The organism is Pseudomonas sp. B21-041 (assembly GCF_024748675.1).
Lineage (GTDB): Bacteria > Pseudomonadota > Gammaproteobacteria > Pseudomonadales > Pseudomonadaceae > Aquipseudomonas > Aquipseudomonas neuropathica.
Window position 1 is genome coordinate 1,053,187 of the sequence record NZ_CP087175.1, and the last position, 230,686, is coordinate 1,283,872.

The following is a 230,686-nucleotide window of genomic DNA, read 5'->3' on the forward strand; positions in this document are numbered from 1 at the left end:
TGGCGGCAGCGTCGTATTGCAGCGGGCCGTCGATCAGCAGCGAGTGCTGTTGTTCGTGGGCGAGCAGGGTGGCCTCGCGGACTTTCTCGACCTCTTCGCCGGTGGCCGATTCGCCGCTGGAGTAACTGATCATTGCCACGCGCGGGGTGATGCCGAAGGCCGCTGCCGAGTCGGCGCTTTGCAGGGCAATCTCGGCCAGTTCGGTGGCACTCGGGTGCGGGTTCATCACGCAGTCGCCGTAAACCAGCACTTCCTCAGGGAAGAGCATGAAGAACACCGACGACACCAGCGTGCAGCCCGGCGCAGTCTTGATCAACTGAAGGGCCGGGCGAATGGTGTTGGCAGTGGTGTTGATCACGCCCGAGACCAGGCCGTCGACCTCGTCCAGCGCCAGCATCATGGTGCCGATCACTACGGTGTCTTCCAGTTGCTGTTCGGCCATCGGCGCGTTGAGGCTTTTAGTCTTGCGCAAGGCAACCATCGGTTCGACATAGCGCTCGCGGATCAGGTCAGGATCGAGGATCTCCAGGCCCGGCGGCAACACGATGCCTTGGGCGCGGGCCACGGCTTCGACATCTTCCGGTTTGGCGAGTAACACGCAGCGGGCGATGCCGCGTTCCTGACAGATTGCCGCCGCTTGCACGGTGAACGGCTCACTGCCTTCAGGCAGGACGATGCGCTTGTTCGCCGCTTGCGCACGCTGGATCAACTGATAGCGGAATACTGCTGGCGACAGGCGCATTTCCCGTGGCGTGCCACAGCGCTGGTGCAGCCATTTGGCATCGAGATGACTGGCGACGAAATCGGTGATGATCTCCGCACGCTCGCGGTCGTCGATCGGTATTTCCTTGTTCAGACCGTTGAGCAGGTTGGCGGTGTCGTAGGAACCGGTGCTCACCGACAGCACCGGCAAACCGGCCTGCAACGCACCACGGCACAGATCCATGATGCGCGGATCGGGCAGGGTGTCGCTGGTCAGCAGCAGGCCGGCCAGCGGCACGCCGTTGATCGCGGCCAGACTGACGGCGAGGATGATGTCGTCGCGATCGCCCGGCGTCACCACCAACACGCCGGGCTTGAGCAGCTCGACGGTGTTGCGCATGGTCCGCGCGCAGATGATGATTTTGGTCATCCGGCGGGTTTCGTAATCACCGGCATTAAGCACTTGTGCACCCATCAGGTCGGCAACATCACGGGTACGTGGTGCGTTGAGTTCCGGCTGATAGGGAATGCAGCCGAGCAGGCGGAAATCACCGCTGCGCAGCAACGGCGAATGCTCCTTCAGGCGCGCAGCGAAGGCGTCCATGCTCTCTTCGGTCTTGACCTTGTTGAGGATCACCCCGAGGACTTTCGGGTCTTTCGGGCCGCCAAACAATTGCGCCTGCAATTCGACACGGCCGGAGAGTTCGGCGAGCACTTCGTTTTCCGGTGCCGAGACCAGAATCACCTCGGCATCCAGGCTCTTGGCCAAGTGCAGATTGACCCGTGCGGCATAGCTGGCGCTGCGGGTCGGCACCATGCCTTCGACGACCAGCACGTCTTTGCCAATGGCGGCTTGCTGATAGAGGGTGATGATTTCTTCGAGCAGCTCATCGAGCTGACCGTCGCCGAGCATCCGCTCGACGTGCGCCAGGCCCAACGGTTGTGGCGGTTTCAACCCGTGGGTGCGCGCCACCAGTTCGGTGGAACGCTCGGGGCCGGTGTCACCCGGATGCGGCTGCGCAATCGGTTTGAAGAAACCGACTTTCAGCCCGGCTCGCTCAAGCGTGCGCACCAGCCCGAGGCTGATGGAGGTCAGACCCACACCAAAATCGGTGGGCGCGATAAAAAAAGTTTGCATGCGAATTCTCTAAAGTTGCATGGCAATGGCGATCGCCTATAGCTGACGACCTACCGAAATTCAGTCGCCAAGGTTATCGCTAACCGAGCCTTGTGCGCACCAACCGCAGGCAAAGGGTTGGCCTATTTTTTCAATACGTTGCGCCGGGTCCAGCACCCAGGCGCGCGATTGCCAGGGCGGCTGATGGCGCAGGTGCTGGGTGTGGCCACAGGAAAGCTCGACGACCCAGTGACCGTCCTCGTCCTGATGAAAGCCTGCGATCGTCGAAACCCGTTTGTCCGGGTTGTGTTCGCTTTCGCGCGATTGCTTCGCTAAACTTGGCCTTTCTATATTCTTATGCAAAAGGTCTCGCCCCATGCTGATCGCCGCCAATAAGGCTGTCTCCATCGACTATACCCTGACCAACGACGCTGGTGAGGTCATCGACAGCTCCGCCGGCGGCGCTCCGCTGGTCTACCTGCAAGGCGCAGGCAACATCATCCCGGGCCTGGAAAAAGCTCTGGATGGCAAAGCTGTTGGTGACGAGCTGGAAGTTTCCGTTGAGCCGGAAGACGCTTACGGCGAATACGCCGCCGAGCTGGTCAGCACCCTGAGCCGCAGCATGTTCGAAGGCGTTGACGAGCTGGAAGTCGGCATGCAGTTCCACGCTTCGGCGCCGGACGGCCAGATGCAAATCGTCACCATCCGTGACCTCGACGGCGATGACGTGACCGTTGATGGCAACCACCCACTGGCCGGTCAGCGCCTGAACTTCAAAGTGAAGATCGTTGACATCCGTGATGCCAGCCAGGAAGAAATCGCTCATGGCCACGTCCATGGCGAAGGTGGCCATCACCACTGATTTTCTGCGCTAAGCTTCGAGTACTGGAGAGGCGCCTGCGGGCGCCTTTTTAGTCCGCGGCTGTCCTTGGTGACCTCGCCAAGTGGCTGTTTCGAGTAGAACACGGGAATCTTGGAGTTCGTCATGAGTGCTTTTCACGACCTTAAGTTGACAGCCCTGGATGGTCAGGAGCTACCGCTGGCGCCGTTCAAGGGCCAAGTCGTGCTGGTGGTCAACGTCGCCTCCAAATGCGGCTTGACTCCACAGTACGCGGCGCTGGAAAACCTCTATCAGCAATACAAAGGCAAAGGTTTCAGCGTGCTGGGCCTGCCGTGCAACCAGTTTGCCGGCCAGGAACCAGGTACCGAACAGGAAATTCAGGATTTCTGCAGCCTCAACTATGGCGTGACGTTTCCGTTGTCGAGCAAGCTTGAAGTCAACGGTCATGATCGTCACCAGCTCTACCGTCTGCTGGCGGGCGAGGGCGCGGAGTTTCCTGGGGACATCACCTGGAATTTCGAGAAGTTTCTGCTCGGCAAGGACGGCCGCGTGCTGGCGCGGTTCTCGCCGCGCACGGCGCCGGATGATCCGACCATTGTGCATGCGATTGAAAAAGCGCTGAGCTGAAACAGCAAGATCAAAAGATCGCAGCCTTCGGCAGCTCCTACAGGTGACCTCAAACCCCGTGTAGGAGCTGCCGGAGGCTGCGATCTTTTGCTTTGCGTCTTTTAATCCTTAATCACCCAAATCAATAGTGCTGTTCAAAGGGTTCGCGTCTCCATATTATCGCCGTCATAAAACCTTCTCTGTGGAGTCCTTCGATGCCCGTTCAAGCCCTGTTCAAACCGTTCCAACTCGGTGCCCTCGAACTGCCAACCCGCGTGGTCATGGCGCCGATGACTCGCTCCTTTTCCCCGGGCGGCGTGCCTAATTCGAAAGTCATCGAGTACTACCGTCGTCGCGCCGCCGCGGGCGTTGGCCTGATCATCACCGAAGGCACTACCGTCGGCCACATTGCCTCCAACGGTTATCCGAACGTACCGCAGTTCTTTGGCGACGCGCCATTGGCCGGCTGGAAGAAAGTCGTCGACGCGGTTCACGCCGAAGGCGGCAAGATTGTTCCGCAACTGTGGCACGTGGGCAGCGTGCGCCGAATCGGCACCGAGCCGGACGCTAGCGTGCCGGGTTACGGTCCGTCGGAAAAAATCAAAGACGGTCAGGTCGTGGTGCACGGCATGACTAAACAAGACATTCAAGATGTGATCGCAGCCTTCGCCCAAGCGGCCAAAGATGCACAAAGCATCGGCATGGACGGCGTGGAAATCCACGGCGCCCACGGTTATCTGATCGACCAGTTTTTCTGGGAGGGCAGCAACCAGCGCACCGACGAATACGGTGGCAGCCTTGCCAACCGTTCGCGTTTCGCCATCGAACTGATTCAAGCCATACGTGCAGCGGTCGGCGAAGGTTTCCCGATCATCTTCCGTTTCTCGCAGTGGAAACAGCAGGATTACACCGCACGTCTGGTGCAAACCCCGGAAGCGCTGGGTGAATTCCTCAAGCCGCTGTCTGACGCTGGCGTGGATATTTTCCACTGCTCGACGCGCCGCTTCTGGGAGCCGGAATTTGACGGTTCCGAGCTGAACCTGGCCGGCTGGACCCGCAAACTCACCGGCAAGCCGACCATCACCGTTGGCAGTGTTGGCCTTGATGGCGAGTTCCTGCAATTCATGGTCAACACCGACAAGGTCGCGCAACCGGCCAGTCTGGAGAATCTGCTGGAGCGTCTGAATAAAGAGGAGTTCGATCTGGTGGCGGTGGGGCGTGCGTTGCTGGTCGATCCGGATTGGGCGCAGAAAGTCCGCGAAGGGCGTGAGCAGGATATTTTGCCGTTCAGCCGTGAGGCGTTGATGACGCTGGTTTAACCAGCGGCTGTACTGACGCCATCGCGAGCAGGCTCACTCCTACAATTGGAATGCATTCCCCTGTAGGAGTGAGCTTGCTCGCGATAGCGGTCTCCAAGTCGCCTGGATTCAAGGCAATGTCTGCGCATTCGGCACCACTTGCTCCCCCACACAAGCCCCGCGCAAATGCTTTTCAAACTGCTCGATAACCGCCGGCCAGCCCTGGCGACTCGCATGCTGGCGCGCATTCAGGCGCACGCAGCGCAACCTCTCATCCTCTTCCAGCAACCATGCCGCCGCCTCGCAAAAGGCTTGCTCATCACCAGGCATCGCCAGCACGCCGTTGTAGCCATGGCGAATATGCTGCGCCGCCGCAGCCTGATCGTAAGCCACCACACCCAGTCCCGAGGCCAGTGCCTCCAGCACCACATTGCCGAAGGTTTCGGTCAGACTCGGAAATAGAAACAAATCTCCAGACGCATAGTGCGCCGACAACGCTTCACCGCGCTGCGCACCGCAGAAAACCGCCCCGGGCAAATCCTTTTCCAGCGCCAGCCGTTGCGGTCCGTCACCGACCACGATCAGTTTCAGATTGCGCTGTGGATAAGTGTCACGCAGGTTTTCGAAGCAGCGTTTGAGCAGGCCAAGGTTCTTCTCCGGCGCGAGTCGTCCTACGTGAATCACCGCAATGTCCTGCTCGGACAGGCCCCATTGCTCACGCAAGGCATTCAGCCGTTTGCTCGGATGAAACAACTGGCTGTCCACACCACGCGACAACAGCGCCAAGCGCTCGAAATGCCGCCGTTCCAGTTCCAGGCGCTGGCTGACGCTCGGCACCAACGTCATGGCCGAGCGATTGTGAAACCAGCGCAGATAATGCGTGAGCATCCGCGTCAGCAGACCGAGCCCGTATTGGCTGGTGTATTGCTGAAAATTGGTGTGAAACCCACTGACCACCGAAATCCCCAGACGTCGCGCCGCACGCAGGGCCGATAACCCGAGCGGTCCCTCCGTGGCGATATACAGCACATCGGGACGCTGGCGCTTCCAGCGCCGCAGCAGTTTGTGCATCGACGACTGACCCCATTGCAGCCCCGGATATCCCGGCAACGGCCAGCCCCGACACAGTAGCAGCGCGTCATCTTCACTGCGCTGCGGATCACCGGCCTGACGCGGCCGCACCAGTTCAACCTGATGCCCACGCGCGCGCAGTCCATCGCACAAGCGGCCAAGGGTATTGGCCACCCCGTTGATTTCCGGTGGGAAGGTTTCGCTGATCAGAGTGATATGTAGAGCTGTCGTCATGACCCCAGTGTCGACTGAGGCCATGTCGTCATTGTGTCGAGTTGATGATGGATTGATGACAGTCACTGGCCCCGCTGGGCTCAATATTTTCGCCAGTCGGTCGTTAGCCTTGATTGAACGTTTGAACCAAGGAAATGGCTATGGCGGAAAATGTCTACGCGTCCCCTGAGGCGAATCTGTGGAACGAAGATGTGCAGGCTGCGGGATTTTACGTGGTTGCCAGATGGAAATTCATTCTGCTGTCGGTGCTCAGTTTTGGCCTGTATTTCTATTATTGGTCGTACAAAAACTGGAGCCTGTACAAGCAGCGGACGCAGGAAGAGCTGTGGCCTGTGGCGCGCGGTATCTTCTATATATTTTTCGTGCACAGGCTGTATCGTCATGCAGACAAAACGATTCACGACAGCGGCCGAAAATCCAGCTGGGATCTTGAGCAGTGGGCAACGGTGTTTGTTGTATTGACGTTGCTTGCAGTGGTGCTCGATAAACTATCGAGCCATTTCGAAGGCTTGTTGTACCTGAGTTTGTTTGCTATGGCACTGCTGCCGCTCAGAGCTTATGTCGCCAGTGAAGGCCAGCAACTGATCAACCTGGCCGCCAACGATCCGCAAGGCTTGGGCAACAACCGCCTGAATGCCTGGAATTTTTTGATCATCGTTCCAGGCATCGGCCTGTGGGCATTGGTGCTGATCGGGACGTGGAGCTTTTTCCACTGAGGCAGCGGCAAAACAACAGCGTCTGGCTCAGGCCTTTTCCTGAGCCAGCACCTCGCCACCGCGCTCACGCACCCAGAACAAGGTCGCCCCGGCCACAGCCGCCGGCATCATCAGGATGTTGACCACCGGAATCAGCAGCACCAGATAGACGATCCCGCCGAAACTCATGCTCTGCCAGCGCTTCTGCCGCAGCCAGGCGAGCATCTCGTTCCAGCCGAGTTTGTGGTTGTCCGCCGGGTAGTCGATGTACTGGATCGCCATCATCCACACGCCGAACAACAGCCACAGCGGTGCAGCAATGATATTCACCACCGGGATGAACGAGAGAATGAACAGTCCGATCGCCCGTGGCAGGAAGTAGCCGAGTTTGCGCATTTCCCGGGCGAGGGTGCGCGGGACCATCGCGATCAGTTCGCCCCAGCTGAACGCCGGGAAGTCATCAGTGCCGCGTACCACCACTTCGACTTTCTCGGCAAGGAAGCCGTTGAACGGTGCGGCGATTACGTTGGCCAGCATGGTGAAAGTGAAGAACACCATCAGCGCCACTAGCACTACAAACAGTGGCCAGAGGATGTAGCTGAGGAAACTCAGCCATTCGGGCAGCGAGGGCATCAGCGTATCGACCCACAGGCTGAACTGGTGGCCGGCCAGATAAATCAATCCGACGAACAGCACCAGGTTGATCGCCAGCGGCAGCAAAACGAACAGGCGCAAGCCAGGGCTGAGAACCAGTTTGAGGCCTTCGCGCAGGTATTGCGGGCCGGACAGAACAGGGGCGGGCATAAGGTGCTCCGAGCAAGGGAAAACGCGCCGACCTTACCGGCTTTGCAACGACGGCGAAAGCGCGGTAGAGCGATCGACATTCACTGTAACAAAGACGTCCATCTCGTCAGTGTGTCGGCATAGAGACCACCTATGAGCTGGATTGTTAAACCGTATTTCCTTAATCTTGCCCCCCTCGATACGCTGCACCCAACTTTTTACAGGACTGTCGAGCTCAAGCCTTCCCCAAGGTTTTCCACGGTCCTTTTTTATTCCCGCCGGCAGTCCGGCGATCCGTGCCAGTTTTTCGGCCCGGTCAACAGGAGCAGGTCATGTCTGAAGTCCGTCATTCGCGAGTGATTATTCTCGGTTCCGGCCCTGCCGGTTACAGCGCTGCGGTATACGCGGCCCGTGCCAACCTCAAGCCACTGCTGATCACCGGCATGCAGGCTGGCGGTCAACTGACCACCACTACTGAAGTCGACAACTGGCCGGGCGACGTTCACGGCCTGACGGGTCCAGCCCTGATGGAGCGGATGCGCGAGCACGCCGAGCGTTTTGAAACCGAGATCGTTTTCGATCACATCAACGCCGTGGACTTCGCTGCCAAGCCGTACACCCTGACCGGCGACAGCGCGACCTACACTTGCGACGCCCTGATCATCGCCACCGGTGCCAGCGCGCGTTACCTGGGCCTGCCATCGGAAGAAGCGTTCATGGGCAAAGGCGTTTCCGCCTGCGCAACCTGCGACGGTTTCTTCTACCGCAACAAGCCTGTTGCAGTGGTCGGCGGCGGCAACACCGCTGTTGAAGAAGCACTGTACCTGGCCAACATCGCCAGCACCGTGACCCTGATCCACCGTCGCGAAACCTTCCGCGCCGAGAAGATCCTGATCGACAAGCTCAACGCTCGCGTCGCTGAAGGCAAGATCATCCTCAAGTTGAACGCCAACCTCGACGAAGTGTTGGGCGACAACATGGGCGTGACCGGTGCGCGCCTGAAGAACAACGATGGCAGCTTCGACGAAATCACCGTCGACGGCGTGTTCATCGCCATTGGTCACACCCCGAACACCTCGCTGTTCGAAGGCCAGTTGACCCTCAAAGACGGTTATCTGGTGGTGCACGGCGGCCGTGAAGGCAATGCTACGGCGACCAGCGTCGAAGGCATCTTCGCTGCCGGTGACGTGGCTGACCACGTTTACCGTCAGGCGATCACCTCGGCCGGCGCCGGCTGCATGGCGGCACTGGACACCGAGCGTTACCTGGACGGTCTGCAGAACGCTTCGTTCTAAATCGCAGACATAAAAAAACCGGCCAGATTGGCCGGTTTTTTTGTGCCCGATCGTTCCCACGCTCTGCGTGGGAACGCAGCCGGGGACGCTCCGCGTCCCAATGGACGCAGAGCGTCCGATGAAGCATTCCCACGCGGAGTGTGGGAACGATCAGATAGTGTTGGATCTGTATCAGCGGCGGGTCAGGGGTTGAGCGGTGAATTTGACGCCGGCCAGACCATGCTGGATCAACGCACGGATATTGCCGTGATCACTGCCCTCAGGTGTCGCCACTACCGAGCGGTAATGCTCGCCGAACGCCAACAGCGCTTCTTCATCGCTCAGGCCTTCCAGCAGCGCCAGACCCAGGGTCTTGCAAGAACCTTCGTTCTGCCCGGCGGCGTTTTCCACGCCACCGTTGTTGAACGCCTGCGGCTGATAGTCGTAACCGGCGGCGATGAAGGCCAGCGTGTCGGCGAAAGCGTGTTCGCCGCTCTTGAGGCTGGCGCGCAGGGTGTTCAGATCACTCATGGGTTTTTCCTTTGGCGAACGCGGCTTGTTGCTCGGCGTTGGCTTCTTGCTGAAATTGGGCTTTCCACTCGGCGTACGGCATGCCGTAAACCACTTCGCGGGCGTCGTCGAGGCTGATCTCGATCTGGCGCTCGTCGGCTTCGGCCTTGTACCACTTCGACAGGCAGTTGCGGCAGAACCCGGCAAGGTTCATCAGGTCGATGTTCTGCACGTCCTTGCGGCTGTCCAGGTGGGCGACCAGGCGGCGGAAGGCGGCAGCTTCGAGTTCGAGGCGTTGTTGCTCGTTCATGGGAGTCTCTGCGAGACAGCTTCAAGCGACGAGCTTCAAGCTGCAAAATGGGTGGCGGTGATACGAAGTTTACAGCTTGCCGCTTGAAGCTTGAAGCTAGCGGCTCGCTGCAAGCGTGATTGACACCGACTCGGCAAAACGCAGCGCGTGCGGCTTGTCGACTTCGACTTCGGCATACAGCACTGAACCGTTGCTCATCACCAGATCGAGCAACTCCTGCGTCAGGCGTTCGAGCAGCGCAAAGCGGTTGCCCTCGACGTGGGCGATGATCGCTTTGGTGATCGTGCGGTAATTCAGCGCGTGGTCGATATCATTGTCACGCACCGCCTCCTGCGCGGCGTACAGAATGGTCAGGTTGATCAGCACATCCTGCTTGTTGAGGATTTCGTCCTCGTTGATCCCGATAAAGGTGCGCAAGCGCAGATCCTTGACCCGGATGCGCGCCATTCCCGGCTGAAGTTGTGGCATTTACTTGCTCCGTCCAATCAATTGCAGGAACTCCTGGCGGGTGTTGCTCGACTCGCGGAACGCGCCGAGCATGACCGAGGTGTTCATGGTCGAATTCTGTTTCTCGACACCGCGCATCATCATGCACATGTGTCTGGCCTCAATGACGACCGCGACGCCGGCGGCATCGGTGACCTGTTGCACTGCGTCGGCGATTTGTCGGGTGAGGTTTTCCTGAATCTGCAGGCGCCGGGCGAACATGTCCACCAATCGCGCGATTTTCGACAGACCCAGCACCTTGCCCGTCGGAATATAAGCCACATGGGCCTTGCCGATGAAGGGCAGCAGGTGATGTTCGCACAAAGAATACAACTCGATGTCGGCGACGATGATCATCTCGTCACTGTTCGAGGCAAACAGCGCGCCGTTGACGATCTCATCGACGCTCTGTTCGTAACCATGACACAGGTATTGCATGGCCTTGGCCGCGCGCACCGGGGTGTCTTGCAGTCCTTCGCGGTCGGGATCTTCACCCAGGTCAATGAGGATTTCGCGGTAATTCTCGGGCAGTGAGCGGGTCATGGACATCCTCGCGAGTCGGCTTACTTGACGTGCCGTCCGCCGTTGACGGTCAGGGTCGTACCGGTGACATAGGGATTGTCGAGCAGATAGCGCAGGCTCTGGTAGATCACTTCGCTGCCGGGTTCGATGCCCAGCGCGGACTTGGCCAGTGCCTTGGCGCGGTACGCCGCGTCGTCGTCGGGGTTGAACAATAGCAGGGCCGGGGCGATGCCGTTGACCTTGATGGTCGGCGCATAGCGGGCGGCGAAGGACAGGGTCAGGCTGTCGAGCCCGGCCTTGGTGGCGCAATAACCGATGTGCTTGCTGCTGCCTTTGCGGGTGACATCGTCGCTGATATGGATGATGTCGGCGGGCGTCGAGCGTTGCAGTAATTCGCCACAGTGCAGGTTGATCAGGTACGGCGCGAGCATGTGCAGATTGAACATGCGCGTGAAGGCTTCGGCCTCGCTGTCCGGGGTTTCGGCCAGCCACTCGGAAGCATTGTGCACGATGGCGCGCAAGCTCTCGGTGTGGGTTTTCAATGTTTCGATGAAGGCGAGAATCCCGGCTTCGCTGGAGAAGTCGGCGAACAGGCCGATGGCGCCCAGATCGCGCAGTGTCTGCACGCCGGGGCGTTCGCTACGGTAGGTGAAGATGACGCGATAGCCTTCTTCGAGTAACCGCTGCGCGCAATGCAGGCCGACACGCTGGCCGGCACCGGTGATGAGGATCGGGGCTGAGGAATCAGGCATGAACGGCTCGCATCGCGGTGGGAGCAAAAACTATAACAGCGACGAGCCTGAAAAGATTGCAGCCTGCGGCAGCTCCTACCTTGGTCTGTGTTCAGTCCTGTAGGAGCTGTCGATTGCAACGAGGCTGCGATCTTTAATGTTTCTGAGGTGTCGCCGAAACAGGCAGGCGCACCGGGGTGCTGTTCAGCCAGTTCGCCAGCAAGCGCGTCGACAGCGGAATAAAGAAGTAAACCATCAGCGGCGTCAGGCACGCCGTGCTGATCAATACGCGCGGCAACAAACTCATGTCAGCGAGCAACGGGCCGAGGATAAAGTTGAACAACAGTGACACCGGAAAAAACGCCAGCCAGATCGCGACAGCCTGCTTCCAGCGCGGTGGACGCTGACCGGCCGCGCCGAACCAGCCTTCGATGCCACTGACCCGATGCTCTTTCGGATGGGCGAACAGATCACTGCCACGGCTCAACCACGCGGTGCGTGAAACCGAATGCTCCCACGCATGCAACGTCTGCTCATCGACAAAGCGGAAAATGATCTGGAATTCGTTATCGCCGGGTGGCGGTGCAAGCACGCCAGAACCCAGGTAACCGGGGAAATCTGTGGCCAGTTGTTCGCCTTCGCGCAGCCAGGCGATCAGATCCTGATAGCGACCATCGGCGACGCGACGCGCTACCATCAGCGTGACGGGGGAAGTAGACATTATGTATCTCCGTATTTCTATCGCGTCGCTCCGGGTAGGAGTTTCGCCTGACGCAGGGCCGGGGTAGAGGCCTGCGTTTTCAACAAGCAAGGATTATTCCGGTTTTTCACGATTAAACCAGCGACTTTCGTCGCATTTCATCACTTGAAACCGATCGGGGCATAAGCGTTAGAATGGGATCCAATTGAACCGACATGGAAGTTGAGCGCCATATGCCTGTGATCACCGACGCAAGCCCTGCTTTGGAGGCATCTGTCGCGCTTGAGCGCGCCGATCTGTTCCCGATCCGCGAGGTTGCGCGCCTCACCGGTGTAAACCCGGTGACCTTGCGCGCCTGGGAGCGCCGCTATGGTTTGATTCAGCCGACACGCACCGAAAGTGGGCATCGGCTCTATTCGATGACCGATATCGAGCGCGTGCGCAGCATCGTCGACTGGATTGATCGCGGTGTCGCCGTGAGCAAAGTCGGCAAGATCCTCGCCAAGACCGAACCGATGAAAGTGCTGGCGCACATCATCCCCGATGATCTGGTGCAGGCTGATTACCTGCAGTGGCAGGAAGAGATTCAGCAGGCGGTCAGTGCGTTCGACGACCAGCAACTGGACCGCGTCTATGGGCAGATTTTCTCTTCATACTCATTGCCGGTGGTATTTCAGGACATCCTCATGCCTTTGTGGCTGCAATTGTTGCAGCGCCAGGAGGCTTTCGGGCAAACCAGCGAGTGGCTGTTCTTCGATGGATTCCTGCGGGCGCGGGTATTGCAGCGGATCGTCATGCTGCGTGGTACGCAACCGCGCCGAGTGATCGTCAGCGCGCTGGCCGGGCAATGTCGAGAGCTGGAGTTGTTGGTGGCGGCGCTGTTTCTCAGCGACAGCAATTCCGGTGTTCGGGTGCTGACCACAGGCCAGCCATTCGATGAGCTGACGTTGGTGTGCGAAAAGATCAAACCTGATGCACTCGTGCTGTTTTCCAATCACGCGCCCAGCGCCGAATTGCCTCGGCGTTTGAACCGGTTGGCATTGAGTCTCGATTGTCAGTTGATGCTGGCGGGCGACGCTTCGGATCTGGCGCAGGACAGCCTGGCCGGATCCTCTGTTGCCTGTCTGGGCAATGAAGGCGCGAACATGCGTCAGCGCATGCTGCAGTTTCTGGCCGGCAATCTGGATACCTGAAACTCAGGTGTGAAGGGCGGGATGCGTCAGGCGATGTTGCTGCAGGATGAACTGGCGTAGACGTTCGGTTTCATCGGTGTCGGTCTGGCTCAGTTCGTAGGCGTAGAAGCCGCTCTCGGTTTCCCGTTCGAAATTGCCGCGCAATGAAATCCGCTCGTAACCCGAAGGGCTGAACCACAGGGCGAAATGCTTGGGCGGTTTGGTCTTGTTGCGCACTTCCAGCAGCACACCTTTGTGCGAAACCTCGTGGACCCATAAGGTACCCGGCTGACCTTTGGCGTTTTCCAGAGCTACCGGCTCTTCGAGAGTCAAACGCCATGGCCGCACCATCGGGCCGTCTTCGTAAATACTCGGTACGCCAAGACGCAGGTGCAACGCGTGAAACTCGTCTTCGACCAGATGCAACGGGAAGGTCATCTGCTGATTTTCGAAGTTGGCCTGAATGGTCACTTGCTCGTGAGCGGCCAGACGCGTGAGCAAATCACGGATCTGCGAACCGCCGTTAACCAGCAGACTCGACGTCGCATCCCGCACGTTCAGTTGCGGGTTGTGCTGCATGGTCTGGATGAAATCCAGCTCATCCTGAGTGAGGAGGGCGTCGCGCTGCATGGCTAACTCGAAAGATATAGATACAAAGTCATTGGTGATTGTAGTTAATGACACTTAGTTCGCGATTTTGTTTTGACCGTTTGTCGCTTTCAATGCAGCCAGTTCTGCTTTGAGGGCAACGACCTCAGCTTCCAGTTGAATCACGCGCTGTTGTGCCTTGACCTGAACGGTGACGTCCTTCTGCACGCCAACGAAATATGTCTGCCCGTCTTCGACGTTTTTCACCGTCGAAATCGACAGTTCATTCCAGAACGGCGTACCGTCCTTGCGATAGTTACGCAGGATTTCCCGGCACGAGCCGCCGTTATCCAGCGTCTCGCGAATCAGTTTCAGGCTGTCCTGATCGCGGTCTCCAGACTGCAGAAAGCGGCAGTCCTGATAGAGGATTTCCTCACTGGTGTAGCCGGTCAGTCGTTCAAAGGCCGGGTTCACATAGATCAGGATATCGTTCTGTTCACCTTCTTTCTCCGCGACCACTATCCCGTCATTCGACGCATTGATCACCATTTGCAGCAGACTGGCGTTGATCATCTTTGAATCCTTTCAGAGTTGTCAGTGGCAGGCATTCTAGAAGAACCGCACGGCCTGTCTACTGGCCATTACCGCCAATTGAGATCCAGTCGCAGCTTTGCGCTTGAGACTGTTACTATCGCGGCTCTTTTTTTTCAGTTTCAGGATCAGATTGATGAAAGTCGCCATCCTCTCCGGTTCGGTCTACGGCACCGCCGAAGAAGTCGCCCGTCACGCCGAGAACCTGTTGAAAGCCGCTGGCTTTGAAACCTTCCACAACTCGCGCGCCAGCCTGGCCGACATCCAGGCGTTCGGCCCTGAAGCATTGCTTGCGGTGACCTCGACCACCGGCATGGGCGAATTGCCCGACAACCTGCAACCGCTGTACTCAGCGATTCGCGACCAGTTGCCCGCCGCACTGCTCGGTTTGCCGGGCGCAGTGATTGCCTTGGGCGACGCCAGTTACGGCGACACTTTCTGCGGCGGTGGCGAGCAAATGCGTGAACTGTTCGGCGAGCTGGGTGTGCGCGAAGTGCAAGAGATGCTGCGCATCGACGCCAGCGAAAGCGTCACCCCGGAAACCGACGCCGAGCCTTGGCTGGCGCAGTTGATCGACACGCTCAAGGGCTGATTCCACGCTCGCGCAACAGCGCCAGCCATGCCTGCGCCGCTTTTGACAGATACGCGCCGCGCCGCCAGATAAACGCGATATCCCAACGCAGATAATCCGGCGCGCGTAAGGTCAGGCGCACCACGCCTGGCCGCACCAGACCGCGTGCAACCACGCTGGGCAGCAGCACCACGCCTTGCCCGGCGGCCACCAGCGCCGCAAGAAAATCCGCCTGACCGCTGCGCCCGCCTTCCTTCGGCGTAAAGCCCAGTTGCTGGCACGCCTGCAGCAAGCGGTCGTTGAGCACGAAGCTGCGCTGATAGAGCAGAAAGGGCGTCTCGGCCAATTCCTCCAGACCGATTTCACCTCGATCGGCCAGTGGGTGATCCACCGGCAGCAGGGCGTCGAGTTGCTCATCGCAAAACGGCTGACAGTCGAATTGCGGATCCTTTGGCAACAGACTGCCGCCCAACTCCAGTTCACCGCTCAGCACAGCCTGCTCGATGTTGCGGCTACCGCCCTCGAGCAACTGGATGCTGATATTCGGATAGCGCCGCCGGTATTCGGCAAACAGTTCGGCGAATAGCGCGTCGCTGCCGAGTAATGGCAGGCCGAGGCGCAACTCTCCGCGTGCCAAATGACTCAGGTCATCCAGCTCCGCGAGCAGTTCGTTGCGCAAGCGCAGCATGCCTTCGGCCCGTTGCAGCACCACGCTGCCAGCGGCCGTCAGGCGCAATTGCGAACCCAGCCGCTCCAGCAAAGGCGTGCCGAGACTTTGTTCCAGTTGCGCGATCTGTTTGCTCACCGCTGACTGGCTGATGTGCAGGGTTTTTGCGGCTTGGGTAAAACCGCCTTGATGCATGACTTCGACAAAGCTGCGCAGTTGTTTGAATTCCATTGTCCGATTCCATTTTGGAATGGTGTTGAGTCTAACAATTCGCTTCGGGGATGGCAGGGCGCTTCGTAAAATAAGCGCCTGTCTGGAGCAAAATCATGAACGCCGTCCCGCTCAAACATCTGTCTCGTCTTCTCGCTGAACTCGCTGTATTGCTCGGCCTCTACTTGCTCGGCTGCCAACTCGCGGTCTGGCTGGCGTGGCCGATTCCTGGTGGTGTGATCGGTATGGCGCTGTTGCTGCTGGCCTTCGCCTTTGGCTGGATAAAACCCGCCGCCCTGCAATTGGGCGCAGGGTTGCTGATGGCCGAGATGTTGTTGTTCTTCATTCCGGCGCTGATGAGCCTGCTCGACTATGGCGCACTGTTGCGCAATGACGGCTGGCGAATCCTGTTGGTGATCGCCGCCAGTACATTGATGGTCATGCTGGTGACGGCTTTGACCGTAGAACTTGCCGTGCGCATGAGGCGTTCCCATGAAGCTTGAATGGATGCCGATGTTCTGGCTGGCCTTCACCCTGTTGGCGTACCTGTTCAGCCGCTGGATTTATCGGCGCACTGGGCACTACGTGTTGTCGCCGCTGATCCTGGTGCCGGCGTTGCTGTTGGCGCTCGCTGTGCCGTTGCACACCGCTTATGCCGAATATTCCAGCAACACCCATTGGCTGATGCGGGTGCTCGGCCCGGTCACTGTCGCGTTTGCTGTGCCGATCTGGCAGCAGCGGCGCTTGCTGATGCGGCATTGGTCGGCGCTGCTGTTGGGCATGGTTGCCGGCAGTGCGGCGTCGATCGGCACTTCATTCTGGCTGGCCAGGGCGCTGGCGCTCGACAGCTCGGTGACGCTGTCACTGGTGCCGCGTTCGATCACCACACCGTTCGCCATGCCGCTGGCGCAGGACCTCGGCGGCGTGCCGGAGTTGACCGCGGTATTCGTGATGTTCACCGGTGTGTTCGGGGCGATGCTCGGCGGCGTGTTGTTGAAGTGGTTGCCGTTGCGCAGTGCCTTGGCGCGCGGCGCGTTGTTCGGGGTTGGCGCGCATGGTGCCGGTGTCAGTCGGGCCCATGAAGTGGGCGGCGAAGAAGGCTCTGTCGCCGGGCTGGTGATGGTTTTGACCGGGTTGCTCAATCTATTTGCCGCGCCTTTGTTGGCGTCGTGGCTTTGACATGGATCCAAGGAGTTTGCCTGGCTGACCCGCTCAGTCATCAAGCTGGCTGGCAATGCAACTACGCAATGCTCTGCGCCTGACTAGACTGCTCGTACGTGCAGAACAATAAGAACGCAGAGGTGCATACAGTGAGCGTAGCCCCCGTCCAATCGTCCCTTAATGTCAAAGACCAGGTCAGTGCCGCAGAGTGGCAGACCCGTGTCGATCTCGCCGCTTGTTATCGTCTGGTCGCGCTGCATGGCTGGGACGATCTGATCTTCACCCATATTTCCGCCAAGGTGCCGGGCACCGAAGATTTCCTGATCAACCCGTTTGGTCTGATGTTTCATGAGATCACCGCGTCGAGCCTGGTGAAAGTCGATCAGGCCGGCAACAAACTCATGGACAGCCCTTACGAAATCAACCCCGCCGGCTACACCATCCACAGCGCCGTGCACGAAGTGCGGCACGATGTGGTTTGCGTGCTGCATACCCACACCGCTTCCGGTGTCGCGGTGTCGGCGCAAAAGCAGGGCGTGTTGCCGATCAGCCAGCAGTCGCTGTTCGTGCTTTCGAGCCTGGCCTATCACGGCTACGAAGGCGTGGCGCTGAACCACGAAGAGAAGGCGCGCCTGCAAGCCGATCTTGGCGAGAACAATTTCCTGATGCTGCACAACCACGGTCTGCTGACCTGTGGCGGCACCATCGCCGACACTTTTCTGATGATGTTCACCTTCCAGCGCGCCTGCGACATTCAGGTCATGGCGCAAACCGGTGGCGCTGAACTCATCGCCATCGAACCGCAAATCCTGGCAGGCGCCAAAGCGATGATCGCCGGTGTCACCAAAAGTGCTCAAGGCATGGGTGGCGCGCTGGCCTGGCCAGCGTTGCTGCGCAAACTCGATAAACAAGACCCCGGATATAAACTCTAATGCCTCTTGCCGAGATTCCTCTGTGTGTCTGGCGTAAACGCAGCCAGACGTTTGTTTTTCGTGGCCAGCCGATCCGCTATTGGACGGCGGGGCAGGGTGAGCCGCTGTTGCTAATCCACGGTTTCCCGACCGCCAGTTGGGATTGGCATTATCTGTGGCAGCCGCTGGCCCAGCGATATCGAGTGATTGCCTGCGACATGCTGGGCTTTGGTGATTCGGCCAAACCGCTCAATCACACCTACAGCCTTTTGGAGCAGGCTGACCTGCAGCAGGCATTGCTCGCGCATCTGCAGGTCGGGCAACCGGTTCACTTGCTTGCTCACGACTACGGCGACAGCGTTGCCCAGGAACTGCTCGCCAGGCACTACGAAGACAAGATCGAGATCGCCAGTTGCGTGTTACTCAACGGCGGGTTGTTTCCGGAAACCCATCGCCCGGTGCTGATGCAGAAACTGCTGCTCAGCCCGTTGGGCTGGATGATCGGTCGTGCGTTCACTCGCGATGCTCTGGTGAAAAGCTTCCGGCAGATCTTCGGCCCGCAAACCCGGCCGAGCGAAAGCGAGCTGGACGATTTCTGGAGCCTGGTCGACAGCAATCGCGGGCCACGGATCATGCACAAGTTGATCAGCTACATTCCCGAACGCCGTGTGCAGCGTGATCGCTGGGTGACGGCGATGCAGCGCGGCGAAATCCCGTTACGGGTGATCGATGGCGAAGTCGATCCGATTTCCGGGGCGCACATGGTCGAGCGTTACCGTGAATTGATCCCCGACGCCGACACGGTGTTGCTGCCGGGCATCGGCCACTATCCACAGACCGAGGCGCCGGTGCAGGTGCTCAAGCATTATCTGGAGTTTCGCGATCGTTTTGTGCTGCCACCGCGCAAAGTCGCCTGCTCCTGAAAGATCAAAAGATCGCAGCCTGCGGCAGCTCCTACATTGAATTTGTGTAGGCGCTGCCGCAGGCTGCGATCTTTTGATCTTTTGATCTTTTGATCTTTTGATCTTTTGATCTTTTGATCTTTTGACGCCTTCATCATCCCCCAACCTTATCGCACACCATTCAGCCTCAGCCGTGTTCGTTGTGACCAAAAGCCGCGTGCCTGACACTCGGGGTCATTACTGGCCTGCTGGAGTTGCTGCGATGAATGAGTCTGTGCGTTTCGAAGAAAAAGTCGTCATCGTCACCGGAGCCGGTGGTGGCCTCGGACGCGCCCACGCATTGCTGTTCGCCAAACAGGGCGCCAAAGTGTTGGTCAACGACCTCGGCGGCTCGACCCAGGGCGAGGGCGCCAATGCGTCCGCTGCCGACCGCGTCGTCGCCGAAATCCGCGAGGCCGGCGGCATTGCCGAAGCCAACCACGACTCAGTCACCGACGGCGACAAACTGGTGCAAAACGCCCTTGATGTCTTCGGTCGCGTCGACGTCGTGGTGAACAACGCCGGGATCCTGCGCGACAAGACCTTCCACAAAATGGACGACGCCGACTGGGATCTGGTTTACCGCGTCCACGTCGAAGGCGCCTACAAAGTCACCCGCGCCGCGTGGCCACACCTGCGCGAGCAAAACTACGGCCGGGTAATCTTCACCGCCTCGACCTCAGGCATCTACGGCAACTTCGGCCAGTCCAACTATGGCATGGCCAAACTGGGTCTTTACGGTTTGACCCGCACCCTGGCCATCGAAGGTCGCAAGAACAACATCCTCGTCAACGCCATCGCGCCTACCGGCGGGACCCGCATGACCGAAGGCTTGATCCCGCCGCAAGTATTCGAGCAATTGAAGCCAGAACTGGTCAGCCCGCTGGTGGTATATCTGGCTAGTGAACAATGCCAGGAAACGTCAGGGCTGTTCGAAGTCGGTGGCGGCTGGATGGGCAAGGTGCGTTGGGAGCGCAGCCTCGGTGCCGGCTTTGATCCGCACGTAGGCTTCTCGCCGGAAGATGTCGCGGCGCACTGGCAGCAGATTTGTGATTTCGAAGGGGCGGCGCATCCGAAGGACAATATTGAGGCGTTGAAAGAGATGATGGCGAATTTGCAGAAGTATTCGCTTTAAGAAACGTTTGAGCCTCGCTGCGTTCTGGATGCGGCGAGGCTCCTTCTATTACTCCTCGTACCGCTTATCAATCATGAATTCCGGGATTTCCCAGTTTGGACCCGGAATGGCAACAGCCGCATTACCCTCAGCCAGTACACCCTCACGAAATAATTCCTCGTATGTTCTCCACAATTCACCGCGCGCGATAACTTCAAAACGATAACGTCCGAACAGTGTGTCGATGGAGGGAAATGCCAAACCGATAGCCAAAACTGATAACAAATCTCTGAGATTTTCTTGCCTGACAGCTTGTTCGAGTTTGGCAGTCGAACTCTTGGATCTGCTGACGCATTCAAATGCTTCCAATTCTTGTTTTTTCGCCGCGTCGATGGCCTCTTCCGTATAGCGTAATGACTCATCGTCGCTCAGTTTGAAGTCTTCAAGTGTGGCGGTATGGAGGTTATTCCAAAGGGACGGATTACTTTTGGGAATGTAGTCGTCGGCGAATCCCATCGCTCTGAATCGCTCCATCATTCGAAGTGAATAGGCATAGAACCGTCGATCGGTATCGGTCATCTCGAGCTTGCGCTCCAGTATGGCGTCAAGACGCTTGATCATGATGAGGTTGGCTGTAGACCCTTTTCCTTCAATTTTTATTTCGGCGCCCTCAACAAAACTTTGCTCCAACATTCGTTTTACTCACTGCGAATTTTTCGGTTTGCGGAGCAATTAACCTACATCAGCTTTCGAACGGAAATATCTGCATCAATCGTCAGTAATGACCTGCCTGGTTGTATGAATAATGTGGAAAGCGGTTTGATAGCTTGGCATTAAAAGACCAAAAGGATATTTCCTACAGCAATGGGGGGATCTTCCCGCTGATGCAGGTGAGGTGAGTAAAACGGCGCCCATAAAAAAGGCCGCTGCAAACGCAGCGGCCAAGGTAAGACGTTGGATCAAGGAGCTACAAATCAACGTCAGTGAACACCGGGGCGATAAACCGAAGTCTTCGATTCATCTGAAATCTGTCAGCAATGGCCTGAGTCGCTCAAAGGCCAGTGCTTCGTGCTTTGCGGCGTGTCCCGTGAAAGCGCGTTCAGAATAAGGTGTTGAACACGTAGGAAAAATACCGATTCCGGACATGCACTGTTGCGGGGCGCGTAACAGTCCCATGTGCTGATGTGCACCATGCGCGGCACTGATGATCTTCCATCCAGCCGATCCATGAACGGCGCAAAGCCCCGTCGTTCAAGGCCATTCATCCTTTCGAGCGACAACACGAATACCTCCTTGGTGCGCTTATCGACGCGGTTGCCCGGCAGTAGGGTGGGGCCTTCTGTCACTCACCGGGGAAGACGCATGACAAAAACAACAATGCGCGCCATCTTCACACCGCAGGCGCTGGCCGCCGCGGTGGCTTTGGGTTGCTGCGCCCAGGCGCACGCGGTTGCGTTCAACATTGGCGAGATCGAGGGCACCTTCGACTCGTCGCTGTCGATCGGTGCGAGCTGGGGCATGCGCGATGCCGACAAGTCGCTGGTCGGCACGGTCAATGGCGGGACCGGGCAATCCTCGACCGGTGATGACGGGCGTTTGAATTTCAAGAAGGGTGAGACCTTCTCGAAGATCTTCAAAGGTATTCACGATCTTGAACTCAAGTACGGCGACACCGGTGTGTTCGTGCGTGGCAAGTACTGGTATGACTTCGAGCTGAAGGACGAAGACCGCGAGTTCAAGCCGATCAGCGACAGCGGACGCAAGGAAGGTGCGAAGTCCTCCGGCGCGCAGATTCTTGATGCGTTCGTCTATCACAACTATTCCATTGCCGATCTGCCAGGCACCGTGCGCGCGGGCAAGCAGGTGGTGAGTTGGGGCGAAAGTACGTTTATCGGTAACTCGATCAACAGCATCAACCCGATCGACGTTTCAGCGTTTCGTCGTCCCGGTGCCGAGATCAAGGAAGGTCTGATTCCGGTCAACATGCTGTTTGGCTCCCAAGGCCTGACCGATCAACTGACCGTTGAAGGTTTCTATCAACTGGAATGGGACCAGACCGTTCTCGACAACTGCGGCACTTTCTTCGGGGTCGATGTGGCGGCGGACGGTTGCAACAACGGCTACACCGTTGGCAACCCGGCGATCGCGCCGTTTGTGCCGCTGACCCAGGCCTTTGGCCAAGGTATTCAGGTCACCCGTGAGGGGGTGGTGATTCCCCGTGGCGGCGACCGTGATGCGCGGGATTCCGGGCAATGGGGGACGGCGTTGCGCTGGCTCGGTGATGACACCGAATATGGCCTGTACTTCATGAACTACCACAGCCGTACGCCGGCGGTAGGCACAACCACGGCCGGTCTTTCGACGTTGGCGGCATTGCCGGGCATGGTCGGGATCGCCAATGGCCTGGCACCCGGCAGCGGTTCCGGCCTGGCGCAGAGCGTGATGCTCGGGCGCGGTGGCTACTACCTCGAATACCCGGAAGACATTCGCCTCTACGGCGCGAGTTTTTCCACCACGTTGCCCACCGGCACTGCATGGACCGGCGAGATCAGCTACCGCCCGAATGCACCGGTGCAGGTCAACACCAACGACCTGACGCTGGCGCTGCTCAACCCGATTGCCGGTGGCGCTGCTTCGCCGATCGCCACCACTGCGGGAGCCGACAACAAAGGCTATCGGCGCAAAGAAGTCACGCAAATCCAGAGCACCCTCACGCACTTTTTCGATCAGGTGTTAGGCGCGGAACGCCTGACCGTGGTCGGCGAAGCTGCGGTGGTGCATGTCGGTGGCCTGGAGTCGCGCAGCGAGCTGCGTTATGGCCGCGATTCGGTGTATGGCCAATACGGTTTCGGTGGTGATACCGACGGTTTCGTCACCTCGACCTCATGGGGCTACCGTGCCCGGGCGATCCTCGATTACGCCAACGTGATCGGCGGGGTCAACTTCAAACCCAACCTGTCGTGGTCGCATGACGTCGCCGGTTATGGCCCCAACGGCCTGTTCAACGAAGGTGCGAAAGCGATCAGCGTCGGCGTCGATGCCGACTACCGCAACACCTACACCGCAAGCCTCAGTTACACCGACTTTTTCGGTGGCGACTACAACGTCCTCGAAGACCGTGACTTCGTCGCCCTGAGCTTCGGCGTGAACTTCTGATCTGCCCGAGAAGGATGAATGCAATGCGCAAAATGATTCTGCAATGTGGTGTGCTGGCCCTGAGTCTGCTGGCGGCCAACGTGATGGCTGCGGTGTCGCCGGAGGAGGCCAACAAACTCGGCACCAGTCTGACGCCGCTCGGCGCCGAGAAGGCCGGCAATGCTGACGGTTCGATACCGGCATGGACCGGCGGCATCCCGAAAAACGCCGGGGCGGTGGACAGCAAAGGCTTCCTCGCCGACCCGTTTGCCAATGAAAAGCCGCTGTTCACCATTACTGCTTCCAACGTCGACAAGTACAAGGACAAGCTCTCGGACGGGCAGGTGGCGATGTTCAAACGCTACCCGGAAACCTACAAGATCCCTGTCTATCCGACCCACCGCACGGTCGCCGTGCCAGCGGAAATCTATGAGTCGGCCAAACGCAGCGCGCTCAATGTCACCAGCATTAACGATGGTAATGGCCTGGCCAATTTCACTGGTAACCGCTACTACGCCTTCCCGATTCCGAAGACTGGCGTGGAGGTGTTGTGGAACCACATCACCCGATATCACGGCGGTAACCTGCGGCGCATCATCACCCAGGTGACCCCGCAGACCAACGGCAGCTACACGCCGATCCGCTTCGAAGAAGAGATCGCCGTGCCACAACTGATGAAGGATCTCGACCCGGAAAAAGCCGCCAACGTGCTGACCTTCTTCAAGCAGTCGGTAACGGCGCCGGCACGTCTGGCCGGTAACGTGCTGCTGGTTCACGAAACCCTCGATCAGGTGAAGGAACCGCGTCTGGCGTGGATCTACAATGCCGGCCAGCGCCGCGTGCGTCGGGCGCCGCAAGTGGCCTATGACGGCCCGGGCACCGCCGCCGATGGCCTGCGCACGTCGGACAACTTCGACATGTTCTCCGGCGCTCCGGATCGCTACGACTGGAAACTGGTCGGCAAAAAGGAAATGTACATCCCGTACAACAGCTACAAACTCGATTCGCCGAAGCTCAAGTACGACGACATCGTCAAGGCCGGGCATATCAATCAGGACCTGACCCGTTACGAACTGCACCGCGTCTGGGAAGTGATCGGCACGGTCAAACCGAGCGAGCGGCACATCTACGCCAAGCGTCACATGTACATCGATGAAGACAGCTGGCAAGTGGCGCTGGCAGACCACTACGACGGTCGCGGGCAACTGTGGCGTGTCGCCGAAGGTCACGCTCAGTACTACTACGATCACCAGGCGCAGGCCTACACCCTCGAAGCGCTCTACGACATCATTGCCGGTCGCTACATTGCCCTGGGAATGAAGAACGAAGAGAAGCACAGTTTCGAGTTCGGCTTCGAAGCCAAGGCTGCCGACTACACGCCAGCGGCCTTGCGCGCAGAGGGCGTACGGTAACGGTTGTGATACACAAGCGAGGCAAAAGGCGACCGCTCGGTCGCCTTTTTTATGGACACCAATCAGCGCGCTGAATACTCGTCAACAAGTGCAGGGGAGAGGGCTAGGGTGAGGGCACAACGATAAAAAGGCTCACCCGATGACCGCCATGACTGCCTGTCTGGATCGCCCCGGATTCTTGCCCAGACTTTCTTCCCATCATCAACTTCGCCCTCGACTGAGTGAGCCGCTACTGACGACTGTGGCGCGGATCAGGCTGATCTGCGCGTCGCCCGGCAGTGGCAAAAGCGCGTTGCTCTCCGAATGCTTGTCACAGGCACCGGCACACTGTGCGGTGCACTGGCTGCCACTGATGGGCGTGTCGTTGAGTACGGAGGAGTTCTGTCGGCGGCTGAGTCTGGCATTGGGGCTGGCAGCAATGGATGAGGCGCAATTGGCGGCGGCACTGGCACGCTGGTCAGCGCCCACCTGGCTGTTTATCGACGACTATTGTCGGCTCCCCGATCCGGCTCTCGATGCATTGTTGGACCGCTTGCTGGCGCTCAGCAGCCCGGCATTGATCTGGTGGATCGGCGCGCGTCGACGCCCCCAGTGCAATTGGCCACGGTTGCTGCTGGACGACGAATTGTTTGAATGCGAAAGCGCGACGCTGGCGCTGACCCCGGAAGAAATCGCTCAGGCGTTAAAACACCTGTCCGCGGAGCAGGCTGCCAGTGTGGCCGCGCGGATTGTTCATCGAACCGGTGGCTGGTGCGCCGGGGTGCGCATGGCGCTGCTGCAAAAATGCGACTGGTCGCAAACCCTTCAGCCGCAGCAAAGGGTGGAAACACTGCTGGATTATTTGCAGCACGAACTGTTCAGCGGCCTGACGCCGGAGTTGGCCGAGGTCTGGCGGGTACTGGCGAATCTGCCGCGTTTCAATGCTGAGTTGTGTGAGCACCTGTTCGGTGCCGGAGAAGGCGCGGACTACCTGCGCACCCTGCAAACGCTGGGTTGCTTCATCGAACCATGGAATGACTCGTCCCAGTGGTTGCAGATCTTTGCACCTTTGGCTCAAGTGATGCGCGATGAGCGCTGGCCTGCGGCCCGCTCATGGCATCGTCGGGCATGCCAATGGTTCGCCGCTGCCGGGGACTGGCGCTCGGCTTTCGAGCAGGCGTTGCTTGCCGAGGAATTCGAAACAGCAGTGAGTCTGTTGCAGCACTTCAACTTCGAGCATCTTTTTGAAGAGCAAACGGTGGTGCTGTTGTTGCGCCTGCATGAATCTCAGGGCGAAGGAGTGACCTTGGGATCACCGCAGTTGGTTGGGCTGATTACCGCAGCTCTTTTGTTTGCCGGCCGTTTTGAACAGGCCACGCAGTGCATCGCGCACCTGGCGAGGTTCATGCCGCAACCTTCGGCGGCACTGGAACGACAACTGATTGCACGCTGGCAAGCGCAACAAGGCTGGCTGATGCATTTGCAGGGGCGTATGACGCCTGCGCGCGAACTCTTTCAGCAAGCTCTGGAAGCGCTCGATGGCGATGCCTGGGCCACAAGGTTGCTGTGCCTGTCAGGGCTGACTCAACAAGCCTTGCTCTGTGATGAACTCGAACAAGCGCACGCCATCAGTCGCGAAGCGTTGTGTCTGGCGCGGGCACAAGGCTCCTTGCTGTTTGAAGGCTTGCTGGAACTTGATCACGCGCAGTTGCTTGAGCAGCGTGGTGCTCCAGCCCGCGCTGACAACCTGCTACTGAGCATTGAGCAGTTACTTGGCCAGCGCGCTGAGCGGCCATCGCCGCTGCTCGGTCGTATCGCCCTGCGTCGTGGTCGATTGGCGTTGGTCATGGGGCTGGAGGAGCAAGCCGCCGTTCTGTTCAAACGTGGCCTGGAGGATTGTCTGCGCAGTCACGATAAACGGGTGTTGTTCGGCTATCTGGGGCTGGCGCAGATAGCGGCCAACCACTGTGAATACACGCAAGCATTCGAGCGCTTGCACGAGGCCGAGCGGTTGATGCAGCAACGCAGGATTCCAGACACGGTTTACCGTGGTGTGTTGTTACAGGTCAGTAGCCAGATCTGGCTGCAGCAGGGGCGGGCGCAGTTGGCACATGAGGCGTTGAGCCGGGTGCTGCGCCACTATCAACCGCCGAACGCGTTGCAGGCACCTCCGGCGACGGTTCAACTGATTGCGCGTATTCAGTATTTGCTGATATTGGCCACGGCATCTTTGCAACGCGGTAGTGATCTCTCGGAGCAACTTCAGGTGTTGCTGGATAAAGCCCGCAAGTGCGGGGCGCAGACACTTGAGGCGGAGTTGCATTTTGCCCTCGCCGAAGTGGCATTGCTGCACAGCGAGTCGTTACGGGTGGTTGAGCATGTGGAGTGCGCGTTGAAGATTGTCCGGCGCTCGGGGTCACAATTGCTGATACGCCAGGCCACCCTGCGTTCGCCGAAAATATTTGATCCGACAATTGTGCTGGAGGAAAAGCAGCAAGTTGTAGCCGAGTCTGAAGCTGAAAGTTCACTGAGTCAGCGAGAGTTACAAGTCTTGGTATTGATTGCGGCAGGTGATTCCAATCAACAAATCGCAGAAAAACTTTTCCTTTCATTGCATACCGTTAAAACTCATGTCCGAAGGATCTATATAAAATTGGGGGTGATGCGTAGAACGCATGCAGTGGCCAGGGCCAGAACATTGGGTTTGATGTAGGTGTGAGGTTGTTAGATGTTTTTAGTTGTAACTTAGGGGGTTGTTGGTGTTGTAATTAAACACTGTTGGAAACAGTGCGGTGGGTATCTTTTTGTTCTGGATCTGAATTAGCTTGATTTGGCGAGGCAAGTTGTAATTGGTCACTTGTCATTATCAAGCTGATAGAGATTCCATTATGGAAATTAATAAAGAAGCCGAAAGCCAAAGTCTGCGTGAAGTGGGGAAAGCCCTGGAAAGTATCTCGCAGGAATTGAAGCTTGTTCCGTCATTTTCAGTGGTGGTGCAGGACACGTTGCGTGAAGCGCTATGGAAGATCTCCGAAGGTGTGCGGCTAAGCAGCCTGTTCGTCAATGTCGTGGCGGGCGCCAAACCGAAAAATAAACAGCCGGTTGGACGTTTGCTGGATGTCGCGCTTGAGTGCCTGCAAAGTGGTCGGCCGCCAAACTATGATGTCAATGATTATGGTGTCTTCAATCACCCGAATTTTACCAGTCGTGAAGACATTCTTACGCAAGTCCCGATCTCGGCTATTGAAAAAGTAGTAGCAGATCTGCTGAAGAAACTGGCGGTTGATTACACGGCGACTGTGCGGCAGTACTGGGAAAATCTGACCGTTCAAAAAACAAGTGGAGCTTATCCTCAGTTAACGCGAAAGTCTGCTTTAGGTGTACTCGAAGCTAACCTTTTCATTAGTGAGCTGGAGGCACTGACGATTCAAGGGGTCATTACTCAGCAACAACGAGCGCTGATCAGTACGACCGTACAACCCAGTCTGACCGGCACTTGTTACGGGGTTTTCATTGAAGGTCAGAATGGCAAATACATCGAGCAGAACGCGATGTTTGTATTGCCCCTTACAGCTCCTGTCTATGAACAGTTGGTTCCCGGTGAACAGGGCGCTGTCGTACTCTACTGCGCGAATCGTGGTCTCGAATTGTTTTCTTCCATTTGGAAGCTTGAACAAGCGTTGTTGAGCCGACTGGGCTCCTCGGAAACTCAGGAAGAGTTTCTGCAAACGCTGTCGCTCAGTGAACGCGTTGGGTTCGCATACGTCCCTGCTATTCGTTTTTTGAAAGTTCGTGCGAATTTGTTTGAGAGATTCGTTGGTAAGCGGATTCACACGATGTACAGCGACATCACTGGGTATCTTGAATCTGTCGGTAAGCCAGGCTCGGAGTTTGATAAAACTGTTGTCGCCGTAGAGGCCGCACAATCGTTGCCCGATTTGAATCATCAGGCCAGAAAACGCCAGGTACAACTGATTAAGCATGTCGAGCGGAATGCTTGGCCGCAATGGTTGAAAAGCACTTCCGATGTCAATCAGGAAGTGTATGTTTCCCTGCAAAAAGAGCTGCTTGAAGCCGAAGTCAAACTTCATGAGGTCACTCACGGAGTTGCTTCGCTGAAAGACTACGCGCGGTTGGCCGTAGAGGACTTCATATCGCCGGGTAAAGATGAACGTATCGACCCGGACACGGTATTCGTGAAAGTCACCCATACCGTGCCTCTGGCGGATGGAAAAAAGGTGGAACTCACCGAGCGCAAAACGCTGACTCAGGCCTTTATGCAAGGTGCTCATGATCTGGCAGGGCAATATCAGATCGTTCCGGAGGTCCCCTCCAGTCTGCCAAAGTTGAGTCCATCGAACATCCTGCGTGCCATCAAGTCGTTGGACGTTCGTGTTGCCTATACCACGGCTCAACGTCTTCTGTATTCCCAAGCCGAAGTTACCGGGTCGCTGCGAGTGGTCCTTAGCCGTAAAACAGCGCTGACCCTGTTCGCGGCGATCCTGCAGAAACACGTGGGACCTTCAGCTCATAAATTGGTGATGGGTTATAACCTCGGCGATACGTCCATTGAAACGCTGGGCGTGGCGCTCAAACACTGGTTCAAGCCTTTCAATGGTTTGCTGGTTTATCGCAGGAAAGGTGTGGCAGCCGATCGCAGCGCTCATGTCCTGCACATACCGGGTTCGCCAGCCGGGCAGGAGTGGTTTGAATTCACCGACCTGAAAAGCCTGCAGCACAAGTTGGCGCAATGGGCGGCCAAGGCTGAAACCTGGGCGTACTTGCTGAGTCAGGCACACGCCAGCGACAGTGCGCAGATGCAAAGTGATTATCTGAGTCTAAAACCATCTGAGGTACTGAATGAATGGTGGTCGAAGATTAAGTTGGTCGATTTACCCGAAGAGGAGCCTTTGTTCGGAGCCGTTCAAAATCACATTTTGTGGAGTATCGATCAAACCGAAGCTGCCACCCCTCAATGGTACAGAAAGGCCAGCTCGAACGATCAGCACCTGCTCAATCGTCTGAACGCTGATTTCAAGGCTATTCATCATCATTCCCGGGAAATGCTGGCGGTCGAGCCGTTCAAACAGTTTTCCAGCCATTTGGTGAAGAAGGAGCTGAAGGAGTATTTTTCCCGGACAGGTTCATCTGTGGACATTAACCCTGACGAGGTATGGGTCAAATTTCACGCAGACTCGAAGATCAGCCTGACCGATCTGTTTATTCAGTGGCAAAAGTGGCGCAGTGACGTAAGCGCGTTCGAGAAATTTTTCACCTGGGTGAACCCTCAATTAGCCGGGATTGAAAATTTGCGAGAGCAACTCAGGCAGGCCACCTTCTGGACGTTTACCGGACAGCCCATTGCCCAACTGAATGCCAGAGTTATCAATGATCTGATCGATCTGAGGCCTGGTGAAAAGTATCTTCAATATCTGAAAGATAAATTCCTCAATGCGTCCGACATTGACTTGAAAGCCAGTCTGTATCGAAAAACAAAACAAAATGAAATGCTCCGGGCTGCATTGATTCAGAAAATCAAAGGCGAGCTCTCCCTCGACCAATTCAGCTGGTTGCAGGGACTCATTAACGGATTTGATCGCGATCTGCCTCGTCAGGGCATCATCACCACGGGTGGGAAGCCGGGCATTGGCGTATACGAGTTCACTCTAAGGGGACGCGCCCTTGTCGGGGCTTACGTTTTTGGGCGCAAAGTCAGCGGGCGTGATGAGTTTTTTGTCTATATTCCCGATACGCCTGGTGGCAAGGATTTCTTCCCTGTCCAGGAACTTGCTGGTCGATTGAAAAGCGTGACCTTCAACAAAAAGGTCTTGAGCCTCGCTCGTCTGGAACATCAGCAGGCAGTGAAAAACCTACTGGACACCTACTGGGACTCGAACCCGGTAGCGACCAGCAATCCGGAATTGACCAACAGTTATCCAGTACTGGCTTTCAAACAGGAGTACCTGGCTAAAATCGGGCAACTCGTCGCCGATGTGGATTTTCAGACGAGCAGTTATCTGGAAACGCTGTGGAAGGATGTGAGGGTACTGGCCGAATTTGCCCTGGATGTGGCTTCGATGTTCATTGCGCCACTTGGCTTGGCACTGACCGTACTGCGCATTACTCAGTCGGTTGTGCTGGGCATTGTGGCTTCCAGTCAGGGCTCCGATGAGGCTGCGAACGCACATTTTGCATCGGCGTGGCGAGGGGCGATTCTGTTGTACGTTGGCAAAGTGGCGGCGATCGGCGCGCCCGTGAACCCGATTGCTCTGCTATCGAGCGTCAGGGATTTCGCCGATGTGATGGCAGGCGTTACCGGTGTTGAAGTCAGCATCAACTACGTGACAGCAATCACCGCACCTCCTACGGTCGTGAACAGCACCACTCGTCTGCTCAACTGACAGATGAAACTGCGCGAGTAACGGCCCTCGTTACTCGCTCGATTGGCGCCATTCAGCCCTGCAGAGGTTCATAACCCATCCGCCAGCTCACGGCCCGCGTCGCCGCCAGCAACCGCTGCGCCGCCGGGCCGTTTTCGTCGGCATGGAACAATGAAGTGGGGCCAACGATGGTCAACACGGCGGCCACCTGGCCGACGGCGTTGAACACCGGGGCGGACAACGCATCCACACCCGGCATCAGCAGGCCATGCACATGATGCAGACCGCGTTCGCGGATCTGTTCGCACAGGGTTGCGTAGGTTTTTTCGTCCTTCAATGGATGATCCACAGCGGCAATTTCCTGCTCGCGCAACTCATCGGTTTCCCGATGGGGCAAGTAGGCGCTGAACACCAGTCCAGTCGATGAACTGAGCAGTGGCAACACTGAACCCAGTTGCGTCACCACCGTCACCGCGCGCACCGCCGGTTCGATATGCACCACGGTCGCGCCCTGATTGCCCCACACCGCCAGAAAGCAGGTTTCGTTGAGTTCGTCGCGCAGTTCGGCCAACGGCAGGGCGGCGACTTTCAGCACGTCCATACTGTTGAGTGCGGCCAGGCCTACGCGCAAGGCTTCGCGGCCGAGCCCGTAATGGTTGGTAGCGGTGTTCTGCTCGGCGAATCCTGAAGCGATCAACGCTTGCAGATAGCGATGAACCTTGCTCGCCGGCATCTGCACATGTTCGGCCAGACGCGACAACGAAGTGGACGGCGACAGCTCGGCCAGAGCCTTGAGGATGTCAGTGCCGACTTCGGCGGAGCGGACTTTCTGTTTGCCGTTGCTGTCGCTGGTTTTTTCCATGGTGCGGCCGGGTTCCGAAACGAATGGGCGTCTTTATAGCTTGACGCTGGATAGCGAGCAAATTACGTTATGCGTAATCGAATTACGATAATAACAACCCCGGCGTGCCGAAACCTCTGAGCCAGAGCGATGGGCCACTGCCGACTCCCTGTTCAGGAGGCTCCATGAACCTCGATTCAACCGCTCAGGCGCTGGCGTATCAGTCCGGTTTCGGTAACGAATTCAGCTCTGAAGCGTTGCCCGGTGCGCTGCCCGTCGGCCAGAACTCGCCGCAAAAAGCCCCCTACGGCCTCTATACCGAATTGTTTTCCGGTACCGCGTTCACCATGACCCGCAGTGAAGCGCGGCGCACCTGGATGTACCGCATTCAGCCGTCGGCCAATCACCCGGCCTTCGTCAAACTGGAGCGGCAACTGGCCGGTGGCCCGTTGGGTGAAGTGACGCCTAATCGCCTGCGCTGGAATCCGCTGGAGATCCCGGCCGAGCCGACCGATTTCATCGACGGTCTGGTGAGCATGGCCGCTAACGCGGGTGCAGAGAAACCGGCCGGCATCAGCATCTACAACTACGTCGCCAACCGCTCGATGGAGCGGGTGTTCTTCAACGCCGACGGCGAACTGCTGCTGGTGCCGCAACTCGGCCGTCTGCGCATCGCCACCGAATTGGGTGTGCTGGAAGTCGCGCCGCTGGAAATCGCCGTGCTGCCGCGCGGCCTGAAATTCCGTGTTGAATTGCTCGACCCGCAAGCCCGCGGCTATGTCGCCGAGAACCACGGCGCGCCGCTGCGTCTACCGGATCTGGGGCCGATCGGCAGCAACGGTCTGGCCAACCCGCGTGACTTCCTGACTCCGGTTGCCGCTTACGAGAACCTCCAGCAACCGACCACGCTGGTACAGAAGTTTCTCGGCCAGTTGTGGGCCACCGAGCTCAATCACTCGCCGTTGAACGTGGTCGCCTGGCACGGCAATAACGTGCCGTACAAATACGACCTGCGCCGGTTCAACACCATCGGCACCGTCAGCTTCGATCACCCGGATCCGTCGATCTTCACCGTGCTGACTTCGCCGACCAGCGTGCACGGTCTGGCCAACCTCGATTTCGTGATCTTCCCGCCGCGCTGGATGGTCGCCGAGAACACCTTCCGTCCGCCGTGGTTCCACCGCAATCTGATGAATGAATTCATGGGCCTGATCCAGGGCGAATACGACGCCAAGGCCGAAGGGTTTGTGCCCGGCGGTGCCTCGCTGCACAGCTGCATGAGTGCCCACGGCCCGGATGGCGAGACCTGCACCAAAGCGATCAACGCCGAACTCAAACCGGCGAAGATCGACAACACCATGGCCTTCATGTTCGAGACCAGTCAGGTGCTGCGCCCAAGCCGCTTCGCCCTCGACTGTCCGCAACTGCAATCCACTTATGACGCCTGCTGGGCCACTTTGCCCGCCACGTTCGACCCGACCCGGAGATAACCCATGACGCAGAATTCCATCACCCGCAGCTGGGTTGCCTCGGCCAACGGCCACGCTGATTTCCCGCTGCAGAACCTGCCGCTGGGTGTGTTCAGCAGCAACGGTGCGATGCCGCGCGCTGGCGTGGCGATTGGCGACCATATCTTCGATCTGCAAGTAGCGCTGGAAGCCGGGCTGTTCGACGGTGTCGCGCGCAGCGCTGTCGAAGCCATGCACGGCGGCCAGTTGAACGCATTCTTCGAACTCGGTCGCGAGGTGCGTGTGGCACTGCGCACCCGTCTGCTGGAACTGTTCAGCGAAGGCAGCACACACCGCGGCAACATCGAAGCCCAAGGCGCAAAATTGCTGCCCCTGGCCGCCGATTGCCAGCTGCATCTGCCGGCACGCATCAGCGATTACACCGACTTCTACGTCGGCATCGAGCACGCGCAGAACGTCGGCAAACTGTTCCGCCCGGATAACCCGCTGCTGCCGAACTACAAGCATGTGCCGATCGGTTATCACGGTCGCGCCTCCACCGTGCGTGCTTCCGGTACCGACGTGCGTCGCCCTAAAGGCCAGACGCTACCGGCCGGTCAGACCGAGCCTGTGTTTGGCCCGTGCGCGCGCCTGGACTATGAGCTGGAACTGGGCATCTGGATCGGTCAAGGCAACGAGATGGGTGACTCGATCGCCATCGGTGACGCGGCTGATCACATTGCCGGTTTCTGCCTGCTCAACGACTGGTCGGCGCGCGATATCCAGGCCTGGGAATACCAGCCACTGGGGCCGTTCCTTTCGAAAAGTTTTATCACCAGCGTCTCGCCATGGGTTGTAACTGCTGAAGCCTTGGAACCGTTCCGCACCGCGCAACCGAAGCGTCCTGAAGGTGATCCGCAGCCGCTGCCGTACCTGTTCGACAAGCGCGATCAGGACGGCGGTGCCTTCGACATCGAACTGGAAGTTTTGCTGCTCACCGAAGCCATGCGCGAGCAAAACCTGCCGGCCCATCGCTTGACGCTGAGCAACACCCGCTACATGTACTGGACCGTCGCGCAAATGGTCGCGCACCACAGCGTCAACGGTTGCCAGTTGCAGGCCGGTGACCTGTTCGGTTCGGGCACGTTGTCCGGCCCGCAGAGCGGTCAGTTCGGTAGCCTGCTGGAAATCACCGAGGGTGGTAAAAAACCGATCGAACTGGCTTCTGGCGAGGTGCGTAAATTCCTTGAGGACGGTGATGAAATCATCCTGCGTGCGCGTTGTGCCCGTGACGGTTTCGCCTCGATCGGCTTCGGCGAGTGCCGCGGCAAAGTGCTGGCGGCGCGCTGACAGGAGCGGGTTATGGATCTCTATACCTATTACCGTTCGACCTCGTCATACCGCGTGCGAATCGCGCTGGCGCTGAAGGGCCTCGACTATCAGGCGTTGCCAGTCAATCTGATCGCGCCACCCGGCGGCGAGCATCGGCAAGCGGCGTATCTGGCGATCAATCCACAGGGGCGGGTGCCGGCCTTGCGCACTGATGAGGGCGGTTTGCTGATTCAATCGCCGGCCATCATCGAGTACCTGGAAGAACGTTATCCACAGGTGCCGTTGCTGCCGGAAGATTTGTTCGCCCGCGCGCAGGTGCGCGGTGTGGCGGCGGTGATCGGTTGCGATGTGCATCCGCTGCACAACGTCAGCGTGCTCAATCGCCTGCGCCAGTCAGGGCACGACGAGCCGCAGGTGGTCGAGTGGATCAGTCACTGGATCAGCCAGGGGCTGGCGACGGTGGAGCAATTGATTGGCGACGAGGGCTTCTGTTTCGGCGAGTGGCCGTGCGTGGCCGATGTGTACCTGATTCCGCAGTTGTATGCGGCTGAGCGCTTCAACGTCAGCCTTGAGGCGTATCCGAAAATTCGTCGGGTCGCCGCACTGACGGCTGAACATTTAGCATTCATCAAGGCCCATCCTGCCAATCAACCAGACACCCCGTAATTCCCCTGTAACTGATCGTTCCCACGCTCTGCGTGGGAACGCATCCCGTGACGCTCTGCGTCACAGTGGACGCAGAGCGTCCCCGGCGGCATTCCCACGCGGAGCGTGGGAACGATCCGGTTGCCACATCAAAAAATCATAAAAACAAAACAGGTACCTTGCGATGCACAACCAGATTGCCAGCTTCCGCGCGGCACTCGACGCCCGTCCTGTGTCCCGTTATCAGTGGTTGCTCTTGATCCTGCTCGCCTTGCTGCTGGTCACCGATGGCTATGACGCCCAGGTGCTCGGTTATATAGTGCCCGCGCTGGCGCAGGACTGGGGGCTGGAAAAGTCTGCATTCGGGCCTGTTTTCAGTGCCAACTTGCTCGGCCTCACCCTCGGTTCCCTGGCTGTCACGCCACTCGCCGACCGCTTTGGCGTGCGGCGCATTCTGCTCGCCTGCGTGCTGATCTACGCCACGCTGACGGTGCTGATGGTCTTCGCCGATTCGCTGAACACGCTGATGATCGCGCGCTTTATCTGCGGCATCGGCATGGGCGGGGCGATGCCCAGTGCTATGGCGTTGATGTCGGAATACTCACCACCGCGTTTGCGCACCTTGATGGTGACGCTGGCGGCCTGTGGCTTTTCATTCGGTGGCGCAGCCGGTGGTTTCGTCGCCGCAGGCTTCATCGACCAGTTCGGCTGGCAGGCGGTGTTCCTCGCCGGTGGCGTCACGCCGTTGCTGCTGTTTCCGTTTCTCTGGTGGATGCTGCCGGAGTCGTTGCCACGTCTGCTGCGCGATGCGCCGCCGTACGCGCGGCTGCGCAAAGTCACCGCGCGCATGCTGCCGGATTGGCAGCCGCCCGTTGCCAGCGTCGAACAGAACGAACGCGAGCAGGGCAGCAAACTGACCGTAGTCGAGTTGTTCCGCAATGGCTACGCGCGACCGACCTTGCTGATCTGGGCAACGTTTTTCGTCAGCCTGATTCTGTTGTATTTCATGATCAGCTGGCTGCCGACGTTGCTCCTGGAAAGCGGCCTGAAACTCAACGAAGCCAATCTGGTGACGTCGATGTTCCTGTTCGCCGGCACCTTGGGCGCGATCTGCATGGCCTGGTTTGCTGACCGCTTGAAGCGCAAGGTGCGTTTGCTGTCGGCGGTGTTGGCAGGTGCGGCGCTGTGCACGATTCTGCTCGGACTCAATCATGACAATCCGCGTTATCTGGTCGCCTGCGTGTTCGCCGCCGGGTTCTGCATCATCGGCGGGCAACTGACGCTGAATGCGTTTGCCAGTAATTTCTACCCGGCGCATGTGCGTGCGACCGGCACCGGTTGGGCATTGGGCGTGGGGCGTTTCGGTTCGATTCTCGGGCCGCTGTTCGGCAGCCTGTTGTTGGCGATGCACATTCCAGTGGCGCAGATTTTCTTCTTCTGTGCGATTCCGGCGGTAATTGCTGCATTGCTGATCATTCAGGTGCGTTCGCCCACCGAAGGAAGTTCGGCAGTTGGAATGGGGATATCTGTCAAATCCTGAAGAGCAAAAGATCGCAGCCTTCGGCAGCTCCTACACGGGAATACACATTTCAATGTAGGAGCTGTCGAAGGCTGCGATCTTTTATTTTTAATGGACGACGGAGTTGGGCGGCAGGTGGCTGAGGCGTTCAGTCAGGCGCAGGCGCTGAATCGGGTCGTCGCTGAGCATCAGCGCATGCTCCAGATCAAAGCGCTCGGCATTCGGGCAGTCGAGCCGCTGATAAAGACTGGCTCGGGCCAAGTAATCAGCGGCGCCAGCGTCACCCAGTTCGAGCACGCGTTCGGCGTCGATCAGCGCGGCAATGAAGTCATCATGCGTCAGGTGCAACTGCCGCAGGTTGCGCGACAGGCGCTGAAGCATTTGCACCGGCGAGGCGGTCAGCAGATGCTCGGCGGTCAGCTTCATGTTCGGCCCGTACTGGCGCTGCAACAGTTCGCGACAATCGTTTGGGTACAAACGCCGGCCGCCGCACGGATCCAGCAAGTGATCAGCGCCGGGCACCCGCAACAGGAAGTGTCCGGGGAAGTTGACCCCGACCAGAGGAATCTCCAGGCCACGCGCCAGCTCCAGGGCAATCAGCGCCAATGCCAACGGCTGGCCGCGACGGGTCTGCAACACCTTGTGCAACAGCGCTGCTTGCGGGCGCAGCGGCAGGAAGTGGTCCTGGGCAAAGCCCAGATCAGTCATGCGGCGCAACAGGGGCTGCGCCAGTTCACTGACCGGCAACATCGGCAAGCCGTAACTGACTCGTTGTTGCAGGTCCCTGAATTCTTGTAACAGCGCGTCGGGATCGACCGTTTTTTCGTGCTCGGCCGCCATCCACAGCGCGGCTTCGAACAGCGCGGGCGGTGAACGGTGCAGGCATTCGAAAAAACGTTGACGCGCACTCATCGAAATCTCCGGGGAATGCCTCGTTTTAGCCCCGCCCGCAAGATTCGTCCAGTCCCCTGCTACGCAGGTGTCAGGTTATGCCGCAAAGCCGTTGTCGGCGAGGGCGCTTATTCCGGTGCGCTCCAGCAATTTTCAGGCGCAGGCCTATACTGGCGTTCTACAAGAAGTGATTCGGGAGCCCAACGATGTTTGCGCTCATGCAAAGCACTCGCCTGGAATCGCTGCACCTTAGCGTTGATCCGGTCACCGGGTTGAAGGCGGTCATTGCCATCCATAACAGTCGCCTCGGGCCAGCCTTGGGCGGATGTCGTTATCTCGCCTATCCCAATGACGAATCCGCCGTCGAAGATGCCATTCGCCTCGCTCAGGGCATGAGCTACAAGGCTGCGCTGGCGGGGCTGCCGCAGGGCGGAGGCGTGGCAGTGATCGTGCGCCCGGCTCATGTGGAAAACCGTGGCTCGCTGTTCGAAGCTTTTGGCCGTTGCATCGAACAGCTCGACGGTCGCTACATCACCGCCATCGACAGCGGCACCTCGGTGGCGGATATGGATTGCATCGCCCAACAGACTCAGCACGTCACCAGCACCACCTCGGCCGGCGACCCCGCTCCGCATGCCGCGATGGGTGTATTTGCCGGCATTCGGTCAACGGCCATGGCGCGGCTGGGCAGCGACAACCTGGAAGGCTTGCGCATCGCCATTCAGGGGCTGGGCAATGTCGGTTTTGCCTTGGCCGAGCAATTGCACGCCGCCGGCGCGGAACTGCTGGTCAGCGATATCGACCACGGCAAGGTACAACTGGCGATGGAACAGCTCAACGCGCACCCGATTGCCAACGATGCATTACTCAGTACACCGTGCGACATTCTTGCGCCGTGCGGTCTGGGCGGTGTGCTGAACAGCCACAGCGTCACCCAACTGCGTTGCTCTGCCGTGGCAGGTTCGGCGAATAATCAACTGACGCATCTGGATGTCGCCGATCAACTGGAACGGCGCGGGATTCTGTATGCGCCGGATTATGTGATCAACGCCGGTGGCTTGATCTACGTTTCGCTGAAACATCGTGGCGAGGAATTGCCGACGATTACTGCGCATCTGTCGAAAATCAGTTCGCGGCTGACCGAGGTGTTCGCCCATGCACAGGCGGAAAAGCGTTCACCGGCGCGGGTGGCAGATGAGTTGGCGGAGAAAGTTTTGTATCGCTGAGTTTCACAGGCATGAAAAAGGCCCTGAGCCATTCGACTCAGGGCCTATTCAATTCGGGCTGGATTACTTCGCAGCCTTCGCCGCTTTGGCTGGCTTGGCCGGTGCTTCAGCAGGTTCCGCCGCCTCAGCTTGTTCAACTGGTTCTGCCGGTGCATTGAGCAGCTCGGACAGTGCATCCGGCTGGCTCTTGAACGCCCGGGCGAACACATCGCGATTCTTCGCCATGTAGATCCCGGCTTCTTCCACTTGCTGTTCAGTCAGGGACGGAACGGCTTTTTGCAGCACATCGGCCAGATATTCGGCCAGTTCGAGCATTTTGTCATGACGGTCAGCTTCGGCTTTATCCATGAACAAGCGCTCCAGATCTCGGCTGCTGCGGTATACCACTTCGACGGCCATTCACCACCTCACATGCCTTCACATTAAGTTGTCTTGACGACTACTGTATCCATATACAGCGAAAAGGATAAGCGAATCCCTGCGCCATGGGTAGTGGCTTTTCAATGTAGACCGGATTTCGGGTTTGTCAGGCCGACCGTGTCGCTGCATTCGCGAGCAGGCTCGCTCCCACAAAAGCACAGCGGTGCGACCAAACGCCACGGCGCGGGTCTGGCGGCGGTTCGCCATGATGGCGTGGCCTCTTTTCTGCATGAAAACCGTTACGTGCAGAAAACCGTCACGTCCAACACGCATCATCCGCTCGCATTCGAGCTAAGGAACATCATCGTGAAAATCAACTGGGCCGAGAAACTGCGGCAAAACGTGCATCAACTGGCCGAGTCCCTGGGCAACCTGTTCGTCGAAACCTTTCACTATCTGGCGCTGTTCGCCATCGGTGCGGTGACGGCGTGGGCGGCGGTGATGGAGTTTCTCGGGATGCTCGAGGAAGGCCACATCAAGATCGATGACATTTTGTTGCTGTTCATCTATCTCGAACTTGGGGCGATGGTCGGAATTTATTTCAAGACCAACCACATGCCGGTGCGCTTCCTGATCTACGTGGCGATCACCGCGCTGACCCGTTTGCTGATCTCCAACGTCTCGCACCACAACCCGCCGGACATGGGCATTATCTACCTGTGCGGCGGCATTCTGTTGCTGGCGTTCTCGATTCTTGTGGTGCGTTACGCCTCGTCACAATTTCCTTCGGTGAAGATCGAGAAACCGCAGCGCAAACTTGGCGCCGGTTCCAGCGAACATCCGGAAGTCGAGAAGGGCGAGCTTTAAAGCCCGGCTGCTTGCCCGGGCTGGCCGATGAGGCGTGGTGGTGGCGGGGTCAGCCCGTCGCCGCTGGTCATCGCTTCGAGGATTGCCATGGCGCTGTGGCCTTGCTCGATGGCAATGCCGAACTGGATGCTTTGCACCAGACGCTTGAGGCGCACGGGGTCGTTGCGCTGCTCGGCGCTGATCATGCGCTTGGCCACGATCCGGCCGCTGTTGGACAGGGTCAGCATGATGCTGCCGTCCAGGCCTTGAATGCTCAGGTTGATCTGATAGTCCGGCGCAAAGGCATCGGTAATGATCTGAAAAGGATTGTCCATGATGCGTCACCGCCTGATTGAACGTGCAGTTGTTGACCGGCCGTGATCGGGTTGGTTCGCCCAACCGGATCATCGGCCATTCCGTGGCCTGTATTTGTTGCTTTCATGTAGGAGCTGTCGAGGAAACGAGGCTGCGATCTTTTGCTCTTCAGTGTTTTGATTTCGGTCACGAAGAGCAAAAGATCGCAGCCTGCGGCAGCTCCTAAAGGTATGTAGCAAGGGCTGTGCCGGGAAAATTGTCGAACAATGAACACGGGGATTAAAAAGGCGAGCCACGCGGCTCGCCTTTTTTAATGGCCCGTTTTCAGGGCAGAACCGAGTAGATGATCGCTGACAGTGCAATCAGGCCGATCAGCACCACAAACACGTTGGACACCTGCCCCGAATACTGGCGCAAGGCCGGCACGCGGCGGATGGCGTACATCGGCATCAGGAACAACAGGCAGGCAATCACCGGCCCGCCGAGGGTTTCGATCATGCCAAGGATGCTCGGGTTGAACGTTGCCACGGCCCAGCAACTGAGGATCATGAACACGGCGGTCGCACGGTTCAGCCAGCTCGCTGACATCACCCGGCCACGGCTGCGCAGGCTTTTCACGATCATGCCCTGGAAGCCTTCACTGGCGCCGATGTAGTGGCCGAGGAAGGATTTGGTGATCGCCACCAGCGCAATCAGCGGCGCGGCGTAAGCGATGACCGGGGTCTGAAAGTGGTTGGCCAGGTACGACAGGATCGAAATGTTCTGCGCCTTGGCCGCTGCCAGATCCGCCGGCGACAGCGCCAGCACACAGCTGAAGCAGAAGAACATCACCGTGACGACCATCATGCCGTGAGCCATAGCGAGGATGCCGCTGCTTTTGCGTTCGGCCTGCTCGCCGTAACGTTGTTTCTGCTCAACCGCGAACGCGGAAATGATCGGCGAATGGTTGAATGAAAACACCATCACCGGAATCGCCAGCCACATTGTCTTGAAGAAAGCGGACATTGGCATGGCTTCTTGGGCACTGGCAAAAAACGCACCGTTCCAGTTTGGAATCAGGCTGAGCGCCAGTAGCAGCAATGCGGCAACAAATGGATAAACCAGCACGCTCATGGCTTTGACGATGACGCTTTGACCACAGCGCACAATCGCCATCAAACCGAGGATCAACACCAGCGAGAGGATCGCCCGTGGTGGCGGAGTGATGTGCAATTGGTGTTCGAGGAAACTGCTCAGGGTGTTGGTCAGCGCCACGCTGTACACCAGCAGAATCGGGAAGATCGCGAAGAAATACAGGAGCGTGATCAGCTTGCCGGCACCGATGCCGAAGTGTTCTTCGACCACTTCGGTGATGTCCCCGGAACGCCCGGACAACACGAAACGGGTCAGACCACGGTGGGCAAAAAACGTCATCGGGAAAGCCAGTACGGCGAGAATCAGCAAAGGCCAGAAACCGCCGACGCCGGCATTGATCGGCAGGAACAAGGTGCCAGCACCGATCGCAGTGCCGTACAGGCCGAGCATCCAGGTGGTGTCGAATTTGTTCCAGCCCTTGTGGGCCGTTTCTGCATTGCGTGTGCGGTCTACAGCGGGATTTTCGGCAGCAGGTGTACGTACATCGGTCATCGGTATCGCCTCGTTATTATTTTTGCTCGGGCTCACGGTTGGCAGGCGGCTTTGTGCGGCCTGCCGGGGCGGTCAGGGAATGGGCCTCAGCATTCCACCCAGCTCACGGCCAGGCCGCCCCGTGAAGTCTCTTTGTATTTGTCGTGCATGTCGGCGCCGGTGTCGCGCATGGTGCGGATCACCCGGTCGAGGGAAATGAAGTGTTTGCCGTCGCCGCGCAGGGCCATTTGCGTGGCGTTGATCGCTTTCACGGCGGCGATGGCATTGCGCTCGATGCACGGCACCTGTACGAGGCCGCCGACCGGGTCGCAGGTCAGGCCAAGGTTGTGTTCCAAGCCGATTTCGGCGGCGTTCTCCAGTTGTTCCGGGGTGGCACCGAGCACGTCGGCCAGGCCAGCAGCGGCCATCGCACAGGCCGAACCGACTTCGCCCTGGCAGCCGACTTCAGCGCCGGAGATCGAAGCATTTTTCTTACACAAAATGCCGACAGCAGCCGCGCCCAGAAAGAAAGCGACGACATCATCGTCAGACGCGTCCGGATTGAATTTCATGTAGTAGTGCAGAACGGCCGGGATGATTCCGGCTGCACCGTTGGTCGGCGCGGTGACCATGCGCCCGCCGGCGGCGTTCTCTTCGTTGACGGCGAGGGCGAACAGGTTGACCCATTCCATTGCCGACAGAGTGGAACTGATCACGTTCGGCTTGCCGATTTCCAACAAGCTGCGATGCAATTTCGCTGCACGACGCGGCACATTCAGACCGCCGGGCAGAATCCCCTCGTGGCGCAGGCCCTGTTCAACGCACTCACGCATCACCGACCAGATGTGCAGCAGGCCCTGGCGGATTTCCGCGTCAGTGCGCCACGCGCGTTCGTTGGCCATCATCAGCTCGGAGACGCGCAGGTTGTGCTGTTTGCACAGCGACAGCAGTTCGGCGGCGCTGGAGAAATCGTACGGCAACACCACTTCATTCGCCGGGGCGACACCGGACTCGGCTTCTGCCGCCTCGATGATGAAACCGCCGCCAACCGAGTAATAGGTCTGCTCGAACAGCTCGGCCGTTTCGCCAAAGGCTGTCAGCGACATGGCGTTGGGGTGGTAGGGCAGGCTCTCATCCAGCAGCAGGAGATCACGCTGCCAGTCGAAGGCAATTTCTCTCTGACCGGCGAGGGACAGTTGGCCTGTCTCGCGCAGTTGCTGGATACGTGAATCGATGGTCGCCGGATCGATGCTGTCCGGCCATTCGCCCATCAGGCCCATCACCGTTGCGCGGTCGGTGGCGTGCCCGACGCCGGTGGCCGACAGTGAGCCGTATAAACGGATTTCCACACGGCGCACATCGTTCAATAAACGTTGATCAATCAGCACCTGAGCGAAGGTCGCAGCGGCGCGCATCGGGCCTACGGTGTGGGAACTGGACGGGCCGATGCCGACTTTGAATAGATCGAAAACACTGATAGCCATGCTAAACCCTTACAAGCAATGGAGTAGGAATCGCTGCCATTTTTTGTAGGACAAGCGCAATGTCGGCGATACTGCCTACCTCGGTCCTACGTGACTAACGAAACTTCCTAAGTAAGCCTTTAGCAGGACTAAACGATGAGTCGTCAATTGCATGCGCAGACCTATGTCTGGCTGCAGGTGTTTTCCTGTGCCGCGCGGCACCTGTCGTTCACCCGTTGTGCCGAAGAGCTGCACATCACCCCGGGGGCGGTCAGTCAGCAAATTCGCCAACTTGAAGAACGACTTGGTTTCCGTCTGTTTCATCGGCGCGCGCGTGGTGTGGAGCTGAGTGCGGAGGGGCAGCGGCTGGCGATTACCGTCAACGAGGCATATGGCAGCATCGATGCCGAATTGCGTCGACTTGATGCCGGAATGATCAGCGGGATTTTGCGAGTGCGCTCGATTCCGTCGTTCCTCAGCAAGTGGCTGACGCCGCGCTTGCCACGCCTGCAGCAACGCTATCCGGACATTCAGTTGCGTTTGGTGGCAGAGGACAGCAGCGTGCCCTTGCACGAAGGCGATTTTGATCTGGCGATCGATTTGAACGACGGCAGTTACCCGGGATTGTTATCCACAGCCTTGCTCGACGAGCAGATTTTCCCGGTGTGCGCACCGAGCCTGTTGCGCGGGCGACCACCGTTGCACGGGCCGGCGGATCTGGTGCATTTCCCGGTACTGCACGACATCACCGCGTGGCGTGGCAGTTATGAATACGCGGAATGGGAATTCTATTTGAACGCGATTGGTTTTGAGGGCGCCGACGTACGGCGTGGGCATACCTTCAATCGCAATCATCTGACCATCGAAGCGGCGATTGCCGGCATGGGCGTGGCGATTGCCCGCCGCACCTTGCTTAACGATGAATTGGAGCGAGGGACGTTGATTGTGCCGTTTGGCCTGTCGGTGCCTAATCACAAACGCTATGTGTTGCTCTATGCACCGGGGGCTTTAAGCCATCCGGGTGTGCGTGCGGTGCATGATTGGCTGGTCGAGGAGGCGGGGATATTTCGCAGTTTGCACCCGTTGAACGACGGGCAGTTGTGAGCAAATTTTGCCGGGGTGTGAGGCGACCCAACTCCCGACCTTACCAGTGCTTTGCTCGGTTGTCCGGCTTTTTTGCGAATGAATATTTATCTTTTTTCAGGGGTTGAAATGTTCGTCGGTCGGGCCGATTGTTGTAACCAGGAGGTCAGGAAATTCAACTCAAGGCCTCTCACGAGCTAGCTGAAATAAGGGATGAACTATGCAAATCCAAGTCAACAGCGATAACCATATTCAAAGTAGTCAACGACTGGAGGAGTGGGTACGTACAACCATTGAGAGCACGCTCGAACGTTATGAAGAAGACCTGACCCGTGTCGAAGTCCACCTGAGCGACGAGAACGGTGACAAACCAGGTCCCCATGACTTGCGCTGCCAACTGGAAGCGCGGCCAAAAGGCCATCAACCGATTTCCGTGACCCATAAAGCCGATTCGCTGGAACTGGCGATCGACGGCGCTGCCGAAAAACTCGAGCACGCCCTGGAGCACCTTTTCGGCAAACTGCGAGGTAAACCACGTGCCGCTGTGGTGCCATTTAGCAAGGCGAATGACGCTCTGCTGGAGGAAGAATTTCTTGAGAATGAACAGGCAGCGATCAACAGTTGATGCGCTGATTTTATAGCCACCCAATGAGAGCGGGCCTGCGAAAGCAGGCCCGTTTTTGTTTGCGGCGGATTTTTGCGCAAGGCACAAGAGCGCGGCCCCTCACCCCAGCCCTCTCCCTCCGGGAGAGGGGGCCGACCGAGGTGTGTTGCGGGTTACATCGACCTGAAAGACAGCGTCGACTATGGATTCGGCAAAGCACTTCAGGTTGATGTATTTCTGAAGCATCCCGCAATCAGTCCCCCCTCTCTACGGGAGAGGGCCGACCGAGGTGTCTGAAGAGGTACGTCGACCTGAAAGACCGAGTGATTATGGATTCGGCAAAGCAGAATCAGGTCGGCGTAGCTCGCAAGCATCCCCCGGTCAGTCCCCTCTCCCTCTGGGAGAGGGTTAGGGTGAGGGCATTTTTCGATTCGCTGCAGTTCTTATGATCTGCTCCAGCACATCGTCCATCTGCTGGATCACCTGGAGATTACTGAAGCGCGCGACTTCAATGCGCTTCTGATTCAGATAGTGCGTCCGGCGTTGGTCATGAATCAGTCCCTGCGTTTCAAAGTGCTGACCGCCATCCAGCTCAATCGCCAATTTCAACTCCGCACAGTAAAAATCCAGCACGTAAGGCGGACACGGAAATTGCCGACGAAATTTCAGATTGGCGATTTGGCGGGAGCGGAGTTTTTGCCAGAGCAGGTGTTCACAGTCGGTTTGATTGACTCGTAGATGGCGGGCGAATTGGGCGAGGGTGGGGCGAGTTTGCATGCTTCACGATCCTTGTGAAGTTGGTTTGAAGTTTTACTGTAGACCATGACCCGCTGACCCTCACCCCAGCCCTCTCCCGGAGGGAGAGGGGGCCGACCGAGTCGTATTGCGGGGTACATCGACCTGAAAGACCGAGTCGATTATGGATTCGGCAAAGCGGTTTCAGGTCGAGTCGATTATGGATTCGGCACAGCACGTTCAGGTCGGCGTACCTCGCAAGCATCCCCCAATCAGTACCCTCTCCCTCAGGGAGAGGGCTAGGCGGGCGGCGTTCCGATGAGGGGCTTTTCAATCCTCAGAACGCTACAGAAGTCTGGACGTACACCGTACGCGGCTCACCCACATACTTGCCCTTGTTGTTGTCATCAAACGAGCGCGTGAAGTACTGCGTGTTGAAGATGTTCTTCACGCCCACCGCCACATTCAAGTCCGACAACTGCGGCCCGAAGTCATACCCCGCGCGGCTGCTGAACAGCATGTAACCGGGGATCTTGCCAGTGCTGCCATCAGCACTTTCCTTCGAGGTGTTGGCGTTGTCGGCGAATTGGTCGCTCTGGAAGCTGCTGTCGAGATTCAGCTTCCACGGTCCTTCGGTGTAACCCACGCCAATCGTGCCTTTGTGTTTCGACGAGAACGGCACGCGATTGCCCTTGTTTGGTCCGTCTTCGCGGATAGTCGCGTCAACATAAGCGTAAGTGGCGTAGACATCGAAGCCGGCGAGCGCCGGGCTCAAGTCATCCAGCGCGTAATTGACGCTGGTCTCGATCCCTTGATGGCGAGTTTCGCCACGGGCGATCACCGAATCGTTGGTCTGGTTGCTTTCGTACTGGTTGTCGAAGTTGATCAGGAACGCGCCGATTTCCGCGCGCAACGCGCCGTTGTCATACCGCGTGCCGAGTTCCCACGTACGCGCCTTCTCCGGTTTTACTTCGCCGCTGGTCACCCGGTTGGGCATCTGGCTGTATTGCACACTGCCGAACGAGCCTTCGGTGTTGGCGTACAGGTTCCAGCTGTCGGTCAGGTGATAGAGCACGTTCAACGCTGGCAGTGCGGTGTTGTAGTCGCCCTTGTATTTGACGTTGGTCAGGTTGTTGGTCTGCTGCGACTCGATCATCTCGTAGCGCACGCCCGGGGTGATGGTCCATTTGCCGATGTCGATGCGGTCGTCGACGAAGAACGCATTGGCTTCGGTGCCGCCACGGGTGTCGCGGTCATTGCGACTGTTGGTGGTTGGGTATTGGTTGCTGCTGATCGGCGTGCGATAGCGCAGTTCGTGACCGGCCTCGTTGATGTAGCGGTAGCCGACGCCGACTTCATGGCTGGTCGGGCCGAGGTCGAAACCTTGGGCGAATCGGGTTTCCAGGCCACGCACCCAATACTCGCGCGGCGACAGCGAAAGGAAGGTGCCCTGATCGAGATAACCGCTGCGCAAGGTCTTGGTGAAGAACGTGTTGGCAGTGAATTCGCGGCGATCTTCCTGATAGCGATAGCCGAAATTGAACATCGTGCGGCGGCCCCAGAACTGGTCCTTCGGACGCGTCGATTGATACGGATCGGCGTCGTAATCGGCCACGTTCAGACCGCCGGGCATGTCAGCCTTGCCTTCGTAATACTGGGCCATGGCGTTGAAGCTATTGGCTTCGTCGAGCTGGTATTTGCCCTTGAGGATCAGGTCGTCGATTTCAGTGTCGCTGTGTTCGCGCCAGTCGCCGCCGCGCGTCCCGGAGTAGAGCAACGCACCGCCGAGGCCATTGGCGTTAGTGCCGCCGGCCAGCAGGTTGGCGCTGGTCTTGAAGCCGTCGTGGCTCGACGATGGGCTGGTTTCCGTCTGGAAGCCGCCCTTGACCGTTGGCTCGTCAGGAATCGCCCGGGTAACGAAGTTGACCACGCCGCCGACGTTTTGCGGGCCGTAACGCACCGCGCCGCCGCCGCGCACGACGTCCACGGCATCCATGTTGCCCATGCTGATCGGCGCGAACGATAACTGCGGCTGGCCGTAGGGCGCGAACGGCACCGGAATGCCGTCCATCAACACGGTCGAGCGCGCGGCCAGTCGCGGGTTCAAGCCACGGATACCGAAATTCAGCGCCATGTCGTGGCTGCCGGTGCCGTTGTTGTCTGGAGCGTTGACGCCGGGGATGCGATTGAGCACATCCCGCGCCTGAGTGGCGCCCTGGCGTTCGAACTCTTCGCGGCGGATCACATCGCGCGCGCCCGGGTGCTCGAACACATTGATTTGCGCAGCGTCGCCGAGCCAGTCGCCGACGACTTTCGAGGTGTCCAGCTCCAGCGCGGCATCCGCCACCGGTTGCAGGCTGAACGCATTGTTGCCTTCGGCGCGCGCTTGCAGACCGGTGCCTTCAAGCAATGCATTCAAACCCTGCTCAGGTGTGTAACTGCCTTCCAGGCCACGGCTTTGCACACCGCTGGTGACTTGCGAACCAAACGAAATCAGCACGCCCGCTTCACGGCCAAACTGGTTGAGGGCGTTCTCCAGCGACGACGGCGCGATGTGATAAGCCTTGGCATCAGCGGCCAGCGCGGCGGGCAGGGCACTGAAACTCAGGCTGGCGCCGAGGACAAGATTGCGCAGGGTACGAGCCAGTGGCGTGAGGCGGGTGGAGTGCATGTCGGATGATCCTGAGAAGGTTGAATCAAGGGGGCTTTCCTTCTCTGTCACGCCAGATCTGAAAAACGGCTCATTTATTTTTGATGTTTTTTAAACCCGCGCTTCGACGCTCACCCAGTAACGGGTAAAGCGCTTCACCTTCACCGGCAAACTGATTTCCAGCAGGTCGAGAATCCGCTCGCTGTCGTCCAGTGGGTAAGTCCCGGAAATCAGCAGGTCGGCGACGTTCCTGTCGCAATTGAGCTGGCCGCGACGATAGCGGCCGAGTTCATCGAGGAAGTCGCCCAAACGCATATGCGCGGCCACCAGCATGCCGTCGGCCCAGGCGCCGCTGTTGGCATCCAGCGGTTTGGCTTCGCTGATGGATTTCGAGGTGAAACTCAGTTGCCGTGCAAGCGGCAGCAGCATCGGCGCGCGTCCATTGCTGCTCAGTTCGACGCGGCCGTCAAACAGCGCAACCTGCGTGCGATCGGCAAACTGACGCACATTGAGACGTGCACCGTGAGTTTCAAGAATGCCCTGAGCGGTGCGCACTTCGAAAGATTGCGCGGCAGTCAGGAGGATTTCGCCTTCGAGCAAGCGGATCAGTCGCGCCGAGACATCCACATCGGCGGCACTGGCTGTGTTGAGTTGCAACTGATCGCCCGCACCGAGCGCCACCTTGCGCCGTTGCCCGATCGGACTGCGGTAATCAGCGAGCAGCGACGGCAATGGATTGTGCTCACGCACCCCCCAGGTGACAGCCGATCCGGCGCCGAGAATCAGCAGCAGTTTCAGCGCCTGACGACGGCTGCCGGACTTCGGCCCGTTCAACGCCGCGTGTGCCAGCGGCGACGACACACCGCGCAGACGCTGATTGACCCGCTGAATATGCTCCCACGCCCGGCGGTGTTCGCTGTGTGCCTCCAGCCATTGTTGCCAGGCCTGTTGCTGGCGCGGGGAGAGCGTGCCCTGCTGCATTTCCATCAGCCAATGTACGGCCTGTTCAGCCACTTGGGAGGAGAAATCCGGCACGCGGTTCATAAGGCGAAGTAGCAGCGCATGGCGGCTTTGTTCAGATGACGTTTGACCGTGGCCACGGATATGCCCAGTTCAGCGGCGATCTGTGGATAAGTCAGGCCATCGACCTGCGCCAGCAAAAAGGCGCGTTTGACCTGACGCGGCAAACCGTCGAGCAACTGATCCAGCTCCATCAGGGTTTGCAGGATGATCGCCTTGTCTTCTTCCGACGGCGCGACCATGTCCGGCATCTGCGCCAAGGTGTCGAGGTAAGCGCGTTCGACATCCTGACGGCGGTAATGATTGAACAGAACGCGCTTGGCCAACGTCGTCAGAAAGGCGCGCGGCTCGATGATCACCGGAGGTTCGCGGGCGGTCAGCACCTTGATAAACGTGTCCTGCGCCAGATCCGCCGCGCTGTCCGGGCAGCCGAGTTTGCGCCGCAGCCAACTGATGAGCCAGCCGTGATGGGCCTGATAGAGCGATTCGACAGGATGGGCGGACGACAACGGTATTACTCCGGGCGCTTGATGGCGCGGTAGAGAGTATGCGTTAGAGAACAAGAACTGTTCGCATTGTAAGGGGCGAAACGCTTAACCGGCAATCAGATGCTTTTGCGCATGAGAATATTTATCATTAATATTGCTCGCCTGTAGGTTCGGCTCATCGGCCGAACGTTTTTCGTTTCAGGGTCGAAACATGAAAGGCAAACTCGCCACACTCCCCATGTCCTATCGTCTGGCTGTCACCTCACGGGTGTTGGCGGCGGTGTTTGGCGGCTATCTCGTTGCGGCGCTGGCCAGTGTCACCCTGACGCTGTGGCTGCCGTTGAGCCGTGCCGAAGCGGTGGTGACCGGCATGACCATTTCCTTTCTGGTCTATCTGGTGGCCGTGCTCTGGTGCTTTGCCTGCCGTACGGCGTGGTCGGCCTGGGTCGGTTTGCTGGTGCCGAGTGTGATTCTGGCGACCATTTCCGGCGCGGCGCGTGGATTGGGCCTGGCATGAAAGAGGGCTTTCGTCAGGCGATGGCCTGGCTGCACACCTGGGCCGGACTGCTGTTCGGCTGGTTGCTGTTCGCGATTTTCCTGACCGGGACGCTGGCCTATTTCAAAGATGAGATCAGCCACTGGATGCAGCCGGAAATCCCCGCGCGATCGGTGAGTGCCGAGACGAGCCTGACGCTGGCCCAGGATTATCTGCAGCAACACGCGGCCGGCGCCTCACGCTGGCTGATCGATTTGCCTGATGCCCGAGATCCCGGCCTGACCGTGCGCTGGCAGCCAGTGCCGGCCAATCCCGGTGAGCGCGGGCGCTTCGAGTCGAAAACCCTCGACGCGCAAACCGGCGCCGAAGTGCAGGGCCGCGACAGCATGGGCGGCGAGTTCTTCTATCGCTTCCACTTCCAGTTGCAAATGCCTTATCCGTGGGGCCGCTGGCTGGCGACGATTGCCGCGATGGTGATGTTCGTCGCGCTGATCACCGGGATCATCACCCACAAGAAAATCTTCAAGGACTTCTTCACGTTCCGCCCGCGCAAGGGTCAGCGCTCCTGGCTCGACGGGCATAACGCGGTGGGTGTGCTGGTGTTGCCGTTTCACTTGATGATCACCTACAGCAGCCTGGTGATTTTCATGTCGATGGTCATGCCGGCGAGCATCGTCGCGTCGTACGGCAGTGACGTGCGCACGTTCTATGATGAAGTGTTCCCCGCGTCGAAAACCCCGGAGCGCGCCAACATCGCGGCACCTTTGGCAGCCATGGCGCCGCTGTTGAGCAAGGCCAGCGAGCAATGGTCGGGCGGCCACACGGCGCGTCTGTCGGTGAGCAATCCGGGGGATGCCAATGCCACGGTGGTGCTGTCCCGTGCGGGGGATCGCGTGGTGCATGATTTCGGCCGTGCCGTGACGTTCAACGGGGTGACCGGGCAGATGCTCGGCAGCACACCGGAGCAGCCAATGGCGATGGCGGTGGGTGGTGCGTTCTATGGCTTGCACATGGGTCACTTCGCCGGGCCGCTCCTGCGTTGGCTGTATTTCATTTGCGGATTGGCCGGCACGGCGATGATCGGCACCGGGCTGGTGATCTGGTTGGGCAAGCGTCAACTCAAACATGCCAAGAGCGGCGTGATGCCGTTCGAACTGCGGCTGGTTGAAGTGCTGAACATCGCCAGCATGGCCGGGTTGGTTGCGGCGGTGGCTGTATTCTTCCTGGCCAATCGTCTGTTGCCAGTGAGCCTCGCCGAGCGCGCAGATTGGGAAGTGAATGCGTTCTTTATCGCTTGGGCTTTGAGTGTGCTGCACGTGCTGCTGCGTCCGGGACGAAAGGCCTGGGTTGAGCAACTCACCCTGAGCGCCGCCCTGTTTGTCGCGGTGCCGCTGGTCAATGCGCTGACCACCCCTTGGAATCTCGGCGTTACCTTGATGCAGAGGGATTGGGCATTGGCCGGTTTTGATCTGACGTGCCTCGCAACCGGTTTGTTCCTGGCTTGGGCCGCGTGGAAAATGCAGCGCGCCGGCAACACCGTCAGCATTAAAAAGCCCCGCCGCGAACAGGCCCGGCCGATCACCCTTGAACAAGGGGCGAACTGATGCTCTTGCCCTTGTTGCTTACCTACGCCGGATTCACCGCGTTGTGCCTGTCGATGCCTCGCCACCACGATGAATTGCTCGGTCACAAACCGTCCACGCGTCGCCGTCAGGGCCTGAAAGTCGGCGGATGGTTATTGCTGTGTTTGTCGCTTTGGGCGGCGGTGAAGGCCAACGGCTGGAGCTTCGGCCTGGTCGACTGGTTTGCCGTGCTGATGCTCAGCGCCTTGGTGTTGGTTTTGTTGCTGCCGTATCGCCCGCGTCTGGCGTTGGCGCTGGCCGGGGTCAGCCTGTTGGCCAGCCCGGTCGCCGCATGGGCGCAGTGCTGACGTGCTGATCGGTCTGCCGCCGGAATCCCGCGACGATGAGCCGCGTGGGGCACGTGCGCATTTTCTTCAGGTGTTCCTGTCCCAGCGTTCGCAAATGGAAGCGCTGGTAAACCGGCGCGTCGGTTGTCGGGCGACGGCGGCGGATCTGGTCCAGGATCTGTTTCTGCGTTTTTGGCGGCGACCGCTGGTGCAGGTCGAAGAGCTCAGCACCTATCTGTTGCGCTGCGCCGGCAACATCGCCATCGACCATCTGCGCAGCGAAGGCACGCGCACGCGGGTCAACGAAGGCTGGCAACCGGACGAGCCGCACAGCCACGGCAGCGAACCACAAGCAGCGCTGGAAGCGGGCAATGATCTGAAGTATGTCGAAGCGGCGTTGCGCGCCTTGCCAGAGCGCACCCGGCAGATCTTTTTGCTCAATCGCATTCACGGCCGCAAGTATGCGGAAATCGCCAAAGCCATGGGCCTGTCCCAAAGTGCCGTGGAAAAACATATGATGCGCGCCCTCGAGGCCTGCAAGGCCAGCCTGCGCGAACCCGCGCCACGCCTGCCAGGGAAAGCACCGTGAAGCCATCCGATTCCGTCATCCCCACGCCCGCGCAAGAGCAGGCTGCGTTCGCCTGGCTAAGCTTGTTGCATGACCGGCCGAGCGCGGGCGATCAACTGACCTTCAGCCAATGGCTGCGTGCCGATCCGGCGCACGCCGAAGCTTACGCACAGGCTCAGGTTGTGTGGGAGTTGAGTGAAGGCCCGGCGCGAACATTGGCCGATGAAGAAGCCTTCGCGTTGCAGGGTTACCTTCATGCGATGGACCGCCCGCGTCATTCGCCCGTTTTGCGCTGGTCGGGCGCGCTGGCGATGGCCGCGTGCTTGTTGCTGATGATCAGCCTTGGCACCGGTTGGCAGCCGCAGCGCTGGATCGATGACCTGGGCGCCGATTATGTCTCGGCACCCGGTGAGATCCGCACGGTGACACTCGCCGATCAATCGCAAGTGACGCTGGATGGCGACAGTGCGATTGCCGTGGATTTCAGTCATGGCGAGCGGCATGTGCAATTGCGTCGTGGTGCCGGTTTCTTCAGCGTCACACATACGGGGGATCCGTTTGTGGTCGCGGCGGAGCAGGGCGAGGCGCGGGTGCTTGGCACGCAGTTCGAAGTGCGACTGCAGCCTCACGGTGCGCAGGTTACGGTGTTGTCGGGGCGCGTTGGTGTGACGGCGGATCGCGAGGGTGAACAACAGATCCTCATCGCTGGCCAGCAGGTTGCTTACGGCGAAGGCACAGCGCAAAAGCTTCACTCGGTGGACAGCGACGCGCAACTGGCATGGCGTCAGGGCTGGCTGACTTATTACAAGTCGACACTGGCTGATGTGGTGGAGGATTTGCGCCGTTATTACCCCGGGCGGATTGTGTTGCTCAACGATGAGCTGGCGGCGCGCAAGGTCAGTGGCAGTTTTCCGAGCAAGGATCCGCAGGCGGTTTTGAGTTCGCTGCAAGGGGTGATGGGGTTTGAGCAGCATCAGGTGTTGGGTCATCTGATTATTTTGCGCTGAGGCGGCTAAAGCCATCGCGAGCAGGCTCACTCCTACAGGGGAACGCATTCCAAATGTAGGAGTGAGCCTGCTCGCGATGGCGCCCGATCGAACACCACAAAAAATAATTTTCAAATGTTGGTGAGGTAAACATCAGCCCCATCCGTGTAGTGACTGAAACTGCGAGTCATTCGCATCCGTTGCGGTTCTACACAGGTCATTGAGCAATGAAGTCCAGGGCAAAATCGGGTTCGGTCAAACAATGGTTAGGCGTGTCGGCACTGAGCTTTTCAGCATTGGCGCTGTTGCCGCTGAGCGTCGCGCTCGCCGCTGAAACCGCCAGCAGTCAGGCGCAAAAGCAGTTCAACTTTTCCCTGGTCGCTAAACCGCTGCCGCAAGCCTTGAGCGACTTCAGCCGCGTCACCGGGCAGAGCGTGGTCTACACCGACGAAGCGCCCTACGGCCTTACAGCTCCGGCCGTCAATGGCCAGATGAGTGCTGAACAGGCACTGCAACGTTTGCTCAGCGGTTCCGGCCTCAACTTCCGCCGCACCGACAGCCACACGCTGGCGCTGGAGCCTCAGCCTACTGAAGGTGCGCTGAATCTCGGCGCCACGACCATCACCTCGACCCGCGATGAATCGATGAGCTACCAGCCACCGGAAACCAGTTCGGTGATGCGCTCCTCGGCCTCGCTTCAGGAAATCCCGCAGACCGTCAACGTCATCCCGGCGCAAGTCATCCGCGATCAGGCGCCGCGCAATCTGGATGACGCGTTGGCCAATGTCAGCGGCATCACCCAGGGCAACACCTTGGGTAGCACTCAGGACTCGGTGATGACGCGCGGTTTCGGTGACAACCGAAATGGCTCGATCATGCGCGACGGTATGCCGATCGTGCAGGGGCGTGGCATGAACGCCACGGTCGATCGGGTTGAAGTGCTCAAAGGCCCGGCCTCGTTGCTCTACGGCATTCAAGACCCGGGTGGCGTGGTCAACCTGGTCAGCAAGAAGCCTGAACTTACTCAATACAATGCGCTGACCTTGCGCGGCTCGACCTACGGCGAGGGCAAGAACGGCAGCGGCGGCACCTTCGACAGCACCGGCCCGTTGGGCGATTCCGGGCTGGCCTATCGCATGGTGCTCGACCACGAAGACGAAGATTACTGGCGCAACTTCGGCACCCACCGTGAAACCCTGATCGCCCCGTCGCTGGCCTGGTTCGGCGAGAGCACCAAGCTGTTGTTCGCCTACGAGCACCGCGAATTTCTCACGCCGTTCGACCGTGGCACGCTGATCGATCCACGCACCAATCACCCGCTGGACATCTCGCGCAAAGAGCGCCTCGACGAGCCGTTCAATAACATGGAAGGCCGTTCGGACCTGTATCACTTTGAAGCCGACCACGACCTCAACGACGACTGGAAAGCCCACTTCGGTTACAGCTGGAACCGCGAGACCTACGACGCCAGCCAGGTCCGCGTGACTGCAATCGACACCAAAAAAGGCACGTTGACCCGCAGCATGGACGGCACCCAGAACGCGATCAGCACTGACCGTTTCACCACCGCCAGTCTCGAAGGCAAGGTCAACGTGCTGGGCATGCAGCATGATCTGGTGTTCGGCGTCGATGACGAGTACCGCAAGATCTACCGCGAGGACTTGATCCGACAGAAAAGCCTGACCACGTTCAGTTACCTCAATCCGGTGTATGGCCGTGAAGTTGCCGGTACGACCGTCAGCGCCCCCGACAGCGCGCAGACCGATGAACTGCGCAGCGATTCGGTGTTCATACAGGACTCGATTCACCTCAACGATCAGTGGATTCTGGTCGCTGGCGGACGCTTTCAGGAGTATGACCAGTACGCCGGCAAAGGCGTGCCGTTCAAGGCCAACACCGACAGCAACGGGCAGAAATGGGTGCCGCGCGCCGGTCTGGTGTATCGCTACACCGACGCCTTGTCGTTCTACGGCAGCTATACCGAATCGTTCAAACCCAACTCGACCATCGCCCCGCTGAGTGGCAGCAGCACCGTACTCGACGGCAGCATCGCACCGGAAGAAGCCAAGTCGTGGGAGCTGGGTGCGCGGCTGGACATGCCGGGGCGTGTCACCGGCAATATCGCGTTGTTCGACATCAAGAAACGCAACGTGCTGGTGGCCAATTCCGAAGGCCCGACGACGATTTACAGTGCGGCCGGTGAGGTGCGTTCGCGCGGTCTGGAAATGGACCTGACCGGTCAGTTGAGCGACCACTGGAGCATGATCGGCAGCTACGCTTACACCGATGCCGAAGTGACCGAAGACCCGGATTACAAAGGCAAGCGCCTGCAGAACGTGGCGAAGAATTCCGGTTCGTTGTCGGCGGTGTATGACTTCGGCAGCGTGATCGGCGGCGATCAATTGCGCGTCGGCGCCGGTGCGCGCTATGTCGGCGAACGTGCGGGTAACGCGGTGAATGATTTCGACCTGCCGAGCTACACCGTAGCCGATGCATTTGCCACGTACGACACCAAGGTCGAAGGGCAGAAGGTCAAGTTTCAGCTCAATGTGAAGAACCTGTTTGATCGCACGTACTACACCTCGGCGGCGAGTCGGTTCTTTGTGTCGATGGGTGATTCGCGGCAGGTTTCGTTGTCGAGTACCTTGGAGTTTTGAGAACAGAGAAGTTAATGCGCTTTTCGGCGGCCCCTTATAGATATTTTCGTTCTCAGCTACTGCATGGTAATTGTAAAACGATCTAAGTACCTGTCAGTTATGACAGGTGCTTTGGGGAGGATTTAAATGTGTACTGTCTTCTCAATATCTTTGGAAGAGAGTATTGCCATGTCAAATGACCATGTAGCTGGAGCCGAGGGTTATTTTTTAAAGCTCATTGCGAAAGAAGACTTCAACGGTGTGAAGCCTGATTCACCGGAGAACTTTTCGAGTCTGGATCTTGAACATTTTTCTCTACAAACGCTCGGTGGCGAAAACGGCGCTTCTATGTCGACGATTTTGTTTGAGTCGGATCAGCGTTATGTGGAGGGTCAGTTCGAGGGGACCGGGATTCAATGCAGCGGTGACCACCAGAATGAAAATGATTCTGCCGAACTTCGGATTGTTCTGAAACCTGAAAAAGTTCACCGTTTGCGCTTTGCATTAGATGTTTTTGCGACCCAGAATGTATCGCATATCGAGTTTTACGAGCCATCTGGAAACGTGTTGAAACGCTTCGAAAACAAGCTCGGGTGGATCGATTATCAGGTACCCCTGCTGGACAAAGAAATAGCGAGTATTGCGCGTGTTTCTATCTACTATAGGGTCTATTTTGGGACACCGTATATTGATTCGTTTGAGCTGTGGCGATGGCAGAGCTTTGAGTAATTGCGGAATAAGTCATCGTAAAAACGCCTGTCGATACTCGCCAGGTGTTCCTCCCAAAACCTGTTTGAACCGATTGGTGAAATGACTCGCGCTGGCAAACCCGCACGCCAGCGCAATCTCACCCAACGGCAACGCCGTCCCGCGCAACAATTCCCGTGCCCGACTCAAGCGCCGCGCCAACACATACTGATGCGGCGGCAGGCCGAAACTCGTACGGAACATCCGCGCAAAGTGGTATTCCGACAGCGCACACAATCCGGCCAATTGGCCGAGGCTGATCGGCTCGGCCAACTGGTTGTCGATGAACTCCACCAGTTGCCGACGTTGATGCGGTGCCAGTCCGCCCTTTAAGCGCAACCCCTGACGCACGCCGACCTGACTGAGCAAGGTGTGGCTGATCAACTCATGGGCGAGGCTACTGGTCAGCAAGCGTTCGGCGGGTTCGTCCCAGTTCAGCGTCAGCAGTTGTCGGAAGCGTTGCGCCTGTTGCGGATCTTCGAGAAAGGTCTGCTCGCGCAACTGCATTTCGCGGGGCTCGCGATCGAGCAGCGTGACGCAACCAAGGGCGAATTGTTCGGCGCTGAAATACAGGTGCGCGAGACGGATATCACCGTTGATCACCCAGCCCGATTCATGATCGGCCGGCAGGATGCACAGCTTGTCCGGCCCGCCTTTTTGCCCGGGTTGATCGCGACGAAAGGTGCCGGTGCCACCGGCGATGTAGCAGGACAACGTGTGGTGGGTGGGCGCTTCGTAATCCTGCGCATCGTGGTGGTTGGTCCACAAAGCGGCAGACAAACCGTCACCGAGCTCGGCGCTGTGCACAAGGCGTGCATTGGGCGAGCTGTTTAACGCTTGAAAGACTTGCAGGGTATCGATGGCGGCCATGGTCGGTTCTCTTCAACGCCTTGCATCCTACTCCGTAGACACCGCGCTGCCAGCCTGCCGCCAGACAAAAGCGCAAGAATCTGCAAGCGCACAAACCTGGCTCGGGCAGACACTCAAGGCCTATCGAGGAGTGTCTGCCATGAACCTGTCGTTGTATTTGCTGACCGTGCTGATCTGGGGCACCACCTGGATTGCCCTGAAATGGCAGCTTGGCGTGGTGGCGATTCCGGTGTCGATCGTCTATCGCTTCGGGCTCGCCGCGCTGGTGCTGTTTGCGCTGTTGCTGCTCAGTCGGCGCCTGCAACCGATGAACCGCCGCGGGCATCTGATCTGCGTGGCGCAGGGCTTGTGCCTGTTTTGCGTCAACTTCATGTGTTTCCTGACCGCCAGTCAGTGGATCCCCAGCGGTCTGGTCGCGGTGGTGTTTTCCACCGCGACGCTGTGGAACGCGCTGAATGCGCGGGTGTTCTTTGGTCAGCGCATCGCGCGCAATGTGCTGATGGGCGGTGCGCTGGGGCTGTTCGGCCTGGGCATGTTGTTCTGGCCAGAACTGGTCGGGCATCAGGCCAGCCCGCAAACCTTGCTGGGGCTCGGCCTGGCACTGTGCGGGACGTTGTGTTTCTCGGCGGGCAACATGCTCTCGAGTGTGCAGCAGAAGGCCGGTCTCAAACCGCTGACTACCAACGCTTGGGGCATGGCCTATGGCGCAGCGATGTTGTCGGTGTGGTGCCTGGTCAAAGGCATTCCATTCGACATGGACTGGAGCCCGCGTTACGTCGGTGCGCTGCTGTATCTGGTGATCCCCGGTTCCGTCATTGGTTTCACCGCGTATCTGACGCTGGTCGGGCGCATGGGACCGGAGCGTGCGGCTTACTGCACGGTGCTGTTTCCGGTGGTGGCGCTCAACGTTTCGGCGTTTGCTGAAGGGTACCAATGGACAGCGCCGGCGCTGGTCGGTCTGGTGTTAGTGATGCTGGGCAATGTGCTGGTGTTTCGTAAACCGAAAAGAGTTGCGGCGCCAGTGCAGGGAAAGTTGGCCTGAAATAAACGAGCGCTGAACTTCAGCGCTCGACTTTCAGGGTGATGTAAATCATCACCGGGAATATGAAGTCAACAATATGTCGTGCCCAGTCCTTGGCGTTCCATGATTGCGAAGTGTCCATGTCAAACCATTCAACCCCCACGGTTTGCAGGCACACGTAATAAATGAAGATGGCCGCGAGTATACCCATGATCGAGAACTTTTTTGCCTCGTGGAATACCTCGGCGGAAGCGTTGATGTTGCGGTATAGCTGATAGGTACCTATCAGGCACAACACCGTATAGGTGACTTCGAGGGTGATGATGAACCAGTAGATACGGTGATGGATCATCGGCGATTCAATGGCTCGATACTTGAGGGTTTCACTGGCTGTGGTGGTGTCCATGCTCAGGATGTGGGCCACGTAAGTGTAGTTTGAGCCATAGTCGGTGAAATTGTGGAACATCACCAGCAGGCCAAAGAAACTGATGTAAGCCATCAATATAACTTTGCTGTAGCGGATAAGTTTTTCGGTGGTCAGGGTGTTCAAGGTTTTAGCTCTCCTTAGCGCTTGTCGATGATTCGATGGCCAGATGGAGCTTATAATGCAGTTATTTGATTTGGTGTGTTGTTCAATTTCAAGTTGTGTATGGCAGTAACTAACGGGCAAGTGCGTTGTTGCACTTGCCCGTATTTTTTTATCCGCGCCAGACTTGCGGGTTGACCAGATCCTGCGGGCGTTCGCCGAGCAGGGCGCTGCGCAGGTTGGCGAGGGCGCGATTGGCCATGGCTTCGCGGGTTTCATTCGTCGCCGAGCCGATGTGCGGCAGGGTCACGGCGTTACTCAACTGGAACAGCGGAGATTCGGCCAGCGGTTCTTTTTCGTAGACGTCGAGGCCGGCGCCACGAATGCGTTTGTTTTGCAGGGCTTCGATCAACGCCGGTTCATCGACGACCGGGCCACGAGATATGTTCACCAAAATCGCGCCGGGCTTCATCAGCGCCAGTTCGCGATGGCTGATCAGGTGGCGGGTCTTGTCGCTGAGTGGCACCACCAGGCAGACGAAGTCGGCTTCGGCGAGCAGTTCATCAAGGCTGCGAAATTGCGCGCCAAGTTGTTGTTCCAGGTCGGTCTTGCGGCTGTTGCCGCTGTAGATAATCGGCATGTTGAAGCCGAAGTGGCCACGGCGGGCGACGGCGGCGCCGATGTTGCCCATGCCGACGATGCCGAGGGTTTTGCCGTGGACGTCACAGCCGAACAGTGGCGCGCCGACGCTGGCTTGCCATTGGCCGGCTTTGGTCCAGGCGTCGAGTTCGGCGACGCGGCGGGCGCTGCTCATGATCAGGGCGAAGGCGAGGTCGGCGGTGCTTTCGGTGAGCACGTCGGGGGTGTTGGTGAGCATGATCCCGCGTTCGTTGAAGTAGGCGAGGTCGTAGTTGTCGTAGCCGACGGAGACGCTTGAGACCACTTCCAGTTTTGCGGCGTTTTCCAGTTGTGTGCGGCCGAGTTTGCGGCCGACGCCGATGAGGCCGTGGGCGTGGGGCAGGGCTTCATTGAATTGGGCGTTGATGTCGCCGGCTTTTGGATTGGGGACGATGACGTCGAACTCTTGCTGGAGGTTTTCGATCATGGGCGGGGTGATGCGGCTGAAGGCCAGGACAGTTTTTTTCATCGTTTTTGGCTCTTGTTCGGGCTTGATACCAAGCACGCTAACATTTTTGTTTTGGGGTGTCTTGGCGGCCTTTGGGCCGACCATGTTCTTGGGGTTTTTGGGTGTATATCCGTTGCTTCGGGGGCTGCGGCTGGCGGTTTCGCCCTTACGGCGACTCACTTTTTTACAAGCGCCTAAAAAAGTAAGCAAAAAACGCTTGCTCCTACGTGCGGCCCGCTCGCTGGGGCTCGGGGTTCCTTCGCTCCGGGATTGATCCGGGCGCAGCGTCTACGGTTTGCTTCGCTGCACCTCCTCTCGCTGTGTTTGGCTTCGCCAAACGGTCGCTGCGCTCCCACGCCCGGATCAATCCCTCCACTCAGCCTTCCGACGTCGCCCTACAGATCAAGAGCTGCAGCCGAGCTAACGCTCATCCTGTTGAGTGGTGAAGAGCGCGGCGCGCTTGGCTTTGGGTTTGTGGTGTTCTTGCCCCTCACCCCAGCCCTCTCCCGAGGGAGAGGGGGCCGATTTGTGTGCTTTTCAAAACCTGAGTTCAACGCGGTATCGCACGTCGGCGTAGGTCTGCCAAACAACTCGGTCAGTCCCCTCTCCCTCCGGGAGAGGGCTAGGGTGAGGGGCTTTTGATCTGTTTCAGTGTCTGAGGGTCGACTCGGTATTTCATGTCGGCGTAGCTCACCCAAACACCTCGGTCAGTCCCCTCTCCCTCGGGGAGAGGGCTAGGGTGAGGGGCTTTTGATCTGTTTCAGAATCTGAGGGTCGACTCGATATTTCACGTCGGCGTAGCTCACCCAAACACCTCGGTCAGTCCCCTCTCCCTCGGGGAGAGGGCTAGGGTGAGGGGCTTTTGATCTGTTTCAGAATCTGAGGGTCGACTCGGTATTTCACGTCGGCGTAGCTCACCCAAACACCTCGGTCAGTCCCCTCTCCCTCGGGGAGAGGGCTAGGGTGAGGGGCTTTTGATCTGTTTCAGAATCTGAGGGTCGACTCGATATTTCACGTCGGCGTAGCTCACCCAAACACCTCGGTCAGTCCCCTCTCCCTCGGGGAGAGGGCTAGTGATGGGCTTTTGATCTGTTTCAGAATCTGAGGGTCGACTCGGTATTTCACGTCGGCGTAGCTCACCCAAACACCTCGGTCAGTCCCCTCTCCCTCCGGGAGAGGGCTAGGGTGAGGGGATTTTAGCTGTGTGACGGGGATTGCGGGATTTCGTGGTTATCCAGCACGCGATTCACCGCCAGTTCAGCGAGCATGATGATCTGCTGAATCGCCAGAATCGTCCGCCGTTGCGGCAGGTCGATGTAGGCGGCGATGTCGATGGTCATGAGGCTGGCTTGGGCCAGTGATTCGCAGGCGTGGACCAGCAGGCTTTCGCTGTCCTGTTCGGGGGACATCTGAACACGGTGGCTTTGGGAAGCGGTATCAACATTGGCTGATACCTGCTTGTTCCTGCACTTGGGGCAGACTTTGCGACCTACCTTTACCCCTCGATAATTTCAAGGCCTTTGACATCAATCTGACCATCATGAACTTGATGCAACTCCCATGTATCGAAATCCAAGAATGTGAAGTTGAAGACGGCCTTGAAAATGCCTTTGGCAATGTTGAACTCTTCTACAATAATAAATCCTGCGTTTTTAGCGCTTGTATAGCCTTTTGTATGTGAGCCTGATGTATATGAAAATCTGAACGGAGAGGGAAAGTGCTCCGTGCTGAATTCATGCCTTCCAGGCTTAATGTTTGCGTCAAAAGTGAGGTTGATAGTGAATGAGATGGTAGAGGATTTCTGGTAAGTTGCTTTTAGTGCGACTATCTTTTTATCGGTAACAAAATGGTCGGGTTTTCCTTCGAACTTGTCGGTGATGTAGTCTTTGTTTAGTTTGGCAATTACAGTGCCTTCACCTGATTTCTTAAGTTTTTCGAGTTCCAGATCTTTAATGGACATGTCTTGCTCCTTCAAGGTTAGGTCGGTATGACGACATCCATTGTTCGGCTAAAGCGATAAAATGGGTACTGTCAGATCTGACAGGTTTTCTATATAGATTGGCTATTAAAAATTGATCGGAAGATGATTTTTGGAACTTGATTGCCCACTTCAGGTTTGCGTCCATTGGACGATGCTTAAGTTGTGTCAGGCCGTCATCCGGCATCATTCAAGGGAGAGGGAGCCGATTTGTGGGCCTTTCAAAATCTGAATTCGACTCGGTATCGCACGTCGGCGTAGCTCACCCAAACACCTCGGTCAGTCCCCTCTCCCTACGGGCGGTCCGACGTTTCGGGAGGGTTAGGGTGAGGGGCTTTTAGCTTTGTGAAGGGGATTGGGAGATTTCGTGGTTATCCAGCACTCGATTCACCGCCAGTTCGGCGAGCATGATGATCTGCTGAATCGCCAGAATCGTCCGTCGTTGCGGCAGGTCGATGTACGCGGCGATGTCGCTGGTCATGAGGCTGGCCTGTGCCAGGGATTCGCAGGCGTGGACCAGCAGGCTTTCGCTGTCCTGTTCGGGGGCGACCTGGAACATGGTGCTGGGTTTGTGGAAGCGCAGGGTTAACGCGTTGGGTTTGAGGTAGTGGTCGAGGGCGCGTTCGGCGGCTTCGTGGAATTTCTTCGAACCGGGGAATTCGTAGGGGGTGGTGTCGTCGGTTTCAGGTGGATTAGGCGTTGGTTTGAACATAGGAAACATACTCGTGGCAAGTTGAGTTGAAGCTGCCACTTTTCGTTTTCCAGGCGAAAGGGTGGCAGCTGTGCGCGGACTGGAAAAACCGGTCAACTCACCAAAACCGGCAGGCCCTAGGGCCTCCCGCGCACAGCCGCCATAACATTGCGAGCTAAAAAGCGCCGCAGTATGCCATGAGCTTTGGTAGTTGAAATCGGGTTTTCCAGACCCGGTCGCTGATGCGTCAGCGACACCCAAATCCTAGCCACCGCACTTCCGACGGACAACCTGCAAAACCTGTCGGAAACATCCGCGAAATCGTCGTTTCTGTAGGCTCTGCCGTAGGCTGCGATCTGTTGATTTTTAAACATCAAGATCAAAAGATCGCAGCCTGCGGCAGCTCCTACAGAAGACGCATTGTGTTTAAAAATCAGTTGGCGACGCGCGCGCCGGCGAGGCTGCCGCTGAGTTCGTAGGCGGCCAATTCGGCTTGATGCGCCGCGAGAATTTCCGGCAACGACCCGCGCAGATACTCAACCCACGTCTTGATCTTCGCATCCAGATATTGCCGCGAGGGGTAGATCGCATACAGGTTCAGCTCTTGCGAGCGGTAGTTCGGCATGACCCGCACCAGTGTGCCGTTACGCAAACCTTCGATCGCCGCATACACCGGCAACACGCCCACGCCCATGCCACTGGTGATCGCGGTTTTCATGGCGTCGGCGGAGTTCACCAGAAACGGCGAGCTGTTGATGGTGACCATTTCCTGGCCTTCCGGGCCGTCGAAGGCCCATTTTTCCAGGGGGATCACCGGGCTGACCAGGCGCAGGCAGGCGTGGTTGAGCAGGTCGCTGGGCTTTTGCGCGGCGCCGTTGGCTTTCACGTAGGCCGGGGAGGCGCAGACGATGCTGTAGGTGATGCCCAGGCGTTGCGACACAAAACCTGAGTCCGGCAACTCGCTGGCGAGCACGATGGACACGTCGTAGCCCTCGTCGAGCAGGTCCGGCACGCGGTTGGCCAGGGTCAGGTCGAAGGTCACGTCCGGGTGGGTTTTGCGGTAGCGGGCAATGGCGTCGATGACGAAGTGCTGACCGATGCCGGTCATGGTGTGCACTTTCAATTGCCCGGCCGGGCGTGCGTGGGCGTCGCTGGCTTCGGCTTCGGCCTCTTCGACGTAGGCAAGGATCTGCTCGCAGCGCAGCAGGTAGCGCTTGCCCGCTTCGGTGAGGGCAATGCGCCGCGTGGTGCGATTGAGCAAACGGGTTTGCAGGTGGGCTTCCAGGTTGGAGACCGCGCGCGAGACGTTGGCGGTGGTGGTGTCGAGTTGCACGGCGGCGGCAGTGAAGCTGCCGGCTTCGGCGACACAACTGAAGGCGCGCATGTTTTGCAAAGTGTCCATGGGGTGCTCTCAAGGGAGATGGCAAATTGTGACACGAAGTTTCGGGGGCTGAGACCCCAGACTTAAGGATTATCTCGTTAACCGTAACAAAGATTCACAGAAATCCCAGCTTATCGCCGTACGGGGCCTTCCATAGAATTGCGCCGATCCCTGTAGAAGCTGCCGAAGGCTGCGATCTTTTGATTTTGTTTTAAGGGAATCAAGATCAAAAGATCGCAGCCTGCGGCAGCTCCAACACGGGTTCTCGATCTACCCCTCTCTCAGGAATTCGCAGCTGTGCCGCGTCGCATCAACAGAGCGCTTTTGCCGCTCAGTGTTCTGGCTTTTACCCTGGGTCTTGGCGGCTGCATCTCAACGGACGGAATTGCCCCACAGGGCACGGCAATGGAGGCCAATACACTGGCCACCGACGATGCCATCGCCCACGCCGCCCGTGACGCCAACTGGCCTACCGCGCAATGGTGGCAAGCCTACGGCGACCCGCAACTCAATCGCTGGATCGACCTCGCCGTGCAGGGCAGCCCGACCATGGCCATGGCCGCTGCGCGAGTACGTCAAGCCAAAGCCATGGCCGGTGTCGCCGAATCCGCCGAGTCATTGCAGATCAATGGCGAGTCGACCCTCAAACGCCACAACTGGCCGACCGATCAGTTCTACGGCCCCGGCGATCTGGCCAACACCACCACCTGGGACAACAACGCCGCATTGGGTTTCAGCTATGCGCTCGACCTCTGGGGTCGCGAAAGCAATGCCAGTGAACGCGCGGTGGATCTGGCGCACATGAGCGCGGCCGAGGCGCGGCTGGCGCAGCTGGAATTGCAGAACAACATCATCCGCGCCTACATCGAACTGTCGCTGCATTACGCGCAGCGCGACATCGTCGCCGCGACGCTCAAGCAGCAGCAACAGATTCTCGATCTGGCGCAGAAACGTCTGAACGGCGGAATCGGCACGCATTTCGAAGTCAGCCAAGCCGAAACGCCACTGCCGGAAACCCATCGTCAGCTCGATGCGCTGGATGAAGAAATCGCCCTGAGTCGCAACCAGATCTCTGCGCTCGCCGGCAAAGGTCCGGGGGCGGGCGCGCAGTTGCAGCGCCCGACATTGTCCCTCGGTGCTGCGCTGAAACTGCCGTCGGCATTGCCCGCCGAACTGCTCGGCCAGCGGCCCGATGTGGTCGCCAGTCGCTGGCAAGTGGCGGCGCAGGCGCGCGGTATCGATGTGGCGCATGCCGGGTTTTACCCCAACGTCGATCTGGTCGGCAGCCTCGGCTACATGGCTACCGGCGGGGGCGCGCTGGAGTTTTTGACCGGCAAGAAACTCAACTACAACGTTGGTCCGGCGATCTCGCTACCGATCTTCGACGGTGGCCGACTGCGCGCCGAATTGGGTGAGGCCTCCGCCGGTTACGACATCGCCGTGGCGCATTACAACCAGACGCTGGTGAATGCGCTGAAGAACATCTCCGATCAGTTGATCCGCCGCGAGTCGATGGACAAGCAGCAAGGCTTCGCCGCCGAGTCGGTGGCCACGGCGCAGAAGACCTACGACATCGCGATGATCGCTTATCAGCGCGGCCTCACCGATTACCTCAACGTGCTCAATGCGCAGACGTTGCTGTTCAAGCAGCAGCAGGTGCAGCAGCAGGTGCAGGCGGCGCGGTTGAGTGCGTATGCCGAACTGGTGACGGCGCTGGGTGGTGGGCTGGGGGCAGGCAACGATGTGCCGACCGCCGAGAAAACCCAAGCGCCGAAAAACCCGATTCTCCTGCATTGAACACACATCAAATTGTAGGAGTGAGCCTGCTCGCGATAGCGGTGTATCAGTCAACAGAAATGTTGGATGTAAAATCGCCATCGCGAGCAGGCTCACTCCTACAGGTATCGCGTCTTGCCTGAATTCTTGAGCACAATTAAATGACCCCCTTGCCCGCACCTCTGCGCTGGCTCTACTCCCTGGAATGGCGCCGTGGTTTCTTCGACTGGGTGCGCAGCGATGGCGTGACCTGGGTCTACATCTTCAAGGTGTTGATCGCCGCATTCCTCACCCTGTGGCTGGCCATGCGCCTGGAATTGCCGCAACCGCGCACGGCGATGATCACCGTGTTCATCGTCATGCAGCCGCAGAGCGGCCAGGTGTTTGCCAAGAGTTTCTATCGCTTCCTCGGCACGTTGGCCGGGTCGGCGATGATGGTCACGTTGATCGCGTTGTTCGCGCAAAACACCGAGCTGTTCCTCGGTTCGCTGGCGATCTGGGTCGGCATCTGCTCGGCCGGTGCCGCACGTTGCCGCAACTTCCGCGCCTATGGTTTTGTCCTCGCCGGCTACACCGCGGCGATGGTCGGATTACCCGCGTTGGCGCACCCGGACGGCGCGTTCATGGCAGCGGTTTGGCGAGTGCTGGAGATCTCGCTGGGGATTCTTTGCTCGACCCTGATCAGCGCCGCGATCCTGCCGCAAACCGCCAGCGCCGCCATGCGCAACGCCTTGTATCAGCGCTTCGGCGTGTTCGCGCTGTTCGTCACCGATGGCCTGCGCGGGCGCAGCAAAGCCGAGTCTTTCGAGGCCAGTAACGTACGCTTCATCGCTGAAGCCGTGGGCCTTGAAGGCTTGCGCAGCGTGACCGTGTTCGAAGACCCGCACATGCGTCGGCGCAACGGCCGATTGAGTCGTTTGAACAGCGAGTTCATGGGCATCACCACGCGCTTCAACGCGCTGCATCAGTTGCTTGAACGCTTGCGCGGCAACGGCGAAGAACATGTGGTTGCCGCGATCAGACCGGGTCTGCAGGATCTCGCCGAAGTGCTCGACGGCTTCAGCGGTCGTGCTCTGACCAGCCCCGACGCCGCCCGTTTGGCGACAGCGCTGGCGACCTACAAGGAGGGGCTGCCGGCACGGGTTCGAAGCTTGCGAGCAATCTTCCAGGAAACCGATCCAAGCGAAGCCGAGCAACTGGATTTCCACACCGCCTACGAACTGCTTTATCGCTTCGTCGACGACCTGCACAGTTATGCACAGACCCACGCGTCATTGGCCGATCACCGCCACGAACGTGAGCGCTGGGACGAGCCATTCACCCCGCAAACCAACTGGTGGGCCGCCGCCGCGTCGGGCATTCGCGCCTCGTTCATTCTGGTGGTGCTCGGCAGTTATTGGGTTGCCACTGCGTGGCCAAGCGGTGCGACGATGACCCTGATCGCCGCCGCCACCGTGGGCCTGTCCGCCGCTACACCGAACCCGAAACGCATGGCTTTCCAGATGGCGTGCGGCACGTTTCTCGGTGCGCTGATCGGCTTTGTCGAGATGTTTTTCATCTTCCCGTGGATCGATGGTTTCCCGCTGCTGTGCGTGATGCTCGCGCCGGTGATCGTGCTCGGCTCGTTCCTCACCTCGCGCCCGCAATACGCCGGGGTCGGCCTCGGTTTGCTGATCTTCTTCAGCACCGGTTCGGTGCCGGACAACCTGACCATTTACAACCCGTACACCTTCATCAACGACTACATCGCCATGGTCATGGGCATGCTGGTCTGTGCCGCTGCCGGGGCGATTATTCTGCCGCCGAACAGCCGCTGGTTGTGGAAGCGCCTGGAGCAGGATCTGCGTGGCCAAGTGGTCTATGCGATCAGCGGCAAACTCAAAGGCCTGGCCTCGAGTTTCGAGAGCCGTACCCGCGATTTGCTGCACCAGGCCTACGGTCTCGCGGCCGGTCAACCGAAGGTGCAGAAGAACCTGCTGCGCTGGATGTTCGTGGTCCTGGAAGTCGGCCACGCGATCATCGAGTTGCGCAAGGAACAGGCGATCCTGCCGGTGCACCCGGCCTATGCCGAATCGCAGCCGTGGCGCCAGGCAATCCGCGTGATGGGCCGCGCGCTGGTGCGACTGTTCCTGCAACCGAACGCCAGCAATCTCGAACGCGCACTGGTCGCGGTCGACCATGCGATCAGTCGCGTAGCGGCCACTGATGAGCCGTTCGCGCCGCACTTCGATACCTCGGCATTGCGTCGGGTGAAGAGCTATCTGCACTTCATCCGCACTTCGTTGCTCGACCCGCAATCACCGCTCGCTGCCTACGCCATCGCCAAGCCCGAAGGACTTGCCCATGCCTCGTGAAATCGCCTTCCACGGCGTGTACATGCCGACCATGACCCTGATGTTTTTCATCGCTGCGGCGCTGGCCTGGGCGGTGGACCGCTTCTTGTCCGGGTTCGATCTGTACCGCTTCTTCTGGCACCCGGCGCTGTTGCGCCTGAGTCTGTTTACCTGTCTGTTCGGCGCCATGGCGCTGACTGTCTACCGTTGAGAACGATCTGATGAAAAAGTTTTTCAGCCTGCTCGCGACCCTGCTGGTGCTGGCCCTGGCGTTGTGGATCGGCCGCACGTTGTGGGAGCACTACATGAACACGCCGTGGACTCGAGATGGCCGAGTCCGCGCCGACATCATCAACGTCGCCGCCGACGTCACCGGTGAAGTGATCGATGTGCCGGTGCGCGACAACCAGTTAGTGAAGAAGGGTGATTTGCTCATGCAGATCGACCCCGAGCACTACCGCATCGCGGTCAAACAGGCGCAGTCGCTGGTCGCCTCGCGCAAGTCGACGTGGGAGATGCGCAAGGTCAACGCCCATCGCCGCGCCGATCTGGACAACCTGGTGATCTCCAAGGAAAACCGCGATGACGCCAGCAACATCGCCGACGCCGCGCTGGCCGATTACCAACACGCCCAAGCACAACTGGAAGCCGCCGAACTCAACCTCAAACGCACCGAAGTACGCGCGGCGGTCGACGGTTATGTGACTAACCTCAATGTGCATCGCGGCGACTACGCGCGCATCGGCGAGGCGAAAATGGCCGTGGTCGACATGAACTCGTTCTGGGTTTACGGCTTCTTCGAAGAAACCAAACTGCCCCACGTCAAAGTCGGTGACGAGGCCGACATGCAGTTAATGAGCGGCGAAGTGCTCAAGGGCCACGTGGAGAGCATCTCGCGCGGCATTTATGACCGCGACAACCCGGAAAGCCGCGAGCTGATCGCCGATGTGAACCCGACGTTCAACTGGGTACGACTGGCGCAGCGGGTGCCGGTGCGGATTCATATTGATGAAGTGCCGGAAGGTGTGCTGCTGGCGGCGGGGATTACCTGCACGGTGGTGGTGAATCAGAGCACGGTGGTTAACTGACAGACCGTGTGGCTCCTTTCGCGAGCAGGCTCGCTCCCACAGAGGTCATGCATTTCAAATGTGGGAGCGAGCCTGCTCGCGAATGGGGGCGACTCGGTATTTCAGACCAACACCGAGCAATCACTCAGCGCAAAACGTCTCCTGCAAATGTAGCCACAACACCCGCCCGGTTTCGAGTTTTTCAAACACCACGGTCGAACGCCGATCCGTGTGCACACCGCTCGCATCGCTTTGCTGTTCGCGGTAACTCACGGTCGCGCCGCGCTGATGCAGGGCAATCACACGTAACTCACTGAGCTGGATTCTGAAACCTTTCTTCTGTCCGCCTGCGGCTCGGAACAGCAGGCGCAAGGCATCGATATCCAGCGCTCTGCCCAACGGCGTCACCATGGAAAAGCGTGGCGAAAAACGCGCCAGCAAGCGCTGCAGCGCGGCGTCATCTTCTTCTACGGCAAACCATCGTTCGATGGCTTCGTGCGCCTGGATCACTTCGTCCAGGTAGGGTGTGGCGTCGTTCATGCAGTTTTTTCCTCAAGGGCAGTCGGGTTCAATAGCGCGAGCACGTGGGTCGAGTCGAAACGCAGGACGGCGACCATCGGCAACAGCGTGAGCAGGGCGGCAGCGATAAAACAGGCTTGGAAACCAACACCGCCCAAAGCGCCCAGCAGTGAACCGAGCAGCGCCGCCGCGAGGCAGAAACCGAGTTGACGATTGATGTTCCACAGGGCACTGGAGTGGCCCATTTTTTCTGGCGCGATGCCAACAAAGGCCAAGGTCTGCGCGGTGACGCTGCACAGGCTACCGCCCAGCCCCATCAGGGCATAGGCGATGATCAGCGGCGTGCTGGCGGGTTGTTCGCTGCGTATCAGCAAAACGATGCCCAGGCATTGTAGGAGCATGCCGGCGCTGAGCAATGGCTTGGGGCCGAGGCGGTTGAAGCTGCGCTTGCCAAGCATGATCGCCACGCCCGAACCGACCGCCCACGGCAGCATCAGCGCGCCGGTTTGTGCCGCGCCGACACCGAGGTTGTGCAGGTACAGCACGGCTATCATGTGGGTGCCGGTGAACACCCCCGGCACGCACAGGTAGATCAGCATCGCCACGCGCAGAGACGGGTTCTTGATCAGTTGCAGGTCGAGGATCGCGCCGGGTTTGTGCCAGCCATCGCGCAGGTAAATGCACAGGGTCAGAAGGCTCAGCAGCAGGGCAGCGATGCCGAGGTTACGGGTGTCGGCGTCGCTCAACAGACTGATGGCGATCAACAGTAAACTTAGCGCCGAGGCTGCCAGCAGCAGGCCGCGCGCGTCCAGCGTCGGGCGTTCAGTCAACGGTTGATCGGCTTTCAACCAGAGCAGGCCAAGCCCAAGTGCGAGCAGTGTCACCGGCAGATTCAGGTAAAAAATCCAGCGCCACGACAGCGCTTGAACGATCAGTCCACCGGCCGCCGGCGACAGTGCCGGCACCAGCAGCGCCACCAGCAACACCACTCCGGTGAAGTGCGCGCGTTGCGTCGCCGGGAACTGTCGATACGCCAAGGCCTGGCCCACCGGCAGCAGCAGTCCGCCACCGAGGCCTTGCAGCAGTCGCCAGGCAATCAGGCTTTCAATCGATCCCGCCTGCGCCACCAGTGCCGAGCCCACACCGAACAGCAGCAGCGAGGCGAGGATCAAGCGCCGCTCGCCGATCCGGGTCGCCAGCCACACGCTCAGCGGAATGATCAGCGTGAGGCCAAGCATGTAGGCGTTGCTGATCCACGCCAGTTGCGTGACCGAGGCGTGCAATTGTTGCGCGATGTCGGGGTAGGCGATGCTGGCGACGAACATGTTCAGCAGGTCGAGCGCGAAGCCCAACAAATACACCAGCGCGACTTTCGAACGATAAGCCATGGCAGCTTCCCTGTGATGAGACGTGCAGGGTAGGGCGCTTCTGGTCATAGGAAAACGCTGGTTTGGCTGCTAGTTTGTCAAAATTATTTTGACAACGAGTGCCTTTGATATGGTCAGTCTGGATCGGTTTGACACCTTCAAAGCGGTGGTCGAGGCGGGATCACTCACGGCTGCTGCTGACACATTGGGGCAAACGCGTGCCGTGGTCAGTTTCAATCTCAAGCGCCTGGAGGAGGAGCTGGGCGTGACCTTGCTCACCCGCAATACGCGGCAACTGGCGCTGACCGATGCCGGTGAGCGCTTTTATCGACGCTGTTTGCGCACGCTGGATGAGGCGCGGCTGGCGATCGAAGAGGCGCGTTCGGAGCACGCACAGCTCAAGGGCACCTTGCGCATCACCACGACTGTCGAATTTGCTCTGGTCCAGGTGGTGCCGGCGCTGGAAGTGTTTCGCCAGCAGCAACCGCAACTGAATATTCATTTGTCCACATCATCGACCCATGCCGATTTGATTTCCGAGCGGTTTGACCTGGCGATTCGTCTGGGGCGCATGCACGACTCCAATCTGCGTGCAGTGCAGTTATCGACGTTCGAAGTGTTTGCAGTGGCGGCGCCGGGGTTGGTCGAACGCTTTGCGCCGGTGGCCACGCTGGCAACGCTGGAGTCGATGCCGACGTTAGGGCATGGGCGGGTGCCGGAAATGACCGTGAGCGATCCGGCCGGTGTGGAGCATTTCTATCAGCCTAAACCGGGGAACACCGCGATTGTTGCGGATAACTCGGCAACGCTGCGGGCCTTTGCATTGACCGGGCAAGGTGTGGCGATACTGCCGCAATGGTTGATTCAGGACGATCTCGATGCCGGGCGGTTGCAGCGTTTGCTGGTGGATTACCGGTTTGCGCAGCAGGGGGTGTATGCGCTGTACCCTGACACCCGGCATTTGCCGCTGAAAGTGCGGGCGTTCATTGATTTCATGAAGGGCTGGGGATGAGTGTTGGCTGATCTGGCCTCTTCGCGAGCAGGCTCGCTCCCACAGGGGACCTTCGGCATGACAGATATCCAATGTGTGCGAGCCTGCTCGCGAAAGCGTCAACCCGGTCTCAGAGCTTTGCGCGCAACCCGAACCGCTTCATCAATGTCCACTCCAGCAACCCTTTAGGCAGCAACGCCGCCAACAACGGCAACGCCCGGCTGCCATTACCAATACGAACCCGCCGTGGCGGTTTGCTCTGCTGCACAGCCTTCAACAGTTCAGCGGCAAACTCACTGGCCGGGGTCGGCTTGTCCTGCGACGCCTTGGCCCGCGCGCGAATGCCCTCACGCAGTGGAAACCACGGCGATTGTTCATTGATCAACTGCTCAGCTTCATGCCCGGCGTTCTTGGCAAAACTCGACTGGATCGCCCCCGGTTGAACTTCCATAACGCGAATGCCGAACGGTGCGAGCTCCATGCGCAGTGCATCGCTCAACGCATGCACCGCCGCTTTCGATGCGCAATAGGCACCGGCGAACGGCGTGACCAGAACCCCTGAAACACTGCCGATATTCACCACCAGACCCTTGGCCCGGCGCAGCACCGGGAACAGCGCGCGCGTGACCCCGACAATCGAAAACACGTTGGTCTCGAACTGGCGTTGCATCGCCGGCACGCCGCCGTCGAGCAGAGGCCCCATGGCGCCATAGCCTGCATTGTTGATCAGCACATCGAGGCCGCCGTGTTGCTGGTTGATCCGCTCGCCAAGCTGCTCCAGCGCCACATTGTCATTGACGTCGAGTTGCACGGCGGTGAACCCGGCCGACGCCAGCAACGCCACGTCTTCAGCCTTGCGCGCACTGGCCCAGACCTCGTAGCCAGCAGCTTTGAACGCATCGGCGAGGGCGCGGCCGATGCCGCTGGAACAACCGGTAATCAACGCAACGGGCATGGCGCTTTCCTTGTGCAAAAAATCGTGGGAGGGGATCAGTCGGAGAAACTACCTTGCAATCGCTCGGCGCGAAACTCCAGGGTTTGCGGGCGATAACCGGAGCGTAGCGGCGGCATCGGCAGGCAGTCTTCCCATTCGCCGCCGGCCTGCAATTCGCCGGGGCCACGATAGCGCGGGGCGGTGTATTGGTTGTCGGCCAGATTGACCGTGTCGCCCGGCGCGTAGGCAGCGATGCGCCAGCGCAGTTCGGTCAGGGGCACGTCGTTGCCGTTTTTCATTTTCAGTTGCAGCGGACGATCGGCCGGGCATTGTTCCGGGGCGTAAGCGATACGCATCTCAAGACGCGCCAGTTGCTTGACCTCGCGGTTGTCCAGCCACACCACCCACATGGCCACAAAACCCAGGCCAATCGCCGCCGCCACCGAAACCGGCAAAGCTTTGGCCGGGTAGCGCAACAGCAGGATCAACCAGGTGATGACCAGCAGAATGCCGATGAACATGTCGCACAACCTCGAGGAGAGAGAGGGTCATCCTACCTAAGCGTAGGTGAGGTTGGCGATGGGCATCGGGACTTGCGGTGTCTGACCGGGCCTCTTCGCGAGCAGGCTCGCTCCCACAGGGGAATGCATTTCAAGTGTGGGAGCGAGCCTGCTCGCGAAGAGGCCATTTCAGGCGACACAGAATCAGGACAAAAAAGCCCCCGCCCAACCCGCTGCGGATAGGGGACGCAGCGGGCTGGACGGGGGCTTCTTGTTTTATCGATCAGTTATTGCGCGATGGTTTTCACCGACACGCCGCGTTCGATCGGGGTGGAGCGGCCGTAGATATCTTCGAAGCGTTCGATATCGTCTTCACCCAGGTAGCTGCCCGATTGCACTTCGATGATTTCCAGCGGGATCTTGCCCGGGTTGCGCAGGCGGTGCACCGAGGCGATCGGGATGTAGGTCGACTGGTTTTCGCAGAGCAGGAACACGTTTTCATCGCAGGTCACTTCGGCGGTGCCGCTGACCACGATCCAGTGTTCGGCGCGGTGGTGGTGCATCTGCAGCGACAGGCACGCGCCCGGTTTCACCGAGATGTGCTTGACCTGGAAGCGCCCGCCCATGTCCACCGAGTCGTACGAGCCCCACGGACGGTAAACCTCGCAGTGGTTCTGGGTTTCGCTGCGGCCTTGCTCGTTGAGCGTGTTGACCATCTGCTTGACGCCCTGAACCTTGTCTTTGTGGGCGATCATCATGGCGTCTTTGGTTTCGACCACGACGATGTTTTCCAGACCGATCACCGACACCAGTTTGCCGTTGCCGTGGATCATGCAGTTCTTGCTGTCCTGAATCACTACATCGCCTTTGGTGACGTTGCCGTTGGCGTCCTTCTCGTTGACTTCCCACAGCGACGACCAGCAACCGACATCGCTCCAGCCAGCGGTCAGTGGCACGACGCAGGCGCGCTGGGTTTTTTCCATGACGGAGTAGTCGATGGAATTGTCCGGGCAGCAGGCGAAGGTGGCTTCGTCGAAGGTGATGGTGTCGGCGTCCTGATGGCTGCGCTCAAGGGTCAGCAGACAGGTGTCGTAGATGTCCGGGTCGTGCTTTTTCAGTTCTTCGAGGAAGCGGCTGGCGCGGAACAGGAACATGCCGCTGTTCCAGTAGTAACCGCCGGACTCGACGTACTCAGTGGCACGTTTGACGTCAGGTTTTTCGACGAAGTGCGAAACGCGGCTGACGCCTTCGGGCAGCAGCGAATCGCCGGTGGATTTGATGTAGCCGTAACCGGTTTCCGGTTTGGTCGCCGGCACGCCGAACAGGACCATTTCGCCGTTTTCGGCGGCAACGGTAGCCAGGGCCAGAGCACGTTGCAGGGCTTTCTGGTCTTCCAGTACGTGGTCGGCCGGCAGTACCAGCATCAGTTCGTCACGGCCTTCATTGACCAGCATCATCGCGGTCAGCGCCACGGCCGGCGAGGTGTTGCGGCCGAACGGTTCCATCAGGATGCGTTGGCATTCCAGATTGCGATTGGCCAACTGCTCGTTGACGATGAAGCGGTGATCCTTGTTGCAGACCACGATCGGGGTGTCCATGCCTTCGAACACCAGGCGCTCGAGGGTCTGCTGGAACAGGGTGTGTTCGCCGGTCAGGGCGAGGAATTGCTTAGGGAACTGCTTACGCGAAAGCGGCCAGAGACGCGAACCGCTACCACCTGACAAGATCACCGGAATCATATTGTTTACTCCATAAAATCGATTGGTTAGAGGCACGAACGCTGTGTCGTTTCACTCTTGTTTTTGTCTCGTACCGAGAGGCCGCCGCATTCCCCTGTAGGAGCTGCCGAAGGCTGCGATCTGGTGATCTTGATCTTCAAAAACAAAGTCAAAAGATCGCAGCGTGCCGCAGCTCCTACAGGGGTCAGCGTCTCATCGGAAAAATAATTAGCGAGTCGATACCGGGCGTTTCACCCAGACTGGCGACAGGCTGCTGCCGCTGCCGGTGACGTACAGCACCGCAGCTTCTCCGCGCTCCAGGGCGACCGGTTTAACGTCGCCGACTTTCTTGTCGCCTTCGTACAGCGCCAGGCTGACTTTCACCGGGTTGATTTCACGTTCGCCACGGCCCTTGGCGGCCACGTTCGGCACCACGTCGGTCTTACCGTCGGCGGTCTTCAGGGTCAGCGGTTTGTCGCTGAGGTTCTGCACACGCACCAGGGATTTCTGCTTGTTCTTGAACGGTGGTTCTTCGATCAATTGCGGCGCGCCGGAAGCGTTGTTGACCAGGGTGTAGTAGTGGTCACCAGCCAGTTTCACCGGCAGGGTCTGGCTGCCAACTTTGGCGCTGTAATCACCGCCCGGCATGAAGCTGAAGTCACTGCTGGCCAGTGGCGCAACGTCGCTCAGGTTGGTGCTGCCGACAGTCGCGCTGACTTCAGCATTGCTGGCGTTATAGACACGCACAAAGGTCGAGCCTTTCGGTGCGGTCGGGCCGTACAGCGCGGCGTCGCCACCGGCGAAGGCAGGGACGGAAAGCACGCTGAGGCCAGCAACCAGTGCGAAGCTTTTAGCGAGACGACGAGGAGTAGTAGTGAAAGTCATGGTGTACCTCTCTTTCAGTTTTGCGCCCGATCGGGCGTCTCGGATTTAGTGTTGATTGCTACGTTTTGTTGGCGCGCGCCGGCTTGTTTAAGCTCTGCGACCCACTGCGGGTCGGCGTCGCCGATTTCGTTGTTCACAGGCAGATAACGTTCAGGAAACTCCCAGATCAGCACCTGTGGCGGGCTGTTCTTGAAGTCATCGCTTTTCAGGTAGCTGAGCATCGGCAGGATCGGGCCGTGGCCGTCTTCGGCGTAGCTCACCACGTCGCTGTGCAGCGCTTGTTTCAGCGCACCGACGAAGTTCCAGTTGGGGTTGGCGCTGTAGCTGGTGCCGACCAGTGCCACCGGCACTTCATTGCTGGCGAACAGCGCGTCGTCACCGGCAGGCTGATCGCCAGCCGCGACGGTGTTGCGCTTTTGCAGTGGCTCTTGCGCCGGCATCAGGTTTTCGAACAGCGGATCGAGCGGCAGGAACAGACGCAGATCGCCCTTGTGCGTGACCTTCTCCGCTGGCGTGGTAACGAAGCGTTGCGGCTCGCCGCTCAGCGGGAACTTGTCGGCGATGGTTTTCGCCAGGGTGTTCGCGGCAATCTCGGCGCCTTCCGGCGTCCAGTGCGTATCGGTACGCAGGAACACTTGCTGACCATTCTGCTTGGCCTGTTGCAATGGCTTGAGCAGGTCCGGGGCGAGGATCTTGTCGGCCGCCACACGTTGGTGGAAATCCTGATAGAGGTTTTCGTGGATGCTCGCCGGTTTCACTTCACCCAGATGCTCCGGGTACAGACGAACCTTGGCCGGCACGATCGCCATCACCAGTTTCACGCCTTTCGCTTTCAGGGTCTGGCGCACGCCTTCAACCAGCGCGTAGTTGCCTTGCAGGTTCAGCTCTTCGTTGACGATCGGGTTGAATTCCTCATCGCTGTACAACCACTGGTCGCGACCGAGCACCACGCCCGGACGACCTTCGTTGAACAGTTTGAAATCCAGCGCGGCCCAGAGATTGGTGCCCAGACGCTTGATCGGAAACTCTTCGTCATAGTGGGTTTCCACGGCTTTGGTCCAGCGGCCGTTGAGCACCGTCGCATCGGCGTTGGTGCTGAAGCCGAAGAAGCTGCGAACCGACCACAGACCGAGGACCAACAGGGTCACCAGGAACAGGGCGATGTAGAAGATGCGTAATGAGCGGGTCATGTCAGATCCCTCAGAACTGGAAGTAAAGGAACGGCGAGAAGCTTTGCGCCGAGAGTTTGAGAATCGAGGCGATGAACAGCAGCAGGATCAGACCGCGCATCACGTAGCGCGACCAGTCCGCGCTCCAGTAGGCCGGTTGCACCTGGGCTTCGACGCCGACGGTGTAGCCAGGCTCGTGGATGCTTGCCGGGTTTTCGCCAGGAGCGGCTTTGATCATTCCCGGGGTCGCGGTGGCAGGGCCGTTGGCCTCGACGTTGACTTCAGGTTTGCTCTTGGCTGGCGGCTGATTGGTGTACAGATCGCGCAGACCGAAGAACGCCAGCGTCACGTACGCAACAACCAGAGTCGCCACTTGCAGACCGGTAAGGCTGGCCTGATTGAGTTCCGACAGCGACCAGTCGCCGAAGCTGAACATCGCGCCGTACATGCGCCCGGCAACGTGCAGGTTTTCGGCACGGAAGATCACCCAGCCCATGACTACGAGCAGGAAGGTCAGCGCCCAGCGAATCGGGTTGAGGCTGCGCGGAGAGGTGTTCAGGCCCAGCGCTTTTTCAATCGCCAGCCACATGCCGTGCCAGGCGCCCCAGACGATGTAGGTGATGTTCGCGCCGTGCCACAGACCGCCGAGGAGCATGGTCAGGAACAGGTTGCGATACGTCATCAGCGTGCCTTTACGGTTACCGCCGAGGGTGATGTACAGATAGTCACGCAGCCAGGTCGACAGGCTGATGTGCCAGCGACGCCAGAACTCGGTGATCGACTGGCTGATGTACGGCTGCTTGAAGTTTTCCATGAAACGGAAACCCATCATCAGGCCCAGACCAATCGCCATGTCGCTGTAGCCGGAGAAGTCGAAATACAGCTGCGCGGTGTAGGCCAGCGCGCCAAGCCAGGCATCGCCGGTGGTCGGGTTTTGCAAGGCGAAGCAATGGTCAGCGACCACCGCGAGGGTGTCAGCGATGAAGACCTTTTTGATGAAACCCTGCATGAACCGCGTGCAGCCCTCGGAGAACTTGTCGAGGGTGTGCGTGCGGTTGTTGAACTGGTCGGCGAGGTCGCGGAAACGCAACACCGGGCCGGCAATCAGGTGCGGGAAGATCGCCACGAAGGCCGCGAAGTCGATCAGGTTGCGCGTGGCCGGGGTGTCGCCGCGATACACGTCGATGATGTAGCTGATCGACTCGAAGATGTAGAACGAGATACCGATCGGCAACAGCACGTGGGTGAGGATGAACGGCTCAAGACCGACCGACGTCATCATCGCGTTGATGCTGTCGACGCCGAAGTTGGCGTACTTGAAGTAGCCGAGGATGCACAGGTCCACCGCGACGCCAAGCAACAGCCAGCGCTGCGCCGGTTTGGTCCGCACACCGGCGGCACCGACTTTGAGGCCGATCCAGTAGTTCCACAGCGTGACGGCCGCGAACAGCGCGAGGAAGTCCACACGCCACCAGGCGTAGAACACGTAGCTGGCGATCAGCAGCAGCAGGTTGCGATAGCGTTGCCCGCTCAAGTAGTACAAGCCGAGAAAGATCGGCAAGAACAGAAACAGGAACACGTTGGATGAAAATACCATCCCGATCTCTCCATGTTTGAACCAACAGTCAAGGGCCAAAGCCCCCCCAAACCCCCCGTGGTAGTGGAGGGGCAAAACGGTGTTTCTGTCAGGGTTGTGCCGGGCCTTGAAAACTTGCCCTCACCCCCCGCCCTCTCCCGGAGGGAGAGGGAGCCTGATCTCCATGGTTTTCAAAAATGGAGATCGACTCGGTATTTCTGTGCAGCCTGATCTCGGTTGTTTTTCAACACCTGAGATCGACTCGGTATTTCTGTGCCGCCTGATCTCGGTTGTTTTTCAACGCCTGAGATCAACTCGGTATTTCATTTCGGCGTAACTCGTACAACCACCTCGGTCAGTCCCCTCTCCCTTTGGGAGAGGGTTAGGGTGAGGGGCTTTTGCTTTATGAGCCTTTGTTGCCCTTCTCATGCGATGGGTCGTAGACCTTGGTCAGGTCGCCGCCGAGGCGGAAGGTCTTGAACGGCTGCATGCCGTGCTTCTTCTCGATCACATCAGGCGCACAGGTGTAGAGCGTGCAGAACGGTTCGAGCCAGGCGAATTTCATGTCCTCTTTCAGATCGGTCATGTCCTGCTCTTTGCCGTTCTTCTTCTCGAATTCGTCCGGGTCTTTCACCCCCGACAACACCCGATCACCGAGACGTTTCAGCGCACCGTTGTTCTCCTGACGCAAATCAACGCCGTTGACCTGGGCGAAACTGGCGATCATCGCCAACGGCGGCAGGGCGTAGTTGTGATAGGCGAGGGCGCGTTGCTGGCGCTTGAGTTCGTTCGGCAGGAAGCCGTCGGCATCGACTTGGTTGACGCCAACCTTGTATTCCTTCACTGCCCAGTCAAACAGGTCGCGGCGGTTGGTCGCGATCGAGGTCGCCATCACCGACCAGGCGGCCCAGTACGAGTGGTTGTTGGTTTTTTCCAGCGGCAGGTTGTCCCAATCGCTGACGACCTGATCGGCCATTTTGCTGAACCACGCCTCGATCAACTGCGCTTCCTGCTGATGCTGGGCCAGTGGGTGCGAGTCGGAGAACTTCAGGCGAATGTACGAAGACGCCATGCTGCCCAGCGCCCATTTGCGCATCGACTTGCCGGTGTGGTTGAAGTCCTTCGACATCAACGCATCGGCCTTGGCCCACGCGGTCAGCCAATTGAGCGTGCAATCGAGCTGCTCCGGGCGACCGTCGCGCATGAACTGCATCACCCGTTTGGCGGTGCCGCGTTCCAGCGTGGTGATGTCTTTGGTGGTGTCGCGAAAGGCTTTTTCCGACTGCACGTTCAGCGTCGCGCGGGCCTTGTCCGAACCTTCGTATTTGCTGCGAAATTGCAGCGGCCCGGTGTACGGCGTCGGCATCGCATCGCAGCCTTCGCTTTTGTCACCGGTCTTGAATTTATCCACAGGCGCGAAATAGCCCTGGGGTGGACGCAGTGGCGCGGCGGCCTGCGCGGTGCCGGCGAAGATCGCCAGCCCGAGCAGCGTCGGCGCTAAAAGAGTTTTCAGTTTCGAGTTTCGCATAGCAGACCTCATTGCCCGACCTGAGCGGTTTGTTGCCCAGCGCCCGGGAATACGTTGCGTTTGCAGATTTTCGCTTCGACTTTCTGTGGCGCAGCGCCGGCTTCTGGCCCTTGGACTTCGACCGCCAGCAGGTTTTGCGAGGCCCAGTCTTCGTCCGTGCGCAGCTCAAAGGCGAAACGACCGTCGGTGTCGGAGGTTTCCGGTTTCTCGATCTTGATGTCCTCGTGGCGACCGTTCATGTACCAGAGGGTGGCTTGCAGGGTTTTCACCGAAGGGTCGGCGAAGCGGATGTCGACCTGATGGCTGCTGTTCTGCAGGTTCAGGTTCTTGCTGTTGACCAGCAGTTCTTGTTTGCTGCCCGGCTTGAGCGTGGTGCTCGCGGACATTTGCGCGTCTTTGCCTTCGCAGCCGTTGTCGAGAAGAGACATCATCTGGCGATAGATGGTTTCCTGGTCGAGGCGGTACAGCGGCGAGAATTCCCAGATGAGAATTTTCGGCGGGGTCTTCTGGAATTCGTCGCTGCCCAGGTACTGCAACATCGAACCTTCCAGACCACCGCCGGGGAAGGCGACGTTGAGAATGTCGGCGCCGATGGCTTCTTCGAGGAAACCGGCGAAGTTGTAGTTCTTGCCGCTGTGCGAAGTACCGACGAGGGTGATTTGCGGGTTGCCGGAATCGCCGAACAGATCGCCGTCGCCTGCTTCGCCCTTAGGCTCGGTGGTGAATTGATCCATGTACTGGATCGCGTAACTGGTGCCGCACAGTTGCCCGGCCATGTTGTGCAGGGTACCGGTCTTGCCCATGCGCCCGGAGCGCTTGGTTTCGAATTCACGCTTGGGAATGTCGGCGAAGGCCGGAATCTGCTTGACCTTCTCGGCAACGATTTTCGCCGTGCGCTGTGCGCCGTAAGGGGTCCAGTGCTGGTCGCCGCGGAAGTAGAAATCGTGGGCGGGCAGGGTGTCCGGCAGCGATTCGTTGGTCAGCGGCGACAGGTCTGGCACCACGTAACCCATCTTGGCGAAACGGCCGAGCATGGTCTTGTAGTTGCCCAGCGCTTTCTCGTAATCGAACGCGGCTTTTTCCTGCGGGTTGAGCTTGTTGCGGTTCACCAGGCCACGGGTCGGCTGGTAAACGATCACCAGCTCGACGCCCTTGGCTTTGAACGCATCGTGCAGTTGTTGCAGGCGTTTGTAGCCGGCCGGGGTGGTGTTGAACTCGGTACGCAGGTCTTCCTGCGTCCGGAACAGCCAGTCACCTTGCGCCTGCACCAGGGTGGTGAAGTTCTGCTGATAACGCGTGGTGTAGTTCTTCGCGTCATGGGCGGCCGGGCACAGGTTGCAGCACGGTTCGGCGCTGAACTTCGGTGGCGTGGCGGCGGCGCCTTCATCGGCGCGCGCACCGTTGCTGGCCGCGAGAATGCCCACGGTCAGGGCCGACAGGCTGAGTAATCTGATCAAGTGTGGGTGCATAAAATTATCCTCAGTCCTGCATTTCGGTCTGGCGTTCGACAGGGTCGATCAGCACGGCTTTCTGCTGGCGCACCAGCAGGTCGAGAATTTCATCCTGGCGCTCGCCGAGGATGCCGTTGAAGCTGATGCCGCTGGATTTGGTCGGCGCCAGCATCGACACGCGATACAGCTCGACACTCAAAGGCGAATCGATCGACAGCGGGCCGCTGCCATTGGCCGCCAGTTCACCGCCGACGACGATCAGCGACACCTGCGCATCGAACGGGTCGAGCTTGATGTCACGGTCGGTGTCGGTGAGGTCTTTGATGTGGCCGTAAACACCGGTCAAACCGTTGGCCATGGCGACGTTTTCGTAGAGGCGGATGTTCACGCTGTTACGAATACGGATGCCGTGACGCTTGTTGCTGATGACCTTGTTGCCCCACAGCAGGTTGTCGGCAGACTCGTAGAGGGTGATGCCGTCGGTGTGGTTCTTGTAGATATCGTTGTAGGCAATGATGTTGTTGACGCTGTTACGGTCGATCACCAGGCCCGAGAGTTTGTTGTCGTAGCTTTTGTTGTTGAAGATGAAGCTGTCGTTGACCTCACGGGAAATAATGATCCCGTGCTTCTTCTTCGTACCGTACACGGTGTTCTCGGCAATGATCAGGCCGTGGGAACGGTCGTGTGGATCGATGCCGTAGACGATGTTGTCTTTGTAGGTGTTGCCCTTGACCACAAAGTCGCGGGTCTCGTAGCAGTAGAAGCCGTACCACATGTCGGAGAACTCGGAGCCGACGATCCAGCCGGTCGGTTCAGGACGCTTGAGCACCTTGGCCATGTTCGGCGTGTACTGGGAAATACTCACGCCGTACGACTTACTGTTGGCGTAACCGAAACTGGCCATCTTGCTGTTGACGATGTAGGTCTCGGTGCCACCCCAGGCGAGCAGGAACGGACGGAATTCCTTCGGCGAACGGAAGGTCGCCGGGCCGTTGTCCTGTTCGCGCCAGCCTGTGACTTTGGTGTCACGCACAAACAGTTGGCCGTCGTTGACCATGAATGCACCGGCCTCTTGCGACAGGCGCAGTTCCTGGGTCTGACCGTCGATTTCGAGGATGCCGTTACGGCCGACGACGATCGGCAGCTTCGACAGGTACACGCCCGGCGAGGTCTCGCTGAAGTACTGCTTGGGCAGTTTCTGCGCCAGGTCCTTGAGGTTCATGTAGCCGTCATCGACGAAGATCGCCTGGGGGATGCCGTGCTGACGCACCACCCATTCGGCCATCTTGTTGTCGCCGCCGATAAAGTCCTTCAGCGCGTCTTCCTGCATCATCCGGCGCACGCTGACTTTGCCTGCTTTGCTGCGGACGATTTTCGCCGCAGCGGCTTCGGCGGTGTAGCCGGAAATGTCCGGCAGTTTCGGCGCGGCCAGGTTCAGCGCTTCGGTCGGCGCGCTGCTGACCGTGTAGGTCTTGGCTTGTTGCAGCTCTTTCGCGGTGGTCACCGGTTTAACCGGCTCCACAGTCGCGAAGGTGCTGGCGCTGGCCAGCAGCATCGCGCCGGCCAGCAGGCTGAGTGAGCCTGTCCTGGTGCTGATCATGTCGGGCACTCCCTTGGCGGTTTGCATCAGAAGCGCCAGATCACGTCGATGAACGCGCGGTGCATGTACGAATCAACCTGCTTGCCGTAGGCATCGCCCGGTTTGAACACACCGCCACGGAAACGCACCAGGGCCGATGGCTCGTCGATCGACTGGCTCAACGCCGCCGGCAACAGGCCTTGCTTGAAGTACTTGGTGACGACCAGGTCCATCTCCTGACCCAGATCCTTGTTGCCGTCTTCAAGCGGCAGCGAGGTGCTGGAGAGGATCGCGCCGGTGGCGTCGTCGGTGTTGTTTTCCACAGCGTTGATGCCGTTGCTGCCCACCGGCTTGTTGCCGTCGACACGCCAGAACTTGTGGTAGATCAGGCTGGCGTCGTACTCGTCGTTGACCATCCACGAACCGAACAGGGTTGCGGTCTGCATGTTGTTCATTTCGCCGCGGAAGGCTTCGCCGAAACGGTGCACACGCGAGCGCGTACCGGTGTAGTTGGAGCGGTTGCTCTCCAGACCGTTCTGTTCGTAATCGGCGCTGGCGCGGGCATACGCACCGCCGACTTGCCATTGCGGATCGAGGCGCAGGCGCACACCGATGTCGGTGGCCCAACCGTTGACGTCATCGCTACGCTTGGCTTGCGCCGGACGCGAGCCATCGGCGTTCAAGGCGTTGACCGTATCGCGGTCGCCGCTCATGCCGGTGATGCTGCCCCAGTAGTTGACGGTGTTGGTGTTGCGCCAGTTGTAGGCGTCGCTGTCAGCGGTCAGGCCGAGCCAGCTGACGTCGCCGTTCTCGGTTTTATCCAACGAATCGCGCGCTACGCCCGGCTCGGCGTAATCGAGTTTGCCGTCATCATGGGTGTGGTGACCGCGAATGCCGACCCAGTTGCCCGGAGTCCACTGATAGGCGGCATCGGCGTAGGCGTGCAGGCGATCCTTGTCTTTCGGCGCCAGTTCTTTCAAGTCGGTGCGGTATTCGCTGAAGCGTTCGGCCACACCGGCGTTGGCGCGCAACAGGGTGGTGTCGAAGGTCCAGTTCAGCGCTTCGATGTTGGTGTCGCGCCATTGGCCGTCGTCATTGCGCAGACGCTGGCGACCGAACTTGAGCATCTCGCCCGGGTACGGGGTGAGGCCGCTGTAGCCGACCCAGAACTCGCGCATCGCCAGGTAGTTTTTCTTGGTTTTGCGATCACTGTTGTCGGTGGCTTGTTCACCGTCGGATTGTTGCAGGGTGTCGGTTTCGATGATGTCGGTCGAGGTCACGGCCTGGCCCATGGCGTAGGCGCTCCACGCGCCGCTTTCGCCGTAGATCCACGGACGCAGGTCGAGGCCGACGCCGTTGACGTCGCCGCCCTTGGCGGTGCCGAGGTCACGGTCGTCTTCGGACTGGCCGGTGACTTTCACTTCCAGGCCGAAGTTCTTGGTTTCAGTCATCGCGGCCAGTGTCGGGCAAGACCAGATCAGCGCGAACGAAAGGCCAATGCCGGCCTTCACGAATGGATTCAACTTCATAATTTTTCCTCGCCGTCTTCTTCTTGCAGGGCGTGCAGTTGCAGCGTGTTCGGGTTCAGAGCGCCACGGCTGGCTTGCTCTTGTTGCAGCAGACGTTGGGCTTCGGCCAGACGCTCGGGCGGCAGTTGCGCGGCGAGGGTGGTCGCCAGCTCATCGGCTTGCGGGGTGTTTTGTGCTTTGGCCAATTGGCTGAACACGTAGGCGTTGAGCGGGTCGGGCTTGGTGCCCTTACCTTGGGAAAACAGCTGGGCGATGGCGAAGTCGGCGCTGTTCTGGCCGTTGCGCGCAGCGGTCAGCAAGTGATCGAGCGCCTTCTGCGGGTAGACCTTGCCGAGGTAACCACGACGATAGATCTGGCCGAGGTAGTAGTCGGCGGCGACTTCGCGGCCGACGGCTTTCTGGAAGTGTTCTTCGGCGACTTTCGCGTCGGCCGGGACCAGTTTGCCTTCGTAGTAGAGCTTGCCCAGCAACAGCTCGGCGCGTGGCTGGTCGGCGGCGCGGCCGTTGTCGAGGTACTTCATCATCTGGTCGACGTCGCCCAGTTCCGGGTAGTCGTAGAGCAGTTGTGCGAGGGTCACCCACGACGCCGGGTAACCCGGAGCGATCGGCTCGAGCAACGACTGCGCGGTTTTCTCGTCAGTCTTGCCGAGGGTCGAATCGGCCAATACACGGGCCACGGAATCGACACGCTGCGCGGTGACCGTGCCACGGCTGTAACCGGCCTGCATCTGCTTGATCAGCTCGGCCTGCTGCTCTGGCTGGGCACGTTTCTGATAGACCGTGGCCAGTTCGACGTAGCAGATGTCGGTGGTGTTGAGCGCGGCTTTGCAGATCTTTTCCACGTCATCCAAGTGCTGGTCGTAAGTGCCCTGAGTGCGATACAGCAGCACCTGCGCCAGACCCGCTTCCGGGTAACCGGATTTGCGCCACTGATCGATCTGCTGCTGGGCGTTGATGTTGGGGAAGCTGTGCGGGTATTGCAGGTACAGCATCGCCAGCGGGATCAACGTGTTGCCTTCGCCATTGGCGGCGGCTTTTTTCAGCAGGCTTTCGGCTTCGTGATGCTCGGCTTCGGTGGAACCCGGCTTGGCCACCAGCAAGCGGCCGAGACGCGCCTGAGCACGCGGCGAAACACTGGCGGCGGCGCGGTAAGTCGCTTCGGCCTGTTTCATTTGCACAGGGTCGCGGCTGTCGACCTGGATATCGGCGAGGCCGACTTGCGCTTCGCTGTAACCGAGATCGGCCAGTTGCTGATAATTCTGCGCAGCGGTGGCGGTGTCGCCACGTTTGAGCGCTTCGTTGGCCAGACGCTGATCGGGCAGGCCGGCACAACCGGCCAGACTCACCGCCAGCGCCAGCGAGCACACCACATGAACTCTGTGGGAGCTGGCTTGCCAGCGATTCAGGCGACTCGGTACATCAGACATACCGCGCTGATCCAATCGCTGGCAAGCCAGCTCCCACAGGGATCGCGGTGTTTTCAGGATGGGTGGAGTAGTCACAGGCATGTCCTCGACTTAAAGACCGGCAGCCATGGCTTTGTCGATCAGCCAGTTCAGGTTCGGGCCACGGTCGCTGTTCACTTCCACCGGGCGGCCGGCCAAGCTGCTGTCGAGCGGCTCGTCAGGCTGGATCTGTACGCGGATGTCGGAGGACAGGTCGGCGCTTTTCAGGCTGGTGCTGCTGACGATCTTGCCGGTGCGGGTCTTGTCTTCGCCGGCGATCTGGAAGCTCACCGGGGTGCCCGGACGCACGTCGCCGAACTGGCGATAGGAGAAGCGCGCATCGACGGTGGCCTGGGTGTTGCGCGGCACCAGTTGGAAGATCACGTCGCCTTTGCTCGCGTACTGACCGTCAGCCACCAGTTGCTGGGCCACGGTGCAATCGCATGGCGAGGTCAAGGTGCCGGTCATTTGCTTGCCGAACAGTTCTTCAACCTTGGCCGGGGACAGTTGATCTTCTTCCAGATGACCCTTGAGCACGTCGAGCATGCTGGTGCTGAAGGTCGCCAGTGGCGCGCCTTTGGCTGCAACGCCGTCGGACTTGACCAGGCTCTGCACGGTGCCGTCACGCGGCATGGTGATGTTCATCCCCGGCACACTGACCAGACCGGCCTGTGCGTGGCTGACGAAGTACATGCCGTACACCGATTTGAAAATGAAACCCGCCGCGACCAGACCGACCGCGAAGATACCGGCGCTGAACGTCACCGCTTTCAGGCGCCCGAACGGAGTCATGCCGGAGCCGCCGTCCTTGACCTTGCGCGCTTTGGTGAAGTTGTCGCGCTGCAGGGTCGCCAGCACTTCGCCGATGCTGACGATGTCGCCGGCCAGGTGCGAGGTGATCAAGTGGCGCAGGGTGGAAATATCCTGCGGTTCCAGATTCTGGAACTGGCAGCCGGCGCGGCCGGTCTGGCGGTCGAAGGAACGCACCTGCAATTCAACGTCCATGGCGATGCCGAGGTTGTCGATGACGAATTGCAAACGCGCCTTGTACACCTGGCCAATGGTCAGCGGCAGTTGCCCGGCGTTGAACGCCAGACCACCGGCAGACAGGTCGATGACCCGCGCTTCGACCGGCGTCCGGTCAGGACCGAAGAAGCGCAGTTTGGCCGGGATTTTCACGCGGGCGTGTTGGCGCTGGGCTTCGGATTCATGCACTACGTTGGCGTTGACGGCGGTATTCATAGGGGCGATTTCCTTGTTAATTCAATAGGGGCGGGTCAGACCATCATCAGCAGCACGGCGACAAAAATGCTGCCGGCGGAGAAGGTCATGGTCCGAGACGACCAGGTGTTGAACCAACGTTGAAAGCTGGCGAGATCACGGGTCAGGGATGTGGGTTGGCGAGTCCAGGATTGTTGGTCGAGGCGGAAGAACACGTAAATCTTCACCAGCGCACCGACGATCTGGTTGTAATACAGAATCGCTGGGTAAGCCGGGCCGATCCGGTGACCGGAACACGACAACAGCAACGTCAGGATCAGGCGGGTGATGCCGATCCACAGCAGGTAAACCAGGATGAACGCGGTGCCGTACTTGAAGCTGGCTATCATCGCCACGGTCAGGCCAAGCAAGGAGGTCCACATCGATACGCGCTGATCGAACAGCACCACCGAGGTGAAGGCGCCGAGGCGTTTCACACCCAGGCCCAGTGCTCGCGAGTTCTGGCGCAGGTTGTTGCCGTACCAGCGGAACATCAGTTTGCGGCTGGCCTTGATGAAGCTTTTTTCCGGTGGGTGTTCAACGGTGTTGATCGCCGCGTCAGGCACGTAGAAGGTGTCGTAACCGAGGCGCATCAAGCTGAACCAGCTCGACTTGTCGTCGCCGGTCAAAAACTTGAAGCGGCCTAGACGCCAGTGTTGTAGCGAGTCGCTTTCCACGTCGGCGATGAATTCCGGGTTGGTCACCACGGTGGCGCGAAACACCGACATACGACCGGTCATGGTCAGCACGCGTTTGGACAGGGCCATCGAGCACATGTTGATGTGGCGCTGGGCGAAACGCAGCTTGTGCCATTCGCTCATGATGTAGCCGCCGCGCACTTCGCAGAACTCGTTGGTGGTCAGGCCGCCGACGTTGCCGAACAGCTGGAACCACGGCACGGTCTTGCGCACGGTGCCTTCGCCGAGCACGGTGTCGCCATCGATCACGGCGACCACGGCGCGGTCGTCCGGCAGGTGGCGGGAAATCGCGCGGAAACCATAGGCCAGGCCATCACGTTTGCCGGTGCCGGGAATGCGCACGAAGTCGAGCTTCACACGGTCTGGCGGATTCATCCGTGCCCACAATGCCTTGACCAGCAGTTCATCGGACATTTCGACGATCGAGCAGACCACGGTGGTCGGCAGTTCGCAGTCGATGGCTTCGCGGATCACTGAGCTGTAGACCTGCGCGGTGGTGAGCGCGTCGATACGGAAACTGGTGACCATCAGGAACACATGCGACGGGTCTGCCGCCTTACCCAGCTTGCGCACTTTGCGGCGCAGGTGCGGGTAAACGATGTAGAGAAAAATCATGCCGCGCACAAAGTGCGTTGCACCCATCGAGTAGCGCCAGATACCCACGGCGCCAATCAGGAAAATGAAGTCCTTCGACTCGGAGTCGAATGTGGATGTGGGCAGCATCAAGGCCAGGCCCATCAACAAACTTAGGTAAAACAGCCAACCGGCGGCCTGAAGTAGGCCGTGCTTTAGCCTGTGCATAATCTGCATCCGTCTCTATCTCGGGCCGGGCCCGATGGGGTTAAGGCAGGCTTATCGATGCCCCCTGTAGGAGCTGCCGAAGGCTGCGATCTTTTGATTTTCCTGGGTTCACTCGGATCTCAAGTGTTCCCGGAAAGATCGCAGCCTCGTTTCACTCGACAGCTCCTACAACGGGTTCACACAGTGGTTGCGTGGCGTCGCGGTGTGCGGCGCCGCGCAACGTCTGCTTTACCAGCAGATACCCTCGGTGCGCTTACCAGCGTCGGTGGCTTTGGCCATGAAGCCCACCAGGTCGATGACCTGTTTGCCGTGCGGTGCTTCCTGAGCCAGCGAGCGGAATTTCTCGTCGCGGTTGCCGAGGATGATCACGTCGGAGTTGTCGATCACCGAATCGAAGTCCGAATTGAGCAGGGACGACACGTGCGGGATTTTCGACTCGATGTAGTCTTTGTTCGCGCCGTGAACACGGGCGTACTCGACGTTGCTGTCGTAGATGCTCAGGTCGTAACCCTTGCCGATCAGCATCTCGGCCAGTTCTACCAGTGGGCTTTCGCGCAGGTCATCGGTGCCGGCCTTGAAGCTCAGGCCGAGCAGGGCGACTTTACGTTTGTCGTGGCTTTCAACGATGTCGAAGGCGTTCTGTACTTGCGATTCGTTGCTGCGCATCAGCGAGTTGAGCAGCGGCGCTTCGACGTCCAGCGAACCGGCGCGGTAGGTCAGCGCACGCACGTCTTTCGGCAGGCACGAACCGCCGAAGGCGAAGCCAGGGCGCATGTAGTACTGGGACAGGTTGAGGGTCTTGTCCTGGCAGACCACTTCCATCACCTCCCGGCCATCGACGCCGACCGCTTTGGCGATGTTGCCGATCTCGTTGGCGAAGGTCACTTTGGTCGCGTGCCAGACGTTGCAGGTGTACTTGATCATCTCGGCAACGGCGATGTCCTTGCGGATGATCGGTGCGTCGAGTTCTTCGTACAGCGATTGCAGAACGTCGCCCGAAGCCTTGTCGAACTCGCCGATGACGGTCATCGGTGGCAGGTCGTAGTCGGCAATGGCGGTGGATTCACGCAGGAATTCCGGGTTGACCGCAACGCCGAAGTCGACGCCAGCCTTCTTGCCCGAGCAGTCTTCGAGAATCGGGATCACCACGTTGGCCACGGTGCCCGGCAGCACGGTGCTGCGCACGACGATGGTGTGGCGGGTGGTTTTTTCACGCAGGACAAAACCGATCTCGCGGCATACCGCTTCGATGTAGTTCAGTTCGAGGTCGCCGTTCTTTTTGCTCGGCGTACCCACGCAGATCATCGACAGGTCGGTGTCGCGAATCGCCTCGGCGAAGTTGGTCGTGCCACGCAGACGACCGGTCTGGATACCCTGTTGCAGAAGTTCGCCCAGGCCGGGTTCAACAATCGGCGACTTGCCGGCGTTGATCATGTCGATCTTGTCTTTGGCAACATCGACGCCAACTACGTCATGGCCCCGTGCAGACAGGCAACCGGCACATACTGCGCCAACGTAACCCAAACCAAATATGCTGATGCGCATCGCAATTACCTCTGTATATATCAGGCCTTAGAGGCCGGAGTTAATGGTGTTCAGCGTTTATTAGTGCACTCGAAAGTGCGGCACACAGGCGCCACAGTGCCGTGTGCAGGCATACTAAGTTTCGAGTGTCTAAATAAGTGCACTCAAGATGTGCGCAACCAGGCCTTGTTGTTATGACTTGCCCTGTTATGCAGCCGATCCTCTTTGGAGAAGACTCTTGTGCAATCGTCTTGCGCGCTTGATGTCAGGAGGAAAGTCCTGTAAATCAAGCGGTTGGGTGCTCAGGCGAGCACGTTTATTAGGGCGCGGCCATGGCCTTTGTAGGGGATATAGATGGTGCGTATCTCCTGTCCATCGTCTGTTTTGAGACTAGTTAGTCATCTAGGCAAGTTGCTGTGACAACTTGGTTACATGGCTATCTGCTCTGCGTAAGTTATCTCGTACAAACTCGGCGAGAATCGTTACCGGTGGTATGAGCTATGCATTTGGACGAAGTTCCTGTCCGCTCATCGCGAAATCTGAAATTTCTTGAAATATTGTCAGAGATGGCACTAGTCTCAATTTGATAGCACTTTCGTTTTCGACCTTTAATAACAGGCGAAAAATCACGTTAGATAGTTTTGTGCCACTACGCTGAAAAAAGTTAGGTGCCACTACTGAAAAAAATGATCAGTGTCGAGTGAAACTAATCTTAGAAAAGACAGGGAGGATTTTCTGGCGCCATTAAAATGGCGAAAAGGTGCGAGGGTTTTTTGACATCGTGCGAGCTGCACGACTCTTTATAGAAAGAGTCGTGCATTGGGCATGCATTATTCCGGGGCGTGGTCGCGCAAAAACACCAGATTGTCGGGTTTCGACTGTTCGACGCTGTAGCGATAACCCTGCACATCGAACTGTTTGAGCTGGGCCGGATCGTTGATCTTTTCCTGGATCACGAAACGGCTCATCAGGCCCCGGGCTTTTTTCGCGTAGAAGCTGATGATCTTGTACTGACCGTTCTTCTGGTCCTTGAACTCGGTGTTGATGATCCGCGCGTTCAGGGCTGTGCGTTTCACCGCCGAAAAGTACTCATTGGAGGCGAGGTTGAGCAGCACGTCGTCGCCTTGATCGGCCAGCGCTTCATTGAGCCATTCGCTGATGCGCGTACCCCAGAAGGCGTACAGGTCTTTGCCACGGGCGTTGGCCAGTTTGGTGCCCATTTCCAGACGATAGGGTTGCATCAGGTCGAGCGGGCGCAGCAGCCCGTAGAGACCGGAGAGCATGCGCAGGTGTTTTTGCGCGTAATCGAAATCGGTTTCGCTGAAGGACTGTGCGTCGAGACCGGTGTAGACGTCGCCCTTGAACGCGAGCAGTGCCTGTTTGGCGTTGTCTGGCGTGAACGCGGGCGTCCAGCTGCCGAAGCGCGCGGCGTTGAGCCCACCGATTTTGTCGGACACGTGCATCAGTTCGCTGATCTGCGCCGGGGTCAGGTCGCGCAGTTGCTGGATCAGTTCCTGGGAATGGTCGAGGTATTGCGGCTGAGTGAAGCGCTGGGTCGCCGGCGGTGTTTCGTAATCGAGGGTCTTGGCGGGGGAAATCACCATCAGCATGAAGTCGTCTCCTTTAATCGTGGGGGCGATTCTAGGGGGTTGTCGGTGTTGACTCCAGCTATGGGGGTTATAGGTATGGGTAAGCTCGGGCATTTGCGACGGCTGGTGGATTTTTCCCTCACCCCAGCCCTCTCCCAGAGGGAGAGGGAGCCGATCTCATTGATTTCAAAATTTGAGTGCGACTCGATAGTTCAGATTGGCGGATATCGAAAGCGATACTCGGTCAGCTCCCTCTCCCCCCGGGAGAGGGCTGGGGTGAGGGCGGCGTCCTTCAGCCTTGCACATCAGCTATAGTGCCGCGCGGGTTTTGTTATGGAGACATCCCTTTTGCGCATTGTTCTTTTATTCACCGCGTGGCTGTTGAGCTTCGGTGCCGTCGCGGCGCCGGGCGATGTGGCGACGATGGATCGCAGCACCTGGCCGGAGCAGCTTAGCAACCCGACCCTGTTTGACGTGGCGTCACGGGCGGAAATCCTGATGTTCGCCCGTGTCCTGCTGGGCACCGAGTCGATGGACGAGGCCGCTCTGGCGCAGCGTCTAGGCTTGCGCACGGTCAATATCGATGCGGTCAACATTCTGCGCCAACGCCTCTGGCAGCGCCTGCTCGCCAACTACAACTTCGCCCAGCAAAGCTGCGATCAGGACGCCTCGTTCTGCTTCCTTGTAGAAGACTTGCCAACGCTGCGCGAGCAAGCCGCCAAGTTCGTCGTCAGTGACGACAGTTATTACACCAAGTGGGCCGAGCCGAGCCGGATCTTCCATGTGCAGTACCTCGACGAGTTGTTGCGCAAGGCCGCTTTGTCGCCGCAGAGCAGCAACGAATTCGATCGTTTCGGTGACTACGAGCGCAACGGCGACGCGATGCACGACCGGCTGTTCCTGCTGACCTTCGACAGCGCCGCCAATCTGCAACCGGACAACTCCGGCTGGCTCACCGAATACCTGCGCAAATCGAACCTGAGCGGCACGTTCTTCGTGCTGGGCAAGGATATTCAGGCGCGGCTGGCCGATCGTTCGGTGAGCAGCCTGCAAGCGGGGTTCTCGAAACAGTGCGTTGGCGTTCAAGGTTGGGAGTTCCGCTCCCACAGCCACTGGCAGGACTGGCAGGATTCGGTGCGGCGTAGCGCTGATCTGGTGAAGAACAAGTTGCCGGAAAACTACGTGCCGCTGTTCCGTCCCCCGGAAGGGCAGCGGCGTAGCGATGCGCAAGGTTTCTTCAACAACCAGGGCCTGCAAGTGGCGCTGTGGGACATCGATGCCCAGGACGGTGCCGGCAAACTCAAGGGCACAGCGAGCGCGCAGAGGGTACTGACCCTGATGCTGCTGTGGCGACACGGGGTGATCAATTTCAACATGAAACAGGACGCGGTGAAGACCTCGTTACCGTGGCTGATCACGCAAACCGCGCAGAGCGGTATCGGTTGGGAAGACTGTCAGGACGCTTTTCGCTGAGAAACGAAAAAAGCCCGGAAACATTGGGCTTGGGGCGATTTTTTTGAAGAAATCGATGCAGGCGGACTTCCGACTTTAGCGGGGTCTGGGCAGTCCGCCAAGGGCTTTTCGTCACTCTGCAAAATAAACTTAAAAAAACCGTCAAAGTACTTTTTTATGTCATCGGTTTTGGAGTATTACGAAGACAGACCGCCGAAACCTGCAACACAGGTGGCGTCTTCCAAGACCCGTTTGTTTGCAGTCACTTGAATCTCCGCAGGTGAGATTTCGGCAGTCACTTCGAGGCGCAGCACCGCTCAGGTATTGCGTCCAATGGCTCTGACAAAGGTGACCGAGTATGGATGATCACGGACGTAGCCCTTCCTCCAACCAGCCAATCCTTTATGTACTCGATACCAACGTATTGATTCACGATCCAAATGCCTTGCTGAATTTCGAAGAACACCACGTCGCGATCCCGATGACCGTGCTGGAAGAGCTGGACAAGCTCAAGAGCGGGCATCACAGCGTTGCCGCCGAATGCCGTCAGGCCATCCGGCTGATCGACAAGACCCTGGGCGACGCTTCCCCTGAAGACGTCGAGCTGGGTGTGCCGATCCAGCGCGGTAAAGGCGGGCCGAAGGGCTTGCTGTCAATTCTGATGAGCAAACAGGCCGAATCGAATCTGATTCTGCCCGAGCATCTGAACGACAATAAAATCATCAACCAACTGATCGATTTGCACACCCGCGATCCGAAAAAGCCTGTGGTGCTGGTCACCAAAGACATCAACATGCGCCTCAAGGCGCGCGCCTGTGGCATCGATGCCGAGGATTACAGCACCGACCAACTGGTCGATGACGTGTCTCTGCTGCCCAACGGCTATCACAACATGACCGGCTCTTTCTGGGACCGCGTGAGCAAGGTCGACACCCGCCAGGATCACGGCCGCACCTGGCATCAAGTGCAACTGATCGACAACCTGCCAGCAGTACACATCAACGAGTTCATCATTGACGAACAGGGCTTTGTCGGCTGGATCAAGGAGATCGACGAGGCCAAGCTGCTGATCCTCGACCTGCATCAGGAACCGCTGCTGCACCAAGAGGCCTGGGGGCTGAAGCCACGCGACATCTATCAGAGTCTGGCGCTGTACGCGTTGCTGGATCCGGACATTCATCTGGTCAACCTGTCGGGTGCGGCAGGCTCCGGTAAAACCATTCTGGCGCTGGCCGCGGCGATCGAGCAGACCATGGTCAGCAAGCGTTATCGCCGCATCATTGCGACCCGCAGTGTGCAGGGCCTGGACCAGGAAATCGGCTTCCTGCCCGGCACCGAAGCGGAAAAAATGGAGCCTTGGCTGGGCGCCATCACCGACAACCTCGAAGCCTTGCACATGGATGACGAAAACACCCATGGCAGCGTCGATTACATCCTCAGCAAAGTGCCGTTGCAGTTCAAATCGCTCAACTACATTCGCGGTCGCAGCTTCCAGCAGAGCCTGATCCTGATCGACGAATGCCAGAACCTTACGCCGCACCAGATGAAAACCATCATCACCCGTGCCGGCGCCGGTTCCAAAGTGGTGTGCCTGGGCAACCTCGCACAAATCGACACCCCTTACCTGTCCGCGACCAGCTCCGGGCTGACCTACCTGACCGAACGCTTCAAGGATTTCCCCAACGGTGTGCACATCACCCTGCAAGGGGTGCCTCGCTCGATCCTGGCCGAATACGCCGAAACCCATCTGTAACCTTTCAACCAAAACCGGGCGGCCTAAAAGCCGCCCGGTTTTTTATGGCCCTGCACAAATCCAGATGTAGGAGCTGCCGAAGGCTGCGATCTTTTGATCTTGATCTTCAAAAGCCAGATCAAAAGATCGCAGCCTTCGGCAGCTCCTACACAGGTTGCGTGATAATCCGACTCGCAGAAATTTGACCCGCAGGTTTACAATCGTCGCTCCTGATCAGGAGTAATCCCGTGCTGACTCATCTCGATTCCCAAGGTCGCGCCAACATGGTCGACGTCACCGAAAAAGCCGTGACGTTCCGTGAAGCGACGGCCCAAGCGCTGGTGCGCATGCTCCCCGAAACGCTGCAGATGATCGTCAGCGGTGGCCATCCCAAGGGCGACGTGTTCGCCGTGGCGCGCATTGCCGGCATTCAAGCGGCGAAGAAAACCAGCGATCTGATTCCCCTGTGCCATCCGCTGATGCTCACCGGCGTCAAAGTCGAACTCAGTGCTGATGGCGACGACACCGTGCGCATCGTTGCCCGCTGCAAGCTGTCCGGGCAGACCGGCGTTGAGATGGAAGCGTTGACCGCTGCCAGTGTTGCCGCCCTGACCATTTACGACATGTGTAAAGCCGTCGATCGCGGCATGACCATTGAAAGCGTGCGTCTGCTGGAGAAGGTCGGTGGCAAGAGCGGGCACTTTCAGGCGGAGCAGCCATGAACCTGACCGTGAAGTTTTTTGCCCGTTACCGCGAAGCGCTGGGCGTGGATTCGGTAAAGATTGAAGGTGATTTCGCCACCGTCGAGGACGTTCGCGCACTGCTCGCGCAACGTGACGGCGCCGAGGTACTGAGCGAGCAGAACCTGATGTGCGCACGCAACGAAGACCTCTGCCAACTCGATGAGCCGGTGGTCGATGGCGACGAAGTGGCGTTTTTCCCTACCGTGACCGGGGGCTGATCCATGGCGATTCGCGTGCAGGCCACGCCGTTCGATCCGGGCGCTGAAGTCAACGCGATGCATGCGGCCAATGTCGGCGTCGGCGCGGTGGTGAGTTTTGTCGGCTACGTGCGCGACTTTAACGACGGCCTCGATGTAGCGGGGATGTTCCTCGAACACTATCCGGGCATGACCGAAAAAGCCCTCGGTAAAATCGCCATCGAAGCCGAACAGCGCTGGCCGTTGCTGAAACTGGAAGTGCTGCACCGCATCGGCGCATTGGAGCCGGGCGAACCCATCGTGTTTGTCGGCGCCGCCAGCGCCCATCGCCAGGCCGCCTTCGATGCCTGCGCCTTTGTCATGGACTACCTGAAAACCCGCGCGCCGTTCTGGAAGAAAGAAAACACCAGCGACGGGCCGCGTTGGGTTGAGGGGCGGGACAGTGATCATGCAGCGGCGGATCGCTGGAAGAAATAACTCCTGTAGCGCCTTCAAATCAGCTATCGCGAGCAGGCTCACTCCTACAATTGGAATGCGTTCCCCTGTAGGAGTGAGCCTGCTCGCGATGACGTCATCTGCATCACCAAAACCTCCATCTTTGCCCGATTGACGCATTGTACATATAAGTCCAATATGGATTTACAAGTACAAAAAAGCTTCAGTCTTGCCGCTCGAAGCTCCCCGCTTCCAGTTGCTCTTCTTCATCTTGCCAAACCAACAACAACCCGCGAGAGAACGAACATGAAGAAACTCCCCCTCATCACCGGTCTGGCCCTCAGCCTGTTGGCCTCCGCCAGCGTGTTCGCCGCCGAGCAAACCCTGCGCATCGGTATCGAAGCCGCTTACCCGCCATTTGCGTCGAAAACCGACAAAGGCGAAATCGTCGGTTTCGACTACGACATCGGCAATGCCCTGTGTGCGCAGATGAAGGTCAAGTGTGTGTGGGTCGAAGGTGAGTTCGACGGTCTGATTCCTTCGCTGAAAGTGAAAAAGATCGACATGGCGCTGTCCTCGATGACCATCAACGAAGACCGCAAGAAGTCGGTGGATTTCACCCGCAAGTACTACTTCACTTCGTCACGACTGGTGATGAAGGAAGGCGCCACGGTCGACGATCAATACGCGAGCCTCAAGGGCAAGAATGTCGGCGTGCAGCGCGCGACCACCACCGATCGTTATGCCACCGAGGTGTTCGAGCCGAAGGGCATTAACGTCAAGCGCTACAGCAACAACGAAGAAATCTACATGGACCTGGCGGCGGGGCGGCTCGATGCGATTTTTGCCGACACCATTCCGCTGAATGACTTTTTGTCGATGCCGCGTGGCAAGGGTTATGCGTTTGTCGGGCCTGAGTTGAAGGATCCGAAGTACGTGGGCGAGGGCGCAGGGATTGCAGTGCGCAAGGGTAATGCAGAATTGGTCAGCCAGTTGAATGGCGCCATTGATGGCATTCGCGCGAGTGGCGAGTACCAGAAGATTTCCGAGAAGTATTTCAAGTCCGACATCTACGGCGACTGATAGTCCGCTATCGCTGGCAAGCCAGCTCCCACAGGTTTTGTGTACACCGTAAATCCTTGTGGGAGCTGGCTTGCCAGCGATGGGGCCGGATCAATCACCGCAAATCTCTAGGCCTTCATTTCTTTCAGATGCTTGTACACCGTCGCCCGCCCCATGTTCAGCACATTGGCCACATAGTTCGAGGCGCTCTTGCCCTTGAACGCGCCCTCGGCGTGCAGCGCCAGCACCAGTTCGCGTTTGTGATCGCGGGTCAGCAGGTTCAGGCTCAGCTGCCGTTCGCGCAGCCAGGCGTGGAGGAAAGTGTTGATGCGCTCCTGCCAGTCATCGCGAAACAGTGAGTCCGGTTGCGGGATCAGTTTGCTCGGCGAGAGGAACAGGTCCAGCGCGGCCTTGGCATTCTCGAACAGCGAAATATTCAGGTTGATGCACAACACCGCCAGCGGGCGGCCTTCGCTGTCGCGCAGCACGGTGCTCAGGCTGCGAATCTTCTGGCCATCCCAATTGAGCTTTTCGTACGGGCCGATATTACGGTCGCTGACATCCTCGCTGAGCATGTCCTCCAGTGACGAGTCGTCGCCGATCTCGCGCTTGGACAGGTTGTTGGCGATGTAGTCGACCTTTTGCGTGCGCAGGTCGTGCAGCACCACTTCAGCGTGGGGAAAGAACAGCGTGGCGATGGCGTCGGCGACGGCGCGGAAGTTATCCAGCGCCGGGTCGAATTCAGGGGCAGTCATGACAGTGGAGCTCCAGGCAGCGTCAACGCCCCCGTGATCAGGAGGCGCTGCGAGTGTGCCGCAATCCGTTGGGCGCGTCATCCGTGGACAATCAGGCGAGGCGAGCGGGGGCGAGCATGGCGCTGTCCAGCCCGAACTGCTGCAAGTGCTCGGGCAACGGCTCGCCGCGTACCAACGCCGCGCTGGCCTGGCCCATCGCCGGGGAAGTCTGAATGCCGTAACCACCCTGCGCCGCCACCCAGAACAGCCCCGGCACCTGCTGATCGAAGCCACTGAGCAAATCACCGTCGGCGACGAAGCTGCGCAGGCCGGCCCACGTACGCGTCGGACGGCGGATGGTCAGCGTGGTGGCTTCTTCGATCTGGTAGATGCCCATGGCAATGTCCAGTTCTTCCGGCTGCACATCGTGAGGCTCGACCGGGTCGGCGTTGGCGGGCGAGCCGAGAAACATGCCGGCGTCGGGCTTCATATAGAAGGATTCGTCGAGGCTGACCAGCATCGGCCAGTGATGAATGTCGACGCCTTCCGGCCCGGCGAAAATGAACGCGGCGCGGCGCTTCGGTTGCAGGCCCAGCGGTTGGGCGCCGGCCAGTGTGCCGATCTTGTCGGCCCAGGCGCCGGCGGCGTTGATGATCACTGGCGCGCTGAACGTCTGGCCGTTGGTCTGAACACTCCAGAGGCCCTCGGTATCGCGACTGAGGCCTAGCACTTCGCAATCGGTGTGCACTTCGCCGTTGTTGCGGCGGATCCCGCGCAGGTAGCCCTGATGCAAGGCGTCAGTGTCGATGTCGCTGGCGCTCGGGTCATAGATCGCGCCGTGGACTTTTTCCCGACGCAGGATCGGCAGTCGCGCGCAGGCTTCGTCGGCGCTGAGCAGTTGCATCTCCGGCACGGTGGCTTTGGCGCTGAGATATTGGTTGTTAAGTTCGGCGGCATCACCGGTGAAATCCACGGTCATTTCACCGCGTGGGGTGAGCAGTGGGTGTTCGCAGAAACCGGCTGGCGGGTGGTCAAAAAACGCCCGGCTGGCCTGGGTCAGCGCGCGAACTTGTGGCGTGCCGTACGCGGCGGTAAACAGCGCGGCGGAGCGCCCGGTGGAGTGATAGGCCGGGTGGGATTCACGTTCGAGCACGATCACTTTGCCGTGCGGCGACAGCCAGAAACCGGTGGATGCGCCGGCAATCCCGCCGCCGATGATGATGAAATCTGCCTGGCTCATGTAGGTCTCCAGTGGATACGCAATATCGAGGCGTTCGCTAGTCCCTTGTGGGAGCGAGCCTGCTCGCGAAAGCGGTATATCAGTCGACATCTTCGGTGAATGTCAGACCGCTATCGCGAGCAGGCTCACTCCTACAGGGGATTTGTGGTGTTAGTGAGTCAAGTGATAAATCGCATTGGCGAGGGCGATGTCTTCCAGTCCCAGGCCGATTGAACGGAAGAACACGTGACGATCGTAATCGGGGCGCTGCACTTTCTCGCTGAGCAAGTCGGCGAGGTCGCCGACAATCGAATCCTTGCTCCAGCCATGCTGTTCACTGGCAATCAGCATCTCACCTGCCGAACCCGGCGTGGTCAGACGATAGTCGCAGAACACCTGCATGTCGTTGAGGCTCTGCGGCGGCACTTCATGGGCACGCGGGGCGTTGGTGCTGATCGAGGTGATCAGGGCTGGTTTGCTCAGCGCGGCCGGATCGATCACCGGGCCGGCGGACGAGGTGCACAGCATGATCACGTCGGCCTCGACGAGAGTGGGTTCACGGCTGTCAACGATCCTCAGGTTGGGAGTGATGGCTTTCAACAGTGCCTTGGTTTGAGCGTCGGCGGACAGGCTTGGCGAATACAGGCTGATGCTCTGCCAGTCGCGCAGACCTTTCACATAGTGCAGATGCGCCTGCGCAACCTTGCCGCTCCCGATGATTGCCAGTCGCGTGGCGTTTGTCGGAGCGAGGGTGTCGACCGCCACAGCCGTGGTCGCGGCGGTGCGCGCGGTGGTCAGTTCAGCGGCATCGCAGAGCAGCAGCGGTTGACCGGTTTTCATCGACATCAACAAGGTCCATGCCGTCACCAGCGCACCTTGCTCGCGAACGATATACGGCGAGGTCTTCACGCCGTACACGCCTTCTTCGGCCAGCACGCCCAGATAATTGATGAAGTCGCCGGCACCTTGCGGAAATTCCACCAGTTGCTGCGCCGGTTGCACGGCGTTACCCGCCGCAAGATCACGGAACAGCTTGCGCAGGATTTGCGGCACATCAATGCGCGCCAGCAGCTCACGGGCCTGATGCTGGTCGATCACGTAGGGCGTACTGGACATATCAGGCTCCGAAGATGAAGAATAAACTTATTAGTCCATTATGGACTTTTAGTTTTCTCTCGCAAGCACCTGATGAAACACCGGGCGAAAAAAAAGCGCAGTCCGTTGCCGGCTGCGCTTTTCCTTTAAACGTCGTTTACTGCGGACGCTTGCGCTCAACCGCGCGCAACAGATGCGTCGGCGGCGTTTCACAGCTGATCTTGCGACCGAGCTTCTCTTCGATGGACGGCAACTGGTAGGAGTCGTCCTCACCGGCGAAGCTGATCGACACACCGTCGGCGCCAGCACGACCGGTCCGGCCGATGCGGTGCACGTAGTCGTCCGGGACTTCCGGCAGGGTGAAGTTGATCACGTGGCTGATGCCGTCGATGTGGATGCCGCGACCGGCCACATCGGTGGCGACCAGCACGCGAATCTTGCCTTCGCGGAAACCTTCCAGGGTCTTGATGCGCTTGTGCTGTGGCACATCGCCGGACAGTTGCGCGGCGTTGATGCCATCGCGCACCAGGCGTTCTTCGATGCGGCGCACTTCGTCCTTGCGGTTGGCAAACACGATCACTCGTTCCCAGCCGTTATCGTTGACCAGGTTGTAGAGCAGTTTGTACTTGTCGGCACCGGCCACCGCATAGATGTGCTGCTCGACGTTTTCGTTGGCAACGTTGGTGATTTCGATTTCGACGATCGCAGGGTCGGTGGTCCACTGCTTGGCGAGGTTCATCACGTCTTCGGTGAAGGTCGCGGAAAACAGCAAGGTCTGGCGCTCGGATTTCGGCGGCGTCTGGCGAATGATCTGACGTACCTGCGGGATGAAACCCATGTCGAGCATGCGATCGGCTTCGTCCAGCACCATCACTTCGACCATGTCCAGGTGCACGTCGCCACGCTGGTTAAAGTCGAGCAGACGGCCCGGTGTGGCGACGAGGATGTCGCAGTGACGCGCTTCGAGGTGCTTGAGCTGCTTGTCGAAGTCCATGCCGCCAACAAACGTCATGACGTTGAGGCCGGTGTACTTGGTCAGGTCAGCGGCGTCCTTGGCGATTTGTACCACCAGCTCACGGGTCGGCGCGATGATCAGCGCACGGGGTTCGCCCATGTAGCGTTCTTTCGGCGGCGGGGTCTGCAGCAGCTGGGTGATGATCGAGATCAGGAACGCGGCGGTTTTACCGGTGCCGGTCTGCGCACGGCCAATGGCGTCTTTGCCGGCGAGGGTGTAACCCAGGACCTGCGCCTGAATCGGAGTGCAGTACGGAAAACCCAGATCCTGGATGGCGTGCATCAGTTCTGGAGACAGCTTGAAATCGTGGAAGCGGGTTTTGCCTTCCTGTGGCTCGACGACGAAATCCTCGAGTTTCCACGGAATAACCGGTGCCTTGGGCTTCGGTTCGCGGCGCGGTCTGGCCGGTTTCGGCGCTTCGCTGCGGGCAGGTTCGGCAGCGATTGGCGCGGCCGGTGCAGGTTGTGGTTCTGCCTTCGGTGCCGCTACGTGAGCGGGGCGGTCGGCCTGTGGCGCATCGTTGCGATGACCGGGGGCGTGCGACGGCGCACTGGGAACTGGCGCGAGCTGCTCAGCCTCGCTTTTACCGAACATCTTCTTGAGTGCTTTGAGCACGGTCATCTCATCAATTGGTTAAGGAATGTACGCCGGCCAGTGTAATGCAAGAAACGGGCGCGGCGTAGTGGGAGGGATCAAAGGGCGGCTTTAATCTCGACGCTTAGCGCAAACGTTCGGTCAACCAGGCACCGATGTCGCGAATTTCCTCGGGTAACACTTCGTGCTCCATTGGGTATTCCTGCCATGTCACGGTGACACCATGCTTCACCAAATGCTCATAAGCACTGCGCCCCATCGAGTTTTGCACCACGCCATCGAACTGGCCGTGCAGGCATATCGCGCGAATCCGCTGCTGACTGGCTGACAGCTCCATCTCATCACTGAAGGTCGGCGCATATGTCGACAACGCCAGCACGCCGCCCAATGGCCCCTGCCATTTCATAAATGCAGTGTGCAACACCACCGCGCCACCCTGGGAAAACCCGGCGAGAAAAATTCGCGAGGCGTCTATTCCGCTGGCGCGCTCGTTTTCGATCAATTCAATGATGCGATCCGCCGACGCTTCCAGCTCATCACGATCGATCGCGCGCGCCGGGCTCATGGCTTTGATGTCGTACCAGCTTGGCATGGCATATCCGCCATTTATCGTCACTGGACGAGTTGGCGCCTGTGGCAACACGAAGCGAGTGCTCAGCAGGCTTTCCTGCAATGCCTCGGCCACCGGCAGGAAGTCGTAACGGTCGGCGCCGAGGCCGTGCAGCCAGATCACGCAGGCGTCTGCGGGCTTAACAGGCTGAAGAATCAAGGGCTCGGTCATGTCTGCTCCAAAAATGTGCGGGCGCTCTCATTAAGTGCGTGGTTCGAGTGCGCGTCCGGTTGATCCGTTAAGAAGATGTCGCAAGGTTACAAGTTTTGCTATTGACCTGTCGCCGAATCGATTCGGTGAGCGGTGTGGTACGGGCTTTGCTATGGCTTGAACCGTGCAACCGATCTTGCGTGGGCGGTAACACTATCAGTGTACGACCCGCGACGGGATTGCAAAGAATCCGGTGATGGATGTTCGCCAATGGCCGCTACGGGCTTAGCGAATGTGAAAGGGCTACAGCCCGTTCGGCCGATTGGTGAGAAGTGAGTTGTCCATGATGTGGATTTTCTCCTACTAGACTCATAGCGAAGGTCTTACGTCGGTTGACCCCAAAAAAAGCCAACACGGGTCAACAACGCCTCAAAAGGGTGCGACTGGACTCAAGCTCCGACACAACAAGAGCAAAACTGGAGGTTTGAATGAAGATGTTGAAATCCACTCTGGCGATCGTGACTGCAGCAACAGTTCTCGGCATCAGCGGGTTCGCTCAGGCGGGTGCAACCCTGGATGCCGTGCAGAAGAAAGGTTTCGTGCAGTGTGGCGTGAGCGACGGTCTGCCGGGCTTCTCGGTACCGGACGCAACCGGCAAGATCCTCGGGATCGACGCTGACGTCTGCCGCGCTGTGGCCGCTGCCGTATTCGGCGACGCGACCAAGGTCAAATTCAGTCAGTTGAACGCCAAAGAGCGCTTCACCGCGCTGCAATCGGGCGAGATCGACATCCTGTCGCGCAACACCACCATGACCAGTTCCCGTGACGCGGGCATGGGCCTGAAATTCCCAGGCTTCATTACCTACTACGACGGCATCGGTTTCCTGGTTAACAACAAGCTGGGCGTGAAAAGTGCCAAAGAGCTGGACGGTGCAACCATCTGCATCCAGGCCGGTACCACCACCGAGCTGAACGTTTCCGACTACTTCCGTGGCAACGGTCTGAAATACACCCCGATCACCTTCGACACCTCCGATGAAAGCGCCAAGTCGCTGGAATCCGGTCGTTGCGACGTGCTGACCTCCGACAAGTCCCAACTGTTCGCCCAGCGCTCCAAGCTGGCCTCGCCGAAGGACTACGTGGTTCTGCCGGAAACCATTTCCAAAGAACCGCTGGGCCCGGTCGTACGTAACGGTGATGATGAGTGGCTGGCCATCGTGCGCTGGGTTGGCTACGCGCTGCTCAATGCTGAAGAAGCCGGTATCACTTCGAAGAACGTCGAAGCCGAAGCCAAGTCGACCAAGAACCCGGACGTTGCCCGTATGCTCGGCGCTGACGGCGAGTACGGCAAAGACCTGAAACTGCCGAAAGACTGGGTTGTGCAGATCGTCAAACAAGTCGGCAACTACGGCGAAATCTTCGAGAAAAACCTCGGCAAGAGCACTCCGCTGGAAATTGACCGCGGCTTGAACGCCCTGTGGAACAACGGCGGCATTCAGTACGCACCACCAGTGCGCTAATGGTTCTATCACCCGGCGGGCCAACCGCCGGGTGATGTTCTTGTTCCATTTCTTCCGGGGCACTTCATGCAAAATTCAATCGGCGCACCAAAGCAGAGGCTCAGCCTCAGCGATCCACGAGTGCGTGCGTGGCTATTCCAGATCATCACCGTTGTGGCGGTGGTCTCGCTGGGCTGGTACTTGTTCGACAACACGCAAACCAACCTTCAGCACCGGGGCATTACTTCCGGTTTCGGCTTTCTGGAGCGCAGTGCCGGGTTCGGCATCGCTCAACACCTGATCGACTACACGGAAGCGGACAGCTATGCCCGCGTCTTTGTCATCGGTCTGCTCAACACCCTGTTGGTGACCGTGATCGGCGTGATTCTGGCGACGATCCTCGGTTTCATCATCGGCGTGGCGCGGCTGTCGCAGAACTGGATCATCAGCAAACTGGCGACTGTATATGTGGAAGTGTTCCGCAACATTCCGCCGCTGCTGCAAATCCTGTTCTGGTACTTCGCGGTATTCCTGACCATGCCGGGACCGCGCAACAGTCATAACTTCGGTGACACCTTCTTCGTCAGCAGCCGAGGCCTGAACATGCCGGCCGCGTTGGCCGCTGATGGTTTCTGGGCGTTCGTGATCAGCATCGTGGTGGCCATCGTCGGCATCGTGCTGATGTGCCGCTGGGCCAACAAGCGCTTTGAAGAAACCGGCGTGCCGTTCCACAAGTTCTGGGTGGGCCTGGCGATTCTGCTGGTGATCCCGACATTGTGCGCACTGATCTTCGGCGCTCCGCTGCACTGGGAAATGCCTGAACTCAAAGGCTTTAACTTTGTTGGCGGCTGGGTGCTGATCCCGGAACTGCTCGCCTTGACCCTGGCCCTGACCGTGTACACCGCGGCGTTTATCGCCGAGATCGTGCGTTCGGGCATCAAATCGGTCAGCCATGGCCAGACAGAAGCGGCGCGCTCGCTCGGCCTGCGCAACGGCCCGACGCTGCGCAAGGTGATCATTCCGCAAGCCCTGCGCGTGATCATTCCGCCCCTGACCAGCCAATACCTCAATCTGGCGAAGAACTCCTCGCTGGCGGCCGGTATCGGTTACCCGGAAATGGTGTCGCTGTTCGCCGGCACCGTGCTCAACCAGACCGGTCAAGCCATCGAAGTGATTGCCATCACGATGAGCGTGTACCTGGCGATCAGTATCAGCATCTCTCTGCTGATGAACTGGTACAACAAGCGCATTGCGCTGATCGAGCGGTAAGGAAAAGCGCATGAGTACTCATACTTTCAAACCCGACATGCCCCCACCGAACAGCAGCATCGGCGTGGTGGCGTGGATGCGCGCGAACATGTTCTCCAGCTGGCTCAACACCTTGCTGACGCTGTTTGCGTTCTACCTGATTTATCTCGTGGTGCCTCCGATCCTCAGCTGGGCGATTGTCGATGCCAACTGGGTCGGCACCACCCGCGCCGACTGCACCAAGGAGGGCGCCTGCTGGGTGTTCATTCAGCAGCGTTTCGGCCAGTTCATGTACGGCTACTACCCGACGGAACTGCGCTGGCGTGTCGACCTGACCGTGTGGCTGGCGGTGATCGGCGCGGCACCATTGTTCATCTCGCGTGTGCCGCGTAAAGCGATCTACGGGCTGAGCTTTCTGGTGCTGTATCCGATCATTGCTTTCACCTTGCTGCACGGCGGTTTCGGTCTGACCACCGTGGCAACCAGCCAGTGGGGCGGTCTGATGCTGACCCTGGTGATCGCCACTGTCGGTATCGCCGGTGCGTTGCCGCTGGGGATTGTGCTGGCGCTGGGCCGTCGTTCGAACATGCCGGCGATTCGTGTTGTCTGCGTGACCTTCATTGAGTTCTGGCGCGGCGTGCCGTTGATTACGGTGTTGTTCATGTCCTCGGTGATGCTGCCGTTGTTCCTGCCTGAAGGCATGAATTTCGACAAGCTGCTGCGGGCGCTGATCGGCGTGATCCTGTTCCAGTCGGCCTACGTCGCCGAAGTGGTGCGTGGCGGTCTGCAAGCGATCCCCAAAGGACAGTACGAAGCCGCTGCCGCGATGGGCCTCGGTTATTGGCGTTCGATGGGCCTGGTGATTCTGCCGCAAGCCCTGAAGATGGTGATCCCCGGCATCGTCAACACCTTCATTGCGCTGTTCAAGGACACCAGTCTGGTGATCATCATCGGCCTGTTTGACCTGCTCAACAGCGTCAAACAAGCCGCTGCCGATCCCAAATGGCTGGGCATGGCCACCGAAGGCTACGTGTTCGCCGCCCTGGTGTTCTGGATTTTCTGTTTTGGTATGTCGCGCTATTCCATGCATCTGGAACGCAAGCTCGACACTGGCCACAAGCGTTAGGAGTTCTGTAAATGAGTGAAGCAATCAAAAAGCCTGTAGGTCCTGAAGGCATTATTCAGATGCAGGGCGTCAACAAGTGGTACGGCCAGTTCCACGTGCTCAAAGACATCAACCTCAACGTCAAACAAGGCGAGCGTATCGTCCTGTGCGGGCCGTCGGGTTCCGGTAAGTCGACGACGATTCGTTGCCTCAATCGTCTGGAAGAACACCAGCAGGGCCGCATCGTCGTCGATGGCGTGGAGCTGACCAACGACCTCAAGCAGATCGAAGCGATCCGCCGTGAAGTCGGCATGGTGTTCCAGCACTTCAACCTGTTCCCGCACCTGACCATTTTGCAGAACTGCACCCTAGCGCCGATGTGGGTACGCAAGATGCCCAAGCGCAAGGCCGAAGAAATCGCCATGCACTACCTGGAGCGCGTTCGCATTCCTGAGCAGGCGCACAAGTTTCCGGGGCAACTGTCCGGTGGTCAGCAACAGCGTGTGGCGATCGCCCGCGCGCTGTGCATGAAACCGAAAATCATGCTGTTCGATGAACCGACTTCAGCGCTCGATCCGGAGATGGTGAAAGAGGTTCTGGACACCATGATCGGCCTGGCTGAAGACGGCATGACCATGCTTTGCGTGACTCACGAGATGGGCTTTGCCCGTACTGTGGCCAACCGCGTGATCTTCATGGACAAAGGTGAAATCGTTGAACAGGCGGCGCCGAATGACTTCTTCGATAATCCGCAGAACGAGCGGACGAAGTTGTTCTTGAGTCAGATTTTGCATTGATGGTTTGTGTGTAAATCAAACCCGGCCTTGTGCCGGGTTTGTTTTTTTGTGGGTCAGGATACGGTGAGGGTTTCGTGTTCTTTGTGGACTGTGTGCTTGAAACCTCGCAGGTCTGCGCCTTCTGCCAAGGTTTGAATATCGACAAGCATGTAGGGATGTCGGTCCAGCAGGCGCATGAGCAGCACCAATGCTCTGGGTGGAAGTAATTCACCCCGCTCGTAACGAGAGAACGCGTTATGCCCGCCGCCGGAGAGCAGTTGCACCGTCTCTTTTTGCGTCAGGTGCAATTTGCGTCGAATACGTTTCATCTCGGCACCGATCATTTGTCTGGCGGCGATAACCAGCTCATCGCCTGCTTTCGTATAACGTTCCGCGCTATCGGTATCGTCATCCCACTCGACTTCGCCGCACTGCTGGCATTCCCAGCCAGAAAGATCGGTTACACGGCGCTCCATGCCTTTGACACTCAGGGTCTCGCCTCGCCCCTCGAAATGCCTCATTCCCTCACGGGCACCACAGCTGAAACATTGCCGGGTTTTCATGGGTTTTTCTCCTTGAAGGAGATTACCGGTGCGCCGCCGGCAGGGCGGTATGTCACCTTGATGTAAATCTCCAGATCTTGTGAATGGGTGTGATACACGTCCTGCCAGACTCGATGATCGTCATAGCTGGTCATCGACTTGTACAACATCCTGTTCTGCAGCTCGTAAACGATTTCTTGCATCTCTCTTATGCTAAAGCCGAGAAGATCACCGGATTCTGCAGAGCTTCTGGTAAAGGCCCTTCTTCCAAGCCGCCTGACCTCAGCCTTGATCACCGCCAGCTCATAATGGGGTGTGTTCTTTTCCATAAGAAACCAAAACCCTGTCCCTGAAATTACCCTTAAAGGGTAATTTTCACCAATCGAAAATATCGCTCCATGTGTCTCCGATTGACCCTAGGTGGTTGCCGTCCTACACGGGTCTGACTAACATGTCAGAAAATTCATCCTATGATTGGATGAAAGGGAAAATCCTATGTCAGATATCTCTCCACTCGTTAAGCGATCCCTGGTCGATCAGGCTCTGGATCAGCTTCGTCAGCGCATCAACAGCGGTGCCTGGCAGGTTGGCGAGCGTTTGCCGACCGAACCCGAGCTGTGCGCCGAGCTGGGCATCAGCCGCAACACCGTGCGCGAAGCCATGCGCGTGCTGGCGTTTTCTGGACTGATCGAGATTCGCCAGGGCGATGGCAGTTACTTGCGCGCCGTGGTCGATCCGCTCGATACGCTGAAAGCGTTGTCACGCTGCTCGCTGGATCAGGCACGGGAAACCCGGCACATTCTCGAAGTCGAGGCCATCGGCCTGGCGGCGTTGCGCCGTACCGACGAGGACCTCGTCGCATTGCGTGAAGCGCTCGGCACCAGCGGCAGCCACTACCACGGCGATCTCGACACCTATATCGCCTGCGATCTGGTGTTCCACCGTCGTCTGGTCGATGCCGCGCACAACCCGACCCTCAGCGAGCTTTATCGCTATTTCTCGAGCATCGTCGGTGCGCAATTGCGCCAGACCCTGAATATCGTCCCGCGCCGTCAGGAAGTGTTCGACTTGCATATCGAGTTACTCGATGCGGTCGAGCAACGCGACCCGGAACGGGCCAAAGCTTTGTCGAGGCAGTTGATCAATGAACCTTGAAACCGAGAAATCCATGTCCCGCAGTGAGCTATCCACAACCCCCAAACGCACGGCAGAACTCGAAGAGCTGCTGATCGATGCCGAGGCTGACGACGAGCAAGTGCAACAAAGCCATCCGCTGGTGCGCCGGCCGTGGTTGTTGCTGCTCGGCTTGATTCTGGTCGCGCTGAATTTGCGTCCGGCGCTGTCGAGCATGGCGCCGCTGCTCAGTGATGTGTCGAAGAGCCTCGGTTTGTCGGCGGCTCAGGCCGGTTTGCTGACCACACTGCCAGTGCTGTGCCTGGGATTGTTCGCCCCACTGGCACCGATTCTGGCGCGGCGTTTTGGCGCTGAACGGGTGGTGTTGGGAATTCTACTGACACTGGCCGCCGGGATTATCTTGCGCAGCAACTTCGGCGAGATCGGCCTGTTCGCTGGCAGCGTATTGGGCGGCGCGAGTATCGGCATCATCGGAGTTTTGCTGCCGGGCATCGTCAAGCGCGACTTCGCCAAACACGCCGGCACCATGACCGGCGTGTACACCATGGCGCTGTGTCTGGGCGCGGCGATGGCGGCGGGTTCCAGCGTGCCGCTGAGTGAACATTTCGGTCACAGTTGGGCGATGGGCCTGGGTTTCTGGGTGATTCCGGCGCTGGTTGCAGCAGTGTTCTGGCTGCCGCAAGTCGGGCAGAAACATGGCGCGCACAACGTCGCCTACCGTGTGCGCGGGCTGCTGCGTGATCCGTTGGCCTGGCAGGTGACCTTGTACATGGGCCTGCAATCGTCGCTGGCCTACATTGTGTTCGGCTGGTTGCCGTCGATCCTGATTGGTCGCGGCCTGACGCCGACCCAGGCCGGTCTGGTGTTGTCCGGTTCGGTGATCATCCAGCTCGCCAGTTCGTTGGCTGCGCCGTGGCTGGCGACGCGCGGCAAGGATCAGCGTCTGGCGATCGTCGTGGTCATGGCGCTGACTCTTGGCGGGCTGTTCGGTTGCCTGTACGCGCCGATCGAAGGCCTGTGGGGCTGGGCGATTCTGTTGGGGCTGGGGCAGGGCGGTACGTTCAGTCTGGCGCTGACGTTGATCGTACTGCGTTCGCGTGATTCGCATGTTGCGGCGAATCTGTCGAGCATGTCTCAGGGTTTCGGTTACACGTTGGCGTCGATGGGGCCGTTTGCGGTCGGCGTGGTGCATGACTGGACCGGCGGCTGGAATGCCGTGGGCTGGATCTTCGGCATCATTGGCACCGGTGCGATCATCGCTGGCCTCGGCGCCGGGCGTGCGTTGTACGTGCAAGTGCAAAGCGAAAAAATCTGACGCGGTTCAAACTGTAGGAGTGAGCCTGCTCGCGATAGCTTTATACCAGTCAACGTTGCGCTGACTGACACACCGCTATCGCGAGCAGGCTCACTCCTACATGGGTTTTGTGTACAGCGGGTATTCGGTTTACGAATGCCGATAGTGTTTCTGCGCATTGCAGATTATGGTGCTGGCACTCTGTACCTATTTTGGAGTTTGCCCATGAGCGAAGCCCACGCCGCGTTGATCACCCGCTTCTACCAGGCCTTCCAGCGCCTCGATGCCGAAGCCATGGCCGCCTGCTACACCGACGACGTCGTGTTCAGTGATCCGGCCTTCGGCGAACTGCGCGGGCGCGATGCCGGCGACATGTGGCGCATGCTCACCACCCGCGCCAAAGACTTCTCGCTGACCTTCGACAACGTCCGCGCCGATGAGCGCAGCGGTGGCGCACATTGGGTCGCGACCTACCTGTTCAGCCAGACCGGCAACATTGTCATCAACGATATCCAGGCCCGTTTCGTCTTCCGTGACGGCAAGATCTGCGAGCACCACGATCACTTCGATCTGTGGCGCTGGTCGCGTCAGGCCCTCGGTTTCAAAGGCCTGCTGCTGGGCTGGACGCCACTGGTGCGCAACGCCGTGCGCGCCCAGGCATTGAAGGGACTGAAGGCATTTCAGGCCGGTCGCTGATAAGATCGCCGCCTGTTTTCCTACACGTTCAGATCCCGAAGTGACCAGCCTTAGCGAAAAACCTGTCGACGTCGCCGAACCCGTGAGCAAGTCCTGGTTCGTCTACCTCGTTCGCGCCGCCAATGGCTCGTTGTACTGCGGGATCAGCGACGATCCGGTGCGTCGTTTCGCCAAGCATCAAAGTGGCAAAGGCGCACGGTTCTTCCTCTCCAGCCCGGCGATGGCGCTGGTTTATACCGAACTGTGCCGCGACAAGAGCGATGCGCTGCGCCAGGAACGCTTGATCAAAAAACTCAGGAAGAGCGCCAAGGAATGCCTGGTCGCGTCTTATCAATCTGACTGATTGCAACAAAAGACGAGTTCGAGCGCATCAACAGCATCACAAGCAATGACGTGATCGCTGCGTGGCGAATGAACCCAGCGCTGGGGGGGATGCCAGAGAATGCGGCGGGGTTTGGTGATATCGAGAAGATAGATCGGGTTTATACAAATAATGAGATACGACCGATTAGCCAGTTGTTCAATCAGGTGAACAGATCGCTGCGACATGACAGGGAAATTTATTGGGCATCTTTATAGTAAATCAATTGTATTAATATCATTTTAAATCGCAAAATCAACTAAAGACCTGTCAGGTTTGACAGTGGTTTCGATCTTCTTTTAATGACAGGCTAAAGGCTCCAGTCTTACCAATACTAAGACTTTAATTTAGCTGGCTAGTGTTTAGGAGCTTCAAAATGTCGAAGGCAGCAGAGTTTCCGATCGTGAAAGCTATTGATACCGAGGTGTCCGTTAGGGATAAGTTTGCGAAAGAGTATGGGTTGTCTACTCCAATAGTTGAGGTTCGTCTCGACTGGGCGCGAAACATAGCCACGGTTGTTTATAATGATATTCAGCTTAGCGCGCGTGGCGTTGATGCTTACAGCGCGCCCTCAATAGAAAAAACGACAACTATCAAAAGATGATTGTATTCTTATCTTTTAGTGTTGGTTGGTCGGCGGGTGCAGAGTTTGCATTTATCAATTAGCGTGTGCTGCTGTTTTAAAGGCTTTAGGGGTAAGTTGGCGAGGAGTGGATTTAATGGTGTTGGAATTTAGGTTTTGTCATGTCTGAGTCGGTCTAAATGACGGTGAGCTGCAAAGCCTGTGATGAGAAAGGTCGGATTGTTTCTCGAGAAGAGCTTTCATTGGAGTTCGCTCGACTTTACTGTCAATGCGGCTCGACTGCATGTGGGCATACTTGGGTCACTAATCTTACATTTTTACACACACTCAATCCGCTTGCTCAAGCGGTTGATCGCCTACTGTTCGACCGACTACGAGCTTTACCACGCGAAAAACAACATGATTTATTTGAGTAACTTAGGTCTTTACCATAGTGGCGAGAGTACACCTCTCGCCACTAATTTCATTTACTCAGTGGGCACTAATTTATCCACCACCTGATTGACAGCCATCTCCGCCACCATGACGATTTGCGCTATGCCTTGCAGTGTTTTACGACGTGGGCCTTCTAACTGGCCGGCAAAATCATTGAGCATCACACTCGCCGACCCCAAGGTTTCACACGCGTCGACCAGCAGGGATTCGGCATCCGATTGCGGGTTGGCCATGTAGAGGCGGTTGGGTTGATAGGGCGTCTCCATGATCCGGGCCGTGGGTGGGCCTAAATAATGGTCGAGTGCGCGTTCGGCGGCTTCGTTGAGTTTTTTCGAATCGGGGGATTCGTAGGGGGATGTCGGATCGGTGACGGCTGCCAGGTCTATGGTCGGCGGGTTTGGCGTTATCTTGAACATGGGAGTGTACCTCGATGAGGCCGTAACCTTCCCGCCGCTAAGCGAAAGGGTGGCGGCTATGCGCAAGTTAGCGGACCGGTCACTCCGAAACCCGGCGCACCCGAGGGTGCCATGCGCACAGCCACCATCAAGCGCAGGCGAATGCCTGACGGGATGATACTTGTGCAACCGGAAGTGAACGAAACCAAGCCGCTAAGCTCGATCACTGGAAATCAGTGACGGTTCCAAGTTACGCAGCCAGTCCAAGGCGCACAAGCCGGCGGATTCTGGCGCACGCGTAGGCAGTGGCGCAAGAATTTGTGGGCCTTTGCGCGTAACACTGAGTGTCTTTAAACGGATGTGGAAAATTGCGTGTAATTACCGAAGAGTTCCATGACTTTATCAGTCGGACAGTGCGTTAACGCCATATCTGGATGACGCGATCACTGCAGCACTCTTATCAATCTGACTGATCAGTTCCCATCAGGCAGATCTGTAGGCTGCTAAGCAAATGCGCGCTAAGCTGCCAGCTCACTATCTGAGCGGCGGAGCCGAGCATGTCCGAGTTGATTCTGCATCATTACCCGACCTCCCCATTTGCCGAGAAGGCCCGTCTGCTGCTGGGCTTCAAAGGCTTGTCGTGGCGCTCGGTGCATATCTCGCCGGTGATGCCGAAACCGGATCTGACCGCCCTGACCGGCGGCTATCGCAAGACCCCGGTGTTGCAGATTGGCGCTGACATCTACTGCGACACGTCGTTGATCGCTCGTCGTCTCGAGCAAGAGAAGGCTTTGCCAGCGTTCTTCCCCGAAGGTCAGGAGTTCACCACCGCCAGTTTCGCCACATGGGCTGACTCGGTAGTGTTCCAGCATGCGGTGAGTCTGGTGTTCCAGCCGGAATCTGTGGCCGTGCGTTTTGCCAAGTTGCCGCCGGAAGCGATCAAAGCGTTTATTGCCGACCGCGCCGGTTTGTTCTCGGGCGGCAGTGCCACACGTCTGTCCGCCGAACAAGCCAAGCATCAATGGCCGACGATCATGGCGCGGCTGGAGCAGCAGTTGCAGCGCGAGCAAGGCGACTTTCTGTTCGGCGAACCGTCGATTGCCGACTTTGCGTTGGCGCATCCCATGTGGTTCCTCAAGGCGACGCATGTGACGGCGCCGCTGGTGGATGAGTATCCGGCGGTTTCGGCGTGGCTGAGTCGAGTGCTGGGCTTTGGTCATGGCGCGGCGAGTGCGATGACCTCCGAGGAGGCGCTTGAGATTGCACGCAACGCGACACCGGCGGCATTGCCGGATGAGCAGTTTGTTGATCCGAACGGCTACAAGGCTGGGCAGCAGGTGGCGATCGCCGCGACGGATTACGGGGTTGATCCGGTGGTCGGTGAGTTGCTGTTTGCCGGTAGCGAGGAGTTGATCATTCGTCGTGAAGACGAGCGTGGCGGTGTGGTGCATGTGCACTTCCCGCGCTTTGGTTTCCGCATCGAAGCCCGCTGATCTCTCAAGTCTGATGCAAAACTTTGTAGGAGTGAGCCTGCTCGCGATAGCGTTGTGTCAATCGGCGGATTTATCGACTGACACACCGCTATCGCGAGCAGGCTCACTCCTACAGGTTATTTCAGGGCGGCGAGGATTTCGTCCGGGTCGAACCCGCGAATCAACGTACCGTTAACGTCGATCAACGGAATCCCGCGTCCACCCAATGCCTCATACGCCTTGCGCGCCTCGGCATCCTTCTCGATATCGAACTCCTTGAAGGGAATGCCCTTACTGTCGAGAAAGCGTTTGGTCTGCTTGCAGTAGCCGCACCAGTCGGTGGCGTAGAGCACGACGCTGGCCTGTGCGCGCGTCTGCTCTGCAACCATTTGCGACGGGTTGAACACCCGCTCGATCTTGCCCCAGTTCTGATAGACGACCACCACCAGCAGAACCAGTGCAACCTTCTTCAGCACATTGCCGAGCATCAGTTACGCCGCTTCAACTGATCGGTCAGCGACGTCGGCAGGCCTTTGATCACCAGCGTGCCAGCCTCTTCGTCGTATTCGATCTTCGAACCCAGCAGGTGTGCTTCAAAGCTGATCGACAGGCCTTCGGCGCGGCCGGTGAAACGGCGGAATTGATTCAGGGTGCGTTTGTCCGCCGGAATCTCTGGCGACAGGCCGTAGTCCTTGTTGCGAATGTGATCATAGAAGGCTTTCGGGCGCTCTTCGTCGATCAGCTCCGACAGCTCTTCCAGACCCATCGGTTCGCCGAGTTTGGCCTGACTGCTGGCGTAATCGACCAGGGTCTTGGTCTTCTCGCGGGCGGAGTCTTCCGGCAGGTCTTCGCTTTCGACGAAGTCACTGAAAGCCTTGAGCAGCGTGCGGGTCTCGCCCGGGCCATCGACGCCTTCCTGGCAACCGATGAAGTCGCGGAAGTACTCGGAGACCTTTTTGCCGTTCTTGCCTTTAATGAACGAGATGTATTGCTTGGACTGCTTGTTGTTCTGCCACTCGGAAACGTTGATCCGCGCCGCCAGGTGTAACTGGCCGAGGTCGAGGTGGCGCGAAGGGGTCACGTCCAGCTCATCGGTCACCGCCACGCCTTCGCTGTGGTGGAGCAGGGCGATGGCCAGGTAATCGGTCATGCCTTGCTGATAGTGGGCGAACAACACGTGACCGCCGACCGACAGGTTCGACTCTTCCATCAGCTTCTGCAGGTGCTCGACCGCGACTTTGCTGAATGCGGTGAAGTCCTTGCTGCCTTCCATGTATTCCTTCAGCCAGCCGCTGAACGGGAACGCGCCGGACTCCGGATGGAACAGGCCCCAGGCTTTGCCCTGTTTGGCGTTATAGCTCTCGTTGAGGTCGGCGAGCATGTTCTCGATGGCTGCAGACTCGGCCAGTTCCGTGTCACGGGCGTGCAGAACTGCGGGCGTGCCGTCGGGTTTTTTGTCGATCAGGTGGACGATGCAATGACGGATCGGCATGGGCTTCTCGGCTGTAGGAAGGGAGGAGGGCAGGCTCCCCCGAAAAAGCGCTAAGTGTACCGCAACCACTGGTTTTGGCGCGGGTTGTAGGGCAAAACCGGGGCGCGCACTGACGCATATGCAGTTTTTTACCGATTTAGCGCAATAAAGCTGACCAAATGGGTAGCTAGAGGCGGATATTTCCCCGTCTCTGTGCTAGTTTTGCCCGGTCTTACGCGAAGTCACTGCGTTAAGCGTGCAATCAGCATTTGTCAGGTCGAACCAAACCCTGATTTCGGTATCTATAACCCGACTCGTCGTGGTTATCGCCGAGGGTGCCAGATCCAGAAGATCGGGCTCGATGGCTGACACTGCACTCTGCAATCCATATGAATTTGATAGGGAAGGAACACTACATGGCTCTTACTAAAGACCAACTGATCGCCGACATCGCTGAAGCTATCGACGCGCCGAAAACCACCGCGCGTAACGCTCTGGACCAACTGGGCCAAATCGTTGCTGATCAGCTGGAAAACGGCGGCGAAATCACCTTGCCAGGTATCGGCAAGCTGAAAGTGACCGAGCGTCCTGCCCGCACTGGCCGTAACCCTTCGACTGGCGCTGCCATCGAAATCCCTGCTAAGAAAGTGATCAAGCTGGTTGTGGCCAAAGGCCTGACCGACGCTGTGAACAAGTAAGACGCAGCAATAAAAAACCGTGCACCGGAGTGATCCGGGCACGGTTTTTTTGTGCCTGCGATTTAGCAAGGCGTTACTCCGCCTGTAGGAGCTGTCGAGTGAAACGAGGCTGCGATCTTTTGATCTTGTTCTTCAGGATCAAGATCAAAAGATCGCAGCGTGCCGCAGCTCCTACAAGGGCATCTGCGCAGCTATCAGCGAACCCAGCGCTCGCGACGCCAGATCTGCTGTTCGGACTTGGTCTGGAACGTCCAGGCGACGAAACGGCTCTGTTTCTGGCCTTGAGACATTTCCACGACCTGGCTTTCCAGCACCCCGGCTTTTTTCAGTGCGGTTTCGATGGCCGGCAAGTTCGAAGCTTTCGAGACCAGCGTGCTGAACCACAACACTTTATGCTGGAAGTTGGCGCTCTCGGCGATCAGTTGCGTCACGAAACGCGCTTCACCGCCTTCACACCACAACTCCGCCGACTGACCGCCGAAGTTCAGCACCGGCAGTTTGCGTTTCGGATCGGCCTTGCCCAGTGCGCGCCATTTACGCTCGCTGCCCTTGGTCGCTTCGTCCATCGAGGCGTGGAACGGCGGGTTGCACATGGTCAGGTCAAAGCGCTCGCCCGGCTCCAGCAAGCCAATCAGGATGTGCTTGCGGTTTTCCTGCTGGCGCAACTGGATGACTTTGTTCAGATCGTTGGACTGAACGATGGCTCGGGCAGCAGCCACGGCCGTCGGGTCGATTTCCGAACCAAGGAAGTGCCAGCGGTATTCGCTGTTACCGATCAGCGGATACACGCAGTTGGCGCCCATGCCGATGTCCAGCACGTTGACGATCGCGCCGCGCGGGACCTTGCCGTCGTTCATGCTCGCCAGCAAATCGGCGAGGAAGTGCACGTAATCGGCACGGCCCGGAACTGGCGGGCAGAGGTAGTCTGCCGGGATGTCCCAATGCTGGATGCCATAGAACGACTTGAGCAGCGCCCGGTTGAAAACGCGCACCGCATCGGGGCTGGCGAAGTCGATGCTTTCCTTGCCGTACGGGTTAGTGATCACGAACTTCGCCAGTTCCGGCGTGGTCTTGATCAGCGCCGGGAAGTCGTAACGACCCTGATGGCGATTGCGCGGGTGCAGGCTGGCCTTTTCACGCGGCTCAACGGTCTTGGCCGGGGTCGCGGTGTCAGGCTTCTTGCGCGCAGGTTTGGGTGTGCGGGGGGCGTTCATGGGCGTGGTCGATTCGGGTATGGCTGAAAGTGGCGGGTATTGTCCCACATATAAACCGCACGCGACCAAACGGGTGTATTTGCAGGGTAAATGAAATTCTTTATTCCAAATTTGTCTTGATAACCTGTCAGATTTGACAGTTGGCAGCGGCTGCATTTTTGATTTTACTTGGTTAGACGCCTTGTAAAGGTTCAGGGCTCTTTCTGAGAGTGATGATAATGATTGAATTGACTGCTGCCACCTTTCCCAGTGCTAACCATGGATTCATCGCATGTTCCAGTAATCCCAGTCCTGTCAACGGTGTTCCTGTTCGTATAATGATTCAACCGGGCATGATGGCTGGGGATCGGATTGAGTTAAAAACGCAAGGCTATTCGACGGCCAACGGAATGGATCCTGTTCCCGGCACAGAAACCACGGTTGTTTACACCTTGGGTTCTATTGGTGGAGAGTCGTTCGTGGAACTGAATGTAGGCCCCTACGCAACGGCGATCAAACCCATTCGGAGCGGATCGCTAGGCGCTCAGTATTCAGTCGAGCGTAATGGAGTGGATATTGGGGAGTCGAAAAGAGCGCTAGTGAAAATCGACTTGAATCTTCCAGGTGGCGGGACATGTCCTGAGTAACTGGCGGGCACAAAAAAGGGAGGCCAATGCGGCCTCCCTTTTTCATTGCGATTTGCCGTTACAGGCTGGCAATTCGCGCGTGTTGCTCGGCCAGTTTGCCCAGGGCTTGTTCTGCCTCGGCCAGTTTGGCGCGTTCCTTCTCGATGACTTCGGCCGGGGCCTTGTCGACGAAACCGGCGTTGGACAATTTGCCGCCAACGCGCTGGACTTCGCCCTGCAGACGCAGGATTTCCTTGTCCAGACGCGCCAGTTCGGCGCCCTTGTCGATCAGGCCGGCCATCGGTACCAGCACTTCCATCTCGCCAACCAGAGCGGTGGCGGACAGCGGTGCTTCTTCACCAGCCTGCAGAACGGTGATCGATTCCAGACGCGCCAGCTTCTTCAGCAGCGCTTCGTTCTCGGTCAGACGGCGCTGGTCTTCAGCGCTGACGTTCTTCAGGTAGATCGGCAGCGGTTTGCCCGGGCCGATGTTCATTTCGCCACGGATGTTGCGCGTGCCGAGCATCAGTTCCTTGAGCCATTCGATGTCGTCTTCGGCAGCCGGATCGATGCGCTCTTCGTTGGCCACTGGCCACGCTTGCAGCATGATCGTCTTGCCCTGAATGCCGGCCAGCGGCGCGATGCGCTGCCAGATTTCTTCAGTGATGAAAGGCATGAACGGATGCGCCAAGCGCAGCGCCACTTCCAGCACGCGAACCAGCGTACGACGGGTGCCGCGCTGACGTTCAACCGGTGCGTTCTCGTCCCACAGCACAGGCTTGGACAGCTCCAGGTACCAGTCGCAGTACTGGTTCCAGATGAACTCGTACAGCGCTTGTGCTGCCAGGTCGAAACGGAATTGATCCAGCTGACGGGTCACTTCGGCTTCAGTGCGTTGCAGTTGCGAGATGATCCAGCGATCCGCCAGCGACAGCTCGTAGGCTTCGCCGTTCTGGCCGCAGTCTTCGCCCTTGTCCAGAACATAACGCGCGGCGTTCCAGATCTTGTTGCAGAAGTTGCGATAGCCTTCGACGCGGCCCATGTCGAACTTGATGTCGCGACCGGTCGAGGCCAGCGAGCAGAAGGTGAAGCGCAGGGCGTCGGTGCCGTAGCTGGCGATGCCGTCGGCGAATTCGTCGCGGGTCTGCTTCTCGATCTTCTTCGCCAGTTTCGGCTGCATCAGGCCGGAGGTGCGCTTCTGCACCAGTTCTTCCAGCTCGATACCGTCGATGATGTCCAGCGGGTCAAGGACGTTGCCCTTGGACTTGGACATCTTCTGGCCCTGGCCATCGCGCACCAGACCGTGCACATACACGGTCTTGAACGGAACCTGCGGCGTGCCGTCCTCGTTCTTGATCAGGTGCATGGTCAGCATGATCATCCGGGCAACCCAGAAGAAAATGATGTCGAAGCCCGTCACCAGCACGTCGGTGGAGTGGAATTTCTTCAGGAACTCGGTCTGCTCAGGCCAGCCCAGGGTGGAGAACGTCCACAGACCCGAACTGAACCAGGTGTCGAGTACGTCGTTGTCCTGCTGCAGGGCAACGTCCGGACCGAGGTTGTGCTTGGCACGCACTTCGGCTTCGTCGCGACCGACGTAGACTTTGCCCGACTCGTCGTACCAGGCCGGAATCCGGTGGCCCCACCACAGCTGACGGCTGATGCACCAGTCCTGGATGTCGCGCATCCACGAGAAGTACATGTTTTCGTATTGTTTCGGCACGAACTGGATACGGCCGTCTTCAACAGCGGCAATCGCAGGCTCGGCCAAAGGCTTGGTCGACACGTACCACTGGTCGGTCAGCCACGGCTCGATGATGGTGCCGGAGCGATCGCCTTTCGGTACTTTCAGGCCGTGGTCGTTGACGCTGACCAGCAGGCCGGCGGCGTCGAACGCAGCAACGATTTGCTTACGCGCTTCAAAACGCTCAAGACCGGCGTACTCAGCTGGAATCGCGCCGTCGATGCTGTCGTTCAGCGTGCCGTCGAGGTTGAACACCTGGGCTGCCGGCAGCACGTTGGCATTCTTGTCGAAGATGTTCAGCAGCGGCAGGTTGTGGCGCTTGCCGACTTCGTAGTCGTTGAAATCGTGGGCCGGGGTGATTTTCACGCAGCCGGTGCCGAATTCAGGATCGCAGTAATCGTCGGCGATGATCGGGATGCGGCGGCCAACCAGTGGCAGCTCGACAAACTTGCCGATCAGAGCCTGGTAGCGCTCATCGTTCGGGTTCACCGCAACGGCGGAGTCGCCGAGCATGGTTTCCGGACGGGTGGTCGCGACGATCAGGAAATCGTTGCCATCAGCGGTTTTCGCGCCATCGGCCAGCGGGTACTTCAGGTTCCACAGGAAACCTTTCTCGTCGTGGTTTTCCACTTCGAGGTCGGAAATCGCCGTGTGCAGCTTGGTGTCCCAGTTGACCAGACGCTTGCCGCGGTAGATCAGGCCGTCTTCGTGCAGGCGCACGAAGGCTTCTTTGACCGCTTCCGAGAGACCGTCGTCCATGGTGAAGCGCTCGCGGCTCCAGTCGACGGACGAGCCGAGGCGGCGGATCTGACGGCTGATGTTGCCGCCGGATTGATCCTTCCACTCCCAGACCTTCTCGAGGAATTTCTCGCGGCCCAGATCGTGACGATTCTGGCCGGTGGCTTCCAGTTGACGCTCCACCAGCATTTGCGTAGCGATGCCGGCGTGGTCGGTGCCCGGCTGCCACAGGGTATTGCGACCCTGCATGCGGCGGAAACGGATCAGGGCGTCCATGATCGCGTTGTTGAAACCGTGACCCATGTGCAGGCTGCCGGTGACGTTCGGCGGCGGGATCATGATGGTGTAGGAGTCGCCCGCGCCTTGCGGGGCGAAGTAGTTCTCGGACTCCCAGGTGTTGTACCAGGAAGTTTCAATGGCGTGCGGCTGGTAGGTCTTATCCATGCGCGGCGGGACCCTATTGGCATTAATTCAGGAAAAGCCGACGAGTATAGCGGGGCATGGGGCCGAGGGCGAGCGGGGAGGACTGGGTGGAGATCTAAATGTAGGAGCTGCCGCAGGCTGCGATCTTTTGATCTTGTCTTTAAAAAACAAAGGTCAAAAGATCGCAGCCTGCGGCAGCTCCTACACGGGGCGCGTTATTCGTACTGGCTGAGCAGCCGTTCCATGCGCGCGTCGAGGCGGCGTTTGATTTCGGTTTCGATGTGCGGCGCGAAGTCGTCGATCACGTCTTGCATGATCAATTGCGCGGCGGCGCGCAGTTCGCTGTCGAGGTGGAGCAGGGCGTCCGGGCCTTTAGCGGCGGTCGCAGCCGGTGGTGCGGCGGGTGTCGGAGCTGGCGCGGGTGGTGGTTCGACAGCGGCGGGTTCGGCGCCGACCGAATCAAACAACATCGGAATCTGTTCCTGTTCACCGTCGTCGACGGTGTCGGTCAACAGCGGTGGTTGCAGGTTGTCATCGCCGAGCAACTGGCGGATCGATTCAAGATCGTCCAACAGGTGTGCGGACTTTTGCTGCGGTTTCGGAGTGTCCATTGGAATGCTCAGAGTCGCTGTAAACGGTGATCTTGCAGAGGATAGCCCTGTTCGCGGTAGAAACGGAAACTCTCCCGCGCGGCCGCTCGAATCGTCGGATCTTCGACCACCACTTCCGCCACCCGGGCGAATTTGTTGGCAAAGGCCGGGACTTTCAGGTCGAGGTTGACCAGCAAATCCTGGTGCTGACCGCAGTCATCACCCAATCCCAACACAATCAAACCGTCCGGTTCGCTGTCGGCCGGACCGTGCGGCACGAAGGTCTCGCCCTTGAATGCCCACAGGCGCGCATCGAGATCATCGCGCTGAGCTGCATCGCTGCAATGCAGGTAGATGCGGTGCCCCATGCGCCAGGCTTTTTCGGTGAGCTTGCAGGCAAAGTCCAGGCGAGCCGAAGGATCGGCGCTGGGCAGGATATAGAAGTCGACTTTGGTCATTGCGGTTCCAGAGCAGCAGGCGGCGTCACCCGAAAGTGACGCCGCCGGTCAGCGGGTTCAGGCTTTGGCGCGATCCAGCAGGTACTGGGTCAGCAGAGGCACCGGACGGCCAGTGGCGCCCTTGTCCTTGCCGCCGCTGGTCCACGCGGTGCCGGCGATGTCCAGGTGCGCCCAGTTGAGGTTCTTGGTGAAACGCGACAGGAAGCACGCAGCAGTGATGGTGCCGGCTTTCGGCCCGCCAATGTTGGCGATGTCGGCGAACGGACTGTCCAGTTGCTCCTGGTATTCGTCGAACAGCGGCAATTGCCAGGCGCGGTCGTCGGCAGTCTGGCCAGCGCTCAATAGTTGGCCGATCAGTTCGTCGTTGTTGCCCAGCAGGCCCGAGGTGTGCGCGCCCAGTGCCACGACGCAAGCGCCGGTCAGGGTGGCGATGTCGATCACCGCTTGCGGCTTGAAACGCTCGGAGTAGGTCAGCGCATCGCACAGCACCAGACGGCCTTCGGCGTCGGTGTTGAGGATTTCCACGGTCTGGCCGCTCATGGTGGTGACGATGTCGCCCGGACGCGAGGCATTGCCGCTCGGCATGTTTTCCGCGCAGGCAAGGATGCACACCAGGTTGATTGGCAGTTTCAGCTCAAGCACGGCACGCAGGGTACCGAACACGGAGGCTGCGCCGCCCATGTCGTACTTCATTTCGTCCATGCCGGCACCCGGTTTCAGGCTGATGCCGCCGGTGTCGAAGGTGATGCCTTTACCAACCAGTGCGTACGGCTTCTCGGATTTCTTGCCGCCGTTGTATTGCATGACGATCAGGCGCGGCGGCTGGGCGCTGCCCTGGCCGACGGCATAGAACGAACCCATGCCCAGGGATTTGATCTTCTTCTCGTCGAGGACTTCGACTTTCAGGTCCTTGAACTCTTTGCCCAGATTCTTCGCTTGTTCACCAAGGAAGGTCGGGTGGCAGATGTTCGGCGGCAGGTTGCCCAGGTCGCGGGTGAATGCCATGCCGTTGGCGATCGCGGTAGCGTGATTCACCGCGCGCTGCACTTCGGCCTGAGCAGCCTTGATGGTCAGCAGGGTGATTTTCTTCAGGGCGCGCGGTTCGGCTTTCTGGCTCTTGAACTGGTCGAAGGTGTATTCGCCATCCACCAGGGTTTCTGCCAGCAGACGGGTTTTGCCGTAGCTGTCGCGGTTTTTGACAATGATTTCATCCAGTGCCAACACGGCGTCGCTGCCGCCCAGACCTTTCAGGGTGTTAAGGATGCCGGCAACGATTTTACGGAATGGACGGTCGCCCAGTTCCTCATCCTTGCCCACGCCGACCAGCAACACGCGCTCGGCTTTCAGGTTCGGCAGGCTGTGCAGCAGCAGGCTTTGACCGACTTTACCAGCCAGATCGCCACGCTTGAGGACGGCGCTGATCGCGCCACCGCTCAGTTCGTCGACCTGTTTGGCGGCGACACCGAGTTTGCGGCCTTCGCCGACGGCAACCACCAGGGTGGCGGTTTTCAACGTTTCTGGGCTAACGCTTTTTACAACCAGTTCCATGTCCGGATCCCTGAATGAATGGTCAACACGCAGGCGTTCGACGGTGTCCGCAGTCGCCTGCTTATAGAGAGAAGAGGCGCAGGCCAAAGCCTGCGACAAGGGCCGCAGTTTGAACCCCGCTCCCCGCACCTGACAACCCTAGGGGGCGTTCTCAATTAGTTTTCACACCGCGTTGTCCTTAAAGCCAGCCAGGCAAGGCGCAGGCCGCTGGGAATGGTTGTTCCCTTTCCAAGGCCTGCAACGCAGACTGGCCGGCTTTAAGGCACAACCCGAAGGGCCGGGCCTGCTGTTGTGCAGGGCTGCGTTGCTCGAAGCTTATTTGGAATGACCAAACCACGCTTCTCGCGCCTTGCCCAGCACAACAGCAGACCCGGCGCGGTGTGAAAACTAATTGAGAAAGCCCCCTAGGTTGTACGATCTGCAAAGGATTACAGACATGGATGAGTGTGCGCAGTGACAGGCGCCCTCAATCACAGGATAATGCCGCATCTTTTTTCGACGGCTCTGCGTTGCGGGCCGGTCGATGTGTTTGCTTGTTTGGCCGCCTTAGCCTGACAACCCTGGAGTGTCTGGTTTGATCGTCTTCCGTTATCTGTCCCGCGAAGTCCTGTTGACCCTCAGCGCCGTGAGTGCCGTGCTGCTGGTCATCATCATGAGCGGTCGCTTCATCAAATACCTCGCTCAGGCCGCTGCTGGCCAGCTCGATCCGGGCTCGCTGTTCCTGATCATGGGCTTTCGTCTGCCGGGGTTCCTGCAACTGATTCTGCCGCTGGGCCTGTTCCTCGGGATCCTGCTGGCGTACGGTCGCCTGTACCTGGAAAGCGAGATGACTGTGCTTTCGGCCACCGGCATGAGCCAGCAGAAGCTGTTTCGCATGACCTTGTTCCCGGCGACCCTGGTCGCGCTGGTCGTCGCGTGGCTGAGTCTGGGCCTGGCCCCGCAAGGCGCTAACCAGTTCCAGTTGCTGCTGAACAAGCAGGACGCCCTGACCGAATTCGACACCCTCGAGCCGGGTCGCTTTCAGGCCCTGCGTGATGGCACTCGGGTCACCTATACCGAGACCTTGAGCGACGATCGCGTCAATCTGGGCAGCGTATTCATTTCGCAAAAGAACCTCGGTGCCGATCAAAAGGATCGCGGGATTTCCGTGCTGGTGGCCGAAAGCGGTCGCCAGGAAGTGCGTCCCGACGGCAACCGCTACCTGATCCTCGATAACGGCTACCGCTACGACGGCAGTCCGGGTCAGGCCGATTACCGCGCTATTCATTACGAAACCTACGGTGTGCTGCTGCCCAAGCCGGATGTCAGCGAAGAAGTCACCGACCGTGACGCCATGCCGACCTCGTCTCTGCTGGGCAGCGATGACATCCGCTCCAAAACCGAACTGCAATGGCGTTTGTCCCTGCCGCTGCTGGTGTTTATCGTGACCCTGATGGCGGTGCCGCTGTCGCGAGTCAATCCGCGCCAAGGGCGTTTCCTCAAGCTGCTGCCGGCGATTCTTCTTTATATGGCTTACCTGACCATTCTGATTGCCGCCCGCGGCGCCCTTGAAAAAGGCAAGATCCCGCCAGCCCTGGGCCTGTGGTGGGTGCATGCGATCTTCCTGTTCATCGGTCTCGGTTTGCTCTATTGGGAGCCGCTGCGTCTGAAGATGGCCAGCCGTCGCGCTGCAGCGCTGGAGGTGGCCCGTGGTTAAACTCGACCGTTACATCGGCAGCAGCGTGTTCATGGCGATCATCGCCGTGCTGGCAATCATTCTTGGTCTGGCGACCTTGTTTGCCTTCATCGATGAGATGGGCGACGTCAGCGACACCTACACCCTCGTCGATGTCCTCAGCTTCGTATTGCTGACCGCGCCACGCCGTCTCTACGAAATGTTGCCAATGGCCGCACTGATCGGCTGCCTGATCGGCCTCGGCAGTCTGGCCAGCAGCAGTGAGCTGACGGTCATGCGCGCCGCTGGTGTGTCCATCGGCCGTATCGTCTGGGCTGTAATGAAACCAATGCTGGTGCTGATGCTGGCCGGCGTACTGATCGGCGAGTACGTTGCTCCTGCGACCGAAAGCATGGCCCAGGCCAATCGCTCGCTGGCGCAAGGCAGCGGCGACGCGCAAAGCGCCAAGCACGGTATGTGGCACCGTCAGGGTGAAGAGTTCATCCACATCAACGCCGTGCAACCCAACGGCCTGCTGTATGGCGTGACCCGTTATCACTTCGACAAAGAGCGTCACCTGCTGAGTTCGAGTTTCGCCAAGAAAGCCGAGTTCGACGGCAATAAGTGGCAACTCACCGACGTTGCCACCACGCTGTTCCATGAACGCAGCACCGAAGTCGTCAATACCCCGAGCGAGCAATGGGACGTGGCGTTGAGCCCGCAATTGCTCAGCACCGTGGTCATGGCACCGGAATCGCTGTCGATCAGTGGTTTGTGGGGCTACATCCACTATCTGTCCGAGCAGGGCCTGAGCAACGGCCGCTACTGGCTGGCATTTTGGGTCAAGGTGTTGCAGCCGCTGGTGACCGCAGCACTGGTGCTTATGGCGATCTCCTTCATTTTCGGTCCGCTGCGCTCGGTAACCCTCGGTCAGCGGGTGTTTACCGGCGTGCTGGTGGGCTTCACTTTCCGTATCGTCCAGGATTTGCTCGGCCCGTCGAGCCTGGTGTTCGGTTTCTCGCCGCTGTTTGCGGTGCTGGTGCCGGCCGGGGTCTGTGCGCTGGCGGGTGTCTGGCTGCTGCGAAGAGCCGGTTGATGACAGGCGATTGACCTGTGCTTTAAACCTCGAAAACGCCTCGGTCGACAGATCGGGGCGTTTTTGCATGCAATCCGGGTGACAGGCGAACGTGACGCTTGCGCCGTGTATCAGGTACAATTCCCGGCTATTTTTCGGCGGGCTATGCCTGCAGCCTTTTTGAGTGTTGATCCGTGAGTGATTTGAGTCATATCCGCAATTTCTCCATCATCGCCCACATTGACCATGGCAAGTCGACGCTGGCCGATCGCTTCATCCAGATGTGCGGCGGCCTGGCCGAGCGTGAAATGGAAGCCCAAGTACTGGATTCCATGGATCTGGAGCGTGAACGCGGGATCACCATCAAGGCCCACAGCGTTACCCTCTATTACACCGCCAAAGACGGCATCAAGTACCAGCTGAACTTCATCGACACTCCGGGCCACGTCGACTTCACCTACGAAGTCAGCCGTTCCCTGGCTGCGTGTGAGGGTGCCTTGCTGGTGGTCGATGCCGGTCAGGGCGTTGAAGCTCAGTCCGTAGCCAACTGCTACACCGCGATCGAGCAGGGCCTTGAGGTCATGCCGGTGCTGAACAAGATCGACCTGCCGCAGGCCGATCCTGATCGCGTAAAAGACGAAATCGAGAAGATCATCGGCATCGATGCCACCGACGCCGTCACCTGCAGCGCCAAGACCGGCCTGGGTGTCGACGAAGTCCTCGAGCGTCTGGTGCACACCATTCCTGCGCCGACCGGCAACATTGAAGATCCGCTGCAAGCGTTGATCATCGACTCCTGGTTCGACAACTACCTGGGCGTTGTTTCCCTGGTGCGTGTACGTCATGGCCGCGTGAAGAAGGGCGACAAGATCCTCGTCAAGTCCACCGGCAAGATCCATCTGGTCGACAGCGTGGGCGTGTTCAACCCGAAACACACCGCCACCACTGATTTGAAAGCCGGCGAAGTGGGCTTCATCATCGCTAGCATCAAGGACATTCACGGTGCACCGGTCGGTGACACCCTGACCCTGGCCTCGACCCCGGATGTTGAAGTGCTGCCCGGCTTCAAACGCATCCAGCCACAGGTTTACGCCGGTCTGTTCCCGGTCAGTTCCGACGACTTCGAGGACTTCCGCGAAGCGCTGCAGAAGCTGACCCTCAACGACTCGTCGTTGCAGTACACCCCGGAAAGCTCCGACGCACTGGGCTTCGGCTTCCGTTGCGGCTTCCTTGGCATGTTGCACATGGAAATCATCCAGGAGCGCCTCGAACGCGAGTACGACCTGGACCTGATTACCACTGCGCCAACGGTAATTTTCGAGCTGGTGCTGAAAACCGGTGAAACGATTTACGTCGACAACCCATCCAAGCTACCGGATGTGTCGTCGATCGAAGACATGCGCGAGCCGATCGTGCGGGCCAACATTCTGGTGCCGCAGGAACACTTGGGCAACGTCATCACCCTGTGCATCGAGAAGCGTGGCGTTCAAGTCGACATGCTGTTCCTCGGCAATCAGGTGCAGGTCACCTACGACCTGCCGATGAACGAAGTGGTCCTGGACTTCTTCGACCGTCTCAAATCCACCAGTCGCGGCTATGCTTCGCTGGATTACCATTTCGACCGTTACCAATCGGCTAATCTGGTGAAGCTGGACGTGCTGATCAACGGCGACAAGGTCGATGCCCTGGCGTTGATCGTGCACCGTGACAACTCGCACTACAAAGGTCGCCAGTTGACCGAGAAGATGAAAGAACTGATTCCTCGTCAGATGTTCGACGTAGCCATTCAGGCCGCCATCGGTGGTCAGATCGTTGCCCGGACAACCGTCAAGGCGCTCAGAAAGAACGTATTGGCCAAATGCTACGGCGGTGACGTCAGCCGTAAGAAGAAACTGCTCGAGAAGCAAAAGGCCGGTAAGAAACGCATGAAGCAGGTCGGCAACGTGGAAATTCCACAAGAAGCCTTCCTCGCAGTGCTCAGGTTGGATAGTTAGGTCCTATGTCACTAAATTTCCCGCTGTTGCTGGTCATCGCCGTGTTCGTCTGCGGCCTGTTGGCGTTGCTTGATCTGTTGATCCTGGCGCCGCGTCGGCGTGCTGCCATTGCCTCCTATCAAGGCAGTGTCAGCCAGCCTGATGTAGTGGTCGTTGAAAAACTGAACAAAGAGCCGCTGCTGGTCGAATACGGCAAGTCGTTCTTCCCGGTGTTGTTCATCGTGCTGGTGCTGCGCTCGTTCCTCGTGGAACCGTTTCAGATCCCTTCGGGCTCGATGAAACCCACCCTGGACGTCGGCGACTTCATTCTGGTGAACAAATTTTCTTACGGGATCCGTCTGCCGGTGATCGACAAGAAAATCATCGAAGTGGGTGATCCGCAGCGCGGTGACGTGATGGTGTTCCGCTATCCAAGTGATCCGAGCGTCAATTACATCAAGCGTGTAGTCGGCCTGCCGGGCGATACGGTGCGTTACACCGCCGACAAGCGTCTGTTCATCAATGGCGAGTCGGTGGCCGAACAGTTGGTCGGCCCGGAGCCGGGCATGCTCGGCAGCGCCGAGTTCTACAAAGAAAAGCTCGGCGCTGCCGAACACCTGATCCGCAAGGAAATGAGCCGTTACCGCGCCACGCCGGACCATACTTGGACCGTGCCGGCCGGGCACTACTTCATGATGGGCGACAACCGCGACAACTCGAACGACAGTCGCTACTGGGATGATCCGAACATTCCCAAGGATCTGCTGGGCATGGTTCCAGACCAGAATATCGTCGGCAAGGCCTTCGCGGTCTGGATGAGCTGGCCGGAATCAAAACTCAGTCACCTGCCGAATTTTTCGCGGGTTGGCCTGATCAAGTAATTACACACGGCGCTGTTGACCACAGCGCCGAATGCATTTCTGGAGCCGGCACAATCGGCTTCGCAATCGCCAGGATTTAATTTTTGAACACAGCGTTAATTGTCCCAGGCCTGCGCCGCATCCCGGCGATGGCAGTGGAATCCAGCCACGAACTCAGCGTGGGTAAACCGTGAGCGTTTCTCTAAGCCGTCTCGAGCGCCAGCTCGGTTACACCTTCAAGGATCAGGAGCTTATGCTGCTGGCCCTGACGCACCGAAGTTTTGCCGGGCGCAACAACGAACGCCTGGAATTCCTCGGCGATGCCATCCTCAATTTTGTCGCCGGCGAGGCACTGTTCGATCGCTTCCCGCTGGCACGCGAAGGCCAGTTATCGCGTTTGCGCGCACGCCTGGTAAAAGGTGAGACGCTGGCCGTACTGGCTCGCGGTTTCGACCTTGGCGATTACCTGCGACTGGGTTCCGGTGAGTTGAAAAGCGGCGGTTTCCGTCGCGAATCGATTCTGGCCGATGCCCTCGAAGCCTTGATCGGCGCGATCTACCTTGACGCCGGCATGGATATGGCGCGCGAGCGCGTGCTGGCCTGGCTGGCTGGCGAATTCGAAGGCCTGACGCTGGTCGATACCAACAAGGATCCGAAGACCCGCCTGCAGGAACACCTGCAATCGCGCGGTTGTGAACTGCCACGCTACGAAGTGGTGGATATCCAGGGCGAGCCGCACTGCCGAACCTTCTTCGTCGAGTGCGAAGTTGTCTTACTGAATGAAAAAAGCCGAGGTCAGGGTGTAAGCCGTCGTATTGCCGAACAGGTAGCGGCCGCCGCAGCACTGATTGCCCTGGGCGTGGAGAATGGCAATGACTGATACAAACGCAACTCGCTGTGGCTATGTTGCCATCGTCGGCCGTCCCAACGTCGGTAAGTCGACGCTGCTGAACCACATCCTTGGCCAAAAGCTCGCCATTACCTCGCGCAAGCCGCAGACCACTCGCCACAACATGCTCGGTATCAAAACCGAAGGTGACGTGCAGGCGATCTACGTCGATACCCCTGGTATGCACAAGGGTGGCGAAAAGGCCCTGAACCGTTACATGAACAAAACCGCTTCGGCAGCGTTGAAAGACGTCGACGTGGTGATCTTCGTAGTCGATCGGACCAAGTGGACCGACGAAGACCAGATGGTTCTCGAGCGTGTGCAGTACGTTACCGGCCCATTGATCGTTGCGCTGAACAAGACCGACCGCATCGAAGACAAAGCCGAGCTGATGCCGCACCTGAGCTGGTTGCAGGAGCAGTTGCCGAACGCGCAGATCATCCCGATCTCCGCGCAGCACGGGCACAACCTCGACGCGCTGGAAAAGGTTATCGCTGATCATCTGCCGGAGAACGATCACTTCTTCCCGGAAGACCAGATCACCGACCGCAGCAGCCGGTTCCTTGCCGCCGAACTGGTACGCGAGAAAATCATGCGCCAGATGGGCGCTGAGCTGCCTTACCAGATCACCGTCGAAATCGAAGAGTTCAAGCAGCAGGGCAAGACCCTGCACATTCATGCTTTGATCCTCGTTGAGCGCGACGGCCAGAAGAAGATCATCATTGGCGACAAGGGCGAGCGTATCAAACGCATCGGCACCGAAGCGCGCAAGGACATGGAGCTGCTGTTCGACTCCAAGATCATGCTCAACCTGTGGGTCAAGGTGAAGGGCGGCTGGTCCGATGACGAGCGTGCGCTGCGTTCGCTGGGTTACGGCGACCTGTAATCACCGATCCAGAGAACACCGATACCCACTGTGGGAGCGAGCCTGCTCGCGAAGAGGATGTAACATTCAGCCTTGATGTTGACTGTCACTCCGCTTTCGCGAGCAGGCTCGCTCCCACAGTGGTTTTGGGTTGTGTGTAAAACTGCGTTTCTTCATCGAGAACCCAATGTCGCAAAACCCGCCTCCGGCCCAACCCGCCTATGTCCTGCATTCTCGCGCCTACCGCGAAACCAGTGCGTTGGTGGACTTCCTCACGCCGCAAGGTCGGCTGCGGGCGGTGTTGCGCAGTGCGCGGGGCAAGGCCGGGACATTGGCGCGGCCGTTCGTGGCGCTGGAAGTCGAGTTTCGTGGCAAGGGCGAGCTGAAGAACGTCGGGCGCATGGAGAGCTCTGGCACCTCGGCGTGGCTCAACGGTGAAGCGCTGTTCAGCGGTCTCTATCTGAATGAATTGCTGATTCGCCTGCTGCCTGCCGAAGACCCGCACCCGGGTGTCTTCGATCACTACGCCGCGACCTTGCTGGCATTGGCTGAAGGTCGTCCGCTGGAGCCGTTGCTGCGCTCCTTTGAATGGCGGCTGCTGGACGATCTCGGTTACGGCTTTTCGTTGAATACCGATGTCCATGGCGAACCTGTTGCGCCGGATGGTCTTTATCGTCTGCAAGTGGATGCCGGTCTTGAGCGGGTCTTCCTGCTGCAACCCGGCCTGTTCAACGGCGTCGAATTACTGGCCATGGCCGAAGCCGACTGGACCGCCCCCGGCGCGCTCTCCGCCGCCAAGCGCTTGATGCGTCAGGCACTGGCTGTTCACCTGGGCGGTCGCCCTCTCGTCAGTCGCGAGCTGTTTCGCAAGCCCTAAGGGTCTGTTTACGTCTGGACGCGGCGGCAACGGGGCGCTGGCTGCGCGCAGGGCCGCGTTGCCCGGAACTCATTTGGCGCAACCAAACTTCGTTCCTCGCGCCTTGCCCTGCACTCAGCCAGCATCCCGTTGCCGCCGCGCCCAGACGTAAACAGACCCTTCACCGTGTATGCTGTGCGCCGAATCTTTTTCTTCAGGAGCGCGCATCCGTGACCACCAGCAATCGCATTCTTCTTGGCGTGAACATCGACCACGTCGCCACCCTGCGTCAGGCTCGTGGCACGCGCTACCCGGATCCGGTCAAGGCGGCGCTGGACGCGGAAGAGGCGGGTGCCGATGGCATTACAGTGCACCTGCGTGAAGACCGTCGGCACATTCAGGAGCGCGATGTCTTGCTGCTCAAGGATGTGCTGCAAACCCGCATGAACTTCGAAATGGGCGTCACCGAAGAAATGATGGCGTTTGCCGAACGCATTCGTCCGGCGCACATCTGCCTCGTCCCGGAAACCCGTCAGGAGCTGACCACCGAAGGCGGTCTGGATGTGGCAGGACAGGAGGAGCGCATCAAGGCAGCGGTTGAACGTCTGTCGAAGATCGGCAGCGAAGTGTCGCTGTTCATCGATGCCGACGAGCGCCAGATTGCAGCGTCGAAGCGTGTCGGTGCGCCGGCCATCGAACTGCACACCGGCCGTTACGCCGATGCCGAAACCCCGACCGAAGTGGCTGAAGAGCTCAAGCGTGTCGCCGATGGCGTGGCGTTTGGTCTGGCCCAAGGCCTGATCGTTAACGCGGGTCACGGCTTGCACTACCACAACGTTGAAGCCGTAGCGGCCATCAAAGGCATCAACGAACTGAACATCGGCCATGCGCTGGTGGCGCATGCGTTGTTCGTCGGGTTCAAGTCTGCTGTGTCTGAAATGAAAGCGCTGATTCTGGCGGCTGCCAAGCAATAAGATCACCGCGTAACAACTGTGGGAGCGAGCCTGCTCGCGAAAGCGGTGTATCAGTCAAGCATGATATCGACTGACACGACGCCTTCGCGAGCAGGCTCGCTCCCACATTTGGTTCCAGGGTCTGTTAGAGAGGGGCAGGTTCTTGTGCGGGTTTTGACTTATCGATGCCCGGCACATGCAGATTGCCCTCAGCCACTTGATCGCCTTCAAGTTGCGGTTGGGTCACCCAAGTCAAAATGTCGTAGTAGCGACGAATGTTCGCCACAAAGTGCACCGGCTCGCCGCCTCGGGCGTAGCCATAACGCGTCTTGCTGTACCACTGTTTCTGCGACAGGCGCGGCAGGATTTTCTTCACGTCCAGCCATTTGTCCGGGTTCAGCCCTTCCTTGGCCGTTAGCTTACGCGCGTCATCCAGGTGGCCACTGCCGACGTTGTAGGCCGCGAGGGCGAACCACGTGCGGTCCGGCTCCTTGATCGAATCGTCGAGTTGGTCCTTCATATAAGCCAGGTACTTGGCGCCGCCCATGATGCTCTGCTTCGGATCGAGGCGGTTGGACACGCCCATTGCCTGTGCCGTGTTCTGGGTCAGCATCATCAGCCCGCGCACGCCGGTCTTCGAGGTAACCGTCGGCTGCCACAGCGATTCCTGATAACCAATGGCCGCCAGCAGACGCCAGTCGACTTTCTCTTTCTTCGCGTAGTTCTTGAAGTGCTGTTCGTATTTCGGCAGGCGCTGCTGCAAGTGCTGGGCGAAAGTCGTGGCACCCATATAGCCGAGAACATCGACGTGGCCGTAATAGCGATCCTTCAAGCGTTGCAGGGTGCCGTTCTTCTGCACTTTGTCCAGATACGCGTTGATTTCGTTGAGCAGGCTGTTGTCTTCGCCCGGGCCCACGGCCCAGCTCTGGCTGCGTGCATCGCCGAGGTCGAAGGCCACGCGAATATTGGTGAAATACACCTGATTCATCGCCACTTCGTTGGAATCGACCAGGGTCAGGTCGATCTGGCCTTCATCGACCATGCGCAGCAGATCGACCACTTCAACCGCGTCGGACTCTTCGTATTCGATGCCGGGGAATTTCTTTTTCAGCTCCGCCAGTTGCTCGGCGTGGGTGCTGCCCTTGAGCACCATGATCTTCTTGCCGACCAGATCGCCAGGATCGGTCGGCCGTGACTGGCCGTTGCGATAGATGATCTGCGGGGTGACTTCAAGGTAGGAGTGCGAGAACCGCACCTGCTGCTTGCGCTGTTCGCTGCTGACCAGACCGGCGGCGGCCAGCACCGGGCCGTTCGGCTTGCCGATCTGATCGAACAAGTCATCGAGGTTGTCGGCGGTCTCGATCTTCAGCTCTACGCCCAAATCGTCGGCGAAGCGCTTCACCAGCTCGTATTCGAAGCCGGTTTCACCGCTGCGATCCTGAAAGTAGGTGGCGGGGCTGTTACGGGTAATCACCCGCAGCACACCATCCTCCTTTACGCGCTCGAGTGTGTTGGGTTTATCAACACAGCCACCGAGCATCAGGAAGAGTCCGGTTGCGATCAGCCATTTGGCGTACCGCGGACGCAAAGCCGTTGGGAAAAACATCTGCGCAGTATACGCAAACGGCTGCGGGCGCCATATCTCGACAGTGCAGGGCGAGTCTGCTAGCAATCACAAAACTGCACGAAACCCCGCAGGAACGGGGCTTGACGGCATTTTGTTACAGTAAAAATAAGCGGCATCTGAATAGCTGATTTACCTGACTCTGAAGTCGGAAACACAGATTGATACCCGAGTGCAACCGTGCGTAGCGTTTCGGGTGATGTTGAGGGCGGTTTAGGCTAGAATGCACGGCCTCAAAGCACACCCCTTCCCGAGGCTGTCCCGAAGATGTTGATCCTGCGCGGCGCTCCTGCCCTTTCTGCCTTTCGCCACAGCAAACTCCTTGAGCAACTGAGCCAGAAGGTTCCGGCTGTCAGTGGCTTGTATGCTGAATTCGCTCACTTCGCCGAAGTCACCGGCGTCCTGACCGGCGACGAACAGCAGGTGCTTGCGCGCCTTCTGAAGTACGGTCCAAGCGTTCCGGTACAAGAGCCGACCGGCCGTCTGTTTCTGGTGTTGCCGCGTTTCGGCACCATCTCGCCATGGTCGAGCAAGGCCAGCGATATCGCCCGCAACTGCGGCCTGAGCAAGATCCAGCGTCTGGAACGCGGTATCGCCTTCTACGTTGCCGGTCAGTTCAGCGAAGCCGAAGCGCAGCAGATTGCCGACGTGCTGCATGACCGCATGACCCAGATCGTGCTGGCCAACCTCGAGCAGGCCGCCGGTCTGTTCAGCCACGCCGAGCCGAAGCCGCTGACTGCAATCGACATCCTCGGTGGTGGTCGCGCTGCGCTGGAAAAAGCCAACACCGAGCTGGGCCTGGCTCTGGCTGAAGACGAGATCGATTACCTGGTCAATGCCTTCAACGGTCTCAAGCGCAACCCGCACGACATCGAACTGATGATGTTCGCCCAGGCCAACTCCGAGCACTGCCGCCACAAAATCTTCAACGCCAGTTGGGATATTGATGGTGAGAACCAGGAAAAAAGCCTGTTCGGCATGATCAAGAACACCTACGTGATGCACAGCGAAGGCGTTCTGTCGGCTTATAAGGACAACGCCTCGGTGATCGTCGGCAACGTTGCCGGCCGTTTCTTCCCGAATCCTGAAACCCGCCAGTACGGCGCGGTGCAGGAGCCGGTGCACATCCTGATGAAGGTTGAAACCCACAACCACCCGACCGCAATTGCCCCGTTCCCGGGTGCATCGACCGGTTCCGGTGGCGAGATCCGCGACGAAGGTGCAACCGGCCGTGGCGCCAAGCCAAAAGCTGGCCTGACCGGTTTCACCGTGTCGAACCTGCAGATTCCGGGCTTCGAACAGCCGTGGGAAGTGCCGTACGGCAAGCCTGAGCGCATTGTTACCGCGCTGGACATCATGATCGAAGGCCCGCTCGGCGGCGCTGCGTTCAACAACGAATTCGGTCGTCCGGCCCTGACCGGCTACTTCCGTACCTTCGAACAATCGATCACCACCCCGCACGGTGACGAAGTTCGCGGTTACCACAAGCCGATCATGTTGGCCGGCGGCATGGGCAACATCCGTGAAGAACACGTCAAGAAAGGCGAGATCGTCGTTGGCTCCAAGCTGATCGTGCTCGGCGGCCCGGCGATGTTGATCGGTCTGGGCGGCGGCGCTGCTTCCTCGATGGCCACTGGCACCAGCTCGGCGGATCTCGACTTCGCTTCCGTGCAGCGTGAAAACCCTGAAATGGAGCGTCGCTGCCAGGAAGTCATCGACCGTTGCTGGCAACTGGGCGACAAAAACCCGATCAGCTTCATCCACGACGTCGGCGCGGGCGGTCTGTCCAACGCCTTCCCGGAACTGGTCAACGACGGCGACCGCGGTGGCCGTTTCGAACTGCGCAACATTCCCAACGACGAGCCGGGCATGGCCCCGCACGAAATCTGGTCCAACGAATCCCAGGAACGTTACGTTCTGGCGGTAGGCCCTGAGGACTTCGAGCGCTTCCAGGCGATCTGTGAACGTGAGCGTTGCCCGTTTGCTGTAGTCGGCGAAGCCACTGCCGAGCCGCAACTGACCGTGACCGACAGCCACTTCGGTAACAACCCGGTGGACATGCCACTGGAAGTGTTGCTGGGCAAAGCCCCGCGCATGCACCGTTCGGTAGTTCGTGAAGCCGAATTGGGCGATGACTTCGATCCGTCGAACCTCGACATCACCGAGTCCATCGAGCGCGTTCTGCATCACCCGGCCGTGGCGAGCAAAAGCTTCCTGATCACCATCGGCGACCGCACCATCACCGGCCTCGTGGCCCGTGACCAAATGGTTGGCCCATGGCAGGTTCCGGTGGCCGACGTTGCTGTCACCGCCACCAGTTTTGACGTCTACACCGGTGAAGCGATGGCAATGGGCGAGCGGACTCCGCTGGCACTGCTGGACGCTCCGGCGTCGGGCCGCATGGCCATTGGCGAAACCCTGACCAACATCGCTGCTTCGCGCATCAACAAGCTCTCCGACATCAAACTGTCGGCGAACTGGATGTCGGCTGCCGGCCACCCGGGCGAAGACGCGCGTCTGTACGACACTGTGAAAGCGGTCGGTATGGAACTGTGCCCTGAGCTGGGCATCACCATTCCGGTGGGCAAGGACTCGATGTCCATGGCCACCCGCTGGAACGATAACGGCGAAGAAAAAACCGTGACCTCGCCGATGTCGCTGATCGTGACCGGTTTCGCGCCAGTGGCTGACATCCGTCAGACCCTGACTCCGGAACTGCGCATGGACAAGGGCACCACCGACCTGATCCTGATCGACCTCGGTCGCGGTCAGAACCGTATGGGTGCTTCGATCCTTGCTCAGGTTCACGGCAAGCTCGGCAAACATGCGCCGGATGTCGATGACGCCGAAGACCTGAAAGCCTTCTTCGCAGTGATCCAGGGCCTCAACGCCGACGGTCACCTGCTGGCTTACCACGACCGTTCCGACGGTGGTCTGCTGACCTCCGTGGTGGAAATGGCCTTCGCCGGCCACTGCGGTCTGAGCCTGAACCTGGACAGCGTTGCCGAGTCTTCGGCGGAAATCGCTGCGATCCTGTTCAACGAAGAGCTGGGTGCCGTGATCCAGGTTCGTCAGGACGCCACGCCAGATATCCTCGCGCAATTCAGCGCGGCCGGTCTGGGCGACTGCGTGTCGGTGATCGGTCAACCGATCAACAATGGCCAGATCAACATCACCTTCAACGGTGACACCGTGTTCGAAGGTCAGCGTCGTCTGCTGCAACGTCAGTGGGCCGAGACCAGCTACCAGATCCAGCGTCTGCGTGATAACGCCGACTGCGCTGAGCAAGAGTTCGACGTGCTGCTGGAAGAAGACAACCCGGGCCTGAGCGTCAAGCTCAGCTACGACGTCAACCAGGACATCGCCGCGCCTTACATCAAGAAAGGCATCCGCCCTCAGGTTGCCGTGCTGCGTGAGCAGGGCGTCAACGGTCAGGTGGAAATGGCCGCCGCGTTCGACCGCGCCGGTTTCAACGCGATCGACGTGCACATGAGCGATATTCTGGCCGGCCGTGTCGACCTGAACGAGTTCAAAGGTCTGGTGGCCTGCGGTGGTTTCTCCTACGGCGACGTTCTCGGCGCCGGTGAAGGCTGGGCCAAGTCGGCACTGTTCAACAGCCGCGCCCGCGATGCGTTCCAGGGCTTCTTCGAGCGTAACGACAGCTTCACCCTCGGCGTGTGCAACGGTTGCCAGATGATGTCCAACCTGCACGAGCTGATTCCGGGCAGCGAATTCTGGCCGCACTTCGTGCGCAACCGCTCCGAGCAGTTCGAAGCGCGTGTCGCGATGGTTCAGGTTCAGGAGTCGAACTCGATCTTCCTGCAAGGCATGGCCGGTTCGCGTATGCCGATCGCCATTGCTCACGGTGAAGGTCACGCCGAGTTCTCCAGCGAAGAAGCCCTGCTGGAAGCCGATCTGTCCGGTTGCGTGGCGATGCGTTTCGTCGACAACCATGGCAAGGTCACTGAGCGTTATCCGGCCAACCCGAACGGTTCGCCGCGCGGGATTACCGGTCTCACCAGCCGTGATGGCCGTGTGACGATCATGATGCCGCACCCGGAGCGTGTGTTCCGCGCGGTGCAGAACTCGTGGCGTTCGGAAGACTGGAACGAGGATGCACCTTGGATGCGTATGTTCCGTAACGCGCGCGTCTGGGTTAACTAAGGCCTGTGTACAAGCTCGCCTTTTTTGTTCCTGACAGTCATGTCGAGGTGGTCAAAGGGGCTGTGTTCGCTGCCGGTGGTGGGCGGATCGGTGACTATGACCACTGTGCTTGGCAGGTGCTCGGTCTGGGCCAGTTTCGACCGTTGGACGGCAGTCAGCCGTTCATGGGCGAGGCGGGGCGGGTTGAGCGGGTTGAGGAGTGGAAGGTTGAGCTTGTGGTGGCGGATGAGTTGATCGTTGCTGTGGTGGCGGCTCTCAAGTTGAGCCATCCCTACGAGACACCGGCGTATGAGGTGTGGCGGCTGGAAGATTTCTGACTTTTCTTGCTGCTGAAACGGGAAACCCGCAGATGAGTGATTGTCTGCGGGTTTTTTGTTGCCCCCCGATTTTCCAGGCAATGGGAATCCAATGTGGGAGCGAGCTTGCTCGCGAAGGCGTCGGATCAGGTAATGATGTTCTGGCTGACCGGGTACATATCCGTTGCTGCGGTAACGGCTTCTTAGGGTTCCGCCCTTACGGCGGGTCACTTTTTACAAATGCCTAAAAAGTAACCAAAAACGCTTGCCCCAACGTTCGGCCCACTCGCTAAAGCTCGGGGTTCCTTCGCTCCGGGATCCATCCGGGCGCATCGCCTACGGTTTGCTTCGCTGCACCTCCTCTCGATGCATTTGGCTGCGCCAAACGGTCGCTGCGCTCCCACCCCCGGATAAATCCCTCCACTCAGCCTGCCGACGGGGCCTGTGGATCAAGATCAAGAGCAGCAGCCGAGCTAACGCTCATCCTGTTGAGTGGTGAAGAGCCGAAGCGATACGAATATCTAACGGTGAACTCAATCCATGTGGGAGCTGGCTTGCCAGCGATGGCGGCCTGGAGGTGACGAAACTATTCGGCGGGCTTCTTTTTTTGGCTGGCCAGGTACTCTTCCAGGGTTAGTTCGCTGTTCCGGTCTTTGTTGTATTCATCCCATACCCAAGTTCTCATGGTTTTTTCAAAGCCTTTGGCACCGTTGGCGAACTCTTCGAAAGTCAGAATTCCGTCTGTATTTTCATCAAGATCTCTGAAGGTTTTTTTCAGATGCTCCAGTTGTTCTGCGTCCGTCATTTTCTTTGCCATGTCGCAGCCATCCTTTTTTAGTTGAGCTTCGGGTTATCGAGGCTACGACATGAAAACTGCCTGATTCAGTCAACGTAATAAGGTCGATCGAGGCGGTCAACTGTCAGACCTGACAGTTGACAGTGCCAGCAATGTGGGGGGCAGCCGAGCTGGCGCTCATCCTGTTTGAGCGGTGTGTGATCGACTTGGGTTTTGTGCTGGATTCGCCCCTCATCGGAACGCCGCCCGCCCAGCCCTCTCCCGAGGGAGAGGGAGTCGATTTGTGTGCTATTCAAGCCTGAGTTTGGTTCGGAGAGAGGGGGCCGATTTGTGGGGGGCGAAACTGAGTTCGGCTAGGGGAGAGTGAGGGATTTATGGGCTTTTCAGGATATGAATTCGACTCGGTATTTCACGTCGGCGTACATCCACCAAACACCTCGGTCAATCCCCTCTCCCTCTGGGAGAGGGCTAGGGTGAGGGTTTGCTTTTGGCTGTTTAATGATGTGTCGAATAGCCAGAACCTTCCCACAAGGTTTTCAGGTTGTCCGTCGGACGTCGGGTCTCTAGTCTTTGGCTGTCACCGCAAATCGGTGATCGGGCGTGAGAACCCGGTAAGAGGTTTTAATCAAACGTCAGTAGCACCATAATCGCCGCCAGCTCATTTGCTGCTGGTGATGTTCTATGGCGGCTGTGTGCGGGCGGACTTCGGTTCGGCCGGGTTGATCTCTTACCGGTTTCTCACTCCGCACATAGCTGCCACCTCTTCGTCGCGTGAGAAACGACCAGTGATGGCTCAATCATTGATTAGAGATCATTGCAATGACTAAGCCCGTACCCGATCCACCCGAAACCAAAACCCCACTCGAAGAAGCCCTCCGCGCCGAAGACCAGGCCCGAAACCGCGAAGCCATCAAACGCGCCCTCGACTTCTATCTGTGCCCCGACCCCGCAAAGCCCTGCCGACCGAGCACCATGTTCATGGTCCGCCCAGAGGTCGACACCGAAAGCCTGCTCGCCCACGCCTGCGAATCGTTAGCCTCGGCAAGCACCGCCGCCAGCAACTTCGCCAATGAGCTAAACGGTTCTCAGCGCAGCACCGTATTAGGCATCCAGCAAATCGTCATGCTTGCCGAACTGGCGGTAAACCGAGCGCTGGATCGAGTCGACCCACAAACCTGACGTCCGCGTCATCGTTCATCGCCAGCAGGCTGGCTCCCACAGTGAAATGTATTCTCTTGTGGGAGCTAGCCTGCTAGCGATGAGGCCGATCCAGACACCAGACCTCTAAACCTTGGCACTGACCTCGCTGCGATTGACCAGCGCTTCAAGTGCTCCACTCAAACTCGCAGCTTTGTCACCCACCAACAAGTGCCAGACCCCACCCTCCAACTGGCTGACACCCTGACAACCCAGCTCCTTCAACTGCGCCTCGGACAGTGCCTTGCCATCCGCCAACAGCAAGCGAATCCGGCTCATGGCAATGCAATCCAGTTGCAGCACGTTGTCGCCACCGCCCAGTGCGGTCAGCCATTGCTGCGCTTCGGAGCCGGCAATCACAGCGGCTTTCGACTCATCAGCAACAACAGATGTCTCAACCAGAACGGCACGTCCCAGAGAAGGCATCGCCAGACGAATCTCATCGGCAATACTGTCCGCCATCGGCCCGACAACCACCTGCAAACTTCCACCCTTGCCCGGACGCACAACCGCCATCGCCCCCAGCGCTTTCAGATCCGCATCCGAAGCCTTGTTGCGATCAACCATCTCCAGTCGCAACCGCGTGGTGCAGGCGCCGACGGTGAGCAAGTTCTCTGCTCCGCCCAACGCCTTGATGTAGGCACTGGCGCGCTCGTTCTCAGTCAGTACGGCTTTTTCACTGACAGCGACATCCTCACGCCCCGGCGTCTTCAGATTGAAGCGACGAATGCAGAAATCAAACACCGCGTAATACACCACGGCATACGCCAGCCCGACCGGAATCACCAACCAGCCATTGGTCGAGCGGCCCCAGCCCAGCACCATGTCGATAAAACCGCCGGAGAAGGTGAAGCCGAGGTGAATGTTCAACGCATTGGTGATCGCCATCGACAACCCGGTCAGCAGCGCATGCAGCAGATACAACAACGGCGCCAGAAACATGAAGGCGAATTCAATCGGCTCGGTCACCCCAGTCAAAAACGACGTCAAAGCCATCGACAGAAAAATCCCGCCCATCACCTTGCGCCGTTCCGGCAGGGCGTTGCGATACATCGCCAGGCACGCGGCGGGCAGGCCGAAGATCATCATCGGGAACATGCCGGTCATGAACTGGCCGCCCTTCGGATCACCGGCGAAGTAGCGCGACAGGTCACCCGTCACCAGAGCCCCGGTAGTTGGATCGGTGAAGTTGCCGAACACGAACCACGCCATGTTGTTGAGGATATGGTGCAGGCCGGTGACGATCAGCAGGCGGTTGAACACGCCAAACACGAACGCGCCGATACTGCCGCTTTCCATCATCAGCGCACCAAACGCGTTGATGCCGTGCTGGATCGGCGGCCAGATATAGCCGAACACCACACCCAAACCGACCGCCGCGAACCCTGTGACAATCGGCACAAACCGTCGACCACCGAAGAAAGCCAGATACTCCGGCAGCTTGATGTCCTTGAAGCGGTTGTACAGCGCGCCGGCCATCAGGCCGCTGACGATACCGGCGAGCATGCCCATGTTGATGCTCGCGTCGAGCACCTTGAGCGTGGAGATCATCACCAGATAACCGATCACCCCGGCCAGGCCGGCGGTGCCGTTGTTGTCCTTGGCGAAACCGACGGCGATGCCGATGGCGAAGATCATCGCCAGGTTGGCGAAGATCACTTGGCCGGCATCGTGAATGATCGCGATGTTCAGCAGGTCGGTGTCACCCAGGCGCAGCAGCAGGCCGGCAATCGGCAGGATCGCGATCGGCAGCATCAGCGCGCGGCCGAGGCGTTGCAGGCCTTCGATGAAGAGTTGGTACATGGCGTTTGTCCTTTTTGTTTTTGTTAGCGCAGAGGCCAATGTTGATGACAGGCGTGACGCACGGCGGTGGCGCTGCTCAGCTTGAGCAGGTCACGACTGAGGCGCTGGCATTCGGCTTCGTGCAGTTGACGCACGCGGTCCTTGATTTCACCGATCTGCACCGGGCTGACCGACAGTTCGCTCACGCCGAGGCCGATCAAAACGGGTGTGGCCAGCGGGTCGGAGGCGAGGGCGCCGCAGACGCCGACCCAACGCTTGTGCACCGCCGCGCCTTCGCAGGTCATGGCGATCAGGCGCAGCAGCGCCGGGTGCAGGGCGTCGACGCGGGCGGCCAGGCCTGCGTGATCGCGATCCATGGCTAAGGTGTATTGCGACAAGTCGTTGGTACCGATCGAAAGGAAGTCGGCGTGTTCGGCGAGTTGTTCGGCTTGCAGCGCGGCGGCCGGGACTTCGATCATCACGCCGATTTCCGGGCGTTGCGTGATGCCCATCTCCAGGCACAGCGCATCGACGCGTTGGCGGATGTGCAGCAACTCATCCACTTCGGTGACCATCGGCAATAGGATCCGGCAGCGGCGCAGCGGGCTGACTTGCAGCAGCGCGCGCAGTTGCTGGTCGAGGATTTCCGGGCGCGCCTGAGCCAGACGAATGCCGCGCAGGCCGAGCACCGGGTTGGCCTCGACGGGCAGCGGCAGGTAATCGAGTTGCTTGTCGCCGCCAACGTCGATGGTGCGGATGATCACTGAGTGATCGCCCATCGCATCCAGTACGCCTTGATAGGCCGCACGCTGTTCTTCGACATCCGGCGCGGTCTGACGATCGACGAACAAAAACTCAGTGCGCAACAGACCAACGCCATCAGCGCCGTTGGCGAAGGCATCTGCCGCTTCACCGCTGGAGGCAACGTTGGCGACGACTTCGATGGTCACGCCGTTGCGGGTTTCTGCAGGCAGGTGAGCCTTGGCTTGCTGTGCGTCGCGGCGCTGCTGACGGTCGAGTTGCGCCTGCTGAACTTCAGCCAGGCGTTCGGCATCTGGCGTCAGTTCGAGGCGTCCACTGTCGGCATCGAGCACCACCGCTTGGCCTTGTCGCTGATCAAGCAAGGCAGAACCCAACGCCACCATGCACGGCAGACCTTTGCCGCGAGCGAGAATCGCCACATGCGACGTCGCGCCACCCTCGGCCATGCATAACCCGGCAACGCCATGCGCGCTGAGTTGCAGCAGATCCGAAGGCGTCAGTTCATGAGTGGCAACAATGGCGCCGGCCGGCACATCGTAATGCCAGGCTTCGCCGAGCAATGCCCGCAACACCCGTTGCTTGAGGTCACGCAGATCGTTGGCGCGTTCGGCCAGCAGCGCGCTGCCGGTTTGCTGCAGCATTTCGCACTGCACGTCGATCGACTGGCTCCAGGCGTGAGTTGCCGCACAACCTTGTTCGATGGATCGCTGTGCAGCGTCGAGCAGCGCCGGGTCTTCGAGCAGTGCCAGATGCGCGGCGAAGATCGCTTCTTCGTCGGCATTCCTGTGTTTTTTCGCTTGCATGAGGGTGGCGTCGATTTCGTTGCGGACCTGAGTCAGCGCTGTGTCGAGCACCTGCTGTTGCTGCAGCGGATCATGATTGCCCGCATCCGCTGGCAAACTGATCGCGTTCAAACGAAACAGCGGCCCGCCAACCAGTCCCGGCGCAGCACATACACCGTGCAACACGCCAGCCTCGGCCGGGCGCTTAAGAGCGGCAACATTGACCGGCGCCACCGCGTGATGATCATCCGGCAGCGCCGTGGCCAACGCGCTGAGCAACGCTTGCAGCGCGGCTTCAGCGTCCGGCCCCTGACAACTGACCTGCACCTCATCCTGCTCGCCAACGGCCAGGCCCATCAAACCGATCAGGCTGTTGCACGGCGCCGATTTGCCGGCGAAGTGCAGTTGCGACTGGCTCTTGAACCCTTGCGCAGTCTGCCGAATCAGCGCAGCCGGGCGGGCATGCAAACCACCGCGATGGGCCACCAGAACATGGCCATGAACCTCAGGCCCGCCGATGACTGCTGCGCTCGCCGCCAGACCGTTGCGCGCAATAATGTGCAGCAACGGCTCGCCGACTTTCACTGCTTTGAGCGTAATCGGCCGCACCTGAAAATCCTGGCTGTTGGTCAGGATCAACAGGCTGACCAGGCTTTTGCATTGCTGGCCGACCTTGTCCAGGTCATAGCGCAACAACGGCTGACCCTTGCTGACGCGGGTGCCATCCTTGACCAGCATCGAGAAGCCTTCGCCGTTCAACTCAACGGTATCGAGGCCCAGATGCAGAAGGATCTCCGCGCCGTTGTCGGCACGCACGGTGAGCGCGTGGCCGGTGCGGGCGACGTGAATGATCATTCCGGCGCACGGCGAATACAGCGTGTCGTTGATCGGGTCGATAGCAATGCCGTCGCCCATGGCGCCGCTGGCGAACACCGCGTCCGGGACTTTGGCGAGCGTGAGCACCGGGCCGCTGAGCGGGGCGCTGAGGGTCAGCTCTTTATTGTTGTTGTGCATGGCTCGGTCTCATCGGTTATATCTCGGTTCGATGTCCCCTGTAGGAGCTGCCTAAGGCTGCGATCTTTTGATCTTGTCTTTCTGTGAATCAAAATCAAAAGATCGCAGCCTTCGGCAGCTCCTACAGGTTTGCTTCAATTAATGCGTGCGGGTCACTTTGCTCAGGTGACGTGGCTGATCCGGGTCCATGCCACGGGCCACGGCCAGACCGGCGGCCATCACGTAAAAGCTCTGGATCGCCAGAATCGGATCAAGGGCCGGGTGCTCGGCGCGGGTCAGGGTCAGATCGCGTTCGTTCACATCGTCCGGCGCTGCCAGCAACACGCGGGCGCCGCGTTGACGCATTTCCGCCGCAAGACTCAGCAGGCCAGCCTGTTCAGCGCCGCGTGGGGCGAAAACCAGCAACGGGTAGTGTTCGTCGATCAGCGCCATCGGGCCGTGACGGACTTCGGCGCTGCTGAACGCTTCAGCTTGAATCGCCGAGGTTTCCTTGAATTTCAGCGCTGCCTCTTGGGCGATGGCAAACCCGGCTCCCCGGCCGATGACCATCAAACGCTCGCAATCGCGCAGCGCTTCGATGGCCATGCTCCAGTCCTGTTTCGCCGCTTCGCGCAGGCCTTCAGGCAGGGCGTTGCCGGCCTCGAGCAATTCGTTGTCCTCTTTCCAGTGCGCGATCAAACGAGCGCTGGCGCTGAGGGTGGCGATAAAACTTTTGGTCGCGGCGACGCTGCTTTCAGTCCCGGCGAGCAGTGGCACGCTGAATTCACACGCGGCTTCCAGTGGCGAATCGGCGGCGTTGACCATCGACACGCTTAACGCGCCACGCTTGCGCAACAGACGCAAGCTGTTGACCAGATCCGGGCTCTGCCCCGACTGGGAAAAGGCGAACGCGACCTGACCGCTGACCTTCAACGGCGCCTGCTGCATGGTCACCACCGACATCGGCAACGACGCCACCGGGACGCCAAGTTGCTGCATGGTCAGGTAGGCGAAGTAGCTCGCCGCGTGGTCGGAGCTGCCGCGAGCCACAGTCATTGCCACTTGCGGCGGCTGACGGCGCAGGCGCCCGGCAATTTCGATCATTTGCGGGTCGAGCTGTTGCAGTTGGGCTTGCACGGCCTCGAACGAGGACAGCGCCTCTTCAAGCATTTTTGAAGTCAATGTCTTCTCCTTCGACCATGACGGCGGTCAGTGTGAGTGAGCGGTCCAGCCGCACGCAGTCGGCCCAGGCGCCAGGTGCAAGGCGCCCGCGTTCAGTAATGCCGAGATAGTCGGCGGGAAATTGCGACAGGCGTTGCGAGGCCTCGGCGATCGGCAAACCGATCTTCACCAAGTTACGCAGGGCCTGATCCATGGTCAGCGTGCTGCCGGCCAACGTGCCGTCGGGCAGGCGTACGCCGCCCAGGCATTTGGTCACGGTGTGGCTGCCGAGCTTGTATTCACCGTCGGGCATGCCGGCGGCGGCAGTCGAATCGGTGACGCAATACAGGCACGGGATTGAGCGCAGGGCCACCCGAATGGCGCCGGGATGCACATGCAGCAAATCCGGAATCAGCTCGGCGAATTTGGCGTGGGCCAGCGCGGCGCCGACGATGCCTGGCTCGCGGTGATGCAGCGGGCTCATGGCGTTATAGAGATGGGTGAAACTGGTCGCACCGGCATCGAGTGCGGCAACGCCTTCCTCGTAACTGCCGAGGGTGTGGCCGATCTGCATGCGCACGCCACGGCTGCTCAGCTCACGGATCAAACCGTCATGGCCGGCGATTTCCGGGGCGATGGTGATCACGCGGATCGGCGCCAGTGCCAGGTATTCTTCGACTTCGGCCATCAATGCGGTGTGGGCGAAGTTCGGTTGCGCGCCGAGTTTGCCGGGGTTGATGTACGGGCCTTCGAGGTGTACGCCGAGGACTCGCGCGGCACCTTTCGGACGCTGTTCGCAGAACTCTCCGACTTCTTTCAAGACGCTGGAGATCTCGGCGCTCGGCGCGGTCATGGTGGTGGCCAGCAGCGAGGTGGTGCCGAAACGCACGTGGGTTCTGGTGATGGTCTCGAAGGCGCTGGCGCCTTCCATGATGTCTTTGCCACCGCCGCCGTGGACGTGCAGATCGATGAAACCCGGCAGCAGATACGGCAGGTCATTGTCGGTCGGATCGCAGGGCACGCCTTCGATCGACACGACTTTGCCGTGTTCGTGGACCAGCCGGCCGCGAATCCAGCCGCTGGCGGTAAGGATGTTGTCTTCGGACATTTTGGTTCTCACTTTTGGCCGCGCTTAACGACGCAGCTCTTTATCGACGAAGCTCTTTATCTACGAAGCTCTGCAACAAAGTCGTAGTAGTCGTTGCGGCAATAGGTGTCGGTGACTTCAATCGGTGTGTTGTCTTCGAGGTAGCCGACCCGGGTCATCAGCAGCATCGCGGTGCCGGGGGCGATGCCGACCAGTGCGGCGAACTCGTCAGAGGCGTTGATCGCCTGGATGTGCTGCAGGGCGCGGACGATCGGCTTGCCGATGCCGTCGAGGTATTCGTAGAGCGAATCGCCAACCAATTGCGGCTTGGGCATGATCGAGGCGGGCAGGGTGCTCATTTCGATGGCCATGACCGTGTCATCGGCTTTGCGCAGACGCTTCATGCGCGCGACCTTGTCGTTCGGCGACAGGCTGAGGCGGATCAGTTCTTCGTGGGTCGGCAGGGTGATTTCGCGTTCCAGCCATTGCGAGCTGGGTACGAAACCCTTGAGGCGCAGCATCTCGCTGAAACCCGAAAGGCGCGACAGCGGTTGTTCGAGGCGAGGGGTGATGAAAGTGCCGGAACCTTGCAGGCGACGAATCAGGCCTTGATCAAGCAGAACTTCCAGCGCCTTGCGCGCAGTCACTCGGGAAATGCCCAGTTGCTCGCTGAGATTGCGTTCCGAGGGCATTGCCTGCTCGGACTTCCACTGCCCGGCATGAATCGCTGCTTCCAGATTGCGCGCTAGCTGCAGGTACAGCGGCGTCGGCTGGGAGTCGTCCGGGCGTAGGGTATGGAGGTCGTTCATGTAGGGCATTTCCGTCGCGAGTATAGGATTGTTGTGGCTCGCTTGTGGGGCGGAAATTAATACCACTTGAATACCATGTCAACGCACGGAAATGGGCTTTGGCCCAATGAAATGGAGGGTTTTAGGGGGTGTGGTTTCAAGTGGTATTAGTGTTGGCCTATAAAAAGCAAAAGATCGCAGCCTGCGGCAGCGCCTACAGTTGAGAGTGGTATCACCTCTGTAGGCGCTGCCGCAGGCTGCGATCTTTTGATTTATTTTTTTGCAGGTGACCAGTGGTCAGGGTTTAAGGGCGAATTTCGACCATCGTGCCGTCCGGCACCAGGTTCCATACTTCGCGCATATCAACGTTGCGCATGGCGACGCAGCCGTCAGTCCAGTCGAGGGTGTGGAACAGGTCTTCCGGGGTCTCTTCCGAATCCGGCGTGCCGTGGATCATGATCATCCCGCCGGGCTCGACGCCCTCACGCCGGGCGCGGGCCGAATCGCTGATGTTCGGGTAGGAAATGTGCATCGACAGATTGAATTTGTCGCTGGTCTTGCGCCAGTCGATCCAATAGAAACCTTCTGGCGTGCGCTTGTCGCCTTCTATCAGTTTCGGACCTTTCTTCGCGCCTTTGCCCAGGGAAATGCGATAGGTCTTCAGCGGCTTGCCGTCGGCGATCAGCTGCAGTTGATGCGCGGATTTAAGCACCAGAACTTTTTCGATAAGAGGTGTATTCGACGGCGTCACGGTGGTCACGAATGACGCTTGGGAGACGGTAACGAACGACAGGCAAAACAGGGCAAGCAACCAGCGCATTGAAACGATTCCCCAAGGAGTGACGCAGATAACCAACATTTTATATGTATGTACATGTAGGAGCTGCCGAAGGCTGCGATCTTTTTGTCGGCCATCATGCCAATGTCTTGATTAAATAATGACCGGCTGCGCCAACGGAGGAATCGATTCAGACCGAACCGGATACGCCTCGATACGCCGATCAGCGAAGAAGCATTCTAAGGTACGCCCCACCGTGCGGAAAGCCAGCTCGTCCCAGGGAATGTCGGCTTCGTCGAATAGTTGTACTTCGAGGCTCTCGGGGCCGGCGGCAAAGTCCAGGTCGACCAGTTCGGCGCGGAAGAACACATGCACCTGACTGATGTGCGGTACGTCGATCAGCGTGTAGATACTCAGGTTGCGCACCCGGGCGCAGGCTTCTTCGGCGGTTTCGCGTACGGCGGCCTGCTCGATGGTCTCGCCGTTCTCCATGAAGCCGGCGGGCAAGGTCCAGTAGCCGAGACGCGGCTCGATGGCGCGGCGGCAGAGCAACACTTTCGTGCCCCAGGTCGGCACGCAACCGGCGACGATATTGGGGTTTTGATAGTGAATGGTCTGACAGCTGTCACAGACAAATCGCAGCCGCGAATCGCCTTCGGGAATGCGCTGGGTGACCGGGTTACCGCAGTGGCTGCAAAATTTCATGCTGGGCTTCCTGAATGCTGCGCCTATCTTGGCGTGCAGCGGTGCCGGTCGGCAAGTTGTCGTTTCGCGACACGGCGGGTTTCGGGGGCTTGGGCGCTTGCAACGATTGGTGCATGATGCAGAGTAAGGCACAGATCGAGAACACTCATGCTGGACGAGCTACTGCATAGGGTTAGCAACCACACACCGCGCACGCTGGAGACCGACACCCGTTTCCCCGAGGCCGCCGTTCTGGTGCCGATCACCCGCAGTGACGAGCCGGAACTGGTGCTGACCCTGCGCGCCAGCGGGCTCTCGACCCACGGCGGCGAAGTCGCGTTCCCCGGTGGTCGTCGCGACCCGGAAGACCCCGACCTGATCTTCACCGCGCTACGCGAAGCCGAAGAAGAGATCGGCCTGCCCCCCGGCCTGGTTGAAATCATCGGCCCGCTGAGTCCGCTGATCTCCCTGCACGGTATCAAGGTCACGCCGTATGTCGGCGTCATCCCCGATTTTGTCGAGTATCTGGCCAACGATGCCGAGATTGCCGCAGTGTTCACTGTGCCGCTGGAATTCTTCCGCAAAGACCCCCGTGAACACACGCACCGCATCGACTATCAGGGTCGCAGCTGGTACGTGCCGAGCTACCGCTTTGGCGAGTACAAGATCTGGGGGCTGACGGCGATCATGATCGTCGAGTTGATCAATCTGCTCTATGACGCCAAGATCAGCCTGCACCAACCGCCAAAAAGCTTTCTTGATACTTGAACGCATCAATACCTGAGCCATCGGCAGAATGGCCATTCACCGTGAGCCCTGAGGAAAACAAGATGAAATACCGCTTGGGCGACGCCCGTGTCGAGACCCACCCACAGAGCTGGGTCGCCCCCAATGCCGTACTGGTGGGCAAGGTCAAACTCGAAGAGGGCGCCAACGTCTGGTTCAACGCCGTGTTGCGCGGCGACAACGAACTGATCCTGATCGGCAAGAACAGCAATGTGCAGGACGGCACGGTGATGCACACCGACATGGGTTTTCCGCTGACCATCGGTACCGGCGTGACCATCGGCCACAACGCGATGCTCCACGGCTGCACCGTTGGCGATTACAGCCTGATCGGCATCAACGCGGTGATTCTCAACGGCGCGAAGATCGGCAAAAACTGCATCATTGGCGCCAACTCGCTGATTGGCGAAGGCAAAGAGATTCCCGACGGTTCGCTGGTGATGGGCTCACCGGGCAAAGTCGTGCGCGAACTGACCGAGCCGCAGAAGAAGATGCTCGAAGCCAGCGCCGCCCACTATGTGCATAACTCGCAGCGCTACGCCCGTGATCTGGTTGAGCAAGAAGAATGAACACAGCCGAGAGACCCGTTGCCTCGCCGTGCGTGAATATTTGTGCGCTGGATGAGGATGACATTTGTACTGGCTGCCAGCGTACGGTCGCGGAGATCACCCGCTGGGGCCGTATGACCAACGACGAGCGCCGCGTGGTGCTGGGGTTGTGTCATGAGCGGGCGAAGGCGAGTGGGTTGGTGTGGATGATCCCTTCGAAATCGTGATCGGCTTGAGGGTGCCCTCACCCTAACCCTCTCCCAGGGGGAGAGGGGACTGACCGAGGTGCCTTTCGCTATACGCCGACCTGAGCTATTGAGTCGAACTCAGGTTTGAAAAGCCCCCGATCGGCTCCCTTTCCCTCTCGCCTGAAGGAAAGGGATTGTTCAAGCTGCACCTATCTGCGTTATCGAGTCGAGCTCGAATTGGAATCCAGGGAAGATGGGCTCCCTTTCCCCCTCGCCCCCTGGGGGAGAGGGCTGGGGTGAGGGGGTAGCTCTTGATCTGCCGGTCCAGTAATCTGTGCGCCAATCTGACAGGTCACCTCCATGATTTTCCTCATCGCCTACATCAGCAGCGTTGTGCTGATCAACTTCGCCTTCTCCACCGCGCCACACCTGGACATCATCTGGTCGGCCTGGGGCGGCTTGGTGTTCGTGTTGCGCGACATGGTGCAAACCCGTTTCGGCCACGGTGCGTTGGTGGCGATGCTGGCGGCGCTGGTGCTGTCTTATGTCACCTCCGATCCGTCGATCGCATTAGCCAGTGCCACGGCGTTTGCGGTGTCCGAGATCATCGACTGGCTAGTATTCAGCATCACCAAACGGCCCTTGCGTGATCGCTTGTGGATCAGTTCGGCGCTGAGTATTCCGCTCGATACCTTCATCTTCTTCGGCATGATCGACCTGTTGACGCCGCCGGTGATCATCACCGCTCTGGCTTCGAAATTCGCCGGCGTCACTGCCGTTTGGCTGATCATGGCCTGGCGCGAGCGTAAGCAGGCCGTCGCTGGCTGAAGCCAAAGCCTCAGGTTCATGTAAAATGCCGCGCTTTCTCCCCATGGAAAGCGCGTCTAGCGTTGCTTTCCTCGATGATCCGCTTCTTTGAGGACCTGAGATGACCCGTATCGGAACTCCATTGTCGCCAACCGCGACCCGCGTATTGCTGTGTGGCTGTGGTGAGTTGGGCAAGGAAGTGGTGATCGAGCTGCAACGCCTGGGCGTTGAAGTGATTGCCGTCGATCGCTACGCCAATGCGCCAGCCATGCAGGTTGCCCATCGCAGTCACGTGATCAATATGCTCGACGGCGCTGCCCTGCGTGCCGTGATCGAAGCCGAGAAACCGCACTTCATCGTGCCGGAAATCGAAGCGATCGCCACCGCCACGCTGGTCGAACTGGAAGCCGAAGGCTTCACCGTGATCCCGACCGCGCGCGCTGCGCAACTGACCATGAACCGCGAAGGCATCCGTCGTCTGGCCGCCGAAGAGCTGGACCTGCCGACCTCGCCGTACCACTTTGCCGACACCTTCGAGGACTACAGCAAAGCCGTTCAGGACCTAGGCTTCCCATGCGTCGTCAAACCAGTCATGAGCTCGTCGGGCAAAGGCCAGAGCCTGCTGCGTAGCGCTGATGACGTGCAGAAGGCATGGGATTATGCGCAAGAGGGCGGTCGCGCCGGCAAAGGCCGGGTGATCATCGAAGGTTTCATCGATTTCGATTACGAGATCACCCTGCTGACCGTGCGCCACATCGGCGGCACTACGTTCTGCGCGCCGGTCGGTCACCGTCAGGAGAAGGGTGACTATCAGGAATCCTGGCAGCCGCAAGCCATGAGCCCGGTTGCCCTGGCTGAATCCGAGCGCGTTGCCAAAGCGGTAACTGAAGCGCTGGGTGGTCGCGGTCTGTTCGGCGTTGAGCTGTTCATCAAGGGTGATCAGGTGTGGTTCAGCGAAGTTTCGCCGCGCCCGCATGACACCGGTCTGGTAACGCTGATTTCGCAGGATCTGTCGCAGTTCGCCCTGCACGCTCGCGCAATTCTGGGCCTGCCGGTACCGCTGATCCGTCAGTTCGGGCCATCGGCTTCGGCGGTGATTCTGGTGGAAGGGCAGTCGACTCAGACCGCTTTCGCCAACCTCGGCGCGGCGTTGAGCGAGCCGGACACGGCGCTGCGACTGTTCGGCAAGCCGGAAGTGAATGGCCAGCGCCGCATGGGCGTGGCGCTGGCGCGAGATGAGTCGATCGAAGCCGCTCGTGCCAAGGCGACCCGCGCTGCTCAGGCTGTTGTGGTCGAGTTCTAAACCGAGTCGCGACATTCGCGAGCAAGCTCGCTCCCACATGGGATTGGGTGAACACAGAATCTGTGACCAACCCCAAAAACCTGTGGGAGCGAGCCTGCTCGCGAAGCTTTTGATCTTCTGTCAGGCAACCTGATTCAGATCGTTGCCACGCGTTTCCTTCAGGCACAGCACCGCAATCAAACTCAGCACCGCCGCCCCCGACACATACCCACCGACATAACTCAAACCGCCCATCGCCACCAGTTTCTGCGCAAAGAACGGCGCCGCCGAGGCCCCGACTATGCCGCCCAGGTTATACGCCGCCGAAGCACCGGTATAACGCACGTGAGTCGGAAACAGCTCCGGCAACAGCGCGCCCATCGGTGCAAACGTCACGCCCATCAAGAACAGCTCGATGCACAGAAACAGCGCCACGCCCCAGGTCGAACCCTGAGTCAGCAACGGCTCCATCAGGAACCCGGAAAGAATCGCCAGCACGCCACCGATGATCAGCACCGGTTTGCGCCCGTAACGGTCGCTGGCCCAAGCCGACAGCGGCGTGGCGGCGGCCATGAACAGCACGGCAAAACACAGCAGCCCGAGGAAGGTTTCGCGGCTATAGCCAAGTGTGGAAACCCCGTAACTCAGTGAGAACACCGTCGAGATATAGAACAGCGCATAACAGACCACCATCGCCGCCGCGCCCAGCAATGTCGGCGCCCAGTACTGACTGAACAGCTCGACCAGCGGTATCTTCACCCGCTCCTGACGGGCGATGGCGTTGGCAAACACCGGTGTTTCATGCAGTTTCAATCGCACATACAGACCGACCATCACCAGCGCTGCGCTGAGCAGGAACGGAATCCGCCAGCCCCAGCTGCGGAACTGCTCGTCATCGAGGGTCATGGCCAAGGTCAGAAACAAGCCGTTCGCGGCGAGAAAGCCGATCGAAGGTCCGAGCTGCGGAAACATGCCGAACCACGCACGCTTGCCTTTCGGCGCGTTTTCCGTGGCCAGCAATGCAGCGCCACCCCATTCACCGCCCAATCCCAGGCCCTGTCCGAAGCGCAGCACGCACAGCAGAATCGGCGCCCAGGCGCCAATCGTGGCGTAACCTGGCAGCACGCCGATCAGCGTCGTACACACGCCCATCAACAGCAGCGAGGCCACCAGCGTCGACTTGCGCCCGATACGGTCACCGAAGTGGCCGAACAGCGCCGAACCCAGCGGTCTGGCGAGGAAGGCGATGCCGAAGGTCAGGAACGCCGACAGCATCTGCGCGGTGCCAGAGGTCTGAGGAAAGAACACCGGCCCGATCACCAAAGCGGCGGCGGTGGCGTAAACATAGAAGTCGTAGAACTCGATCGCGGTGCCGATAAAACTCGCCGTCGCCACGCGGGTGGCGGAATTCGTCGGTTGGGCAGGCGCGGTGGCACTGTAAGCGGTACTGGTCGTCATGCGGTGATCCCTGACAGTCATGAGCTCCGTTGGAGCGAATTATTATGGTCGAACACCCAGGGATGTGGGATGAGGCGCGGTCGCTGTTTCAGGTAGGAACAGTCGCCGGTGTAATGCAGAAATGGCCGAAACCTGTCAGGTGCGGGGTAAGCACGAGGTTCGGCGGGGCTTGGGTAAGCGCCTCGATTATAGGAAGGGGGCTAACGATTGAACAAGAGCAAAAAGATCGCAGCCTGCGGCAGCTCCTACATGGGAACGCATTTCAAATGTAGGAGCTGCCGAAGGCTGCGATCTTTTGATCTTTGATCTTTTATCGGGCAGGCAGCAAAGCAGGCACAGACGAGGTATGCCAAATCAGCACCTTGCTCACCCGGTTCTCCTCGGTCTCGAGAATCTCCAGCCGATAGCGCCCGATCTTCAAGCACACCGCGCTCTCAGGAATCGTCTCCAACGCTTCAGTCACCAGCCCATTCAGCGTTTTCGGCCCATCGCTCGGCAAATGCCAACCCAGGCACTTGTTCAGCTCGCGGATCGACGCGGCACCGTCAATGACCATGCGGCCATCGCCCTGTGGATGAATATGCGGATTATCCAGACTGTGCTCGCTTTCAAACTCGCCGACGATTTCTTCGAGAATGTCTTCCAGCGTGACGATGCCGAGCACTTCGCCGTACTCATCCACGACCATGCCCAGGCGCCGCTGCTGCTTGTGGAAGTTCAGCAGTTGCAGTTGCAGCGGCGTGCTTTCCGGCACGAAGTACGGTTCGTAACTAGCGGCCAGCAGCGCTTCGCGCGTCAGATCACCGTTGTTCAGCAGGTGCCGGATCTGCCGGGTGTTGAGCACCGCTTCAACCTGATTGATGTCGCTATGGAACACCGGCAGGCGTGTGCGCTTGTTATGCCGCAGTTGTTCGATGATTTCTTCGATCGAGTCATCGAGGTTGATGCCGTCGACGTCACTGCGCGGCACCAGAATGTCGTTGACCGTAATATTGTCCAGCGCATGAATGCCTGAGACCGGGTGCGCCCGGACCGGGCGTTCTGGATCGTCGTACCGATCGGCAGGCGAGTCATCTTCGCTTTGCTGCACGACCTGAACCTTGCGTGCAAATGGAGTCATCAGCAAACCGCTGATACGGCTGAACAACCAGGCAAACGGATAGACAATCTTCAGTGGCACGGTCAGCAAGGTATTGCCAAACGCCAGCACGGCATCGGGATAACGCTGGGCGACGGTGCGCGGGAAGTAATCGGCAAACACCAGCAGAATTGCGCCGGCACCGAGGCACGCAGCCCATGGGCCGTTTTCTTCGCAGAGGAAAATCGCCAGCAGTGTCGCGATGACGACCGCGAGAGCGCGGCACAGGGTATTGCAGAGAATGAGGCTGTCGAGCGGGAAGCTCAGCTTCGCCAGCGGCTTATCGCTGGCGCGCGAGGCGGTGCGTTGCGCGAGCAGGTGTTGCTGCGCGATTTCGACGGCGGTAAACAACCCTGACCATAAAATCAGCAGGACAAATACCGCGAGCATCGGCCCAAGGGGCAAACCGTCCATTTATGCCGCCCGTCAGATGTGCAGGATGTATTCACGAACCAGTTTGCTGCCGAAGTACGCCAACATCAGCAGGCAGAAACCGGCGAGGGTCCAGCGAATCGCCTTGTGACCGCGCCAGCCGAGGCGATTGCGGCCCCACAACAACACGCTGAAGACGATCCAGGCCAGGCACGCCAGCAGGGTCTTGTGCACCAGATGCTGGGCGAACAGGTTCTCGACGAACAGCCAGCCGGAAATCAGCGACAGCGACAGCAGTGTCCAGCCGGCCCAGAGGAAACCGAACAGCAGGCTTTCCATGGTTTGCAGCGGCGGGAAATTCTTGATCAGCCCGGACGGGTGCTTGTGTTTGAGTTGGTGGTCTTGCACCAGCAGCAACAAGGCCTGGAACACCGCGATGGTGAACATGCCGTAGGCGAGGATCGACAACAGAATGTGCGCGAGGATGCCCGGCTCTTCGTCGATGATCTGCACGGTGCCGGTCGGCGCGAATTGCGCCAGCAGCACGGTGATCGCGCCCAGCGGAAATAGCAGCACCAGCAGGTTTTCCACCGGGATTCGCGAGCAGGCAATCAGTGTCAGCGCGATCACTGCCGCGGCAATCAGGCTCGAGGCGCTGAAGAAGTCCAGGCCTAGACCGATCGGGGTCAGCAAGTGAGTGAGCAGGCTGGCGCCGTGGGCCAACACGGCGAAGACGCCGAGGGTAACCAGCAGGCGCTTGTTCGCCTTGGCGCCGGTGGCCAGACGAGTGCTCTGATAAAGGGTCGCAGCGGCATATAGAAGGGCGGCGGCGAGAGTGGTCAATAAACTGGGTGACAAGGGGAGCATAAATCCTGTTAGGCAAGCCCGAAAGGGGCTGAGTTTGGCATAGAACCGCCATGGCACGAAAGACTCAGGAAGCTGACAGCGAGGTGTCCGCCAGCCGCAGTCTTCGCTATAATCCGCGACCTGCCCACGCCGCAGGCTCGCCGAGCACATGTTGATTCCGGTCTGGGCCGCCATTATCCCGGTCTACACAGGGCCTGAAAGGATCGCGCAATGTTTGAAAACTTAACCGACCGTCTCTCGCAGACGCTGCGCCATGTCACCGGCAAGGCGAAGCTGACCGAGGACAACATCAAAGACACCCTGCGTGAAGTGCGCATGGCGTTGCTCGAAGCCGACGTCGCTCTGCCGGTGGTCAAGGACTTCGTCAATTCGGTCAAGGAGCGCGCTGTCGGCACCGAGGTGTCGCGCAGCCTGACGCCGGGCCAGGCGTTCGTGAAGATCGTCCAGGCTGAACTCGAAAGCCTGATGGGCGCGGCCAACGAAGATCTGAACCTGAGCGCTGTGCCGCCCGCCGTGATTCTGATGGCCGGTTTGCAAGGTGCGGGTAAAACCACCACCGCTGGCAAACTGGCGCGCTTCCTTAAAGAGCGCAAGAAGAAGTCGGTCATGGTCGTGTCGGCGGACGTCTACCGTCCTGCGGCGATCAAGCAGCTGGAAACCCTGGCCAACGACATCGGCGTGACGTTCTTCCCGTCCGACCTGAGCCAGAAACCGGTCGACATCGCCACCGCAGCTATTAAAGAAGCAAAACTGAAATTCATCGACGTGGTCATCGTCGATACCGCCGGTCGTCTGCATATCGACGAAGAGATGATGGGCGAGATCAAGGCGTTGCACGCCGCGATCAACCCGGTCGAAACCCTGTTCGTGGTTGACGCCATGACCGGTCAGGATGCGGCCAACACGGCCAAGGCCTTCGGTGATGCACTGCCGCTGACCGGTGTGATCCTGACCAAGGTCGACGGCGACGCCCGTGGCGGTGCCGCCCTGTCGGTACGCGCCATCACCGGCAAGCCGATCAAGTTCATCGGTATGGGCGAGAAGAGCGAAGCGCTCGATCCGTTCCACCCTGAGCGTATCGCCTCGCGGATCCTCGGCATGGGCGACGTGCTCAGCCTGATCGAACAGGCTGAAGCGACGCTCGACAAGGACAAGGCCGACAAACTGGCCAAGAAGCTGAAGAAGGGCAAGGGCTTCGACCTCGAAGACTTCCGCGATCAGTTGCAACAAATGAAGAACATGGGCGGCCTCGGCGGGCTCATGGACAAACTGCCGAGCATCGGCGGCGTCAACCTGTCGCAAATGGGCAATGCCCAGAACGCCGCAGAGAAGCAGTTCAAGCAGATGGAAGCCATCATCAACTCCATGACCCCGGCCGAGCGCCGCGACCCTGAGCTGATCAGCGGTTCGCGCAAGCGTCGGATCGCCATGGGTTCCGGCACCCAGGTGCAGGACATCGGTCGCTTGATCAAGCAGCACAAGCAGATGCAGAAGATGATGAAGAAATTCTCCGCCAAGGGCGGTATGGCGAAAATGATGCGCGGCATGGGCGGAATGTTGCCCGGCGGCGGCATGCCAAAAATGTAAGGTGTCCCGTCTCACCTATTTCACTCGCCAAAAGTGAGTGAAATGGGTGAGACGGGATACTGGAATCTCGCCGGTCGTCGCACCGGCGCAGGCCCCGCAAGGATGCGGGATCAACAGCAAACCCGCACTCGGCGGGAGCTGACTGGCCGTTTTCATCGACGGCTCTATATGCAGATCTGCACGGCATGCCATAGGCGCCGGAAAAAGTCATTTGCAAAAGTCCGGATATTCCTTAGAATATGCGGCCTTTCGGGCACCCATGCCCGCTGTGCATTTAGATTTGCAGCACCGACTACAGGAACGATGTTCACATGCTAACAATCCGTCTTGCCCTTGGCGGCTCCAAAAAGCGCCCGTTTTACCACCTGACCGTAACCGACTCGCGTAACCCGCGTGACGGCTCCCACAAAGAACAGGTTGGTTTCTTCAACCCTGTTGCACGTGGTCAGGAAACCCGTCTGTCCGTGAACCAAGAGCGCGTAGCCTACTGGCTGAGCGTTGGTGCACAACCTTCTGAGCGCGTTGCTCAGTTGTTGAAGGAATCTGCCAAGGCTGCGGCCTGAGCAATATGAACGCGACGCCTGCTGTTGCCGATGATTTGATCGTTATTGGCAAAATTTATTCTGTTCATGGCGTTCGCGGCGAAGTGAAGGTTTATTCCTTTACTGATCCGACTGAAAACCTGTTGCAGTACAAAACCTGGACGCTCAAGCGCGAAGGCAATGTGAAACAGGTCGAGCTGGTCAGTGGACGCGGGAACGATAAGTTCCTGGTCGCGAAGCTCAAGGGTCTTGATGATCGTGAAGAAGCTCGTCTTCTGGCCGGTTATGAGATCTGCGTGCCGCGCAATCTGTTCGCTGAATTGACCGAAGGCGAGTACTACTGGTACCAGTTGGAAGGTCTGAAGGTCATCGACACCCTTGGGCAATTGCTCGGGAAAATCGATCATCTTCTGGAAACCGGCGCCAATGATGTAATGGTCGTCAAGCCTTGCGCTGGCAGCCTGGATGATCGCGAACGCCTGTTGCCCTATACGGAGCAATGTGTGTTGACTGTCGACCTGGCCGCGGGCGAGATGAAGGTGGATTGGGACGCGGACTTCTAAACGTGGCTAATTTGCGCGTAGAAGTGATCAGTTTGTTTCCCGAGATGTTTTCCGCCATCGGCGACTACGGCATCACCAGTCGTGCGGTCAAACAGGGGCTCTTGCAGCTGACCTGTTGGAATCCGCGAGATTACACGACGGATCGGCATCACACTGTGGACGATCGCCCGTTTGGCGGTGGTCCGGGCATGGTGATGAAGATCAAGCCCCTGGAAGATGCTCTGGTTCAGGCCAAGGCAGCAGCCGGGGAGGCGGCGAAGGTGATTTACCTGTCCCCCCAAGGCCGTCAACTGACTCAGTCGGCGGTACGCGAGCTGGCACAATCGGATGCATTGATCCTGATTGCCGGCCGCTATGAAGGCATTGACGAGCGCTTTATTGAGGCTCATGTCGATGAAGAGTGGTCGATTGGCGACTATGTACTGTCTGGCGGCGAGCTGCCGGCCATGGTCCTGATCGATGCGGTTACACGACTGCTGCCTGGAGCTTTAGGGCATGCGGATTCCGCTGAGGAAGATTCCTTTACGGATGGTCTGCTGGATTGCCCGCACTACACCCGACCTGAGGTGTATGCGGATCAGCGTGTTCCCGACGTGTTGCTGAGTGGCAATCACGCGCATATCCGGCGTTGGCGTTTACAGCAGTCCCTTGGTAGGACCTTTGAACGACGCGCCGATCTTCTGGAAAGCCGCTCGCTTTCTGGAGAAGAGAAGAAGCTGCTCGAGGAATACATCCGCGAGCGGGACGATAGTTAACAACGTATCGATGGTAGATCGAACGATTTACCTTAGGAGCACAGCATGACCAACAAAATCATCCTTGCACTCGAAGCAGAGCAGATGACCAAAGAAATCCCTACCTTCGCCCCAGGCGACACTATTGTCGTTCAGGTGAAAGTGAAGGAAGGCGATCGTTCCCGTCTGCAAGCGTTCGAAGGCGTTGTAATCGCCAAGCGTAACCGCGGCGTGAACAGTGCGTTCACCGTTCGTAAAATCTCCAACGGTGTTGGCGTAGAACGTACTTTCCAGACCTACTCCCCGCAGATCGACAGCATGGCTGTTAAACGTCGCGGTGACGTACGTAAAGCCAAGCTGTACTACCTGCGTGACCTGTCGGGTAAAGCAGCTCGCATCAAGGAAAAACTGGCTTAAGTCCAGCTTCCGATGCAAAAAAAGCAGCCTGCGGGCTGCTTTTTTATTTGTGTTTTTTTCTATGTGTCAGGTGTAATAGTCGCCGGCTGAAAAAATGCTTATCAATCAGTCGAAGCTGCTTGCATTTTTTTGTATTAGAAGTGTTTTGTGTGGGGGCTCGGAATGAGCGTAGAGTTGTGCCCATCAGCGTGAACAAAATGGTCAGCTTTGCCAATTCTGATCAGGAATCAACGCTTTTCAGGTTGCGAAAGTCAATGCCTACAATTTTTTCATTCTCTAGTACAAAATTCATTCCTAAACCTTCAAATACATTTGCGATTGCCTTTAGATTATTTATATGTGGTCTCCGAGCTCCGCGTTCAAAATCGGCGATCGTAGGAGTAGCTATGTCAGCTGCGCATGCCAGATCACGTTGCGTCATTTTGGCTAGGGCCCTGGCAGCTTTGCATATCTCTGGAGTCATACTTAAAATATTATTTCTTATCAAAATATTGACCTTGGGTCTCTAAGGTTGTAAATTTTACCTATATCACCAAAGGCAGCCTAGGCAATTATGTCAGATCCGACGCCCATAAAGACTCGTAGACTTACCTGCATAGAGACATTTTCTGGTGCGGGAGGAATGTCATTAGGCTTACGAAAAGCAGGCTTTGATGTCCGATTTGCCTTCGATTTGAATCCAGCAGCAGTTGAATCTTATAACAAGAATATAGCCCCTCATTGTCAGGTGCTTGATGCAAAAAATGTAAAAGGTGAGTTTTTACTTCGAGAGGCAGGTTTAACCGAAAGATTGGATTTGTTAAGTGGTGGTCCGCCTTGTCAAGGTTTTTCAAAGCAACGACGTGGTGCGCACTTGTTGACAGATGAAAGAAACAGCCTAGTACTGGAATATGCTCGCTTAGTGAAAGAGACCAGTGCGCGTTCTTTTTTGTTTGAAAATGTTGAGATTTTCGGTCAGAAACGTGGGGAGGATTTGATTCAGGAAATCCGTGAGGAATTATCTTCTTATACTATATTTACATTTTTTGTATGCTCCTCTAATTTTGGCTTAGCGCAGAAGCGCGGACGCTTTATTATGATTGGAGTTTGTAACGATGAAGACATTGATTTTCCCGTTCTGGAGTTTTCCAAGACTCAGAGTACGGTAAAAGATATTATTGGTATGCTGCCTTCGCCTCCAGAAGATTATTCTGAGCATCCAGATTTTCCAAATCATATGAAGTGCAAGATCTCTAAGCTAAATGAAGAGCGGTTTTCTCATGTTCCCCCTGGTGGTGGATGGAAAGATATACCTATGTATTTAAGACTTCCATGTCACCAAGTTACAGATGTTAAAAAAGGAGGTTGGCCTGATGTTTATGGCCGACTAGAGTGGAGCGGTCATTGCCCGACTATCACAGCAGGTTTTGATAGTTTTACTCGTGGGCGATATGGTCATCCTGAAGAGCATCGCGCAATTACTTTGCGTGAAGGGGCTATGCTTCAAGGATTCCCTGATTATTTTCGATTTTATGGCACGCGCCAAGATATCAGACTCCAGATCGGCAACGCGGTACCGCCACCGGTTGCCCATGCTGCCGGAAACGCTGTTGCTCGAATTTTGTTGAGGCAAAAATATTCTGCTGGGTTTCCCAGTGGCCAATTGAAGCTCAACAAAAATTCGATCAAAAGGTATTATTTTAATTCACGAAGAAATGGTAAGCGTCGACAAAAAAATCTCCAACCGTCTTTACAGGTAGTAGTGTTTGCATGTCAAGAGCGTTGTACCTTTGTGGTGTGTCGCAGTAATATAGCCCCCCAACAGGGGCTAAATGTTTTTGATATAACTTAACTGTGCCAGGGACGCATACTTGGTTGACTTTTGAGTTCTTCTTATCCTGCTGTGTTTCACTGATACATACAATAAATGATGTGAATCTTCCAATTCCAAATGCTGAGTCTAAAATCCTTTGATGTGCAAATGGTTGAACTATGCGCTCGCGAGTGGTGATTTTAAAAGGAATAACCAGGCTTTTTCCTGAAATTACGCTTTTTATCACTAAGTCGGTTGAAAGGCTTGAAACGCTATCTTTTAGTTCTGGATCTTCACTGTCGTCCTCAATCTTTTCGTTGGCGGCCTCTGCTATTGCGTCATCACCTAATTCGCCACCTTCAATAAATTCCGTGAGTGGAATATGTTTTGAGAAGTAATATTCCGCAAAAACTTCCTGTAAAATACCTGCCATAAATATTTCGAAGAAGGTGCCGGGAGTTTTTCGACTTCCTCTTTGCCAAAGATCATAACAACATGCTATGGCCATTACGCCAGTGTAAACAACGTCATTTGCTCTCTTTTTTTCCTCATTCGTCCAGTTATCTGGCGTTCGTTGAAAGCTCTCCATTAGGGCGCTAAAGGCATGTGAAAATTCGACGCTGTTGTTATAAAATATATCAGGTCTAACGGGGCGTGATATATTTCCACTATTTGTGAATGCGCAATAGGATACGTTGGGGTTACCTTTAAAGTCACCATAGTATTCGTAGCTTGATAGTGCTTGAAGCTTTTCTAATGCTGTACATACCAGATTTGCACTCTCTAGTATGTGAGTTTTTTTCGTATTGTATAACTTTGAAATTGCCGTCATTCCGTCTTTGATGTCTTTCATTTTTTTCCTTAAGCTGTTTTTATCTGTCCGCTTCAGTTTTTTATGACGCGCATTAGTTGGTTCTAGAGGCGTCTTGGCTCCAATGCCTTTTTACCCCTGTTTTTCGTTTGAATAGTGGCGCTTTGCCTTGCGAAGCGCCAGCTTGGATAGTTTACTTTTTGATTTTTATTTATGACTATCGCATGCAAAAAAGTTGACAAGTGATGTTTTTCCTGTGCTACACCATCTTGGTGGGTGGGTCGGTTCCCCGGGCTCGCTCGCTATGAAAGACTGTCCGCCACCTTTCCGTTGTCGCCTGTCTTGCTTGAGCCTTTATGCCTGCCATCGACCATCCCCTGATTGACCAGTTCCTCGACGCCTTGTGGCTGGAGAAGGGCCTGTCCGATAACACCCGTGGCGCCTATCGCAGCGATCTGGCGCTGTTCAACGGCTGGTTGCAGGAGAAGAACCTTGAGCTGATCAATGCCGGCCGCGAGCTGATTCTCGATCACCTGGCCTGGCGTCTGGAGCAGAACTACAAGCCGCGTTCCACGGCGAGATTTCTCTCCGGTGTGCGTGGCTTTTATCGTTATTTGCTGCGGGAAAAGCTGATCACGGTCGACCCGACTTTACGCGTCGATATGCCGCAACTGGGTAGGCCGTTGCCCAAATCCCTGTCGGAAGCCGACGTCGAAGCGCTGCTGAGGGCGCCGGATCTGAGTGAAGCCATCGGCCAGCGTGACCGCGCCATGCTGGAAGTCCTTTACGCCTGCGGTCTGCGGGTTACCGAACTGGTGAGCCTGACGCTGGAACAAGTCAACCTGCGCCAGGGCGTCTTGCGGGTGATGGGCAAGGGCAGCAAGGAGCGGCTGGTGCCGATGGGCGAGGAGGCGATTGTCTGGATCGAACGCTACATGCGCGATGGTCGTGGCGAGTTGCTCGGCGGGCGGCCCAGCGATGTGCTGTTTCCCAGCCAGCGCGGCGAGCAGATGACCCGCCAGACCTTCTGGCACCGGATCAAGCATCAGGCCAAGGTCGCCGGGATCGGCAAGTCGCTGTCGCCGCACACCTTGCGTCATGCGTTTGCCACGCATTTGCTCAACCATGGCGCGGACTTGCGCGTGGTGCAAATGCTGCTCGGGCACAGCGATCTGTCGACCACGCAGATATACACCCACGTTGCCCGTGCACGGTTGCAGGATCTGCATGCCAAACATCACCCAAGAGGTTGAACGGGGGATTGTGTCGCTTTGAAAGTGTTGCGACAGGCGCATTCGGCCACCGTGACCTTATGTGTTAGGCTTTGCCGGTTTGCACGATGGACGGTTATGACCCGGTGTTCCGGCACGGGCGTTCTGATCGTTCCATTTGTCCGCCTTCAGGAGTTCTCATGCGTCTGACCCAGATTTTCGCCGCCGCAGCTATTGCGTTGGTCAGCACCTTTGCCGTCGCCGATGACGCGGCCGACAAAGCCATTCGTCAAAGCCTGGAAAAACTCGAACTCGAGGTTCCGGTAGAAAGCATCAGCGCCAGCCCGTTGCCGGGTATGTACGAAGTCAAGCTCAAGGGCAGCCGCGTGCTCTACGCCAGCGCCGATGGCCAGTACATCGTTCAGGGTTACCTGTTCCAGCTCAAGGACGGCAAACCGGTCAACCTGACCGAGAAGACCGAACGCCTGGGCATCTCCAAACTGATCAATGCCATACCGGTGGCCGAAACCGTGGTCTACCCAGCTGTGGGCGAAACCAAATCGCACATCACCGTGTTCACCGACACCACCTGCCCGTACTGCCACAAGCTGCACGCGGAAGTGCCGGAGCTGAACAAGCGCGGCATCGAAGTGCGTTACGTTGCGTTCCCGCGCCAGGGTCTGAACTCGCCGGGTGACGAGCAACTGCAAGCCGTGTGGTGCTCGAAAGACAAGAAAGCCGCCATGGACAAAATGGTCGATGGCAAGGAAATCAAGGCCGCCAAGTGCGAAAACCCGGTTTCCAAACAGTTTGCCCTCGGTCAGTCGATCGGCGTGAACGGTACACCGGCCATCGTTTTGGCTGACGGACAAGTGATTCCGGGCTACCAGCCTGCGCCACAAGTCGCCAAACTGGCGCTGGGCGCGAAGTAAATTCGCATCGTCACGGTCAGCCGTGACGATCATGGTCCGGCAGCAGCATCGCCGGGCCATTAATAGAGAGCCGCGAGCACGCGGTTGTTTTCCGGCCGACCCCGTGTCGGCCGTTTTATGGGGAGTTCACAGTGAATCCGGTCAAAGTAGGCATCTGTGGGTTAGGGACCGTCGGTGGCGGTACCTTCAACGTACTTCAGCGCAACGCCGAGGAAATTGCTCGTCGTGCCGGGCGTGGAATCGAAGTGGCACAAATTGCCATGCGCACGCCAAAGCCTCAGTTCCAGACGACCGGTATTGCGATTACCAACGATGTCTTCGAAGTGGCCACGAACCCTGAGATCGACATCGTCATAGAGCTGATGGGCGGCTACACCGTTGCCCGCGAGCTGGTACTCAAGGCCATCGAGAATGGCAAGCATGTGGTCACCGCGAACAAGGCTCTGATTGCCGTTCACGGTAATGAAATTTTCGCCAAGGCTCGCGAGAAAGGCGTGATCGTGGCGTTTGAAGCGGCCGTGGCCGGTGGCATTCCGGTGATCAAGGCGATCCGTGAAGGCCTGTCCGCCAACCGCATCAATTGGGTGGCCGGGATCATCAACGGCACCGGTAACTTCATCCTCACCGAAATGCGCGAGAAGGGCCGTACCTTCGAAGACGTGCTGGCCGAAGCCCAGGCACTGGGTTACGCCGAAGTCGATCCGACCTTCGACGTTGAAGGCATCGACGCCGCGCACAAACTGACGATTCTGGCCTCCATTGCGTTCGGCATTCCGCTGCAATTCGACAAGGCTTACACCGAAGGCATCACCAAACTGACCACCGCCGACGTCAACTACGCCGAAGCGCTGGGCTACCGCATCAAGCACCTCGGTGTCGCTCGCAGCACCGCTGCCGGCATCGAGTTGCGCGTGCACCCGACGCTGATCCCGGCCGATCGCCTGATCGCCAACGTCAACGGCGTGATGAACGCAGTAATGGTCAACGGTGATGCGGCTGGTTCGACGCTGTTCTACGGCGCTGGCGCCGGCATGGAGCCAACCGCCTCTTCGGTAATTGCCGACCTGGTTGACGTGGTTCGCGCCATGACTTCCGACCCGGAAAACCGCGTACCGCACCTGGCCTTCCAGCCGGATTCGCTGTCGGCCCATCCGATCCTGCCGATCGAAGCCTGCGAAAGCGCCTACTACCTGCGCATCCAGGCCAAGGACCATCCGGGTGTACTGGCTCAGGTGGCGAGCATCCTCTCGGAGCGCGGCATCAACATCGAGTCGATCATGCAGAAGGAAGTTGAAGAGCACGACGGTCTGGTGCCGATGATCCTGCTGACCCACCGCGTGGTCGAGCAACGTATCAACGATGCGATCGCCGCCCTCGAAGCCCTGGCCGGTGTGAATGGTCCGGTTGTACGGATCCGCGTCGAGCACCTGAACTAAGTCGTTGTCCTGCACCCGTCCCGTGCACGGGGCGGGTGTCGTGAACACCCTCCATTGGAGTCAGTCATGCGTTACATCAGTACCCGCGGCCAGGCACCGGCCCTGAATTTCGAAGACGTCCTGCTGGCCGGTCTCGCCACCGACGGCGGTCTGTACGTTCCGGAAAACCTGCCACGTTTCACTCAGGAAGAAATCGCTTCGTGGGCCGGCCTGCCGTATCACGAGCTGGCCTTCCGGGTGATGCGTCCGTTCGTTACCGGCAGCATTCCGGATGCCGATTTCAAAAAAATCCTTGAAGAAACCTACGGTGTGTTCTCGCACAGCGCCGTGGCGCCGCTGCGTCAGTTGAACGGCAACGAATGGGTGCTGGAGTTGTTCCACGGCCCGACTTTGGCGTTCAAGGACTTCGCTCTGCAACTGCTCGGTCGTCTGCTCGACTACGTGCTGGAAAAACGCGGTGAGCGCGTGGTCATCGTCGGCGCCACCTCGGGTGACACCGGCTCGGCGGCCATCGAAGGCTGCAAGCACTGCGAAAACGTCGACATCTTCATTCTGCACCCGCATAACCGTGTGTCCGAAGTGCAGCGTCGCCAGATGACCACGATTTTCGGCGAGAACATCCACAACATCGCCATCGAAGGCAACTTCGATGACTGCCAGGAAATGGTCAAGGCGAGCTTCGCCGACCAGAGCTTCCTCAAAGGCACGCGTCTGGTGGCGGTGAACTCGATCAACTGGGCGCGGATCATGGCCCAGATCGTCTACTACTTCCACGCGGCCCTGCAGTTGGGCGGTCCGGCGCGTTCGGTGTCGTTCTCGGTGCCAACCGGCAACTTTGGCGACATCTTCGCCGGTTACCTGGCGCGCAACATGGGCCTGCCGATCAACCAGTTGATCGTCGCCACCAACCGCAACGACATCCTGCACCGCTTCATGAGCGGCAATCAGTACGTCAAGGAAACCCTGCACGCCACGCTGTCGCCGTCGATGGACATCATGGTCTCGTCGAACTTCGAACGCCTGCTGTTCGACCTGCACGGTCGCAACGGCGCGGCCATCGCCGGTCTGATGGACACGTTCAAGCAGGGTGGTGGTTTCAGCGTCGAGCAGGAGCGCTGGACCGAAGCCCGCAAACTGTTCGACTCGCTGGCCGTGGACGACGCGCAAACCTGCGAAACCATCGCCGAAGTTTACGAGCAGACCGGTGAAGTGCTGGATCCGCATACCGCGATCGGCGTCAAGGCCGCGCGCGAATGCCGTCGTAGCCTCGATATCCCGATGGTGATTCTCGGCACCGCGCATCCGGTGAAATTTCCGGATGCAGTGGAGAAAGCCGGTGTAGGAAAAGCGCTCGAACTACCTGCACATCTTTCTGATTTGTTTGAGCGAAACGAGCGTTGCACCGTTTTGCCAAACGAGCTGAAAGCCGTGCAAGCCTTTGTCAGCCAGCATGGCAACCGCGGCAAGCCGCTTTAAGCCAGTAAAAGCTGTCACATTTTGAAGCCCGTCTCCTGACGGGCTTTTTTGTTTCTGCTGCCACACTGTTCGGGTTTTCACCCACGAAGGACGGGTGAGTCGATCACGAAGGAAGTGGCAATGCTGTTTTATAGAGGTTTGAAACCGGCACTGAGTGGGCTGTTCTTGTTCGGATTACTGGCTTTGATGCGCAGCAGCGAGGCGGCGCAACTGGCGCTGCAAGACGATGCCGCGACTTCCAGGGTCCAGCCCATCGAACTGGCTGCGCACGAGCGTCAGTGGATTCAAGACAACCCGGAGGTGAAGGTGACGTCGTTGCAGTACCCGTTGTATCTGTTCCAGGATGAGCACGGGCAGTGGAGCGGCTTGAATAATGATGTACTCAAGCGCGTGACGGCGATGACCGGGTTGCGGTTTGTGCATCAGGAGTCGTTTTCCACCGATCACATGCTTGAACGTCTGGAAAGCGGATCGGCGGATATCAGTACGACCCTGGCCATGAGCGAGGAGCGCAAGGCGTTTCTGGATTACAGCCACGCATTTGGTGGTGCGGGCTGGGTGTTTGTCGGACGCGCTGACGCGCCCCGGCTGGAGGCTTTTGAGCAGTTGAGTAAACGGGTGTTGGTGCTGCCGGCCCGGCATGCGCTGGAAGACATGATCCGGCGTGACTTCCCTTCGATCGAGATTCGCTCGGTCAAGACCTACGCCGAGGCGCGGGCACTGGTCGAGAGCGGTGAAGCTTACGCCACCATCGAGAACGAAATCGGCGCTCAGCTGTATCCTTTGGGGTTGCTCAAGGTGGGCGGTCTGGTCGAAGGCAAATGGGAAGCGGATAACCTGGCCGTGCGCAAGGGCATGCCAGTGCTCTTGAGTATTCTCAACAAGGCCCTTGAGGCTTTTCCTGCGGCGGAATTACGGGCGATCCGCCTGAAATGGCTGGAGGGTGTTGCTCCGGTGCCCGTGCCGTCGGTCTGGCAGCAGATGCTCGAATGGGGTTGCTGGGGCATGGGCGGACTCGGCGTGTTTGGCCTGCTTTTCCTGATATGGAATCGGCGACTGACGGCCGTGATCAAACTGCGTCGCGCGGCGGAAAAGGATCTGGGCGATCAACTGGCGTTTCAGCACGCGTTGATCGACTCCATGCCCGACCCGGTGTTTGTCCGTGACCTGCAAGGGCGGCTGATCATGTGCAATCGCAGCTATGAGGAGGCCTTGTCGATTCGATTGGATCAGGTGCTCGGGAAGTTGCTGATCGAGGTTGACGCGCTGCCGCAGGCTACGGCGCTGATGCTGCACGACGAGTTCCTGGTGCAGTTGCGTACCCGCAAGTCGCGCTTCAGCAAGCGCCGATTGCAATTCAAGAGTGGTCACCGCGAGGTCTATCAGTGGACAGTGCCGTTCTACAGCGCCGACGGCAAACTGCGTGGGCTTTTGGGGGGCTGGACGGACATCACCCCGCGTCGTACAGAGAGCGGGTGTCGATGTCTGCAATGAAGATGGGAAATGTCCTATAAGACACGACTACTTTTCCGATGGGAGGCTTAGGACGGCTGCCCTAGAGTGACAACAACTGCGGTGAGAGTCCGCGATTGTCGCCTCCAGAGGTCGCTTATGCGCTCGCTTAAAGTCCTGATACTTGAACCCAATCCGTTCCAGCTGATGGCATTGCATCAAATGCTCAATGCCATTGGCATCTATGACGTGCTGACGGCGCCGTCGCTGGGCTCTGCGCTGTCTTCGCTGGGCCATCGCGGCGCGGTCGACATCGCCATTTGCGATCCGCAACTCAAGGGTGGCGATGGCTTGGCGCTGATTCATCATCTGGCGACACGGCATGATGCGCGTGCGTTGATCCTGCTGGGGACGGTCGCACCAAGCCTGCTGAACGATCTAGAGCCTTTGCTGTGTGAACACCGCCTGCGGCTGCTGGGGCGCCTGCAAACCCCGGTGTCTGCGGTGCTGATGCGCGGTTTGCTCGACAGTTACCTGAGCGCCGCTTCGCCAACTCTCCAGGTTTGACGGGGACGGTTATTTTTCTGTCATCTTCGCCGTGCATGCTCTGACAGACCGGTGACTCCAGGAGCGGAGCGATCGGTATGCAGAACTTTCTTCTCGGGCCGGTGGTCATTTATTGTGAACACGCCCCAGGCACACAGTTTTCGGACTATTGAGTGGAGATCGAGATGGAAAGTATCAGTCTATTGCTCGGTGAGGCTCTGAGCCCGTATCAGGTTTCGTTGTCTCCAAACGGTTCCCATGGCGAATGCCTGGTGACCTTGAAGAACAGTCACGGCGCCATTGTGGTGGAACGCGAATTCAATCAGGCGCAACTGACCGACAAGCGCCAGTTGACCGATGTCGTTGACGGCTTGCACCGCGACGTTCTGATTGCGGAGGGAAGGCTGGAACCCTGTGTAATCGCGGCATTGCGCAACGCCGCGCTGGATAAACGTGCGGCGCTGTAAAGATGAAATATTTTTTGTGGGAACCTTCCTGCATCCCTGTCAGTCAGACCCGGTAACAGCAGGATCAAGCATTGTGCTCCGGTGCTTGTCGCTTGCTGCTACGGGTCTTTATGTAGGCCACGTTTAACCCCGAGTCGTCTCCCCACTTCTCGGGGTTTCTTTTGTCTGCGATTTGCTCATGGCGCCGCTTGTTGTTCGAAGAACGATCGGGCCTGTTCGAGGTAGTCGCTTCGCATCGCGGGGTCCAGCCAGTCGGCGTACAACTGGTTCAGTTGATCGTGGGGAAGAGTGCGCAGCAGTTGGTTTATTTCGCTGATTGCCTGACGGCCCTGATGTGTGTCGGAGCAGCCGATGTAGCCCGACAGGTATTTACCGGTGCCGCGGATCGGATAGAACAGCAACTCGTCTTCGGCGATTTGCGCCAGATGAGCCTGATAACGAATTTCTGGCCAATAGCCCAGCACCACCTGTAATCGTCCCAGGCGCTGCATCAGCAGCAGATTGTTCAGGGCCTCGTTGCCGTAATGAGGCGTCAGGGCGTCCTTGGGGGCCTGACGCAGCAAGTCATCGACTATTTCACCGTAACTGCGTTCCGCCACGACCCCGATTTTCTCTTGGCCATTGGCTAGAAGCGATGCCAGATCGATTTCACCTTCCACGAGAAACGGTGCCAACACTTCGCGATCTTTCTGACGCACCACCAGCCCATTACTGACGGCGCGGAAGGCCGGGATGGAGTACGCGATCCATTGCGCGCGCTCCTTGCTCCAGATCAGCGACGGGTCGCAGGTGAAGGAGGCTTCGTGAAGCATCTGGATGCCTCGGGCTCGATTGACTCGCATCAACTTGTGTTCGTATTGCGGCATGCCGGCAATCAGCATCGGCATGAGGTGATCAATGACACCCTGGCCTTTTTTCGGGCCTTCGAAAATGGTCAGTGGCGGCAGGTCGCGCAGTAACCAGATCAGCGTCGGTTTCGCCTGCGCGCCGTTCGACAACATGAGTAGAAACAACAAGCCGAACAGCCGCCACGTCCACCATTGATGGGCGTGGTTGGCTTGCGATGTCTGCCGGCGTTTCAGCTTAAATGGCTCCGTCTTCGCGCAGCTTGGCGATCTGTCTCTCGTCGTAGCCAAGATCGTGAAGTACCTGCGCATTGTGTTCACCCAATTGCGGTCCGACCCATTCCGAACTGCCGGGTGTCTCTGAGAGTTTCGGCACGATGCCCGGCATCTTGAAATCTTTGCCGCCGGGCAGCTTGGCCTGCAGGAACATCTCTCGGGCCAGGTACTGCGGATCGCTGAACATGTCCTCGGCGCTGAAGATCCGGCTGGCCGGTACATCGGCCTGATTGAGCAGGTCGAGCACGGTTTGCAGCGGCAACGAATTGACCCAGCGATCAATCACGCCGTACAACTCGTCGCGACGATTGTCGCGCCCGTCGTTGCTGGCCAGTGTAGGGTCATTGGCCAGGTCTTCACGGCCGATGATCAGCATGAAGCGTTTGAAGATCGCGTCACCATTGGCGCCGATCTGCACGTGTTTACCATCGGCACTGGTGTGGATAGAGGAGGGCGTGATGCCGGGCATGATGTTGCCGGTGCGCTCGCGGATAAAACCGAACACGTCGAACTCCGGCACCATGCTTTCCATCATCGCGAAAATCGCTTCGTACAACGCGACATCGACAACCTGGCCTGTGCCACCATTGACTTCGCGATGACGCAGCGCCATTAGCGCGCCGATCACGCCCCATAGCGCGGCAATCGAATCGCCGATGGAAATTCCGGTGCGCACCGGTGGACGGTCCTCGAAACCGGTGATGTAGCGCAAGCCGCCCATGGACTCACCCACCGCACCGAAGCCGGGCTGATCCTTCATCGGCCCGGTCTGGCCAAAACCGGACAGGCGCACCATCACCAGTTTCGGGTTCAAGGCGTGGAGGGTTTCCCAACCCAGGCCCAGTTTTTCCAGGACACCGGGGCGGAAGTTCTCGATGAGGATGTCGGCTTCACTGAGCAGTTTTTTCAGGATCGCCAAGCCGTCAGGGTGTTTGAGGTTCAGCGTCAGCGACTTTTTATTGCGCGCCTGGACGAACCACCACAGCGACGTGCCTTCATACAGTTTTCGCCACTTGCGCAGTGGATCCCCGCCGTCGGGCGATTCGATCTTGATCACTTCGGCACCGAACTCGCCGCAAATGCGCGAGGCAAACGGCCCGGCAATCAATGTACCCAATTCAATGACTTTCACACCGCTGAGCGGTTTGTTGGCGAACGGCATACTGAATCCTGTAGGACAAGGCTAAGCAGATACAGCGTTTTAACATAGCCGGCTGTCAGACGCCGCAGCTTGATCGCCATCAATTCGATGATTGCCTACCGCATCGGTTAGACTTGCCGACTTTCCTCGTATCAAGAAGCCCGTTCATGGCCCAGCCGTCCACTACCTACAAATTTGAACTGAACCTCACCGACCTCGACCGCAGTGTCTACGAGAGCGTCAAGCAGACCATCGCCCGTCACCCTTCGGAAACCGAAGAGCGTATGACCGTGCGACTGCTGGCCTACGCCCTCTGGTACAACGAGCAGTTGTCGTTTGGTCGCGGTCTGTCAGACGTGGATGAACCTGCACTGTGGGAAAAGAGCCTGGACGACCGTGTTCTGCACTGGATCGAAGTTGGCCAGCCTGACGCTGATCGCCTGACCTGGTGCTCGCGTCGCACTGAGCGCACCAGCCTGCTGGCCTACGGCAGCCTGCGTGTCTGGGAAACCAAAGTGATCCCGGCGATCAAAAACCTGAAGAACGTCAACATCGCAGCGGTCCCGCAAGAAGTGCTGGAAACCCTGGCCAAGGACATGCCCCGCGTTATTAAGTGGGACGTGATGATCAGCGAAGGGACGATCTTCGTCACTGACGACCGGGGTCAGCACGAAGTCCAGTTGCAATGGCTGCAAGGTGAGCGCGGCTGATCCCGCGTCACCACCGCAATAATCCCACGTAATCAAGAGAAGTCTCTGTCACCCCATGCGTATCGAACCTCGTCAACTGCCTGCCACTCTGCCGTTTCTCGGTGATCTGCCACCCTTGCTGACCCGCTTGTACGCGGCGCGGGGCGTGCAGTCCGAGGCGGAGCTGGACAAGAGCCTGGCGCGGTTGATCCCGTTTCAGCAACTCAAGGGCATCAATGCGGCGGTAGACCTGCTGGTGACGGCGCTGGAGCAACGCCAGCGCATCCTCATCGTCGGCGACTTCGACGCGGACGGGGCGACCGCCAGCACTGTCGGCATGCTCGGTTTGCGCTTGCTCGGTGCGGCGCATGTCGACTATCTGGTGCCGAACCGCTTCGAATATGGCTACGGCCTGACCCCGGAAATCGTCGAGGTCGCACTGACCCGCGAGCCGCAATTGCTGATCACCGTCGACAACGGCATCTCCAGCGTCGAAGGCGTGGCCGCAGCCAAAAAGGCTGGCCTCAAAGTACTGATCACCGACCACCACTTGCCCGGCGATGAACTGCCGCTGGCCGATGCGCTGGTCAACCCGAACCAGCCCGGATGCGAATTCCCGAGCAAGGCGCTCGCCGGCGTCGGGGTGATTTTCTATGTGTTGATGGCGTTGCGCGCGCGCCTGCGCAGCCTTGGCTGGTACGAGAACAAGCCTCAGCCGAACATCGGCGAACTGCTTGACCTGGTGGCGTTGGGCAGCGTCGCCGACGTGGTGCCGCTGGACGCCAACAATCGGATTCTGGTGCATCAGGGCCTCGAGCGGATTCGCGCCGGGCGCGCACGGCCGGGGATCAAAGCGATCCTTGAAGTGGCCAAGCGAGATGCTGCACGCATTACCTCCACCGATCTCGGGTTTATCGTTGGCCCACGCCTGAACGCGGCCGGGCGTCTGGATGACATGAGCCTGGGCATCGAATGCCTGCTCACTGCCGACGCCAACCTGGCCCGGGAAATGGCCGCGCAACTGGACGGCATGAACCAGGATCGCAAATCTATCGAACAAGGCATGCAGCGCGAGGCGCTGGCGCAGCTCAAGGACTTGCCGGTCGAATCGATGCCGTTTGGTCTGTGCCTGTTCGACCCGGAGTGGCACCAGGGTGTAATCGGGATTCTCGCGTCGCGGATGAAAGAGCGCTATTTCCGTCCGACCATTGCTTTCGCCGATGCGGGAGATGGTTTGCTAAAAGGCTCGGGCCGTTCGGTACAGGGCTTCCACATTCGTGACGCGTTGAGCGTGGTGGCGGCGCAGCATCCAAACCTGATCGCCAAGTATGGTGGCCACGCAATGGCCGCTGGTCTGACCCTGCCGCAGGAGAATTTTCCGCTTTTCGCCGAGGCCTTTGACGCTGAGGTGCGTAGGCAACTTCGCGAAGAAGACCTGACCGGGCGCATGCTGACCGATGGCACGCTGGCGGTTGAAGAATTCCACCTCGAACTGGCCCGCGCCTTGCGCCATGCCGGGCCTTGGGGGCAGCACTTCCCGGAGCCGCTGTTTCATGGCGTGTTCCAGTTGGTCGAACAACGAGTGGTCGGCGAACGGCACCTGAAAGTGGTGCTGAAGAGCGAATGTGGCTCGGTGAAGCTGGATGGTATTGCCTTTGGCGTTGACCGCGATATCTGGCCGAACCCGACGATTCAGTGGGTTGAACTGGCTTATAAGCTCGACGTTAACGAGTTTCGGGGTAACGAGACTGTTCAGTTGATGATTGCCCACATCGAACCGCGCTGAAGATCAAAAGATCGCAGCCTGCGGCAGCTCCTACATTGGAATGCGTTCCAAATGTGGGAGCGCCGATACGACGATTCGACCTGCTCGCGAAAGTGTCCTTTCACACACTGAATCACTCTGAACCCTCCCTCATCCCCGGTTGTCGACTAGGCTCTAAGCACTGCTTGATTGGCCTTGTGACGTCTTGTCGATTTTTTTGCCCGCGGGGGCGGGTGCTGCACCTTTTTCCTGTCACTCGTCGACTATTCAAACAGAACCCTGGAGCCTGCCCACTGATTTGAGAGGTGCCCCATGAGTCTGCTGCTTGAACCCTTCACTCTTCGCCAACTGACCCTGCCCAACCGCATCGCTGTATCACCGATGTGCCAATATTCCAGTGTCGACGGCCTCGCTAACGACTGGCATCTGGTACACCTCGGCAGTCGCGCGGTAGGTGGCGCGGGTCTGGTATTTACCGAAGCCACGGCGGTCACGGCCGACGGGCGGATCACCGCCGAAGACCTTGGCCTGTGGAACGATGAACAGATCGAACCGCTGCAACGCATTACCCGCTTCATCACGTCCCAAGGCGCGGTTGCCGGCATTCAACTGGCCCACGCCGGGCGCAAGGCCAGCACTCATCGGCCGTGGATCGGCAAGCATGGCAGTGTCAAACCCGATGATGGCGGCTGGACACCGGTCGGCCCGTCGCCGATTGCTTTCGATCCGCAGCACACGCAACCGAAACAGCTGGATGAAGGGCAGATCGCCGACGTCATTCAGGCGTTTGTCGACGCCGCCAAACGCGCGCTGAAGGCGGGTTTCAGCGTGGTCGAGGTACACGCGGCGCATGGTTATCTGCTGCATCAGTTTCTTTCGCCGCTGAGTAATCAGCGCCGGGATCAGTACGGTGGTTCGTTTGAAAACCGCATTCGTCTGGTGTTGCAGGTGACTGAAGCGGTAAGGGCGGTCTGGCCGGAGGAGTTACCGGTGTTTGTTCGCGTGTCGGCCACTGACTGGGTGGAAGACGGCTGGAACCCGGATGAAACCGTGGAACTGGCGCGACGTCTGCACACCCTCGGCGCGGATCTGATCGATGTGTCGTCGGGCGGGACGGCGGCCAACGCGGAAATTCCGGTTGGGCCGGGTTATCAGACGCGTTTCGCCGAACGTGTGCGCAAGGAGTCAGGCATCGCCACCGGCACCGTGGGAATGATTACCGAACCGGCGCAGGCCGAGCATATTCTGCGCACCTGTCAGGCTGACATCATTTTCCTCGCTCGGGAGCTGTTGCGTGACCCTTACTGGCCACTGCATGCCGACGATGATCTCGGTGGGCGCAAAGCGGTGTGGCCGGCGCAGTATCAGCGCGCGACTCATCGGGATCAGCCGATTCATGAGTCTGATTTACGCGATTGAGTTGGTAGCGGTAAGGCAAAAAGCCCCGGTCAGTGATGGTCGGGGCTTTGTTTTGTCTGCTGATCTTTTGTTGAAATACTGCCGTCATCGCTGGCAAGCCAGCTCCCACAGGTTTGGCGTCGTACACAAAAATTGTGATCAACACCAAACACTGTGGGAGCTGGCTTGCCAGCGATGAGGCCCGTGTAGGCGCCTCAAATCATCAAGGGTATTTGCGCTTGTCCGGCGCCGGCGGGAAATACTGGTACAACCAGGTCTCGCTCAACGTGCGATCGTTGGTGCGAATAAACAACCGCAGCTCCACCGGCTCCACGCTGTCATTGGTCGGGTACCAGTCAAACAGAATCCGATAGCCCTTGATGTCATCCAGCACCAAGACGCTGAAGTCCTGCACCTTGCCGTTCGAGCACGTCACCACCGGTTCGATCCCGGTGCCTTGCGGCAGTCGATCCAGACCACCGCCAGTGAAGTCCACGGCAAAACGACGCGCCCACACCGGCGGGTAGTGCTCGCCCGGTGCCCAGCCTTCGGTGAATCCGCCCATGCCGGAACGGGTCGCGTGCACCCGTGCCAACGGTGTACCCACTGGCGGCAATGCGCTCCAGTAGAGCTTGTAGCCATAGTTCAGCGAATCCCGGCAGCCACCGGTTTTTTCGGGGTCCAGAACGCGACGATGTTATCGAGAGTCTCGCCGGTGGTAGGGATTTCCAGCAGATCGATCGAGCCTTCGCCCCACGCGGTGGTCGGTTCTACCCACAGGCTCGGGCGCTTGCTGTACCAGTCGACGGTGTCCTGATAGTTGGCGAACTCATGGTCAGTCTGCACCAGCCCGAAACCCTTCGGATCCTTGTCCGCAAACGCGTTGAACTGCAGGGTCGCCGGGTTGTTCAGCGGACGGCAGATCCACTCGCCGTTGCCGCGCCACATCGCCAAGCGATCCGAGTCGTGGATTTGCGGGTGAATGGTGTTGCACATACGGCGTTCGTGGGTGCCGCAGCTGAACATACTGGTCATCGGCGAGATGCCCAATTGCTCGATCGCCGTGCGCGCATTGATGTGCGCATCGACTTCGATCACCACGCGTTCGGCCTGGCAATCGATGTCGAAACGATAAGCGCCAGTGGCGCTCGGCGAGTCGAGCAGTGCGTAGACCACAAAACGTGTGGCGTTCTGGTCCGGTGTCTCGAACCAGAACTTGGTGAAGTCAGGAAATTCTTCGCGTTTTTTCGCGTACGTGTCGATCGCCAGGCCGCGCGCGGAGAGGCCATATTGGCCAGTCGCATCTACCGCACGGAAATAGCTGGCGCCGAGGAACGACAACACGTCGTGACGATCAAGTTCCGGGGCCTTGAACAGCTTGAATCCGGCAAAACCGAGGTCGCCCTTGAGCTGTTGGGTATCGACCGAAGTGTTCTCATAGTTGAACAACGCCGGGCGGAAATGCACCTCGCGGGCGGTACGGGTCTTGGCATCGACGCTGTACATGCGCACCGGCTGACGGAAACCCATGCCGACATGGAAGAACTGCACGTCCAGTTGACCCTTGTTCTCCTTCCACAACGAATGCTCGCCGTCGTAGCGGATCGCGTTGAAGTTTTGCGGGGTCATCGTTGCCAGCGTCGGCGGCAACACCTGTTTGGTGTCTTGATAGGCGCTGCCGGCCAGTTGCTTGGCCTGACGCTTCAGCGCTTCGAAGTCGAAAGCCTGAGCCTCGCCATCGGCGGCGCCGCCATTGGCAGCCCAGGCGCGGCTGGCCAGCAGGCCAGTGGCGGATAGACCGGTGTAAGCCGCAATGGCCATGGACGCTTTGAGCAAATTCCTGCGGTGCATAAATACAACCTGTCGTGAGCAATCCCGCGCCGTTCCTGGCACGTGCTGGATCAGAAATAACGGTTCGGACAAGCCTTCGGCCAAACGCAACGGACTATTAACAGATGCCCGCTAGCTTAAACGGTTCGCTCGCAATGCAAAATTCGTTGATTCACCGCGCCAGTGTGTCAATGAAACAAGACATGTCGGTTAAATATCTGACAGGGCATTCTGATTTACACGGCATATCTGCTTTTTTCGACTAATTACTCTAAAAACCGCTTTTCAGCGCCGATTTAATTTCTATTCTATGGGCATGACCGGTGCTGACCGGTAGGGCACACGGCGCTGCTGTAAGGGGCAGGGCGATGTGGTGGTTTAGCAATTCTTTGAAGTATTGAAGGACATCGTCCATGGCAAAAATACAAGGTATCACCGACATGCTGGGCATCTTTCCCTGCCTCGGCAGCGGCCGCAAAAGGCGTCGGCTCAGCTCTGACGAAGTGAAACTGGTGGAGCGTTATCGGGAGCTTTCGGAGAATGACCGGATTGCGATGAGGTATCTGGTGGATGCGATGCGGAGTGTTTCGCGGTTTTGAGTCGAAATAAAAAGGGGTGGACTGAAAAGTCCGCCCCTTTTTTATTTGGATCAGCTACACGTTCCCAGTACTGGATACGGCCGCTGGCCGTTTATCAACTCTGGAACATCCCGCCATTTGACCCACGCCTGATGTTGCCAGTGCAGCAACGGCACGGTGACGCCTGCCCAATGCATCGAACTCAGGCTCGGATGGTTTCCCACTGGGCTTGAATGGGTGTCGCGCAGCATCGGGATGACTTCATGGCTCAGCCATTGGCGCAGGTGACGGTTTTCCGGAACGAAGTGATGGACGAGCAGCGCGAACAGGCCGGACTCGCTGACCATCGCGCAATCGATGATTTCGCCGTCCCGACGCAGAAGGACATGGCGACGCTGGTCGGGATCGAGTTTCAGGGTGAGGCGTTCGTTCAGCGGATAGCCCATCAAGCGACCGAGATCCTGAACGCAGAACCAGGCTTCGTGGTCTTGCATGAAGGCGTGGAGGAAGCGGTTGTGGCGGGTGAAGACGGTGGGGGTGAAGTGCGTTGAAGGTGGATTCTGGATTTGCGTAGACATGTAGTGACTTCCGTTTCGAGTTGGAAAGTCGCCACCAATTCTTCGAAAAATTGGGTGGCGAGCCGAGTGGCGTTCGAAGTCGGGTTACTTCCTGTCGAAACGGTAAAGCCGGAAGGCCCGCGCCACACGGCCCGCCATAAAGCAGAACTGAAGTTGTGAAAAAGCCGCAGTTCAATGGAGGGCATGCAAGCACCGTTTTGACAGTTTCCGGCTTCGACCCCGGATCGCTGAATTAACAGCGACGGGATAAAGCCTATCGGTCAGGCGCTTGCGGCGACAAGTCTACCCTTTCGCCACACATCGTAGGAAATGGGGCTTTTTCAGGCAGGCTGTGTCTGTAGGAAATGCCTGTTTTTTTAGATTCCGCTGCTAAACCATCCCTGCACCGAAGATTTTCCTTTATGAGTTAGCAATCGGGAAAAGGGAGAAGCAATTCTGTGAGCAAAGATGAAGCGAAGGGTAAAAAGAGAAAGGTGATCGATCTGGATCGCTTCGAAGCTGTTAGAGGTAAAGCCGATATCAAATGGCGTACTGATGAATTGATGACAGTGCTTCGAGGAGACCCCGGAATCAAATCTCGATTCCGGGGTGATTCTTCTTAGCGACTCACCTTCCAAGCATCCCCAGCCGGCGCCTTCCCATGGTCATACGGCTTGCCAATCCACATATAAACCAGCCCCAAACCAATCACGATCGCAGTACTCAACACCATCGCATAGTTCACATACCACGCTGCATCCGGCGTACGTGGCCAGGCCATGTTGATGATCGCGCCAACGCCATACACCAGCGCGCCAATGTTCACCGGCCAGCCCCACGCGCCGAGGGTGAATTTGCCGCTGGGTTTCCAGCCTTTGCTGCGGGCGTACAGCGCGGCCAGGACGATCATCTGGAACGCGAGGTAGATGCCGATGGCGGCGAAGCTGACGATGGTGGCCACGGCGTCTTGCAGGAAGAAGCCGAGGGCGATGATCAGGGCCGGCAGGACGCCGGACACGAACAGTGCTGCAACCGGTACTTGGGTGGTAGGAGAAATCTTTTTCAGCAGTCGGCTGCCGATGACCATTTCATCGCGAGCGTAGGAGTACAGCAGACGGCTTGCCGCGGCTTGCAGGCTGATGACGCAGGAGATGAAGGAAATCATTACCACGCCCATCACCACTTTCGAACCGACCGGGCCGAAGGCGTTGTTGAGGATGGTGGTGACCGGGTCTTTGTCGGTGCCGTTGATCACCGCTTGCATGTCCGGCACGGCGAGAATCAGCGCCAGGCAGGCGAACATCGCCGCGATGCCGCCGATGTAGATGGTCATGCGCATGGCCACCGGGATTTTTGCGCTCGGGTTCGGGGTTTCTTCGGCGACGTCGCCGCAGGCCTCGAAGCCGTAGTAGAGGAACATCCCCGCCAGCGATGCGGTGAGGAACGCCGGCAGGTACGAACCGTCGACGCTGATGTCGAAGGTGTTGAACAGCACGCTCAGCGGTTGATGGCGTTCGAATACCAGCAAGTAAACACCGACGATCACTGCGCCAACCAGTTCGCAGAGAAAGCCGAACATGGCGATGCGCGCCAGCACTTTGGTGCCGCTGAGGTTGACCAGTGTGGCGAACAGGGTCAGCACCAGGGCGATGACGATGTTGGTGTTGTTGCTTGGCTCAAAGCCGAGCATGGCGGCCAGGTACGGGCCAGCGCCGACCGCAACGGCGGCGATGGTGACGCACAGGGCGATGGAGTAGATCCAGCCGACCATCCACGCCCATTTTTTACCGACCAATCGGCGTGCCCAAGGGTAAACCCCGCCGGAAATCGGGAACTGCGAAACCACTTCGCCGAAGATCAGGCACACCAGCAATTGGCCGCAACCGACCAGCAAGTAGGCCCAGAACATCGGTGGGCCGCCGGCGGCGAGGCATAGGCCGAACAGGGTATAAACCCCTACGACCGGTGACAGATAAGTGAAGCCCAAAGCGAAGTTTTCCCACAGGCTCATGCTGCGATTGAAGTTCGAGGTGTAGCCCAGCTTGCGCAGTTGTTCGGCATCACTGTCGGCGATGGCTGCGGCGAGATCGGGTGAGGAACTCATGTGTGATTGCTCCGTGAAATCGGCAGATTTCGGATGGCCGAGGCCGTGGCGGGGCTTTGTGGGCGCCGCCCGGTTCGGTAGTTATTGTTAGGTGTGGAATCCTGGTGGTGCGTAGTGCCGGTTTCTTTCCTGATACCGGGGTGACGCCTTCGCGAGCAGGCTTTTAAAGGCTTAGTGCTTGAACATCACATGCCGAACCGTGGTGTAGTCCTCCAGCCCGTACATGGACATGTCTTTCCCGTAACCGGACAATTTCTGACCGCCATGGGGCATTTCGCTGACGAGCATGAAGTGCGTATTCACCCACGTGCAGCCGTACTGCAAACGCGCCGACATGCGATGCGCACGTCCTACATCCGCTGTCCACACGGAGGACGCGAGGCCGTAGTCCGAATCGTTGGCCCATTCCAGCGCCTGCGCTTCATCGGTGAACTTGGTCACCGAAACCACCGGCCCAAACACCTCACGACGGACGATTTCATCGTCTTGCTGCGCATCGGCCAACACGGTCGGTTCGAAGAAGAAACCATTGCCGTCCACGGCCTTGCCGCCAGTGATCAAGCGAATGTGCGGCTGCGCCACGGCACGTTCGACGAACGCTGCAACCCGGTCACGATGTTGCGCAGTAATCAGCGGCCCCAACTCGGTCGACGGATCATCCTGCAACCCGTACTTGATGCTGCTGACCGCCGCGCCGAGCTTCTCGACGAATTTGTCGTAAATGCCTTGCTGGGCATAGATCCGGCAAGCGGCGGTGCAGTCCTGCCCGGCGTTGTAGAAACCGAAGGTGCGAATCCCTTCCACCGCCGCATCAATATCAGCGTCGTCGAAGATGATCACCGGCGCCTTGCCACCCAGCTCCATGTGCATGCGTTTAACGCTGTCGGCGGTGCTGGAAATGATGTTGGCGCCCGTGGCGATCGAACCGGTCAGCGAAACCATGCGCACTTTCGGGTGCGTAACCAATGGGCTGCCAACTGTAGGACCGCGACCAAACACCAGATTGAGTACACCGGCCGGGAAGATTTCCGACGCGAGTTCAGCCAGACGCAACGCGGTCAGCGGGGTTTGTTCCGACGGCTTGAGCACCACGGTATTACCGGCCGCCAGCGCCGGGGCGATTTTCCAGGCGACCATCATCAGCGGGTAGTTCCACGGCGCGATGGAGGCAATCACGCCGACCGGGTCGCGACGGATCATCGAGGTATGGCCGGGCAGGTATTCGCCAGCGGCCGAGCCGCTCATGCAACGGCTGGCGCCGGCGAAGAAACGGAACACGTCGGCAATCGCCGGGATCTCGTCGTTGAGCGCGGCGCTGTAGGGTTTGCCGCAGTTGTCGGATTCGAGCTTGGCCAGTTCTTCGCCGTGGGCTTCGATGGCATCGGCGAGTTTGAGCAGCAGCAGCGAGCGGTCTTTCGGCGCGGTTTGCGACCAGTCGGCGAAGGCGTTATCGGCGGCGCGCACGGCGGCGTCGACCTGGGCTTCAGTGGCTTCGTTGATCTCTACCAGGACTTCGCCAAGTGAAGGGTTGAGCACCGGTTGCGCCGGGCCTTCGCCGTTGACCAGTTGGCCGTTGATCAAGAGTTTGGTTTGCATGTCTGTTGTCCTCACTAACACTTTTATTGTTCTGCCGAAACCGAACCCATGTAGGAGCTGCCGAAGGCTGCGATCTTTTGATCTTGATCTTCAAAGCAATATCAAAAGATCGCAGCCTTCGGCAGCTCCTACACGGGATTCGGTTTCTTCAGTTATTCGGTTATTTGCCACCGCTGCCGGCGACACTCTCGCCACCACGCGTCAGGTAATAAGCACCGAGGATCGGCAGCATCGTCACCATCATCACCAGCATGGCGACGACATTGGTCACCGGCACATCCCGTGGTCGGCTCAGTTGGTTGAGCAGCCACAATGGCAACGTGCGTTCGTGACCGGCGGTAAACGTGGTGACGATGATTTCGTCGAACGACAGCGCAAACGCCAACATGCCGCCGGCCAGCAATGCCGAGCCGAGGTTGGGCAGGATGATGTAGCGAAAGGTCTGCCAGCCATCGGCGCCAAGATCCATCGAGGCCTCGATCAAACTGTGCGAAGTGCGGCGCAATCGGGCGATGACGTTGTTGTAGACGATCACCACGCAGAAGGTCGCGTGGCCGACGATGATGGTGAACATCCCTGGCTCGATCCCCAGCGTCTTGAACGTCGCCAGCAAGGCGATCCCGGTGATGATTCCCGGCAGCGCAATCGGCAAAATCAGCATCAGCGAAATGCCCTGTTTGCCGAAGAAATCGCGGCGGTACAACGCTGCTGAAGCCAAGGTGCCGAGGACCATCGCAATCAACGTGGCGATGGCTGCGATCTGTAACGAAAGCTTGATTGCCTCCAAAACGTCCGGCCGCGAAAACGCCACGCTGAACCAGTGCAACGTAAAGCCCTTCGGCGGAAAGCTGAACGCGGCTTCCTCGGTGTTGAAGGCGTAAAGGAAGATGATCAGGATCGGGAAGTGCAGAAATACCAACCCGCCCCAAGCAGCGACTTTCAGACCTAGAGAGGCTTTCTCCCCCTGCTTTTCTGAATTAGAGCGCATCGAAAGCCCCCAGACGTTTGACGATCGACAGGTAAACCGCGATCAACACAATCGGCACCAACGTGAACGCCGCCGCCATCGGCATATTGCCGATCGCACCTTGCTGCGCGTACACCATGCTGCCGACAAAGTAACCCGGCGGCCCGACCAGTTGCGGCACGATGAAGTCGCCCAGGGTCAGCGAAAACGTGAAGATCGACCCCGCGGCGATGCCCGGAATCGACAGCGGCAAGATCACCTGCATAAAGGTCTGGCGCGGCTTGGCGCCGAGGTCGGCAGAAGCCTGCAACAGCGACGGCGGCAGACGCTCCAGCGAAGCCTGAATCGGCAGAATCATGAACGGCAGCCAGATATAAACAAACACCATGAATCGCCCCAGATGCGAGGTCGACAAGGTGCTGCCACCGACGCCGGGAATCCCCAGAATGAACTGCAACACCGGCTCCATCCCCAAGTGCTGCACGAACCATTGCGCCACACCGCCCTTGGCCAGCAGCAACGTCCACGCATACGCCTTGACGATGTAACTGGCCCACATCGGCATCATCACTGCGATGTAGAAAAACGCCTTGGTCTTGCCCGTGGTGTAGCGCGCCATGTAATAGGCGATCGGGAACGCGACGATGGCGCTGGCGATCGACACAACGATGGCCATGCTCAACGTGCGCAGGATGATGTCGAAGTTCGACGGCTGAAACAGCGCAGCAAAATTCGCCAGGGTCAGGTCAGGCGTGACCGCCATGGTGAAGTCGTCGAAGGTGTAGAAACCCTGCCACAGCAGCACCAGCAACGAGCCGAGATAAATCGCGCCAAACCACAGCAGTGGCGGCACCAGCAGCATCGACAGATAAAGGTTTGGCTTGCGGTAGAGCAGGTTGGAAAACCGGCGCAACGGCGGCGATTGAGTCATCGCGAGCGTGCTCATTTCACACCCCGCTCGTCACGGTGTCGTGCAGCGGGATCATCGCTTCCCGCGCCCAGCGTGCGCTCAGGCGCTGGCCGGTCTGGTGCTGTGCGCTGCTGTCGACCCACTGAGTGTTGGCGTGGCTGATGCTCAGGGTCTGGCCGTTTTCCAGGGTCAATTCATAACGCGTGGCGCTGCCCTGATACTGAATGTCGTGGAGCAAACCGCTGACTTCGATTTCATGGCTGGCCAAGGGGCCTTCGGCGAAACGCACATGTTCCGGACGAATCGAAAACGGCTGCGGATGACCGCTGATTTGGCGTGCGAGATCGCCGCGAATCACGTTCGAGGTGCCGACGAATTCGGCGACGAAAGTGGTGGTCGGTTTCATGTACAGATTGCGCGGCGTATCGACCTGTTCGATGCGGCCCTTGTTGAACACGGCCACGCGGTCGGACATCGACAGCGCTTCGGTTTGATCGTGGGTGACGAAGATGAAGGTGATCCCGAGCTGGCGTTGCAGCTTCTTCAATTCGCTTTGCATTTGCTCGCGCAGTTTCAAATCCAGCGCGCCGAGCGGCTCATCGAGTAGCAGCACACGCGGGCGATTGACCAGGGCGCGGGCGAGGGCCACACGCTGGCGCTGACCGCCGGACAACTGCACCGGTTTGCGTGCGCCGTAACCGCCGAGGGCGACCATGTCCAAGGCTTCTTCGGCGCGTTTATGCCGCTCGTTTTTGCCGACGCCTTTGACCTTCAAACCGTAGGCGACGTTGTCGAGGACATTCATGTGCGGGAACAGCGCGTAGTCCTGAAACACCGTGTTGACGTCACGTTGATACGGCGGCAAACCGGCCGCTTCGGCGCCGTGGATACGGATCGAGCCGGCACTCGGTTGTTCGAAACCGGCAATCAGGCGCAGGCAGGTGGTTTTGCCCGAGCCGGAAGGGCCAAGCATGGAAAAGAACTCGCCGTCCTCGATATCGATGGAAACCCGGTCAACGGCCTTCACCTCGCCGAACTGCCGGGAAACGTTGGTGAACTGGACTGCAAGCGTCATGGTGCGGTGCTCCAAAAAGGCGAAGGCCGTCGCAGCGGCCCTGCCCAGCCTTTTGAAAAAACAGTCTTTCGAATGATCGTTCCCACGCTCTGCGTGGTAATGCTGCCTGTGAGGCTCTGCGTCACCTCGTGCAAATGGACGCGGAGCGTCCGGTGATGCATTCCCACGCAGAGCGTGGGAACGATCGGCATCTAACGGTGAATGCGATCCGCTTTGAGCTCCCTCTCCCTCCGGGAGAGGGCGGGGGGTGGCGGTTTCGGTCATTGCTCTGAGATCAAGAGCAAAGGCAAAAGCTACCCCCTCACCCCAGCCCTCTCCCCCAAGGGGGAAAGGGGGCAGGCCGCGTCGTTATTGAGAGCTAGCGGCCGCCCATGATCGCGATGTAGTCCTGGGTCCAGCGGCTATACGGCACAAATTTGCCACCCTCAGCCTGCGGGGTTTTCCAGAAGGCGATCTTGTCGAACTGGTCGAAGCCGTTGGTCTTGCAACCTTCCGCGCCAAGCAACTCACTCTCTTTGCACGCCGCAGGAACGGCCGGCAACGAACCAAACCACGCCGCCACATCGCCTTGGACTTTCGGTTTCAGCGACCAGTCCATCCACTTGTACGCACAGTTCGGATGCTTGGCCTCGGCGTGCAACATGGTGGTATCAGCCCAACCCGTAGCGCCTTCTTTCGGAATGGTCGAAGCGATCGGCTGTTTCTCGTTCATCAGGCCGTTGACCTGATACGGCCAGGCGCTGGAGGCGACCACGCCCTCATTTTTGAAGTCGCTCATCTGCACCGTGGTGTCATGCCAGTAGCGGTGGATCAACGGCTGCTGTGCGCGCAACAGATCAAGCACGGCTTTGTACTGATCTTCGGTCAGTTGATACGGATCCTTGATACCCAGTTCAGGCTTGGTCGACTTTAGATACAGCGCCGCATCTGCGATGTAGATCGGGCCGTCATACGCCTGCACGCGGCCCTTGTTCGGCTTGCCGTCGGGCAGATCCTGAGCGGTGAACACCACGTTCCAACTGCTCGGCGCAGTCTTGAACACGTTGGTGTTGTACATCAGCACGTTCGGGCCCCACTGGTACGGGGTGCCGTAAGTTTGCTTGTTGACTACGTACCACGGCGCATCTTTCAGGCGCGGGTCGAGAGTGTTCCAGTTCGCGATCAAGGCAGTGTTGATCGGTTGCACCCGCTTGCCGACGATCAACCGCAGCGAGGCATCACCCGACGCGGTGACCAGGTCGTAACCGCCCTTGGCCATCAAGCTGACCATTTCGTCCGAGGTCGCAGCGGTCTTCACATTGACCTTGCAGCCGGTTTCTTTTTCGAAACCGGTGACCCAGTCGTAAGCCTTGTCGCTCTCGCCACGTTCGATGTAACCCGGCCACGCAACGATATCCAGCTGACCTTCGCCAGCACCGACAGCCTTTAACGGCTCGGCCGCTTGCAGGCTGGCGCTGGCCAGCAGGGCCGTGGTGATTGCACTGAGCAGTGCGGTCTTGTGCACGAACATGGTTGAACCCTCTTCTTTAAATTATGGTCGGGGCAGTTGTGAACGCGGTGAAGCATGCCGTTGGCGGCTTGTTATTAGCGTAGTCAGAGATGCTGGCCGTGGCGGGCCATGATGTGCCGCACCACGCTGTAGTCCTGCAGCGAATCACTGGATAAGTCTTTGCCGTAACCGGAGCGCTTCAGCCCGCCGTGGGGCATTTCGCTGACCAGCATGAAATGGCTGTTGATCCAGGTGCAGCCGTACTGCAAGCGCGCGGCAACCTGCATGGCCTTGTCCAGATTCTGTGTCCAGACCGACGAGGCGAGGCCGTATTCGGAGTCGTTGGCCCAGTCGACGGCTTGGGCGAGTTCGTCGAAACGGGTCACCGTGACCACCGGGCCGAACACTTCGCGCTGGACGATTTCGTCGCTCTGTTTGCAACCGGCGAGCAGCGTCGGCTGATAGTAGAAACCGGCACCGGAGTGCACCGCCGCACCGGTCACGCGTTCGATGTGCGGCTGGCCGAGGGCGCGCTCGACGAAACTGGCGACGCGGTCGCGCTGGCGGGTGCTGATCAGCGGGCCGATCTCATTATCGGCATCACGTTTGCCGGCGAAGCGCAGGCTGCTGACGGCGGCGCCGAGTTCGGCGACCAATTTGTCGTGAATCCCGGCCTGCGCGTAGATCCGACAGGCAGCGGTGCAGTCCTGCCCGGCGTTGTAGTAACCGTAAGTGCGCACGCCATCGACCACGGCCTGGATGTCGGCGTCGTTGCAGACGATCACCGGGGCTTTGCCGCCGAGTTCGAGGTGCGTGCGTTTCAGGGTTTTCGCAGCGGCTTGAAGGATTTTCTGTCCGGTGACGATATCGCCGGTCAGCGACACCATGCGCACTTTAGCGTGGCCGACCAAATGGCTGCCAACGCCTTCGCCGCCACCGCAGATGATGTTGATGACCCCGCGCGGGAGGATTTCGGCCAGCGCTGGCGCCAGAGCGAGGATCGACAGCGGCGTGTGTTCGGACGGTTTGAACACCAGCGTGTTGCCGGCGGCGAGGGCCGGGGCGATTTTCCACGCGGCCATCATGATCGGGTAGTTCCACGGCGCAATCGAGGCGACCACGCCAATCGGATCGCGACGCACCATGCTGGTGTAGCCCGGCAGGTATTCGCCGCTGAGCTGACCGGTCTGGCAGCGCACGGCGCCAGCGAAGAAACGGAACACATCGACGGTCGCCGTCAAATCGTCCTGACGCGCCAGGTGCAACGGCTTGCCGCAGTTCAGCGATTCGAGGCGGGCGAGGTGGTCGGCGTGTTTTTCCACGGCGTTGGCGATCTCGAGCAACAGGTTCGAACGTTGCTGAGGCGTGGTGCGCGACCACTCGGCAAATGCGCGGTGGGCGGCGAGGATGGCGGCTTCGACTTGCTCGGTGCTGGCTTCGGCGATGTGCGTGAGGATTTCGCCGGTGGCCGGATTGAGAATCGGCTCGACAAAACCTTCCCCGGCGACCAGTTCGCCGTCAATCAACAACGCGGTACACATCGGGGTCTGCGCGCCAGCCATTTTCCGCGATCTCTTTTCTTGTGTGGCCATTGTTGCTCCCTGAAACCGGGAGCCGACCGTCTTATAGATGCAGCAAGACTAGTGCGCGGCTCCGAGGTCGACAAATACTAAATACTGAAGGCAGCATTCGATTAAATAGATGGCTTGCGCCCGCCGTGGGGTTGCTCACGGGCTACGGTCAGGAATGGGTCGACAAGAGCGGGGCGCGCAGTGCCACGTCGCCAGGCCAGGCCCACGTCCAAGGTCTGATTGAGGTCGGCGATGGGACGCGCTTCGATGATGTCGCCCTCCAGCGACCATGGGCGGTAAGTCATGTCGGGTTGAATCGATACGCCCAGACCGGCGGCGACCAGACTTCGCACCGCTTCGGTCGAGGCGGTTCTCAAGGTGATTTTTGGCTGCAACCCGGCGCCGCGCCACAATCGCTGGGCATTGCGATCCATCTCATCGACGTTTAGCTGAATTAACGGCTCGCGGGCGACGTCGGCGAGGTTGATGCTGTCGTGTTCCAGCAGCGGGTGCTGGGCTGGCAACCATAAACGGTGGGGCGAGTGAGTCAGTACTTCAGTCTGCAAAGCGTGGCGATCTTCGAGGTTGGAGAGGATCAATACGCCGACATCGATCTCGCCACTGACCAGCAAATGCTCGATGTAGGGGCGTTCGTCTTCCATCACTCTGATTTCGACATTGGGATACGCGCGCTGAAAACGGGTGAGCAGATCCGCCAGGTAATAACCGGCGACGAGGCTGGTCACGCCGATGATCAACTGCCCGGCAACCTGATCAGTGCTCTGTTGCAAGCTGCGCTTGGCGTTATCCACCGTTGCCAGAATCAGGTGCGCTTGGCGTAGGAATTGATGACCTTGGTGTGTCAGCGTCATGCCCTTGGCGTGGCGGCTGAAAAGGCTGACGCCGATTTCTTCTTCCAGTTGCTGGATCGCCAGGGTCAGGGTTGATTGGGAAATAAACGCGGTTTGCGCGGCGGCGGAGATCGAACCGGTTTCGGCCACAGCGATGAAATGACGGATCTGACGCAGAGTCATCATGAGAAGGGCTACCCAGTGGGCGGTTTTTATAGATTGGGCTGAGTGTATATCTATTTTCACGAACGGCTTGGGCGTACTGAGCAACATCTGGAAGCACACTCGCAAGCAGGGCTGGGGCACTTTCGAACTAGGCTGGAGGCCTTATAGATCCGGATAACCCCTGTTTTGGAGGCGGAACATGAACACCCGTGGATTGCTCGATCAACTACTCAAGTCCGGCCAGGATCTGTTGCAGAACAAGGCCGGTGGTTCGCAGAACAAATCGGCCAGCGGTGGCTTGGGCGGTTTGCTCAGCGGCGCTTCAGGCTCCGGTGGCCTTGGCGGTTTGCTCTCAGGCGCAGGTGGTGGCGCATTGGCGGCCGGCGCGATGGGTTTGTTGCTCGGTAACAAGAAAGTGCGCAAGGTCGGCGGGAAAGTCGCGATCTACGGTGGCCTCGCGGCGCTCGGTGTGCTGGCGTACAAGGCTTACGGCAACTACAACGCGCAAAAAGGCACCGCACCACAACGCGAACCACAAACCCTTGATCGCCTTCCACCCGCGCAAGCCGAGCAACACAGCCAAGCCATTCTCAAGGCGCTGGTCGCCGCCGCAAAGGCTGACGGCCACATCGATGACCGTGAGCGCCAACTGATCGAAGGCGAATTCACCAAACTCGACAACGACCAGGAACTGCAACACTGGCTGCACGCGGAACTCAATAAACCTCTCGACCCGACTGACGTGGCCCGCGCCGCGAGCACGCCGGAGATGGCGGCTGAGATGTACATCGCCAGCGTGATGCTGGTGGATGAGGAGAACTTCATGGAGAAGAGCTATCTGGATGAACTGGCGCGACAGTTGAAGCTCGAGCCGGGGTTGAAGTCGGAGCTGGAGAAGCAGGTGCGGCTGGCCTCTGTGTAGAGACGGCGTGTTTTAACAATCGCAACCCCTGTGGGAGCGAGCCTGCTCGCGAAAGCACCGGGTCAGACGACATCAATGTTGACCCTTCCGGCCTCTTCGCGAGCAGGCTCGCTCCCACAGGTTATTCCGGCGTGCACGGAGCCTGCTCGCGATGTTGTTTCAGCCTCACTGCATACGCCATGGCCGATCTATCGCCTCTTTTTGCCATTACCCCACTGGCACGCCCACCCGCAATTGTCGGACAGTCCCAGCCCAGAGCCCTCCCGCGACCAAGGCGGACAGGCCCGAGGGTTACAAAGCGTCTTATAAATGAAACACCGCCCTCGGCTATACTCCCCGCATTTCGACTAGGCACGAGGAATCACTGTGAAGAACTGGACGTTGCGCCAACGCATTTTGGCGAGCTTTGCGGTGATTATCGCCATCATGTTGCTGATGGTCGTCGTTTCGTATTCGCGACTGTTGAAGATCGAGGCCAGTGAAAACAGCGTGCGTGATGACGCGATTCCCGGCGTCTATTACAGCTCGATGATCCGTGGCGCCTGGGTCGACAGTTACATGCAGACGCAAGAACTGCTCGGACTCAAGGAAGGTCAGGGGGTTTCCAGCGAGGACGCGGCCGACTACAAGGCTTTCGAGGCGCGTTTGCAGGAGCAGATGGGGAACTATCGCAAGACCATGGCAACCGAGGAGGATCGTGTCGAGTTTGCCGCGTTCGAGAAGTACCACGACGCCTACCTCCAGATTCAGGATGCCGTGCTGGACCTGCACAAGCGCAACCTGGAAGCGGACGCGGTCAGGATGTTCCACGAAAAGCTGACGCCAGCCTGGTATTCCGGGCGCATGAAGCTCAACGACATCATCGGCGAGAACAAGAGAGTCGCCGATCAGGCCATGAACAATATCGACGATGCTGTGGCGGCCGCCAAAGTCAGCATGTTCATTTCACTGCTGGTCGCCGTGCTCGCCGCCGGCCTGTGCGGTCTGTTGCTGATGCGCGCGATCATGGCGCCGATGAGCCGCATTGTGCAGATTCTCGAAACCATGCGCACCGGGGACCTCAGTTCGCGTCTCAATCTCGACCGCAAGGACGAGTTCGGCGCCGTCGAAACCGGCTTCAACGACATGATGACCGAGCTGACTGCGCTGGTATCCCAGGCGCAACGTTCTTCGGTGCAGGTCACCACCTCGGTGACCGAAATCGCTGCCACCTCCAAGCAACAACAAGCCACCGCCACCGAAACCGCCGCGACCACCACCGAGATCGGCGCGACTTCGCGCGAGATCGCCGCTACCTCGCGCGATCTGGTACGCACCATGACCGAAGTGTCCACCGCCGCCGATCAGGCCTCGGTGCTTGCCGGCTCCGGCCAGCAAGGCCTGGCGCGCATGGAAGACACCATGCACTCGGTTATGGGTGCGGCCGATCTGGTCAACGCCAAACTGGCGATCCTCAATGAGAAGGCCGGCAACATCAATCAGGTGGTGGTGACTATCGTCAAGGTTGCCGACCAGACCAACCTGTTGTCGCTCAACGCGGCGATTGAAGCCGAGAAGGCCGGTGAGTACGGCCGCGGTTTTGCCGTGGTCGCCACCGAAGTGCGACGCCTGGCGGATCAGACCGCTGTCGCCACTTACGACATCGAACAGATGGTGCGCGAAATCCAGTCGGCGGTATCAGCCGGGGTGATGGGCATGGACAAGTTCTCCGAAGAAGTGCGCCGTGGCATGTCCGAGGTGCAGCAGGTCGGCGAGCAGCTGTCGCAGATCATCCATCAGGTGCAGGCGCTGGCGCCGCGGGTGTTGATGGTCAACGAAGGCATGCAGGCTCAGGCCACCGGTGCCGAGCAGATCAACCACGCGCTGGTGCAGTTGGGCGACGCCAGCAGCCAGACCGTCGAGTCGTTGCGTCAGGCCAGTTTCGCCATCGACGAACTGAGCCAGGTAGCCGTCGGGCTGCGCAGCGGCGTTTCGCGATTCAAAGTCTGATGAGCGAAATCATCGCCAAACGCAGCGCCGCGCAGGTGGCGAAGCCGGCGTTGTTCCTGCTGTTTCGCATCGGCAGCGAGCGCTACGCCTTGCGCGCCACCGAAGTGGCGGAAGTGCTGCCGCGCCTGCCGCTCAAGCCAATCGCCCGGGCGCCGCAGTGGGTTGCTGGCGTATTTGCCTATCGCGGTGCGGTGGTGCCGGTGATCGACCTCAGTGCGCTGACCTTCGGCCATACCGCCGAGGCGCGCACCAGCACCCGTCTGGTATTGGTCAATTATCGGCCGGATGAAGCGCAACCCGCGCAATGGCTCGGGTTGATTCTCGAACAGGCCACCGACACCCTGCGTTGCCATCCGCAAGAGTTTCAGCCTTACGGCCTCGACAACCGCGCGGCGCCTTACCTCGGCCCGGTGCGTGAAGATGCCCAGGGATTGGTGCAATGGGTACGGGTCAATGACTTGCTCGATGACGCCGTGCGTACTTTGCTGTTCCCCGATCCGCCGCTGAGTCCGGCGCAGCTTGAGGCGCAGGCATGAGCAGCGATCAGCGTTTTTTCGACTTTCTCAAGGAGCGCATCGGCCTCGATGTGACGTCGGTAGGGCCGGCGATCATCGAACGCGCCGTACGCCAGCGCACGACACTCTCGCAAGCGGCGCATGCCGATGAGTATTGGCAACTGCTGCAAGGCTCGCGAGACGAACAACAGGCGCTGATCGAAGCGGTGATCGTTCCGGAAACGTGGTTTTTCCGTTACCCGGAATCGTTTGCCACGCTGGGCAAGCTGGCGCGCAATCGCCTCGCCGAGCTGAATAACATGCGTGCGCTGCGCATCCTCAGCCTGCCATGTTCCACCGGCGAAGAACCCTATTCGATTGCCATGGCCTTGCTCGATGCCGGGCTCAAACCGCATCAGTTCAAGGTCGATGGCATGGACGTCAGCCCGCTGTCGGTGGAGAAGGCCCGGCGCGCGCTGTACGGCAAGAATTCGTTTCGCGGCCAGGAACTGGACTTTCGCGAACGGCACTTCACGCCTGAGCAGGACGGCCATCGGGTCAATGACGACGTGCGTGAGCAGGTGCGTTTGCAGGTCGGCAATGTGCTCGATCCGACGCTGCTGGCCAGCGAGCCGGCGTTCGATTTCGTGTTCTGCCGCAATCTGCTGATCTATTTCGATCAGCCGACGCAAAAACTGGTGTTCGAGGTGCTCAAGCGCCTGACGCATTTCGATGGCGTGCTGTTTATCGGCCCGGCCGAGGGCAGTTTGCTCGGACGTTTGGGCATGCGTTCGATCGGTATCCCGCAATCCTTCGCGTTCAGTCGCCATAGCGATCCGCACCCCGAGCCGTTGCCAACGCCCAAGCCCATCGTGGTGCCGGTCAGCCAACCGCCTCGCAGCACGCAGCCAGCACCGGTGCGCACTCGACCGTTTGCCGCCGTAACGCCACTGCCGACCGCTAGCAAAAGTGCCAACCCGGACGCGGCGACCCTGCTGGCCAACATCGCTGCATTGGCCAACGAAGGCAAAAGTGCCGAGGCCCGCGCTGCCTGCGAACAGTATTTGCGCAGCCACGAACCGGTGGCCCAGGTGTTTTACTGGCTCGGCTTGCTCAGCGATGTCGCCGGCCTGACCCTCGAAGCTCAGGGTTTCTACCGCAAAGCGTTGTACCTCGAACCGCAACATCCCGAAGCGTTGATGCACCTGGCCGCGCTGCTGCAGGCTCAGGGCGATACAACGGGTGCCAGACGATTGCAGGAACGCGCCGCTCGCAGCGGCCGCACTGCCGACAGTGAGCGTAAACGATGATCCCGTCCGACACCTTGAACGTCACCCACGAAGACGCCCGGGCCATCGACGATTGCTGGAACCGCATCGGCATTCATGGCGACAAGTCCTGTCCGCTGCTCGAAGACCACATTCATTGCCGCAATTGTTCGGTGTATTCCGCCGCCGCCACGCGCCTGCTCGACCGTTATGCGTTGCAGCAGGACGAACGCGACCCGGTGGCGATCGCTGTGGAAAGCGACGTGAAAACCCGCTCGCTACTGATGTTCCGGCTCGGTGAAGAATGGCTGGGGCTGGCGACGCGCAGTCTCGTCGAAGTCGCGCCACTGCAGGCGATTCACTCGTTGCCGCACCAGCGCTCACGCGCATTGCTCGGTGTGGCCAATGTGCGCGGCGCGTTGGTGGCGTGCCTGTCGCTGGTTGAATTGCTCGATCTGGATGGCAACGCCGCGCCAGCCACCGGCGCGCGCATCATGCCGCGCATGCTGATCATCGCCGCCCATGGCGGGCCGGTGGTGGTGCCGGTGGATGAGGTCGACGGTATTCATGCCATCGACGAGCGCATTCTTGATGCCGCCTCGCAGTCCGGCGTGCAAGCCAGTGCCAAATACACCCGTGGTGTTCTGCAGTATCGCGGTCGTAGCCTGCGTTGGCTGGATGAAGAACAGCTGCTGTCCGCCGTGACCCGGAGCCTCACATGACCCCCGAGCAAATGCGCGACGCCTCGCTGCTTGAGCTGTTCAGCCTCGAAGCCGAAGCCCAGACCCAAGTGCTCAGCGCCGGATTGCTGGCCCTGGAGCGCAACCCGACCCAGGCCGATCAACTGGAATCGTGCATGCGCGCGGCGCATTCGCTCAAAGGCGCGGCGCGAATTGTTGGCATCGACAGCGGCGTCAGCGTCGCCCATGTCATGGAAGATTGCCTGGTCAGCGCGCAGGAAGGGCGCTTGTTGCTGCGGCCCGAACATATCGATGCGCTGTTGCAGGGCACCGATTTGCTGATGCGCATCGCTACACCGGCCAATGCGCCGCAGCCGAGCGATATTGAAACTTATGTGGCGTTGATGGCGGGTTTGCTCGATCCGTCGACGCCGCTGGCAGCGTTCGTTGCGCCGCCGATGGCCGAGTTGCAACTTGAAGCGCCGCCCGTATTTGAACTGACGCCAGCGCCGATCATCGAAGCCCCGGTCGAAACCTCTGAATCGGCGCCACGCAAAAGCAAACGCACCACCGAAGGTGGCGAGCGGGTGCTGCGGGTCACCGCTGAACGGCTGAACAGTTTGCTCGATCTATCGAGCAAGTCGCTGGTGGAAACCCAGCGCCTCAAACCGCATCTGGCGACCATGCAGCGCCTCAAACGCATGCAGAACAACGGCTTGCGTGCGCTGGAAAATCTCAACGTGCACCTCAAGGAACACGCGCTGAGCCTTGAAGCGCTCGAAGCCTTGGAAGACGCGCGGCGTTTGCTCGCCGAATCCCAGCAGTTGCTGAGCGAGAAAAACGCCGAACTCGACGAGTTCGCCTGGCAGGCCAGCCAGCGCGCACAAGTGCTCTATGACACGGCGTTAGCCTGCCGCATGCGGCCCTTTGCGGACGTGCTGACCGGTCAGGTGCGCATGGTCCGCGATCTGGGCCGCAGCCTCGGCAAGCAGGTGCGGCTGGAGATCGAAGGCGAGAAAACCCAGGTCGATCGCGATGTCTTGGAAAAACTCGAAGCGCCGCTCACCCATTTGCTGCGCAACGCTGTCGATCACGGTATTGAAACCCCTGAGCAGCGTCTGCTTAAAGGCAAATCAGAAGAGGGCCTGATCCGCCTGCGCGCCTCGCATCAGGCCGGCCTGCTGGTGCTGGAATTGAGCGATGACGGCAATGGCGTCGATCTGGAAAAGGTCCGCCGCAGCATTGTCGAGCGGCAGCTATCCCCAGCGGAAACGGCGGCGCAGTTGAGCGAGGAAGAACTGCTGACGTTCCTGTTTCTCCCCGGTTTCAGCCTGCGCGACACGGTCACCGAAGTGTCCGGGCGGGGCGTCGGCCTCGATGCTGTTCAACACATGGTTCGCCAGTTGCGCGGTGCGGTGGTGCTGGAGCAGACGGCGGGCGAGGGCAGTCGCTTTCATCTGGAGGTACCGCTGACCTTGTCGGTGGTACGCAGTCTGGTGGTGGAAGTTGGCGAAGAGGCCTACGCCTTCCCACTGGCGCACATCGAACGCATGTGCGATCTGGCGCCGGAGGACATCGTTCAGGTCGAAGGCCGTCAGCATTTCTGGCACGAAGGCCAGCACGTCGGGCTGGTTGCGGCCAGCCAGTTGCTCAACCGCCCGGCCAGCCAGAACACCGGCGAAACCCTTAAAGTCGTGGTGATCCGCGAGCGTGATGCGGTTTATGGCGTTGCCGTGGAGCGCTTCATTGGCGAGCGCACGCTGGTGGTCTTGCCACTCGATGAGCGTCTGGGCAAAGTGCAGGACATCTCCGCCGGCGCTTTGCTTGACGACGGTTCGGTGGTGTTGATCGTCGACGTCGAAGACATGCTGCGCTCGGTGGACAAACTGCTCAATACCGGGCGCCTTGAGCGCATCGCGCGTCATGGCAATCAAGCCGCCGAGGCGGCGCGCAAGCGGGTGTTGGTGGTCGACGACTCGCTGACCGTGCGCGAACTGCAACGCAAACTGCTGCTCAATCGCGGCTACGACGTCGCGGTGGCGGTGGACGGCATGGACGGTTGGAACGCGCTGCGTTCGGAGGACTTCGATTTGCTGATCACCGACATCGACATGCCGCGCATGGACGGCATCGAGCTGGTCACCCTGCTGCGCCGCGACAACCGCCTGCAATCGCTGCCGGTGATGGTTGTGTCATACAAGGATCGGGAAGAGGACCGCCGCCGTGGCCTCGATGCCGGCGCCGACTATTATTTAGCCAAAGCCAGTTTTCATGACGACGCCCTGCTCGACGCAGTGGTCGAGCTTATTGGAGGAGCGCGGGCATGAAGATCGCCATCGTCAACGACATGCCCATGGCGGTGGAGGCCCTGCGCCGGGCGCTGGCCTTCGAGCCGGCGCATCAGGTGGTCTGGGTCGCCCGCAACGGTGCCGAGGCAGTGCAACTGTGCGCTGAAAATACTCCGGACCTGATCCTGATGGACCTGATCATGCCGGTGATGGACGGCGTCGAAGCCACGCGCCGGATCATGGCCGAAACCCCGTGCGCGATCGTCATTGTGACGGTCGATCGCCAGCAGAACGTGCACCGGGTCTTCGAAGCCATGGGGCACGGCGCGCTGGACGTGGTCGATACCCCGGCTCTCGGCGCCGGCAATGCGCAGGAAGCGGCGGCGCCGTTGCTGCGTAAAATCCTCAATATTGGCTGGCTGATCGGCGACAAGCCGCAACGCTCACACCCGGCGCCTACACCCCAGCGCAGCTCCGCTTCGTGCAAGCGGCTGGTGGCGATCGGATCGTCTGCGGGCGGCCCGGCAGCGCTGGAAGTCTTGCTCAAAGGCCTGCCCCGTGACTTCTCGGCGGCAATTGTGCTGGTGCAGCACGTCGATCAGGTGTTCGCCGCCGGCATGGCCGAATGGCTGGCCAGCGCCAGCGGCCTCGATGTGCGTCTGGCCCGCGAGGGCGAACCGCCGCAGGCCGGCGCGGTGCTGCTGGCCGGCACCAATCACCATATTCGCTTATTGAAAAACGGCACGCTGGCCTACACCGCCGAGCCGGTCAACGAGATCTACCGCCCCTCGATCGATGTGTTTTTCGACAGTGTCGCCAGTTATTGGAATGGCGACGCGATCGGGGTTTTATTGACCGGGATGGGACGCGACGGCGCGCAAGGGCTTAAGCTCATGCGCCAGCAGGGTTACCTGACCATCGCGCAGGATCAGCAAAGCAGTGCGGTGTACGGCATGCCCAAAGCCGCCGCGGCGATTGATGCCGCGGTTGAAATCCGTGCACTGGAAAAGATAGCGCCACGATTGCTGGAGGTTTTTCCCAAATGAACAGGTTTATCCGCAATCCTGGCCCCCGCAGTACTCAGGTGACCGCCCATGAATGACTTACAGATCGACGACATTAAAACCGACGAAAACGCCGCCATGGTGTTGTTGGTGGACGATCAAGCGATGATCGGCGAAGCGGTGCGCCGTGGGCTGTCGAATCAAGAAAACATCGACTTCCACTTCTGCTCCGACCCGCAGCAGGCCATTGCCCAGGCGGTGCGGATCAAACCGACGGTGATTCTCCAGGACCTGGTGATGCCCGGCCTCGATGGCCTGAGCCTGGTGCGCGAATACCGCAATCACCCGGCGACCAAAGACATCCCGATCATCGTTCTGTCGACCAAGGAAGACCCGCTGATCAAGAGCGCGGCGTTTTCGGCCGGGGCCAACGATTATCTGGTGAAACTGCCGGATACCATCGAACTGGTGGCGCGCATCCGCTATCACTCGCGCTCGTACATGACCTTGCTGCAGCGGGATGCCGCGTACCGCGCGCTGCGGGTCAGCCAGCAGCAATTGCTCGACACCAATCTGGTGCTGCAACGGCTGATGAACTCCGACGGCCTGACCGGGCTGTCCAACCGCCGCCACTTCGACGAGTACCTGGAACTGGAGTGGCGCCGCTCGCTGCGGGATCAGACTCAATTGTCGCTGTTGATGATCGACGTCGATTACTTCAAGTCCTACAACGACAGCTTTGGTCACGTTGAAGGCGACGAAGCGTTACGCAAGGTCGCTACGGCGATCCGCGAGGCCAGCGCACGACCGTCGGATTTGCCGGCGCGTTATGGCGGTGAGGAGTTTGTGCTGGTGCTGCCGAACACCTCGCCGGGCGGCGCGCGGCTGGTCGCGGAGAAACTGCGCCAGACCGTGGCATCCTTGAAAATCCCGCACAACACCCCGGCGGAAGGGGCGAGCCTGACCATCAGTATTGGCCTGGCGACCATGGTGCCGCAGGCGGGTAGTGATTGTCGGTTGCTGATTTCGGCGGCGGATCGTGGGTTGTATCTGGCGAAGAACAGTGGGCGTAATCAGGTTGGGATCGAGTAACGGCTTTCCCCTCACCCCAGCCCTCTCCCCGAGGGAGAGGGGGCCGACGGAGGTGTCTGGCGCTGTACATCGACCTGATCGAACGAATCGATTATGGATCTTCAAGCTTGGCAGTTCCGGATTCAGCTAAGCCCTTTCACGTCGGCGTATCTCCCGAACACCCCCAATCAGTCCCCTCTCCCTCCGGGAGAGGGCTAGGGTGAGGGGCAGGCCCATGCGCCAATTTCCGCCTGAAATCCTTGGCGATCATGGATTCGGCAAAGCCCTTTCACGTCGGCGTACCTCCCGAATATCCCCCAATCAGTCCCCTCTCCCTCCGGGAGAGGGCTAGGGTGAGGGGCAGGCCCATGCGCCAATTTCCGCTTGAAATCCTTGGCGATCATGGATTCGGCAAAGCCCTTTCACGTCGGCGTACCTCCCGAATATCCCCCAATCAGTCCCCTCTACCTCTGGGAGAGGGTTAGGGTGAGGGCAAAGGCTTTAATGATCCCCACACCCGCCAGACGGGCTGCCGTCACAGCCTGATTACGTTATACTCGCCGGCTTTCAAAAGTTCGCCAACGAGTGCTGCCCGTCATGGAAATCAACCCGATCCTGAACACCATCAAGGACCTGTCCGAGCGCTCCGAAACTATTCGGGGGTATCTTTGACTACGATCAAAAGCATGAGCGTCTGACCGAAGTCAATCGCGAGCTTGAAGATCCGAGCGTCTGGAACAAACCTGAATACGCCCAGGAACTGGGCCGCGAGCGCGCTGCGCTGGCGCAGATCGTCGATACCCTCGATGAACTGAACGGCGGTCTGGCCGATTGCCGTGACCTGCTGGACATGGCCGTCGAAGAAAACGACGAAGGCGCAGTGGGCGATGTCGTCGCCGAGCTGGCCCGTCTCGAGGAAAATCTGGCCAAGCTGGAATTCCGCCGCATGTTCAGCCATGAAATGGACCCGAACAACGCCTACCTGGACATCCAGGCCGGTTCCGGCGGCACCGAAGCCCAGGACTGGGCCAACATCCTGCTGCGCATGTACCTGCGCTGGGCGGATAAACGCGGTTTCGACGCGACCATCATGGAACTGTCGGCCGGTGAAGTCGCCGGTATCAAAGGCGCGACCGTGCACATCAAGGGCGAATACGCCTTTGGCTGGCTGCGTACCGAGATCGGCGTACACCGTCTGGTGCGCAAGAGCCCGTTCGACTCCGGCAACCGTCGCCACACCTCGTTTTCCGCGGTTTTCGTCTCACCAGAGATCGATGACAAGGTGGAAATCGAAATCAACCCGGCAGACCTGCGGATCGACACCTATCGTTCTTCCGGTGCCGGTGGTCAGCACGTAAACACCACCGACTCGGCCGTACGTATCACTCACGTACCGACCAACACCGTGGTCAGCTGCCAGAACGAACGTTCCCAGCACGCCAACAAGGACACCGCCATGAAAATGCTGCGGGCCAAGTTGTACGAGCAGGAAATGCAGAAACGCAACGCCGCGTCGCAAGCGCTGGAAGACACCAAGTCGGACATCGGCTGGGGTCACCAGATTCGCTCGTACGTGCTCGATGCGTCGCGGATCAAGGATCTGCGCACCAACATCGAACGCAGCGACTGCGACAAGGTACTCGACGGCGATATCGACGAATATCTGTATGCCAGCCTGAAATCGGGCCTGTAAAAGACGCAATACAGCATCGGCTGATTCAGTCCGATCCCTGTAGGAGCCAGCCCTGCTGGCGATCCCCGGGCCGCAAGGCCCGGGGGCAACGAACCTGATGGAATATCTAAAGACATGAGCGACCAACAACTCGACCCGCAAGCCCTGCAACAGGAAGAAAACTCCCTGATCGCCCTGCGCAAGGAAAAGCTGGCTGCCGAGCGCGCCAAGGGCAACGCCTTCCCGAACGACTTCCGCCGCGAAAACTACTGCGACGCACTGCAGAAACAGTACGCGGACAAGACCAAGGAAGAGCTCGCAGAGGCTGCAATCCCGGTCAAGGTTGCCGGTCGCATCATGCTCAACCGTGGCTCGTTCATGGTGATCCAGGACATGACCGGTCGCATTCAGGTCTACGTCAACCGTAAAACCCTGTCGGAAGACACCCTGGCCGCGGTGAAAACCTGGGACATGGGCGACATCATTGCCGCCGAAGGCACCCTGGCGCGTTCCGGCAAGGGTGACCTGTACGTTGAAATGACCAGCGTGCGTCTACTGACCAAATCGCTGCGTCCTCTGCCGGACAAGCACCACGGCCTGACCGACACCGAACAGCGCTACCGCCAGCGCTACGTTGACCTGATCGTCAACGACGAAGTGCGTCAGACCTTCCGCGTACGTTCGCAAGTGATCGCGCACATCCGTAGCTTCCTGATGAAGCGCGACTTCCTCGAAGTCGAAACGCCGATGCTGCAGACCATTCCGGGCGGCGCTGCGGCCAAGCCGTTCGAAACCCACCACAACGCGCTGGACATGGAAATGTTCCTGCGTATCGCCCCGGAGCTGTACCTGAAGCGTCTGGTGGTCGGTGGTTTCGAGAAAGTGTTCGAGATCAACCGCAACTTCCGTAACGAAGGCGTTTCGACTCGTCACAACCCGGAATTCACCATGTTGGAGTTCTACCAGGCGTACGCCGACTACGAAGACAACATGGACCTGACCGAAGAACTGTTCCGCGAACTGGCGCAGTTGGTACTGGGTAGCACCGACGTGCCGTACGGCGACAAGGTGTTCCACTTCGGCGAGCCGTTCGTACGTCTGTCGGTGTTCGACTCGATCCTCAAGTACAACCCTGAGCTGACCGCCGATGATCTGAACGACATCGACAAGGCCCGCGCCATCGCCAAGAAGGCCGGCGCCAAGGTGCTGGGCTTCGAAGGTCTGGGCAAGCTGCAAGTGATGATTTTCGAAGAACTGGTCGAGCATAAACTGGAACAGCCGCACTTCATCACCCAGTACCCGTTTGAAGTGTCGCCGCTGGCCCGTCGCAACGATGACAACCCGAACGTCACCGACCGCTTCGAGCTGTTCATTGGCGGCCGTGAAATCGCCAACGCCTACTCCGAGTTGAACGACGCGGAAGACCAGGCCGAGCGCTTCATGGCGCAGGTGGCCGACAAGGACGCCGGCGACGACGAAGCCATGCACTACGACGCCGACTTCGTTCGCGCGCTGGAGTACGGCATGCCGCCAACGGCCGGTGAAGGTATCGGCATCGACCGTCTGGTGATGTTGCTGACCAATTCGCCGTCGATTCGCGATGTGATCCTGTTCCCGCACATGCGACCGCAAGCGTAAACGTTTCAGTTAAAAAGCCGCCTAAAACAGGCGGCTTTTTATTGCCTGTCTGGTACAAATGTATCAATTGGTTAATTTTGCAATAGCAGAGGAAGTTCTGTCGTGATGGGTGCAATAGCTCAAGAAGGTGCAGCGGGTATCGCCACTGCGGTCGCTGAAAGCGTTCAGTACCAGGGTCGCAAGGCCAGCCGACAGGGCAGTGAGCAGCGTCGACAGGACATTCTCGACGCGGCGATGCGCATTGTCGTGCGTGACGGTGTGCGTGCCGTGCGCCATCGTGCGGTGGCGGCCGAGGCTGGAGTGCCGCTGTCGGCGACCACCTATTACTTCAAGGATATCGATGACCTGCTCACCGATACCTTCGCTCAATACGTTGAACGCAGCGCGGCGTACATGGCCAAGCTATGGGTCAACAATGAAGGTCTGCTGCGTGACATGGTTGTCAGCGGTGACGGCAGCCCCGAATCGCGCTCGCAACTAGCCGATGACATTGCACGGTTGATGGCCGATTACGTGCATCGTCAGTTGGTTAACCGTCGTGAGCATTTGATGGCCGAGCAGGCGTTCCGTCAGGAAGCGCTGCTCAACCCGCGTCTGGCGATTCTGGTGCGCTCGCATCAGCAGATTCTGTTGCAGGGCACCTGCCAGTTGTTCCAGGTATTGGGCTCGCGTGAACCGCAACAGGATGCCAAGGTGTTGACGGCGATTATCGGTCGGATGGAATATCAGGGCCTGCTCAACGACGCCGAGCCTTTGGCCGAAGAGGACATGCTCGGCATTCTGACGCGCTATATGCACCTGGTGCTTGCGTCGGTCTGACCACAAGATCGTTCCCATGCTCTGCGTGGGAATGCCGCCGGGGACGCTCCGCGTCCCTTCGTCGACATGACGCAGAGCGTCAGTGGATACATTCCCACGCAGAGCGTGGGAACGATCGATCACCATGAGGGCGGCCAATGTTCATAGGGAGTATTGAATGAAAGCCTGGCGTGGCGTGCTGATCGCCTTGTCGTTCCTGCTGCTCAGTGGCTGTCTGGTGACTTTCAAGGAGCCGCTGACCGCCAGTGCCCCGGCGCCCAAGGGCCTGCTCGGCAAATGGTCGAGCACCAACGCCTGGGGCGAGCCGATGAACCTTGAGTTGACGCGCCTGGGCAACGACCGCTATCAGGCTGTCACTTACTTCAAGGCCAAACCCCGCGAACGCGAAGCCTATCCCTTCACCGTGTCGCGCCATGGCAACCGCTGGTATCTGTCGGCGAAAGTCCCGGCGCAGTACGGTGGCCACTTCACCATCGCCGGCTTCGAACTCACCGACAAACACGAACTGGTGGTCTACAACCTCGATCTTGAGCAGATCAACCAGGCGATCAAACAAAAAGCCCTCGACGGTCAGGCCTTCCAGACCGACGATGGCGACGGCGTGCAAGTCGACAGTAATCTCGACAAGGTCTTTGCTTACCTCGACGATCCGGCCAATTCCGACGTCTTCGTTGAAGCCGTGCGCTACCAGCGCCAGGCCCGCGCCCAATAATTCATTACGTCAGGTTTTCTACAGGAGTTTCGGGTGGACGATTACCAGCAGACGATACGCATGTTGTCCGATCGCATTGTGCTGGCGCAGACGCCGATCCGTGTGCTCGACGCGGTCAAGTGGGACGAGAACATTCGCAAAGGGTTCCTCAAGGCCAAAGGCAAGGAAATGCCGGCGGTGGATCGCGACTATTACCTCAATCGGCCGCTGAGTTTTGATTCGAGCAAAGTCAAACTGGAATTCCAGAACATCGAGCGCGACATCACCCGCCAGCTTGGCCAGTTCAACCCGGTCGGGCAGATCATGCGGCGCATGTGCAAGGAATACCGCATGGTGGTGCGCATGCTCGAAGCGCGCGGCACCGAAGATTTCGGTCTGATCTCCCAAGAGTTGTATGGCGCCGCGTCCGATGCGTTCCACGCCGGTGACCCGACCCTGGCCGACCTCGGCCTGATGATGTCCGACTACCTGAATAACATCGATGGCCGCGGCGATTTGAAGGATGAACCGAAAATCCTCACCGCCAAAGACGCTGTGCACTTGCTGCAGACCCGTTTGAACAAGGTGTTCGGCGAGGCCGAAGAAACCATCCGCGTGTTCGAGTCCGACGGTATTGTTGCTGACGCGGCGGCCGGTGCGGACTACATCAAGATCCGCACCGACGCGATGTTCAACGACCGTGACGTGCGCGCGCTGGAAGTCCACGAAGGCCTGGTCCACGTGGGCACCACGCTCAACGGTTTGAACCAGCCGATCTGCACCTTCCTGTCCAAAGGCCCACCGTCGTCGACGGTGACCCAGGAAGGCCTGGCGATCCTGATGGAAATCATCACCTTCGCCTCCTACCCGAGCCGCCTGCGCAAACTGACCAACCGCACCCGCGCCATTCACATGGTCGAGGAGGGCGCGGACTTCCTGCAGGTTTTCGAATTCTTCCGTGAGCAGGGCTTCGAGATGGCGGAAAGTTACGGCAACGCCAGTCGGGTTTTCCGTGGATCGACGCCGACGGGGCTGCCATTCACCAAAGACTTGTCCTACCTCAAGGGCTTTATCATGGTTTACAACTACATTCAGTTGGCCGTGCGTAAGGGCAAGCTTGAGCAGATTCCGTTGTTGTTCTGCGGCAAGACCACGCTGGAAGACATGCGTACCTTGCGCCAGTTGGTGGATGAAGGATTGGTGGTGCCGCCGAAGTATCTGCCGGACCAGTTCCGCGATTTGAATGCGTTGTCGGCGTGGATGTGCTTCTCCAACTTCCTCAACCATTTGAGCCTGGACCGGATCGAAGCGGATTACTCCAATATCCTCTAGCCCACTACAGACCGATCGTTCCCACGCTCCGCGTGGGAATGCCGCCATGGACGCTCCGCGTCCACTGTGACGCAGAGCGTCACGGGATGCATTCCCACGCAGAGCGTGGGAACGATCTGAACCTGAATTTTTGCGAGGTTTCACCGGATGAGAATCCTCGGCATCATTTGCCTGCTCCTGACCCTCGGCGGTTGTAGTTCGCTGTTGTTCTACCCTGAGCCGGGCCAGATCTTCACCCCGGAAAAAGCCAAGCTCGAATACCGCACCGTCACGCTGGTCACGGCGGATGGCTTGAAGCTCAACGCCTGGTGGCTGCCGGCCAAACCCGGCGTAGAGGTCAAAGGCACCGTGCTGCACTTGCACGGCAATGGCGGCAATCTGCCGATGCACCTGGGCGGCAGTTGGTGGCTGCCGAAAAACGGCTATCAAGTGCTGCTGCTCGACTATCGTGGTTATGGCTTGTCCGAGGGCAAACCGAGCCTGCCGGCGATCTATCAGGACATCGACGCCGCATTCGCCTGGCTCGACAAGGCGCCGGAAGTCAAAGGCAAACCGCTGATCCTGCTCGGCCAAAGCCTCGGCGGTTCGATGGCGGTGCATTGGCTGGTGCAGCATCCCGAGCGGCAAAAACAGCTCAAGGCCTTGGTGCTCGACGGCGTGCCCGCCAGTTACCGCAGCGTCGGCCAGTATGCGCTGAGCACCTCGTGGCTGACCTGGCCGTTCCAGGTGCCATTGTCCTGGCTGGTGCCGGACAGCGACAGCGCGATCAACTCGATGCCGCAACTCAACGGTGTGCCGAAACTGATCTTCCACAGCATCGACGATCCACTGGTGCCGCTGTCCAACGGCATCCGTCTGTATCAAGCTGCGCCGCCACCGCGCGTGCTGCAACTGACCCGTGGCGGTCATGTGCAGACATTCGGCGACCCGGTCTGGCGCCAAGTCATGCTGCGCTATCTCGACGACCCCGAGCACTTCAACGGCCTGCGCCGCCTCGGCGAAATCCCCAATTATCCGCAACCCCCGAATTCTGAAGATGAGAGTCCGCAATGAGTGAAGAACGTAACGCCATCCCGTTGATCATCACCGGTATCTGCAGCATCCTCGGCACCGTCGGGGCGCTGTGGTACTACGGCTACCTGCACTTCGCCAAACCCGAGGATGCGTTGCTGCTCAACGAATTCACCATGCTCAAGACTGTTCCGGGTGAAGACTACAAAGTCTCGCTGGACCCGGCGGCGCAGGTGGCGCAGTGCATTGATGGGGTGCTGGTGTTGTTCGATACCGAGCAGAAAGGTCTGACCGGTGTGCTGATCAACGCACAGAAAAAAGCCGTGCGCTGCATGGGCGAAGAAACCCCGCAGAAGCTTGAGCAGTGATTCTGCAGGACCAGCCCTCACCCTAACCCTCCCGAAACGTCGGACCGCCCAGAGGGAGAGGGGACTGACCGAGGTGTCATTCGAGTTACGCCGACCTGATCCATCGTGTCGAACCAAATTCTGAACGCACCGCGAATCGGCTCCCTCTCCCTCGGGAGAGGGCTGGGGTGAGGGGCTGCGATTTCAGTCCCCACAAAAAAAGCCCCGCCTGATCACTCAGGCGGGGCTTTTGCATTACCGCGTGACGCTTAGTTCGAGCTAACAGCCGAACGTGGCATCACTGGCTGGTTGTCGTTGGAAATGGTTACTTCCACGCGACGGTTCATCGCACGGCCGGAAGCGCTGCCGTTCTCGGCAACCGGGTATTCCTTGCCGTAGCCTTGGGTGACGATGCGCGCTGGATCAACGCCCATTTTCACCAGTGCGGTGCGCACGGAGTTGGCGCGACGCTCGGACAGCGACTGGTTGTGGCTCGCGGTCCCGGTGCTGTCGGTGTAACCCTCGACGATCACTTTGCGATCCGGGTTTTCCTGAAGGAACTGCGCCAGTTTGTTGATGTTGACCAGACCGCTGGACTTCAGGTCGGCACGGTCGGTGGCGAACAGCACGTCACCGAAAGTCACCAGCGTACCGCGATCGGTCTGCTTGGCATTCAGGCTGTCCTGCAGCTGTTTGATCTGTTGATCACGGGCATCCAGACGCGCCTGGGCACGTTGGGCGGCGGCATTCTTCAGATTGTTTTCCGCAGTGCGCAGGGCGATGGTCTGCTTGGCCACTTCCACACGCTGGTTGGTCAGGTAGGCCAGTTGGTCGACCTTGGCGGCGTCTTGCTTGTCCAGATAAGCCTTGTCGGCTTTGTCCAGGTAGTCACTGGCGTCTTTGGTTTCCAGCGCCGCGACTTTGCTCGCCTGTGGGTTGGCTTGCAGGCCGGCGTAGTTGGTGCGTGCCTGTTCCAGGTTCGGGTTAGGCGGGGTGGAGCAGGCAGCCAGAGCAACACTTGCGGCGAGGAGAGCGGGGATCATCAGTTGCTTACGCATAATTTGTCGTCCTTTCTATCGGTAAGAGATTCAGCTTTGCGGTCGGGATGCGCGCTTACTGCACGGTGCGCTGACTTTCCTGACGCAGTTCCTGAACACCTTTCTGGGAATCCTTCACAGCCTGTTCGGCTTTAGCGGCCTGAGCCTTGCGTTCGGCGACGCGAGCGTCCCACTCGGCTTGCTCGGACAGGATGCGAGCTTCGTCATACTTCTTGTCGTGCATGGCGATTTCGGCTTGTTTCAGTTTGTCCTGCGCTTGCTTCATCTCAACGGCAGCGAACTCGGTACCGCCAGCGCTGACGGCGCTGTTCACAGCCGACTGGGTCACGGCGTACTGTTCGGTTGGTGGGTTACCGGCGCAACCGGCCAGTACGAAGCTGGTGCCGATGGCCAGAGCCGCCAGTTTCAGACCGCGCAGGTGGGTAAACGAGGTTTGGTTTTTCATGGTCTTCAACTCCATTAGGCATCTCCTGAAAACAACTGAATCCATCCTGGTCGAGGAGCCGCAAGCGACGTGTGAAAGCGCGTTTTTGAAACGCTCGTTCCAGGCGTGGTTACAGGTTCCGACCGGAGGCGTTTTTCAAAAGTTCAGAAAAGATGGCCTATCGCCAAAATAATTTTTGACTGAATGGACAAGGCTCTGGGCCGGGAACTTTGACGGGGGAGAGTGGTACGCGCGGTGTTTTCGGATCCCGAAAACACACTGATTTTGAACTGGAATACGATCTTTGTAGGAGTGAGCCTGCTCGCGATAGCGGTGTATCAGACAACAAAAATGTCGACTGAAAATCCGCCATCGCGAGCAGGCTCACTCCTACAGTTTGATCTGTGTGGTGTCAGTGTTTTTGCTTGCCTGCTGCGGCCGAGAGGTCATGCAAATGCCGGCGCGAAAGGGCCAGAAAACGCGGCGTAGGCCCGACGTCTTCATACAACGGATCACCTTCCTCATCGGTCGCCACTACCGTCGAACCCTTCACATACGGCAGGCTCGCTTCAAACTCTTCAAGCGCCGCGCCGATCAGTTCGCCAAGCAACTCTTCGACATGACGTTTGGGGTACATCTCGGTAATCGCTCCCAGACGCGCAGCAGCTTCAACGTCCAGATGAATCGCGTAGCCAGTGTCGGTCAGGCGACCTTTGGCGTTTTCTTCCCAATGCTGGGCGAGTTCACGAATTTTCATGATGACCTCATTTCGCACCTGCTCATGGCAGGTCTGGGTGAGTGTCCGCCGGGGCCGGCGGCAAGCCGTTGTGCGGCTTACTGTTGAGACTAGCTTTCGCCCACAAGGTTTAACGTCCCTTCGTCGGCTGCTTGTAAGAAGCGTCGTAGAGCGGCACTCTCTAGGTCATGCACTCGTTTCTAAGCCGTCCGGATTACTGCTGGGGAATTGCTGATGACCGATATTGATGCACGCTTGCGCGAAGACGTTCACCTGCTCGGAGAGCTGCTGGGCAACACCATTCGAGATCAGTACGGCGAGGCTTTCCTCGACAAGATCGAGCAGATCCGCAAGGGCGCCAAGGCCGATCGGCGTGGTTCGATGGACGCCGAACTGAGCGCCAGCCTCAATCAATTGAGCGAAGACGAATTGCTCCCCGTGGCGCGCGCGTTCAACCAGTTTCTCAACCTGGCGAACATCGCCGAGCAGTATCAGTTGATTCATCGTCGCGAGGAGTCGCAGCCGGCGCCGTTCGAATCCCGCGTGCTGCCGGAATTGCTCGCGCGTTTGCGCAACGAAGGCCACAGTGCCGAATCGCTGGCGCGGCAACTGGCGCGGCTGGAAATCGAACTGGTGTTGACCGCGCACCCCACGGAAGTGGCGCGGCGCACGCTGATCCAGAAATACGACGCGATCGCCGCGCAACTCGCCGCGCAGGACCATCGCGACCTGACCACAGCCGAACGCGAACAGATTCAAAACACCCTGCAGCGGCTCATTGCCGAAGCCTGGCACACCGAAGAAATCCGCCGCACGCGCCCCACGCCAGTCGATGAAGCCAAATGGGGTTTCGCGGTGATCGAGCATTCGCTGTGGCAGGCGATTCCCAACCATATGCGCAAGGCCGACAAGGCGTTGTATGAAGCGACCGGCCTGCGTCTGCCATTGGAAGCCGCGCCGATTCGCTTCGCGTCATGGATGGGCGGCGACCGTGATGGTAACCCCAACGTTACCGCTGCGGTGACTCGCGAAGTGTTGCTGTTGGCGCGCTGGATGGCCGCCGATTTGTACCTGCGTGATGTCGATCATTTGGCAGCCGAACTGTCGATGCAACAAGCCAGCGACGCCCTCAAAGCCAAGGCCGGCGACAGCGCCGAACCGTATCGTGCGGTGCTCAAACAACTGCGCGAACGCCTGCGCGCCACGCGCAATTGGGCACACGCTGCGCTGACTGCACCGACGCCAGCGCCGGCAGACGTGCTGCACAACAACCGCGATCTGCTCGATCCGCTGGAGCTGTGCTTCAACTCGCTGCACGAGTGCGGCATGGGCGTGATCGCTGATGGTCCGTTGCTCGACTGCCTGCGTCGGGCGGTGACCTTCGGCTTGTTCCTTGTGCGTCTGGATGTGCGCCAGGACTCGTCGCGCCACAGCTCGGCGATGACTGAAATCACCGATTACCTCGGCCTCGGTCGCTACGAAGATTGGGACGAAGAGCAGCGCATCAGCTTCCTGACCCGCGAACTGAGCAATCGTCGGCCACTGCTGCCAGCGCATTTCAAACCGTCCGCTGACACCGCCGAAGTGCTCAACACCTGCAAGGAAATCGCTGCCGCACCGGGCGCCTCGCTCGGTTCCTACGTGATCTCCATGGCCGGCGCTGCTTCTGATGTGCTCGCCGTGCAACTGCTGCTCAAAGAGTCTGGCGTGCTGCGGCCAATGCGCGTGGTGCCGCTGTTCGAAACCCTCGCTGACCTCGACAACGCCGGGCCGGTGATGGAGCGGCTGTTGCTGCTGCCGGGTTACCGTGCACGGCTGCAAGGCCCGCAGGAAGTGATGATCGGTTATTCCGACTCGGCCAAGGATGCTGGCACCACGGCAGCGGCCTGGGCGCAATATCGCGCGCAGGAACGCTTGGTGGAAATCTGCCGCGAGCAACAAGTCGAACTGCTGCTGTTCCACGGTCGCGGCGGCACCGTGGGCCGGGGCGGTGGCCCGGCGCATGCGGCGATTCTGTCGCAACCGCCAGGTTCGGTGGCGGGGCGATTCCGCACCACCGAGCAGGGGGAAATGATTCGATTCAAATTCGGCCTGCCGGACATCGCCGAGCAAAACCTCAATCTGTATCTAGCGGCGGTGCTTGAAGCAACGCTGCTGCCTCCGCCGCCGCCGACACCAGAGTGGCGTCACTTGATGGACGAATTGGCCGCCGATGGCGTCAGCGCTTATCGCCAGGTCGTGCGGGAAAATCCGCAATTCGTCGAGTACTTCCGTCAGTCCACGCCAGAGCAGGAGTTGGGTCGCTTGCCACTGGGCAGTCGTCCGGCCAAACGCCGCGCCGGCGGGATCGAAAGTCTGCGGGCGATTCCGTGGATCTTCGGCTGGACGCAAACGCGGCTGATGCTGCCGGCGTGGCTGGGGTGGGAGTCGGCGCTGAGCAAGGCGCTGGAGCGCGGTGAGGGCGAGTTGCTCGGGCAGATGCGCGAACAATGGCCGTTCTTCCGTACGCGTATCGACATGCTGGAAATGGTCCTGGCCAAGGCTGATGCGGATATTGCGCTGTCCTACGATCAGCGTCTGGTCGAGCCTGATCTGCTGCCGTTGGGCGCGCAGTTACGCGACCTATTGTCGCAGGCGTGCGCGGTGGTGCTCGGCCTGACTGGCCAGTCGCAGCTGCTGGCACATAGCCCTGACACCCTTGAATTTATCCGTCTGCGCAACACCTACCTCGACCCGCTGCATCTATTGCAGGCCGAACTGCTGGCCCGTTCGCGGCAGCAGGATGTCGAGCAGGGCAGCCCGGTGGAACAGGCGTTGCTGGTGTCTGTGGCGGGCATTGCCGCCGGTTTGCGAAATACCGGCTAAGGTTTTTGTCGGGTGCGCGGTAGCCGGACGAAGACTTGGCTGTCGCGTTGCCTGACCGGCGAAAGTGCCGTCAGGCGACAGTTAATGATGGGGTTGCGACTTGGGTTACCGCGTCGCGAGGTCGCGGGGGACGTCGGTTTCTCCGACTTTTGGCGTCTTGTGTGGGCGCAGCCTGCTGTGTATCTTGATCAGCCTTTGGCCGTTTATGCGGCCACGACCCGTATTTTCAGGATTCGTCCCAAGAGGCGAATCCTTTGTTTTGTAAAAGCTTTTTATAAAAAAATTGAGGAGCACATCTAATGCGCGTCATTCTGCTGGGAGCTCCCGGGGCCGGTAAAGGTACTCAGGCTAAGTTCATCACCGAAAAATTCGGCATTCCACAAATTTCCACCGGCGACATGCTGCGTGCAGCGGTCAAGGCCGGTACTCCACTGGGCGTTCAAGCCAAGAGCATTATGGATGCCGGCGGCCTGGTGTCGGATGACCTGATCATCGCACTGGTTCAGGACCGCATCGCTCAGCCAGACTGCGCCAACGGTTTCCTGTTCGACGGCTTCCCGCGCACCATTCCGCAGGCTGAAGCTCTGGTTTCTGCCGGCGTTGAGCTGGATGCAGTGGTTGAAATCGCTGTTGAAGACGAAGAAATCGTTCAACGCATCGCCGGCCGTCGTGTTCACGAAGCCAGCGGCCGCGTTTACCACATCGTCTACAACCCGCCAAAAATCGCGGGCAAAGATGACATCACCGGCGAAGAGCTGGTACAGCGCAAGGACGACACCGAAGAAACCGTGCGTCATCGCCTGTCGGTCTACCACTCGCAGACCAAGCCTTTGGTGGAGTTCTATCAGAGCCTGTCCGCCAAAAACGCTGGCAAGCCCAAGTACAGCCACATTCCGGGCGTTGGTTCGGTTGATGCGATCACCGCCAAGGTGCTGGCCGCGCTGAGCTGAAAAGTCTGATCGGCTGCATCATCCACGGCCCGCTTGCGGGCCGTAGTTGTTTATACTGACGCCCTTTTTCCCACACCTGTTTTGGAAACATCGATGAGCACCTTGCTGGCCCTGGACACCGCGACTGAAGCTTGCTCCGTTGCCTTGCTGCATGACGGCAAGGTCACGAGCCATTACGAGGTGATCCCGCGCCTGCACGCGCAGAAACTGCTGCCGATGATCCAGCAACTTCTGGCCGACGCTGGCACCACGTTGCAAGCGGTCGATGCGATCGCTTTCGGTCGTGGGCCTGGCGCGTTCACTGGCGTGCGGATCGCCATTGGTGTGGTGCAGGGGCTGGCGTTCGCGCTGGATCGCCCGGTGCTGCCGGTGTCCAACCTTGCAGTATTGGCCCAGCGTGCGCTGCGCGAGCATGGCGTGAGCCAGGTCGCGGCGGCCATCGATGCGCGGATGGATGAAGTGTATTGGGGCTGCTACCGCGAGACGGCGGGGGAGATGCGTCTGGTCGGTTCCGAAGCGGTGTTGCCACCAGAAGTTGCTGCGCTGCCGGCCGATGCCAGTGGCGACTGGTTCGGTGCTGGCACCGGTTGGGGTTATGCCGAGCGCATCGCGGTCAATCTGACAGGCTCCGACGCCGGCATGCTGCCCCACGCCGAAGACTTGCTGACCTTGGCGCGCTTCGCTTGGGAGCGCGGCGAATCGATTCCGGCGGATGACGCGCAACCGGTTTACCTGCGCGACAAAGTCGCCACCCCCAAGGCTCGTTGAGCCTTTAAAAAGATCGCAGCCTTCGGCAGCTCCTACAAGGATCGCATTCCAAATGTAGGAGCTGCCGAAGGCTGCGATCTTTTGATCTTCTGAAGCCAATCGTCAGTTTCTAACCCCTCGCTTTAAACCTTTTGCGCTTTATGTGTTCTAGTTATCACTCGGCAGTTTGCTAAGTCGGTCAAGTGCCGCTAAATTGCCATCATTGATACCGAGCATGAAATTATGCGTATAGACGGCCTTTCCTCTCAGTCCTACCCCATCAAGCGCAAGCCTCGCAAAGGCCATGTGATCGTGGATGAGTCCGTCGATGACATCGACGGTGAGCTGGAATTTCCGACTGAAGAGCAACTGGCTGCCCGTGCTGCCGCCAAAGCCGCCGCGCAACGCCTGAGCAATCTGCCCGCCCGCCAACAAGACATGATTTACCACCGCGCCATGAGCAAAAGCGTAGCGATGGCCCTCGCCAGCTACCTGAGCACCGCCGGTTTTGTCGATTGGGATGCAGACGTGCTGGGCCTCGATCTGTATATCTGATGGATCTGCCTTACTACCTCGGTTGTCCGTCCTGGAGCGAAAACGCCTGGCGCGAGTATCTGTACCCGGTAGACGCCAAAACCTCCGATTTCCTCGGTCTCTATTCCCAAGTGTTCAACGCCGTTGAAGGCAACACGACCTTCTACGCCAGCCCGTCGCCCGCCACGGTGCAGCGTTGGGCCGAGGTCATGCCCGAGCACTTTCGCTTCACCGCCAAATTCCCCGGCGACATCAGCCATAGCGGTGACCTGCGCGAGCAACTGACCGCCGCCGAAACATTTCTGCAATTACTCAAACCCCTCGGTGAGCGCGTCTCGCCGATGTGGCTGCAATTGTCGAAAAGCTTCACGCCGCATCGACTGCCGGAACTGGCGGGGTTTATTGATGCGCTAGATTGCCCGTTGGCGGTGGAAGTGCGCCATGAACAGTTCTTCGCCAAGGGCGAGAGTGAACGTCTGCTCAATCGCCTGCTGCTGGATCGTGGCGTTGAGCGCATCTGCCTCGACCCGCGTGCGCTGTTCAGTTGCCTGTCGACTGAATCTTCGGTAATCCACGCGCAATCGAAAAAGCCACGCGTGCCGACGCGCCCGGCGGCGTTCACCCAGTTCCCGCAAGTGCGCTTCATTGGCCATCCGGAACTGGAAGCCAACGACCCGTTCCTAGTGCCGTGGGTGGCGAAAATCGCCGAGTGGATCGAAGAGGGCCGCACGCCTTACATCTTCCTGCACACCGCCGATAACCTGCTGGCGGCGAAGCTGGCGCAACGTTTTCACGCACAACTGATGCAACGTTTGCCTGGCCTGCCAGCGCTGCCTGCGCTATACAGAGAACCCGCCGCGGAGCAACTTGGCCTGCTCTGAAGCGGATTTTTTTCTGCCCAGGAGCCTGCCGATGGATGCCCAAGCCCGTAAAGCCCACGCCTTCAAAGCCCTGCATGAACAATCGGGGGGTTTCGTGATTCCCAATCCATGGGATGCGGGGTCGGCAAAAATGCTCGCCAGTCTCGGCTATCAGGCCTTGGCGACCACCAGTGCCGGTTATGCGTTTTCCCAAGGCAAGGCCGACGGCGTGTTAAGCCTTGATGAGACCTTGGCCAATGTCCGCGCGATTGTCGCCGCCACCGATTTGCCGGTAGCGGTGGATCTGGAAAACGGTTTCGCCGATGACCCGGCTGAATGCGCCAAGAGTCTGCTGCGTGCTGCCGAGGCCGGCGCTGTTGGTGGTTCGATCGAAGACGCCACGGGCCGCGCGGATGCGCCAATCTATTGCTTCGAACACGCTGTGGCGCGCATCGAAGCCGCTGTCGCTGCGGTGCGCACGCTACCCTTTCCCTTCATCCTCACCGCGCGGGCGGAAAACTACCTGCACGGTCATCCCGATCTCAACGACACCATTCGCCGCCTGCAGGCCTTCGCCGAGGCAGGGGCCGACGTGTTGTATGCGCCAGGTTTGCGCAACGCCGAAGAAGTGCTGGCAGTGGTGCGTGCAGTGGCGCCAAAACCGGTCAATGTGCTGATGTCCGGCGGTTTGAAACTGACCGTGCAGGAGCTGCAAGAAATGGGCGTGCGGCGCATCAGTACCGGTTCGGCACTGGCGTTGGCGGCGTTCGGCGAATTCTTCCGTGCCGCTGAAGAAATCCAGCAATCCGGCACTTTCGGGTTTACCTCGCAGTCGATGCCGTACGCCAAAGCCAATCAATTCTTCAAAGGCTGAGCATGGGGCGGTGGATCGCACTGACCGTGTTGCTGATCACTGGCGGCGCGTTGATCAGTGTGTGGCGCGGTTGGCTGGACGTGCCGCCGTCATGGAATCCATGGGCGCCACTGGATGTAAAAGCCGCGCCCAACTGGCTGACCGGCTACAAGCTGATGCGTTTGCGCAGTGATCCTGAACTCTGTGCCCAGGCGTTGAACAGCTCTGATCTGCGGGTCACGCGGCAAGCCGACAGTCCCGACGCCAAGTGCCCGCTGATCGGTGCCTTGCGCGTACAGGGCGGTGAGGTGGCGTTGAGCAGCAGTTTCCTCGCCAGTTGTCCGCTGGCGGTGGCCTACGCGATGTTTGAACAGCACACGCTGCGACCTGCTGCACAATCCGTTTACGGGCAAAAGGTCGCGCGGATTGATCACCTCGGCAGCTTCGCCTGTCGCAATGTCTACAACCGCGAAAGCGGCGCGCTCAGTCGCCACGCCAGTGCCGATGCGCTGGATATTGCCGGTTTTCGTCTGGCCGATGGTCGCAGCATCAGCGTGCTCAAGGACTGGCCGAAGCAAAATCAGGACGCGCAGTTTCTGCGTCAGGTGCGCGATGGCGCCTGCGAGGCGTTCAGTGTTGTCTTGGGGCCGGATTACAACACCGCCCACCGCAATCACTTTCATGTCGATGTCGGACGCTGGAGCGTGTGTCGCTGAGGGTCAGGCGGCGAGGCGCAGGTTCTGCAGAACGATCGGGCGCGCCCAACCGTTATCAAAGTCCAGTGCTTTCTGTTGCTCGACGATTTCTTCCGGCGGGAACGGCGGGTAAGGCTTCTGCAGCAGATCCAGATCGAACTCGGCAATCGGCAGGTAAAGCGGCTTCTTCTGCGGGGCCGGGCCAGGCTCTGGAACGGGCTGACCATTGTTGATCACCACCGGGCGAACCCAACTGCTGTCGAAATCCTGCTGCGCCTGCTGAGCTTGCAGTTCTTCTGGCGGGAATGGCGGGAACGGCTTGTCCAGCAGTTCCATTTCGAATTCAGCGATTGGCAGGAACAGCGGCTCTGGGGGGCGCACTTCGGTTTCCACCACATCGCACTCGCGCTGGCTGACGATGTGCGCGTGCAGCTCGCTGCCGATGGTCGGTTCTTCCGGGCTGCTCAGGTCAACCGGCGGAAATGTACCGCAGGCAGGCACCACTTCACTCGTCTGTTCGGCCATCGCTTGGGCAAAGAAATCCTGCCACAGGTGACTGACGCCGCTCAGTGCTTGAGTGTTGTGACGGCTAAAGTCGCCATGGGGCGAGATGTAGCCAATCGATGTGGGAAGAATGCCTGACATTTTTTTCGGTTGACGCTCAGCTCTGGCAAAATGCGCGTTGAATGAATTATCGGCGGTATTTGCCGATCCTTGAATTTTTGAGCGTGTTTTCCATGATCGAGCAACCCGCGGCCTGCCGCATCCATGTCCAGGCCCTCGGCCCGACGTTTGAAGCGCAAGCCGAGCAGTGGGCCGAACGCCTTGGTCTGCCGCGTGACGTGCCGGACGGCGAGTTCGCCTTGCAGGTCGGCGAGCAGGGTTTGCAACTGCAACAGCTCGGCCCGGACGCACCGGGGCCGGTGCGGGTCGACTTTGTTGAGGGCGGCGCTGCGCATCGTCGGCTATACGGCGGCGGCAGCGGGCAGATGATCGCCAAGGCTGTCGGCATCGCCCAAGGCGTGCGCCCGCGCGTGCTGGATGCCACGGCAGGGTTGGGCAAGGATGCGTTTGTGCTGGCGAGCCTCGGTTGCGAGATGAGCCTGATCGAGCGCCAGCCGCTGATCGGCGCCTTGCTGGAGGATGGTCTGGCGCGCGCGGCGGAAGATTTCGACGTGGCGCCGATTGTGGCGCGGATGAAATTGCTCAAGGGCAACTCCATCGAGGTCATGCAGAACTGGGAGGGTGAGGCGCCGCAGGTGATCTACCTCGACCCGATGTTTCCGCACCGAGAGAAGACCGCGCTGGTGAAAAAGGAGATGCGTCTGTTCCGGCCGCTGGTGGGCGATGATCCAGATGCGCCGGCGTTGCTCGAAGCCGCGTTGGCACTGGCGACGCACCGGGTGGTGGTCAAGCGACCGCGCAAGGCGCCGTGCATTGCGGGGCCGAAGCCGAGTCATGCGCTGGATGGCAAATCGAGCCGCTATGACATTTATCCGAAGAAAGCGCTCAAGGCTTGATACCGAGTCGCGCTCATCGCTGGCAAGCCAGCTCCCACAAGGATTTGGGTGTGATCACAAATCGTGTACACACCACCAAACCCTGTGGGAGCTGGCTTGCCAGCGATGGCGTCAGTGCCGACACCGCAGAAATCAGGCTTTGTACGCCCGCATAAACAACCCCACCACTTCCTGCACATGGCTTTCCGCTGCCTCTTCAGTCAACGGCTCCCCACAGCCATACAACAGCCGAAAATTCCCCGCACCCTTGATCAGGCAAAAGAAATGCTCAGCAGCATTGCGCGGCAGATCAATGCTCAGCGCGCCGGTCTCGTGGATGCGCGTCAACAGCCGTTCCATGCCCTGCACCATGCGCTGCGGACCCGCCTCGAAGAAGATCAGCGACAGCTTCGGATCCTGACTGCCGAGCGCCATGATCAAACGGTGCAGATTCACCGATTCATCGCTGTTGATCAGGTGATGAAAGCCTCGCGCAATGTTCAGCAACACATTTTCCACGGCGATGCCTTCGGGCAATTCGAAGAACAGCGGCGGTAATTGTTCCTCGCATTTGGCCACCACGGCAGCGGAGAACAGCGTCTCCTTGTCGTTGAAATGGCTGTAGACCGTCAGCTTCGACACGCCGGCCTCGCTGGCGACCGCGTCCATGCTGGTGTTGGCGTAGCCATGACTCAGAAACAGAATTTTCGCCGCGTCGAGGATCGCTTGGCGCTTGGCCAGATCCTTGGGGCGGCCCGGGCCGTTTGGAGCTGAAAGATTGTTCGACATTCTTCGCTTTTAATACTGGACTGGTGAGTTTGCTATTAATAACATACCCGCCAGTATAATTATTCCAAGCACCATTAGCGAAAGGTCCGTCACCATGTTCCGCCATGCGTTGTCCCTCGCGTTGCCAGTGAGTCTGGCGTTCCTTTTGTCAGCATGCGGTCAGGAAGAGGCGACGCAAGTCGCCGTGCGACCAGCCATGGTGGTGCAGCCAGAGCCTTCGGCACAGGCGATGGAAAGTTATCCGGGCGAGGTGCGCGCCCGTTATGAACCGGATCTGGCATTCCGCATTGGCGGCAAAGTCAGCCGACGACTGGTCGATGAAGGTCAGCGCGTGAAGGCTGATCAGCCACTCGCCGAACTCGATCCGCAGGACGTGCGCCTGCAACTGGAAGCCACTCGCGCCCAGGTGGCTGCCGCCGAAGCCAATCTCAATCTGGTCCGCGCCGAACGTGATCGCTACAAGACCCTGATGGATCGGCAGATGGTCAGCCGCTCGGCCTACGACAACGCCGAAAACCTTTACCGCTCCGGTGAGGCCCGTCTCAAACAAATCAAAGCTGAATTCAACGTTTCGACCAATCAGGCCAGTTACGCCGTGTTGCGTGCGCCGCGGGATGGCGTGGTGGCCAAGCGTTCGGTCGAGGTTGGGCAGGTGGTTGCCGCCGGGCAAACGGTGTTTACCCTTGCCACTGATGGCGAGCGCGAAGTACTGATCAGCCTGCCGGAGCAGAGCTTCGGGCGCTTCAAGGTCGGTCAGCCTGTGACCGTCGAACTGTGGACGCAACAGAACCAGCGCTTCGCCGGGCAAATCCGCGAACTGTCGCCCGCCGCCGATCCACGCTCGCGCACTTTCGCTGCGCGCATTTCTTTCGTGAGCGGCAAAGTCCCGGCCGAACTGGGCCAGAGCGCCCGAGTGTTCGTGCAATCGGCCGACAGCGTTTCCCTCTCGGTGCCGCTCTCGGCACTCACCGCCGAAAACGGCGCGACCTACGTCTGGGTCGTCAGCGCCAATAACACCTTGAAGAAAACCCCGGTGCGCATCGGCCCGTTCGGCGAGAAAACCGTGCCGGTGCTCGAAGGCTTGAACGCCAGTGACTGGGTGGTGGCTGCTGGCGTGCATGTGTTGCTCGAAGGGCAGCAGGTGCGTCCGGTGGATCGCTCCAATCGCGTCGTCAATCTGGCGAACAAGGAGTAAGTCCCGATGCGCTTCAACCTTTCTGAATGGGCGCTGCGTAATCGCCAGATCGTACTGTTCCTGATGCTTTTGCTGGCCATCGTCGGTGCGTTGTCCTACACCAAACTCGGCCAGAGTGAAGACCCGCCGTTCACGTTCAAAGCCATGGTGATTCAAACCCGTTGGCCGGGGGCGACCGCGCAGGAAGTCTCGCGGCAGGTCACCGAGCGTATTGAAAAGAAACTGATGGAAACCGGCGAGTACGAGCGCATCGTGTCGTTCTCGCGCCCCGGCGAATCGCAGGTCACGTTCATTGCCCGCGACTCGATGCATTCCAAGCAAATCCCCGACCTCTGGTATCAGGTGCGCAAGAAGGTCAGTGATATTCGCCAGACCTTGCCGCCGGATATTCAGGGGCCGTTTTTCAACGATGAGTTCGGCACCACGTTCGGCAATATCTATGCGCTGACCGGGGACGGTTTCGATTACGCGGTGCTCAAGGATTACGCCGATCGCATCCAGATCCAGCTGCAACGGGTCAAGGATGTCGGCAAGGTCGACCTGCTCGGTTTGCAGGACGAGAAAATCTGGGTCGAGCTGTCCAACGTCAAGCTGGCGACCCTTGGCTTGCCGCTGTCGGCGGTGCAACAAGCGCTGCAAGAGCAGAACGCGGTGTCCACCGCCGGGTTCTTTGAAACCGGTAGCGAGCGTCTGCAACTGCGGGTCTCGGGGAATTTTCAGACGGTCGATGAGATAAAAAACTTCCCGATCCGCGTCGGCGATCGTACGTTCCGCATCTCCGATGTCGCCGACGTGCGTCGCGGTTTCAACGATCCACCGGCGCCGCGTATGCGCTTCATGGGCGAAGATGCGATTGGTCTCGCGGTGGCGATGAAGGATGGCGGCGACATTCTGGTGCTCGGCAAGGCGCTGGAAGGCGAGTTCTCGCGCATCCAGAAAAACCTCCCGGCCGGCATGCAATTGCGTAAGGTTTCCGATCAGCCGGCGGCGGTGAAAACCGGGGTCGGCGAGTTCGTCCAGGTGCTGGTCGAGGCACTGGCGATTGTCTTGCTGGTGAGCTTCTTCTCCCTCGGCGTGCGCACCGGCATGGTCGTGGCGCTGACCATTCCGCTGGTGTTGGCGATGACCTTCGCCTGCATGTATTACCTCGGCATCGGCCTGCACAAGATCTCCCTTGGCGCGTTGGTGCTGGCGTTGGGCTTGCTGGTGGATGACGCGATCATCGCCGTGGAAATGATGGCGATCAAAATGGAGCAGGGCTTTGACCGTATCCGCGCGGCGAGCTATGCCTGGACCAGCACCGCGTTCCCTATGCTCACCGGTACTTTGATCACCGCCGCCGGGTTTCTGCCGATTGCCACGGCGCAATCCGGCACTGGCGAATACACACGTTCGATCTTCCAGGTGGTGACCATCGCCTTGCTCGCGTCTTGGGTCGCGGCGGTGATGTTCGTACCGTATCTGGGGGAAAAACTCCTGCCTGATCTGGCGAAAATCCATGCGGCCAAACACGGTACCGCCGATGGTCAGGCTGACCCGTATGGCACGCCGTTCTATCAGCGCGTTCGGCGCTTGGTGGAGTGGTGCGTGTCGCACCGCAAGACCGTGATCGTGCTGACGGTGGGGCTGTTTATCGCCTCTGTGATGTTGTTCCGTTTCGTCCCGCAGCAGTTTTTCCCGGCCTCGAATCGACTGGAGTTGATGGTTGATCTGAAACTGGCTGAAGGCGCGTCGTTGGCCAATACCACTGGCGAGGTCAAACGTCTGGAGGCGATGCTCAAGGGTCACGCCGGTATTGATAATTATGTGGCGTATGTCGGCACCGGATCGCCGCGTTTTTATCTGCCTTTGGATCAACAGTTGCCGGCGGCCAGTTTTGCGCAGTTTGTGGTGTTGGCGAAAACCATTGAGGAGCGTGAAGCGCTGCGCAGTTGGTTGATCGAGACGCTTAACGAGCAATTCCCGGCCCTGCGTTCGCGGGTTACGCGTCTGGAGAACGGTCCTCCGGTTGGCTATCCGGTGCAGTTCCGCGTCACCGGTGAACATATCGAAGAAGTCCGGGCGTTAGCGCGCAAGGTCGCGGCCAAGGTTCGCGAGAATCCGCATGTGGTCAATGTGCATCTGGATTGGGAAGAACCGAGCAAGGTCGTGTACCTGAACATCGATCAGGATCGCGCGCGAGCATTGGGTGTAAGCACGGCCAATCTGGCGAAATTCCTGCAGAGTTCGTTGACCGGGTCGAGTGTCAGTCAGTATCGCGAAGACAACGAATTGATCGAGATTCTGCTGCGCGGCACGGTGCATGAGCGCACTGAATTGTCCTTGTTGCCGAGTCTGGCGGTGCCGACGGACAACGGCCGCAGTGTGGCGTTGTCGCAGATTGCCACGCTGGAATACGGCTTTGAGGAGGGGATTATCTGGCATCGTAATCGCCTGCCGAACGTGACCGTGCGCGCGGATATTTATGGCAAGGAGCAGCCGGCGACGTTGGTGAAGCAGATCATGCCGACGCTGGATTCGATTCGCGCCGAGTTGCCCGATGGTTATCTGTTGGATGTCGGCGGTACGGTGGAGGATTCCGAGCGTGGGCAGAAGTCGGTGAATGCCGGGGTGCCGATGTTCATCGTGGTGGTGCTGACCTTGCTGATGGTGCAGTTACGCAGTTTTTCGCGCACGGTGATGGTGTTTTTGACGGCGCCGCTGGGGTTGATCGGGGTGACGCTGTTTTTGATGGTGTTCCGTCAGCCGTTCGGGTTTGTGGCGATGTTGGGGACGATTGCGTTGTCCGGGATGATCATGCGTAATTCGGTGATTCTGGTGGATCAGATCGAGCAGGATATTGCCTCGGGGCTTAAGCCTTGGCAGGCGATTATCGAGGCTACGGTTCGACGCTTTCGTCCGATTGTGTTGACGGCTTTGGCGGCGGTGCTGGCGATGATTCCGTTGTCACGTAGTGTGTTTTTTGGGCCGATGGCGGTGGCGATCATGGGTGGGTTGATTGTTGCGACTGCGCTGACGTTGTTGTTTTTGCCGGCGTTGTATGCGGCTTGGTTCCGGGTGCGTAGGGAGGCTTGATTTTTTTGTGACTTGGCGGCCTTCGGGCCGACCATGTGCTTGGGGTTTTGGGTGAATATCCGTTTTTGTGGGTGCTGCCGCTGGCGGTTTCGCCCTTACGGCGAGTCACCTTTTCCAAACGCCGAAAAGGTAACCCAAAAGGCTTTGCCCTGACGTTCGGCCCGCTCGCTGGGGCTCGGGGTTCCTTCGCTCCGGGATCGATCCGGGGGCATCGCCTACGGTTTGCTTCGCTGCACCTCCTCTCGATGTGTTCGACTTCGTCGAACGGTCGCTGCGCTCCCACCCCCGGATCAATCCCTCCACTCAGCCTGCCGACGGGCCTTCAGATCAAGATCAAAAGCTGCAGCCGAGCTAACGCTCATCCTGTTGAGTGGTGAGGAGCAGAAGCGGTCTGCTCTTGCTCTTCTGTGGGAGTGAGCCTGCTCGCGATGACGCCCTGACAGCCGCCCAATCTCTACCTGCATACACCCAATCCAATTGTGGGAGCTGGCTTGCCAGCGATGGCGGCCTGACAGCCGACCGATCTCCAGCGGATTGCTCACGATCCAACTGTAGGAGTGAGCCTGCTCGCGATGACGGCCCGCCAGCTGTCCAATTTCTCTCTGCATGGACTCCTTCCAACCTGTGGGAGCCAGCCTGCTGGCGATGACGATCGGACAGGCAAAATTGTTTAACCGTGTTGCGAAAACACAGAACCTTCCCACAAGGTTTTCAGGTTGTCCGTCGGAAGCGCGATCTCTAGGCTAGGTCTGTCGCTGCAAAAATCAGCGACCGGGTTTCGCAGCCCGGTTAAACTTCAGACGCACAGCGTCCACCATCCGAAAGCGGGCGCTTTTTTATGCCTGTGTCATGGCGGTTGTGCGCGGGATACCTTCGGGTATGCCGGGTGCCTGAAGTCCCGGTCTGCGAACCTGCGTACAGCTGCCACCTAACTTTCGTTTCGCAGCGAACGGTGGCGGCTCCACTACTTCAGGAGATTTCGCCATGTTCAAACCCACACCAAATCCCCCCAAAGCCGTCAGCCATCCCAGCACAATTTTCACCGTCCTTCCCGAAGTCGATTCCGAAACATTACTCGCTCACGCCTGTGAAACCCTGGCGTCAGCCAACATCATGGCCAGCGAACTGGCGTTCACCCTGAATGGCCCGACGTGTAGTCAGCTTCTGGGTATTCAGCAGATGATTTCCCTCGCTGAGCTGTCGGTGAATCGCGTCCTCGATCAAGTCGATCCGCAAAACTGACGCCCACAAAAAAGCCCGCTGAACCGGTAAAGGTCAGCGGGCTTTTTGTCGTTCAGCACATTACAACGTGCCGAACACCTTCTTCGCCAGACTGGTCGCCGCAGCGGCCGGGTTCTGGCGGATGGTTTCTTCCTGTTTGCCGATCATCTCGAACAAGCCATTCAGCGCTTGCTCGGTCACGTAGTTTTCAACGTTGGCGCTCTTCGCATCGACAACGCCAAACGCAGCAGCCTGACCAGCGAACGAGTTGTACTTCTGTGCTACGCCAACCTTGTCGGTCGCCTGTTTGACGATCGGCAGGAACTTGGCGCGGATCTGTTCGCGGCTGGATTTGTCGAGGTATTGCGTGGCCGAGTCCTTGCCGCCGCTGAGGATGCCTTTGGCGTCTGCCACGCTCATTTTCTTCACGGCGTCGACGAGGATGGGCTGGGCTTGAGTTACAGCGCTTTCCGCCGCTTTGTTCATCGCGGTTTCCAGTTCTTCAACCTGAGCGCCCATGCCGAAGGCTTTCATCTTGCTCGCGGCCTTGCCGAGTTTGCCCGGCAGCTCGATCTTCACGTCGGGGTTGTTGCTGAAGCCGCCGGGTGTACCCAGTTGCTTGACGGCGATTTGCGCGCCTTGGGTCAGGGCATCCTTGAGACCGCCGGTGGCGTCTTTTTGCGACAGGTCACTGAGCGACAGGGCCAGCGCGCTGGCGGAGATCATCAGGCCTGCGCACAGGCCGGCGAAGCGAAGGGTAGGGCGGAGCATGGCGGCTTCCTTGTTGCGGAAAAGGGTTGCGGAAAATGAATTAACGAACGGCGTCGACGCGGATTTTCAGCGGCTGCGGGTCGTTGCCGTCGAGTTGCACGGCGTGGTTTTCGGTGGTGATGAACATCAACTCACCGTTGACTTCAATGCGCGCGCTGACCGAGTAACGGTGGCCAGGTTTGATCTGCGCTGGATCGTAGCTCAAGTGGAAGGGCAGTGGCACCTGGCCTTTGACCGGACCTTTTTGCTCGTCCAGTACTACGGCTGGCGCATCGGCCAACGAAACGTCTTGCAGGCTGACGCTGAGGGTCGCGCTCGGAGGCAGGGCGATGCGCTGCAGGTAGAACACTTCACCGTCGAGGCCTACCTTGCCGGCAGGTGTGGTCGACTGGCAGGCGCTGAGCAGTGTAGCGGCGGCGAGCAGAGTCAGTTTTTTCATGGTGTTCTCCATTCAATTGTAGGAGCGAGCCTGCTCGCGAAAGCGGTTTAGCATTCAACATTTCAGTTGTCTGACACTCCGTCTTCGCGAGCAAGCTCACTCCCACCAGGTTTGCATCAGGTCTCGGGTTGGGCGACGACCTGATCGGCAGCATCCTCACTGCGATGCAGCGCGACCTGGCGAATCGACAAGCGAATTTCCGCCGGCAATACGCGTTTGGCTGCACCTTCGGCGAGCTCGCCAAGCAGTTCGTGATAACTCAGTTTGCCGGCCTCGTCGCGGCGCAGCACGTCGAGGTCGAGCATTGTCTGGATGAAGTGACGGAACAGGCTCTTGTCGAAGAACTCCGGGGCGTTGAGGCCGTGGAGGATCGACAGGCGCTGGGCCATGACCGTGCAGAGATCTTCCAGCTCTTCGGCGCTGATGCTGTTCTGGCCGCTGTTGAGCAGCAAGGACACGGTCATGTAGAAACGCTGCAAGGTCTGGGCGATGCTCTTCGACAGTAGCGTCAGCAGCACGAAATGCCGCGAACTTGGCGCCGGACGCAGATAGACGTCTTTCTCGAAACGCAACAGGCCTTGTTCGACGAACGCTTCCAGCCACTGATCGACCACACCGTCCAGTTCGTCCAGCGTCCAGCGAATGAACAGCTCCGATTGCAGGTACGGATACAGCGCGCGGGTGTAGCGCAGGATCTGTTCGCGGCTCATGCGCGAAGCGCTCTGGAAGAAGCTCGCCAGCAGTGCAGGCAACGCGAAGATGTGCAGCACGTTGTTGCGGTAGTAAGTCATCAGGACGGCATTCTGCTCGTCCAGATAGAGAATTTTGCCCAAGGCATCGTTCTGCTCGGCGAGCAGGTCCATGTCTTTCACATGCTCGATCAGCGCACGGCCGTCGCCTTCCGGCAGCGTGGTGTGCGGCGAATACGGGACTTTGCGCAGCAGCGCCAGGTACAGATCCAGTACTCGCGCCATGGCGCGATCGTCCAGCGCCAGACGTGTGGTCGACAGCAGCGCCAGCGCCACCAGGTTGACCGGGTTGATCGCCGCCGCTTCGTTCAAATGCTGCGCGACTTTTTCGCCGAGGCGATTGGTGGTTTCGTTGAGCCACGCTGGTTTGTACTGCGGGCCGAGTTCCTGCTGGCGCCAGTCCGGTTGCTCGGCGTCGAGGAATTCTGCGAGTTTGATCGGCTCACCGAAGTTGACGGCGACCTGACCGAAACGCTGCTTGAGCGCGCCGATGACTTTGAAAATGTCGAAGATCGATTCTTTCTTCTTGCTCGCGCCACGCAATTCGCCGAGGTAGGTGCGACCCTCCAGCACGCGCTCATAGCCGATGTACACCGGCACAAACACGATCGGCATGCGCGACGAACGCAGGAAGCTGCGCATGGTGATCGCGAGCATGCCGGTTTTTGGTTGCAGCATGCGCCCGGTGCGCGAGCGGCCGCCCTCGACGAAGTACTCGACCGGGAAGCCTTTGGTGAACAGCGTGTGCAGATATTCGTTGAACACCGAGGTGTACAGCGGATTGCCCTTGAACGTGCGACGCATGAAGAACGCACCGCCACGGCGCAGCAGGCTGCCGATCACCGGCATGTTCAGATTGATCCCGGCGGCGATGTGCGGCGGGGTCAGGCCGTTGCGGAACAGCAAATACGAGAGCAGCAGGTAGTCGATGTGGCTGCGGTGGCACGGCACGTAGATCACTTCGTGACCCTGGGCGACCTTTTGCACGCCTTCGATGTGGTTGACCTTGATGCCGTCGTAGATCTTGTTCCAGAACCAGCTCAACACCACTTCAAGGAAGCGGATCGCCGTGTAGGTGTAGTCCGAGGCAATCTCGTTGCCGTAGCGCAAGGCCTGGGCCTTGGCTTTTTCCGCGGAGATGTTTTCGCGCTCGGCTTCGTCGAGGATTGCTTGCTTGACCAATGGCTGGTTGAGCAGGCCTTTGACCAGGTTGCGACGGTGCGAAATGTCCGGGCCGATGACCGCTGCTTTCAGGTTACGGAAGTGTACGCGCAGGATGCGCTGGGCCATGCGCACGGTGCGTTCGTGGCCCTTGTTGTGCTCGATCAGCTCGCGCAGGTGAATCGGTGCGGAGAACTGCACGCGGGTTTTGCGCCCGAGGACGATGATGCTCAGCAGCCGACGTAAACGCCCGGTGACCGCCCAGCTGTCGGCGAACAACAATTTCCAAGGACTGTTTTCGCTGTCCGGCGACTGGCCCCAGAACACGCTGACCGGAATGATCTGCGCGTCTTCAGCAGCGTTCTGCGTCAGTGCGCTGACAAGGCGAGTCAGGGTCGGCGGTGCGCCGCGCTTGTCCTGGCGACCGAGCCAGTCCGGATCCGGCGTCAGGTAGAAAAACGCCGCCGGTTCGATCAGCGAACCCACCGACACCGGCAGCACCGGACGCGGCAGGCCGGCCTTGGTGCACTCGGTATCGACCACGGCCAGATCGGTCAGCGAAGGGTTTTGCAGGACG

General features: G+C 59.0%; 209 protein-coding genes and 5 pseudogenes (2 of these 214 running past the window's edge). 117 read left to right on the top strand and 97 right to left on the bottom strand.

Annotated elements, in window-relative coordinates; translation table 11 throughout:
- Positions 1-1,840 carry the 5' portion of a phosphate acetyltransferase gene (gene pta, locus LOY43_RS04500; RefSeq protein ID WP_008085028.1) on the bottom strand. 260 nt of this gene lie to the left of the window's left edge, so the window shows 1,840 of its 2,100 coding nt (coding positions 1-1,840); the start codon lies at positions 1,838-1,840; its stop codon lies beyond the left edge, outside the window.
- Positions 1,841-1,900: 60 nt separating this feature from the next.
- Entirely contained in the window at positions 1,901-2,227 is a 327-nt protein-coding gene (locus tag LOY43_RS04505; RefSeq protein ID WP_093436299.1) for a DUF3565 domain-containing protein, read from the bottom strand.
- Here LOY43_RS04505 and LOY43_RS04510 point away from each other — a divergent pair.
- The 3 genes from LOY43_RS04510 to LOY43_RS04520 all read left to right on the top strand — a co-directional run bounded on the left by LOY43_RS04510 (position 2,196) and on the right by LOY43_RS04520 (position 4,585).
- Positions 2,196-2,681 carry a peptidylprolyl isomerase gene (locus LOY43_RS04510; RefSeq protein WP_008085027.1) on the top strand — a complete coding sequence of 162 codons (486 nt, stop codon included), beginning with the start codon at positions 2,196-2,198 and terminating at the stop codon, positions 2,679-2,681. The genes LOY43_RS04505 and LOY43_RS04510 overlap by 32 nt on opposite strands.
- A gap of 123 nt (positions 2,682-2,804) precedes the next feature.
- Positions 2,805-3,287 carry a glutathione peroxidase gene (locus LOY43_RS04515; protein ID WP_095049765.1) on the top strand — a complete coding sequence of 161 codons (483 nt, stop codon included), beginning with the start codon at positions 2,805-2,807 and terminating at the stop codon, positions 3,285-3,287.
- A gap of 194 nt (positions 3,288-3,481) precedes the next feature.
- Positions 3,482-4,585 carry an NADH:flavin oxidoreductase gene (locus LOY43_RS04520; protein WP_095049766.1) on the top strand — a complete coding sequence of 368 codons (1,104 nt, stop codon included), beginning with the start codon at positions 3,482-3,484 and terminating at the stop codon, positions 4,583-4,585.
- 108 nt (positions 4,586-4,693) lie between these two features.
- On the opposite strand, the gene LOY43_RS04525 is transcribed toward LOY43_RS04520, so the two are convergent.
- A complete protein-coding gene (locus LOY43_RS04525) occupies positions 4,694-5,893 on the bottom strand; it encodes a glycosyltransferase family 1 protein (protein ID WP_095049767.1) in 1,200 nt (399 codons plus the stop codon).
- A gap of 116 nt (positions 5,894-6,009) precedes the next feature.
- On the opposite strand from LOY43_RS04525, the gene LOY43_RS04530 reads away from it, so the two are divergent.
- Positions 6,010-6,585, top strand: coding sequence for a hypothetical protein (locus LOY43_RS04530; RefSeq protein WP_258709257.1), 576 nt, complete (start codon positions 6,010-6,012; stop codon positions 6,583-6,585).
- A gap of 27 nt (positions 6,586-6,612) precedes the next feature.
- On the opposite strand, the gene cysZ is transcribed toward LOY43_RS04530, so the two are convergent.
- Positions 6,613-7,368: a sulfate transporter CysZ gene (gene cysZ, locus LOY43_RS04535; RefSeq protein WP_095125404.1), complete on the bottom strand. Its 756-nt coding sequence runs from the start codon at positions 7,366-7,368 to the stop codon at positions 6,613-6,615.
- Positions 7,369-7,679: 311 nt separating this feature from the next.
- Here cysZ and trxB point away from each other — a divergent pair, with 311 nt between their 5' ends.
- Positions 7,680-8,642, top strand: coding sequence for a thioredoxin-disulfide reductase (gene trxB, locus LOY43_RS04540; RefSeq protein ID WP_007912350.1), 963 nt, complete (start codon positions 7,680-7,682; stop codon positions 8,640-8,642).
- 171 nt (positions 8,643-8,813) lie between these two features.
- Here the strand turns inward: trxB and LOY43_RS04545 are convergent, their stop codons facing one another.
- From LOY43_RS04545 to LOY43_RS04570, 6 genes are all read right to left on the bottom strand, one after another.
- Positions 8,814-9,152 (bottom strand): HopJ type III effector protein, encoded by a 339-nt coding sequence (locus tag LOY43_RS04545; protein ID WP_047299789.1) that lies wholly within the window; start codon positions 9,150-9,152, stop codon positions 8,814-8,816.
- Positions 9,145-9,441, bottom strand: a complete 297-nt coding sequence (locus LOY43_RS04550) for a DUF1244 domain-containing protein (protein ID WP_093436032.1) — start codon at positions 9,439-9,441, stop codon at positions 9,145-9,147. Before LOY43_RS04550 ends, LOY43_RS04545 begins: the two co-directional genes overlap by 8 nt.
- 96 nt (positions 9,442-9,537) lie before the next feature.
- Positions 9,538-9,909: a dihydroneopterin triphosphate 2'-epimerase gene (gene folX / locus LOY43_RS04555; protein WP_007914273.1), complete on the bottom strand. Its 372-nt coding sequence runs from the start codon at positions 9,907-9,909 to the stop codon at positions 9,538-9,540.
- The gene (gene folE, locus LOY43_RS04560; protein ID WP_218251773.1) at positions 9,910-10,470 is read right to left on the bottom strand and encodes a GTP cyclohydrolase I FolE; all 561 of its coding nucleotides are present in this window, start codon (positions 10,468-10,470) and stop codon (positions 9,910-9,912) included. It lies immediately after the preceding gene.
- 20 nt (positions 10,471-10,490) lie between these two features.
- The gene (gene folM / locus LOY43_RS04565) at positions 10,491-11,201 is read right to left on the bottom strand and encodes a dihydromonapterin reductase (protein ID WP_258709258.1); all 711 of its coding nucleotides are present in this window, start codon (positions 11,199-11,201) and stop codon (positions 10,491-10,493) included.
- A 133-nt stretch (positions 11,202-11,334) separates the two neighbouring features.
- Positions 11,335-11,901: an antibiotic biosynthesis monooxygenase gene (locus tag LOY43_RS04570; protein ID WP_258709259.1), complete on the bottom strand. Its 567-nt coding sequence runs from the start codon at positions 11,899-11,901 to the stop codon at positions 11,335-11,337.
- A 212-nt stretch (positions 11,902-12,113) separates the two neighbouring features.
- On the opposite strand from LOY43_RS04570, the gene LOY43_RS04575 reads away from it, so the two are divergent.
- Positions 12,114-13,073 carry a MerR family transcriptional regulator gene (locus LOY43_RS04575; protein WP_258709260.1) on the top strand — a complete coding sequence of 320 codons (960 nt, stop codon included), beginning with the start codon at positions 12,114-12,116 and terminating at the stop codon, positions 13,071-13,073.
- 3 nt (positions 13,074-13,076) lie between these two features.
- Here the strand turns inward: LOY43_RS04575 and LOY43_RS04580 are convergent, their stop codons facing one another.
- Positions 13,077-13,682 (bottom strand): hypothetical protein, encoded by a 606-nt coding sequence (locus LOY43_RS04580; protein ID WP_016987019.1) that lies wholly within the window; start codon positions 13,680-13,682, stop codon positions 13,077-13,079.
- A gap of 54 nt (positions 13,683-13,736) precedes the next feature.
- Positions 13,737-14,213 (bottom strand): PAS domain-containing protein, encoded by a 477-nt coding sequence (locus LOY43_RS04585; protein WP_095049774.1) that lies wholly within the window; start codon positions 14,211-14,213, stop codon positions 13,737-13,739.
- 154 nt (positions 14,214-14,367) lie between these two features.
- Between LOY43_RS04585 and LOY43_RS04590 the strand changes: the two genes are divergently transcribed.
- On the top strand, positions 14,368-14,823 hold the full coding sequence (locus tag LOY43_RS04590; protein WP_095049775.1) for a flavodoxin: 456 nt from the start codon (positions 14,368-14,370) through the stop codon (positions 14,821-14,823).
- On the opposite strand, the gene LOY43_RS04595 is transcribed toward LOY43_RS04590, so the two are convergent.
- Entirely contained in the window at positions 14,813-15,700 is an 888-nt protein-coding gene (locus LOY43_RS04595) for a LysR family transcriptional regulator (protein ID WP_093436058.1), read from the bottom strand. The genes LOY43_RS04590 and LOY43_RS04595 overlap by 11 nt on opposite strands.
- Before the next feature lie 95 nt (positions 15,701-15,795).
- Between LOY43_RS04595 and LOY43_RS04600 the strand changes: the two genes are divergently transcribed.
- From LOY43_RS04600 to LOY43_RS04620, 5 genes are all read left to right on the top strand, one after another.
- Positions 15,796-16,182, top strand: coding sequence for a CidA/LrgA family protein (locus tag LOY43_RS04600; protein ID WP_258709261.1), 387 nt, complete (start codon positions 15,796-15,798; stop codon positions 16,180-16,182).
- On the top strand, positions 16,172-16,858 hold the full coding sequence (locus LOY43_RS04605) for an LrgB family protein (RefSeq protein WP_095125407.1): 687 nt from the start codon (positions 16,172-16,174) through the stop codon (positions 16,856-16,858). Before LOY43_RS04600 ends, LOY43_RS04605 begins: the two co-directional genes overlap by 11 nt.
- A gap of 131 nt (positions 16,859-16,989) precedes the next feature.
- On the top strand, positions 16,990-17,772 hold the full coding sequence (locus LOY43_RS04610) for a class II aldolase/adducin family protein (RefSeq protein WP_093436071.1): 783 nt from the start codon (positions 16,990-16,992) through the stop codon (positions 17,770-17,772).
- Positions 17,772-18,674: an alpha/beta fold hydrolase gene (locus LOY43_RS04615; protein ID WP_258709262.1), complete on the top strand. Its 903-nt coding sequence runs from the start codon at positions 17,772-17,774 to the stop codon at positions 18,672-18,674. Before LOY43_RS04610 ends, LOY43_RS04615 begins: the two co-directional genes overlap by 1 nt.
- A 241-nt stretch (positions 18,675-18,915) precedes the next feature.
- Positions 18,916-19,827 carry an SDR family oxidoreductase gene (locus LOY43_RS04620; protein WP_095049781.1) on the top strand — a complete coding sequence of 304 codons (912 nt, stop codon included), beginning with the start codon at positions 18,916-18,918 and terminating at the stop codon, positions 19,825-19,827.
- A 48-nt stretch (positions 19,828-19,875) separates the two neighbouring features.
- Here the strand turns inward: LOY43_RS04620 and LOY43_RS04625 are convergent, their stop codons facing one another.
- Complete coding sequence (locus LOY43_RS04625; protein WP_258709263.1) at positions 19,876-20,499, bottom strand: hypothetical protein; 624 nt, start codon at positions 20,497-20,499, stop codon at positions 19,876-19,878.
- A 669-nt stretch (positions 20,500-21,168) separates the two neighbouring features.
- On the opposite strand from LOY43_RS04625, the gene LOY43_RS04630 reads away from it, so the two are divergent.
- The 4 genes from LOY43_RS04630 to LOY43_RS04645 all read left to right on the top strand — a co-directional run bounded on the left by LOY43_RS04630 (position 21,169) and on the right by LOY43_RS04645 (position 30,733).
- A complete protein-coding gene (locus LOY43_RS04630; protein WP_095049782.1) occupies positions 21,169-22,962 on the top strand; it encodes a DUF1302 domain-containing protein in 1,794 nt (597 codons plus the stop codon).
- A gap of 23 nt (positions 22,963-22,985) precedes the next feature.
- The gene (locus LOY43_RS04635) at positions 22,986-24,353 is read left to right on the top strand and encodes a DUF1329 domain-containing protein (protein ID WP_095125410.1); all 1,368 of its coding nucleotides are present in this window, start codon (positions 22,986-22,988) and stop codon (positions 24,351-24,353) included.
- 139 nt (positions 24,354-24,492) lie between these two features.
- Entirely contained in the window at positions 24,493-27,045 is a 2,553-nt protein-coding gene (locus tag LOY43_RS04640; protein WP_258709264.1) for a LuxR C-terminal-related transcriptional regulator, read from the top strand.
- A 175-nt stretch (positions 27,046-27,220) separates the two neighbouring features.
- Positions 27,221-30,733, top strand: a complete 3,513-nt coding sequence (locus tag LOY43_RS04645; RefSeq protein ID WP_258709265.1) for a dermonecrotic toxin domain-containing protein — start codon at positions 27,221-27,223, stop codon at positions 30,731-30,733.
- Positions 30,734-30,785: 52 nt separating this feature from the next.
- Here LOY43_RS04645 and LOY43_RS04650 read toward each other — a convergent pair whose 3' ends face one another.
- On the bottom strand, positions 30,786-31,574 hold the full coding sequence (locus LOY43_RS04650; RefSeq protein ID WP_093436103.1) for an IclR family transcriptional regulator: 789 nt from the start codon (positions 31,572-31,574) through the stop codon (positions 30,786-30,788).
- A 164-nt stretch (positions 31,575-31,738) separates the two neighbouring features.
- Here LOY43_RS04650 and hmgA point away from each other — a divergent pair, with 164 nt between their 5' ends.
- The 4 genes from hmgA (at position 31,739) to LOY43_RS04670 (ending at position 36,518) form a co-directional block, all read left to right on the top strand.
- The gene (gene hmgA, locus LOY43_RS04655; RefSeq protein WP_095049786.1) at positions 31,739-33,043 is read left to right on the top strand and encodes a homogentisate 1,2-dioxygenase; all 1,305 of its coding nucleotides are present in this window, start codon (positions 31,739-31,741) and stop codon (positions 33,041-33,043) included.
- 3 nt (positions 33,044-33,046) lie between these two features.
- Complete coding sequence (fahA, locus tag LOY43_RS04660; protein ID WP_095125414.1) at positions 33,047-34,351, top strand: fumarylacetoacetase; 1,305 nt, start codon at positions 33,047-33,049, stop codon at positions 34,349-34,351.
- Positions 34,352-34,363: 12 nt separating this feature from the next.
- Positions 34,364-34,999 carry a maleylacetoacetate isomerase gene (maiA, locus tag LOY43_RS04665; protein ID WP_258709266.1) on the top strand — a complete coding sequence of 212 codons (636 nt, stop codon included), beginning with the start codon at positions 34,364-34,366 and terminating at the stop codon, positions 34,997-34,999.
- Between the two features lie 163 nt (positions 35,000-35,162).
- Positions 35,163-36,518: an aromatic acid/H+ symport family MFS transporter gene (locus tag LOY43_RS04670; RefSeq protein ID WP_258709267.1), complete on the top strand. Its 1,356-nt coding sequence runs from the start codon at positions 35,163-35,165 to the stop codon at positions 36,516-36,518.
- 87 nt (positions 36,519-36,605) lie between these two features.
- Here the strand turns inward: LOY43_RS04670 and LOY43_RS04675 are convergent, their stop codons facing one another.
- Positions 36,606-37,409, bottom strand: coding sequence for a SirB1 family protein (locus LOY43_RS04675; protein WP_258709268.1), 804 nt, complete (start codon positions 37,407-37,409; stop codon positions 36,606-36,608).
- Positions 37,410-37,594: 185 nt separating this feature from the next.
- Here LOY43_RS04675 and LOY43_RS04680 point away from each other — a divergent pair, with 185 nt between their 5' ends.
- On the top strand, positions 37,595-38,614 hold the full coding sequence (locus tag LOY43_RS04680; RefSeq protein WP_095049791.1) for a Glu/Leu/Phe/Val dehydrogenase dimerization domain-containing protein: 1,020 nt from the start codon (positions 37,595-37,597) through the stop codon (positions 38,612-38,614).
- A 144-nt stretch (positions 38,615-38,758) separates the two neighbouring features.
- Here LOY43_RS04680 and LOY43_RS04685 read toward each other — a convergent pair.
- A pseudogene (locus tag LOY43_RS04685) lies at positions 38,759-39,013 on the bottom strand (YebG family protein); the annotation flags it as partial.
- Between the two features lie 327 nt (positions 39,014-39,340).
- Between LOY43_RS04685 and LOY43_RS04690 the strand changes: the two are divergent.
- Positions 39,341-39,841 carry a phosphate-starvation-inducible protein PsiE gene (locus LOY43_RS04690; RefSeq protein WP_026000737.1) on the top strand — a complete coding sequence of 167 codons (501 nt, stop codon included), beginning with the start codon at positions 39,341-39,343 and terminating at the stop codon, positions 39,839-39,841.
- On the opposite strand, the gene LOY43_RS04695 is transcribed toward LOY43_RS04690, so the two are convergent.
- The 3 genes from LOY43_RS04695 to LOY43_RS04705 form a co-directional block, all read right to left on the bottom strand.
- Positions 39,838-40,155 (bottom strand): DUF3509 domain-containing protein, encoded by a 318-nt coding sequence (locus tag LOY43_RS04695; RefSeq protein WP_095049793.1) that lies wholly within the window; start codon positions 40,153-40,155, stop codon positions 39,838-39,840. The two genes, LOY43_RS04690 and LOY43_RS04695, sit on opposite strands and share 4 nt — an antisense overlap.
- Positions 40,156-40,459: 304 nt before the next feature.
- A complete protein-coding gene (locus tag LOY43_RS04700) occupies positions 40,460-41,761 on the bottom strand; it encodes a serine/threonine transporter (RefSeq protein WP_095049794.1) in 1,302 nt (433 codons plus the stop codon).
- Positions 41,762-41,847: 86 nt separating this feature from the next.
- On the bottom strand, positions 41,848-43,224 hold the full coding sequence (locus tag LOY43_RS04705) for an L-serine ammonia-lyase (RefSeq protein ID WP_258709269.1): 1,377 nt from the start codon (positions 43,222-43,224) through the stop codon (positions 41,848-41,850).
- Positions 43,225-43,359: 135 nt separating this feature from the next.
- Here LOY43_RS04705 and LOY43_RS04710 point away from each other — a divergent pair, with 135 nt between their 5' ends.
- Entirely contained in the window at positions 43,360-44,307 is a 948-nt protein-coding gene (locus LOY43_RS04710; protein WP_093436172.1) for a LysR substrate-binding domain-containing protein, read from the top strand.
- 199 nt (positions 44,308-44,506) lie between these two features.
- Positions 44,507-44,911, top strand: coding sequence for an HPF/RaiA family ribosome-associated protein (locus tag LOY43_RS04715; RefSeq protein ID WP_095125420.1), 405 nt, complete (start codon positions 44,507-44,509; stop codon positions 44,909-44,911).
- Between the two features lie 387 nt (positions 44,912-45,298).
- Here the strand turns inward: LOY43_RS04715 and LOY43_RS04720 are convergent, their stop codons facing one another.
- The 4 genes from LOY43_RS04720 to LOY43_RS04735 form a co-directional block, all read right to left on the bottom strand.
- Positions 45,299-45,667, bottom strand: coding sequence for an endonuclease domain-containing protein (locus LOY43_RS04720; RefSeq protein WP_095049797.1), 369 nt, complete (start codon positions 45,665-45,667; stop codon positions 45,299-45,301).
- Between the two features lie 295 nt (positions 45,668-45,962).
- Positions 45,963-48,296, bottom strand: a complete 2,334-nt coding sequence (gene fecA, locus LOY43_RS04725) for a TonB-dependent Fe(3+) dicitrate receptor FecA (protein WP_095049798.1) — start codon at positions 48,294-48,296, stop codon at positions 45,963-45,965.
- Between the two features lie 90 nt (positions 48,297-48,386).
- Entirely contained in the window at positions 48,387-49,319 is a 933-nt protein-coding gene (locus LOY43_RS04730; RefSeq protein ID WP_220557904.1) for a DUF4880 domain-containing protein, read from the bottom strand.
- The gene (locus tag LOY43_RS04735) at positions 49,316-49,804 is read right to left on the bottom strand and encodes a sigma-70 family RNA polymerase sigma factor (RefSeq protein WP_095049800.1); all 489 of its coding nucleotides are present in this window, start codon (positions 49,802-49,804) and stop codon (positions 49,316-49,318) included. Before LOY43_RS04735 ends, LOY43_RS04730 begins: the two co-directional genes overlap by 4 nt.
- A gap of 190 nt (positions 49,805-49,994) precedes the next feature.
- Between LOY43_RS04735 and LOY43_RS04740 the strand changes: the two genes are divergently transcribed.
- From LOY43_RS04740 to LOY43_RS04770, 7 genes are all read left to right on the top strand, one after another.
- Complete coding sequence (locus LOY43_RS04740; protein ID WP_016986986.1) at positions 49,995-50,300, top strand: DUF3649 domain-containing protein; 306 nt, start codon at positions 49,995-49,997, stop codon at positions 50,298-50,300.
- Positions 50,297-51,883: a PepSY domain-containing protein gene (locus LOY43_RS04745; protein WP_258709270.1), complete on the top strand. Its 1,587-nt coding sequence runs from the start codon at positions 50,297-50,299 to the stop codon at positions 51,881-51,883. Before LOY43_RS04740 ends, LOY43_RS04745 begins: the two co-directional genes overlap by 4 nt.
- The gene (locus LOY43_RS04750) at positions 51,883-52,209 is read left to right on the top strand and encodes a DUF3325 domain-containing protein (protein ID WP_258709271.1); all 327 of its coding nucleotides are present in this window, start codon (positions 51,883-51,885) and stop codon (positions 52,207-52,209) included. The genes LOY43_RS04745 and LOY43_RS04750 overlap by 1 nt, the downstream gene beginning before the upstream one ends.
- A 1-nt stretch (position 52,210) precedes the next feature.
- Complete coding sequence (locus tag LOY43_RS04755; RefSeq protein ID WP_095049803.1) at positions 52,211-52,777, top strand: RNA polymerase sigma factor; 567 nt, start codon at positions 52,211-52,213, stop codon at positions 52,775-52,777.
- Positions 52,774-53,763 (top strand): FecR family protein, encoded by a 990-nt coding sequence (locus tag LOY43_RS04760; RefSeq protein ID WP_095049804.1) that lies wholly within the window; start codon positions 52,774-52,776, stop codon positions 53,761-53,763. Before LOY43_RS04755 ends, LOY43_RS04760 begins: the two co-directional genes overlap by 4 nt.
- Positions 53,764-53,969: 206 nt before the next feature.
- Positions 53,970-56,399, top strand: a complete 2,430-nt coding sequence (locus LOY43_RS04765) for a TonB-dependent receptor (RefSeq protein ID WP_258709272.1) — start codon at positions 53,970-53,972, stop codon at positions 56,397-56,399.
- A 126-nt stretch (positions 56,400-56,525) separates the two neighbouring features.
- Positions 56,526-57,107, top strand: coding sequence for a hypothetical protein (locus LOY43_RS04770; RefSeq protein ID WP_099758041.1), 582 nt, complete (start codon positions 56,526-56,528; stop codon positions 57,105-57,107).
- 12 nt (positions 57,108-57,119) lie between these two features.
- On the opposite strand, the gene LOY43_RS04775 is transcribed toward LOY43_RS04770, so the two are convergent.
- A complete protein-coding gene (locus LOY43_RS04775; protein ID WP_258709273.1) occupies positions 57,120-57,995 on the bottom strand; it encodes an AraC family transcriptional regulator in 876 nt (291 codons plus the stop codon).
- Positions 57,996-58,134: 139 nt separating this feature from the next.
- Between LOY43_RS04775 and LOY43_RS04780 the strand changes: the two genes are divergently transcribed.
- Positions 58,135-59,037: a DMT family transporter gene (locus LOY43_RS04780; protein ID WP_258709274.1), complete on the top strand. Its 903-nt coding sequence runs from the start codon at positions 58,135-58,137 to the stop codon at positions 59,035-59,037.
- A 19-nt stretch (positions 59,038-59,056) separates the two neighbouring features.
- Here LOY43_RS04780 and LOY43_RS04785 read toward each other — a convergent pair whose 3' ends face one another.
- The 6 genes and pseudogenes from LOY43_RS04785 to LOY43_RS04810 form a co-directional block, all read right to left on the bottom strand.
- Entirely contained in the window at positions 59,057-59,566 is a 510-nt protein-coding gene (locus LOY43_RS04785; protein WP_123451815.1) for a DUF2165 family protein, read from the bottom strand.
- A 148-nt stretch (positions 59,567-59,714) separates the two neighbouring features.
- Positions 59,715-60,689 (bottom strand): D-glycerate dehydrogenase, encoded by a 975-nt coding sequence (locus tag LOY43_RS04790; protein WP_258709275.1) that lies wholly within the window; start codon positions 60,687-60,689, stop codon positions 59,715-59,717.
- Positions 60,690-61,864: 1,175 nt separating this feature from the next.
- Positions 61,865-62,080 (bottom strand): annotated as a pseudogene (locus tag LOY43_RS04795) (DUF6124 family protein); the annotation flags it as partial.
- 83 nt (positions 62,081-62,163) lie between these two features.
- Positions 62,164-62,628, bottom strand: coding sequence for a hypothetical protein (locus LOY43_RS04800; RefSeq protein WP_258709276.1), 465 nt, complete (start codon positions 62,626-62,628; stop codon positions 62,164-62,166).
- A 355-nt stretch (positions 62,629-62,983) separates the two neighbouring features.
- Positions 62,984-63,358, bottom strand: a complete 375-nt coding sequence (locus LOY43_RS04805; protein WP_095049811.1) for a DUF6124 family protein — start codon at positions 63,356-63,358, stop codon at positions 62,984-62,986.
- A gap of 412 nt (positions 63,359-63,770) precedes the next feature.
- Positions 63,771-64,739 (bottom strand): LysR family transcriptional regulator, encoded by a 969-nt coding sequence (locus LOY43_RS04810; RefSeq protein ID WP_007914118.1) that lies wholly within the window; start codon positions 64,737-64,739, stop codon positions 63,771-63,773.
- Between the two features lie 276 nt (positions 64,740-65,015).
- On the opposite strand from LOY43_RS04810, the gene LOY43_RS04815 reads away from it, so the two are divergent.
- The 4 genes from LOY43_RS04815 (at position 65,016) to LOY43_RS04830 (ending at position 69,915) form a co-directional block, all read left to right on the top strand.
- Positions 65,016-66,515: an efflux transporter outer membrane subunit gene (locus LOY43_RS04815; protein WP_258709277.1), complete on the top strand. Its 1,500-nt coding sequence runs from the start codon at positions 65,016-65,018 to the stop codon at positions 66,513-66,515.
- Between the two features lie 140 nt (positions 66,516-66,655).
- Positions 66,656-68,848, top strand: a complete 2,193-nt coding sequence (locus LOY43_RS04820) for an FUSC family protein (protein ID WP_258709278.1) — start codon at positions 66,656-66,658, stop codon at positions 68,846-68,848.
- The gene (locus tag LOY43_RS04825; protein ID WP_007914106.1) at positions 68,838-69,038 is read left to right on the top strand and encodes a DUF1656 domain-containing protein; all 201 of its coding nucleotides are present in this window, start codon (positions 68,838-68,840) and stop codon (positions 69,036-69,038) included. Before LOY43_RS04820 ends, LOY43_RS04825 begins: the two co-directional genes overlap by 11 nt.
- Positions 69,039-69,048: 10 nt before the next feature.
- The gene (locus tag LOY43_RS04830; RefSeq protein WP_095049814.1) at positions 69,049-69,915 is read left to right on the top strand and encodes an HlyD family secretion protein; all 867 of its coding nucleotides are present in this window, start codon (positions 69,049-69,051) and stop codon (positions 69,913-69,915) included.
- Between the two features lie 120 nt (positions 69,916-70,035).
- Here the strand turns inward: LOY43_RS04830 and LOY43_RS04835 are convergent, their stop codons facing one another.
- Both LOY43_RS04835 and LOY43_RS04840 read right to left on the bottom strand, forming a co-directional pair.
- Complete coding sequence (locus LOY43_RS04835) at positions 70,036-70,434, bottom strand: DUF4440 domain-containing protein (RefSeq protein WP_220557952.1); 399 nt, start codon at positions 70,432-70,434, stop codon at positions 70,036-70,038.
- Positions 70,431-71,801, bottom strand: coding sequence for an MFS transporter (locus LOY43_RS04840; protein WP_258709279.1), 1,371 nt, complete (start codon positions 71,799-71,801; stop codon positions 70,431-70,433). Before LOY43_RS04840 ends, LOY43_RS04835 begins: the two co-directional genes overlap by 4 nt.
- A 109-nt stretch (positions 71,802-71,910) precedes the next feature.
- On the opposite strand from LOY43_RS04840, the gene LOY43_RS04845 reads away from it, so the two are divergent.
- On the top strand, positions 71,911-72,792 hold the full coding sequence (locus LOY43_RS04845) for a LysR family transcriptional regulator (protein WP_258709280.1): 882 nt from the start codon (positions 71,911-71,913) through the stop codon (positions 72,790-72,792).
- Between the two features lie 109 nt (positions 72,793-72,901).
- Here LOY43_RS04845 and LOY43_RS04850 read toward each other — a convergent pair whose 3' ends face one another.
- The 15 genes from LOY43_RS04850 to yaaA form a co-directional block, all read right to left on the bottom strand.
- Complete coding sequence (locus LOY43_RS04850) at positions 72,902-73,726, bottom strand: SDR family oxidoreductase (protein WP_095050989.1); 825 nt, start codon at positions 73,724-73,726, stop codon at positions 72,902-72,904.
- Positions 73,727-73,761: 35 nt separating this feature from the next.
- Positions 73,762-74,226 (bottom strand): multidrug transporter, encoded by a 465-nt coding sequence (locus tag LOY43_RS04855; RefSeq protein ID WP_258709281.1) that lies wholly within the window; start codon positions 74,224-74,226, stop codon positions 73,762-73,764.
- Between the two features lie 266 nt (positions 74,227-74,492).
- Entirely contained in the window at positions 74,493-75,944 is a 1,452-nt protein-coding gene (locus LOY43_RS04860; protein WP_258709282.1) for a mannose-1-phosphate guanylyltransferase/mannose-6-phosphate isomerase, read from the bottom strand.
- A gap of 207 nt (positions 75,945-76,151) precedes the next feature.
- Positions 76,152-76,808, bottom strand: coding sequence for an alginate O-acetyltransferase AlgF (locus tag LOY43_RS04865; protein ID WP_007914291.1), 657 nt, complete (start codon positions 76,806-76,808; stop codon positions 76,152-76,154).
- A 14-nt stretch (positions 76,809-76,822) separates the two neighbouring features.
- Positions 76,823-77,998, bottom strand: coding sequence for an alginate O-acetyltransferase (locus LOY43_RS04870; RefSeq protein WP_095050985.1), 1,176 nt, complete (start codon positions 77,996-77,998; stop codon positions 76,823-76,825).
- Between the two features lie 10 nt (positions 77,999-78,008).
- Positions 78,009-79,574, bottom strand: a complete 1,566-nt coding sequence (locus LOY43_RS04875) for an MBOAT family protein (protein WP_016985188.1) — start codon at positions 79,572-79,574, stop codon at positions 78,009-78,011.
- A gap of 382 nt (positions 79,575-79,956) precedes the next feature.
- A complete protein-coding gene (locus tag LOY43_RS04880) occupies positions 79,957-81,081 on the bottom strand; it encodes a mannuronate-specific alginate lyase (protein WP_095050983.1) in 1,125 nt (374 codons plus the stop codon).
- Between the two features lie 8 nt (positions 81,082-81,089).
- Positions 81,090-82,550 (bottom strand): alginate O-acetyltransferase, encoded by a 1,461-nt coding sequence (locus tag LOY43_RS04885; RefSeq protein WP_095050982.1) that lies wholly within the window; start codon positions 82,548-82,550, stop codon positions 81,090-81,092.
- 10 nt (positions 82,551-82,560) lie between these two features.
- Positions 82,561-84,132, bottom strand: coding sequence for a mannuronan 5-epimerase AlgG (gene algG, locus LOY43_RS04890; protein WP_258709283.1), 1,572 nt, complete (start codon positions 84,130-84,132; stop codon positions 82,561-82,563).
- 26 nt (positions 84,133-84,158) lie between these two features.
- Positions 84,159-85,640 carry an alginate export family protein gene (locus tag LOY43_RS04895; RefSeq protein WP_095050981.1) on the bottom strand — a complete coding sequence of 494 codons (1,482 nt, stop codon included), beginning with the start codon at positions 85,638-85,640 and terminating at the stop codon, positions 84,159-84,161.
- Positions 85,637-87,148 (bottom strand): alginate biosynthesis TPR repeat lipoprotein AlgK, encoded by a 1,512-nt coding sequence (gene algK, locus LOY43_RS04900; protein WP_258709284.1) that lies wholly within the window; start codon positions 87,146-87,148, stop codon positions 85,637-85,639. The genes LOY43_RS04895 and algK overlap by 4 nt, the downstream gene beginning before the upstream one ends.
- Before the next feature lie 9 nt (positions 87,149-87,157).
- Entirely contained in the window at positions 87,158-88,327 is a 1,170-nt protein-coding gene (locus LOY43_RS04905; protein ID WP_007914303.1) for an alginate biosynthesis protein Alg44, read from the bottom strand.
- Positions 88,328-88,362: 35 nt separating this feature from the next.
- Positions 88,363-89,844, bottom strand: a complete 1,482-nt coding sequence (gene alg8 / locus LOY43_RS04910) for a mannuronan synthase (RefSeq protein ID WP_371857746.1) — start codon at positions 89,842-89,844, stop codon at positions 88,363-88,365.
- Positions 89,845-90,072: 228 nt separating this feature from the next.
- Entirely contained in the window at positions 90,073-91,389 is a 1,317-nt protein-coding gene (locus LOY43_RS04915; RefSeq protein ID WP_095050978.1) for a nucleotide sugar dehydrogenase, read from the bottom strand.
- An 809-nt stretch (positions 91,390-92,198) separates the two neighbouring features.
- On the bottom strand, positions 92,199-92,978 hold the full coding sequence (gene yaaA / locus LOY43_RS04920; RefSeq protein ID WP_095050977.1) for a peroxide stress protein YaaA: 780 nt from the start codon (positions 92,976-92,978) through the stop codon (positions 92,199-92,201).
- A 327-nt stretch (positions 92,979-93,305) separates the two neighbouring features.
- On the opposite strand from yaaA, the gene LOY43_RS04925 reads away from it, so the two are divergent.
- From LOY43_RS04925 to LOY43_RS04950, 6 genes are all read left to right on the top strand, one after another.
- Positions 93,306-94,430 carry a polysaccharide deacetylase family protein gene (locus tag LOY43_RS04925; RefSeq protein ID WP_258709285.1) on the top strand — a complete coding sequence of 375 codons (1,125 nt, stop codon included), beginning with the start codon at positions 93,306-93,308 and terminating at the stop codon, positions 94,428-94,430.
- A 337-nt stretch (positions 94,431-94,767) separates the two neighbouring features.
- The gene (locus LOY43_RS04930) at positions 94,768-96,162 is read left to right on the top strand and encodes a PhoH family protein (RefSeq protein WP_016985016.1); all 1,395 of its coding nucleotides are present in this window, start codon (positions 94,768-94,770) and stop codon (positions 96,160-96,162) included.
- A 227-nt stretch (positions 96,163-96,389) separates the two neighbouring features.
- Entirely contained in the window at positions 96,390-96,863 is a 474-nt protein-coding gene (gene moaC, locus LOY43_RS04935; RefSeq protein WP_093437022.1) for a cyclic pyranopterin monophosphate synthase MoaC, read from the top strand.
- The gene (gene moaD, locus LOY43_RS04940) at positions 96,860-97,102 is read left to right on the top strand and encodes a molybdopterin converting factor subunit 1 (protein ID WP_077571219.1); all 243 of its coding nucleotides are present in this window, start codon (positions 96,860-96,862) and stop codon (positions 97,100-97,102) included. The genes moaC and moaD overlap by 4 nt, the downstream gene beginning before the upstream one ends.
- A 3-nt stretch (positions 97,103-97,105) precedes the next feature.
- On the top strand, positions 97,106-97,558 hold the full coding sequence (gene moaE, locus LOY43_RS04945; protein ID WP_038357637.1) for a molybdopterin synthase catalytic subunit MoaE: 453 nt from the start codon (positions 97,106-97,108) through the stop codon (positions 97,556-97,558).
- Between the two features lie 264 nt (positions 97,559-97,822).
- On the top strand, positions 97,823-98,599 hold the full coding sequence (locus LOY43_RS04950; RefSeq protein WP_258709286.1) for an ABC transporter substrate-binding protein: 777 nt from the start codon (positions 97,823-97,825) through the stop codon (positions 98,597-98,599).
- Positions 98,600-98,706: 107 nt separating this feature from the next.
- Here the strand turns inward: LOY43_RS04950 and LOY43_RS04955 are convergent, their stop codons facing one another.
- The 5 genes from LOY43_RS04955 to LOY43_RS04975 all read right to left on the bottom strand — a co-directional run bounded on the left by LOY43_RS04955 (position 98,707) and on the right by LOY43_RS04975 (position 104,016).
- Complete coding sequence (locus LOY43_RS04955; RefSeq protein ID WP_220557989.1) at positions 98,707-99,333, bottom strand: transcriptional regulator; 627 nt, start codon at positions 99,331-99,333, stop codon at positions 98,707-98,709.
- Between the two features lie 91 nt (positions 99,334-99,424).
- A complete protein-coding gene (locus tag LOY43_RS04960) occupies positions 99,425-100,552 on the bottom strand; it encodes an FAD-binding oxidoreductase (RefSeq protein WP_095050972.1) in 1,128 nt (375 codons plus the stop codon).
- Between the two features lie 150 nt (positions 100,553-100,702).
- Entirely contained in the window at positions 100,703-101,647 is a 945-nt protein-coding gene (locus tag LOY43_RS04965) for an ornithine cyclodeaminase family protein (protein ID WP_258709287.1), read from the bottom strand.
- A 136-nt stretch (positions 101,648-101,783) separates the two neighbouring features.
- On the bottom strand, positions 101,784-103,262 hold the full coding sequence (gene rhlB / locus LOY43_RS04970) for an ATP-dependent RNA helicase RhlB (protein WP_095050970.1): 1,479 nt from the start codon (positions 103,260-103,262) through the stop codon (positions 101,784-101,786).
- 97 nt (positions 103,263-103,359) lie between these two features.
- Positions 103,360-104,016: an alpha/beta hydrolase gene (locus LOY43_RS04975; RefSeq protein WP_258709288.1), complete on the bottom strand. Its 657-nt coding sequence runs from the start codon at positions 104,014-104,016 to the stop codon at positions 103,360-103,362.
- 467 nt (positions 104,017-104,483) lie between these two features.
- Between LOY43_RS04975 and LOY43_RS04980 the strand changes: the two genes are divergently transcribed.
- The 4 genes from LOY43_RS04980 (at position 104,484) to LOY43_RS04995 (ending at position 108,644) form a co-directional block, all read left to right on the top strand.
- The gene (locus LOY43_RS04980; protein ID WP_258709289.1) at positions 104,484-105,515 is read left to right on the top strand and encodes an amino acid ABC transporter substrate-binding protein; all 1,032 of its coding nucleotides are present in this window, start codon (positions 104,484-104,486) and stop codon (positions 105,513-105,515) included.
- 66 nt (positions 105,516-105,581) lie between these two features.
- A complete protein-coding gene (locus LOY43_RS04985) occupies positions 105,582-106,763 on the top strand; it encodes an amino acid ABC transporter permease (protein WP_095050967.1) in 1,182 nt (393 codons plus the stop codon).
- 10 nt (positions 106,764-106,773) lie between these two features.
- A complete protein-coding gene (locus LOY43_RS04990) occupies positions 106,774-107,868 on the top strand; it encodes an amino acid ABC transporter permease (protein ID WP_095050966.1) in 1,095 nt (364 codons plus the stop codon).
- 11 nt (positions 107,869-107,879) lie between these two features.
- Positions 107,880-108,644 (top strand): amino acid ABC transporter ATP-binding protein, encoded by a 765-nt coding sequence (locus LOY43_RS04995; protein ID WP_008080191.1) that lies wholly within the window; start codon positions 107,880-107,882, stop codon positions 108,642-108,644.
- Between the two features lie 53 nt (positions 108,645-108,697).
- Here LOY43_RS04995 and LOY43_RS05000 read toward each other — a convergent pair whose 3' ends face one another.
- Both LOY43_RS05000 and LOY43_RS05005 read right to left on the bottom strand, forming a co-directional pair.
- On the bottom strand, positions 108,698-109,186 hold the full coding sequence (locus LOY43_RS05000; protein WP_095050965.1) for a type II toxin-antitoxin system MqsA family antitoxin: 489 nt from the start codon (positions 109,184-109,186) through the stop codon (positions 108,698-108,700).
- Positions 109,183-109,494 carry a type II toxin-antitoxin system MqsR family toxin gene (locus tag LOY43_RS05005; protein WP_099758064.1) on the bottom strand — a complete coding sequence of 104 codons (312 nt, stop codon included), beginning with the start codon at positions 109,492-109,494 and terminating at the stop codon, positions 109,183-109,185. The genes LOY43_RS05000 and LOY43_RS05005 overlap by 4 nt, the downstream gene beginning before the upstream one ends.
- A 166-nt stretch (positions 109,495-109,660) precedes the next feature.
- Between LOY43_RS05005 and LOY43_RS05010 the strand changes: the two genes are divergently transcribed.
- The 7 genes and pseudogenes from LOY43_RS05010 (at position 109,661) to LOY43_RS05040 (ending at position 113,649) form a co-directional block, all read left to right on the top strand.
- The gene (locus LOY43_RS05010) at positions 109,661-110,320 is read left to right on the top strand and encodes a FadR/GntR family transcriptional regulator (RefSeq protein ID WP_095050963.1); all 660 of its coding nucleotides are present in this window, start codon (positions 109,661-109,663) and stop codon (positions 110,318-110,320) included.
- Positions 110,310-111,614, top strand: coding sequence for a CynX/NimT family MFS transporter (locus LOY43_RS05015; protein ID WP_258709290.1), 1,305 nt, complete (start codon positions 110,310-110,312; stop codon positions 111,612-111,614). The genes LOY43_RS05010 and LOY43_RS05015 overlap by 11 nt, the downstream gene beginning before the upstream one ends.
- A 204-nt stretch (positions 111,615-111,818) precedes the next feature.
- Complete coding sequence (locus LOY43_RS05020) at positions 111,819-112,289, top strand: nuclear transport factor 2 family protein (RefSeq protein ID WP_077571232.1); 471 nt, start codon at positions 111,819-111,821, stop codon at positions 112,287-112,289.
- Between the two features lie 40 nt (positions 112,290-112,329).
- The gene (locus LOY43_RS05025) at positions 112,330-112,632 is read left to right on the top strand and encodes a GIY-YIG nuclease family protein (RefSeq protein ID WP_095050962.1); all 303 of its coding nucleotides are present in this window, start codon (positions 112,330-112,332) and stop codon (positions 112,630-112,632) included.
- A gap of 8 nt (positions 112,633-112,640) precedes the next feature.
- Positions 112,641-112,868, top strand: a pseudogene (locus LOY43_RS05030) (phage portal protein); the annotation flags it as partial.
- Between the two features lie 158 nt (positions 112,869-113,026).
- Positions 113,027-113,254: a hypothetical protein gene (locus LOY43_RS05035; protein WP_258709291.1), complete on the top strand. Its 228-nt coding sequence runs from the start codon at positions 113,027-113,029 to the stop codon at positions 113,252-113,254.
- Between the two features lie 158 nt (positions 113,255-113,412).
- Positions 113,413-113,649, top strand: coding sequence for an ogr/Delta-like zinc finger family protein (locus LOY43_RS05040; RefSeq protein ID WP_095050960.1), 237 nt, complete (start codon positions 113,413-113,415; stop codon positions 113,647-113,649).
- Positions 113,650-113,700: 51 nt separating this feature from the next.
- Here the strand turns inward: LOY43_RS05040 and LOY43_RS05045 are convergent, their stop codons facing one another.
- Complete coding sequence (locus tag LOY43_RS05045) at positions 113,701-114,084, bottom strand: DUF6124 family protein (protein WP_095050959.1); 384 nt, start codon at positions 114,082-114,084, stop codon at positions 113,701-113,703.
- Positions 114,085-114,620: 536 nt separating this feature from the next.
- Between LOY43_RS05045 and LOY43_RS05050 the strand changes: the two genes are divergently transcribed.
- Complete coding sequence (locus tag LOY43_RS05050) at positions 114,621-115,556, top strand: glutathione S-transferase family protein (RefSeq protein WP_258709292.1); 936 nt, start codon at positions 114,621-114,623, stop codon at positions 115,554-115,556.
- A 116-nt stretch (positions 115,557-115,672) separates the two neighbouring features.
- Here LOY43_RS05050 and LOY43_RS05055 read toward each other — a convergent pair whose 3' ends face one another.
- The gene (locus LOY43_RS05055) at positions 115,673-116,023 is read right to left on the bottom strand and encodes a glutaredoxin family protein (protein ID WP_108226232.1); all 351 of its coding nucleotides are present in this window, start codon (positions 116,021-116,023) and stop codon (positions 115,673-115,675) included.
- A complete protein-coding gene (yejK, locus tag LOY43_RS05060; RefSeq protein WP_095050956.1) occupies positions 116,023-117,027 on the bottom strand; it encodes a nucleoid-associated protein YejK in 1,005 nt (334 codons plus the stop codon). Before yejK ends, LOY43_RS05055 begins: the two co-directional genes overlap by 1 nt.
- 395 nt (positions 117,028-117,422) lie before the next feature.
- Between yejK and LOY43_RS05065 the strand changes: the two genes are divergently transcribed.
- Positions 117,423-117,704, top strand: coding sequence for an HU family DNA-binding protein (locus LOY43_RS05065; protein ID WP_003221909.1), 282 nt, complete (start codon positions 117,423-117,425; stop codon positions 117,702-117,704).
- Between the two features lie 194 nt (positions 117,705-117,898).
- Here the strand turns inward: LOY43_RS05065 and rlmF are convergent, their stop codons facing one another.
- A complete protein-coding gene (gene rlmF / locus LOY43_RS05070) occupies positions 117,899-118,918 on the bottom strand; it encodes a 23S rRNA (adenine(1618)-N(6))-methyltransferase RlmF (RefSeq protein WP_093436942.1) in 1,020 nt (339 codons plus the stop codon).
- 218 nt (positions 118,919-119,136) lie between these two features.
- Here rlmF and LOY43_RS05075 point away from each other — a divergent pair, with 218 nt between their 5' ends.
- Positions 119,137-119,544, top strand: a complete 408-nt coding sequence (locus LOY43_RS05075; RefSeq protein ID WP_220558054.1) for a hypothetical protein — start codon at positions 119,137-119,139, stop codon at positions 119,542-119,544.
- A gap of 58 nt (positions 119,545-119,602) precedes the next feature.
- Here the strand turns inward: LOY43_RS05075 and LOY43_RS05080 are convergent, their stop codons facing one another.
- From LOY43_RS05080 to LOY43_RS05095, 4 genes are all read right to left on the bottom strand, one after another.
- Complete coding sequence (locus LOY43_RS05080) at positions 119,603-122,449, bottom strand: valine--tRNA ligase (protein ID WP_258709293.1); 2,847 nt, start codon at positions 122,447-122,449, stop codon at positions 119,603-119,605.
- 194 nt (positions 122,450-122,643) lie between these two features.
- Positions 122,644-123,039, bottom strand: a complete 396-nt coding sequence (locus LOY43_RS05085) for a DNA polymerase III subunit chi (protein WP_127925934.1) — start codon at positions 123,037-123,039, stop codon at positions 122,644-122,646.
- Positions 123,040-123,047: 8 nt separating this feature from the next.
- On the bottom strand, positions 123,048-123,476 hold the full coding sequence (locus tag LOY43_RS05090; protein WP_064118423.1) for a DNA polymerase III subunit chi: 429 nt from the start codon (positions 123,474-123,476) through the stop codon (positions 123,048-123,050).
- Positions 123,477-123,533: 57 nt separating this feature from the next.
- Complete coding sequence (locus tag LOY43_RS05095) at positions 123,534-125,024, bottom strand: leucyl aminopeptidase (RefSeq protein ID WP_095050953.1); 1,491 nt, start codon at positions 125,022-125,024, stop codon at positions 123,534-123,536.
- A gap of 574 nt (positions 125,025-125,598) precedes the next feature.
- Here LOY43_RS05095 and lptF point away from each other — a divergent pair.
- The 8 genes from lptF to pdxJ all read left to right on the top strand — a co-directional run bounded on the left by lptF (position 125,599) and on the right by pdxJ (position 134,170).
- Positions 125,599-126,720: an LPS export ABC transporter permease LptF gene (gene lptF / locus LOY43_RS05100; protein ID WP_095050952.1), complete on the top strand. Its 1,122-nt coding sequence runs from the start codon at positions 125,599-125,601 to the stop codon at positions 126,718-126,720.
- Positions 126,713-127,774: an LPS export ABC transporter permease LptG gene (lptG, locus tag LOY43_RS05105; RefSeq protein WP_093436914.1), complete on the top strand. Its 1,062-nt coding sequence runs from the start codon at positions 126,713-126,715 to the stop codon at positions 127,772-127,774. The genes lptF and lptG overlap by 8 nt, the downstream gene beginning before the upstream one ends.
- A 173-nt stretch (positions 127,775-127,947) precedes the next feature.
- Positions 127,948-129,747: a translation elongation factor 4 gene (gene lepA / locus LOY43_RS05110; RefSeq protein ID WP_008083639.1), complete on the top strand. Its 1,800-nt coding sequence runs from the start codon at positions 127,948-127,950 to the stop codon at positions 129,745-129,747.
- A 5-nt stretch (positions 129,748-129,752) separates the two neighbouring features.
- Entirely contained in the window at positions 129,753-130,607 is an 855-nt protein-coding gene (gene lepB, locus LOY43_RS05115; protein WP_095050950.1) for a signal peptidase I, read from the top strand.
- Between the two features lie 169 nt (positions 130,608-130,776).
- Positions 130,777-131,466, top strand: a complete 690-nt coding sequence (rnc, locus tag LOY43_RS05120) for a ribonuclease III (protein ID WP_093436904.1) — start codon at positions 130,777-130,779, stop codon at positions 131,464-131,466.
- Entirely contained in the window at positions 131,459-132,361 is a 903-nt protein-coding gene (era, locus tag LOY43_RS05125) for a GTPase Era (protein WP_007909024.1), read from the top strand. Before rnc ends, era begins: the two co-directional genes overlap by 8 nt.
- A gap of 166 nt (positions 132,362-132,527) precedes the next feature.
- The gene (recO, locus tag LOY43_RS05130) at positions 132,528-133,217 is read left to right on the top strand and encodes a DNA repair protein RecO (protein WP_093436899.1); all 690 of its coding nucleotides are present in this window, start codon (positions 132,528-132,530) and stop codon (positions 133,215-133,217) included.
- 209 nt (positions 133,218-133,426) lie between these two features.
- Positions 133,427-134,170, top strand: coding sequence for a pyridoxine 5'-phosphate synthase (gene pdxJ / locus LOY43_RS05135; RefSeq protein WP_095125436.1), 744 nt, complete (start codon positions 133,427-133,429; stop codon positions 134,168-134,170).
- A gap of 124 nt (positions 134,171-134,294) precedes the next feature.
- Here the strand turns inward: pdxJ and mltF are convergent, their stop codons facing one another.
- Positions 134,295-135,755: a membrane-bound lytic murein transglycosylase MltF gene (gene mltF, locus LOY43_RS05140; RefSeq protein ID WP_093436891.1), complete on the bottom strand. Its 1,461-nt coding sequence runs from the start codon at positions 135,753-135,755 to the stop codon at positions 134,295-134,297.
- A gap of 285 nt (positions 135,756-136,040) precedes the next feature.
- On the opposite strand from mltF, the gene purL reads away from it, so the two are divergent.
- Positions 136,041-139,937 carry a phosphoribosylformylglycinamidine synthase gene (purL, locus tag LOY43_RS05145; protein ID WP_095050949.1) on the top strand — a complete coding sequence of 1,299 codons (3,897 nt, stop codon included), beginning with the start codon at positions 136,041-136,043 and terminating at the stop codon, positions 139,935-139,937.
- A 5-nt stretch (positions 139,938-139,942) separates the two neighbouring features.
- On the top strand, positions 139,943-140,254 hold the full coding sequence (locus LOY43_RS05150; protein WP_016986104.1) for a YqfO family protein: 312 nt from the start codon (positions 139,943-139,945) through the stop codon (positions 140,252-140,254).
- A gap of 565 nt (positions 140,255-140,819) precedes the next feature.
- Here LOY43_RS05150 and LOY43_RS05155 read toward each other — a convergent pair.
- Entirely contained in the window at positions 140,820-141,050 is a 231-nt protein-coding gene (locus tag LOY43_RS05155; protein WP_258709294.1) for a hypothetical protein, read from the bottom strand.
- Positions 141,051-141,848: 798 nt separating this feature from the next.
- On the opposite strand from LOY43_RS05155, the gene LOY43_RS05160 reads away from it, so the two are divergent.
- Positions 141,849-142,208: a DUF6124 family protein gene (locus LOY43_RS05160; RefSeq protein WP_258709295.1), complete on the top strand. Its 360-nt coding sequence runs from the start codon at positions 141,849-141,851 to the stop codon at positions 142,206-142,208.
- A gap of 105 nt (positions 142,209-142,313) precedes the next feature.
- Here LOY43_RS05160 and nagE read toward each other — a convergent pair whose 3' ends face one another.
- The 7 genes from nagE to LOY43_RS05195 form a co-directional block, all read right to left on the bottom strand.
- The gene (gene nagE, locus LOY43_RS05165) at positions 142,314-144,029 is read right to left on the bottom strand and encodes an N-acetylglucosamine-specific PTS transporter subunit IIBC (protein ID WP_258709296.1); all 1,716 of its coding nucleotides are present in this window, start codon (positions 144,027-144,029) and stop codon (positions 142,314-142,316) included.
- 23 nt (positions 144,030-144,052) lie between these two features.
- On the bottom strand, positions 144,053-146,566 hold the full coding sequence (gene ptsP, locus LOY43_RS05170) for a phosphoenolpyruvate--protein phosphotransferase (RefSeq protein WP_258709297.1): 2,514 nt from the start codon (positions 146,564-146,566) through the stop codon (positions 144,053-144,055).
- A gap of 138 nt (positions 146,567-146,704) precedes the next feature.
- Positions 146,705-147,727: an SIS domain-containing protein gene (locus LOY43_RS05175; protein ID WP_095050944.1), complete on the bottom strand. Its 1,023-nt coding sequence runs from the start codon at positions 147,725-147,727 to the stop codon at positions 146,705-146,707.
- Positions 147,708-148,814 (bottom strand): N-acetylglucosamine-6-phosphate deacetylase, encoded by a 1,107-nt coding sequence (gene nagA, locus LOY43_RS05180; protein ID WP_258709298.1) that lies wholly within the window; start codon positions 148,812-148,814, stop codon positions 147,708-147,710. Before nagA ends, LOY43_RS05175 begins: the two co-directional genes overlap by 20 nt.
- Positions 148,815-148,870: 56 nt before the next feature.
- Positions 148,871-149,602 carry a GntR family transcriptional regulator gene (locus LOY43_RS05185; protein WP_093436861.1) on the bottom strand — a complete coding sequence of 244 codons (732 nt, stop codon included), beginning with the start codon at positions 149,600-149,602 and terminating at the stop codon, positions 148,871-148,873.
- Positions 149,603-149,885: 283 nt separating this feature from the next.
- Positions 149,886-150,401 carry a murein L,D-transpeptidase family protein gene (locus LOY43_RS05190; protein ID WP_095050942.1) on the bottom strand — a complete coding sequence of 172 codons (516 nt, stop codon included), beginning with the start codon at positions 150,399-150,401 and terminating at the stop codon, positions 149,886-149,888.
- Between the two features lie 111 nt (positions 150,402-150,512).
- Positions 150,513-151,064, bottom strand: a complete 552-nt coding sequence (locus tag LOY43_RS05195; protein ID WP_007909002.1) for an NUDIX hydrolase — start codon at positions 151,062-151,064, stop codon at positions 150,513-150,515.
- Between the two features lie 147 nt (positions 151,065-151,211).
- On the opposite strand from LOY43_RS05195, the gene LOY43_RS05200 reads away from it, so the two are divergent.
- The 5 genes from LOY43_RS05200 (at position 151,212) to purT (ending at position 154,675) form a co-directional block, all read left to right on the top strand.
- The gene (locus LOY43_RS05200) at positions 151,212-151,811 is read left to right on the top strand and encodes a CoA pyrophosphatase (RefSeq protein WP_093436852.1); all 600 of its coding nucleotides are present in this window, start codon (positions 151,212-151,214) and stop codon (positions 151,809-151,811) included.
- 62 nt (positions 151,812-151,873) lie between these two features.
- A complete protein-coding gene (locus tag LOY43_RS05205; RefSeq protein WP_034154816.1) occupies positions 151,874-152,398 on the top strand; it encodes a gamma carbonic anhydrase family protein in 525 nt (174 codons plus the stop codon).
- Entirely contained in the window at positions 152,395-152,604 is a 210-nt protein-coding gene (locus LOY43_RS05210; protein WP_093436849.1) for a DUF1289 domain-containing protein, read from the top strand. Before LOY43_RS05205 ends, LOY43_RS05210 begins: the two co-directional genes overlap by 4 nt.
- A gap of 321 nt (positions 152,605-152,925) precedes the next feature.
- A complete protein-coding gene (locus LOY43_RS05215; RefSeq protein ID WP_095050338.1) occupies positions 152,926-153,393 on the top strand; it encodes a VUT family protein in 468 nt (155 codons plus the stop codon).
- A gap of 100 nt (positions 153,394-153,493) precedes the next feature.
- Positions 153,494-154,675 carry a formate-dependent phosphoribosylglycinamide formyltransferase gene (gene purT, locus LOY43_RS05220; protein ID WP_258709299.1) on the top strand — a complete coding sequence of 394 codons (1,182 nt, stop codon included), beginning with the start codon at positions 153,494-153,496 and terminating at the stop codon, positions 154,673-154,675.
- Between the two features lie 120 nt (positions 154,676-154,795).
- Here purT and LOY43_RS05225 read toward each other — a convergent pair whose 3' ends face one another.
- From LOY43_RS05225 to LOY43_RS05235, 3 genes are all read right to left on the bottom strand, one after another.
- A complete protein-coding gene (locus tag LOY43_RS05225) occupies positions 154,796-156,112 on the bottom strand; it encodes an MFS transporter (protein WP_095050339.1) in 1,317 nt (438 codons plus the stop codon).
- 310 nt (positions 156,113-156,422) lie between these two features.
- Complete coding sequence (locus LOY43_RS05230; RefSeq protein ID WP_258709300.1) at positions 156,423-157,664, bottom strand: transporter associated domain-containing protein; 1,242 nt, start codon at positions 157,662-157,664, stop codon at positions 156,423-156,425.
- A gap of 12 nt (positions 157,665-157,676) precedes the next feature.
- The gene (locus LOY43_RS05235; RefSeq protein WP_095050342.1) at positions 157,677-158,489 is read right to left on the bottom strand and encodes an inner membrane protein YpjD; all 813 of its coding nucleotides are present in this window, start codon (positions 158,487-158,489) and stop codon (positions 157,677-157,679) included.
- A 210-nt stretch (positions 158,490-158,699) separates the two neighbouring features.
- Here LOY43_RS05235 and ffh point away from each other — a divergent pair, with 210 nt between their 5' ends.
- The 5 genes from ffh to rplS all read left to right on the top strand — a co-directional run bounded on the left by ffh (position 158,700) and on the right by rplS (position 162,332).
- Positions 158,700-160,076 (top strand): signal recognition particle protein, encoded by a 1,377-nt coding sequence (ffh, locus tag LOY43_RS05240; RefSeq protein ID WP_007908988.1) that lies wholly within the window; start codon positions 158,700-158,702, stop codon positions 160,074-160,076.
- 311 nt (positions 160,077-160,387) lie between these two features.
- Positions 160,388-160,639 (top strand): 30S ribosomal protein S16, encoded by a 252-nt coding sequence (gene rpsP / locus LOY43_RS05245; protein WP_016986371.1) that lies wholly within the window; start codon positions 160,388-160,390, stop codon positions 160,637-160,639.
- 5 nt (positions 160,640-160,644) lie between these two features.
- Positions 160,645-161,181 carry a ribosome maturation factor RimM gene (rimM, locus tag LOY43_RS05250; protein WP_258709301.1) on the top strand — a complete coding sequence of 179 codons (537 nt, stop codon included), beginning with the start codon at positions 160,645-160,647 and terminating at the stop codon, positions 161,179-161,181.
- A gap of 2 nt (positions 161,182-161,183) precedes the next feature.
- On the top strand, positions 161,184-161,936 hold the full coding sequence (trmD, locus tag LOY43_RS05255) for a tRNA (guanosine(37)-N1)-methyltransferase TrmD (RefSeq protein ID WP_008081628.1): 753 nt from the start codon (positions 161,184-161,186) through the stop codon (positions 161,934-161,936).
- A gap of 45 nt (positions 161,937-161,981) precedes the next feature.
- A complete protein-coding gene (gene rplS / locus LOY43_RS05260) occupies positions 161,982-162,332 on the top strand; it encodes a 50S ribosomal protein L19 (protein ID WP_003175895.1) in 351 nt (116 codons plus the stop codon).
- Positions 162,333-162,552: 220 nt separating this feature from the next.
- On the opposite strand, the gene LOY43_RS28810 is transcribed toward rplS, so the two are convergent.
- A complete protein-coding gene (locus LOY43_RS28810; protein WP_408980840.1) occupies positions 162,553-162,795 on the bottom strand; it encodes a helix-turn-helix domain-containing protein in 243 nt (80 codons plus the stop codon).
- A 90-nt stretch (positions 162,796-162,885) separates the two neighbouring features.
- On the opposite strand from LOY43_RS28810, the pseudogene LOY43_RS05265 reads away from it, so the two are divergent.
- Positions 162,886-163,908: pseudogene (locus LOY43_RS05265) on the top strand (DNA cytosine methyltransferase); the annotation flags it as partial.
- A gap of 103 nt (positions 163,909-164,011) precedes the next feature.
- Here LOY43_RS05265 and LOY43_RS05270 read toward each other — a convergent pair.
- Complete coding sequence (locus LOY43_RS05270; RefSeq protein WP_258709302.1) at positions 164,012-164,977, bottom strand: hypothetical protein; 966 nt, start codon at positions 164,975-164,977, stop codon at positions 164,012-164,014.
- A gap of 314 nt (positions 164,978-165,291) precedes the next feature.
- Here LOY43_RS05270 and xerD point away from each other — a divergent pair, with 314 nt between their 5' ends.
- The 7 genes from xerD (at position 165,292) to LOY43_RS05305 (ending at position 172,455) form a co-directional block, all read left to right on the top strand.
- Positions 165,292-166,188 carry a site-specific tyrosine recombinase XerD gene (gene xerD, locus LOY43_RS05275; protein ID WP_258709303.1) on the top strand — a complete coding sequence of 299 codons (897 nt, stop codon included), beginning with the start codon at positions 165,292-165,294 and terminating at the stop codon, positions 166,186-166,188.
- A gap of 158 nt (positions 166,189-166,346) precedes the next feature.
- Positions 166,347-167,078 (top strand): bifunctional protein-disulfide isomerase/oxidoreductase DsbC, encoded by a 732-nt coding sequence (gene dsbC / locus LOY43_RS05280; RefSeq protein ID WP_095050346.1) that lies wholly within the window; start codon positions 166,347-166,349, stop codon positions 167,076-167,078.
- 131 nt (positions 167,079-167,209) lie between these two features.
- Positions 167,210-168,514, top strand: coding sequence for a homoserine dehydrogenase (locus LOY43_RS05285; protein WP_095050347.1), 1,305 nt, complete (start codon positions 167,210-167,212; stop codon positions 168,512-168,514).
- A gap of 66 nt (positions 168,515-168,580) precedes the next feature.
- Positions 168,581-169,990, top strand: a complete 1,410-nt coding sequence (gene thrC / locus LOY43_RS05290; protein ID WP_093436796.1) for a threonine synthase — start codon at positions 168,581-168,583, stop codon at positions 169,988-169,990.
- 120 nt (positions 169,991-170,110) lie between these two features.
- Positions 170,111-171,484, top strand: a complete 1,374-nt coding sequence (locus LOY43_RS05295; RefSeq protein ID WP_258709304.1) for a transporter substrate-binding domain-containing protein — start codon at positions 170,111-170,113, stop codon at positions 171,482-171,484.
- 117 nt (positions 171,485-171,601) lie between these two features.
- Positions 171,602-172,009, top strand: coding sequence for a response regulator (locus LOY43_RS05300; RefSeq protein ID WP_095050349.1), 408 nt, complete (start codon positions 171,602-171,604; stop codon positions 172,007-172,009).
- Between the two features lie 164 nt (positions 172,010-172,173).
- Positions 172,174-172,455: a DUF3509 domain-containing protein gene (locus LOY43_RS05305; RefSeq protein WP_093436783.1), complete on the top strand. Its 282-nt coding sequence runs from the start codon at positions 172,174-172,176 to the stop codon at positions 172,453-172,455.
- A gap of 176 nt (positions 172,456-172,631) precedes the next feature.
- Here LOY43_RS05305 and LOY43_RS05310 read toward each other — a convergent pair whose 3' ends face one another.
- Both LOY43_RS05310 and LOY43_RS05315 read right to left on the bottom strand, forming a co-directional pair.
- On the bottom strand, positions 172,632-173,612 hold the full coding sequence (locus LOY43_RS05310) for a TIGR02285 family protein (RefSeq protein WP_258709305.1): 981 nt from the start codon (positions 173,610-173,612) through the stop codon (positions 172,632-172,634).
- Positions 173,539-174,738, bottom strand: coding sequence for a CaiB/BaiF CoA-transferase family protein (locus tag LOY43_RS05315; protein WP_095050351.1), 1,200 nt, complete (start codon positions 174,736-174,738; stop codon positions 173,539-173,541). Before LOY43_RS05315 ends, LOY43_RS05310 begins: the two co-directional genes overlap by 74 nt.
- Before the next feature lie 146 nt (positions 174,739-174,884).
- Here LOY43_RS05315 and LOY43_RS05320 point away from each other — a divergent pair, with 146 nt between their 5' ends.
- The 3 genes from LOY43_RS05320 (at position 174,885) to LOY43_RS05330 (ending at position 178,590) form a co-directional block, all read left to right on the top strand.
- Positions 174,885-175,427: a YaeQ family protein gene (locus tag LOY43_RS05320; protein ID WP_007908961.1), complete on the top strand. Its 543-nt coding sequence runs from the start codon at positions 174,885-174,887 to the stop codon at positions 175,425-175,427.
- Between the two features lie 55 nt (positions 175,428-175,482).
- On the top strand, positions 175,483-177,192 hold the full coding sequence (gene recJ, locus LOY43_RS05325) for a single-stranded-DNA-specific exonuclease RecJ (protein ID WP_220558099.1): 1,710 nt from the start codon (positions 175,483-175,485) through the stop codon (positions 177,190-177,192).
- Positions 177,193-177,483: 291 nt separating this feature from the next.
- The gene (locus tag LOY43_RS05330; RefSeq protein ID WP_095119340.1) at positions 177,484-178,590 is read left to right on the top strand and encodes an NADH:flavin oxidoreductase/NADH oxidase; all 1,107 of its coding nucleotides are present in this window, start codon (positions 177,484-177,486) and stop codon (positions 178,588-178,590) included.
- Positions 178,591-178,792: 202 nt separating this feature from the next.
- Here LOY43_RS05330 and LOY43_RS05335 read toward each other — a convergent pair.
- Positions 178,793-180,420: pseudogene (locus LOY43_RS05335) on the bottom strand (glucan biosynthesis protein D).
- Between the two features lie 392 nt (positions 180,421-180,812).
- Here LOY43_RS05335 and LOY43_RS05340 point away from each other — a divergent pair.
- Complete coding sequence (locus tag LOY43_RS05340; protein ID WP_007908956.1) at positions 180,813-180,998, top strand: hypothetical protein; 186 nt, start codon at positions 180,813-180,815, stop codon at positions 180,996-180,998.
- Between the two features lie 50 nt (positions 180,999-181,048).
- Here LOY43_RS05340 and LOY43_RS05345 read toward each other — a convergent pair whose 3' ends face one another.
- On the bottom strand, positions 181,049-181,555 hold the full coding sequence (locus tag LOY43_RS05345; RefSeq protein ID WP_258709306.1) for a Bro-N domain-containing protein: 507 nt from the start codon (positions 181,553-181,555) through the stop codon (positions 181,049-181,051).
- Between the two features lie 437 nt (positions 181,556-181,992).
- Between LOY43_RS05345 and LOY43_RS05350 the strand changes: the two genes are divergently transcribed.
- A complete protein-coding gene (locus tag LOY43_RS05350; RefSeq protein ID WP_160056119.1) occupies positions 181,993-182,157 on the top strand; it encodes a hypothetical protein in 165 nt (54 codons plus the stop codon).
- On the opposite strand, the gene LOY43_RS05355 is transcribed toward LOY43_RS05350, so the two are convergent.
- The 8 genes from LOY43_RS05355 to LOY43_RS05390 form a co-directional block, all read right to left on the bottom strand.
- Positions 182,154-183,638 (bottom strand): APC family permease, encoded by a 1,485-nt coding sequence (locus LOY43_RS05355; protein ID WP_095050356.1) that lies wholly within the window; start codon positions 183,636-183,638, stop codon positions 182,154-182,156. The two genes, LOY43_RS05350 and LOY43_RS05355, sit on opposite strands and share 4 nt — an antisense overlap.
- Before the next feature lie 171 nt (positions 183,639-183,809).
- Positions 183,810-185,234, bottom strand: a complete 1,425-nt coding sequence (locus LOY43_RS05360; protein WP_258709307.1) for a gamma-aminobutyraldehyde dehydrogenase — start codon at positions 185,232-185,234, stop codon at positions 183,810-183,812.
- 160 nt (positions 185,235-185,394) lie between these two features.
- Positions 185,395-186,222 carry an ABC transporter permease gene (locus LOY43_RS05365; RefSeq protein WP_095050358.1) on the bottom strand — a complete coding sequence of 276 codons (828 nt, stop codon included), beginning with the start codon at positions 186,220-186,222 and terminating at the stop codon, positions 185,395-185,397.
- The gene (locus tag LOY43_RS05370) at positions 186,212-187,147 is read right to left on the bottom strand and encodes an ABC transporter permease (protein WP_220558107.1); all 936 of its coding nucleotides are present in this window, start codon (positions 187,145-187,147) and stop codon (positions 186,212-186,214) included. The genes LOY43_RS05365 and LOY43_RS05370 overlap by 11 nt, the downstream gene beginning before the upstream one ends.
- 1 nt (position 187,148) lies before the next feature.
- Positions 187,149-188,186, bottom strand: coding sequence for an ABC transporter ATP-binding protein (locus LOY43_RS05375; RefSeq protein WP_258709308.1), 1,038 nt, complete (start codon positions 188,184-188,186; stop codon positions 187,149-187,151).
- A 358-nt stretch (positions 188,187-188,544) separates the two neighbouring features.
- Complete coding sequence (ydcS, locus tag LOY43_RS05380; RefSeq protein ID WP_095050361.1) at positions 188,545-189,696, bottom strand: putative ABC transporter substrate-binding protein YdcS; 1,152 nt, start codon at positions 189,694-189,696, stop codon at positions 188,545-188,547.
- An 83-nt stretch (positions 189,697-189,779) separates the two neighbouring features.
- Positions 189,780-191,237, bottom strand: a complete 1,458-nt coding sequence (locus tag LOY43_RS05385) for a gamma-aminobutyraldehyde dehydrogenase (RefSeq protein ID WP_095050362.1) — start codon at positions 191,235-191,237, stop codon at positions 189,780-189,782.
- Positions 191,238-191,368: 131 nt separating this feature from the next.
- Complete coding sequence (locus LOY43_RS05390) at positions 191,369-192,283, bottom strand: LysR family transcriptional regulator (protein WP_053117503.1); 915 nt, start codon at positions 192,281-192,283, stop codon at positions 191,369-191,371.
- 178 nt (positions 192,284-192,461) lie between these two features.
- On the opposite strand from LOY43_RS05390, the gene LOY43_RS05395 reads away from it, so the two are divergent.
- From LOY43_RS05395 to LOY43_RS05465, 15 genes are all read left to right on the top strand, one after another.
- Positions 192,462-193,184, top strand: coding sequence for a tellurite resistance TerB family protein (locus LOY43_RS05395; protein WP_095126467.1), 723 nt, complete (start codon positions 192,462-192,464; stop codon positions 193,182-193,184).
- A 366-nt stretch (positions 193,185-193,550) separates the two neighbouring features.
- Entirely contained in the window at positions 193,551-195,173 is a 1,623-nt protein-coding gene (locus LOY43_RS05400; RefSeq protein ID WP_095126468.1) for a methyl-accepting chemotaxis protein, read from the top strand.
- Positions 195,173-195,709: a chemotaxis protein CheW gene (locus LOY43_RS05405; RefSeq protein WP_095050365.1), complete on the top strand. Its 537-nt coding sequence runs from the start codon at positions 195,173-195,175 to the stop codon at positions 195,707-195,709. Before LOY43_RS05400 ends, LOY43_RS05405 begins: the two co-directional genes overlap by 1 nt.
- Entirely contained in the window at positions 195,706-196,977 is a 1,272-nt protein-coding gene (locus LOY43_RS05410; RefSeq protein ID WP_095050366.1) for a CheR family methyltransferase, read from the top strand. The genes LOY43_RS05405 and LOY43_RS05410 overlap by 4 nt, the downstream gene beginning before the upstream one ends.
- Positions 196,974-197,657 carry a chemotaxis protein CheW gene (locus LOY43_RS05415; protein ID WP_095126470.1) on the top strand — a complete coding sequence of 228 codons (684 nt, stop codon included), beginning with the start codon at positions 196,974-196,976 and terminating at the stop codon, positions 197,655-197,657. The genes LOY43_RS05410 and LOY43_RS05415 overlap by 4 nt, the downstream gene beginning before the upstream one ends.
- Complete coding sequence (locus LOY43_RS05420) at positions 197,654-199,942, top strand: hybrid sensor histidine kinase/response regulator (RefSeq protein ID WP_095050368.1); 2,289 nt, start codon at positions 197,654-197,656, stop codon at positions 199,940-199,942. Before LOY43_RS05415 ends, LOY43_RS05420 begins: the two co-directional genes overlap by 4 nt.
- Positions 199,939-200,949 (top strand): chemotaxis response regulator protein-glutamate methylesterase, encoded by a 1,011-nt coding sequence (locus tag LOY43_RS05425; RefSeq protein WP_258709309.1) that lies wholly within the window; start codon positions 199,939-199,941, stop codon positions 200,947-200,949. The genes LOY43_RS05420 and LOY43_RS05425 overlap by 4 nt, the downstream gene beginning before the upstream one ends.
- Before the next feature lie 48 nt (positions 200,950-200,997).
- Entirely contained in the window at positions 200,998-201,999 is a 1,002-nt protein-coding gene (locus LOY43_RS05430; RefSeq protein ID WP_095050370.1) for a PleD family two-component system response regulator, read from the top strand.
- Between the two features lie 576 nt (positions 202,000-202,575).
- Positions 202,576-203,671, top strand: a protein-coding gene (gene prfB, locus LOY43_RS05435; protein ID WP_102900567.1) for a peptide chain release factor 2 whose coding sequence is annotated in 2 segments (ribosomal slippage) — positions 202,576-202,647 and positions 202,649-203,671 — 1,095 coding nt in all. Because the reading frame shifts where the segments join, the coding sequence is not laid out codon by codon here.
- Between the two features lie 114 nt (positions 203,672-203,785).
- Positions 203,786-205,288 (top strand): lysine--tRNA ligase, encoded by a 1,503-nt coding sequence (lysS, locus tag LOY43_RS05440; RefSeq protein WP_095126473.1) that lies wholly within the window; start codon positions 203,786-203,788, stop codon positions 205,286-205,288.
- A gap of 105 nt (positions 205,289-205,393) precedes the next feature.
- Complete coding sequence (locus tag LOY43_RS05445) at positions 205,394-206,107, top strand: TetR/AcrR family transcriptional regulator (protein WP_095050372.1); 714 nt, start codon at positions 205,394-205,396, stop codon at positions 206,105-206,107.
- A 157-nt stretch (positions 206,108-206,264) separates the two neighbouring features.
- On the top strand, positions 206,265-206,819 hold the full coding sequence (locus LOY43_RS05450) for a hypothetical protein (protein ID WP_258709310.1): 555 nt from the start codon (positions 206,265-206,267) through the stop codon (positions 206,817-206,819).
- 60 nt (positions 206,820-206,879) lie between these two features.
- Entirely contained in the window at positions 206,880-208,130 is a 1,251-nt protein-coding gene (locus LOY43_RS05455) for a flavohemoglobin expression-modulating QEGLA motif protein (protein ID WP_175559644.1), read from the top strand.
- A 147-nt stretch (positions 208,131-208,277) separates the two neighbouring features.
- The gene (locus LOY43_RS05460) at positions 208,278-209,183 is read left to right on the top strand and encodes an alpha/beta hydrolase (RefSeq protein ID WP_258709311.1); all 906 of its coding nucleotides are present in this window, start codon (positions 208,278-208,280) and stop codon (positions 209,181-209,183) included.
- Positions 209,180-209,509 carry a hypothetical protein gene (locus LOY43_RS05465; protein ID WP_095050376.1) on the top strand — a complete coding sequence of 110 codons (330 nt, stop codon included), beginning with the start codon at positions 209,180-209,182 and terminating at the stop codon, positions 209,507-209,509. Before LOY43_RS05460 ends, LOY43_RS05465 begins: the two co-directional genes overlap by 4 nt.
- A gap of 248 nt (positions 209,510-209,757) precedes the next feature.
- Here LOY43_RS05465 and LOY43_RS05470 read toward each other — a convergent pair whose 3' ends face one another.
- The 3 genes from LOY43_RS05470 to LOY43_RS05480 form a co-directional block, all read right to left on the bottom strand.
- Entirely contained in the window at positions 209,758-210,546 is a 789-nt protein-coding gene (locus LOY43_RS05470) for an OmpA family protein (protein ID WP_016983302.1), read from the bottom strand.
- 55 nt (positions 210,547-210,601) lie between these two features.
- The gene (locus tag LOY43_RS05475) at positions 210,602-211,006 is read right to left on the bottom strand and encodes a DUF4398 domain-containing protein (RefSeq protein ID WP_093436697.1); all 405 of its coding nucleotides are present in this window, start codon (positions 211,004-211,006) and stop codon (positions 210,602-210,604) included.
- A 376-nt stretch (positions 211,007-211,382) separates the two neighbouring features.
- Complete coding sequence (locus LOY43_RS05480) at positions 211,383-211,727, bottom strand: pilin assembly protein (protein ID WP_095050377.1); 345 nt, start codon at positions 211,725-211,727, stop codon at positions 211,383-211,385.
- A gap of 213 nt (positions 211,728-211,940) precedes the next feature.
- Between LOY43_RS05480 and ppc the strand changes: the two genes are divergently transcribed.
- From ppc to LOY43_RS05515, 7 genes are all read left to right on the top strand, one after another.
- On the top strand, positions 211,941-214,571 hold the full coding sequence (gene ppc, locus LOY43_RS05485) for a phosphoenolpyruvate carboxylase (protein WP_095050378.1): 2,631 nt from the start codon (positions 211,941-211,943) through the stop codon (positions 214,569-214,571).
- 299 nt (positions 214,572-214,870) lie between these two features.
- A complete protein-coding gene (adk, locus tag LOY43_RS05490) occupies positions 214,871-215,521 on the top strand; it encodes an adenylate kinase (protein WP_095050379.1) in 651 nt (216 codons plus the stop codon).
- A gap of 93 nt (positions 215,522-215,614) precedes the next feature.
- Positions 215,615-216,289 (top strand): tRNA (adenosine(37)-N6)-threonylcarbamoyltransferase complex dimerization subunit type 1 TsaB, encoded by a 675-nt coding sequence (gene tsaB / locus LOY43_RS05495; protein ID WP_258709312.1) that lies wholly within the window; start codon positions 215,615-215,617, stop codon positions 216,287-216,289.
- 222 nt (positions 216,290-216,511) lie between these two features.
- Positions 216,512-216,823 (top strand): hypothetical protein, encoded by a 312-nt coding sequence (locus LOY43_RS05500; protein ID WP_095050381.1) that lies wholly within the window; start codon positions 216,512-216,514, stop codon positions 216,821-216,823.
- Positions 216,823-217,683, top strand: coding sequence for a DUF72 domain-containing protein (locus LOY43_RS05505; RefSeq protein WP_258709313.1), 861 nt, complete (start codon positions 216,823-216,825; stop codon positions 217,681-217,683). The genes LOY43_RS05500 and LOY43_RS05505 overlap by 1 nt, the downstream gene beginning before the upstream one ends.
- 31 nt (positions 217,684-217,714) lie before the next feature.
- A complete protein-coding gene (locus LOY43_RS05510) occupies positions 217,715-218,536 on the top strand; it encodes an oxaloacetate decarboxylase (protein ID WP_258709314.1) in 822 nt (273 codons plus the stop codon).
- A 2-nt stretch (positions 218,537-218,538) separates the two neighbouring features.
- Positions 218,539-219,231 carry an extensin family protein gene (locus LOY43_RS05515; protein ID WP_186622012.1) on the top strand — a complete coding sequence of 231 codons (693 nt, stop codon included), beginning with the start codon at positions 218,539-218,541 and terminating at the stop codon, positions 219,229-219,231.
- 3 nt (positions 219,232-219,234) lie between these two features.
- Here LOY43_RS05515 and LOY43_RS05520 read toward each other — a convergent pair whose 3' ends face one another.
- Positions 219,235-219,855: an energy transducer TonB gene (locus LOY43_RS05520; protein ID WP_093436665.1), complete on the bottom strand. Its 621-nt coding sequence runs from the start codon at positions 219,853-219,855 to the stop codon at positions 219,235-219,237.
- Positions 219,856-219,947: 92 nt separating this feature from the next.
- On the opposite strand from LOY43_RS05520, the gene LOY43_RS05525 reads away from it, so the two are divergent.
- Complete coding sequence (locus tag LOY43_RS05525) at positions 219,948-220,730, top strand: class I SAM-dependent methyltransferase (protein WP_408980827.1); 783 nt, start codon at positions 219,948-219,950, stop codon at positions 220,728-220,730.
- A 132-nt stretch (positions 220,731-220,862) separates the two neighbouring features.
- On the opposite strand, the gene LOY43_RS05530 is transcribed toward LOY43_RS05525, so the two are convergent.
- Positions 220,863-221,498, bottom strand: a complete 636-nt coding sequence (locus LOY43_RS05530; RefSeq protein ID WP_007908881.1) for a TetR/AcrR family transcriptional regulator — start codon at positions 221,496-221,498, stop codon at positions 220,863-220,865.
- 94 nt (positions 221,499-221,592) lie between these two features.
- Between LOY43_RS05530 and LOY43_RS05535 the strand changes: the two genes are divergently transcribed.
- The 3 genes from LOY43_RS05535 to LOY43_RS05545 all read left to right on the top strand — a co-directional run bounded on the left by LOY43_RS05535 (position 221,593) and on the right by LOY43_RS05545 (position 227,010).
- The gene (locus tag LOY43_RS05535; RefSeq protein WP_258709315.1) at positions 221,593-222,693 is read left to right on the top strand and encodes an efflux RND transporter periplasmic adaptor subunit; all 1,101 of its coding nucleotides are present in this window, start codon (positions 221,593-221,595) and stop codon (positions 222,691-222,693) included.
- Positions 222,694-222,699: 6 nt separating this feature from the next.
- Entirely contained in the window at positions 222,700-225,768 is a 3,069-nt protein-coding gene (locus LOY43_RS05540; protein ID WP_258709316.1) for an efflux RND transporter permease subunit, read from the top strand.
- A 984-nt stretch (positions 225,769-226,752) separates the two neighbouring features.
- Positions 226,753-227,010, top strand: a complete 258-nt coding sequence (locus LOY43_RS05545; protein WP_095050387.1) for a DUF6124 family protein — start codon at positions 226,753-226,755, stop codon at positions 227,008-227,010.
- 60 nt (positions 227,011-227,070) lie between these two features.
- Here LOY43_RS05545 and LOY43_RS05550 read toward each other — a convergent pair whose 3' ends face one another.
- The 3 genes from LOY43_RS05550 to plsB all read right to left on the bottom strand — a co-directional run.
- Positions 227,071-227,760, bottom strand: a complete 690-nt coding sequence (locus tag LOY43_RS05550; RefSeq protein WP_007908873.1) for a DUF4197 domain-containing protein — start codon at positions 227,758-227,760, stop codon at positions 227,071-227,073.
- Between the two features lie 40 nt (positions 227,761-227,800).
- Positions 227,801-228,199 carry a YbaY family lipoprotein gene (locus tag LOY43_RS05555; protein ID WP_093436640.1) on the bottom strand — a complete coding sequence of 133 codons (399 nt, stop codon included), beginning with the start codon at positions 228,197-228,199 and terminating at the stop codon, positions 227,801-227,803.
- 116 nt (positions 228,200-228,315) lie between these two features.
- On the bottom strand, positions 228,316-230,686 hold the 3' portion of the coding sequence (plsB, locus tag LOY43_RS05560) for a glycerol-3-phosphate 1-O-acyltransferase PlsB (protein ID WP_095050388.1). The gene runs 131 nt beyond the window's last position; 2,371 of the gene's 2,502 nt are visible here — the last part of the coding sequence; its start codon lies off the right edge, out of view; it ends in the stop codon at positions 228,316-228,318.

Coding starts and splice junctions, on each gene's coding strand:
- LOY43_RS04810 (WP_007914118.1), bottom strand. CDS start 64,739: ATGGACACTTTGCAAAACATGCGCGCCTTCAGTTGTGTCGCCGAAGCC.
- LOY43_RS05535 (WP_258709315.1), top strand. CDS start 221,593: ATGTTCCGCCATGCGTTGTCCCTCGCGTTGCCAGTGAGTCTGGCGTTC.
- LOY43_RS05215 (WP_095050338.1), top strand. CDS start 152,926: ATGATTTTCCTCATCGCCTACATCAGCAGCGTTGTGCTGATCAACTTC.
- LOY43_RS04790 (WP_258709275.1), bottom strand. CDS start 60,689: ATGAAAAAAACTGTCCTGGCCTTCAGCCGCATCACCCCGCCCATGATC.
- LOY43_RS04965 (WP_258709287.1), bottom strand. CDS start 101,647: ATGTCCAGTACGCCCTACGTGATCGACCAGCATCAGGCCCGTGAGCTG.
- LOY43_RS04740 (WP_016986986.1), top strand. CDS start 49,995: ATGAAAGGCAAACTCGCCACACTCCCCATGTCCTATCGTCTGGCTGTC.
- LOY43_RS05420 (WP_095050368.1), top strand. CDS start 197,654: ATGACCCCCGAGCAAATGCGCGACGCCTCGCTGCTTGAGCTGTTCAGC.
- folM (WP_258709258.1), bottom strand. CDS start 11,201: ATGCCTGATTCCTCAGCCCCGATCCTCATCACCGGTGCCGGCCAGCGT.
- LOY43_RS04615 (WP_258709262.1), top strand. CDS start 17,772: ATGCCTCTTGCCGAGATTCCTCTGTGTGTCTGGCGTAAACGCAGCCAG.
- LOY43_RS04745 (WP_258709270.1), top strand. CDS start 50,297: ATGAAAGAGGGCTTTCGTCAGGCGATGGCCTGGCTGCACACCTGGGCC.
- LOY43_RS04980 (WP_258709289.1), top strand. CDS start 104,484: ATGAAGATGTTGAAATCCACTCTGGCGATCGTGACTGCAGCAACAGTT.
- LOY43_RS05235 (WP_095050342.1), bottom strand. CDS start 158,489: ATGCTCCCCTTGTCACCCAGTTTATTGACCACTCTCGCCGCCGCCCTT.
- LOY43_RS04780 (WP_258709274.1), top strand. CDS start 58,135: ATGAACCTGTCGTTGTATTTGCTGACCGTGCTGATCTGGGGCACCACC.
- LOY43_RS28810 (WP_408980840.1), bottom strand. CDS start 162,795: ATGACTCCAGAGATATGCAAAGCTGCCAGGGCCCTAGCCAAAATGACG.
- LOY43_RS05320 (WP_007908961.1), top strand. CDS start 174,885: ATGGCCCAGCCGTCCACTACCTACAAATTTGAACTGAACCTCACCGAC.
- LOY43_RS04840 (WP_258709279.1), bottom strand. CDS start 71,801: ATGGCTTATCGTTCGAAAGTCGCGCTGGTGTATTTGTTGGGCTTCGCG.
- trxB (WP_007912350.1), top strand. CDS start 7,680: ATGTCTGAAGTCCGTCATTCGCGAGTGATTATTCTCGGTTCCGGCCCT.
- fecA (WP_095049798.1), bottom strand. CDS start 48,296: ATGCACTCCACCCGCCTCACGCCACTGGCTCGTACCCTGCGCAATCTT.
- LOY43_RS04995 (WP_008080191.1), top strand. CDS start 107,880: ATGAGTGAAGCAATCAAAAAGCCTGTAGGTCCTGAAGGCATTATTCAG.
- LOY43_RS05300 (WP_095050349.1), top strand. CDS start 171,602: ATGCGCTCGCTTAAAGTCCTGATACTTGAACCCAATCCGTTCCAGCTG.
- LOY43_RS05505 (WP_258709313.1), top strand. CDS start 216,823: ATGGATCTGCCTTACTACCTCGGTTGTCCGTCCTGGAGCGAAAACGCC.
- LOY43_RS05210 (WP_093436849.1), top strand. CDS start 152,395: ATGAACACAGCCGAGAGACCCGTTGCCTCGCCGTGCGTGAATATTTGT.
- LOY43_RS04955 (WP_220557989.1), bottom strand. CDS start 99,333: ATGACTGCCCCTGAATTCGACCCGGCGCTGGATAACTTCCGCGCCGTC.
- adk (WP_095050379.1), top strand. CDS start 214,871: ATGCGCGTCATTCTGCTGGGAGCTCCCGGGGCCGGTAAAGGTACTCAG.
- LOY43_RS04675 (WP_258709268.1), bottom strand. CDS start 37,409: ATGAGTGCGCGTCAACGTTTTTTCGAATGCCTGCACCGTTCACCGCCC.
- LOY43_RS05355 (WP_095050356.1), bottom strand. CDS start 183,638: ATGAGTTCCTCACCCGATCTCGCCGCAGCCATCGCCGACAGTGATGCC.
- nagE (WP_258709296.1), bottom strand. CDS start 144,029: ATGTACCAACTCTTCATCGAAGGCCTGCAACGCCTCGGCCGCGCGCTG.
- moaD (WP_077571219.1), top strand. CDS start 96,860: ATGAACCTGACCGTGAAGTTTTTTGCCCGTTACCGCGAAGCGCTGGGC.
- LOY43_RS04515 (WP_095049765.1), top strand. CDS start 2,805: ATGAGTGCTTTTCACGACCTTAAGTTGACAGCCCTGGATGGTCAGGAG.
- LOY43_RS05530 (WP_007908881.1), bottom strand. CDS start 221,498: ATGTCGAACAATCTTTCAGCTCCAAACGGCCCGGGCCGCCCCAAGGAT.
- LOY43_RS04620 (WP_095049781.1), top strand. CDS start 18,916: ATGAATGAGTCTGTGCGTTTCGAAGAAAAAGTCGTCATCGTCACCGGA.
- LOY43_RS04600 (WP_258709261.1), top strand. CDS start 15,796: ATGAACGCCGTCCCGCTCAAACATCTGTCTCGTCTTCTCGCTGAACTC.
- LOY43_RS05480 (WP_095050377.1), bottom strand. CDS start 211,727: ATGAAAATTCGTGAACTCGCCCAGCATTGGGAAGAAAACGCCAAAGGT.
- LOY43_RS05460 (WP_258709311.1), top strand. CDS start 208,278: ATGAGAATCCTCGGCATCATTTGCCTGCTCCTGACCCTCGGCGGTTGT.
- LOY43_RS04720 (WP_095049797.1), bottom strand. CDS start 45,667: ATGCAAACTCGCCCCACCCTCGCCCAATTCGCCCGCCATCTACGAGTC.
- LOY43_RS05545 (WP_095050387.1), top strand. CDS start 226,753: ATGTTCAAACCCACACCAAATCCCCCCAAAGCCGTCAGCCATCCCAGC.
- LOY43_RS05375 (WP_258709308.1), bottom strand. CDS start 188,186: ATGACGCTTGCAGTCCAGTTCACCAACGTTTCCCGGCAGTTCGGCGAG.
- LOY43_RS04825 (WP_007914106.1), top strand. CDS start 68,838: ATGCCTCGTGAAATCGCCTTCCACGGCGTGTACATGCCGACCATGACC.
- algK (WP_258709284.1), bottom strand. CDS start 87,148: ATGCCTGTGACTACTCCACCCATCCTGAAAACACCGCGATCCCTGTGG.
- LOY43_RS04950 (WP_258709286.1), top strand. CDS start 97,823: ATGAAGAAACTCCCCCTCATCACCGGTCTGGCCCTCAGCCTGTTGGCC.
- LOY43_RS04765 (WP_258709272.1), top strand. CDS start 53,970: ATGAAGTCCAGGGCAAAATCGGGTTCGGTCAAACAATGGTTAGGCGTG.
- LOY43_RS04570 (WP_258709259.1), bottom strand. CDS start 11,901: ATGTCTACTTCCCCCGTCACGCTGATGGTAGCGCGTCGCGTCGCCGAT.
- LOY43_RS04880 (WP_095050983.1), bottom strand. CDS start 81,081: ATGCGAAACTCGAAACTGAAAACTCTTTTAGCGCCGACGCTGCTCGGG.
- LOY43_RS05020 (WP_077571232.1), top strand. CDS start 111,819: ATGAGCGAAGCCCACGCCGCGTTGATCACCCGCTTCTACCAGGCCTTC.
- folX (WP_007914273.1), bottom strand. CDS start 9,909: ATGCCACAACTTCAGCCGGGAATGGCGCGCATCCGGGTCAAGGATCTG.
- LOY43_RS04550 (WP_093436032.1), bottom strand. CDS start 9,441: ATGAACGAGCAACAACGCCTCGAACTCGAAGCTGCCGCCTTCCGCCGC.
- ydcS (WP_095050361.1), bottom strand. CDS start 189,696: ATGTTCGTGCACAAGACCGCACTGCTCAGTGCAATCACCACGGCCCTG.
- yejK (WP_095050956.1), bottom strand. CDS start 117,027: ATGCCGATCCGTCATTGCATCGTCCACCTGATCGACAAAAAACCCGAC.
- LOY43_RS04700 (WP_095049794.1), bottom strand. CDS start 41,761: ATGACCGATGTACGTACACCTGCTGCCGAAAATCCCGCTGTAGACCGC.
- LOY43_RS05010 (WP_095050963.1), top strand. CDS start 109,661: ATGTCAGATATCTCTCCACTCGTTAAGCGATCCCTGGTCGATCAGGCT.
- fahA (WP_095125414.1), top strand. CDS start 33,047: ATGACGCAGAATTCCATCACCCGCAGCTGGGTTGCCTCGGCCAACGGC.
- LOY43_RS05395 (WP_095126467.1), top strand. CDS start 192,462: ATGAACACCCGTGGATTGCTCGATCAACTACTCAAGTCCGGCCAGGAT.
- thrC (WP_093436796.1), top strand. CDS start 168,581: ATGCGTTACATCAGTACCCGCGGCCAGGCACCGGCCCTGAATTTCGAA.
- LOY43_RS05190 (WP_095050942.1), bottom strand. CDS start 150,401: ATGCGCTGGTTGCTTGCCCTGTTTTGCCTGTCGTTCGTTACCGTCTCC.
- LOY43_RS05385 (WP_095050362.1), bottom strand. CDS start 191,237: ATGGCTGGCGCGCAGACCCCGATGTGTACCGCGTTGTTGATTGACGGC.
- LOY43_RS04585 (WP_095049774.1), bottom strand. CDS start 14,213: ATGATCAACGCCAGTCTGCTGCAAATGGTGATCAATGCGTCGAATGAC.
- LOY43_RS05450 (WP_258709310.1), top strand. CDS start 206,265: ATGAAAGCCTGGCGTGGCGTGCTGATCGCCTTGTCGTTCCTGCTGCTC.
- LOY43_RS04710 (WP_093436172.1), top strand. CDS start 43,360: ATGAGTCGTCAATTGCATGCGCAGACCTATGTCTGGCTGCAGGTGTTT.
- LOY43_RS05195 (WP_007909002.1), bottom strand. CDS start 151,064: ATGAAATTTTGCAGCCACTGCGGTAACCCGGTCACCCAGCGCATTCCC.
- cysZ (WP_095125404.1), bottom strand. CDS start 7,368: ATGCCCGCCCCTGTTCTGTCCGGCCCGCAATACCTGCGCGAAGGCCTC.
- LOY43_RS05475 (WP_093436697.1), bottom strand. CDS start 211,006: ATGGAGTTGAAGACCATGAAAAACCAAACCTCGTTTACCCACCTGCGC.
- LOY43_RS05365 (WP_095050358.1), bottom strand. CDS start 186,222: ATGCGCTCTAATTCAGAAAAGCAGGGGGAGAAAGCCTCTCTAGGTCTG.
- LOY43_RS05405 (WP_095050365.1), top strand. CDS start 195,173: ATGAGCGAAATCATCGCCAAACGCAGCGCCGCGCAGGTGGCGAAGCCG.
- LOY43_RS04595 (WP_093436058.1), bottom strand. CDS start 15,700: ATGGAATTCAAACAACTGCGCAGCTTTGTCGAAGTCATGCATCAAGGC.
- LOY43_RS05045 (WP_095050959.1), bottom strand. CDS start 114,084: ATGTTCAAGATAACGCCAAACCCGCCGACCATAGACCTGGCAGCCGTC.
- folE (WP_218251773.1), bottom strand. CDS start 10,470: ATGACCCGCTCACTGCCCGAGAATTACCGCGAAATCCTCATTGACCTG.
- LOY43_RS05315 (WP_095050351.1), bottom strand. CDS start 174,738: ATGCCGTTCGCCAACAAACCGCTCAGCGGTGTGAAAGTCATTGAATTG.
- maiA (WP_258709266.1), top strand. CDS start 34,364: ATGGATCTCTATACCTATTACCGTTCGACCTCGTCATACCGCGTGCGA.
- LOY43_RS04680 (WP_095049791.1), top strand. CDS start 37,595: ATGTTTGCGCTCATGCAAAGCACTCGCCTGGAATCGCTGCACCTTAGC.
- algG (WP_258709283.1), bottom strand. CDS start 84,132: ATGATCAGCACCAGGACAGGCTCACTCAGCCTGCTGGCCGGCGCGATG.
- LOY43_RS05085 (WP_127925934.1), bottom strand. CDS start 123,039: ATGGACACTCCGAAACCGCAGCAAAAGTCCGCACACCTGTTGGACGAT.
- LOY43_RS04715 (WP_095125420.1), top strand. CDS start 44,507: ATGCAAATCCAAGTCAACAGCGATAACCATATTCAAAGTAGTCAACGA.
- purL (WP_095050949.1), top strand. CDS start 136,041: ATGTTGATCCTGCGCGGCGCTCCTGCCCTTTCTGCCTTTCGCCACAGC.
- LOY43_RS05155 (WP_258709294.1), bottom strand. CDS start 141,050: ATGGCAAAGAAAATGACGGACGCAGAACAACTGGAGCATCTGAAAAAA.
- LOY43_RS05310 (WP_258709305.1), bottom strand. CDS start 173,612: ATGCGCAGGTACTTCACGATCTTGGCTACGACGAGAGACAGATCGCCA.
- LOY43_RS04650 (WP_093436103.1), bottom strand. CDS start 31,574: ATGGAAAAAACCAGCGACAGCAACGGCAAACAGAAAGTCCGCTCCGCC.
- LOY43_RS04905 (WP_007914303.1), bottom strand. CDS start 88,327: ATGAATACCGCCGTCAACGCCAACGTAGTGCATGAATCCGAAGCCCAG.
- LOY43_RS04605 (WP_095125407.1), top strand. CDS start 16,172: ATGAAGCTTGAATGGATGCCGATGTTCTGGCTGGCCTTCACCCTGTTG.
- LOY43_RS04855 (WP_258709281.1), bottom strand. CDS start 74,226: ATGTTCATCGGCATTCTGCTGGTCATCACCTGGTTGATCCTGCTGTTG.
- LOY43_RS05305 (WP_093436783.1), top strand. CDS start 172,174: ATGGAAAGTATCAGTCTATTGCTCGGTGAGGCTCTGAGCCCGTATCAG.
- LOY43_RS05230 (WP_258709300.1), bottom strand. CDS start 157,664: ATGGACGGTTTGCCCCTTGGGCCGATGCTCGCGGTATTTGTCCTGCTG.
- LOY43_RS05075 (WP_220558054.1), top strand. CDS start 119,137: ATGATTGAATTGACTGCTGCCACCTTTCCCAGTGCTAACCATGGATTC.
- LOY43_RS04705 (WP_258709269.1), bottom strand. CDS start 43,224: ATGGCTATCAGTGTTTTCGATCTATTCAAAGTCGGCATCGGCCCGTCC.
- LOY43_RS04695 (WP_095049793.1), bottom strand. CDS start 40,155: ATGGACAATCCTTTTCAGATCATTACCGATGCCTTTGCGCCGGACTAT.
- hmgA (WP_095049786.1), top strand. CDS start 31,739: ATGAACCTCGATTCAACCGCTCAGGCGCTGGCGTATCAGTCCGGTTTC.
- tsaB (WP_258709312.1), top strand. CDS start 215,615: ATGAGCACCTTGCTGGCCCTGGACACCGCGACTGAAGCTTGCTCCGTT.
- LOY43_RS04885 (WP_095050982.1), bottom strand. CDS start 82,550: ATGCACCCACACTTGATCAGATTACTCAGCCTGTCGGCCCTGACCGTG.
- LOY43_RS04870 (WP_095050985.1), bottom strand. CDS start 77,998: ATGACCCGCTCATTACGCATCTTCTACATCGCCCTGTTCCTGGTGACC.
- era (WP_007909024.1), top strand. CDS start 131,459: ATGACTGATACAAACGCAACTCGCTGTGGCTATGTTGCCATCGTCGGC.
- LOY43_RS05160 (WP_258709295.1), top strand. CDS start 141,849: ATGACTAAGCCCGTACCCGATCCACCCGAAACCAAAACCCCACTCGAA.
- LOY43_RS04575 (WP_258709260.1), top strand. CDS start 12,114: ATGCCTGTGATCACCGACGCAAGCCCTGCTTTGGAGGCATCTGTCGCG.
- LOY43_RS04590 (WP_095049775.1), top strand. CDS start 14,368: ATGAAAGTCGCCATCCTCTCCGGTTCGGTCTACGGCACCGCCGAAGAA.
- LOY43_RS05050 (WP_258709292.1), top strand. CDS start 114,621: ATGTCCGAGTTGATTCTGCATCATTACCCGACCTCCCCATTTGCCGAG.
- LOY43_RS04770 (WP_099758041.1), top strand. CDS start 56,526: ATGTGTACTGTCTTCTCAATATCTTTGGAAGAGAGTATTGCCATGTCA.
- LOY43_RS05005 (WP_099758064.1), bottom strand. CDS start 109,494: ATGGAAAAGAACACACCCCATTATGAGCTGGCGGTGATCAAGGCTGAG.
- LOY43_RS05410 (WP_095050366.1), top strand. CDS start 195,706: ATGAGCAGCGATCAGCGTTTTTTCGACTTTCTCAAGGAGCGCATCGGC.
- rimM (WP_258709301.1), top strand. CDS start 160,645: ATGAACGCGACGCCTGCTGTTGCCGATGATTTGATCGTTATTGGCAAA.
- LOY43_RS05015 (WP_258709290.1), top strand. CDS start 110,310: ATGAACCTTGAAACCGAGAAATCCATGTCCCGCAGTGAGCTATCCACA.
- LOY43_RS05225 (WP_095050339.1), bottom strand. CDS start 156,112: ATGACGACCAGTACCGCTTACAGTGCCACCGCGCCTGCCCAACCGACG.
- LOY43_RS05000 (WP_095050965.1), bottom strand. CDS start 109,186: ATGAAAACCCGGCAATGTTTCAGCTGTGGTGCCCGTGAGGGAATGAGG.
- LOY43_RS04895 (WP_095050981.1), bottom strand. CDS start 85,640: ATGAAGTTGAATCCATTCGTGAAGGCCGGCATTGGCCTTTCGTTCGCG.
- LOY43_RS04750 (WP_258709271.1), top strand. CDS start 51,883: ATGCTCTTGCCCTTGTTGCTTACCTACGCCGGATTCACCGCGTTGTGC.
- ptsP (WP_258709297.1), bottom strand. CDS start 146,566: ATGCACAACAACAATAAAGAGCTGACCCTCAGCGCCCCGCTCAGCGGC.
- LOY43_RS04670 (WP_258709267.1), top strand. CDS start 35,163: ATGCACAACCAGATTGCCAGCTTCCGCGCGGCACTCGACGCCCGTCCT.
- LOY43_RS05040 (WP_095050960.1), top strand. CDS start 113,413: ATGACGGTGAGCTGCAAAGCCTGTGATGAGAAAGGTCGGATTGTTTCT.
- LOY43_RS05080 (WP_258709293.1), bottom strand. CDS start 122,449: ATGGATAAGACCTACCAGCCGCACGCCATTGAAACTTCCTGGTACAAC.
- recJ (WP_220558099.1), top strand. CDS start 175,483: ATGCGTATCGAACCTCGTCAACTGCCTGCCACTCTGCCGTTTCTCGGT.
- LOY43_RS04930 (WP_016985016.1), top strand. CDS start 94,768: ATGGATGATCACGGACGTAGCCCTTCCTCCAACCAGCCAATCCTTTAT.
- LOY43_RS05465 (WP_095050376.1), top strand. CDS start 209,180: ATGAGTGAAGAACGTAACGCCATCCCGTTGATCATCACCGGTATCTGC.
- LOY43_RS05455 (WP_175559644.1), top strand. CDS start 206,880: ATGTTGTCCGATCGCATTGTGCTGGCGCAGACGCCGATCCGTGTGCTC.
- LOY43_RS05390 (WP_053117503.1), bottom strand. CDS start 192,283: ATGATGACTCTGCGTCAGATCCGTCATTTCATCGCTGTGGCCGAAACC.
- ppc (WP_095050378.1), top strand. CDS start 211,941: ATGACCGATATTGATGCACGCTTGCGCGAAGACGTTCACCTGCTCGGA.
- LOY43_RS04975 (WP_258709288.1), bottom strand. CDS start 104,016: ATGACCGAGCCCTTGATTCTTCAGCCTGTTAAGCCCGCAGACGCCTGC.
- LOY43_RS04730 (WP_220557904.1), bottom strand. CDS start 49,319: ATGAACCGCGTGCCGGATTTCTCCTCCCAAGTGGCTGAACAGGCCGTA.
- LOY43_RS04520 (WP_095049766.1), top strand. CDS start 3,482: ATGCCCGTTCAAGCCCTGTTCAAACCGTTCCAACTCGGTGCCCTCGAA.
- LOY43_RS05035 (WP_258709291.1), top strand. CDS start 113,027: ATGTCGAAGGCAGCAGAGTTTCCGATCGTGAAAGCTATTGATACCGAG.
- LOY43_RS05540 (WP_258709316.1), top strand. CDS start 222,700: ATGCGCTTCAACCTTTCTGAATGGGCGCTGCGTAATCGCCAGATCGTA.
- LOY43_RS05415 (WP_095126470.1), top strand. CDS start 196,974: ATGATCCCGTCCGACACCTTGAACGTCACCCACGAAGACGCCCGGGCC.
- purT (WP_258709299.1), top strand. CDS start 153,494: ATGACCCGTATCGGAACTCCATTGTCGCCAACCGCGACCCGCGTATTG.
- LOY43_RS05185 (WP_093436861.1), bottom strand. CDS start 149,602: ATGAACGACCTCCATACCCTACGCCCGGACGACTCCCAGCCGACGCCG.
- LOY43_RS04580 (WP_016987019.1), bottom strand. CDS start 13,682: ATGCAGCGCGACGCCCTCCTCACTCAGGATGAGCTGGATTTCATCCAG.
- mltF (WP_093436891.1), bottom strand. CDS start 135,755: ATGTTTTTCCCAACGGCTTTGCGTCCGCGGTACGCCAAATGGCTGATC.
- LOY43_RS04645 (WP_258709265.1), top strand. CDS start 27,221: ATGGAAATTAATAAAGAAGCCGAAAGCCAAAGTCTGCGTGAAGTGGGG.
- LOY43_RS05200 (WP_093436852.1), top strand. CDS start 151,212: ATGCTGGACGAGCTACTGCATAGGGTTAGCAACCACACACCGCGCACG.
- LOY43_RS04820 (WP_258709278.1), top strand. CDS start 66,656: ATGACCCCCTTGCCCGCACCTCTGCGCTGGCTCTACTCCCTGGAATGG.
- lysS (WP_095126473.1), top strand. CDS start 203,786: ATGAGCGACCAACAACTCGACCCGCAAGCCCTGCAACAGGAAGAAAAC.
- rhlB (WP_095050970.1), bottom strand. CDS start 103,262: ATGACCGTGCTCAAAGCACTCAAGAAGATGTTCGGTAAAAGCGAGGCT.
- LOY43_RS04525 (WP_095049767.1), bottom strand. CDS start 5,893: ATGGCCTCAGTCGACACTGGGGTCATGACGACAGCTCTACATATCACT.
- LOY43_RS05270 (WP_258709302.1), bottom strand. CDS start 164,977: ATGAAAGACATCAAAGACGGAATGACGGCAATTTCAAAGTTATACAAT.
- dsbC (WP_095050346.1), top strand. CDS start 166,347: ATGCGTCTGACCCAGATTTTCGCCGCCGCAGCTATTGCGTTGGTCAGC.
- LOY43_RS04845 (WP_258709280.1), top strand. CDS start 71,911: ATGGTCAGTCTGGATCGGTTTGACACCTTCAAAGCGGTGGTCGAGGCG.
- LOY43_RS04530 (WP_258709257.1), top strand. CDS start 6,010: ATGGCGGAAAATGTCTACGCGTCCCCTGAGGCGAATCTGTGGAACGAA.
- LOY43_RS04875 (WP_016985188.1), bottom strand. CDS start 79,574: ATGGTATTTTCATCCAACGTGTTCCTGTTTCTGTTCTTGCCGATCTTT.
- LOY43_RS05330 (WP_095119340.1), top strand. CDS start 177,484: ATGAGTCTGCTGCTTGAACCCTTCACTCTTCGCCAACTGACCCTGCCC.
- LOY43_RS05090 (WP_064118423.1), bottom strand. CDS start 123,476: ATGACCAAAGTCGACTTCTATATCCTGCCCAGCGCCGATCCTTCGGCT.
- LOY43_RS05445 (WP_095050372.1), top strand. CDS start 205,394: ATGGGTGCAATAGCTCAAGAAGGTGCAGCGGGTATCGCCACTGCGGTC.
- LOY43_RS05295 (WP_258709304.1), top strand. CDS start 170,111: ATGCTGTTTTATAGAGGTTTGAAACCGGCACTGAGTGGGCTGTTCTTG.
- lepB (WP_095050950.1), top strand. CDS start 129,753: ATGTCACTAAATTTCCCGCTGTTGCTGGTCATCGCCGTGTTCGTCTGC.
- LOY43_RS04505 (WP_093436299.1), bottom strand. CDS start 2,227: ATGGAGACAGCCTTATTGGCGGCGATCAGCATGGGGCGAGACCTTTTG.
- LOY43_RS05065 (WP_003221909.1), top strand. CDS start 117,423: ATGGCTCTTACTAAAGACCAACTGATCGCCGACATCGCTGAAGCTATC.
- rlmF (WP_093436942.1), bottom strand. CDS start 118,918: ATGAACGCCCCCCGCACACCCAAACCTGCGCGCAAGAAGCCTGACACC.
- LOY43_RS04850 (WP_095050989.1), bottom strand. CDS start 73,726: ATGCCCGTTGCGTTGATTACCGGTTGTTCCAGCGGCATCGGCCGCGCC.
- LOY43_RS05520 (WP_093436665.1), bottom strand. CDS start 219,855: ATGTCAGGCATTCTTCCCACATCGATTGGCTACATCTCGCCCCATGGC.
- LOY43_RS04985 (WP_095050967.1), top strand. CDS start 105,582: ATGCAAAATTCAATCGGCGCACCAAAGCAGAGGCTCAGCCTCAGCGAT.
- ffh (WP_007908988.1), top strand. CDS start 158,700: ATGTTTGAAAACTTAACCGACCGTCTCTCGCAGACGCTGCGCCATGTC.
- LOY43_RS05095 (WP_095050953.1), bottom strand. CDS start 125,024: ATGGAACTGGTTGTAAAAAGCGTTAGCCCAGAAACGTTGAAAACCGCC.
- LOY43_RS04775 (WP_258709273.1), bottom strand. CDS start 57,995: ATGGCCGCCATCGATACCCTGCAAGTCTTTCAAGCGTTAAACAGCTCG.
- LOY43_RS05205 (WP_034154816.1), top strand. CDS start 151,874: ATGAAATACCGCTTGGGCGACGCCCGTGTCGAGACCCACCCACAGAGC.
- LOY43_RS05430 (WP_095050370.1), top strand. CDS start 200,998: ATGAATGACTTACAGATCGACGACATTAAAACCGACGAAAACGCCGCC.
- LOY43_RS04805 (WP_095049811.1), bottom strand. CDS start 63,358: ATGTTCAAACCAACGCCTAATCCACCTGAAACCGACGACACCACCCCC.
- LOY43_RS05340 (WP_007908956.1), top strand. CDS start 180,813: ATGGCAAAAATACAAGGTATCACCGACATGCTGGGCATCTTTCCCTGC.
- rplS (WP_003175895.1), top strand. CDS start 161,982: ATGACCAACAAAATCATCCTTGCACTCGAAGCAGAGCAGATGACCAAA.
- LOY43_RS05525 (WP_408980827.1), top strand. CDS start 219,948: ATGATCGAGCAACCCGCGGCCTGCCGCATCCATGTCCAGGCCCTCGGC.
- LOY43_RS05470 (WP_016983302.1), bottom strand. CDS start 210,546: ATGCGTAAGCAACTGATGATCCCCGCTCTCCTCGCCGCAAGTGTTGCT.
- LOY43_RS04860 (WP_258709282.1), bottom strand. CDS start 75,944: ATGATTCCGGTGATCTTGTCAGGTGGTAGCGGTTCGCGTCTCTGGCCG.
- LOY43_RS05555 (WP_093436640.1), bottom strand. CDS start 228,199: ATGAAAAAACTGACTCTGCTCGCCGCCGCTACACTGCTCAGCGCCTGC.
- LOY43_RS04865 (WP_007914291.1), bottom strand. CDS start 76,808: ATGACTTTCACTACTACTCCTCGTCGTCTCGCTAAAAGCTTCGCACTG.
- LOY43_RS04960 (WP_095050972.1), bottom strand. CDS start 100,552: ATGAGCCAGGCAGATTTCATCATCATCGGCGGCGGGATTGCCGGCGCA.
- yaaA (WP_095050977.1), bottom strand. CDS start 92,978: ATGCTGATGGTGATTTCCCCCGCCAAGACCCTCGATTACGAAACACCG.
- xerD (WP_258709303.1), top strand. CDS start 165,292: ATGCCTGCCATCGACCATCCCCTGATTGACCAGTTCCTCGACGCCTTG.
- LOY43_RS05510 (WP_258709314.1), top strand. CDS start 217,715: ATGGATGCCCAAGCCCGTAAAGCCCACGCCTTCAAAGCCCTGCATGAA.
- nagA (WP_258709298.1), bottom strand. CDS start 148,814: ATGTCCGAAGACAACATCCTTACCGCCAGCGGCTGGATTCGCGGCCGG.
- LOY43_RS04830 (WP_095049814.1), top strand. CDS start 69,049: ATGAAAAAGTTTTTCAGCCTGCTCGCGACCCTGCTGGTGCTGGCCCTG.
- alg8 (WP_371857746.1), bottom strand. CDS start 89,844: ATGCACAGGCTAAAGCACGGCCTACTTCAGGCCGCCGGTTGGCTGTTT.
- LOY43_RS04640 (WP_258709264.1), top strand. CDS start 24,493: ATGACCGCCATGACTGCCTGTCTGGATCGCCCCGGATTCTTGCCCAGA.
- rpsP (WP_016986371.1), top strand. CDS start 160,388: ATGCTAACAATCCGTCTTGCCCTTGGCGGCTCCAAAAAGCGCCCGTTT.
- LOY43_RS04630 (WP_095049782.1), top strand. CDS start 21,169: ATGACAAAAACAACAATGCGCGCCATCTTCACACCGCAGGCGCTGGCC.
- LOY43_RS05360 (WP_258709307.1), bottom strand. CDS start 185,234: ATGCAAACCAAACTCTTGATCAACGGCCAACTGGTCAACGGCGAAGGC.
- LOY43_RS04635 (WP_095125410.1), top strand. CDS start 22,986: ATGCGCAAAATGATTCTGCAATGTGGTGTGCTGGCCCTGAGTCTGCTG.
- LOY43_RS04510 (WP_008085027.1), top strand. CDS start 2,196: ATGCTGATCGCCGCCAATAAGGCTGTCTCCATCGACTATACCCTGACC.
- LOY43_RS04915 (WP_095050978.1), bottom strand. CDS start 91,389: ATGCGCATCAGCATATTTGGTTTGGGTTACGTTGGCGCAGTATGTGCC.
- LOY43_RS04800 (WP_258709276.1), bottom strand. CDS start 62,628: ATGTCCATTAAAGATCTGGAACTCGAAAAACTTAAGAAATCAGGTGAA.
- LOY43_RS04990 (WP_095050966.1), top strand. CDS start 106,774: ATGAGTACTCATACTTTCAAACCCGACATGCCCCCACCGAACAGCAGC.
- recO (WP_093436899.1), top strand. CDS start 132,528: ATGTCGCAAAACCCGCCTCCGGCCCAACCCGCCTATGTCCTGCATTCT.
- LOY43_RS04545 (WP_047299789.1), bottom strand. CDS start 9,152: ATGAGTGATCTGAACACCCTGCGCGCCAGCCTCAAGAGCGGCGAACAC.
- LOY43_RS04625 (WP_258709263.1), bottom strand. CDS start 20,499: ATGTTGGAGCAAAGTTTTGTTGAGGGCGCCGAAATAAAAATTGAAGGA.
- LOY43_RS05425 (WP_258709309.1), top strand. CDS start 199,939: ATGAAGATCGCCATCGTCAACGACATGCCCATGGCGGTGGAGGCCCTG.
- LOY43_RS05055 (WP_108226232.1), bottom strand. CDS start 116,023: ATGCTCGGCAATGTGCTGAAGAAGGTTGCACTGGTTCTGCTGGTGGTG.
- LOY43_RS05515 (WP_186622012.1), top strand. CDS start 218,539: ATGGGGCGGTGGATCGCACTGACCGTGTTGCTGATCACTGGCGGCGCG.
- LOY43_RS04835 (WP_220557952.1), bottom strand. CDS start 70,434: ATGAACGACGCCACACCCTACCTGGACGAAGTGATCCAGGCGCACGAA.
- LOY43_RS05500 (WP_095050381.1), top strand. CDS start 216,512: ATGCGTATAGACGGCCTTTCCTCTCAGTCCTACCCCATCAAGCGCAAG.
- LOY43_RS05370 (WP_220558107.1), bottom strand. CDS start 187,147: ATGAGCACGCTCGCGATGACTCAATCGCCGCCGTTGCGCCGGTTTTCC.
- LOY43_RS05345 (WP_258709306.1), bottom strand. CDS start 181,555: ATGTCTACGCAAATCCAGAATCCACCTTCAACGCACTTCACCCCCACC.
- moaE (WP_038357637.1), top strand. CDS start 97,106: ATGGCGATTCGCGTGCAGGCCACGCCGTTCGATCCGGGCGCTGAAGTC.
- LOY43_RS05550 (WP_007908873.1), bottom strand. CDS start 227,760: ATGCTCCGCCCTACCCTTCGCTTCGCCGGCCTGTGCGCAGGCCTGATG.